Origin of the sequence: Micromonospora sp. NBC_00421, from assembly GCF_036017915.1 — a bacterium.
Taxonomy (GTDB): Bacteria; Actinomycetota; Actinomycetes; order Mycobacteriales; family Micromonosporaceae; genus Micromonospora.
Window position 1 is genome coordinate 3,859,205 of the sequence record NZ_CP107929.1, and the last position, 230,686, is coordinate 4,089,890.

A 230,686-nucleotide genomic window follows, 5' to 3' on the forward strand; every position below is an offset into this window, starting at 1 on the left:
AGCACGCTGGAGACGTAGTTCTTCACGGTCTTTTCCGCCAGGAACATCTTGCCGGCGATCTCCCGGTTGGTCAGCCCCTCTGCCACGTACTCCAGGATGCGGCGTTCCTGCTCGGTGAGGGATTTCAACTCGCGGGGCTGCTCGACGCCGTTGCGGATGCGTTCCAGCACCCGGGTGGTGATCGCCGGGTCGAGCAGCGACTGCCCGGCCGCCACCCGGCGCACCGCGTCGACCAGGTCGGTGCCCCGGATCTGCTTGAGCACGTAACCCGCCGCCCCCGCCATGATCGCGGCGAACAGCGCCTCGTCGTCCTCGTACGAGGTGAGGATCAGCCCCTTGATCGACGAGTCCACCGCCCGGACGTCCCGGCACACGTCGATGCCGTTGCCGTCGGGCAGCCGGGCGTCGAGGATCGCCACGTCGGGCCGGAGCGCGGGAATCCGCCGGGCCGCCTCCTGCGCGGAGCCGGACTCGCCTACCACTTCGATGTCGCCGCTGCTCTGCAACAGGTCGGCAAGGCCACGGCGGACGACTTCGTGGTCGTCGAGGAGGAACACCCGGATCATCCCTCGTTTCTACCCGCCCGGACCGGCCCGTGCACGGGCCGAAGGTCCCTAACCTGGCGCGTCGCCCCGGGAAGGGTGGCCCGGCGGGTCGGGACGTCCGGCCCTGCCCGGCCCACCCCGGGTGACCGACCGTGGAGGGGAACCAGGCCACGGAAGGAGCACGACCATGGGCACCGGTTTCACCGAGGCACAGCTGCGGACCGCCGTCGCGGACGCCGTCCGCGCGCCCTCCCTGCACAACACCCAGCCGTGGCGGTTCCGACTGCGCGACGGCGGGATCGAGGTGTCGGTCGACCCGGCCCGCCGGCTGCCGGCCACCGACCCGAGCGGCTGGGGCACCCGGATCGCCGGCGGCGCGGCCCTGTTCAACATGCGGTTGTCCCTGGCCGTGGCGGGCACCCCGGCGACGGTACGGCTGCGCCCGTACCCGGCCGACCCGGACGTGCTGGCCCGGCTGCTCCCGGAACTGCCGCGCCGCCCCACCCCCACCGAGCAGAGCCTGTACGCGGCCATCGGCCGCCGGTTCAGCAACCGGGCGCCGTTCTGGCCCGACCCGGTGCCCGCCGACGCCCGCTGGCGGCTCGGCGAGGCGGCCCGTGCCGAGCAGTGCTGGCTGGAACTGGTGATCGGGGTGAGCGCGGTCAACGCCTTCGCCGAGATCGCCCACAGCGCCCACCGGGTGCTCGAACGCGACCCCGCCTACCGGGCCGAACGCGCCGACTGGGTCCGCACCGAGCCCGCCCCCGACGGGGTGCCGGCCCGCGCCGGAGGCCCACAGACCGAGCCGCAGGACCTGCTGCCGTCGCGCGGTTTCGGCGGCCTGGACCGGGCGCCCGGCCGCGACTTCGAGCCGGAACCGCTGGTGGCGGTGCTCGGCGCGGCCGGTAACACGGTCGTCGACCAGGTGCTGGCCGGGCAGGCGTTGCAGCGGGTCCTGCTGACCGCGACCGACGCGGGGCTTGCGGTGTCGCTGCTGTCGCAGCCGATCGAGGTGTCGGGGGCACGGGAGGCGCTGCGGTTGTCGCTGGGGCGTTTCGGCACCCCGCAGATGGTCATGCGGATCGGGTACGGCCAGCCGGGGGTGGCCACCCCGAGGCGGACCGTGGACGAGGTGCTGGACGTGGCGGTGGCACCCGGCTGACCGTCGTCACCCGCACGGCTATCCGGGGTATGGGGTGTCGCGCTGTTGGATGTGGCGGCTGAGGCGAAGGCGAACGGTGTCGTGGATGGGGGATGTGGTCGAACTCGGCGGGGTGGACGAAGCGGACCTCGCGCAACGCACCGGCGGCGTCGCGTACCGCCCGGGGCACGCCGTCCCAGGTGTCGACCATCAGGTCCCATTCGCCGCCGGCCACCGCGGTCAGCCCTGCCAGCCGGCTTGCCCACCGCCTGCGGACCAGTACGGATGAATGTCATGTCATACCACTTATGCCGGTTATGCGAATTTTGGATCGGCAGCCAGGGGACGACTCTCGCCCATCGAGTCGCCCGGGCCGCGGAGTGGTACTCCTCCGGGACAGTCATGCCCATGGGGCATTTTTATGACACACAGGCATAAGGCCCTCCGGGCAATGCAGGCCGGCTGGCAGGGCGGGCTGCCTTGGCGGGCTGCCTTGGCGGGCTGCCTTGGCGGGCTGCCTTGGCGGGCTGCCTTGGCGGGCTGCCTGGACGCAGGACCGGGGGCACCCTGGCCTGGGAAGGGGCGCGGGCTGAGTGCGCAGGCTGACCTGGGCTGGGGAAGGGGCGCGGGCTGCCCAGGGCTGGTCGGGGTGCGGGGCGGCGCGGCGGGCCTGTGACCGGCGACACTCGCCCGGCGGAATCCGGGCCGGCCCGGAGGCGTTACACCCTGCGTACGACCGCAGCAGCAACCCCCGCTGCCAGGTCCGATGCCTCCGCCCCCGGCGGAATGGCGGTGAGCCGGCGGTCGTTACACCCGGCTCCGGCCCGAGCGGCGAGCCACCCGACGGCACGCCCCCTCACCCGGCGGCACGCCCCGCCGGAGCCCCCCTTTGACTTCCCCCTCGTGAGCGCCCCGGACGTGGTGCCCACGCCCCGCGCCCGTCCCCCGACGGGCACCCCCGACCCCGGTCGGGAGCACGGGCGTCAACCCCCGAAGGAGCATCCCCATGAACACCACCATCCTGCGCAAGACCGCTCTCGGCATCGCCGGCCTCGCCTTCACCGGCGGCATCCTCGCCGGCCCCGCCACCCAAGCCCACGCCGCCTCGACCCTCGACACCCGGCCCGTCGCCGTCGCCGTGCAGGCCGACAAGCCCGACAGCGGCAAGCTCATCCCGCACGGCACCCAGGGCGAGCAGTCCCGCATCGACCTCGACGACGAGCAGACCGCCAACGCCAAGGCGATCATCGCCGCCACCAAGAAGTCCGGCCTCGACGAGCGCGCCGCCGTCATCTCCATCGGCACCGCGTTGCAGGAGTCCAAGCTGGAGAACCTCGGCCACCTCGGCGACCGCAACGACCACGACTCCCTCGGCCTGTTCCAGCAGCGTCCCTCCTCCGGCTGGGGCACCCCCGAACAGATCACCGACCCCATCTACTCCACCACCGCGTTCCTCAAGGGCCTCAAGCAGGTCGACGGCTGGCAGGACATGCCCCTGACCAAGGCCGCCCAGACCGTCCAGGTCTCCGCCTACCCCGACGCCTACGCCCAATGGGAGAAGCAGGCCGCCGACCTCGTCGCCAAGCACTGGAACAGCTGACCCACCCGCAACCCCACCGCATACCGTCGGCCGGCACCCCACACCCGGGGTGCCGGCCGACGCGGCACTGCCGCAGGCACGGCGAAGCCCCGTGGCGAAGTCCCCGTATCCGTCTGGCGGCGGGGATGGACCCCTTCCCGAGACCGGCGCGGTGGGTTGCTGGTCCCCGTACGCTCCTGGATGTGACGCCGCGGGCCGCTTCCGGGACACCGGCAGCGATCTTGCCGGCACGCCGGTTCGATGCGATGGCCGCCCTGTCGGTCGTCGTGACGCAGGTGGCCTGGTGGCCGCTGAGGCCGGGCTGGCTCGATGCGAGCCCGGCCGGACGGGGACTGTGGGTGGTCCTTCCGCTGGCATGCCTGGCCGGCGTGGTCGTGGGCCTGCGTCGCGACAATCCCGAGCGGGCTGTCGCAGGTGCCCTGGTGTGCGCGGTGCTGGGGCTCGCCGTACCCGCGGCGGCCGGGTCGACTGTCGGGCTCCGCCCGGCCGACCTGCTCTGTGGCCCCGTTGCGGTGGTGCTGACGGTGTACTCGCTGGCCGTCTACCGGACGGCGGCGGTCTCGGTGATCGGGGCGGGCGCGATCCCGGTGGTGGGCGCCGGGTACGACCTGGGCCGAGGAGCCGGGATCCGCCCCGCCACAGGCACCGCGGTCCTGCTGGCCGCGGGGATCGCCGCCGTGTGGTCCTCGGGCCGGTTGCGCCGACGGGTGCTGGCCCACCGGCGGGCCGTACGCGACTATCAGGCCGGCGCGCACGCGCTTCCCGCCCACGCGGCTGCCACCGAACGCCGCCGGTTGGCGGCCGAACTGCACGACGTGGCGGCGCATCGGATGACGGCGGTGGTGGTCGGCGCGGCGGCCGCCCTACGGCTGTCCGACCCTGAACGCGACGCCGAGGCGTTGTCCCACGCGCTGCGGGAGGGACGTCAAGCGGTAGAGGAGCTCGACAGGCTGGTCACCATGGGGGCCGCGACCTACCCGCTCGACGAGGTGGACATCGACCGGCTGCTGGCGGACCACGGCGTCGGCACGTACCACCGCAGTGGCCCGCCGCTCTCCGCCCACCAGGCCCGGCTGGTGTACCGGGTGGTGCGGGAGGCGCTGACCAATGCCGCTCGTTACGCCGAGGGTGCCGGGGTCGAGGTCCGCGTGCGCCACGGCGACGGCCGGCTCGTCGTCACGGTCGTCGACGGTGGGGGCCGTGTCGTCGGCGAGGGCCTCGGCAGCGGCACCGGACTGGCCGGCCTCGACGCCGCTGTCCGCGCCGCCGGTGGCGTGCTCGGTGCCGACCGGCACGGCGATGGTTGGCGGGTCTGCGCCGAGATCCCGTCGCCCCGGCCGGGCCGGTCCGCCCCGGCAACGGCCACCATGAGAGGTGACCGGGCGCTTGTCGTACTCGCTGCCGGGCTGTCTCTCGGTGTGGTGTTGCTCCCCTCGGCCGGTGACCGGGACCTGTTGTCCGGAGCCACCGCCACGGCGACGTTGCTGGTGCCGCTGCTCTCGCACTCCGCGACCCTCGCCTGGCGGCGGACCCGTCCGTTGCCCGCGTTCGGCGTCGCATCGGGCATCCTCTGCGTGTGGGTTCTCGCCGGCTATGCCGGATGGACCGGCCTGAACGCGGCCGAGGCGTTCCTGGCTTCCTGGTGGATCGAACTCATGCTGGTCTACTCCATCGGCGCCTACGGCCCCACCGGCCGGCCTGGCTGGTGGGCGCCGGGCACGGTGTCGGTGCTGGGTGGTGCCGCACTGGCCGAGGGGACGGGCATCCACGGCAACCGGCTCGGGGTCGCCGTGGTGCTCGCCGTACTGCTGCTGCCGTTGACCCTCGGGGCGTGGTGGGCCGGTCGGGTCGTCGCGGGGACGCGACGCCGTCGTGCCGTGCGCGACGATCGCGCCCGCACCGCCGAGCAGGAGGTCGTCGCCGGCGCGGCGTCGTCGAGCCGGGCGCAACTGGGTCAGGAGCTGCGTCGCGACGCGCGTCGGCACGCGATGGCCGTGGTCGCCGCGGCCACGGACGGCCGGCTGACCGAGGTGCTCGCCGAGGGCAGGGCGACGCTTACCGCGTTACGGGTGCTGGTGCACACTCCGGCGGAGCAGGTTCCGGAACCACCCCCGAGTCTGCTCGGCCTGGAACACCTGGCGACGCGACGGTATGCGGCGCTGGTGGTCACCCCGCCGGTGGCTCCGTTGCCCGCAGCGCTGGAGGTCCTCGTCTACCGGGCCGTGGCGGCGGTGCTCGACGACGGCGCCCTGGTCGAGGTGCGCACGGAGCCGTCCGGCGTCGACATCAGCGTCGTCGGTGGCCGAGTGCGGGACGCTCATGCCGTGCGGCGCCTCCGCGACATCGTCGACGCCGCTGACGGACGCACCGACGTCGCCGAAGACGAGGAGAGGATACGGATATGGCTGCCCCGGACTCCGGCCTGATCACGGTTGTCGTCGCAGATGACCAACCCGTCATCCGCGCGGGCATCGCCGCCGTCCTGGACGCCGAACCGGACCTGTCCGTGGTCGGCCAGGCAAGCGACGGCCAGAGCGCGCTGCGCCTCGTCGCCCAGCTCCGGCCGGCCATCGCCGTGCTCGACATCCGGATGCCCGGACTGGACGGCGTCGCCGCGGCTGCGGCCATCACGGCACGACATCCGGGCACCCGCGCGGTCATGCTGACCACGTTCGGCCTGGACGAGTACGTATACGCCGCGCTCAGGGCCGGCGCATCCGGCTTTCTGCTCAAGGATGCCGAACCCGAGTACCTCGCCTCGGCTGTCCGCATCGTCGCCGGAGGGGGCGCCATGCTCAATCCGGGTGTGACGCACAGACTGCTCGACCGGTTCGCAGCGGCACCCGGACCCGCCGAGGCGGCACGGCTCAAGCGTCTCACCCCTCGGGAGACCCAGGTGCTCATGCAGGTGGCTCGCGGTCTGTCGAACGCCGAGATCGCCGTGGCGCTGCACATCAGCACGGCGACGGTCAAGGACCACGTCGCGATGATCCTCGGGAAGCTCGGCGTCCGGGACCGGGTCCAGGCGACCATCGCGGCCTACGAGGGCGGCCTGATCCGGCCCGGACTGGCCTGAGCACCCCGCCGGACGGCGGGGACGGGATCCGCCCCGGAGCGGACGGTCCGGGGTGCGTGCGCCCCTCCGCGGGTCGATGGCAGGACGCGCACCGGCCAGCATGCTCAGGACATGTCCTCTCCTCTACGGCGCATCACCGGTGTTCTCTTCCTGGTGCTCACGCCGGTCGTCGCCACCGCGGCCGGCCTGGCCGCCTTCCTGGCCGCCGCCACACTGACCGCCCGGCTCCCGTTGTTGTCCGCGGCCGGTGTGGTGGTCATGGGGCTGACCGCGGTCGGCGTCGGCGCTACCGGATGGCGCCTCCTGTGCCGCCGCGGGCGTACGGCCGGCTTCGCCGTGCTGGTGACCCTCGCCTGCGCAGGCCTGGCAGGTACGTCGATCCTGGTGCCCGGTGCCCGCCCGGCGGCCGGCCCGGCACCGGCCTGGGTACGGTTCTGGACGCTGCCGACCGGTTCCCACCTCGCCTACGCCCACCTCCCGGCGACCGGGCCGAAGCGCCCGTATCCCGTGGTGTTCCTGCACGGAGGTCCCGGCACACCCGGCAACGGGCTGCCCGGCGTGGCCGGCCCCGTCGCCGCCGCCGGCTTCGACGTGTACGCCTATGACCAGTTGGGCGCCGGCCGCTCAACCCGCCTCGACGACGTCACCGGATACACGGTCGCCCGCCAGGTCGCCGACCTCGACGCCATCCGCACGGCCATCCACGCGGACAGGCTCGTGCTCGTCGGCCAGTCCTGGGGCGGCTCGCTGGCGGCCCAGTACCTCGCCGCGTACCCCGACCACGTGCAGCGGGTGGCGTTCACCTCGCCCGGCCCGATCTGGCCGTCGGCCTGGCCGGATGGCGGCACGGGCGACCCGTGGGAGCGGATGACCGCCGATCAGCGCCGGCACCGCGACAAGCTGGTCGACCGGCCCCGGATCTACGCCCAGGCCGCCCTGCAGGGCATCAACCCCCAGGCGGCGCACGCCCTGGTCGGCGACGACGAGGCGGACGAACTGATGCACCGGATAGCGGTGCTCGGCAAGGATGCGACAAGTTGCACCGCTGGGCGTTCCGCACCGGTCCACGACAACCATCAGGGCTTCTACGTCAACCAGCTGACCGTCGCCGACTTCGCCACGATCGCCGATCCCCGCCCGGCCCTGCGGCGGATCACCGTACCGGCCATGATCATGCGCGGCGGCTGCGACTTCGTCCCGTGGGAGGTCGCCCGCGAGTACCGCGACACGCTGCCGAACGCGGCACTGGTCAGCGTGCCCGATGCCGGCCACGGCATCGCCGCCGACCAGCCGGATCTGTACGAACGTCTCCTGGTGGCTTTCCTCACCGGGCGGCAGCTGCCGGTCTCCCCGTACACCGGAGGCACCGCGCCCGTGGACGCCGGGCGGTGAGGTCCGACGTTCCTGATCGTCGGCCGGCGGATGGGCCTGCACCGCCATATTCGTGCGACGAACTCTCCCCGGTCAGGGGTTATCGGTGGGCGATACTGGGTTTGAACCAGTGACCTCTTCCGTGTCAAGGAAGCGCGCTCCCACTGCGCCAATCGCCCATGGTCGAGAGCGGACGACGGGATTCGAACCCGCGACCCTCACCTTGGCAAGGTGATGCGCTACCAGCTGCGCTACGTCCGCGTGCCGCCCGGTTTCCCCGGCGACGGGGTGAACTCTACCCGATGGCAAGATCGCTTGCCCGGCCGACCCCTCAGCGGACGGCCGACTCGCCGTCGAGCCGCTGTCGGACCTGGGCGGCGTCCGGGTGGCCGAGCCGGTCGAGCACGTCGAGGGCCCGTCGCCAGGCGGCCTGGGCGGCGTCGGCGGTGGCCCGGTCTCCCCCACCCCACTCCGCCCGGCGTCGCGACGCCCCCTCTGTCAGGAGACGTCCCCTGGGAGAATTCGGAGCCAGGATAGCTTGACATCGACGCACGGCGATGACCTGCCGACCGGCGGAAGACCACCGGCAGGAACGGCGGGCCGGCGGCGGGATCGGAGCGGGTCGCCGGAAGCCGGAGCATGACAGCGGAAAGGCCACCCTTCGGATTCCGAAGAGTGGCCTTCCGACCGTGTGGGCGATACTGGGTTTGAACCAGTGACCTCTTCCGTGTCAAGGAAGCGCGCTCCCACTGCGCCAATCGCCCGTGCCTGTTACCGAGGTGGGGACGGGATTTGAACCCGCGTACACGGCTTTGCAGGCCGTTGCCTCGCCTCTCGGCCACCCCACCGAGGTTGCCCCCGTCATGCGTGGCGGCAGCTCCGAGCGGACGACGGGATTCGAACCCGCGACCCTCACCTTGGCAAGGTGATGCGCTACCAGCTGCGCTACGTCCGCTTGCCTCCGGGCTCACCCGGTGACGGATGGAAACTCTAGCCGAGCGGTCGGACCGATGCCAACTCGGGGCACCACCGGCGCGTCCGGCCCGGCGACCCGTGACCGGCACCACACTGTCCAGAGCATCCTAGGAGAGTTGGTCGGCAGTCATGTGGCCAGCGATTCACACCCATTGTGAGCAGGTCGGGAAGGTATCCGACGCGCCGACGGGATGCTGTCCGGCTTCCGACTCCGGCCCGCCCGATCCGGCGGCTCGGTAACTCCCTGTGCTCGCGTCGATAGGTTACCGTAGCGACGTGACGAGACGTGCCGCCGCCGATGTCCGCCTGGATTCCCTGCTGCGCACGGCCTGCGACGTGATCGTCGAGCGTGGACTCGCCAACACCCGCACCGCCGACGTGGCCGCCGCCGCCGGGGTCAGCCAGGCGCTCGTCTTCTACCACTTCGCCACCAAGGAGCGGCTGCTCGCCCAGGCGTTCGCGTACGCCGCCGAGCAGGAGCTGTCCCGGCTGGACGCGGTGCTCCGCTCCACCACCCCGCCGCTGGCCAAGCTCCGGCGCATCCTGCGTCTCTACACCCCCACCGGCCGCCCCTGGGCGATGTGGATCGACGGCTGGGCGGAGTCGCTGCGTACCCCCGAGTTGGAGAAGGTCTGCCGGCGGCTGGACCTGCGCTGGCGGCAGGACCTCGCGGCGGTGATCTCGGCCGGGGTGGCCGACGGCACCTTCGAGTGCGCCGACCCGGCCGGGGCCGCCTGGCGGATCAACGCGGTGATGGACGGGCTCGCCGTCCAGCTCGCCGTGCACGAGCGGGTGATCTCCCGGCGACAGTTCGGCGAGTGGATCCGGCTGGTCACCGCCCGGGAACTGGGCCTCGATCCCGCCCAGCTCGACTGACCGACCACTCAGCCACCATTGCCTCCGTCCGATCGGACTGGTATTCACGAATGCGCATGCGTACCCACGCCTGCGCCGGGTCGGCGACGCGCCGGTCCCCGCTCCCACAAGGAGGTTCCGTGCCCAGACCGGAGTGGACACCCCGAACGAGCCGGCCCCGACGCCGGCTCGTTCCCGTACTGGCGACCGCCGCCGTGGTCGCCGCCCTGCTGCCCGGCGGGGGCACCGCCACGGCCGCGCCGGGCGACACCGCGGCCCCGGCCCCGGGCCGCTCCGGCTCGTTCGCCGACGACCATCAGGCCGCCGACGTCGACAACCGCACCGGTACGGCCGCACCCGACACCCGCCAGCGGAGCCTGGCCCGCGCCACCGACGCCCCGGTGCGGTGGAACCGGTTCGGCACCCCGCACTCCCTCGGCCCGGCCCGGCTCGCCACCGGCCTGCCCGCCGACCCGGAGGCCGCCGCCCGGCGCTACCTCACCGACCAACGGGACCTGTTCGGGCTGGACGCCGACGCGGTGGCCGCGCTGGACCGGCTCCTGGTCCGCCGGATCGGCGACGGTGCGGTGGTCACCCTGCGACAGCGCTTCGGTGGGCTGCCCGCCGGCCACGACGGTCTGGTCACCGTGGCGGTCGCCGACGGCACGGTGCTCTCGGTCAGCTCGTCGCTATCCCGGGACGCCGCCGCACCCGCCCCGGCCACCCGCACCGCCGCGCAGGCGTACGCCGACGCGCTCGCCGACGCCGGCCTGGACGCCGCCGCGGTGGCCAGCCACCGGGTACGCCAGGTAGCCGTGCCCACCCCCGTCGACGGCACCCGGGCCGCGTACGAGGTGACCCTGATCGGCCGGGACAGCGACCACCCGGCCGCCTTCACCACCTACGTCGACGGGATCAGCGGGAAGGTGCTGGTCCGCGAGGACCTGGTCGACTTCGACTCCGACAACCCGAGCTGGGCGGTCTACCCGGCCACCCCGCCGCAGGACCTCGCCGCCGGGCAGGACCCCCGGGTCCGCTGGTGCGCCACCCCGGCACCGGACTGCGCCGCCGCCTTCCGCGACCCGGCGAGCGGGCAGCCCTGGGACGTCGACCTGGCCACCGGGGCACCCACCGGCACCACCCGGGGCAACTCGGCCAACACGGTGGTCTCCTGGGGTGCCGGCAGCCCGCTGGTCAACGCCCCCGACCGCCCGGACCGGCGCTACGAGTACCCGTTCACCGACCAGTGGCACCAGTCCCGCTGCAACCCGGCGGCGTTCACCTCCGCCCAGCGCAACGACGCCGACGCCGCCACCGCCAACCTGTTCGCCATGCACCACCGGATGCACGACTGGGCCTGGCACCTCGGCTTCACCGAGGCCACCTGGAACCTCCAGGCGGTCAACGTCGGCGGTGCCGGCCTGGGTGGCGACGCCGAGCAGGGGCGGGCGCAGCAGGGCGCGCTGAGCGGCAACCGGAACAACGCCAACCAGTCCACCCCACGCGACGGTCTGCCGCCGAGCACCAACATGTACCTGTGGCAGCCGCAGGCCGGTGGGCCGTACCCGCCGTGTGTGGACGGCGACTACGACATGACGGTGATCGGCCACGAGTACACCCACGCGATCACCAACCGGATGATCGCCGGCCCGGACACCGGGATCGGCGGGCACCAGGGCGGGGCGATGGGCGAGTCGTGGAGCGACCTGCTCGCCGCCGAGTACCTCTACGAGCACGGCCTGCGCGCCCCCGGTGAGACGCCCTTCGTCACCGGCGGCTACGTCACCGGCAACCTGGTCAGCGGCATCCGCAACTACGACCTGAGCCGCAGCCCGCTCAACTACTCCGACGTCGGCTACAACACCGGCGGCCCGGCGGTACACGCCGACGGGGAGATCTGGGGCGCGACCAACTTCCGGATCCGCGCCGCCCTGGTCAAGAAGTACGGCCTGGGCACCCCGCAGCGGCAGCTCGACTGCGCCCAGGGCCGGGTGTCCGCCGAGAACTGCCCGGGCAACAGGCGCTGGGTGCAGTTGGTCTTCGACTCGTTCCTGCTCCAGGCGGCCAGCCAGGTCAGCATGCTCGACATGCGGGACAACCTGCTCACCGCCGACCGGCTGCGCTTCGGCGGGGCCAACCAGGAGCTGATCTGGGCCGAGTTCGCCCGCTCCGGGATGGGCCGGGACGCCGCCACCGTCGGTGCCGCCGACACCGACCCGACCCCGAGCTTCGCCAGCCCGGCCGGCGGCAACGCCACGCTGACGCTGCGCCCCCGGGGCGACAGCACGAACGCGCCGATCCGGCTCTACGTCGGCGACTACGAGGCGCGGGCCACCCCGGTCGCCGACACCGACCCGGCCACCCCGCTGCCGGCCACCTTCGAGGCCGTCGCCGGGACGTACCAGGTGCTGGCGGTCGCGCCCGGCTTCGGCCACCAACGGCTGGAGGTGGTCGCCAAGGCCGGCCAGCAGGGGTACGTCGACCTGCGGTTGAGCCGCAACCTGGCGTCCACCGCGTCGGGGGCGACGATCGCCGGTGACGGGGTGAACCTGGACCGGATCGGCGACGACACCGAGGCCACCAACTGGGCGTCGCTGACCGGGGTCGCCGGTAGGCAGGTCACCGTGACCCTGCCCGGCGGCACGCCGCAGTCGGTGCAGCGGGTAAACGTCAGCGCGATGCTCCGACCGGCGATCACCGGCGACGCCGACCCGGGCGCGCAGAACGCGCTGAGCGCGCTGCGGTCGTTCGCGGTGTCGGCCTGCGACGCGACCACCACCGACTGCGCCGACCCGGCCCGCTGGACCCGGATCTACACCAGCGCCGACGACGCGTTCCCGGGCGGGAAGTACCGGGCCTACACCCGGGACCTCATCTCCCGGTCGTTCCCGGTGCCGGCCACCGTCGCCACCCACGTCAAGCTGGAGGTGCTGGCCAGCCAGTGCACCGGCGGCCCGGCGTACGCCGGTGAGCAGGACGACGACCCGGCGACCCGGACCGACTGCGCGACCGCCAGCCCGGCGCGCGACCAGGTGCGGATCGCCGAGTTCCAGGTGTTCGGGAAGTGAAACCCGCCGGGGCCGGGTGGTGGCGCCACCCGGCCCCGGCGGCCCCCGATCACCGTCGTACGGTGGTCCAGCGGACCGGCCGACGGGCCGGGCGGGCATCGCCCTCGACACCGTCGGACGCGGTCCGGGTGAGCTGCCGCAGCCGCATCAGCAGGCCGACGCCGAGGAAGAGCAGTAGGCCGCCGAGCAGGAAGGCCGCCTGCACCACCCCGAAGCCCCCGCTCTGGTTGGCCGAACGGTTCGCCGAGGCCGGTGGCGGCACCTCGGCGAGCGCCTCCTCGGTCGGCTCGGTCTCCTCCCCGGTCGGTTCCAGCGCCTCCTCGGTCGGCTCCGGCGACGCGGTGGTCGGCTCGGGCGCTGCCGTGGTGGGTGGCGGTGCCGTACCGACCACCTGCCGGGTGGCGCTCTGCCGGGCGAGCAGCCGCAGGTTCGGGTCGTACGCCTCGGCGGCCATGGTGATCCGCCCGCGGGTGACGTCCTCGGCGAAGGCCACCCGGTAGGTGGCGGTGACCGTGCGGTCCGGGCAGAGGGTGCCCGGGTCGAGTTGCCGGTCGGTCAGCCGGGCCACCGCCCCCTCGGCCCGGATGTCCAGCGGGAACGAGCCGGTCTCCTCAACCCGGTCCATCTTGACCTGGTCCAGTCGCAGCCCCTGCACCGAGAGCACCATCGACCAGCGGACCTTCACACAGCCGCCGTTGCCCTTGCGGGACACCACCGCCGAGACCGTTCGCACCTGGTCACCGGCGGTGAACTCGTCCGGCAGGCCACTCAGCTCGGTGGCGAAGCGGTCCGCCGCCGAAGCCGGTGCCGGCCCGGCGAGCCCTGTCCCCGTGAGGCAGGCCAGCACCGCCCCGACCCGTAGCGCGTTCCGCCACACCATCACCACCGCCTCGTCCTCCCGTCGGTCTTGTCCACTCGCCACGCTATGAGGAGGATGGGGAAGCCGGTAGACGGGCGTGTTCGCGCCGAGCGGCAAGTGCGGGGCGGGTTAACACCGACAGTGGTGAACCGGTCACCCGGCACCCCCGACACGCCGAACAGCGATGTGGCGTAGCACCCTCGGTCGGGTGGGAGAGGGCGCGCCGGGGCGGCCGTCGCGGGACTGACATCCTGGGCGGGTGTCCGAACTCTCCGCGGCCTTCGTCCGGCTGCACGCCCGGCTCACCCCGGTCGCCTTCGTACCCGAGGTCCGCCTGCACCAGGCCGACGAGCCGATCGGCCTGTGGGAGCTGACCGAGGGCGAGTTCCGCAGCGCCCAGCCGCCGCCGTTCTGGGCCTTCGCCTGGGCCGGCGGGCAGGGGCTGGCCCGGTACGTCACCGACCACCCGGGATCGGTCGCCGGACGTCGGGTGCTCGACCTCGCCTCGGGCTCCGGCCTGGTCGCCATCGCCGCCGCGAAGGCCGGCGCGGCGGCCGTCCGGGCGGTGGAGATCGACGAGCGGGCCGTCGCCGCCGTCGCGCTCAACGCCGAGGCCAACGGGGTACGCATCGACGCCGAGCTGGCCGACGTCCTCGACGGCGACGCCGGGGACGCCGAGGTGCTGCTCGCCGGGGACGTCTTCTACAGCGAGGCGATGGCCCGCCGGGTGCTGCGCTTCCTGCTGCGGGCCGCCCGGTCCGGTGCCCGGGTGTTGGTCGGCGACCCGGGCCGGGCGTTCCTGCCCCGGGAACGCTTCCGTGAGCTGGCCGCCTACGACGTTCCGGTGCCGGTGGCGCTGGAGAGCGTACGGGTGAAGCGCACCACCGTCTGGGAGCTGGACCCCGCCCCGCCGGGGGCCGCCCGCTAGCGTGACCGGGTGCTGTTCCGGGGATGGGAGAAGGCCGTCGACGGGCCCTGGCCGGACGTGGCCACTGTCGTCGACCGGGTCGGCGGCGTCCACCTGGTGGTGACCCGGCACACGCTTGTCCGGCAGGTGCTCGCCGACCCGGTGACCTGGCGGCCCGACAACGCCCTGGACGCGGTGACCCCGATCCCGGTGGCCGCGTTGCGGGTGCTCACCGGGCACCGGTTCCGGTTGCCGCCGACGCTGGCGAACAACACCGGCCCCAGCCACCCGGCGATCCGGGCGATCGTCGCCGAGGCGCTACACCCGGACCGGGTGGCCGCCCAGCGGCCGTGGCTGACCGGGCTGGTCCGGGACCGGGTGGCCGGGATCGCCGCCGAGCTGGACGCGGGGCGACCGGTCGACCTGCACGCCCGGCTCGCCGCCGACCTGCCGCTGCTGGCACTGGCCCGGCTGGTCGAGCTGCCGGCCGCCCCGGTGGGCGCGGTGAAGGACTTCGCGCGGGCGGCGCTGGAGCTGTTCTGGGCGCCCCTGGACGCCGACCGCCAGCAGGCCCTCGCCGTCGAGGTGGGCCGGTTCCACGCCGTACTGCGGGAGTTCGCCGCTGTCGGTGGCGGGCTGGCGGCCCGGCTGCGCGCCGCCGGCCACTCCCCCGACGTGGTGGTCGGGGCGCTGTTCTTCCTGCTGGTCGCCGGCCAGGAGACCACCAGCCAGTTCCTCACCCTGCTGCTGCACCGGCTCACCCGCGAGCCCGAGGTACGCGCCGGACTCCGGGCCGGCACCGTCGCCGTCGCCGACGTGGTCGAGGAGGGCCTGCGGCTGGAACCGCCGATCGTCACCTGGCGACGGGTGGCCGCGACCGACACCACGCTGGGCGGCACGCCGGTGCCCGGGGGCAGCGCGATGCTGCTGTGGCTGGCCCGCGCCGGCCGCGACCCGGAGCTGGTGGCCGACCCGGCCGGGTTCCGCCCCGGGCAGCGCGGCTCCCGTCGGCACCTGGCCTTCGGCGCGGGAGCACACCGCTGCGTGGGCGCGCAGTTGGCCCGGCTGGAGGCGGCGGTGGTGGTCGCCGAGGCGGCACCGCTGCTGGACGCTGTGACGGTGGTCCGACCGCCGTGGTGCCCGGACAACCTCACCTTCCGGATGCCTGACGCGTTCGTGGTCCGCCGCGACCGCCCCGCCCTCCCGACCTGATCCCCGGACCGCCTCATCGCCCGACCGCCTCACCGCCCGACCCCCGACCGTCTCATCGCATGTCTCCCCACCCGACCCCCGGGCTGCCATCCGCAGCCCTCTCGGGCCGCTTCCCTGTCCGCCCAGCGCAGCTCCCGCCCGCCTGGAACAACCCGACCCGGACCTGCTCCCGCCGGGCAACGGGGTTGAGGGTCGGGCCCTTTCGAGCTGATGACGTCACCGCATCACGCCAGGGCCCGACGTAGCGGAGATTGCGGCAGGCGTCGGGCCTTCTCGATCTGAAGGCGTCACCGCATCACCCCGCCCCACCTGCGCAAACAGGCGTAACCGCCACTCGCCGCAGAGGGTTGAACCGGACGTGACGCCCCGCGCCACACCAACCCGGGAGGTCCCCGTGCACCCCAACCCCACCCCCCACTCCCCCACGCCCCCGCCTCCCCCCACCCAGCCCCCACCCACCCGAGTTGATCAAGAGGTTTCGGTCAGATCGAAGATCAGCTTTGACGCAAAGCTCTTGATCACCGGGGGGAGCACGGTGGGTGGGGGGAGCACGGTGGGTGGGGGGAGCACGGTGGGTGGGGGGAGCACGGTGGGTGGGTCGTGGGGGTGAGGTGGTCGGTGGTTCGGGATGATCTGCCGGCGTCGCTTGTGGTGTTCCTGGTGGCGTTGCCGCTCTGTGTGGGGATCGCGGTCGCTTCCGGGGTACCTGTCGAACTCGGGCTGGTGACGGGGGTGGTGGGCGGGCTCGTCGTGGGGCTGATGCCGGGCAGCAGCCTCCAGGTGAGCGGGCCGGCGGCGGGGCTGACCGTGCTGGTCGCCGAGGCCGTCGACCGCTACGGGCTGGCCGGACTCGGGACCATCGTGCTGGTCGCCGGTCTGCTCCAGATCGGGCTGGGGCTGCTGCGGCTCGGCCGGTGGTTCCGGGCCATCTCGGTGGCCGTGGTCCACGGCATGCTCACCGGCATCGGTCTGCTGCTGATCGCCGGCCAACTGCACGTCCTGACCGGTGCCGACCCACCGCCGACCGGGCTCGCCGGCCTCACCGGGCTGCCGGCCATGGTCACCGAGGTCACCGGCTCCGGTACGGCGCAGGTGTCGCTCGCCGTCGGCGCGGCCACCCTCGCGGTCATGTTCCTCTGGGACACCCTCCCGGGTCGGCCGGGTCTGGTCCCCGGGGCGCTGATCGCCGTGGTCACCGCAGCCGGGGCGAACGCCGTCATGCGGTTGCCGGTCGACCGGATCGAGGTGGCAGGGCTGCTCGCGGCGGTCGAACCGTCGTTCGGGCACTGGACGGCCCTCGCCGACCCGGGGATGCTCGCCACCATCGTCACGTTCGCCCTGATCGCCTCGGCGGAGAGTCTGTTCAGCGCGGCGGCGATCGACCGGATGCACCAAGGGCCACGCACCGACTTCGACCGGGAACTCGTCGCCCAGGGCACCGGCAACACCGTCTGCGGCCTGCTCGGCGCGTTGCCGATGACAGCCGTCATCGTGCGCAGCTCCGCCAACGTACGGGCCGGCGCGCGGACGAAGGCGTCCCGGGTGCTGCACGGGGTGTGGCTGCTGCTCTTCGTCGCCGCGGTGCCCGGCCTGGTCGGGCTGATCCCGATGCCCGCGCTCGCCGCCGTGCTGGTGCACGCCGGTTGCAAGCTGCTGCCGTGGCGGGCTCTGCCCGAGCTGTGGCGGGAGCACCGGGGCGAGGCGGTGGTGCTTGTGGTGACCGCCGCCGCGATCCTCGGCACCGATCTGTTCACCGGCGTGCTCGTCGGTCTCGGCCTGGCCGTGGTGAAGACCGCCTGGGAGACGTCCCACGTGCGGGTCACCGTCCACGACGACGCCGACCCGGTGCACGTGACGATCACCGGAAACGCCACCTTCCTGCGGCTGCCCACCATCCTCACCACCCTCGACGGGCTGCCCGACGACCGGGGGGTACGGCTGGACCTGGGCGGCCTGCGGCACGTCGACCACGCCTGCCGGACCGCCCTGGACACCTGGATCGAGACCCAGAACCGCAACGCAGACGTCGGCGTACAGGTCGTCGCCCCACGACCGGCGCAGGACGACCGGTCCCTGCCGGTCCCGGCCACCGACTGACCAACCGTCGTGAACCCCGTGCCACCCGGGTTCACCGGCCTGCCGGGCTGCTCGCCGACCTGCGGGGGATCGCCCGGGTCTGCCGGCAGGAGTCCCGGGTACGGCCGAGGGAAGGGACCAGCCGGTCCCGGCGGTCCCGGCGGAGAGGACCGGGGAGATCCGCCTAGCACCGTCGGAGACGCCTCCCGACCCACCGGCATTCCGGCATTCCGGCGTTCCGACCCACCGTCATTCCGGCCTCCCGGCACACGGGCGAACCGGCACACGGGCGAGTCGGCACACGGGCGCACCGGCACACCTGACGAAGGTGGGGGTGGGTCGCCGCCGATCGGCAGCGTCGGCACCCGCCCGCAGACGCCTAGCGTCCACACATGATCACATTACGCGGCTTGACGAAGCGGTTCGGGACGACGACTGCGGTCGACGGCCTGACCGCCGACATCGCCCCGGGCCGGGTCACCGGCTTCCTCGGCCCGAACGGCGCGGGCAAGTCCACCACCATGCGGATGGTCCTCGGCCTGGACCGGCCCACCGCCGGTCAGGCCCTGGTCGACGGCCGCCCCTACCGGGAACTTCGGCACCCGTTGTACGAGGTGGGTGCGCTGCTCGACGCACGGGCGATCCACCCGGCCCGCACCGGCCGGGCACACCTGTTGGCGATGGCCCGCAGCAACGGCATCCCGGCCCGCCGGGTCGACGCGGTCCTCGCCGTGGCCGGGCTGGACGACCGGGCGGCCCGGAAGCCGGGCCGTACCCTCTCGCTCGGCATGGCGCAGCGGCTCGGCATCGCCGGCGCGCTGCTCGGCGACCCGCCGGTGCTGATGTTCGACGAACCGGTCAACGGCCTCGACCCGGACGGGGTGCGCTGGATCCGGGAGCTGACCCGCTCGCTCGCCGCCGAGGGGCGCACCGTGCTGGTCTCCAGCCACCTGATGAGCGAGATGGAGCTGACCGCGACCCAACTCGTGGTGATCGGTCGGGGCCGGCTGATCGCCGACGCACCGATCGGCGACCTGCTCGCCGCCGCCACCGCGTCGGTACGGGTACGCGGGCCACGGCCGGACGGGTTGGCCGCGCTGGCCGCCCGACTCACCGCGGACGGTGCCACGGTGACCCCGCAGGGGCCGGACGGGCTGACCGTCACCGGCGCCGCCACGGCCCACATCGGCGACCTGGCGTACGTGCTGGGTGTGCCGCTGCACGAGCTGACCACGATCACCGCCACCCTGGAGGAGACGTTCATGGCGCTGACCGCCGACTCGGTCGAGTACGCCGGAGGCGGTGCCAGGTGAGCACCCCGTCCCCGGTACGACCGGCAGCCGTCCCCACCGGCCGGGGTGGCCTCGTCGGTGCGGTCACCGCCGAGTGGACCCGGCTGTGGTCGGTGCGGGCCACCTGGTGGACCATGCTGGCCGCAGTGCTGCTGACCGCCGCCTCCACCGCCCAACTCGCCATCTACGTCGTCAACGGCAACACCAGTGACGACCCCACCGACGACGTCGGGGTGGTGACCGTGGGCAGCGTCCTGATCGATGCGATGGAACTCACCCAGTACGCCGTGCTCGCCCTCGGCCTGCTCGCGATCACCGGCGAGTACGCCACCGGCACCATCAGGTCCACCCTCCAGTGCACCCCGTCGCGGGGGCGGGTGTTGCTGGCCAAGGCGGTGGTGACCGGTGCGGCCACGTTCGCCTTCGGACTGCTGCTCGGTCTGGTCGGGGTGCTGGCCGCCCGGCCACTGCTCGGCGGGTGGGGGCGGATGCCCGTCGGCCGTACGCTCGGCGACCTGCTGGCCACGGCGACGTACCTGGCGCTGGTGGGGGTGCTGGCGCTCGGGCTCGGTGCGGCGCTGCGCAGTGCGGTCCTGACCCTGGTGGTGCTCTTCGCGGTGCTGATGATCGTTCCGTTGTCGTTGCAGGAGCCGAAGATCGGCGTGCTCACCCGGATCGCCGACGGCTTTCCCGGCGTGGCCGGTGGGCACTTCCTGGCCGGGGACACCGACCCGTACCCACCGGTGGTGGGGTTGCTGCTGCTCGCCGGCTGGGCCGCCGTCGCCCTGGCACTCGGCCGGGCGGCGCTGCACCGCCGCGACGCCTGACGGTCACACGTCCGGACGCCGGCGACGCCGCGGCGCGTGCGGGGCCGGACAGTACGGCGCGTGCGGGGGCCGAACGGCGCGGCGCCGGCCGACGGCGCCCGGACCGGCCGACGGCGCCCGGGCCGGCCGACGGCGCCCGGACCGGCCGACGGCGCCCGGACCGGCCGACGGCGCCCGGACCGGCCGACGGCGCCCGGACCGGCCGACGGGGCGGGTCAGCCGGTCAGGCCCGCCTCGTAGGCGAGGATCGCCGCCTGCACCCGGTTGCGCACTTCCAGGCGGGTGAAGATGCTGGTCAGGTAGCCCTTCACGGTGCCCTCGGTGAGGTGCAGCCGGCGGGCGATCTCGGCGTTGGACAACCCCAACCCGACCAGGCCGAGCACCTCACGCTCCCGGTCGGTCAGGCTGGCCGTCCGGTCCCGGGCGGCCGGCACCCGGGCCAGCCGGTCGCCGTTGAGTTCGATGACCCGGCGGGCCACCTGCGGCGACAGGTACGCCCCACCGGCGGCGACGGCGTGCACCCCGGTGATCAGTTCGCGCGGGTCGCCCGCCTTGAGCAGGAAGCCGCTGGCCCCGTGGCCGAGCGCCCGGGCCACGTACTCGTCCTCGCCGAAGGTGGTGAGCATGACGGTGGCCGTCGTGGGCACCAGTCGACGGATCTCGGCGGCGGCGCCGAGGCCGTCCAGTCGGGGCATCCGGATGTCCAGCAACGCCACCCGGGGCCGGTACGCCCGCGCCGCCTCGACGGCCGCCCGACCGTCGGCCGCCTCGGCGACCACCTCGATGCCCGGATCGGTGGCGAGGATGGCCCGCACCCCCGCCCGGATCATCGCCTCGTCGTCGGCGAGCAGGACCCGTACCGGGTCCGAATCGACAGTCATCGGGGCATCGGGTCCTTACTGGTCAGGCGACCGTCGACGAAACAGAGCCGCCAACTCGGCTGGGCCAGCGGGAAATTGCCGTCGGTGTAGTACTCGCAGCGCCCACCGGGCGGGGTCACCCGGTCGACAGGCGGTTCCACCTGACGGCGGGGCAGACCGGACAGTTCGGCACGGGCCGTGCCGAGCCGCATCCCGTCGAACGCGGGTCGGTCCAGCACCGCCCCGGCGGTGGCGACCGGGTAGTAGACGAGCGACAACGCCAGGGCGACGGCCGGCGGCGTGCCGAGAGCCACCAGCAGACTCCGGCGTACGCTCCGCCGGGCGGCCCGTACCGCACCGCCGATGTCGGTCGATCCGCCGACGGCTGTCGCCCGGTCGTGCGGGATCACCACCGGCCACGGCGGAACCGGGTCGGCCAGGACCGGCCCGGGTCGACCCGGGACCATGCCCGTCCCGGAGACGACCGGCGGGACGAGGGGCAACCGGGCCGTCACGGCGAACCCGCCGACCTCGGTCGGACCGGCGTCCAGAGTGCCGCCGAGCAGCCGGAGCCGCTCGCAGAGTGCCGCCAGCCCGGAACCGTGCGACGGCGGGTCGGCCGGCGCACCGGCCGGTGGCGGCTCGTTGACCACCCGCACCTCGGCCCAGCCGGCCCGCTCGGCGACCGCCACGGTCACCGACGCGCCGGGGGCGTACCGGGCGGCGTTGGTCAGCGCCTCCCGCACCACCCGGTGCGCCGCGTTCGCGACGAGTGTCGGCAACCGTCCGCCGGCCGGACCCGGTGCCAGCCGTACCGCCAGCCCGGCCTCGTGGGCGACGGCCACCAGATCGGCGATGCTCTCCCCCACCGGCGAGGTGCCCGCCGGGCCGTCCCGCAGCATCCCGATGATGCCGTGCAACCGTTCCGTCGCCGCCCCGACGCTGGCCCGCAACTCCCCGGCTGCCGCCCGGTGCCGGTCGGGCAGCCCGGCGGCCAGCTCCAGGGCGGCGGCCCGCAACGCGATCAGGCTCAGGTCGTGCCCCAGCGAGTCGTGCATCTCCTCGGCGATCCGGGCCCGTTCCCGCAACCGGATCCGCTCCGCCACGCCGCGCTGCTCCCGCCGCACCGCCTCGGCGTGCTCCCCGGCGGCCAGCACCAGCGCCTGCTGCTGGCGCCGGTACCGCCCGGCCAGCCAGGGGAACACCCCGGCGCCGAGCAGCACGCAACTGAGCAGGAACCAGGTGGCCATGCCGGTGCCGAGCAGCGCCAGGTGCAGCACCGTGCCGCCGACCGCGACCGCGGTGAACAGCACCGCCGCCGGGGCCGTCCGCGCGCTGCGCCGTCCCGCCAGATAGCTGAACGCGACCAGGGCGAACACGAAGTTGCCGTCGACAAGCGAACCGGCCAGCACCAGCAGCACCGCCGCCACCGGCGACCGCCGGCCGACCAGCACCGCCGCCGCGAGCAGCGCCAACGCGCCGACGAGCAGCGGTACGGCCCACCGCCCGTACGGCGGGGTCAGCCGGGGGTACGCCACCGGGGCCGCGAACACGGCCCACAGCAGCAGGTCAGCTGCCCACCGGCGGGTCCGCTCGCCCTCGTACACGATGGTCAGGCTACCGACGAGCCGGTGGATCGGGCACCGACGAAGGTCAGGTGCCCCGACCGCCCCGATCAGGCGCTCAGCCGGCGTCCTCGGCCCAGGTGCGCCAGTCGTCGAGCACCCCGTGCAGGTCAGGGGTGAGCCAGCCCGGGGCGGACCGGCGGAACACTCCCGGGTCCATCGACCCGGCGCCGGTCGGTAGCGCACCGAGCATGTTCGGCACCAGCTCGGTCAGGTTCGTCCAGTGCACCAGCTGCGGCTCCGCCGGCCAGGCGCCGATCACCACCCCGGCGGGCACGGCCCGACGTTCCAGCGCCTCCAGGGTGAGCGCGGTGTGATTGAGGGTGCCGAGCCCGGCGCGGGCCACCACCACCGCCGGCGCGCCCAGCGACACCGCCAGGTCGGCGACGGTCCACGCCTCGCCGGACGGACGCAATCCCATCGGCACCAGCAGCCCACCGGCCCCCTCGACGAGCACCAGGTCGTGCTTGTCGACCTCCGCACGGATCGCGTCGACGGCGGTGTAGAGCTCCAACGGCTCCAGCTCGGCGACCCGGGCCGCGGCGAGCGGGGCGAGCGGGTCCGGGTAGCTGGCCAGGGTACGACCGGTCAGCGGGGCGGCCAACCTGGTCACCGAGTCGACGTCGCCGGGCTCACCGGTGGCCGTACCCGTCTGGCCCGGTTTGACCACCGCGACCCGCAGACCGGCGGCCTGCGCGGCCGCGGTGATCGCCGCCGTCACCACCGTCTTGCCGACCTCGGTGTCGGTCCCGGTGACCAGCACCGCACCCTTCCACCCGCTCACGGCACGACCTCGGCTCGCGACTGCGGGGCTCGCAAACCCGGCTCACTCCTCGCGCTCACGGCACGACCTCGGCTCGCGACTGCGGGGCTCGCAAACCCGGCTCACTCCTCGCGCTCACGGCACGACCTCGGCTCGCGACTGCGGGGCGCACTCCACGATGGTCTCCAGGGCGTGTTCGAAGGCCGTTCGGGTCACCCCGGTGGAGAGGGTGAGCCGCAGCCGGGAGCGGTGGTCCGGGGTGGACGGTGGGCGGAAGCAGCCGACGGCGACACCCCGGTCCCGGCAGTCGGCCGCCCAGGTGGTGGCGGCCTCCGGGCCGGGGGCGGTCACCGACACCACCGCCGCGTCGGGGGCGGACACGGTCAGCCCGGCCGCGCCGAGGCGGCGTACCGCGTAACGGGCCCGGTCGGCCAGCTCGGCGCGCAGGTCGTCGGCGGTCCGGGCCAGCGCCACGGCGGCCCGTACCCCGGCGGCGACCGCGGGCGGCGGCGCGGTGTCGAAGATGAAGGTACGCCCGGTCTCCACGAGATGCCGGACGAACTCGGCGGGACCGGCGACCACCCCACCGGCGCCACCGAGCGCCTTGGACAGGGTCGCGGTGACCACCACGTCCGGCGCACCGGCGAGCCCGGCCGCGGCCACCGCGCCGGCCCCGGCCGGGCCGGTGACGCCGAGCGCGTGCGCGTCGTCGACGAGCAGCAGTGCGCCGTGCCGCCGGGCGACGGCGTGCAGTGCGGCCAGCGGGGCGAGGTCGCCGTCGACGGAGAAGACCGACTCGGTGACCACCACCGCCGGTCGGCCCGGCGCGGCGGCGAGCGCGGCGGCCACCGCGTCGACGTCGGCGTGCGCGGTGACCACCGTCTCCGCGCCGGAGATCCGGCAGCCGTCGATCAGCGAGGCGTGGTTGTGGGCGTCGGAGACGAGCAGGGTACGCGGCTGGGCCAGGCCCCGGACGGCGGCGAGGTTGGCCAGGTAACCGGAGGAGAAGACCAGCGCCCGTTCGACGCCGAGCCAGCCGGCCAGCTCGTCCTCCAGGGCGTGGTGGACGTCGGTGGAGCCGCGTACCAGGCGGGAGCCGGTGGCCCCCAACCCGTACCCGGACAGGGCCCGGCCGGCGGCGGCGACGACCTCGGGATGGGTGGCCAGGCCCAGGTAGTCGTTGCCGGCCAGGTCGACCACCCGGTCACCGGCGGCGCGGGGGCGCAGGGTGCGGGTGAGCCCCGCCCTGGCCCGCAGTGCGGCGCGGCGGTCCAGGGCCGCCAGCCAGTCCGCCACCGGTCATCGCCTCCGTCCACCATTCGATCGCCGCCGGGCGAAATTACCATCCGCCGGCCCAGTACCGGCGTGGCGTCGGCCCGGCGCACCGACGCTCCCCCGGGCGGCGACCAGGCGGGCCGAAGGGCCGTTCCGGGGCACCCCGCCCCCGCCCCGGGTCGGGTCGGGGGCGGGGTGGGGTGCCCCGCGGCGCGGGCGTTTCCCGGCCCGCACCGGCCTTGTAGGGTACGAGCCATGCCAGAGATCCTCGACCAGGCCCGGACCCAGGTTCTGGGCGACGGCGTCGGCCTCGACCAGGCCGGCGTCCTCGCCGTGCTGAACCTGCCCGACGAGCACGTCCCCGCCGCCCTCCAGCTCGCCCACGAGGTGCGGATGCGGTGGTGCGGCCCGGAGGTCGAGGTCGAGGGGATCGTCTCGCTGAAGACCGGGGGCTGCCCGGAGGACTGCCACTTCTGCTCGCAGTCCGGCCTGTTCACCTCCCCGGTCCGCTCGGTCTGGCTGGACATCCCGTCGCTTGTCGAGGCGGCGAAGCAGACGGCGGCGACCGGGGCGACCGAGTTCTGCATCGTGGCCGCCGTGCGCGGCCCGGACGACCGGCTGATGGCGCAGATGCGCGAGGGGGTCGCCGCGATCCGGGCGGCCGTCGACATCCAGGTCGCCGCGTCGCTGGGCATGCTCAGCCAGCAGCAGGTCGACGACCTGGTCGAGATGGGCGTGCACCGCTACAACCACAACCTGGAGACCTGCCGCTCGTACTTCCCGAACGTGGTCACCACGCACTCCTGGGAGGAGCGCTGGGAGACCCTGCGGATGGTCCGCGAGTCCGGCATGGAGGTCTGCTGCGGCGGCATCCTCGGTCTCGGCGAGACGGTGGAGCAGCGGGCCGAGTTCGCCGCGCAGCTCGCCCAGCTCGACCCGCACGAGGTGCCGCTGAACTTCCTCAACCCGCGGCCGGGCACCCCGCTCGGCGACCGTCCGGTGGTCGAGGGCCGCGACGCGCTGCGCGCCATCGCCGCGTTCCGGCTGGCCATGCCACGCACCATCCTGCGGTACGCGGGCGGCCGCGAACTCACCCTCGGTGATCTCGGCACCCGTGACGGTCTGCTCGGCGGGATCAACGCCGTGATCGTCGGCAACTACCTGACCACGCTGGGTCGACCGGCGACGGCCGACCTGGAGCTGCTGGAAGACCTGAAGATGCCGGTGAAGGCACTCTCGGCGACCCTGTGAGGCAACGGTGACCGAACTCTCCCCCGCTACGACCCTGCCCGGATCGGCCGCGCACTGGTGCGACAGGTGCGGCGAGTCGGTGGCCGCCGGGCCACACCCGGCGTGCGAGGCGGCCCGGGCGTGGGAGCCGCCGCGCTGGTGCGCGTCCTGTCGGCGGCGGATGAAGGTGCAGGTCGTACCGGCCGGCTGGTCGGCGGTCTGCGTCGAGCACGGCGAACGGCGGGGCTGAGGCGTGCTGCACGGGCGGACGGTGACGCTGCGACCGGTGACCGACGGCGACGTGCCCGCCCTCGCCGCGATCCGGGCCACCCCCGAGGTTCGCCGCTGGTGGCGCGGCGGCGACGACCTGGCCGGATCGGTGCGGGCCGACCTGGCCGACGACGCGTTGACTGTCTACGCCATCGAGCACTCCGGCAGGCTGGTCGGGGCGATCCAGTGGTACGCCGAGACCGAACCGGACTACCGCCACGCCAGCCTGGACGTCTTCCTCGACCCGGCGGTACGCGGCACCGGGCTGGGCGGGACGCGATCCGCACCCTGGTACGGCACCTGGTCGACGAGTACGGCCACCACCGGTTCACCATCGACCCGGCGGCGGCGAACACGGCGGCCATCCGCGCGTACGCGAAGGTGGGGTTCCGTCCGGTGGGCATCATGCGCCGCTACGAGCGTGGCGCGGACGGGCGCTGGCACGACGCGCTGCTGATGGACCTGCTCGCGGAGGAGCTGGCCGACTGAAACGGGCGGGCGTGCCCGGCACCGTTGGTGCCGGGCACGCCCCGGTTGTGCGCGAACGGATGTGCGCTCAGCGCTGGAGGGTCAGTACACCCGGCCGCCACGGCAGCAGGTTGTAGTCGTCCTTCGCGTTGGGGTCCTTGCCCTGGTAGAGCAGCTGCAGGTTGCAGGCGTCGACGGTCTTGGTCTGGTCGGGGTTGGTGCGGACCAGGTCACCGTGGCTGATGTCGTTGGTCCACGTGGCACCGCTGTTGGCCTTGCCGGCGAAGGGGTTGCTCTCGCTGGCGGCCTGCGGGGTCCACGAGCCGCCCAGGCTGGTGGACGTGAACGACCGGAAGTAGCGTTGCCCCTGGCTCCCGATCGCCTCGACGATCATCAGGTACTGGTTCTGGCCCTGCACCTTGTAGACCTCGACGCCCTCGAACAGGTTGTTGGTCGAGTCGGTCATGACCGTCGTGTAGCTCGAGCCGAAGCTGCCCGGGAAGTTCCCGAGCGGCATGCTCGACCGGTAGATCTTGCCGTTGTCCCCGGCGAAGAAGAGGTACATGTTCTGGTCGTCGCCGATGAGGGTCTGGTCGATCACGCCGTACGGCGCGTCCGGGAGGGTGGCGGTGGACAGCGTCTGCGCCGAGGACCAGCCGTTGGCGTTGGTCGGGTCGCTCGACGTCTTGTAGCTGAACGAGGTCGGTCCCCACTGGTACGCCAGCACCCAGATGTTCTTCGGGGCGAAGTACAGCAGCGTGGGCGCCACGGTGCCCTGGCTCATGCCGTTCTGGCCGGCCGAGGCCATGTCGGACCAGTTGGTGAACGTGCTGAAGTTCATCGAGCTGTACTGGCCGCTGCCGTTGACGTACGACCCGTAGACCAGGTGCTTGCCGTTGTAGACGACGTTGGTGAAGTCCTTGAGCGAGACCCAGCCGTTCTTCGGGCTGGTCAGCGCGCCGGTCGACGACCACCGGTAGGTCGACGGGAGCGCGCAGCCACCCGCCGGCGGCGTGGTCGGCGGCGGCGTGGTGGTGGTCGGCGGCGGCGTGGTGGTCGGCGGCGGGGTGCTGCCACCGAAGTCGGTCCGCCACTGCTGGTTGGTCTGCCCGTGGCAGTCGTACAACTGGACCTGCTGGCCGTTACCGGTGCCCCAGACGTCCAGGCAGCGGCCGGACTGCACACCGCTGATGCTGCCGTTGGAGTTGATGTTCCACTGCTGGTTCGCCCCGCTGTTGCAGTCCCAGATGATGATTCCGGTGCCGTTGGCGGTGGCCGCGCCGTTCGCGTCCAGGCACTTGGTGCCGTAGACCCGCAACTGCTTGCTGGCGGTGTACGTCCACTGCTGGTTCGACTGGCTGTTGCAGTCGTAGAGCTGCACCCGGGTGCCGTTGGTCTGCGTGGAGTTCGGTACGTCGATACACCGGCCCGACTGCACGCCGACGATCCGTCCGGCGCCGCCGGAGGGCGGCGGGCTCGTGGGCGGGCTCGTCGGCGGGCTCGTGGGCGGGCCCGTGGTCGGCCCGGAGGTCGGGGGGGCCGCGTTGAGCGCGTTGAGGACCGAGTTGTACGCGGCCTTCTTGTTGCCGCCACCGTCGAACAGCAGTGGGCTCTCGTTCGAGCGCCAGGAGTCGCTGTCGCGTACGCCCCACACCGTGATGCCGATGCAGCGCGGCACGTTCAGGCACGCCTGGGTCAGCCCGGCGTACTGGGTGGTCGAGGAGTTGGTGACGTCGACCTCGGTCAGCGCCACGTCCACGCCGAGGGCGGCGAAGCTGGACAGCGTGGTCTGGAAGTTGCTCGGCAGCGAGCTGCCACCGGTGAAGTGGGTCTGCAGGCCGACGCAGTCGATCGGCACGCCCCGGGACTTGAAGTCCTGGATCATGCGGTAGACGCCCTGCGTCTTGCCGTACGACCAGTTCTCGATGTTGTAGTCGTTGTAGCAGAGCTTCACCGATGGGTCGGCGGCCCGCGCGGTCCGGAACGCCACCTCGATCCAGTCGTTGCCGGTGCCCTGGAGGTTCGACTGACGACGGCTGCCGTCCTCCTCGAACGCCTCGTTCACCACGTCCCACGCGGCGAGCTTGCCCTTGTAGTGGGCCATCACGCCGTTGATGTGGTTGATCATCGCGCTGCGCAGCGCGCTGCCGCTCATGCGCTGCATCCAGCCGGGCTGCTGGCCGTGCCAGGCCAGGGTGTGACCCCTGACCTTCAGGCCCCGCTGGGTCGCCCAGTTGTAGATCTGGTCGCCGGAGGTGAAGTTGAACTGGTTCTGGTTCGGCTCCGTCGCGTCCGGCTTCATCTCGTTCTCGGCCGTGATCATGTTGAACTCGCGGCCGGCGATCGTGCTGTACGTCGAGTCACCGAGCCGGCCGGCCGCGATCGCCGTGCCGAAGTACCGGCCCGACTGCGCGGCGGCCGCGCCCAGCGTGGTCGCGGCGGCGTTCGCCGACGGCATCATCACCGCGACGGCTGCCACCGTCACGACGCTGACCGCGCCGGCGAGCAGCGCCCGGACGGCGGGTGATCGCCGTCGCCGACCCCCGCCGTGGTGAACGGATGGACTCGTTGCCATCGTGGTCTCCTTGCTGGCCGACACCCGGGCCGTCGGGCGGGACGACCGGACGTCTCGGTTGTTACATCTAATGTCGCCGATGTTTCCACCATGCACCGGTCTGAACAAAGATGTTTCGGAAAAGTATCGGAACATTTTTGGCCGACCCGGTCCGACGCGACGTGGCCGGTCACCCACGGTGGGGTGCCGGCCACGTCACGTCGATGGTCAGGAGACCGTGCAGGCGGCCCCGTTGAGGGTGAAGGTGGTCGGCTTCGGGTTGCTGCCGGTGTGGGTGCCGTTGAACCCGATGCTTGTGGACGCGCCCGGGGCGAGCGCCCCGTTGTAGGTCATGCTGGTCGCGGTCACCGCCGCACCGGTCTGGGCGAACGTCGCCGACCAGCCCTGGCCGACCTTCTGCCCGCTGGTGGGGAAGGTGAAGGCCAGCGTCCAGCCGTTGAGCGCGGTCGTGCCGGTGTTGGTGATGCTGATGCTGGCGGTGAAGCCGCTGGTCCAGTCACTGGTGGTGTAACCGACCTTGCACGACGAGGCGGGCAGGGTCGGCGTGGGGGTCGGCGTCGGCGTGGAGGTCGGCGTCGGCGTCGGCGTCGACGTGCCCGGCAGGGTCTGCACGGTGAGGGTCTTGGACGGGGTCGACGGGTTGCCGGCGGCGTCCACCGCCACCACGTAGAACCCGTACGACGTGTCCGGCGTCAGCCCGGTCACCTGCTGGGTGGTGCCGGTGCCCGTGGCGACGACGAGATGGGCCGGCCAGGACGTCTTGTAGACCCGGTAGGCGAGGACCCCGACGTTGTCGGTGGACGGCGTCCAGCTCAGGGTGACCCCGTTCGCGCCGATGTTCGACGCGGTCGGGGTGCCGGGCGGGGTCGGACCGGTGGTGTCCGAACCGGTGCCGGCCGGGGTGGCCACCGCGAGCGGCGACGACCACAACGAGCTGTTGCCGGCACCGTCGTGGGCAAGCACCGAGAACCGGTAGTTGCTGGCCGGCGAGAGCGAGGTCAGCGTGATGCTGTTGGTGGTGGTGCGGTAGGAGGAGCGCACGTCGCTGCCGACCGGCTCCATGGCGACGTCGTAGCCGGCCAGGCCGCTGCCGCCGGTGTCGGTGGAGGCGGGCCAGGTCAGCGTCAGGCCGGTGGGGGTGACCGCCGAGGCGACGGGGGTGCCGGGGACGGTGGGCGGGGTGGTGTCGGTGGGCGTCGAGGTCGGCTCGTCACCCCAGACCCGGGTGGTCCCGGCGTAGAGCGGCACCTTCGGGTTCGGACCGGCGGTCGCCTGGTACGACGGGTCGTTGGTCGGGTCCCAGGTGCCGCCCTCCGGCACGCCGATCTTGAACTGCACCTCCATCCGGTGCTGCGACTGCCCGGCCGGGGCGATCGTGTGGCCGGTGCAGTCCACCTCGACGTACCAGATGTCGCCGGAGAGCTGCTTGGCGGTCGACGGCGACGGGCAGCCCTGGGTGTAGCCGGGGGTGACCTGGACGGCGGTGCTGCCCTCCGGGCGGAAGTAGTAGCGGAACTTCCCGTTGGTCAGCGCCCGCGCCGGGAACGCCGACTTGTTGTAGACAACCGCCTTCAGCCCGGTGGCCCGGGGCTCGGCCTGCATCACCGTGGTCTCCACGGTCAGCTCGGCGATGTCCGGCTTCTCCGCGACCGGGAAGTCGGCGAGCGGGCTGCCGCCGTACTCCTGGGAGAGCCGGGCCAGGGCGGAGGTGAAACCGGCGTTGTAGTCGGTGGCGACCTCGTTCATCACGTAGTCCGACCGGCTGTCGGTGTACGCGTCGTTGGCCGAGGACGGGCCGCCGACCAGCGCGCCGTAGAGCACGTGCCGGGTCTCGACAGGCACCGTCTGGCTGTCCCACCAGGAACCGTGCGCGGTGCGGTGGTGCGGGTTCTTCGGCGCGTTGGCACCGAACCCGATCACGTAGCTCGACTTGCGCGGGTTGTCGCCGAGCGCGTAGTTGATCTGCCGGACGGCGAAGTCGTGGAACCGGGCCTTGCGGGTGGCGTCGGTGGTCTTGTCGCTGTAGACAAGCGCGGCGAAGCTGGTGTTGGCGGCGTACCGCAGCGCGCCCCAGGAGTCGAGGACGGCCATCCCGCCGGGCGAGTAGGGCACCTTCTGGCCGTTGACGCCGACCGTCCAGTAGTCGAGCCACCGGTTGGCGTCGTCGACGTACTTCTGCTTGCCGGTCAGGTTGGCCAGCAGCACGTACGCCCCGAACTGCTTGTTGTCCCAGGCGAGGGTCCACTTGTAGGACCGGGTGGTGGACTGCGGCTCGGTGCCGAGCTTGTCGTACTCGCTCTCGGCCTTGGCCAGGTAGGCGGCGTCACCGGTGGCCCGGTGCAGCCAGATCGCCCCCCAGACCAGTTCGTCCTGGTAGCCGCTCCACGACTTGTAGAAGCTGGTCGCGTCGGTGATGCACTCGTGGTAGTTCTTCCGCACCGTGTCGGCGAACGTGTAGAGCTGCTTGGCGTGGGTCAGCAGCTTGTCGGCGTAGGCGGCGTCGGTGGGCCGGAACACCATCGACGACGCGGCCATCGCCGCCGCCGTCTCCCCCGCCAGGTCCGCACCCCCACAGCTGGCATCGATCTTGTACGCGGGCCGCGCCATCGGCAGCACCTCGGCCGGACCCCACCACTTGTGGTCGTCGTCGCCCTTGCCGACCTGCCCGTAGAGGACGTTCGCCGAGGGGTGCGCCTTGACGAAGTAGTCGTTGACGAAGCGCAGGTTGTTCAGCAACGGGGTGAGCTGCCCGGAGGCGACGTACCCGTCGCGGTACTCCACCGCGCCCCAGGCGAGCATGGTGGCGCTGAACGCCATCGGGAAGCCGAACTTCACGTGGTCACCGGCGTCGTACCAGCCACCGGTGAGGTCCACCCCGACGTCGGCGCCGTCGGTGAGCGCGGAGTCGCCCCGCCAGGAGACCCGGTTCCAGGACGGCTTCTTGCCGGACTGCTGCGCCTCGTAGAACAGCAGCGACTTCTGCAACGCCTCGGGGTAGTTGAACATGCCGGTGCCGGCGACGTCGGCGCGGTCCGCGGTGCCGGCCCGCTCGGCGGCGACCGGTGCGGTCCCGGCGGTGAGGGGCGCGGCCCCGGCGGTGAGGGGGAGCGTGCTGACGGCGAGGGCCAGGCCGCTGGTCAGGGCGGCACCGGCGGCGAGCAGGCGGCGGAGCCGAGGTCGGCCCCCGCCCGACCGGCCGGACCGGTTCGGGTGCTGCATGGCGGAACTCCTGTCGGTGGTGGGGATGCCTCCGGCGGCACCTACCGGACGCGGGGACGGTGGCGTCACGGGTGGTAGGTGCCGCCGGAGGCGGGTGGTGGTGAGGACCTGAGGAACCGCCGGGAGCGCTCCCATGGATGTTCGCCAATGTAATCGTTAAGTCATCGGTTTGTGAAGGGGCCAACCCCGACGACACCCGGAAGACACCTCCCGCGCCGGCCCCACTCCGGCCCCGAATCCGACCCCGGTGGCGCCCCCGACCCCGTGGCACCCCCGATCCCGGTGGCGCCCCTGGGCGGGCGGGCGCCCCCGGCGGTGCCCATCCCCGACCAGCCAGCGCCAGGGAGGTAGGCGATGTCGGGCCAGCCATGATCGTGCTCGATCCTTGTTGTCAACACCGTTGCGTTAGGTGGAACGACTGTTCGTCAACCAGCGCTGCCTCGCCGATCATGGAGTTGTGGTGGGTAACAGAACGCCCGCAAAACCCCCAAAGTCGGCACCACCACTCCATGATCGCCAAGGGCGCCCACCCCGCTCCCCGATCTGGCACTTCCTGTCCCGGGTTGACCAGCCGCCCACGGCGTTAACGCAACGGTGTTGTCCATGTTGTGGTGGCGCTCAACGCTTCGAGGCCACTACATCGTGGATAGAGCACGGTCTTGCGGTCTTGCGGTGGGGCCGTGGGGCCGTGGGGCCGTGGGGCGGGAACGGGCGGGGTACGGGAGCGGGCGGGGTACGGGAAAGAGGCGGGACTCGGAGGTGGGGCGGGTGGAGTGGGCCGACGGGCCGCTCGGACCGGCGTCGGGGACCAACGGGACTAGCCTGGGTCGATGCCGATGATCGAACAGGTGTCGTTGGGGGTGGCCGATGACCGCCGTGCCGGCCGGTTCTGGGCCGCTGCCCTGGGGTACGTCCGACGCCCGCCCCGTTACCCGGGAGACGAGTGGATCGTGCTGGAGCCGCCGTCCGGCACCGCCGGAGTGGCGCTCGCCATGGACGTCAGCGACAGCCCGGTGGCGGAGTTCCCCCGCATCCACCTCGACCTGCACGTGGGAGACCGGGACCTCGACGACGAGGTCGAACGGCTGCTCGGGTTGGGTGCGGGCCGGGTCGACTGGCCGCACTACCCGGCCGAACCCGAGCCCGGTCAGCTGCCCTACGTGGTCCTCGCCGACACCGAGGGGAACCGGTTCTGTGTCTCCGGGCACCGCCGGGCGGGCACCTTCTTCGGCTGAGCTGCACCCCGGTTACCGTCCGGTCCTCCACCGGCCGCGCGGTGTCCGCAGCACCGTGGGACCAGCCGGACCCCGACGACCACTCGACATCCACGGCACCGTGGGACCAGCCGGGCCCGGACGACCACACGACATCCACGGCACCCGGGGAACCAGTCGGGGCCGGACATGGGCAGGGCCCCCGCACCGGGGGCCCTGCCTCTGTACCGTCCTCCGCATCGGAGTTCGGCCATGCACCGGGAGGAATGCCCCCGCCCGGTGCCGTACGGGTCGTTGTTACGCCTCGGTGGGAGTCAGTAGGCCCCCACCGTCGGGGGTCGTCCACCGGGGGCCGTTCACGGTCGCGCCGGGGCGCGAAAGCCCGTCGGTGACCGGGCCGCCAATCGCCGGGGTGACCAGGGGGACGGTCACGGTGAGCAACGCGCCGTCCCGCTCGATCGGCGCGGGCCGGCCCAGCCGGGCCACCGTCCGGATCATCGGCGTGTTCTCCGCCTGGGTGTGCAGGACCAGTGCCGCGTACCCGGCCCGCTCCGCGTGGACGAGCAGCCGGCGTAGCAGCGCGGTGCCCAGGCCGCGCCGTTGCCAGTCGTCCCGGACGAGCAGCGCCCCCTCCGCCTCGTCACCCTCGGCGAGCAGGTTGGCCAGCGCGACGACCGACTCCGCCGCCCCGCCGGAGCCGGCCGTCGTCGTGGCCACCAGGGTCAGCCCCCGGGCCGGTTCCAGCAGTCGACGCAGCCGGCTCGGCGAGGGCAGTGCCGCCCCGCTCAGGTAACGCCGTTGCCGGCTCTGCGCCGAGCACCCCTCGTGCAGCTCCACCACCCCCGCCAGGTCGTCGGCGGTCGCCGGCCGGACGGTCAGCTCCGCCCCGTCGGGCAGCACCAGGGTCACCCGGTCGGCGTCCCGCCGGGCCACCGCCGCCGCCAACTCGACAAGCGCCTGCGCCCGGGCGTACTCCGCCGGGGTGAAGCTGGGCGCCTGCCGACGCAACTCATACGAGCCGCCGGCCGGGTCGGTGAGCAGCATGGTCGTGGTGCCCACCGCGTCGTGCGCCACGGCGGGTGTCGGCCGCCAGATCACCTCGTCCGCGCCGAGCGTGGTGCGGAGCACCTCACCGGTCTGCTCCGGGTCCCGCACCAGCCGGGTGGCCAGCCCGAGCGCCCGGGTCGGCTGGTCGACCAGGCCGCGCGCCTCGCTGCGCGCCACCCAGCAGTCCCGGCCCCGCCCCCGCTCGACGGCCGCGATCAGGTCGGCCTCACCGAGTGCGTCCGGCGCGTCGACGAGGAAGTCGTCCACCGCGCCGACCTCGGTGGTGTGCACCTGCACGGTGAGGATGTTGACCCCCCGCAACGCGAGACTCGCGGTGAGGACCGACAGGTAGCCCGGTCGGTCGTCCACGGTCGCCCGGATTCGCCACAGCGCCATGTCCACTCCCTTCCCCACCACCAACCCTGCCCGGCGCCTGTTGCCGTGGCGTTGCCCGGCGGTGTCGCAGCGGCAACCGTTCGCCCAGGTCAGGTGACGGTGGTCACCGACCGCGGCCCGACCAGGTCGAGCCGGTCGCCGAGGATCACCGCGCTGGCCCGGACCAACTGGGCGAGCCGGTCCACCTCGGTGGCGTGGAAGGCGGCGGCGGTCAGCGGCTCGGCGTGGTCCCGGGCGACCACCAGCACCAGACCGGCCCGCCCGAACGGCGCGATCGCGTAGTGCGTGCCGTCGGCGACGGTCAGCGTGCGGGCCCGCAGCGGGGTCACCTCGGGCAACCGGGGCGGCTCCGGGGCACGCCAGCTGGCGTGGCCGACGGTCGCCGTCCCACCACCGGCACGTGAGGCCCAGTCGAGGGGTACGACGGCAGCCACCGCCCAGTCCGCGGCGAGCAGCCCGGGAACCGCGTCGACCAGGGTGGCCACCCCGTCGGTGGGGTTCGCCGCCACCTGGGCGAGCAGTTCTGCGTCCTGACCGGTGGTGGTGGGCGCGCCGATCGCCCGCCACACCCCGTCGACGCGTACCCCCGGGATGGCGGCGAGACCGGCGAGCAGCCCCTCGACCCGGGCGGCGCCCGGCCAGACGACGGTGAAGTCGTCGACCGCCCGGCCGCCGAGGCGTTCCAGCACCACCACCTGGACGATGTCGGCACCGGAGACGCCGAGCGTGCGGGCCACCTGGCCGAGTGTCCCGGGTCGGTCCGGCAGGGTCACCCGAACTCTCAGCAACATGTCTGTCCCTCCGCTCGGCGGGCCGACCGCACACGGCCGGCAGGCTGGTTCCCAGCCTGCCGGCTGACCATTTCGCCCCTGTTGCCGTGGCATGTCCCGGGCGGAAAATTGTCGACCTTGACAACCCGGCTGACCTGCCATCAACTAGTCGGATGACCGAGCCGGCCGTCGACGCGCCCCCCGGCGGCAGCCTCCCCGGCGGTGCACCGCCGACCGGGTCACCGCAGGCCGGGGCACCGCAGGCCGGGGCACCGCAGGCCGGGGCACCGCAGGCCGGGGCACCGCAGGCCGGATCGCCGCCGGGGCTGGATCTCGACCGGCTCGGCGGTTGGCTGGCCGCGCACCGGCCGGAGCTGGCCGACGGGCCGCTGCGGGCCAGCCTGATCACCGGCGGCAAGTCCAACCTGACCTACCTGCTGCGCTGCGGCGAGCACGAGGTGGTCCTGCGTCGCCCACCGCTGGGGCACGTGCTGGCCACCGCCCACGACATGGCCCGTGAGCACCGGGTGATCTCCGCACTCGCGCCGACCGCCGTGCCGGTGCCCGAAGCGCTGCTGAGCTGCGCCGACCCGGCGGTGATCGGCGCACCGTTCTACCTGATGCAGCGGGTGTCGGGCGAGGTGCTGCGCACCCGGAAGCAGACCGATCCGCTCACCGACCGGCAGCGCCGCGACCTGGCCTGGGCGATGATGGACACCCTCGCCGCGCTGCACACCGTCGACCCCGGCGAGGTGGGGTTGGCCGACTTCGGTCGCCCCGAGGGCTATCTCGGCCGGCAGGTACGCCGCTGGGCCGGCCAGCTCGACCGGTCCCGCAGCCGGGAGCTGCCCGGGGTGGACGAGCTGCGTGACGCGCTGGCCGCCTCGGTGCCCGAGGGGGTCAACGCCGGCCGGATCGTGCACGGTGACTTCCGGCTGGACAACCTGCTCACCACCGTCGACCCGGTGGCGGTCCGGGCGGTGCTGGACTGGGAGATGGCCACCCTGGGCGACCCGCTGGCCGACCTGGGGCTGCTGCTCACCTACTGGGACGTGCTCGGCGACAGCGACCTCGCCGAGGGCAACCCGGTCGCCGACGGGCTCGGCCCGCGCGCGGGGTTCCCCACCGGCACCGAGCTGATCGAGAGGTACGCCGGGCGCAGCGACGTCGACGTGGGGCCGCTGCACTGGCACCTGGCGCTCGGTTGTTTCAAGCTCGCGGTGATCTGCGAGGGCATCCACTACCGGCACACCCTCGGGCAGACCCTCGGCGGTGGGTTCGACCGGATCGGCGAGATGGTGCCGCCGCTTGTCGAGCACGGTCTGCGCGCGGTCGGGGGGAACTGATGGACTTCGGGTACGACGAGCGCACCGTCGAGCTGCGCGAGCGGCTCGGCGCGTTCCTGGACGAGTGCGTCCTGCCGGCCGAGCCGGTGCACGCCGAGCAGGTCACGGCGGCGGGTGACCCGTGGGCGCGGTCCCCGGTGCTCGACGAGCTGAAGACCGAGGCACGCCGGCGCGGCCTGTGGAACCTCTTCCTGCCCGATCCGCGCTACGGCGCCGGGCTGACCAACCTCCAGTACGCCCCGCTCGCCGAGCTGACCGGTCGCAGCCCGCACCTGGCCCCCGAGGCGGTCAACTGCGCCGCCCCGGACACCGGCAACATGGAGTTGCTCGCCGAGTTCGGCACCGAGGCGCAGCGCGAACGGTGGCTCACCCCCCTGCTGGCCGGGGAGATCCGCTCGGCGTTCTGCATGACCGAGCCGGAGGTGGCCTCCTCCGACGCCACCAACATCGCCACCCGGATCGTCCGCGACGGCGACGAGTACGTGGTCGACGGGCGCAAGTGGTGGTCGTCCGGGGCGATGGATCCGCGCTGCGAGATCTTCATCGTGATGGGCAAGACCGACCCGACCGCCGACCGGCACCGCCAGCAGAGCATGGTGCTGGTGCCCCGGAACACGCCCGGGGTGCACGTCCGCCGGGGCATGACCGTCTTCGGCTACTCCGACGCCCCGCACGGCGGGCACGCCGAGATCGACTTCACCGACGTCCGGGTGCCGGCGGAGAACCTGATCGGCGACGAGGGGGCCGGGTTCGCCATCGCCCAGGCCCGGCTCGGGCCGGGCCGGATCCACCACTGCATGCGCCTGGTCGGGATGGCCGAGCGGGCCCTGGAACTGCTCTGCCGGCGGGCCAACCAGCGGATCGCGTTCGGCCGGCCGCTGGCCGAGCAGGGTGTGGTCCGGGAGTGGATCGCCGAGTCCCGGGTGCGCATCGAGCAGGCCCGGCTGCTGGTGCTCAAGACCGCCTGGCTGATGGACACGGTCGGCAACCGCGGCGCGCACACCGAGATCCAGGCCATCAAGATCGCCACGCCGGCGATGGCCGAGTGGGTGATCGACAAGGCGATCCAGGGGTACGGCGGCGCCGGCGTCAGCCAGGACACCCCGCTCGCCGGGCTCTGGGCCCAGGCCCGCACCCTACGGCTCGCCGACGGCCCCGACGAGGTGCACCGGTCGTCCCTGGCCAAGCGGGAACTGCGCCGCTGGTCCTGACCCGCCGACCCGGCGCGACCCGGTGACGGCACCGGCGCTGTCGAAGCGCTTCAGGTGGAGGCACGCTGGATGAGCTCGGTGTCCAGCAGCAGCTGCGGGGTGGGCACGTCCTCGCCCCGGATCCGGGCCACCAGCAGGCGGGCCATCTGCCGACCCATCTCCTCCACCGGCTGGAAGACAGTGGTCAGCGGCGGATCGGCCTGCTGGGCGACCGGGGAGTCGTCGAAGCCGATGATCGCGACGTCCTCGGGCACCCGACGGCCCGCCTCGCGCAGCGTGCGCAGCGCACCGAAGGCCATCAGGTCGGAGGCGACGAAGACGGCGTCCAACTCGGGGCAGGCCTCCAGCAGCCGTTTCATGCAGGCCGCGCCGCTGCCCTCGCTGAAGTCCCCGTACGCGATCATGCGGGGGTCGAGCCCACCGATGGTGGCCTCCACGGCCTCCCGGTAGCCGACCAGCCGGGCCAGGCCGGCGCCCATGTCCTGTGGGCCGGCGATGGTGGCGATCCGCCGGCGGCCCCGCCGCGCCAGGTGCTGCACCGCGTTGCGGGCACCGCCGACGTTGTCGACGTCGACGAACCAGGACGGCCGGGCGCCGTGGCGCAGCATCCGGGCCGGTCGGCCGCCGAGCACGGTGGGCAGGTCGCGCTCCTCCAGCAGGGTGGGCAGCGGGTCGGAGTCGTGCAGCGACAGCAGCAGGACCCCGTCGACGTGCTGGTTGGTCAGGTGGTTCTCGACCCGTTCCCGTTCGATCGGGGACTGCACCATGGCGAGCCAGAGTTGCAGCGGCGTCTCCAGCAGGCCGGAGCTGACGCCCCGGACGATGCCGGCGAAGAACGGCTCGGTGAAGACCCGCTCCCCCGACTCGGAGACCACCAGGGCCACCGAGTCGGTCCGCTGGGTGACCAGGGCCCGGGCCGCCCGGTTCGGGACGTACCCCAGCTCGGCGATGGCCTGCTGGACGGCGGCCCGCGCCTCCGGACTGACCTGGGGTGAGCCGTTGACCACCCGGGAGACCGTGCCCCGCCCGACACCCGCGCGGGCGGCGACCGCGTCGAGGGTCGGGCGCCCGAGTGACCGGGTGCGTTGCGTTGTCATCGTCTGCTCCTCCGACGTCGGACGGTCCCCGCCGGCCGCCCCCGGGGGTGGGCGGCGCGGCGGGGCCGTCCGGAATGCTGGCTGGCCTCTGCCTATTGTGCGGCCAGACCGTTGCGTCGGATCACCTCGGCGTACCACCTGGCGCTGGACTTGGGAATCCGGGCCTGGGTCTCGTAGTCGATCCAGACCATCCCGAAGCGCTTGGTGTAGCCCCAGGCCCACTCGAAATTATCCATCAGCGACCAGGCGAAGTAGCCCCGCAGGGGCACTCCCGCCGCGATCGCCTCGTGCGAGGCCCGCAGGTGGGCGTCGAAGTACGCCAACCGGTCGACGTCGTCGACCCGACCGTCCTGCACCGTGTCGACGAAGGCCGAGCCGTTCTCGGTCACGTAGAGCGGCAGGTCGGTGTACTCCTCGTGCACCCGGCGCAGCGTCTCCACCAGGCCCGGGGCGTCGATCTCCCAGTCCATGTCGGTGACCGGGACGCCCCGGGTGACGAACCGGACGTCCTCGCTGCCCGGCCAGCAGGACGGCGCCCGCCAGTACTTCTCCGGCTCCTCGCCGGGCACCGGCGCGGCCACCACGTGCCGGCTGTAGTAGTTGACGCCGACCAGGTCCAGCGGGGTGGAGATGATCTCCAGGTCGCCGTCGCGGACGTGCCCGAAGTCGGTCAGCCCGCTCAGGTCGGCGGTCAGGTCCGCCGGGTACGACCCGCGCAGCAGCGGGTCGAGGAAGAACCGGTTGGCCAGCCCGTCGATCCGGCGGGCGGCGTCGACGTCGGCGGGCGCGTCGCTGGCCGGGGTGACCGGGTAGAGGTTGACCGTCACGCCGAGCTGGGCCTGCGGCAGCTTCGCCCGCAGGGCCTGCACGGCGAGCCCGTGCCCGAGCATGAGGTGGTGCCCGGCCCGGACCGAGTCCGCCCCGTCGGAGCGGCCGGGGGCGTGCGCCCCGGAGCCGTACCCGAGGAAGGCCGAGCACCACGGCTCGTTGAGCGTGGTCCAGTACTTCACCCGGTCACCGACGGCGTCCGCGAGCAGCGACGCGTAGTCGGCGAACCGGGCGGCGGTGTCCCGGGCCGGCCAGCCGCCGGCGTCCTCAAGCGGCTGGGGAAGGTCCCAGTGGTAGAGGGTGAGCCACGGCTCGATGCCGTTGGCCAGCAGCTCGTCGACGAGTCGCCGGTAGAAGTCCAGGCCCTCCTGGTTGGCCGCACCGGAACCACCGGGCTGCACCCGGGGCCAGGAGACCGAGAACCGGTACGACTTCAGGCCCAGCTCGGCCATCAGCCGCACGTCGTCGGGCATCCGGTGGTAGTGGTCGCAGGCCACGTCGCCGGTGTGCCCGGCGACCACCCGCCCCTCGGTGTGACTGAACGTGTCCCAGATCGACGGGGTCCGGCCACCCTCGGCGGCGGCCCCCTCGATCTGGTACGCGGCGGTCGCCGCGCCCCACAGGAAGCCGGGCGGGAAGGTCAGTTCCGGCCCCTGGTCGAGTACGCCGACAGCGGGCGGGTGGGTCGGGTTGCTCACGACTTGACGGCGCCTTCCATGATGCCGCCGATGATCTGGCGGCCGAACAGGATGAACACGATCACCAACGGCACGGTGCCGACGGCGGTCGCGGCGAACACCTGCGAGTAGTCGGTGTAGTAGGCGTAGGACAGGAACGCCAGCGACACCTGCAGGGTCGGGTTCTCGGGGGTGAGCACGGCGTACGGCCACAGGTAGGAGTTCCAGGTCTCCATGAAGGTGAGCAGGCCGAGCACGGCGGCGGCGGGGCGCAGCGCCGGCAGCACGATGTTCCAGAAGATCCGGAAGGTGCTGGCGCCGTCGACCCGGCCGGCCTCGATCAGCTCGTCGGAGATGGCCTGGATGGCGTACTGCCGCATCATGAACACGCCGAAGGCACTGACCAGGAAGGGCACGGTCACCGCGAGGAGGGTGTCGTACCAGCCGAAGTCCTGGATCATGCCCCAGAGCGGGATCAGGCCGAGCTGGGTCGGGATCATCATGGTCACGATGATCGTCAGCAGCAGGGCGTTGCGGCCCCGGAACCGCAGCTTGGCGAAGGCGAACCCGGCCAGTGACCCGGTGATCACCACCGAGACGGTGACCACCGCGGAGACGATCACCGAATTGAGCAGGCCGGTGAGGAAGTTCGCCGCCGGATTGTCGAGCACCCGCCCGAAGTTCGCGCCGAACTCGCCGGCCGGGGTGAACGGCGGCGGCACGTCGTTGATCTGGTCGAGGCTGCGGGTGGCGATGACCACCATGTAGTAGAAGGGGTAGACCGAGAAGAGCACCGCGACGACGAGCGCGATGTAGAGCAGCGGGCTGGTGCGCCAGAGGCGCTGGGATGCCTGGTTCACGGCGCGGTCCTCACTTCACCGAACGGCGGACGAGCAGGAAGTTCACCAGCGAGACCAGGGCGATCATGACGAACATCGCCCAGGCCACCGCGGCGCCGTAGCCGGCGGTGCTGAGGTTCTCGATGCCGAGCTCGTACATGTACATCGCCAGGGTCTGGAACTCGCGCTGGTCGCCACCGATGATGTTGCCGTTGGCGAAGACCAGCGGCTCGGTGAAGAGCTGGAGCCCACCGATGGTGGAGAGGGTGACCACGAAGACGAAGGTCGGGGTCAGCATCGGCAGGGTGATCTTCCAGAACTGCTTCCACTGGTTGGCGCCGTCGATCGCGGCTGCCTCGTAGAGGTCCTTCGGGATGGCCTGCATGCCGGCCAGCAGGATCAGCGTGTTGTAGCCGGTCCACCGCCAGTTCACCATCGAGGCGATGGCCGTCCAGGAGCTCCACTTCTGGGCGTCCCAGTCGACCGCGTCGACCCCGACCAGGCTGAGCATCCAGTTGATCAGGCCGAAGTCGCGCTGGAAGAGCATGCCGAAGACGATCGCCACGGCGGCCACGGAGACCACGTTGGGCATGAAGATGGCCATCCGGAACAGCGTCCGGGCCCGCAGGAAGGTGCGGTTGAGCATGGTGGCCAGGAAGAGCGCCAGGAGCAGCTGCGGAATCGTCGACAGGAAGAAGATGCCGAACGTGTTGATCGTGGCGTTCCAGAAGTACTCGTCGCCGAACAGCCGGGTGTAGTTGTCGAACCCGATGAAGGTGTGGTCGCCGATGAGGTTCCAGTCGTGCAGCGACATCCACGCGGTGCGCAGCATCGGGTAGAACCCGAAGATGCCGAAGATCACGAAGAACGGGGCGATGTAGAGGTAGGGCGAGAGCTTGAGGTCGAGGCGGTTCAGGGTGATCGCCCGGCTGCGCCGCCGGGGAGGTGTGGGAGGTGGTGCGCTGGGCGACGGCGGTGCCGTCGTGGCCGAGAGGCTCATGCGGGGTCCTTTCCCGGCTCCGGCGGGGCCGGTGCGGCGGGCGGTACGTGCAACGGGACGCCGTTGGTGGCGCCCGGGACATGCCCGGACGCCACCGCCGGTGGTGGTGCAGTGATCAGAAGGCGCCCTGGGTCTTGGCGTCCTTTTGGAACTGCTCCCAGGCCTTGTCCTTGGGGGACTGCCCGTTCTCGTACGAGCGCAGCGCCGGCTCGAACGCGTTCTCCTTGATCGCCTGGTGCTTCGGGCCGAGGTGCAGCGGCTGGATCTTCTCGACGCTCTCGCCGAAGATCTTGCCGGTCGGCGCGCCGCTGAAGTACTCGTTGGTGTAGCCGGTGAAGTCCGGGTTCTTCAGCGCCTCGAGGTTGGTCGGCAGCGGGCCCTTGAGCTTGAACGCCTCGACCTGGCTCTTCGCGTTGGTCAGGTACTCGGCGAGCTTCGCCGCCTCCTTGGGGAACTTGCTCTGGGTCGGCACGGCGAGCCAGGAGCCGCCCCAGTTGCCCGCGCCGCCGGGAACCGGCGCGACGTCCCACTTGCCCTTGTTCTCCGGCCCGGAGTTGTCGGCGACGATACCGAGCATCCACGACGGGCAGAAGGTGGCCGCGAAGGTGCCCTGCTTGAAGCCGGCGGACCACTCGGGCGACCAGGTGGCGCTCTTCGAGGAGATCTTCGCGTCGGACATCGCGACAGCGGTGTCCCACGCGGTCTTCACCGCCGCGCTCTTGTCGGCGACGACGTTGTCCTCCTTGTCGTAGAACAGGTCACCGCCCTGCTGGACCATGACCGCGCTGGCCGCGGTGGTGACCGAGTCGATCAGGCCCTTGTTGGTGGCGGCCCGGTACTTCTTGCCGGTCTCGATGAAGGCGTTCCAGTCCGGCCAGAGCGCCGCCACCTGGTCCCGCTCGGTCGGCAGCTTGGCCGCGGCGAACAGGTCCTTGCGGTAGCAGACCGCCAGGCTGCCGACGTCGGTGGGCAGGCCGATCAGCCGGCCGTCCGCCGCCTTGCCCAGCTCCCACTTCCACGGCAGGTATTCCTTGCTGTGGTCGGCGATCAGCGGCGCCAGGTCGGCCCAGTTGGCCGGGTTCGTCTTGAACTCGTTGAGGATGCCCTCTTCGAGCGCGGTCACGTCCGCCGCACCCTTGCCGGTGGCCAGCGCCCGGACCACCTTCGGCCGGTACTCGTTGAGCTGCGCGGTCTTGCGCAGCTCAACCTTGATGCCGGTGTCCTTCTCGTACTGCTTGACGATCTCGTCATATCCGAACTCGCCGAAGGTGTCCACGACCAGCTTGCTGGGCTTGCCGCCGGACTCCTTGGCGTCGTCGTCCTTGCCGCAGGCCGCGAGTCCGCCGATGGCGGTTACCGCGGCCAGGGCGGCGACCGCGAAGCGGTTACGCCGCGTGGTGACGCTCATCCTGACCCCTTTTCGATGGTGAGGCTGGGTGGGTGTGGTGGGGGGTGCCGTAGCGCGTCCCGGGCCGGCCCGACGTCGGCCGCCGGTCGGTCGGAGGTGGTCTCGGGTGATCCGCACCACGCCCTTGGGAACGCTCCCATGAGATTGCCGGGAGGTGTCGGGGGTGTCAATAGACAGTTGGGAGCGTTCCCAGATCGTTACCAGCTATCGCGTTTATCTCACTCGATATGATGACCGGGACGCGGTGCCCGGGCTGGCGGGGGCCAGCCGAAACGGCTCAGCATGATGGTCGCGGCCGCCGCCGGACCCGGTGCGGGCCACCTTCAGCGGGAAGATCCGACGCGGCACGCCGACCACTCCACCCACCGCATAGGCTGCCGGCATGATCTGCCGAGCGTGCCGGCAGCGGCGGCACGACGACTGCCCGGGCCGGAAGTGGTGCGACTGTCAGCACCGTACCCCCGCGCCCACCCCGCCGGTCACCGGTCCGGCCGGCGAATGAGCGCCGGGATGCCGATCTGGCGGGTCTGGCCCACGCCAGCCACCGGACAGCTGGACGACGCCGACCTGACCGCGCTCTACGCCCGCGCCGACACCCCCCGGTTGCGGGTGAACTTCGTCGCCAGCGCCGACGGCGCGGTCACCGTGGACGGTTACTCCGCCGGCCTCTCCGGTGAGCCGGACAAGCGGGTCTTCGGCCTGCTCCGGATGCAGTGCGACGGGCTGCTGGTGGCCGCCGGCACGCTACGGCACGAGGGCTACCGGGCGGTCCGGCTGGACGCGCCCCGCCGGGCCTGGCGACGCGCACACGGGCTGGCCGAGTACCCGACACTGGCGGTCGTCTCCGGGTCGCTGCGGCTCGACCCCGCCCAGGCCGCCTTCGCCGACGCCCCGGCACGCCCGGTGGTGTTGACCACCGAGACGGCGGTGGCGCCCCCGGGGCTCGCCGACGTCGTCGACCTGGTCCGGGTCGGCCGGGACGCCGTCGACCTCGCCGCCGGCCTGGCCGCGCTGCGCCGACGGGGGTTGGGCCAGCTGCTCTGTGAGGGCGGTCCACAGCTGTTCGGCGCGCTCACCACGGCCGATCTCGTCGACGAACTCTGCCTGACCGTCGCCCCGCTGCTGGCCGGGGCCGGTCCGGGGCGGATCACCGCCGGTCCGGACAGCCCACCCCGCTCGCTGCCGCTGCGACACGCGCTGGCCGCCGCGGACGGCGTACTCATGCTGCGCTATGCCCGCGACGTGCCCGGCCCCCCGCCGGCCGGGGCCGCGCCCGCCGGCTGATCAGCTCCACGGCCCCCGTGCGTGACGAGGGGCGTGGGCACCTGCCCACGCCCCTCGTCACGCACGGAAGGGGCCGGCGGCGACGGAGAAGGAGCCGTCGCCGCCGGCCCGGGATCAGCTGACGCTCACGGCCGCCCAGGCGGCGGCGACCGTCTTGTACTCGGTGCTCGTGGCGCCGTACAGGTCGGTCGCGGCCGACAGGGTCGCGGTACGGGCGCCCTTGTAGTTGGTGGTGGTGGTCATGTAGCGGGTCAGCGCCCGGTACCAGATCGCCCCGGCCTTGGTGTTGCCGATGCCGGCGACGGTGCTGCCGTTGCAGGTCGTGCTGGTGCCGTACGACGAGGTGCCGCTGCCCACGGCGAGCAGGTAGAAGAAGTGGTTCGCCACGCCCGAGGAGTAGTGCACGTCCAGCCGGCCGACGGAGCTGCTCCAGCAGTCCGCCGAACTGCCGTCCTTGGAGGGCTTGTCCATGTAGCGCAGCGGCACGCCGCTGCTGCGCAGCTTCTCCCCGATCAGGTAGTCACCCGGGTCCTTGGCGCTGCCGGCGGAGAACTCGACCAGGGTGCCGAAGATGTCGCTGGTCGCCTCGTTGAGGCCGCCGGACTCGCCGCTGTAGCGCAGCCCGGCGGTGTTGCTGGTGACACCGTGGGTCATCTCGTGCCCGGCCACGTCGAGCGAGGTCAGCGGGTACCAGCCGGACCCGCCGTCGCCGTAGGTCATGCAGAAGCAGGAGTCCTGCCAGAACGCGTTGGCGTAGTTGCTGCTGTAGTGCACCCGGCTGTACGCGCCGACGCCGTCGTTGCGGATGCCGTTGCGACCGTGCGCGCTCTTGTAGTAGTCCCAGGTCTTCTGCGCGCCGAAGGCGGCGTCGGCGGCGGCGGTCTGCCGGTTGGTCAGGGTGCCGTTGCCGAACACGTTGTTGGTGCTGGTGACCAGGGTGCCGGTGCCGCTGGTGCCGCCGTTGAGGTCGTAGGTGCGGTGGTTGCCCCGGGCCGGGTCGGCGAGCTGGTAGGTGCTGCCGGAGAGGTTGCTGCCGACCGAGACCGTACCCGAGTGGTAGGTGTTGCCGGTGCCCTCGCGCTGCACCCCCTCCCACGAGTCGCGGACCGCGCCCGTGGTGGCGTCCACCAGGACGTGCAGCTCGCTCGGGGTGCCGTCGGCGTGCGTGCCGCCCACCACCACCTCGTAGGCGAGGGTGGTCGCGGTGTCGCCGGCGTCGAAGACGAGCTGGGTACCGGCGACGGAGCGACCGCCGGCGGTCGAGACGGCGGACGCGATCCGGCCGGCGGCGGCCTGGCTGACCTTGGCCTTCGGAGCGCGCTGCGGGGCACCCGCGAGGCGGTGGGTCGCACCCCGCCACGAGTCGCCCTTGCCGAGGTGGACGACCAGGTCGCCGCCGAGGACGGGCAGGCCGTCGGAGTAGCGGTTGAGCCGCACGTGCCGGGTGCCGTCGGCGTCGGTCACCACGTTGCGCGGGGTGAACGTCTGCCCGTCGGCGGCGAGTCCGGCTCCGGGGTGGGCCTTGAGCTGGGCGACGGCGCGGGCGAACGGGTCGGCGGAGCCGGCGGGAGCGGCGGTGGCCGCGGTGGGCACCGTGACGACGGTGGCCAGCAGGGCGGCCGTGGCGAGGCCGCTCATCAGGGGGGTTCGGCGCATCGGGGTTCTGCCTCCACAGGGACAGTCGGGGGGGTGCCGACTGACGGTGACCCGACGGTGGTGGACCGTGGGCCAGCCACATGTCCGCAGGTTACGGACGTGACGACCGGCATCGAAGGAAAGAAGATCCTCGATATCGGCTGTGGCTATTCTCAGCCCAACCGGCCCTCTTCTGTCACGCCTTGGCCCGAGATTTTTTCGGGGTATTTCCGTCACCCCCCGCCACCTGCCGAAACGACGTCACCCGCGGCCAACTTCTCGACCGACGGTGACGCCCCGGCCCCTGGGGGTCACCGGATCGGGGGCCGGGGCGCCGGCGGGCGGGCCCCCGACCGGCCGCCCGCCGGTGGCGTACGCCGCGTCGCGTGGCAACCTGTCGCACTCCTCGGGCAGGATGCAGGCGTGTGCCCTGACCGAGACGACCAGCTGACCGGAGCCCGCGGATGACCGACGACCGGATCGACGGCCGGATCGACAGCCCCGGCGAGCCCGTCGGCCGGGTGCTCGGCACCGCCGACGCCACCCCGTTGCAGTTCTGGACGGCCGTCTCGCCGGGCAGCTACCTCCAGCTCGACGACGTGGTGGTCACCCGCCGTGAGCTGCCCGACCGGGAACCGGTCACCATCGCCGGGGTGGTCACCCAGGTCCGGGCCCGGCACGAGGGCGCCCAGTTCGAGTCGGACGTCTTCGCCATCGCCGACGGCACCCTCCCCGCCCAGGTGCAGGAGGCCGCCGAGATCACCACCACCCGGGTCGACCCCGAGCTGTACGTGCCGCCCGCGCCGGGCGCGACGGTTTACCGGGCCGAGGGCGACGCCCGGGCCCGCGCCCTGCACTTCGACCGGATGGAGCGGCGGATCCCGATGGGGATGGGCCGCGACGGTGTCCCCGTCTACCTCAACGCCGACTTCCTCGACGGCAGCCGGGGGGCGCACGTCTCCATCTCCGGCATCTCCGGGGTGGCCACCAAGACCAGCTTCGCCACCTTCCTGCTCTACTCGGTCTTCCGCTCCGGGGTGCTGGGCGGCGACGCGGTCAACGCCAAGGCGCTGATCTTCAACGTCAAGGGCGAGGACCTGCTCTTCCTCGACCACCCCAACGCCCGCCTCGACGATCCCACCCGGGCCGCGTACGCCAAGTTGGGGCTGGCCGCCGGCGCCTTCCCCGACGTGCGGGTGTACGCCCCGCCCCGGGTCGGTGACGCCGCCGGCACCCCGGACGTGAGCAGCCGGCTCACCGGTGTGGACGCCTTCTACTGGACGCTCAGCGAGTTCTGCGCCGACCGGCTCCTGCCGTACGTCTTCGCCGACGCCGACGACGAACGCCAGCAGTACACGATGGTGGTCCACTCGGTCACCGCCCACCTGGCCCGCTACGCCCAGCCCGCCGACGGTGGGGTCAGCGTCGACGGGGTGCGGCTCGGCTCCTACGCCGACCTGGTCGACCACGTCGTCGAGCAGCTCAACGACGACGAGACCCGCGGCGACTGGGCGGGCAGCGCGGTCGGCCTGGGCACCGTCAACGCCTTCGCCCGCCGGCTGATCGGCAGCAAGAAGGACCTGGGCCGGCTGATCCGGGGCGACCTGGCCACCCGCCGCCCGCACGCGATCAACACCGCCGAGAGCGCCCAGGTCACCGTGGTCGACCTGCACAACCTCCCGGACCGCGCGCAGCGCTTCGTGGTCGGCGTGACGCTGCGCGGCGAGTTCGAGCGCAAGGAGAAGGCCGGCACCGCCAAGCCGCTGCTCTTCGTCGTCCTCGACGAGCTGAACAAGTACGCCCCGCGCGAGGGCTCCTCCCCGATCAAGGAGGTGCTGCTCGACATCGCCGAGCGGGGCCGCTCGCTCGGGGTGATCCTGGTCGGCGCGCAGCAGACGGCGAGCGAGGTGGAGCGGCGGATCGTCACCAACTCGGCGATCCGGGTGGTGGGCCGGCTCGACCCGGCCGAGGCGTCCCGCCCGGAGTACGGCTTCCTCCCGCCGGCCCAGCGGCAACGCGCCCTGCTGGCCAAGCCGGGCACGATGTTCGTCAACCAGCCGGACATCCCGGTCCCGCTCTGCCTGGAGTTCCCCTTCCCGGCCTGGGCGACCCGGGTCTCCGAGGCCGGCCGGGCCCCGTCGGAGACGCTGCGTTCGATCACCGGCTCGATCGACCCGTTCGCCGTGGTCGGCTCGGGCGGTGCCGACGACGACATCCCGTTCTAGGGGGCTGGCAGCCATGAAGATCCTGCACACCTCCGACTGGCACGTCGGCAAGGTGCTCAAGGGACAGTCCCGGGCCGAGGAGCACAAGCAGGTACTGGCCGGGGTGATCGAGATCGCTAACGACGAGCGCCCCGACCTGGTCATCGTCGCCGGTGACCTGTACGACACGGCCGCACCCGGCCCGGAGGCGACCCGGCTGGTCACCCGGGCGTTGACCGCGCTGCGCCGGACCGGGGCCGACGTGGTGGCGATCGGCGGCAACCACGACAACGGCCAGGCCCTCGACGCGCTGCGCCCCTGGGCGGAGGCGGCCGGCATCACCCTGCGCGGCGGGGTCCGGGAAAATCCCGCCGAGCACGTCATCGACGGCGTCACCGCCGACGGCGAGCGCTGGCAGCTCGCCGCGCTGCCCTTCCTCTCCCAGCGGTACGCCGTCCGCGCGGTGGAGATGTACGACCTGACCGCCGCCGAGGCCACCCAGACGTACGCCGACCACCTCGGCCGGGTGCTGGCGAAGCTGACCGAGGGCTTCGGCGAGCCGGACCGGGTGCACCTGGTCACCGCCCACCTCACAGTGGTCGGGGCGACCACCGGTGGCGGCGAGCGGGACGCGCACACCGTGCTCGGCTACGCGGTGCCGGCGTCGGTCTTCCCGGGAACCGCGCACTACGTGGCCCTGGGGCACCTGCACCGGTCGCAGCGGGTGATCGGGCCGTGCCCGGTCCGCTACAGCGGCAGCCCGCTCGCTGTCGACTTCGGTGAGCAGGAGAACGTCTGCTCGGTGACGCTGGTCGAGGTGGGCGCGCACTCCGCCGCCCGGATCCGGGAGGTGCCGGTGGCGGCGGCGGTGCCGCTGCGCACGGTACGCGGCACCCTCGCCCAGCTCGCCGAGGCGTCCCCGCCGGAGGGCTGGCTGCGGGTGTTCGTCCGCGAGCAGCCCCGGGCCGGCCTGCGTGAGGAGGTGCAGGAGCTGTTCCCCCGCGCGTTGGAGATCCGGATCGACCCGGAGCTGTTGCCCACGCCGGGCAGCGGCACCCGGGTCGCCCAGCGGGCCGGCCGCTCCCCCCGCGAGCTGTTCGCCGACTACCTGGGCAGCCGGGGCCACGACGACGACGGGGTCCGGGACCTCTTCGACGAGCTGCTGGAGGAGGTGGACCGCTGATGCGACCGATGCGGCTGGACCTGGCCGGTTTCACCGTCTTCCGCGACGAGACCACTGTCGACTTCACCGACGCGGACTTCTTCGCCCTGGTCGGGCCGACCGGTTCGGGCAAGTCGACGGTGCTGGACGCGATCTGCTTCGTCCTCTACGGCTCGGTGCCGCGCTGGGGTGGCGCCCGGGGGTTGGCCAACGCGCTCGCCCCGTCGGCGGTGGAGGCCCGGGTCCGGTTGGTCTTCGAGTCGGCCGGCGACCGCTATGTGGCGACCCGGGTGGTCCGCCGGGACGGCCGGGGCACCGTCAAGACCGCCAACGCCGGGTTGCAGCTGATGCCGCCCGGGTTCGACATCACCAAGCTCGACACCGGGCTCAGCCCGGAGGATCTGGGCGAGGTGGTGGCGGGCACCCCGGCCGAGATGGAACAGGCCGTGCTGGACGCGGTCGGGCTGCCGTACGAGCAGTTCACCTCCTGCGTGGTGCTGCCGCAGGGGCAGTTCGCCGACTTCCTGCACGCCAAGCCGGCCACCCGGCAGCAGATCCTGGTCAACCTGCTCGGCCTCGGCGTCTACGAGAACGTGCAGAAGCGGGCCACCGAACGCGCAGGGCAGGCCGAGGCGAAGTTGGAGGCGGTCGCCCGGGTGCTCGGCGGGCTGACCGACGTCGACGACGAGACGTTTGCCAACGCCACCGCCCAGGTCGAGCGGATCCGTGAGCTGTCCGGGGCGGTCGCGGTGGCCGTACCGGAGCGGGAGCGGGCACGGGCGGCGGCGCGCGAGGCCACCGCGGCGCTGGCCGCGCTCGACGCCGATCTGGCCGGGCTGGCCGGGGTGCGCGCCCCGGCCGGGGTGGCCGAGGTGGCCCGCGCGGTGAGCACCGCACGGGAGGCGGTCGACGGGGCGGCCCGCACGGTGGCGCTGGCCGAGGAGCGGGAGGAGAAGCTGCGCGGCGAGTTGGCCGGCGCAGGCGACGAGAGCGCCCTGCGGCTGCTGCTGCGGGCGTACGCCGACGCGGAGCGGTTGACAGGCGAGGCGGACACCGTCCGGACGGCGCTGGACGCGGCGCGGGCCGCGCACGACGCGGCGGTCGCGGCGCTCGACGTCGCCCGGGAGGCCGCGGCGCGGGCCGAGGCCGAGCTGGAGGCGGCGTTCCGGGCGCACGAGGAGGCCAAGGCCACCGACCAGGCGGTCGCGTTGCGGGCGCACCTGGTCGACGGCGCGACCTGCCCGGTCTGCGCGCAGTCGGTGCCCCGGGTGCCGGCGATGCCGGCCGGCTCGGCGGTGGCCGCGGCGACCGCCGCCGGCAAGGCGGCGCGGGCGGCCAGCAAGGCCGCGCAGGCGCTTGTCGAGGAGCGGGACGCGGCGGCCCGGGAGCGGGACCGGACGCTGGTCCGGCTGCGGGCCCAGCACGACCAACTGCACGGCCGGTTGACCGAGTTGGCCGGGCAGCTCGCCGGGGCGGCCACCCCGGCGGCGCTGCGCGACCAGCTCGCCGAGCACGCCCGGCTGCGGCAGGCGCTGGACGAGGCGGCGGCGGGGGTACGGACCGGCCGGGACGCCGCCCGGCGGGCCCGGGGGGCTGCCGACACCGCCGAGGAGCGGCTACGGGCCGCCTGGCGGGACTTCGACGGCACCCGGGACGGGCTGGCCCGGTTCGGTCCACCGGCCGCCGACCGGGACGACGTGGCCGCCGCCTGGGCGACCCTGGTCGACTGGGCCGGTGCGCAGGCCAGAAAGCGACGGGTCGACCGGGACGGGCTGGTGGCCTCGGTGAGCGAGGCTCAGTCGGCCGCCGAGGCGGTCGAGGAACGGATCGACGGCCTGCTCACCGCCGCCGGGTTGCGCCCCGCCGACGACCCGGCGCAGGCGGTGGCGGTGGCCACCGAGCGGGCCGAGGCCGACCTGCGGCGGATCACCGAGCGCCGGGCGCAAGCCCTCCAGCTGCGGGAACAACGTGCCGAGCACGAGCGGCAGGCGCGCACGGCGCGGGCGCTGGCCGGGCACCTGCGGGCCAACAACTTCGAGCGTTGGCTGTTGGCCGAGGCGCTGGACCTGCTGGTCGACGGGGCCTCCCGGATCCTGCGGGAGCTGTCCCAGGGGCAGTACGACCTGGTCCACGACAAGGGCGAGTTCTTCGTGGTCGACCACCACGACGCGGGGCTGCGCCGGGGGGTACGGACGCTCTCCGGCGGGGAGACGTTCCAGGCGTCGCTGGCCCTGGCGTTGGCGCTGTCCGAGCAGCTCGCCGGGATGTCCACCACGGCGGCCAGCCTGGAGTCGATCGTGCTGGACGAGGGGTTCGGCACCCTCGACGCGGCCACCCTGGACATCGTCGCCGCGACCCTGGAGAGCCTGGCGGCCCGGGGTGACCGGATGGTCGGCGTGGTCACCCACGTGCCGGCGCTGGCCGAGCGGATCCCGGTGCGTTTCGAGGTCCGCAAGGACGCCCGCACCGCCCACGTCGAACGGACCGGCCGGTGAGCGCGAGGAGCGCAGCGCAGCGGAGCCCCGCAGTCGCGAACGAAAGGTCAGACCCGTGAGCGCGAGGAGCGCAGCGCAGCGGAGCCCCGCAGTCGCGAAGCCGGGGCGGGGGGCGGTGACGTGACCGGGCCGCAGCTCTTCGTGGACGCCTGGGATCCGTCCTACGGGGCGTCTTTCGAGGCGACCCCGGGCGGACCGGCCACGCCGAGCAGCGCCCAGGTCGACGCCGACGTGGAGCTACCGGCGGTGGACTGGCGGGCGATCGGCCCCCGTCTCGGGGTGGCCGCCCCGGCCGTGGTGCTGCTCGTCGACGGGGTACGTCGGATCGACGCCAGCGTGTGGACGGCCGAGGAGGACGGTGCCTCGTACCCGGGGATCGCCGCCTCGTACGCGGCCGGGGTGGTCCGCTGTGACCTGGAGCGCGGCGCGGCGGAGCTGGCCGGGGCCCGGGTGGGGCGGGGTCTGTTCACCGCCAGCCCGTCGGCGCAGGAGGTGACCTGCGGGCAGGTGCGCTACCCGGTGCACCGGGTCGGCGGGACCGGGGAGCTGAGCAAGCTGCCGGCGGCCGTGCAGGCCCCGTTGACCGCCTTGGAGGTGGCCGTCTCCGACGCCGTACGCACCGACGGGGACCTGCTGGTGGTGGACGGTCCGCTGCGCGCCCGCCGGCAGTTGCCACGCACCCTGGGTTACATCAAGACCCAGCACAGCCAGTACCTCGACGCCCGGCTCACCGCCGTGGTCACCGGGCTGGGCTCCGGGCAGCGGTCCCCGGTGTTCCGGCTCGGTACCGCCTGGGGTGGCTGGTCGTGGTATCTACGGCTGCCGGTGACGGTGGGTTCGCCGTGGGCCGGCATCGTCCGGTTGGAGTGCTCACCCGACCTCGCACCGCAGGACGCGATCGCGTTGGCCGACCTGTCGCTGGTCACCCTGCCCCGGTTCGCCTCCTCGCCGTACAAGGACCCGCGCGCACCGCAGAACCTGGTGCCGATCGCCGGGCTGGAACGGCGGCTGCGCGGGTTGCTGGGCGACGCACGGCTGCTGCACCGGGCGCTGACCATGGCCACCCGGAGCAGCGGGGCAGGCCGCTGATGGGCCACGATCGTGCGGGGTGCCGGACGGGCCTCGGTCACAAGGGGTGCCGCTGATGGGCCGCCGTCGGGGCGACGACCGGATCGTCGTGCCGGTCGACACGGGAAGGGCCGAACTGGTGCCGGATCCCGACCGACCGCGCTCGTGGACGCTGCTGCTCGACGACGCCCCGCAGTCGCACGTGGACCTGGCCGAACCGACGCACCTGGAGTTCGAGTACGTCCGGCGACTCGGTGCGGCGCTGGACCTGATCGCCCCGCCGGGCACCGCGCTGAGGGTGTTGCACCTGGGCGGCGGCGCGCTGACCCTGCCCCGGTACGTCCAGGCCACCCGGCCGGGGTCGACGCAGCGGGTGGCCGAGGTGGACGGCGCACTTGTCGAGCTGGTCCGTCGGGAGCTGCCCTGGCCTGCCGACCCCCGGCTGAAGGTACGGGTCGCCGACGCCCGGGCCACCCTGGAGTCCAGCCGCGACGCGTCGTACGACGTGGTGGTGGCCGACGTCTTCGCCGGTGCGCGTACCCCGGCCCACCTGACCAGCGCGGAGTACGCCGGGCAGGTGGCCCGGGTGCTCGCCCCCGGCGGCTGGTACCTGGCCAACCTGGCCGACGGTCCGCCGTTGCGACACACCCGCGCCCAGGTGGCCACGGTCCGGTCGGTGCTGCCCCGGGCCGCCCTGGTCGGCGACGCGGCCGTGCTGCGCGGGCGGCGGCACGGCAATCTGGTGCTGGTGGCGGGGCGGGTCGAGCCGCCGGTGCCGGAGCTGACCCGGCGCGCGGCCGGGGACTGGTTCCCGGGTCGGGTGCTGGCCGGCGACGAGTTGGACCGGTTCGCGGCCGGTGCCGCGGTGGTCACCGACGCGGACGCCACGGACTCGATTCCGCCCCCGCCCGGAATTTTTTCGGTCCGCCGTTGATCCGCAGCGAGGAGCCGTCCGTATCACCGGTCGGCGCCCTCCCCGTGGGCCCGCTGATGTCGGTGGACAGCAGGAGGTCTGGATGAGTGCGGTCGCGGCCGGCTTGCACGGTGAACTGGCCAGGCCAGGGTGGATGTTCGCCCGGGCCCAGCCGCAGTCCCGTGCCTCGAGGTCAAGCCGAGGGGTCGACGCCGGTCCCGCCGATCGCCAGAATGGCCCGGTGACTCCGCGATCGGCACCCGGGCGGCACCAGGCCCCGGCGGCGACGCCGGAGGCGAGCCACTCCGACCAGCTGGTCCGGCTGCTCTACGCCGAGCACGCCGGTCCGCTGCTGATGTTCGTGATGCGGTTGACCGGTGGTGACCGGCAGCGCGCCGAGGACATCGTCCAGGAGACGCTGCTGCGGGCCTGGCGCAACGCGCACCGGCTGGGCGTGCAGGGTCAGGGCTCGTTGCGGCCCTGGCTGGTCACGGTGGCCCGGCGGATCGCCATCGACGAGCACCGCAGCGAGCAGGCCCGCCCGCCGGAGACGTACGACCGGGATCTGACGGCGTTCGCCGAGGCGGACAGCACCGACCGGGTGCTGCGCACGATGACGGTGGCGGACGCCCTGCGGACGTTGAGCCAGTCGCACCGGGAGATCCTGGTGGCGACGTACTTCCGCGGCCGGACGGTGCCGGAGGCGGCCGAGGAGCTGGGCCTGCCGCTGGGCACCGCCAAGTCGCGGGTCTACTACGCGCTGCGCGCGCTGCGCACAGCCCTACAGGAGAGGGGGGTGACGGAATGAGCCGGGCCGACCACATGGATGTCGCCGCGTACGCGCTCGGCGTCCTGGACGTGCAGGACACCGAACGGTTCGAGGAGCACCTCGCGACCTGCTGGGCCTGTGCCGCCGAGTTGGAGACGATGGTCCCGGTGGTGGGGCTGCTCTCGGACATCGACGGCGAGACGATGATGGCGATGGAGCAGACCGCGACGGATCCGGCGCTGTTGGACCGTACCCTGGTCGCGGTCCGGACCCACCGGCGCAAGGCGCGGTTCCGGCAGGTGCTGTCGATGGCCGCCGCGGTGGTGGCGGTCGGCGCGCTCAGCGGCATCGGGGTGGCCACCTTCGGCGGTACGGGCGGCGACGGCCCGGTGATCGCCGAGCCGAGCCGGACCGCGCAGGTGGACGGGCCGGCGAGCCCGCAACCGACCCGGTCGGGGCCGGCGGTGGGCGGCACCGAGATCGAGGGCGACCAGTTCGACGCCACCGACGGCAGCACCGGGGTGAAGGCCACCATGTGGCTGGACAGCAAGGAGTACGGCACCTGGATCGGGTTCAACCTGACCCGGCTGCCCGGCCCGCGCACCTGCCGGCTGGTGGTGATCCGCAAGAACGACACCACCGAGGTGATCTCGACCTGGTCGGTGCCGGGGACCGGTTACGGCACCACCGCCAACCCGCAGGATCTCCAGTTGGAGGCGTCCACCTCGGCGCCCCGGGGTGAGATCGCGAAGTTGCAGGTGCAGTCGGTGGACGCCAGCGGGGTGGCGAGCCCGCTGGTCACCGTCGTCCCCTGAGACAACAACCGCCGAAACGGCGTCGGCCCGGACCCGGGCCGACGCCGTTTCGGCTTTTCCGGCTCGGAGTGTGCCTCTGCTGGCGCACACGTAGGGCGGACCGGAACAGTTCAACGATCCATATGTGAAATGCCCCACTGTCGATCGTTCAACCTTGACAGTGGACGCTCCGTACTACTCGGTGAACTGCCAAGAATGAGGAGGGCACGTGGCAAAGATCAAGCGGACGACCGTCATCGTCGCGAGCGCGGTGGTCGCACTTACGGCCTGCGCCCCCGCAGGTTACGACGGAGCGAACTCCAGCGCCGCCGAGCCGGTCGCCGTCGCCGCGGCCGAGCCCACCGCGGCGGTCGAGCCGGAGGCCTCGGCGTCTCCCGGTGCGCCAGGCGCCTCCGGCGCGCCCGCCGCCGACCAGGCGCCGCCGCCGGCAAACGTCCAGTTGACCGACCAGCTCGTCGGCAAGAAGATCGCCCGGATGGGCAACGTGGTGGTGGACCAGGAGGGATTCATCCTCTACCGCTTCGACAAGGACTCCGACGACCCGCCGTCGTCGAACTGCGTCGACAAGTGCGCGCAGGTCTGGCCGCCCGCGCTGACCGACGGCAACCCGCAGTTGCAGGGCGTCTCCGACGACAAGGTCGGCACCGTCACCCGACAGGACGGCACCCGCCAGATCACCATCGGTGGTTGGCCTGTCTACCGCTACATCGGCGACAAGAAGGCCGGCCAGTGGAAGGGCCAGGGCGTCGGTGGCACCTGGTTCGTGGTGGACCCGAACGGCAAGAAGAACCTGACCTGCCTGCCGACCGGCACCCCGAAGGCGGTCGCCCCGCCGGCGGCCGGTGACTCGGGCGGTTCGAGCAGCGGCGGCGGGGACTACACCTACTGATCCAAGCGTCAGCCGGGACACGGTGGCCGGTCGCAGCCGGGGAGGGCGCGGCCGGCCACCGTCACGGTTGCGGACCGTCGACGTACCGGCAGCGTCGTACGGTCCCGGTCGCGACGCCGGCCCCCCACCGGGCCGGCGTCGCGGTACCACCCGCCGGACCCTCCCCCACCAACCCCCGGAGCGGACGAGGGCGGTGCCGCGCCACACGCCAGCAGGCGCGGTACCGAAGGTCCCCCCAACCCCGCACCCACGGCCGCTCGGGCGGCCGGTCCGCTCCGGGATGGAGACACCGCCGACGTGTAAGAGCGTCGGCGGTGTCGTCCATTTCCACCCGGGTTCTGCGCCCGTCGCCGCTTCCGGGGCGGCACCCAGACCGACCGGGCAGGGCGCACGCCGGCCGGGCGGGGATCCCGCCGGGAAGCATGGCAGAGTGGCGGGGTGACCTGGGACGAGCCGGCGGCACGCCGGGTGCTGCGACCGTCGGCCGACTACCGGCTCAGCGCCTCGGTCCGGGCGCTCACCTTCAGCCCGTACGACCCGTGTGCGCGGATCGCCGCCGGCACCTTCTGGTGGGCCACCCGCACCCCCGCCGGACCGGCCACCCTCACCCTGCGCCCCGAGAGCGGCGACCTGATCGCCGAGGGCCACGGGCCGGGCGCCGACCGGGTCGTCGCGCAGGCCGACGCGATCGCCGGCCTGCGCGACGACCTGACCGGGTTCGCCGAGTTGGCTGCCGCGCATCCGCTGGTGGCCGAGCTGGCCGCCCGGCACCGGGGACTGCGGATGCCCGCCACCGGGCAGCTCTTCCCCCGGGTGCTCCGGGCCGTCTTCGAACAGAAGGTGACCGGCAAGGAGGCGTACCGGGCGTACGCGGCGACCGTGCGGCACTTCGCCGAGCCCGCCCCCGGGCCGTTCCAGCCGCTGCTGCTACCGCCCGACGCGGCCACCGTGGCGGCGACGCCGTACTGGGTGTTCCACCGGTTCGGGGTGGAGCAGCGCCGGGCCGACACGCTACGCCGGGCCGCCGCGCTGGCCGACCGGCTGGAACGCTGCGCCGACAGCGCCGAGGCGACCCGGCGGCTCACCGCGATCCCCGGCATCGGCCCGTGGACCGCCGCCGAGGTGGTCCGGATCGGGTACGGCGACCCGGACGCGGTGAGCGTCGGCGACTACCACCTGCCGAACACTGTGGCCTGGGCGCTCGCCGGTGAGGCGCGCGGCGACGACGCCAGGATGCTCGACCTGCTCGCCCCGTTCCGGGGGCACCGGGGGCGGGTCTGCCTGCTGCTGGCCGCCGCCGGCATCCAGGCGCCCCGGTTCGGCCCCCGGATGCCGATCCGCTCCTTCGCCCGCTTCTGAATCGGGTGGACGCCTACCGGCAGAGCCGACGGAGGGTGTGGGCCAGCCAGCGGGCGTACCCGTGCTGGACGGCACGACCGGCGGGCCCGGCGGCGGTCATGAACCAGCGGTCCGGCCGGCTGAACGCGGTCACCTCGAAGCTGACCCCGCCCTCGGCGTCACAGCGGACCAGGAACGCCTCCTCGCCGCGTTCCGGATGGCCGGGCAGGGTGCCGTAGCCGAAGCCGGCCTCCCGGTCGCTCTCGACCACCCAGACCACCTCGCACGGCCCCCACACCCGCAGCGGACCCACCCCGAGCCCGGGGGTGACCCGCACGCCGGGCGCGGCGCGCAGCGCGTCGGTGCGTATCCGCACCCCGGCTGCCCGGTGCAGCCGCCAGCTCAACACGGCCTCGGCGGCGACCAGGAACCTGCCGGGCGGCAGCCGGAAGGTGTGCCGCAGGTGGTGGTAGCCCGCCGGCAGCGGCCCGCGTCGGGTCGCCCCCACCTCGGGGTACGTCAACTCGGACATCCCACCTCCCTGGGTCCACTCCCAGCCTAGGACCGACGGCCTCGACCGGCGACCCCGCCGACCGCCGCATCGGCCGGACGTGCTGCCCGCCGGCCGCGCCCACCGTCAGCTCTGTTGACCGGTGGCTCAGGCGGGCGCGCAGCGCCGGCGGAGCCCGTCGGCCTCCAGCCGCAGGTAGCGGCGCACCAGCCGACCACCGAGCCAGCCGGTCGGCCGGGCGAGCGGGCCGGTCAGCACCAGCACCAACTCCACCCGGACCCGACCGTCGGGCAACGGCACGATCCGGTGCTCACCCCGGCTGCGTACCCCGGGGGTGGTGGACTCCCAGACGAAGCAGCGGGGCGGGTCGAACTCGGTGACCCGCCAGTACGTCGGACGCAGCCGGGGCTGCTCCAGCCGGGCGGTCGCGCCGAGCACCAGCGGCCCGGCCTCACCCCGGCGGGCGCTGCGGACCGAGGCGGTCCACTCCGGCCAGCGTTCGACGTCGGTCTGCACCGCCCAGACCGTGTCGATGTCCGCGTCGATCTCGGTCGTCGTCTCGAACCGCATACCGCCTCCGTGGTTCCGCCGGGCACCCGCCGCACCCGTCCCGGTCACGACGAGGCTGCCGCAGCGATCGTGACCGGTCCACCCTCCGGTCGTCGTCCCGACGGCGACGCGCGCCGTCGCGGCACCCCGCCCCGGCATCCGCGCGCACCGGCGGTGCGGGCGCCCCCGCGGCCCCGCCGGGGCGGGGGTGGGCGGGGTTCAGGCGGATTCGCGCAGGTCGGCCAGGTCGAGCGGGGTGTGCCGGCGGAGCAGCTCCACCAGCTCGGCGACCGTGCCCGCCTCGCCGAGCACGTTCTTGCCGCCGCCGAAGCGGGCCGGGTAGCGGTGCACCAGCCGGTACCGTTGCCGGCCCCGGACCAGCTCGACGCTGACCCGCCAGCGCCCGCAGCAACCACACCGCCACTCCACCCGGCGACGGTAGCTCTGAGCTGCGCAGACACCGTCCGCAGCCGAGGGACGAGGGGGTACGGACGGGACACGCCGGACCGGCACCGACGGTGATCCGCCTCACCACTGTCGGTGGCGTCTGGTTGACTGGTCGCCGTGGACCTGCCGATCAACCCGCCGGTCGAGCCGATGCTCGCCAAGAGCGTGACCCGCCTCCCCACCGACCCCGGCCTGACATACGAGCCCAAGTGGGACGGCTTCCGCTGCATCGTGTTCCGCGACGGCGACGAGGTCGAGCTGGCCAGCCGGGGCGGCAAGTCGATGACCCGCTACTTCCCCGAGGTGGTGGCGCAGGTCCGGGCGCAGCTGCCCGAGCGGTGCGCGGTCGACGGCGAGTTGATCGTGATCCGGCGCGACGGGCCGGCCGGTCAGCCCCGGCTCGACTTCGAGCAGCTCGCCCAGCGGATCCACCCGGCCGCCTCCCGGGTCGCCATGCTCGCCGAGACGACCCCTGCCGACTTCGTCGCCTTCGACCTGCTCGCCCTCGACGACGAGCTGCTCGTCGACCAGCCCTACCCGGCCCGCCGGGAACGCCTGGTGCGGGCGCTGGCCGGGGTCCGGCCGCCGGTGCACGTCACCCAGGTCACCACCGACGCCGAGACCGCCCGGCGCTGGTTCGAGGTGTTCGAGGGCGCCGGGCTGGACGGTCTGATCGTCAAGCCGGCCGACCTGACCTACCAGCCGGGCAAGCGGCTGATGACCAAGGTCAAGCACGCCCGTACCGCCGACGTGGTGGTGGCCGGGTTCCGCTGGCACAAGTCCGGGCCGGTGGTCGGTTCGCTGCTGCTCGGCCTCTACGACGACGCCGGGGTGCTGCACCACGTCGGGGTGAGCGCCTCGTTCACCATGGCCCGCCGGCAGGAGCTGCTCGACGAGCTGGCCCCCTACCGGGAGGGCGGCGACGAGCACCCGTGGGTGCACGGCGACCACGAGCGCGGCCAGCGCATCCCCGGCGGGGTCAGCCGCTGGACGGGCGGCAAGAACCTCGACTGGGTGCCGCTGCGGCCCGAGCTGGTGATGGAGGTCGGCTACGACGCGATGGAGGGCGACCGGTTCCGGCACACCGCCCGCTTCGTCCGCTGGCGGCCCGACCGGGATCCCCGCTCCTGCCGGTACGACCAGCTCGACCGCCCGGTGCGGTTCGACGTCGACCAGGTGCTCCGGGGTGATCCGGCGGTCACCGTGCCGCCGGAGGCGACCACCCCGGCGTAGCCTGGCTGCCACACGATCATGGAGGCTCGCTGGTGACCCGCACTGCCCACCGGATCCGTCGGGTCCGGCTCACCCTGGCCGGGTTGGTCGCGGGCGCACTGCTCGCCACCGGATGCACGCTGCCGGCGTTCGCTCCGCGTGCCGAGGACTCGGCGGCCTCGACACCCGGCAACGCCCCCACCTGGCGGGCCTGCCCCGAGGTGGCCGACGAGTTGGTCGGCCGGGGCGCTCCGGGCATGCGTTACGAGTGCGCCCGGATCGCGGTGCCCCGCAACTGGGGCACCGGGACGGGGGCGACCGCCGGGCCGGGCAGCGGCGAGACCTTCGAGATCGCGCTGCTGCGGGCCCGGTCGTCGAAGCAGCGGGATCGGATCGGTTCCCTGGTGATCAACCCGGGCGGGCCGGGCGGGTCCGGCGTGGACACCGCCGTCTACCTGTCGTTCGGGCCGTCGTTCGGCGGGCTGCCCACCACGATCACCGACCGGTTCGACATCGTCGGCTTCGACCCGCGCGGGGTGTCCCGGTCCAGCCCGGTGAAGTGCATCTCCGACGCCGACCTGGACGCCAGCTTCGGCTACGACCCCGATCCGCGCAGCCAGCAGTCGTTCGACGGTTACCAGGCGCTCAACCGGCGGATCGGCCGGGACTGCGGCGACCGGTACGGCGACCAGCTCCCGCTCTACGGCACCGAGCAGGCCGCCCGGGACATGGACGCGGTCCGGGCCGCCGTCGGTGACGACAAGCTCACCTACCTCGGCTACTCCTACGGCACCCTGCTCGGCGCGACCTACGCCCAGCTCTATCCGCAGCGGGTCCGGGCGCTTGTGCTCGACGGCGCGGTCGACCCGCAGCAGCAGCTGGTGGCCGGTTCGGAGAGCCAGGCCCGGGGCTTCGAGCGGGCGTTCGACAACTTCGACCGCTGGTGCGCGGCGAACGCCGGCCGCTGCCCGATCGCCCCGGACGCCCGGGGCGCGGTGACCTCGGCGATCGACAAGGCGAAAGTCTCCCCAGTACGCGGAGCCGCCGGGCGGGAGGCGACCTCGGGCTGGGTCTTCTACGCGGTGATCTCCTCGCTCTACACCGAGTCGGGCTGGGAGGAGTTGGCCCGCGCGATCGACCGGCTCGACGACGGCAACCCGGCCGACGTGTTCAAGCTCGCCGACGCGTACGCCGGGCGGGGCGAGGACGGGCACTACTCCAACCTCTTCGACGCCAACCTGGCGGTCAACTGCGCCGACGAGACCGAGAAGCCCACCGTCGCGCAGATCCGCGACCTGCAGTCCCAGTGGCGGCAGAAGTACCCACTCTTCGGCCCGGCCCTGGCGGTGGGAATGTTCGGCTGCGTCGAGTGGCCGGGCGGGCGGGACCCGTACCCGACCGGCCGGGCCGACGGGGCACCGCCGATCGTGGTGGTCGGCACCACCGGCGACCCGGCCACCCCGTACGAGCAGACCGCCCGGTTGGCCGCGATGCTGGGGGTCGGTCGGGTGCTCACCTGGGAGGGCGAGGGGCACACCGCCTATCCGCAGACGAGCTGCATCACCCAGGCCGTGGACGCGTACCTGGTCTCGCTCACCGTCCCCCGGGAGGGGCTGCGCTGCCCCGCCCGCTGACCGGCGCCCGGCCGAGTGTCCGGCCCGGCCCGGCTCCCGACCGGATGTCCGGCCCGAGCCGGCCGGCGACCGGCAGGCCGGGTCAGCGGCGGTTACGGCGTCCCCGCAGCCGTTGCCTGACGAGGCTCGCGTGGTCCGGTGGGGCCGGGTCGGGTGGCAACTCCGGCAACGCGATGCCCTGACGGGCCGCCAACTCCTCCAGCAGGGCCCGCATCCGGCGCACGTCGTTCTTCAGCTCCTCCTGCTCGACGTGCTCGAAGGCGTCGTCGTCGACGATGAGCCGGCTGGCGAAGTGCGCGGTGATCAGCGGGATGACCAGCAGCACCATGGTGGAGATCAGCAACGCGGCCAGGACGCGTCCCTGCCAGCTGGTCGGCGAGATGTCGCCGTAGCCGACGGTGGAGGCGGTGACCACCGCCCACCAGACGGCGTCGGCGGCGCTGCGGTGCTCCACCTGGCCGTAGATCACCCCGGCCACCACGATCATCAACAGGTACGACGTGATGAGCGTCCGGGGCGAGTTGGCAAAGTACACCAGGCCCCGGTAGACCCACCGGAACGGCAACAACAACGGCTCCATGCCGCACCATGCTGCCTTCCGGCTGCCACCTCCGCCCGCCACCGGGTCGTTGTGACAGGCTGCCGCCGTGACCGACGTGATCCTGCGGGAGGCCGTCCGGGCCGACCTGCCCGCCGTGCTGGCCCTGCTCGCCGACGACGTGCTCGGCCGGGCGCGCGAGCACACCGGGGTGGACGAGGCGTACGAGCGGGCCTTCGCCGACATCACCGCCGACCCGCGCAACCAGCAGGTGGTGGCCGAGCGCGCCGGGGAGGTGGTCGGCTGTTTCCAGCTCACCTACATCCCGGGGCTGGGCCGGCACGGTGCGGAGCGGGCGCTCGTCGAGGCGGTCCGGGTCCGTGCCGACCTGCGCGGCCAGGGGCTGGGGCGGACGATGATGAGCTGGGCGATCGACCAGGCCCGGCGGCGGGGCTGCGGGTTAATGCAGCTCACCACCGACAAGTCGCGCACCGAGGCGCACCGCTTCTACCAGCGCCTCGGCTTCGTGGCCAGCCACGAGGGCATGAAGCTCCCCCTCTGAATCCAGCCCCGCCGGGCCACCGACGACCAGCCCATCCGGCCACCGACGACCAGCCCACCCCGCCACCGACGGGACGGGATCAGTCGTCGACCAGGCGGCCGTCGCGCAGGGCCAGCGTCCGGTCGGCCACCTCGATCAGGGTCGGGTCGTGCGTGGCGACCAGGGCGGTCATCCCCCGGGCGTGCACCACCGCGCGGAGCAGGTCCATGATGGCCCGGCCGGTCTCGGAGTCGAGCTGACCGGTCGGCTCGTCGGCGATCAGCAGGTCGGGTTCGTTGGCCAGGGCACGGGCCACGGCGACCCGCTGCTGCTGCCCACCGGACAACTCGTACGGGCGCTGGCGGGCGTGGCCGCCCAGACCGACCAGCTCCAGCAGCACCGCCACCCGCTGTTCGCGTTCCGCCGCCGGGACCCGGGCCAGCCGCAGCGGCACCCCGACGTTCTCCGCCGCCGACAGGATCGGCACCAGCCCGAAGGTCTGGAACACGAACCCGACGGTGCCACGGCGCAGCCGCAGCAGCTCGGCCTCGCCGGCAGCGGTGACGTCGTGCCCGGCCACCCGGACCCGGCCGGTGTCCGGTCGGTCCAGGCCGCCGACCAGGTTGAGCAGGGTGGTCTTGCCGGCGCCCGAGCGGCCCCGGAGCGCGACCAGCTCGCCCCGGCCGGCGGTGAACGAGACCTCGCGGACGGCGTGCACGGCGTGCCGCCCCCGGCCGAACGTCCGGCTCACCCCCTCGACGCGTACCACCTCGTCGGTGACCGGCCCAGCGGCACGGACGGCGGAAACCTGCTCGCTCATGCGTCACTCCCGTTCTGCTCCGGCGTCCGGTCGCCGGGGCGGACCTGCACATGGTCCGGTGCGAGATCGAGGCGGACCCGGTCCCGCAGCTCCAGGGCCGCCACGAACGGTGCCGGGAGCTGCATCCGACCGGTCCGGTCCAGCACCGCGTACTCCTCGCTGACCAGTTCGGTGCTGCCGTCGACGCCGATCCGCGTGGTCCGGCGTACCTCCGAGGCGGTGCGGCCGTCGCGGATCGCGACGGTCCGGCGGACCTGGTCGGCGACGGCGTGGTCGTGGGTGACCACCACCACCGTCACCCCCAGCTCGGCGTTGATGGTGCGCAGCGCCGCGAAGACCTCCGCACCGGTCGCCTCGTCCAGCTCGCCGGTCGGCTCGTCGGCGAAGAGCACCTCCGGGTCGTTGGCCACCGCCACCGCCACCGCGCAGCGCTGCTGCTCACCGCCGCTGAGCTGGCCGGGCCGCCGGTCCGCGCAGTGGCCCACCCCGACCAGTTCCAGCAACTCGTCGGCGCGGCCCCGCCGGGCCCGGCCGCCACCGCCGCGACCGGCCAGCCGCATCGGCAGTTCCACGTTCTCCCGGGCGGTCAGGTAGGGCAGCAGGTTCCGGCCGGTCTGCTGCCAGACGAACCCGACGGTACGTCGCCGGTAGCTCAACCGGCGGCGGGCGGAGAGCGACAGCAGGTCGTAGTCGGCCACCCGGGCGATCCCCGCGGTCGGGGTGTCAAGCCCGGAGAGGATGTTCAGCAGGGTCGACTTGCCCGACCCGGACGCTCCGACGACCGCCACCAGCTCACCCCGGTCGATCACCAGGTCCAGCCCCTGGAGGGCGACCACCTCGACGCCTTCGGTCTGGAAGATCCGGACCAGGCCGTCGCAGACGATGTGCCCCCGCAGCCGATCCTGCCCACCGGCCCGTTCGGCCGCCCGCTGGGCCGCCCGACGTTGCAGGTCCGCCAGGTCGGGTACGACGGGATCATCCGCGATCGTGGTCATCTCAGCTCTCCTCTCCGAGCCGGAGCACCTCGCCGAGGCGCATCCGACGGTTGTTCAGGGCCTCCACCGCCATGGCGAAGCCCAGCGCGACCGCGCCGAGGCCGACCGTGGCGGCGACCAGACCGGGGGCGAAGCCCACCCGCACCGGCGTGCCGCCGGTGAACGCGGCGAGCCCGAGCAGCGGAGTGAGCAGCACCGGCAGCAGCACCCCGACCAGCGCGCCGGTCAGCACCGACACCCCGACCAGCGGGGTCAACTCCACAAGCAGCAGTCCCCGCCACTGCCGACGGGACAGGCCCAGGGTGCGCAGCCGGGACAGCACCGCACCCCGGGCACGGGCCCCGGCCAGCACGGTGAAGGCGATCGCGAGCAGCGCCAACACCCCGCCGGCCACCGCACCGGCGGCGAACCCGAACGCCAGCAACCCGTTCGCGCCGCCGCCGCCCAGCCGCAGCCGGGTCTGCGTCCAGGTCTGCACCGCCACGCCCCGGGGCCGTTCCCGGCCGGTCACCGCGCCGCCGGTCTGGTAGCGGTGCTGCCCCTCGTCCCCGACCTGACGCAACGCCCCGGCGTCGAACCGGTCGCCGGCGACCAGGAAACCGGTGGGCACCGGCGGGGTGTCCCGTCGGGGCAGCGCCTGCCAGGGCAGCACCACGTACCGGGTGGTGTCCGGCCCGGCCAACGGGAAGTCGGCGACGGTCCGGGTCGGCATGAACTCGTACCGCTGGCCCTGCACGGTGACGAAGGCGGACCGCAGGCCGGCGGCGGCCAGGTCGGCGGCGACCGCCGGGGAGACCACCGCCGGCACCGGCCCGGCACCCGGCCGGGCGTCGCGCAGCGGGCCGGGCACCGGGACGTCCCGACCGGCGGCCCGCGCCGTGCGGACCAGCGCGGGGCCGTCGACAAGCAGCACGGCGGTGTCGCGCAGCCGGGCGTCGGTGCCGTCGGCGTCGGTCGCCAGCCGCTGCGCCGGCCCGTCGGCCAGCCCGGTGGCCGCCAGTACCCCGGGCAACCGTTCCAGCGCCGCGCCGGTGTCCGGGGCGAGCCGGTCCCCCCGGATCAGCGCGTCCGCCGGCACCGCCCGGGTGGCGACGTCGTCGCGGGTGGCCTCGATGCCGGTGGCGACCACGGCGCAGAACGCGGCGGTGGCGACCGCGAGCACCACCACGACCAGCGGGGTGGCCGCCACCGCCCGACCGGCGCGGGCCGTGCCGAGGAAGGCCACACTTCCCCGGGTACGCGCGGCGAGCCGGCCGGCCAGCCGCACCGGCCACGGGTACAGCCGCAGCGCCAGCACCGAGGCGGCCACCGCGACCAGCGCCGGGACCGAGACCAGCAACGGATCGACCTCGCCGGGGGTGAGGCCCCGCCGCCGCAGCAGCACCACCGCGAGCCCGGCCAACAGCACCAGGGCGGCCTCGGTGGTGGCCCGCCGCGCGGACGGCCGCAGCCGGCCCAGGTCCCGCCGCCCGAGCACCCCGGCCGGTACGGCCAGCGTCGCCACCGGCAGCGCCAGGGTGACCAGGGCTGTCGCGCCGACGGCGAGCGGCCCGGTGTCGCCGGGCGCACCGGGCAGCAGACCGCCGAGCAGCCAGCCGAGTCCGGCGGCGGGCGGGACGACGAGCAGCGACTCGGCGAGGCTGCGTCGCAGGCCGGTGGTGACGCCGCCGCCCCGGGCACGGATCAGCACGAACTCGGCGCGGCGGCGACGCGCGGTCGAGGCGGCGGCCAGCACGACCAGCCCGGCCAGTGTCGCCAGCACCCCGGCGGTGATGACGGCGAGCAGGGTACGCGCCGAGCCGACCGCCCGGCTGAACTCGCGTAGCAGGACGTCGACCCCCTGGGTAAGTTCCGTGCCGGTGCCGCTGTTGTCGGCCCTGGCCAGCCGCTGCACCCCGGCGACGAGTCGGTCGATCCGTCGGACGTCGATGCCGTCCACACCGAGCCGGTAGCGCCAACTGAACGACATCGGCCGGCCCTCGACGGCCAGCCGGTCCAGCGCGCCGACGGCGACCACCCCGACCAGCACGAACGGCTCGGCGTCCCCCTCCGGTTCGATCACCTCCAGCACCGCGGGCAGGGCGTCCCAGCTGCCGTCGGCCGGGTCGACCGGCCGGAACAACCCCACCACGGTCAGCGGGGTGGGCGGGCTCTGCGGGTCGGGCGCGGCGAGCACGAGTCGGCTGCCGACCCGCAGCTGGAACCGGCCGGCGAGGTCGGCGGGCAGGGCGACAGGCACCGGGGTCTCCCGGTCGGCCGACCCGTCCGGCCAGCGCCCGTCGACCAGGGTGCCCACCGTCTCGATTCCCGGCATGGCGCGCAGACCCAGGTTCACCAGGTGGTTGCCCCGGGTCAGGTCGGGGCCGGTGACCCGGCCGGCGGGGGTCTGCGCGGTGTACCAGCGGTGCGCCACGGCGGCCCGCACGTCGGCGGGCATCCGCTGCTGGAGCGCGTCCAACTCGGCCGCCCGGCTGCTCGGCGGTGGGCCACCGGCGAAGGGGCGGGTCGAATACGTGAGGTCGAGGCGGGCGGCCGGCGCGGCGGCGAGGTGTTCCCGCAGCCCCTGCCCGGCCAGCCGGTTGACCACCCTCGGCACCCCGCCGACCAGCAGGGCGATCACCAGCGTCAACGCGGCCAGCAGCAGGAACTGCCCGCCGTGGGCGCGTACCCGGCGGATCACGGCACCGATGCTCATCGCTGGTTCTCCCCCTCGCACAGCCGTCCGGTCGTCGCTGTCCTCACCGGTCTCCCCCGCCGCGTAACCGGGCGACGGCGACCCGCTGCCGCAGGCCGGTGGCCATCGCCGCGCTGCCGGCCAGCGCGGCCAGCAGCAGCCCCGCCGCGGTCAACCCGATCGGGGTCCAGGCCAGGGCGAACGCCGGCTCGGGCACCGGTCGCCCGGCGGCCGGGGTGAGCACGACAAGCGGGGCCATGGTGGCCCCGACCGCCGCGCCGAGCAGCAGGCCGACCCCGACGCCGATCCCGGCCAGGAAGGTCTGCTCGGCGAGCAGCGCCCGGGCCAGCAGCCGGGGTGACGCGCCGAGGGTGTGCAGCACCGAGAACTCACCGATCCGATGCCGGGCGGTGGCCCAGACGTCCACCACCAGGCCGACCAGGGCGAGCAGCACCGACCCGAGGGCGGCGGCCAGCAACCCCGTCCGGGCACCCTGCCAGTACGGGTCGTCGGCGGCCACGGCGGCGGCCTGCCGGCGGTCCAGCAGGGTCACCCCGGGCAGCGCGGCGGCGGCCCGGGTCGCCCCGGCAGGCGCGGCGGGATCGACCCGCAGCCACCACTCGGGCACCGCCCGGACGGTGCCGGAGTTCCGGAGCAGCCAGTCGGTCGCGGCGGGCAGGTCGAGCAGCACCCCGTCCCCGGTGGTGGCGGGCAGCGCGGTCACCTCCCCGACCAGCCGCACCGGCAGCGAGACCCCGGACAGCGCCAGCACCACGGTCTCCCCGGGCCGGACGTTGAGCGCCGCCCGCACGGCCGGGGTCATCAGCGCCGGTACGGCGGGGTTCGGGCCGTCCGGCACCACCACGAAGCGGGACGACGGCTGGTACGCGTACCGCCCGCCCGCGACGAGCCCGACCGGGTGGGTGGCGGTCAGCCCGGCACCGGTGACCGTGGCGCTGCCCTGCTCGGCGGACTCGGCGGGCTCGGCGGCGGCCACCCGCCACCGGCCGGTGAGCGGGACGGTGGTGGGCCGCGCGTCCGGGCCTGCGGTGCGCAGGTCACGTACCTGGAGCGCGTACCCGCTGCCGGCGCTGTCCCCACCGTCGGCTTCGAAGCCGGCCAGCCGCAGCCCGTCGCCGGTCGGCAGGTCGACGGTGAACGCGACGGCCCGCCCGTCGCTGCCGGCGCTCGCCACCGGCAGCCGGTAGGCCAGCCCGTCGGCCCGGGTGAGCAGCACCGACACGGCGATCCGGTGCGGGCCGACGGGCTGCTCGACGGGGGTGCGGACGGTGCCGGCGAGTCGGCGGGCGTCCGCCGGCAGGGGCACCCCGACGGCCGGTCCCCGGGCGGCGGCCAGCGCCGGGAACAGCTCCCGCGCGGGCCGGTCGGCGAGCCGGTCGCTGAACCTGACCACCTCGGCGGCGTGCGCGGTGTCCAGGCCCAGCACGGTGGCCTGCCGGTCGTCCCGGCCGACCCGGACGTCGTCCCGCCAGGCCGGCAGCGCCCGGTCGACCCCGGGCAGCGCGGCGAGCGCGGCGGCCCGGTCGGCGGGGGCGGCTCCGGTGCGTTCGACCAGCCGCAGGTCCGCGCCGACGGCGTGGTCGGCCTGGTCCGCCTGGGACCGTTCCCCGGTGGCGACAAGTGACCAGGCCAGGGTGCTGCCGCCGACGGCGAGGGCGAGCAGCAGCACCGGCCCGGCGTGCGGACGCCGGCCGGCCTGCCACATCCCGAAGATGGTCGCGGTCCACGGTCGCCTGTCGACGAACCGCTCGGCGAACCGGGTGGCCGGCGGGAGCAGCCGCAGCGCCACCACGGCACCGGCCAGCACTCCCAGCGTCGGCGCGGCCACCAGCAGCGGGTCGACGCCGAGGTCGTTGCCGGCACCGGCCAGCGGGGAGGAGTAGCGGCGCAGTTGCACCCAGGCCAGCACGGCGAAGGCGACCAGGGCCAGGTCGAGTCCGGCCCGGCTGATCGTCCCGGTGCGGTCGGGCCGGGACCGGGCGGCCAGGTCGGCCACGTAGGTGCCGGCACCCCGCAGGGTGGGCGCGACCATGGCGGTGAGGCAGCCGACGGCGGTGGCCAGGGCCGCCGCCCAGACCCAGCCGCCGCCAGCACCGCCCAGGTCGACCGGGCCGTCGGCGGCGAGCCGACGCAGCGCCCCACCGGCGAGCAACGGCCCGAGCAGGGCGGCCGGGACGACCACCAGGGTCGCCTCCCGGGCCGCCAGGCCGACGAGCTGGCGGCGGGCCGCGCCTCTGGCCCGCAGCAGGGCGGTCTGGGCGCGGCGGTCCTCGTGCAGCAGGGCGGCGATCAGCACCAGTGCGTATCCGCCGAGGACCACGATCAGCAGCAGCGGGGTGGCCAGGGCGGAACGGCCGGCCAGGTCGGCCCGGCCGATCCGGTCGATCAGCCGGTCGAGTGTGGTCACCGCCTGCGCGGAGGAGCCGAGCCCGGCCGCCTCGGGAACCTCGGTCGCGGCGGTGGCGACCGCCCGGCGCAGCGCGGGCAACCGGTCCGCCCCGACGGCGGCCAGGTCGGGCGCGACGACCCAGGCGGCGGAGACCGCGCCGGGGAAGGTGGCCGCGAAGTCCGCCGGGTCGAGCACGAACGGCCCGCGCGCGGCGTCGGCGTCCGGGGTGACGCCGAGCCCGGGGGCGAGTCGCCAGTACGGATCTGCCGGGTCGCGGGGCCGCCAGGTGCCGGAGACCGACACCTCGGTACGCCTGTCGGCGCTGCGGTCGCGCATCGGCACCCGGTCACCGGCCCGCAGGCCCAGCGTGCCGGCGACCTTCTCCGGCAGGGTGGCCTGGAGCGGGCCGGCCCCGGCGGTCGGCCAGTCGCCGTCGACCAGGTCGGCGTGCCGGGGCAGGTCGTCCAGGGTGGCCAGGGTGGCGAAGACCGGGTCCGTTCCGGTGCGGACGGTCGCGCCGAGGTCGCCTGTGAGTTCCCGTCCCGTGCCGTAGCGGGCGGCGGCGACCCGGACCGGGGTGGTGCCGAGGGCGGTGCGGAAGCCGTCCCGGACGGCCCGGTCCCGGGTGGCGTACTCGGCGGGGTCACGCCCGCCGGAGCCGCTGACCAGCAGGCTGCGTTCCTCGACGGGCGCGGCGGCGATCAGGGCCCGCTGCCCCGCGTCGACGGCCCGCCGGTTGTAGTCGGCCAGCCCGGTGACCAGCGCGATCGCGACCAGTGCGGCGGCTGCTGCCGCGAGCAGCAGGCCGCGCGCCTCGCGGGCCCGCCTCCACACCAGCTTCATTCCGTCGCCTCCCCCGGGTCGGCCCGGGGTCGGGCCGACGGAGAGCAAGAGCGGTGACCCGGCGGGAAAGGTTCGCGCCCGTTACATGATCGTTACCCTGAGCCGTCGGTCGGCCGGGGTGTACGGGGCTGCGCGGCCCGGCCGGAGCCGAGGTCGTCCGGGTCGTCGTCGATCTGGTTGGATCGACGGCATGGAGATCGCCCTCATCATGTCGAGCACTGCCCTCGTGCTGGCGCTGCTGTTGCAACTCCCCCGCCGGGACGGCCGGGGCGACGCGTCGTTCCGGCTGATGGAGATCGAGCGGCGACAGCGGCTGATCATGGAACATCTCGGCATCGTGGACCGGGGCCCGACCCTGCCCGGGGTGCGGGACCACCTGGCCCGGGGCGAGAAGATCAAGGCGATCAAGGCCTACCGGGAGGCGACCGGGGTGGACCTGCGCACCGCCAAGGAGGCGGTCGAGGCGATCGCCGAGGGCCGCCACCCGGCATGATCCACTCAGGTGGGCCGATGTTGCGCGGTCGAAGCCTCCCGAATGCCGCAACATCGCCGACATTGAGTTGAGCATCCCGGCCGACCGCTACTGCTCGACCACACGCGCCAACCGCAGCCTGCCGACTGGGGGTCGCCCCTCCGTCAGCCCCACCGTGCGGCCCGCCGACTGGGACTAGCCCTTTGTCAGCTCCGGCCGGTGCTCGCGGATCCACGCCTCGACGTCGACCTTCCGCCAGACCTTGCCCATCGCCAGCACGGCCACGGGTTCCGGGAAATTCCGCTGGTTGGCGATCACGGACGCGCGCTGCCGGGAGACGTTCCCGAGCATCGTCCTGATCTCCGACACGCCAACGAGGTCCACGGGTTGACGATGACAGCATGAAGCCCACTCGACTCCGACAACTACGCAGGCTGTTGCACCCGGCCCCGTCCCCGACGGAACTGTTCGACCGCTTCCTGTCCTGGACGGCCCGGCCACCCACCCGAGCCGCGAGCGCACCGGCGCGTTCTTCGGCGATGGTCCGGCGGCCCACGCCAGACGACAAGCACCAATCCGAGCCCGGAGCGGAGCCGAACCCGGAATACGAACCGCAAGCCGCTCCGGGACCTGAAACCCACCTCGGAGCGGAAGCTCGATCCGAGGCCGGAGCCTGATCCGGGACCGGAGCCCCGCATGACTCGGATGCCTACGCCGGACCCGAATGGGGATCCGTCCGGAAGACCGAGCGCCGGAAGCTATTTGACGAGCAGGGTCAGCAGTCCGGTGAGCGCGACCAGCACCGCCGCCACTCCGGTGAGCACGGCCGGCAGGATCTTGAGATATTCCAGGATCACGGAATGCTGGCGTCGGGTCCCGCCGATCCGCTGCTCTTTCCTCGTCGTGGCCGCCATGGTGAAAACCCCTGTCCGAACTCGCGCGCGGTCGGATGAGCCGGAGCCGCCGGCCGACCCGCAGCCCGGACCGAGGGGCGTATGCCCTGGTCACGCGAGTGAAGTCGACTTCCGCGCATCCCACCTTTCATATTCGACCGTAGGCGCGGCGACCTGGCGGGCGCAATCATCAGTACCAGAAAGAGTCTGGATGAAAGCCATTTTCACGCGTGGGAGTGGCATTGGACGCAAGTGATTCGCACAAACACCGACACCCCGGCATAGCGACGACCACCGGGCTTTCCGTGCTCAGTCGACGATTTCGTCGGCCGGGCGCTTCGCCCGGCTCGGCTGCACCCGTTTCGGCTCGCCGGGCATCTTCGGATGGTCCGGCGGATAGGGCAGATCGCCCAGCCCGTGCGTGGCGTCCCGATCCGCCCAGTCGAGCAGGGGCGTGATGTCGAAGGATCCGTCGTCGATGCCCGCGTGCGGGTCGCCCCGCTCGGCCAACCGGGCCGGCACCGTACGCAGGTCGAAGTCGTCCGGGTCGACGTCGGGCAACTCGTCCCAGCCGACCGGGGTGGAGACGGTGGCCCGTGCGGTGGCGCGCAGCGAGTATGCGCAGGCGATGGTGCGGTCCCGGGCCATCTGGTTGTAGTCGACGAAGACCCGCTGCCCCCGCTCCTCCTTCCACCAGGCGGTGGTGACCAGCTCGGGGCGGCGCCGTTCCAGCTCCCGGGCCAGCGCGATGGTGGCCCGGCGCACCTCGGTGAACGTCCAACGGGGGGCGATGCGCAGGTAGACGTGCAGCCCCCGGCCACCGGAGGTCTTCGGCCAGCCGGTGACGCCCAGCTCGGCGAGGATGCCGCGCAGCTCGGCGGCGGCGGTGGCCGCGTCGGCGAAGTCGGTCCCGGGCTGCGGGTCGAGATCCACCCGTAGCTCGTCGGGGTGGTCGACGGCGGCGGCGCGGACCGGCCAGGGGTGGAACACCACTGTGCCCATCTGCGCCGCCCAGGCGACGTGGGCGAGATCGGTCGGGCGCAACTCGTCGGCACCGCGCCCGCTGGGGAAGGTGATCCCGACGGTCTGCACCCACGGCGGCACCCCCCGGGTGGGCACCCGCTTGGAGTAGAACGCCTCCCCCTCGATGCCGTCGGGGAATCGTTGCAGGGTGGTCGGCCGGTCCCGCAGGGCGCGCATGATGCCGTCGCCGACCGAGACGTAGTAGTGGAAGACGTCGGCCTTGGTGAAGCCGCGCTCCGGGAAGATCACCCTGTCCGGGCTGCTCAGCCGGACTGGGTGCCCGGCCACGTCCACCTCGGTCGCCGTCGCCTTCGCCATGGCGCGACCATATGCGATGCCCCCGACATCCGACGTACGGTTGACGGGTGAGTCCTGACGAGAACGCACTGCCCCGCACCGAGGACGAGTGGCGGGTCCGGTTGACCCCTGAGGAGTTCCGGGTGCTGCGCGAGGCCGGCACCGAGCGCCCCTGGACGGGCGAGTACGTCGACACCAAGACCCCCGGCGTCTACCACTGCCGGGCCTGCGGGCTGGAACTGTTCGCCAGCGACACCAAGTTCGACTCGCACTGCGGCTGGCCGAGCTTCGACGACGCCATCCCGGGGCGGGTCCGGGAGATCCAGGACAGCAGCCTCGGCATGATACGTACCGAGATCCGGTGCGCCCGCTGCGACAGTCACCTGGGGCACGTCTTCCACGGCGAGGGTTTCACCCCGAAGGACACCCGGCACTGCGTGAACTCGGTGTCGATCCGCCTGGAGCCGCGACAGGGCTGAGCCCGACACGCCGGTACGAAACACCATTTTCCCCATCGAATCGAGCATTTCGCCACCAGGCACGCCGTCGTGGTCGCAGGCTGGGAGACCAGTGCTCTATTCGGAGGGTGGGACAGGTGGCTACCTGCGAGGTCTGCGGTAACGACTACTGGATGGCGTTCGAGGTGCGCACGGTCAGCGGTGACGTGCACACCTTCGACTGCTTCGAGTGCGCGGCGCACAAGCTCGCGCCGATCTGCGAGCACTGCCAGGTGAAGATCATCGGGCACGGGGTGGAGGTCGGCGGCCGGTTCTTCTGCTGCGCACACTGTGCCCGCGCGGTGGAGTCCCTGGGGGCCGAGATCCGCGACGCGGTAGGTGCCCGCCCGGCCTGACCCACCGCGGTCCGGTGCGGGGCAGGCAGCAGAGCAGGCGGGGGCAGGCAGCAGAGCAGGCGGGGCAGGGCCGCCTACCATCGCGGGATGGCACCGCACCGCGTCGACGTCCGTCTCGCCAGCTTCGCCGAACTGGACGCGCGCACCTTCCACGACCTGCTGCGGCTGCGTATCGACGTGTTCGTGGTGGAGCAGGGCTGCCCGTACCCGGAGTTGGACGGCCGGGACGTCGAGCCGGGCACCCGGCACCTCTGGCTGGCCCGCGACGGCGTCGTCCTGGCGTACCTGCGGGTGCTGGCCGACCCGGGCGGCGTGGCACGGATCGGTCGGGTGGTGGTGGCCCCGGCGGCCCGGGGCGGCGGACTCGCCGGCCGGTTGATGACCGAGGCGCTGCGGCTGGTCGGCGACCGGCCGTGCGTGCTGGAGGCACAGGCCCACCTGGCCGGCTTCTATGCCGGGCACGGGTTCACGGTGACCGGCCCGGAGTACGTCGAGGACGGCATTCCGCACCTGCCGATGCGCCGGGAGAACTGACCGGCCCACCCGGGACCCCGGCACGGGAGAAGGGTCCGGGCGGGGCACGGGCACGTGCTGGGGCGCGACCCACCAAACCACCGAAACATTGACGGATACCGCTTTCCTGTGCAAGCCTGCGGGGGTAGAGCCGTCGTGGGAGCCGCACAGCAGGCACGGGAGGGGCAACTCCCGGCCGTCCGGGCGTCGTTCGACCGACCCCTTCACCTCGGAGGCTCCATGTCCACCGTCCTACGCAGACGACCCCACGCCATCGCGGGGTCGCTGCTCACCGTCGGCGCGATCATCGCGCTGCTGCTCACCACCGCCCTGGCCAACTCGGCGTCCGCGCACGGCGCGGTGGTGAACCCGGGGTTCCGCGCCTACAGCTGCTGGGAGCGCTGGGGTGCCGAGTTCCAGAACCCGAGAATGGCCACCGAGGACCCGATGTGCTGGCAGGCCTGGCAGGCCGACCCGCAGGCCATGTGGAACTGGAACGGCCTGTTCCGGGAGGGTGTCGCCGGCAACCACCAGGGTGCCATCCCGACCGGCCAACTGTGCAGCGGCGGACGCACCCAGAACGGCCGCTACAACGCCCTGGACACCCTCGGCGCCTGGAAGACCACGTCGGTCGCGAACAGCTTCCGGCTGAAGTTCTTCGACCAGGCCAGCCACGGTGCCGACTACATCCGGGTGTACGTGACCAAGCAGGGCTTCAACGCGCTGACCACGCCGCTGGGCTGGAGCGACCTGGAGCTGGCCGGACAGATCGGGAACACCCCGGCCTCCCAGTGGGACAAGGACACCGGTGGCGTGTCGATCCAGATCCCGGTGAACGCGCCGGGTCGTACCGGTCGGCACATCGTCTACACCGTGTGGCAGGCCAGCCACCTGGACCAGTCGTACTACCTGTGCAGTGACGTCGACTTCGGTGGTGGCGGCCCGACCACCCCGCCGACCACCGCACCGCCCACCACCGCACCGCCGACGACGCCGCCCACCACCGCGCCGCCGACCACCGCGCCGCCCACCACCGCCCCGCCGACCACCGCCCCGCCGACCACGCCGCCGGCGACCGGTGGCTGCACCGCCACCTACCGGGTGACCTCCACGTGGAGCGGCGGGTTCCAGGGCGAGGTGGACGTGACCGCCGGCGCATCGGCGATCAAGGGCTGGACGGTGAACTGGACGTACTCCGGGGGCCAGCAGGTCAGCCAGGGGTGGAACGCCACGCTGACCAGCAGCGGGTCCGCGGTGACCGCCCGCAACGTCTCCTACAACGGGGCGTTGTCCGCCGGAGGGAAGACCACCTTCGGCTTCCTCGCCTCGGGCACCGGCACCAACCCGACCCCGGTCTGCACCGCGACCGTGTGATCCCGTCGACCCGTCGCCCCTGCGTGGCACGGGTCGGCACGTGACACCGAGGACGTAGCGGTCTCCCGAGCCTGGGAGACCGCTACGTTCGTGTCCGGGCCCGATCGGGGCCGGGACAGCAACGTCCAGATGCGGACAGCGCCGGGCTGCCGGTGCCGGGCGACGACCGTCGGTGCCGCTACACGAGGCAGTTGACGATGTCGGCGACCGAGCGACGCCGACCGGTGTAGAACGGGACCTCCTCGCGGACGTGCCGGCGGGCGCCGGAGGCGCGCAGGTCCCGCATCAGGTCCACGATCCGGTGCAGCTCGTCGGCCTCGAAGGCGAGCATCCACTCGTAGTCGCCGAGGGCGAACGAGGCGACCGTGTTGGCCCGGACGTCGGGGTAGCCGCGCGCCATCTTGCCGTGTTCGGCAAGCAGTTCCCGCCGCTCGGCGTCCGGCAGCAGGTACCACTCGTAGGACCTGACGAACGGGTAGACGCACAGGTAGGGCCGGGGTGCCTCGTCGGCGAGGAAGGCCGGGATGTGGCTCTTGTTGAACTCCGCCGGCCGGTGCAGCGCCAACTGCGACCACACCGGGGTCAACGCCCGACCCAGGGTGGTCCGGCGCAGCCGCAGGTAGGCGTCCTGGAGGGCGTCGCTGGACGACGAGTGCCACCAGATCATCACGTCCGCGTCGGCGCGCAGCCCGGCCACGTCGTACATGCCCCGGACCACCACGTCCTTGCCGGCCAGCTCCTCGAAGAGCGACTCCACCTCACCGGTGACGTTCTCCCGCAGCGCCGGCAGCGCGCCGGTGGCCCGGTAGACGGACCACATGGTGTACCGGACGGTGGAGTTCAACTCCTTGAGCCGGGCCGCGTTGGTCTGCTCGGTGGTCTGCTCGGTCATGGACCCGATCCTCCCAGTGCTTCGATGATCTCCCCGGCCGCCGTCTCGCCGGAACGGACGCAGACCGGGATGCCGACCCCGTCGAATCCGGCACCGGCCAGCGCCAGCGTGGGGTGCGACGCGCGCAGCGCCGCCCGGACGGTGGTCACCCGGTCGGTGTGGCCGGGGGTGTACTGGGGCAGCGCGCCACCCCAGCGCTGCACGTGGCCGGCGACCGGCGTGGGCAGCGCCACCCCGAGCACCCGGGCCAGCTCCCGGTGCACGGTGGCGAGCAGGTCGTCGTCGGTGAGCTGGAGCGATGTCTCCTCACCGTACCGGCCGACGGAGGCACGGACCAGGGCCAGCCCGTCCGGCGCGGCCAGGTGCCCCCACTTGGTGGTGAAGAACGTGGACGCCTTGATCAGCAGCCCCTCGGTGGCCGGCACCAGGAAGCCGGAGAGCCGGGGCAGGGCCGGCTCGGGCAGGGCCAGGGTGACGAGCGCGACGCTGGCGTAGTCCAGCCCGCCGACGGTCGCCGCCGACGCGGCGGCGAACCCGGCGAGCAGCCGGGCGGCGGGCCGGGCCGGCACGGTGAGCAGCACCGCGTCCGCCTCGACCAGCTCCGGGGCACGGGTCGGGCCGACGGTGAGCCGCCAGCCGTCGGCGACCGGGCTCAGCTCACGGACCGCCGCGTGTCGGCGGATCGTCGCGCCGCTGGCCGTGGCCGCCGCCTCGACCAGGGTGCTCAGCCCGCCGGCCAGGGTGCCGAAGACAGGTGCGCCGGGGGCGCGGGGCGCGGCAGCCTGGGCGGCCCGGACCGCACCGACCAGGGTGTGCTCCACCCGGGCCGCGCGGGCCAGCGCCGGCATGGTGGTGACCAGGGACAGGTCGTCGGCCCGGCCGGCATAGACGCCGCCGAGCATCGGGTCGACCAGCCGCTGCACCACCTGGTCGCCGAACCGGGCCCGGACCAGCGCGCCGACCGGCACGTCCTGGTCCGCGTCGAGCAGCGGCCGACCGCCGTCGCGGTCGCCGTCCGCCGTCGGCACGGCCACCGCCGCCACCGCCGCCAGATCCCCGGGTACGCCGACCAGCGTGCCGCCCGGGACCGGGCGCAGCTCCCCGTCGACGACGAGCGCGGCCTGCCCGACGGTGGGGTGCACGATCCGCTCGGCCAGGCCGAGCCGGCGGGCCAGGGCCACCGCAGCCGACTCGCCACCGGCCGGATCGCGCATCAGGAACGACTCCGCGCCGAACTCCACAGGTCGACCGGCCAGCTCACCGGTGCGCAGCTTGCCACCGAGCGCGCCGGACTGCTCGTACACGGTGATCTCGGTGTCGGCGGGGGCGTGGTCGCGCAGCCGGACCGCGGCGGCGAGGCCGGTGATCCCGCCGCCGACCACCGCCACCCGCCACGGCCGCGCGCGCACCGCCTCAGCCCTGCTCGGCCCGGCCGGCGGACACCTCGTGCACCAGCGCGACCACCCGGGTCAGCACCTCGGGGTCGGTCTCCGGCAGCACACCGTGACCGAGGTTGAACACGTGACCGGGGGCGGCCCGGCCCTGCGCGACGATCCGCCGCACCTCGGCCTCGACCACCGGCCAGGGGGCGAACAGCACGGTCGGGTCGAGGTTGCCCTGGACCGCCCGGTCCGGGCCGATCCGGCGGGTCGCCACGTCCAGCGGGGTACGCCAGTCCACCCCGACCACGTCGGCGCCGGCCTCCCCCATCGCGCCGAGCAGTTCGGCGGTGCCCACCCCGAAGTGGATCCGGGGCACCCCGGTGTCGGCGAGCCCGGACAGCACGGCGGTGGAGTGCGGCAGCACGAACCGGCGGTAGTCCGCTTCCGAGAGCGCACCGGCCCAGGAGTCGAAGAGCTGCACGGCGGAGACCCCGGCGTCGACCTGCACCCGCAGGAACGACAGGGTCACCTCGGCGAGCCGGGCGCAGAGCGCGTGCCACAGCTCCGGCTGGCCGTACATCATGGCCTTGGTCTTGGCATGGGTACGCGACGGCCCGCCCTCGACCAGGTAGCTGGCCAGGGTGAAGGGGGCGCCCGCGAAGCCGATCAGCGGCGTGTCGCCCAGCTCGGCGACGAGCAGCCGGACGGCCTCGTCCACGTAGGACACGTCGGCGCGGTCGATCCGGTGGATCCGTTCCACGTCCTCGGCGGTGCGGACCGGCTCGGCGACCACCGGCCCGGTGCCGGCGACGATGTCCAGGTCGACCCCGGCTGCGGCGACCGGGACGACGATGTCGCTGAACAGGATCGCCGCGTCGACGCCGTGCCGGCGGACCGGTTGGAGGGTGATCTCGGCGACCAGGTCCGGCCGGCGGCAGGAGTCCAGCATCCCCACGTTGGCCCGGATCTCCCGGTACTCCGGCAACGACCGGCCGGCCTGGCGCATGAACCAGACCGGGGTGTGCCCGACGGGCTCCCGGCGGCAGGCCCGGACGAAGGGCGAGTCGGCCGGCCCGCTGCGGCGGGATTCTCCGTCTCGGGCGGCAGCGCCCGTGGTGTCGGTGGTCATCGCGGCAATCGTGCCACGCACCCGGTCCGGACGGACGGGCAGCGCCACCATTTGTGACAGGCACCCCGACCCGGGCGACCCCGCACGGCGCGGTGGCGCTTCGGCGTGCCGTCCGGGCGGCTGGTGGCGGGTCGGCATAGGCTGCCGGTCATGGCCCCCCCGATCGCGCTCCCGGAGACGTTCGCCCGCGCGGTCGCCGGTCTGCGGTCGGTCACCCCCCGGGCGGAGATCGTCCTGGAGGAGGTCGGCGCCCCGCAGCGACTCGCCCCGTACGCGTTCGCCCTCTCCGCCACCGTGCTGCGCGACGAGGACGAGGTGGCCGACGGCCGGCTGATCCTGCTGCACGACCCGGCCGGGCACGACGCCTGGCAGGGCACCCTGCGGCTGGTCACCTACGTGACCGCCGAGCTGGAGGTCGACCTGGCCGCCGATCCGCTGCTGCCGGGGGTGGGCTGGACCTGGCTCACCGACGCCCTGGAGGCGCACGAGGCGCGTCACCGGGCGGCCGGCGGCACGGTCACCCAGACCGTGTCGACCCGGTTCGGTGACCTGGCCGGCCCGCCTGCCGCCGGGGACGTCGAGATCCGGGCGTCCTGGACGCCGCTCGGTGACGACCTGGCCGCACACCTTTCGGCCTGGTGCGCCCTGCTCGCCTCCACCGCGGGGTTGCCGCCGCCCGGCGTCACCGCGCTCTCCGAGCGCCGTCCGGCCGGGGCGGCCTGACCGCCGCCCGGCGTCCCGACCACCGCCGCCCGGCGTCCCGACCACCGCCGCCCGGTGTCCCGGGCCGACCGGACGGCCGGGAGCCACCGGTGCGACACGCCCGACCCGCAAGCAGAATGTCCCGGGCACGAGGGGGACGTCCCGGATCAGGACGGACGTCCCGGGTGCGAGGTGGGTGTCCGGACCGTCCGGACCGCTGCCGGACACCGGGACGACACACACCGGACCGGCTGCGCACACCACATGGCCCGGCGCACTAGGGTTGCCAGGTGACCGACGAACCACCCCTGCGCCGTCGGGCCGCCGAAAGCCGCACGGCAGACGTTCCGCCCCCGGCCGTCGCGGAGCCGGCGGACCCGGGCACCGAGCAGCCCATCGGCGGGCCCGTTCCGCTGACCGCACCCCGTGACGGCACCCCTCAGCCGGTGGCCACCCCCGCCGAGCTGGACGAGGTCGTGGCCCGCTTCGCGGCCGGCACCGGCCCGGTGGCCCTCGACGCCGAACGCGCCTCCGGCTACCGCTACAGCCAACGGGCCTACCTGGTGCAGCTGCGCCGGGCGGGGGCCGGCACCACGCTTATCGACCCGTTGCCGCTGCCCGACCTGACCACCCTCGACGACGCCATCGGCGACGCCGAGTGGGTGCTGCACGCCGCCAGCCAGGATCTGGCCTGCCTGGCCGAGGTGGGGTTGCGTCCGCGCCGGCTGTTCGACACCGAGCTGGCCGCCCGGCTTGCCGGTTTCGAGCGGGTCGGCCTGGCCGCGCTGACCGAGCAACTGCTCGGTTACACCCTGGAGAAGCACCACTCGGCGGCGGACTGGTCCACCCGGCCGCTGCCCGAGTCCTGGCTGACGTACGCCGCGCTGGACGTCGAGATGCTCGTCGACCTGCGTGACGCGCTGGACGCGGAGCTGACCTCGCAGGGCAAGTCGCCGTGGGCGGCGGAGGAGTTCGCCGCGCTGATCACCTGGGCCACCCGGCCGCCCCGGGTCCGGGCGGAGCCCTGGCGGCGGACCTCCGGCATCCACCGGGTTCGCGGGGCGCGGGCGCAGGCCCGGGTCCGGGCGCTGTGGTACGCGCGGGACCAGATCGCCGTCCGCCGGGACGCCGCTCCCGGTCGGGTGCTGCCCGACTCGGCGATCATCGCCGCCGCCGAGCTGGACCCGAAGGACGAGAAGACGCTGCTGACCCTGCCCGGATTCGGGGGCCGGTCGGTGCGCCGGCTGGCCCGCACCTGGCTGGTCGCGCTCGACGAGGCCCGCCTGTTGGCAGAGGACGCACTGCCGGTCACCCCGACGGTGGAGGGACCGCCCCCGCCGCACCGGTGGGCCGAGCGGGATCCGGTGGCCGCCGGCCGGTTGGCCCGCTGCCGTGAGGTGGTGGTACGGGTCGCCGGTGAGCACCGGCTCCCCCCGGAGAACCTGATCACCCCCGACTCGGTCCGCCGGCTGGCCTGGCAGCCTCCCGACGAGATCACCGTGGACACCGTCGCGACGACCCTGCGCGGTTACGGCGCCCGGGAATGGCAGCTCACCCTCCTGCTCCCCGCGCTCGCCGAGGCGCTGCTGCCCGTCGCCCGGCCCTGATCCCGGCACCCGCCACGAACGGAGGTGGGCCCGCTTCCCGGGTGGGCCCGGGGCAGCGGTACCGCCGCAGGTGCCCCGGAACTTCCTACTCAGGTAGCAGGTCACCTGCCGTCCTGCGCCAGATGTCCCGGCCGTCCGGTTCGCGCAGGCTGGTCCGGTGCCCCCGGGTGACGCCGTACGGATCCTCTCCGGACACCCGTCGGGTGCGGAAAGGCAGCAGAACGTGGATCCCCACGACGCCACCGGGCGGCTCGCCACCCGATCCCGCCCGACCGGTCCCCGTACCATCCGTCCCGGCCGGCTCGCGGCGGCCCTGGCGGCGCTGGCCGTCACGGCGACGGTCGCCGGCTGCGGCGCCGACGCGGCCCGGACCACCCCGCCCCCGCCCGTCGCCGTCCCGGCCGCCCCCGGCGCGCCGGCCGATCCGGCGGCGCTGACCGCCCGGGACCTCGACGCCTGGCTGGACGGCCTGCTCCCGGCCGCGCTGGACCGGACCGGCATCGCCGGGGCCACCGTCGCCGTGGTACGCGACGGGCGGATCCTCACCGCCCGGGGCTACGGTCACGCCGACACGGGCACCGGCGCGGGTGGTTCCGCGGTGCCCGTCGACCCCGAGCGCCATCTGTTCCGGGTGGGGTCGGTGTCGAAGCTGCTCACCGCCACAGCGGTCCTGCAACTCGTGGAGAGCGGTGCCGTCGACCTGGACGCCGACGTCCAGAGCTACCTCGACTTCACCCTGCCCCGCAAGTACGACCGGCCGGTCACCCTGCGCCATCTGCTGACCCACACCGCCGGGTTCGAGGAGCGGATCGCCGGTCTGATCGGCCCGGAGGGCAGCCGGACCGACCTGCGTCGGGCCATGGTGACCGACCCGCCCGAGCAGATCTACCGGCCCGGCACCGTCCCCGCCTACTCCAACTACGGCAACGGCCTGGCCGGATACGTCGTCGAGCGGGTGACCGGCACCCGCTTCGAGGACTACGTCGCGCGCAACGTGCTGGCCCGCGCCGGCATGACGTCGTCGACCTTCGACCAGCCGCTGCCGGGGCCGCTGCGGGACCGGATGGCGAAGGGGTACGACACCGCCTCGGCGCCGGCCCAGCCGTTCGAGATCGTCAACCCGGCCCCGGCCGGTGCGCTCACCGCCCCGGCCACGGACATGGCCCGTTTCATGCTCGCCCAGTTGGGCGAGCCGATGGGCGGCCAGCCCCTGCTGAACCGGGCCACGCTCGCCCTCATGCAGCGGCCGGCACTCGACGCGGCCTCACTCGGCACGCTGGCCGACGGTCGTCGGATGAACCTCGGGTTCTTCGACGAGACCCGCAACGGCCGCCGCATCCTCGGTCACGGTGGGGACACCCAGTTCTTCCACTCCGAGCTCCAGATCTATCCGGAGGAGCGGGCCGGCATCTTCGTCGCGCTCAACGGCAACGGCCACGGGGCGCTGGACAGCCACCGCCTCCGGCAGGCGGTGGTGACGGGATTCGCCGACCGGTACTTCCCACCGGTTACCGACCGGCCGGCCGGGACCGTCGACGCGCCGACCCGGGCGGAGCACGCCGCGCTGGCCGCCGGGACGTACGCGAGTTCCCGGGCGATGGCCAGCACCTTCCTGGCCGTGACCGGCCTGGCCGACCAGACGCGGGTGAGTGCCCGGCCCGACGGTCGACTGCTGTTCGAGCCGGGTCCGCTGTCCGATTCGCCCGCCGCGTACGAGGAGATCGCCCCGTGGGTGTGGCGGGAGGTCGGTGGGCAGCGGGTCGTCTCGATGCGGGTGGCCGACGGCCGGGTGGAGGCGATCGGCATGGAGTCCGCGTTCGCCCTGCTGCCGGTGCCGCCCGCCCGCAGTCTCGGGGTGGCCGTCCCGGTGCTCGCCGCCTCGACGGTCGTGCTCGTCCTCGCCCTGTCGGTCTGGCCGGTCGGTGTGGTCCGCCGCCGTCGCCTCGGCCGCGCCCCGCGGGACCGGGCGGGGCGGATCGCCCGGGTGTCCACCCGCGTCGCCGTAGCCGCCACGGTGCTCGCCCTCGCCGGCTGGGTGCTGAGCCTGGTCACCGTCATGGGCCTGCGGGACGTCCCGGACGCCGCGCTGCGGACGGTGCAGGTGCTGCAACTCGTCGGCCTGCTCGGCGTGCTGCCGGCCGCCGTCCGGCTGGTCGACGACGTCCGTCGCCGGGCGGGCTGGCACCGGGCGGTCGGCAGTTGCCTGGTGCTGCTCGCGCTGGCCGGTACGGGCTGGTTCGCGGTGGAGTTCATGCTGCTCGCCCCGAGTGTCTCCTACTGAGCCCGGTCGACGGGCAGCGAAGACGGGCAACGGGGCGAGCAGACCTGCAGCGGGAGAAGGCGTGCAACGGGAGAACCAGGATGATCATCGGATGAGCGAGCATTCCGGCACCGGGTCGGCAGCTGTCGACGCCCCCGGACCACCCTGGCCCGGGGGCCGACCCGGCGCGCTGCTCGCGCGGCTCGGCTGGTTCGGGCGGGACTGCCTGCTCGCGGTCGGCGTCACGGTGCTGACCTTCGGGGTGCTCACGGCGGTCTTCCGGTTCGCGGGGGCGACGCAGGGGTTGCCCCTCGACCCGGCGCAGGCCCGGTTGGTCGTCGCCGTCTGCTGCGGCCAGACGCTGCTGCTGTGCCTGCGCCGGGTCCGCCCCAGGCTCTGCTTCGCGCTGGTGGTCGGGTTCCAGGTGCTGCTCATCGCCATGGTCCCGCCCGACATGACGGCGCGCGGCGTCGCCCCGTTCGTCGCCGCCTACACGGTCGGCACGTTGCTGCCGGTGCGGACCGCCCTGCTGTTCGCGGGCGGCGCGGTGCTGATCGAGACGACAGCCGTCGCGGTCGCCGCCGGTGGGACCGCCCAGCTGCCGGTCACGGTGGTCGGTCACCTCACCACCAGCGCGCTGTCCTACCTCGGCCCGATCCTGGTCGGCGGCTACGTCGCCACACACCGACGCTACGTGCGGCTGTTGCGGGTGCAGGCGGTCGAGGCGGTCCGGGCGCAGCAGACGACGGTGGCGGCCGCGATCGGCGCGGAGCGTTCCAGGATGGCCCGGGAGTTGCACGACGTGGCCGCCCACCACCTGTCCGGCATGGTGGTGCAGGCGGCGGCGGTCGAGCGGCTGATCGACCGGGATCCGGCGGCGGCGAAGGCCGGGGTGGCGTGGATCCGCGCCCAGGGCAAGGAAACCCTGGACAACCTGCGGCTTGTCGTGGGGGTGCTGCGCGGGCGGCCCGGCGGCGGCGAACCGGCCGACCGGGGCGAGGGCAACGCCCCGGTGCCGGGGCTGGCGATGCTCGACGAGTTGGTCGGGACCGCTGCCGCGCTCGCCCCGGTCGAGCTGGTCCGGGAGGGCACCCCACGCGAGGTGCCCCCGATCGCCGACGTCGCGCTGTACCGGATGGTGCAGGAGTGCCTGTCCAACGCCCGGCAGCACGCCCCGGGCGCACCGGTACGGGTGGTGCTCCGCTTCCGGGCACGCGAGGTGACGCTGGAGGTGGTGAACGCACCCGCTCCCCGGCGACCCGAGCCGGCGGCCCGCAGCAGCACCGGGGTGGGCCTGATCGGCATCCGGGAACGCGCCCAGCTGATCGGCGCGGGATACACCGCCGGCCCGACCGACGCGGGCGGCTGGTCGGTCGGGGTGAGCCTGCCGACGGGGCCGGACGGCGCGCGGGCACCATCTGTCGCACCGACCGCGAGGGGAGCCGAACCGGCATGATCAGAGTGATGCTCGTCGACGACCAGGCGGTCGTCCGGGCCGGTTTCCGGGTCATCCTGGAGCACGCCGGGGACATCGAGGTGGTGGGAGAAGCGTCGAACGGCACGTCGGCGGTCGAGTTGGCGGGCCGGCTGCGCCCGGACGTCGTCTGTATGGACGTCCGGATGCCCGGTGGCGACGGGCTCACCGCGACCCGCCAGATCGTCGCCGACGCGTCGGGCGCCGCGCCGGCCGTGCTGGTGGTGACGACGTTCGACCTCGACGAGTACGTCTTCGGTGCGCTGGAGTCGGGGGCGAGCGGATTCATCCTCAAGGACTGCGAGCCCGAGGAACTGATCGCCGCGATCCGGCGGTTGGCAAGCGGTTACGGGCTGGTCGACCAGGCGGTGACCCACCGGGTGATCGCGGAGTTCGCCCGCCGGCGGCCGGTCGCCGAGGCACCGTCGGCGCATCCGCTCACCGCCCGGGAGATCGAGATCGTCGTGCTGCTCGCCCGGGGTCTGTCGAATCTGGAGATCGCCAACGAGCTGTTCATCGAGACCAGCACCGTCAAGTCGCACCTCGGTCGGGCGATGGCCAAGATCGGCGTACGGGATCGGTTGCAGACCGTGGTGTGGGCGTACCGCACCGGGGTGGTCCCGCACTGACCGGTGCGGCGGGGGCGGAGAGCCGTCCGGGCCGCCGGCGGTGATCACGGCGGGGTGGATGTGGTGTGGGCCACACCGGGGGTGGTGACGGTCGTGGTTACTGGCGAGTAGCATTCTTCGGGAAACGCCAGTGCCGGCCGACCCTCGCCCGGCCCGTGCCGCCGCCCCGCGGCGCTGCGGCCGGGTCGTGGTCGAAGAGGAGGCTCCAAGTGCCCCGAGAAGTTCGGGATGTCGTCTTCGTCGACGGTGTCCGCACCCCGTTCGGCAAGGCGGGTGGCATGTACGCCAACACCCGCGCCGACGATCTGGTGATCCGCTGCATTCGTGAGCTGCTGCGCCGCAACCCCCAGCTGCCCCCGGAGCGGGTCGAGGAGGTGGCCGTCGCCGCCACCACCCAGATCGGCGACCAGGGCCTCACCATCGGCCGCACCGCCGCCCTGCTGTCCGGCCTGCCCAAGACCGTCCCCGGCTTCTCCGTCGACCGGATGTGCGCCGGCGCGATGACCGCCGTCACCGCCGTCGCCGGTGGCATCGCCATGGGCGCGTACGACATCGCCATCGCCGGTGGCGTCGAGCACATGGGCCGGCACCCGATGGGCGAGGGCGTCGACCCCAATCCGCGGATCATCGCGGAGAAGCTGGTCGACCCGTCCGCCCTGGTGATGGGGGCCACCGCGGAGAACCTGCACGACCGGGTCCCGCACGTCACCAGGGAGCGCACCGACGCGTTCGCGCTCGCCTCGCAGCTCAAGACCGCCAAGGCGTACGCCGACGGCAAGTTGCAGGACGACCTGGTGCCGGTCGCGATCCGCGACGCCGAGGGCGGTTGGGGCCTGGCCACCGCCGACGAGGCGCCCCGGGAGACCTCGCTTGCGAAGCTGGCCACCCTGAAGACCCCGTTCCGCCCGCACGGCAAGGTCACCGCCGGCAACGCGGCCGGCCTGAACGACGGCGCCACCGCCAGCCTGCTCGCCGACGAGGCCACCGCCCGTGAACTGGGCCTGCCGGTCGCCATGCGGTTGGTGTCGTACGGCTACGTCGGGGTGGAACCCGAGGTGATGGGGGTCGGCCCGATCCCGTCGACCGAGAAGGCGCTGCGCATCGCCGGCCTCAGCATCGACGACATCGGCCTGTTCGAGCTGAACGAGGCGTTCGCCGTGCAGGTGCTGGCCTTCCTCGACCACTTCGGCATCGCCGACGACGACCCCCGGGTCAACCCGTGGGGCGGCGCGATCGCCATCGGCCACCCGCTCGCCTCCTCCGGCGTACGGCTGATGACGCAGCTCGCCCGGCAGTTCGCCGAGCACCCCGAGGTGCGCTACGGCGTCACCGCCATGTGCATCGGCATCGGCATGGGCGGCACGGTCATCTGGGAGAACCCGAACTGGGAGGGTGGAGACAAATGAGCCTGGCTGCACCGAACGAGGTCGTCACCCGGGCGCTGCTGCGGCAGGTGAGCGTGCCGGGGCTGGACCGCCCGGCCGCCCTGATCACCCTGGACAACGGCCTCGACCACACCAAGCCGAACACCTTCGGCCCGGCCGGCCTGGCCAGCCTCGACGAGGCGATCACCGCCGCGCTGGCCGCCGACCCGGCGTTCGTCGCGGTCACCGGCAAGCCGTACATCTTCTGTGTCGGCGCGGACATCGTCGGCCTCCCGGCCCTCGCGGACCGGGCGCAGGCGCTGGAGATCGGCCGGCTCGGTCACCGGGTCTTCGCCCGGCTCAAGGACAGCGCCGTGCCCACCTTCGCCTTCGTCAACGGCGCGGCGATGGGCGGCGGCCTGGAACTGGCCCTGCACTGCCACTACCGGACGCTGTCCGGCGGCGCGGCGGCCCTCGCGCTGCCCGAGGTCTCGCTCGGCCTGGTCCCCGGGTGGGGCGGCACCCAGCTGCTGCCGAACCTGATCGGCATCCCCGCCGCCACCCAGGTGATCATCCAGAACCCGCTGACGCAGAACAAGATGCTCAAGCCGAAGCAGGCTGCCGAGCTGGGCATCGCGGACGTGCTGCTGGAGCCGGCCGACTTCCTGGAGCGGTCCCTGGAGTGGGCCGCCGGCGTGGTCCGGGGCGCGGTCACGGTGACCCGGCCCGAGGTCGACAAGGACATGTGGGCGGGCGTGCTGTACTTCGCCCGGCAGACCCTGGACCAGCGGTTGCACGGCGCGGTCCCGGCCGCGTACCGGGCGCTGGACCTGCTGGAGACGGCGAAGGACGCCGACTTCGCCACCGGCACCGCCGCCGAGGACGAGGCGCTCGCCGACCTGATCTTCTCCGAGGAGCTGCGCAGCGGCCTGTACGCCTTCGACCTGGTGCAGCGCCGGGCCAAGCGGCCGGCCGGCGCACCGGACAAGGGCCTGGCCCGGCCGGTCACCAAGGTCGGCATCGTCGGCGCCGGCCTGATGGCCAGCCAGCTCGCGCTGCTGTTCGCCCGCCGCCTCCAGGTGCCGGTCGTGCTGACCGACCTGGACCAGTCGCGGGTCGACAAGGGTGTCGGCTACGTGCACACCCAGATCGAGAAGGCCGTCACCAAGGGCCGGATGGACAAGGGCACCGCCGCCAAGCTGTACGGCCTGGTCTCCGGCTCGGTCGACAAGTCCGTCTTCGCCGACGCCGACTTCGTCATCGAGGCGGTCTTCGAGGACCTGGACGTCAAGAAGCAGGTCTGGGCCGAGCTGGAGAAGATCGTCTCGCCGGAGGCGGTGCTCGCCACCAACACCTCGTCGCTGTCGATCACCGCGATGGCCGCCGAGCTGGAGCACCCGCAGCGCCTGGTGGGCTTCCACTTCTTCAACCCGGTCGCCGTGCTGCCGCTACTGGAGATCGTCCGGGGCGAACGGACCGACGACGCCACCCTGGCCACCGCGTTCGCGGTGGGCAAGGGGTTGAAGAAGTCCTCGGTGCTGGTCAAGGACGCCCCGGCGTTCGTGGTCAACCGGCTGCTCACCCGCTTCCTCGGCACCGTGTTCGCCGCTGTCGACGCGGGCACCCCGCTGGAGGTGGCGAACAGCGCACTGGACCCGTTGGGGCTGCCGATGCGTCCGCTCGCCCTGCTCCAGTTGGTCGGGCCGGCCGTGGCTTACCACGTGGGCGGCACCCTGCACGCGGCGTACCCGGACCGGTACCCGGTCAGCGAGAACCTCAGGCGGATCGCCGAATCGGGCCAGCCGATCGTCGTCGAGGACCGGATCAACGACGACGTGGCCACGCTGCTCGTGGTCGGCGACCAGCCGCTCACCGCCGAGCAGGTGCGACAGAACGCGCTCGACGCGCTGGCCCAGGAGACCCGGCTGATGCTCGACGAGGGTGTCGTCGCCGAGGCGCAGGACATCGACCTGTGCCTGATCCTCGGTGCCGGCTGGCCGTTCCACCTGGGCGGGATCACCCCCTACCTGGACCGGACCGGCACCGCCGAGCGGGTCACCGGTAAGCGCTTCCTGCCGCGTGGGGTCGCCAGCCTGCGCGCCTGAGTCATCCCCCGCTCCCCCGCGATCGCGGTGGCCGGCGACGCCCTCCCCCGGGCGTCGTTGGCCACCGCGATCGTCGTTTGCGTACCCTCGTCAGACTCGGGGGGCTGCGCGGCCGGGCTCCGTCTGGCTACGATCACGCGTTCTCACCCTCGCCTGGAGCTGATCTGATGACCTCACCGCCGGTCGATCCCTGGTCCGGGCAGCCGGAGCACGGCTCGCCCACCGGTCACTACCCGTCTGCGCCCGACGGTCCGCACACCCCCACCCCACCCCCGCACACCCCGCCGGAGGGCGGCGGCTGGCCCACCACGCCGTACCCGCCGGCACCGACCGGGCAGCCCGGCGGCTGGCCGGCCGACCCCCAGTCCGGGCCACCGGCCGACCCCTACCCCGCCCCGCAGTACGGTGGCTGGCAGCCCGATCCGGGCCAGGGCGGCTACCCCCACGCACCGCAGTCCGGCCCGCCCGGCTACCCCCACGCACCGCAGTCCGGCCCGCCCGGCGCGCCGCATTCCGGTTACCCCGGCGCACCACAGTCCGGCCCACCCTCCGGTTACCCCGGCGCTCCACAGCCCGGCTACCCGAACCCCCCGCAGCCCGGTTACCCGGGCGCACCGCAGTCGGGGTATCCCGGCGCACCGCAGCCCGGCTACCCCGGCGCACCGCAACCCGGGTATCCGGGCGCCCCCGGGCCGGGCGGCTATCCCGATCCGGCCCCTCAGCAGTACTCCGGCTTCGCCGGTACGCCGTACCACCCTCCGCACGGACCGGCCCCGCAGCGGTCGAAGCTGCCGCTGCTGCTCTCGCTCGGGCTCGTCGGGCTGCTGGTGCTCTGCCTCGGCGGCGGCGGTCTCGCCTGGGTCGCCCTCGGTGACGACAACGACACCGAGCCGACGCCGACGCCGACGCCCACCGGGGCCGCGTCGCCCACCCCCAGCCCCACCCCGGTCGAGACGGAGAGCCCGACCCCCGAGCCCACCCCCTCCGAGGAGGCCGACGACCCCGGCCCGATCCGGCTGGTGACCCCGGCGACCCTCGGTGGCAGGTCCAAGAGCACCGACCCTGAGCTGCGCCGTATCGCCGACCAGATGGTCCGCGACATGAAGTCCGAAGTACGCAACGAGACCGGCGCGGTCAGCGCCTTCTACGGCAGCGCGGCCGGCCGCAACATGGTGATGATGGCCGGCGCGTCCGGCCCGGTCATCCTCCCCGAGCAGGAGCTGGAGGACGCGGTCAAGGGTCTGGGCAGTTCGCTGGCGGTCAAGAAGATGTCGACGATCGAGCCGGGGCCGCTGGGCGGGGTGGCCAAGTGCGGTGACGGCAAGGCGTCCGGCATCGCGCTCGGCGTCTGCGTCTGGGCCGACCACGGCAGCGTCGGCATGATCGTCATGTACTTCTCCTCCGCGACCAAGGCGAAGTCCGAGTTCGCCGCCCTCCGGGGCCAGATCGAGAAGCGGGACTGACCCGGCGGTGGACAGGGCGGCGGCGGGCGGGCCGGCGGGCGCGGGCCGGTGAATGTCGGTCACTCTGGCTAAGATCATCCGGCCTCACCCACGAAATTCTGGAGTAGACCTGATGTCCCAGCCCCCGACCAGCCCAGCCGCCCCCGCGCCGGACGGCGGTACGCCGCAGGGCGGCTACCCGCAGCAGGGCGGCTACCCGCAGCAGGGCGGCTACCCGCAGCAGCCGGACGCCGGCAGCGCACCGCCGTACGCCGGCCCGCCCGCACCGCCGGCGAAGAAGCGGTCCGCCGTCAAGATCGTGCTGATCGTGCTGGCCGTGCTGTTGGTGCTCTGCCTCGGTGGCGCCGCCATCGCCGCCTTCGCCCTCAAGGACGACGTCAAGGAGGTGGTGGACGCCGCCAACACGACGGTCTCCGCCCCGGCCACCCTGGCCGGCCGCCCGCAGGCCACCGACCCGGGGCTGAAGGCGGTCGCCGACGGGCTGGTCACCGAGATGAAGAAATCCGTACAGAACGAGACGGGCACCGCCGGCGCCTTCTACGGTGACCCGGCCAAGCAGGACCTGCTGATGATCGCCGCGGCCTCCGGCGTGATGGCCGACCCCAAGAAGGAACTGGACGACGCCGTCACGGGCATCGCCAGCGAACTGAAGGTCACCAACATGTCCCCCGTGGACGCCGGCCCGCTCGGTGGCGACGCCAAGTGCGGCGACGGCAACAGCGAGGGCGTCCCGCTCGGCGTCTGCCTCTGGGCGGACAAGGGCAGCGTCGGCCTCATCGTGCAGTACTACAAGTCGGCAGCCAACCTGAAGTCCGAGTTCGTCACGATGCGCGGGCAGATCGAGAAGAAGGGCTGACCTCCCGGTCGCCCGACGGGCCACGACGAAAGCCGCCCCGCCGCTCCTTCGGGAGTTCGGCGGGGCGGCTTTCGTCGGGTCAGCGGAAGTGCGGGGGAATCCACCGGCCCCGACCTACCGCCTTCAGATAGGTGTAGGCGACGCGGGTCGGTTCACACATCCAGGTGTGCTGGCAGATCGGGCACCAGTCGGGTCTGCCGGGGCGCGGCCAATGGTCGGTGATGATGACCCGCGCGTCGAGCACGAGCCGGTTGTGGACCCACCGCGCCGACATGCCACCGGTCACCGCTGACCCCTCCGTGTTCGGTCAGGGGCGGCCGGCCCCGTCCGACACGACCGCCCCCTCTTACCGGGGGACGCCGGGGTGCTCGCACACATCACGTCGGGTCCGATGGACACCCCGCCGCCCTGTTCACGAAACGTTACGGAGGGGTGACCGTGGGGATGGGGATGGTTTGTCCCCGTGGCACAACTACCAGTCCATGCCCATGCTGAGCGCCAATTCGCGGGCATCCTCGCCGATGGTTCCCCGGCGGGTCGACAACTCCATCACGGCGGAACGGGCGTACGGGTTGTGCCGCACCGTGTCCACCGACTCCCGCAACGCCCGGCCGAGCAGGTGCACCCCGGCGACCTCTTCCCGAGCGAGCATGTGCGCACGGGCAGCGTCGATGAGATGCCCCGCCCGGCGGGTGCGCGACGGCAGGCCGCTGTAGTTGACGCTGTCGGCACGGCGAACAGCCTCCCCGTGTCGGCACAGATCCGCTTCGACGGTTACCGCGTACGCTTCCATAACGGTCGGACCGAAGATCAACCACGGGTGGGTGTAGCTGTCACCCAGCCGTCGGGCGGCGGCCTCGGCCGCATCCCATGCCCGCCACGCGCGCCCGGCCCGGCCGGCTTTCGCATGGCCGAGGGCGACACCCAGTTGCAGTTGCCCCCACCGGACGGTCCGCTCCGGGCTGCTGTGCCCGTCGACGAGTGCGGCGGCGTCGGTGAGAACCTGCTCGGCGGCGTCGATCTGGTTGGCCGACCGGTACACGTGGGCGTAGTACCAGGCGGCCACCGCCACCGCCTCCGGGTTGTCGGCGTCCTGGGCGGCACCCATGGCCCGGTCGGCGGCCAACCACACCAGTTCCGGGTAGGGCTGGTGGGCGCAGTACAACTGGGCCAGGTGGTAGGTGCGGGCCAAGTCGGCGAGGGCGGCACGCCGGTCTGCGCCGTCGAGGTGGCGGGCGGAGCGGCGGGAGTCGTCGAGCAGCCCGGGGAGGATCGCGGCGACGGCGGTCCGTTCGGCGGTGGACTGGTGCCACAGCCTCCACGCCTGGTCGACGAGGCTGCGGAGCACCGACGCGGGGGCGGGGTCACCTGCGGGTAGCAGGGTGCGTTTCATGGCGGCGGCAACCTGGTCGACGTCGGGGTGCCCGGCGCGGGTGACGGAGGCGACGGGTAGGGACTGGTCGCCGGTGAGGTCGGCCAGGTCGCTGATGTCGAGGACTTCGGCGAGGCGCAGCAGCATGGGTAGGCGGGGGGTGAGCAGCCGACCGGTTTCGAGGGCTTTCACCCATTCGGCGCTGCGGCCGACAAGCCCACCGAGGACTACTCGGGTTTTTCCGGCGCGTTCGCGGTGGGCGCGGAGGCGGGTGCCGAAAGCGGCGGGACTGTTCATTGTGGCTCCCCAGGTAGCGGCTGGGCGACGGCCCGCCGGCCGCTACAACAGGCGGGTCCGCCATCGACCACGGTACGCGCCCGCCGCTCAGGCGACCTGCTCCGCCACCTCATACCAAGCGTAGATCGACCATGTGGTTGGCGGCGTGGCGCGGGTCGCGTCGCCCGATGACCTTCAACGCCGCCTGAATGTCCCCGGGCGCCGTGGGCAGCAGCCGTTCAGCTCCACAGCGGCTCCTGTTGTCGCCGCGTGGCAAGCTCGTCGCCATGATCGAGGATTTCGCGAAGGACTTCCTGCACGGCCGGTTGAAGGTGATCCGTGAGGCGCTGGTCTGGAAGCTCGATGGTCTGTCCGAGTACGACATCCGGCGTCCTCTGACGGCGACGGGGACCAATCTCCTCGGCCTGGTGAAGCACATGGCGACCTTGGAGGCCTGGTATTTCGGTGAGGTCTTCGATCGCCCATCCCCGGAGCTGCTGGGGCGATGGCAGGACGCGGACGGCAGCGACCTGTGGGTCAGCCCGGATGAGACCCGCGAACAGATCATCGACTTCTACCAGCGCGCCTGGAAGCATGCGGACGCGACGATCAACGAGCTTCCCCTCGACGCGCCTGGCCACGTGCCGTGGTGGTCACACCCTGACGTGAAGCTGCTCAACATCATGATCCACGTCCTTCAGGAGACCACCCGGCATGCCGGCCACGCTGACATCCTGCGTGAACAGCTCGACGGCCGGACCGGGCTGAGGGATGAATACGAGGAAGAGATCGACACGGCGGCCCGCGCGACACACCGCGCGAAGATCGAGCGGGCTGCGCAGGCAGCGGCCGGCGGCGCGGGCCATGCCGGCCTATCTGCCCCACACGCCGCAGTCGAGACTACGCCCTGATCAGCCCGATGACCGGCGGCCCTGGCCGGCTGATCGAACATGCTCGCGTTCACCTGCCTGCGCCTGCAAACCGTCGCAAACCCCGACCCCGCAGTTGTAGATCTGAGACTCGGAACAGCCGGTCGCCTCACGGATCGTCTTCAGTGGGGGGTGCCCGGCGGTAATCGCGCGGGCACCCCCTCGATGATCGAGACGCGGAGCGTCAGCCGGTCGTGGCGGCCCGCTCGGCGGCGCTGCGCAGGACGCAGAACTCGTTGCCCTCCGGGTCGGCCAGCACCACCCAGCCGGCACCGTCCGCCCGACGGCGGTCGTCGACCTGGACGGCACCGACGGCGAGCAACCGCGCGACCTCCTCGTCCCGGGTCCGGTCGATCGGCTCCAGGTCGAGGTGCAGGCGGTTCTTGACCGACTTGCCCTCCGGTACGGCCAGGAAGAGCACCTCCGGTCCGCCCTCGGGCAGGAGCATCGCCTCCGTGTCGCCGGGGAAGTCGTCGGGTTGGCGGGGGCACTCGAAGACCTGCGCCCAGAAACCGGACAGGGCGTAGGTGTCGTGACAGTCGATGCTGATGTTGTGGATTCGTACGCTCACGGGTCTGCCTCCGAAGCAGTGGGACCGGTCAACTGGGGACTTGGTCGGCCGAGGGCAGCGTGACCGTCACCTCCAGCCCTCCACCCTTCTGTGCGACGACCCGGACGGTGCCGCCGTGTGCGTCGCAGACCGCCCGGACGATGGACAGGCCCAGCCCGGAACCACGGGCTCCCGTCCGTTCCCGGCCACCCCGACGGAACGGCTCGAACAGCCCCGGCACATCGGCCTGGTCCACCTCGAAGCCGGTGTTTCGTACCGCCAGCCACGAGGAGCGCCCGTCGGTGCCGGTCTGCACCCAGAGCCGCCCGTGCAGATGGTTGTAGCGCACCGCGTTCTCGATCAGGTTCCCGGCCAGCCGGTCCAGCAGACCCGGGTCACCGGTCACCGGGGCCGGTCGCAACGAGGACTGCACCCGTAGCCCGATCCGCTCCACCTCCCGGGACATCGCGGACAACGCGTTGGCAGTGCCGGTGGCCAGATCACATTCCGTACGTCGGGCCAGCCGTCGGCCCACCTGGGCCTCGCTACGGGCCAGCACCAGCAGCGCGTCCACCAGGCCGTTGGCGCGTTCCGAGGCGTCCCGCACCACGGTGGCCATCCGGCGGTACTCGGCGGTGTCCGCCTCGTCGTCGCTGAGCGTCACGTCGATCTCGGTACGCATCACCGCCAGCGGGGTACGCAGCTCGTGTGAGGCGTTGGCCACGAACCGCTTCTGCGCCTCGAATGCCGCGGTGATCCGGTCCAGCATCGCGTCGAAGGTCCGGGCCAGCTCGGCCACCTCGTCGTCCGGCCCGGACCAGCCGATCCGCTGGTCGAGCGTGGTCTCGCCGAGCCGGCGCGCGGTCGCGGTGACCTGGTGCAGCGGACGCAGCGTCCGGCCGGCCACCCAGTACGCCCCGGCCACCCCGACCACGCTGATCGCCAGCAACGCCAGCAGCCCCTTGACCAGCAGCTCGTCGGAGGCGGCATCGACCAGTTGGCGCTGCCACACCGCGGCGTCCAACGAACGCCCGTCGGCCAGCAGCACGGTGGTGCCCGGACGCAGCTCGTCGGTGGGGCGCAGCGCGTCCCGGACCAGCAACCAGGCCAGCGCCACCAGGATCGCCCCGGCCCCGACCAGCAGCACCCCGTTGAGCAGGGTCAACCGCAACCGCAGCGTGGGCCGCAACCGCCGGGTCACGACCCGACCCCGGCTCGCGACACCGGCTCACTCCTCGCGCTCATGGGTTGACCGTCCGGTAGCCGGCGCCGACCACCGTCTCGATCAGCGGCGGATCGCCGAGCTTCCTGCGCAGGGTCATCACGGTGACCCGGACGATCGTGGTGAACGGATCGGTGTTGGCGTCCCAGACCCGTTCCAGCAGCTCCTCGCTGGAGACCACCGCGCCGCGCGCCTTGACCAGCTCGCTGAGCACACCGAACTCCTTGTTCGTCAGGTCGACCGGCGCGCCGGCCCTGGTGACCACCCGGCGGGCCGGGTCGAGCACCACGTCACCCACCTGGAGCACCGGCGGGGCGGCCGGGGTGGCCCGCCGGCCCAACGCCTGCACCCGGGCCACCAACTCGTCGAAGGCGAACGGCTTGGGCAGGTAGTCGTCCGCGCCGAGGCCCAGCCCCGCCACCCGGTCGGCGACGGTGTCGCTGGCGGTCAGCATCAGCACCCGGGTGAGGGTGCCGGAGGCGGCCAGCTCGGCACAGATCTGGTCGCCGTGCATCCCGGGCAGGTCACGGTCGAGGACCACCACGTCGTACCGGGTGACGAAGGCCGCCTCGTGGCCGGCGTCCCCGTCGTACGCGACGTCGACCGCCATCCCCCGCTTGCGCAGCCCACGCACGATCGCGTCGGCGAGGTTCCGTTCGTCCTCGACCACCAGCACCCGCATCCCGACCTCCTCGCCGACCTGTCCGACAACCTAGCCCCGCCGGCCAAACGACCTGCCGGAGGAGGGCCGACCGGTGTGCCGTCAGCCGGGCAACCGCCACACCCCGATGCTGTTGCGTTGCCGCCAGCAGACCAGCACCCCCTGGTCGAGCGAGCAGCGGTCCCATGCTCCGGGCAGCACGTCCACCAGCCGCGGGGTCCCGCCGGCGGGGTCCAGCGCGGCCAGCAGCCGCCGCTCACCGGCGACCGGACGGATGGCGAGGTACGGGGCGGTCGGCGGCGACCGGTCCACCAGATTCCAGCCGCCCAGCTCGGCCACGGCCCGACCGGTAGCCGGATCGAGCAGGGCCAGCCGCTCCGGCCTGTCGACGCTGACCGCGACCATCCGGTCCCCGACCGACTCGACCGGGAACCACCGCCCGGTGGACCAGCGCACCCGGCCGGTCGCCGGGTCGAGCAGCCGGGTACCGGAAGGCGTGTCGAGGCAGACGGCATCACCGCAGGTGCGGGCCGCTCCGCCACCCGGCGACGTCGTGTCCCAGCGACGCCGCCCGGACCCCAGGTCGTACCCGGCCAGCAGGTCCGGTTCCCCGCCGACGAGCAGCAGCTCACCGACCGGCTCCGCCAGGTGGTGGTCGCCCCGGGCGGGTGGCACCGGGAAGGCGAGCCGGCGTACACCGGTGCCGACGTCGTACGCCTCGGCGAGGCCGGCGCTGGTGACCAGGACGAGTTCCTCGATGCCGCGCGCCGACGTGCGGTATCCGACGGTGGCCGCTCCGGCCGTGGCCGTCCAGCGGACCGCGCCGGTCGCCGGGTCGACGCCCCGCACCACCACCCGGTCGACGTGGACGTCCTCCAGCAGCAGCCCGCCGTCCCGGGTGGGCACCGCCCGGCCGGGCTGCCGCCAGCGGGCCCGCCCGTCGACGTGGTCGAGCACCATCGAGACCGGTTCGCCGCCGGGGTCGGTGGTGATCGCCACGTCGTCACCGACCCGGTCCAGCACCAGCAGTTGGTGCCTGGGGGACAGCGACACCTGCCAGCGGACCCGTCCGTCGGTCAGGTCGACGGCGATGAGTTGCCGGCTGCCGGCCGGTGCGAGGGCCGACGGGTAGGCGAGCACCAGCAGGTCGCCGACGATCAGGTGGCTGGGCTCCGGCACGTCCGGTACGGGCACCGGGACCAACCGGGTCGGCCCGGGTGCCGCACCGGCCATGGTGAGCAGCAGGAACAGGCCGACCAGGACGACGGGCACCGGACGGCCGCCGGCACGCCGCACCCGGGGCCGGCGCGGTGGACGGGGGGCCGGCTCGTCGGGGTGACCCACCTCGCCCAGGTCGATCACCGTCACCGGGGCAGCCGCCAGACTCCGAACGCGCCGTCGACCAGCCGGCAGAGCAGCAGATCCCCATCGCTCTGGCAGTCGCCGGAGACGGCCGGCAGCACGTCGAGCACCCGGACCCGCGCGGCGGCCACGTCCAGGTCGGCGACCATCATCCGCCCCCCAGCGGCCGGCCGTATCCCGAGCACCGGCCCGTCCGGCGTGGTCGGCCGGACCAGCTTCCAGGTGCCCAGGTCGGCGACCTGCCGCCCGGAGGCGACGTCGAGCACCACAAGCGGGTGCCAGCCGCCCCCACCCAGGCTGCTCGCCGCCACCCGACCGCCGTACACCCCGCTGTCGAACCCCCAACGGGCGTCCTGCCAGACCGTCCGCCCGGTCGCCGGGTCCAACGCCCGTACCCCGCCGGCCACGCCGAGTGCGCAGAGCAGCGACCCGCACGGGGTGGTGAACACCGGCGTCGTCAACGGCACCTCCCATCGACGGTCCAGCCCGTCGAGGCCGTACCCGGTGAGTCGGCCGGTGTTCGCCTGGACGGCGAGCAGCAGGTCGCCGACGATCTCGAACCCGGTGTTCGACGGCGTTCCCTCGTGGTCGAGCTGCGCACGGTGCAGACGTACCCCGCGCCGGGCGTCCCAGACCTCGACCGGGCCGGGCGGTTTCACAGTCACGATCCGGTCCACACCGTCGGCCGCCGTCCGGTACAGGGTGGCTGCCGGCGACATCGACGCCGACCAGCGGTCCCGGCCGGTCGACGGATCGACGGAGTGGACAGTCATCGGCCCCTCCGGACCGAGTTCGGAGAAGAGCAGGTCGGCTCCTGCCGACTCGCCAATCCCCGTCCGCTGCCAGCGCAGCCTGCCGCTCTCCCGATCGTAGGCGAACGTCTGGTAAGCCCCGTTCGGTCCGCCGGCGGTGCCGGTGACCAGCAACAGGTCGCCGTGCCGGCGCAGCGTCCCGGACCCGCTGGTCACCGGCACCGGCACCTGCCACCGCCGCACCGGCCGCGCCCGGGGTGAGGTGGGGATCGTCCAGGCGCTCAACCGACCCGGGGCGGTCGGATCGCCGGTCGGGGCGTGCAGGAAGACCTCCCCGTCGTGGAGCAGCACCGACGTGCCGAGGGAGGCCGGCAGCACGAAGGCCGCCCGGTGCTCCACCGGCGCGGCAGCGGTCAGCACCAGCAGGATGAACGCCAGCACCGCGGCGAGTCGCAGCGGTCGGCCGACGGCCCGGGGCGCGGGACCGGGCGGCTCCGGCCCGGCGTCGCGGAGCTCACCCAGATCGATGACCGTCACGCACACCCTCTTTCGACCGCCACACCCCACCGACCACCATGCCGGCCGGTGGACGCGGATCGCCGCACACCGGGTCGCCGGACCGACCCGCCGCCGCCTGTACGATGGCCCGTCGTGGCCGTGCCGGTGGTAGATCCCTCGTTGAACCCGACGTCCGCGCCCGACGCGGTCGCACCCGACGCGAACGACCCGCACGGGCGACCGCGACGACGGCCGGGCCGGGCCGACGTGCTCGCCATCGGAGCCTATGCGCTGATCGGCGTTCTCGTGTGCCTGAACTACTGGGTGGACGTGCAACACCGGGTGTCGTCCCACCTGCCGACCGACCACAGCTGGTTCGAGTGGCTGTTCACCCATGGCGCGTACTCGGTGCGGCACCTGGAGAACCCGCTGTTCAGCGCCCGGCAGAACGCCCCGGACGGGGTGAACATGATGGCGAACACCTCGCTGCTCGGCATGACCATCCCGCTGGCCCCGGTCACCCTGCTGTTCGGCCCGCAGGTGACGTACGCGCTCTATCTGGGCGGGGCGCTCGCCGCGACGGCGGCCACCTCGTACTGGATGCTCTCCCGGCACCTGGTGCGCTCGCGGGCCGGCGCGTTCGTCGGCGGCGCGTTCCTCGGTTTCGCGCCGGGCATCGTGCACCACGCCAACGGGCAGCCCAACTTCGTCTCCAACTTCCTGCTTCCGGTGATCGTGGCCCGGGTGCTGCGGGCGGGCCGGCCCGGCCGGTGGCGGCGCGACGGGGTGGTGCTGGGCCTGCTGGTGGCGTACCAGATCTTCATCAACGAGGAGATGCTGCTGCTCACCGCGCTGGCCTGCCTGGTGGCGGTGGTGGCGTACGTGGTGCAGCGGCCCGGCGGGGCCCGCGCGCGCGCCGGCGGCTTCCTGGCCACGCTCGGGGTGGGCGGCGGGGTGGCACTGCTGATCACCGCCTACCCGATCTGGTACCAGTTCAACGGCCCGCAGTCCTACCGGGGGCTGCAGGGCGGGGTGTTCCACAACTGGGGCGAGGACCTGATGGCCTTCGTCACCTTCGCCCGGGACACCGTCGCCGGGGACGAGGCGGTCGAGAAGACCATCGGCCTGACCGAGCAGAACACCTGGTTCGGCTGGCCGCTGGTGCTCGTCGTGCTGGCCGCCCTGGTGCTGCTCTGGCGGCGCTCGCTGGCCGCCCGGATCGCCGGGGTGCTGGTGGTGGTCTTCACCGTCGCGGCGATCGGCCCGAAGGTGCGGTTCGACGGGGTGGAGACCACCGTCGACGGGCCGTGGGCGTACATCCCGGACGACCTGCCGCTCGTCGAGATGATGATGCCGACCCGGCTGACCCTGGTGGTGACCGGGGCGGTCGGCGTCCTGCTCGCCCTGGCCTGGGACGCGGTCGGCGGCCCCGGACGGTCCCGGGTGCCCGCACCGCGCAGCGCCGCCGACGACCCCACCCCGGCCGCCCCTGCCGGGACCCCGGGCCGTCGCCGCTGGGTCCGGCCGGTCGGGTACGCCGCGATCACGCTCGCCGTGCTGCCGCTGTTCCCCCGTCCGTTGCCCGCGCAGCACATCGACCTGCCGCCGCACTTCGTCACCGCCGGCGGCTGGCGGCCGTACGTGCCGGCCGGGCGGACCCTGGTGCCGGTGCCGATCCCGAGCAACGTGCACGGCCTGCCCACGCTGCGCTGGAGCGCGCTGACCGGGCACGAGTTCCCGGTGCCCGGGGGCTACTTCATCGGCCCGAACGAGCTGGGCCAAGGCGTCTTCGGTGCCCCCAACCGGCCGACCAGCACCCTGATCTACGCCACCATGGACGCCGGCACGGTGCCCGCGCTGACCGAGGAGAACCGCCGTCAGGCGGTGGCTGACCTACGGTTCTGGAAGGCGTCGGTGGTGGTGCTGGGCGCCCACCCCCGCGAGGCGGTGCTCCGGGACCTGATGACCGGCCTGCTCGGCCCGGCGCAGCGGGTCGACGACGTCTGGCTCTGGGACGTCCGCCCCCTGGTCGACTGAACCGCCCGGCGACCGGTCCGTCCCCGCCGGCTCCCGGCCGGCGGGGACGGACCGGCCCGGACCGCTCCGGGTCGGCGTAGGGCTCAGGCGGTCCGGGCGGACAGCGGCCGGACGTCCCACACCCACACGTCGAGTTCCCGGCGGGCGGGGCCGACCAGCTGCTCGACGGTCCGGCGCAGCGGCTCGGCGTGGTGCTGGCGCAGCGGCAGCACCAGCACGGCGGCGTTCCAGTGCCGCAGCTCGTCCAGGCTGCGCCGCCGCTGCCTGTCGTCCAGCTTGGTGGTCCGGCCGGTGGTGGCGACCTCGTCGAGCAGCTGCCCGATGCCGCTGGGCCGCCCGCCGAACCGACCCGGGTCGCCGGTGTTGCCGTTGCGCGGGGCGAGGAAATAGCCGCCGGGGATCTTGAACTCGAGGTTGGTGGCCGCCGCCCACCGCATGCCGTGGGTGTTGCCCATGCTGGGCACGGGCACCGGCACCAGGGTCTGCCCGGGGCCGACGTACTCCCGCCAGCGGTCGGCGGTGATGAAGTCCGGCACCGGCGGGCGGGAGGTCACCTTCAGCGGCATCGGCACGATCGGCAGCAGGGCCAGCACCAGGGCGGCCACCGTGACGGTCTTGGCGTGCCGCCACTGCGCGCCGCGCAGCGTCCAGGCCCGCTGCACGGCCAGCGCCAGCAGCATGCCGATCACCACCGAGGTGATCAGGGCGAACCGGGTGGGCACCACCGCGTCCAGCAGTGGCAACCGCACGAGCAGTTCCCACGGCCCGGTGACCAGGTCCCGCCCCCACCAGGAGATCCGCTCGCCGAGGGAGAGCAGGGCGAAGAACGCGCCGGTGACGGCGAGCGCCCGGACCAGCCGCTCCCGGCGCAGCCAGAGCACGATGCCGACGGCGATCAACGACAGACTCCAGCCGAAGAAGGCGTTCTCCTCGGAGTAGTTCGGGGCCAGGTTGACGTTGGCCCGTTCGTTGCCGCCGAAGGTGGGCGAGCCGGGGGCGAAGAAGGCCGCGATGTCGTTGCCGTAGTCCTGCACCGCGTCGCTGAGCCCGTGGTAGGCCATCGGCCCGGCGAACTGGACGTAGAGCGGGTACGCCAGCAGCGCCCCGGCCAGCACCGCGCAGGCGGCCAGCCCCTTGGCCAGCGGTCGCCACGCCGCCGACCAGAGCGCCGGCCGCTGGGCCACCATGGCGATCAGGAAGATGCCGCAGGCCATGGCGGTGAAGAGCAGGATCTCCTCATTGATGAACGCCTGGCCGGTGACCAGCAGGGCGAGCAGCAGCCCGTCGCGCAGCGGCCGGGTGGAGCGGGTCAGCACCATCACCCGCCACACGATGAACGGCAACAGGAACTGACTGATGATGTTGGGGTGCCAGTTGGCGTGCGAGAGCATCGCCGGGGAGAACCCGCAGAACCAGCCGCCGACCGCCGCGGCGAGCCGCCGCCGCACCAGGTGCCGGGACAGCACGTGGTACCAGGCGGCGGCGGTGCCGGCGAGGCCGAGGGTGACAAGCACCACGAAGGAGACCGCCGGCCCGAACAGCAGGGTGACCGGCACCATCGGGATGCCCAGCGCCAGCACCGCCGTGTTGGCCATCAGGTTGACGCCGTCGGGGAAGTTGAACTGGTCGGTGTAGAACGGGAACTCCCCGTGCAGCACCACCCGTACCGAGTGGGCGAGGAAGAACTGCACCTGCGCCGGGTCGCTGCTGTAGAGCGAGGCCACCCGGCCGGCCGGGTCGATCCAGATCCGGCTGGTCACCCAGAGCGCGACGACCAGGAAGATGCCGTAGACCACCAGGTCCTTGCGGCGGGCCGTCCAGCGCCAGCGCCGCCACCACACGGCAGGCATCGCGCCGTCACCCTCCGTGCCCGCCGACCTCTTCTCCGGTACGCCCACCGCCGCCACCCCCTCGGCGGCGGCCACCCGCTCCGGGGCCGTCCCGTCGGGTGCCGTCCGCATGGGTGGCACGTCGACCGGCGACGCCCCGACCGTCCGGTCCACCGGTGCTGTTACGCCTGAGTTACGCAGGTCGACGGGGGTGGTACGGGTCACGGGTGGGGGCGCTGTCGCGGTGGCCGTCGTGCCGCGGGCGGAGCCCCCGGAGTCGTCGGGGGCCGGTGCGGAGGCGCCACGGGGCTCGGCAGACGTCACAGTCGGCGGAGTCTACCGGAGCCGGGAAATAGTCCGAAATTCACTTTGGTGTCCCTTGTGGTCGTCGGGGGCACGGCTGCGGGCCGTCACCGGGCGTTGCGTACGATGTGGGCTTCCGACAACGACGGCGACGCGATCGGGGGCGTACAGATGGCTTCGGTTCGCCGTCGCGGCACGACTGTCACCGCGCTGGTCGGCCTGTTGCTGGCCGTCCCGGCCTGCGGTCCGATCGCCGAACGCCAGGCCCGCGAGCTGCGGGTGGGTTACGACAGCCTGGACGGTACCCGGGCGGTGTGGCCGCCGCGCGGTTCGCTCGCCGGGGACGCCACCGCGACCACGGCGGTGACCGAGGCGGTCCGCGCCTGGCGCTCACCGGTCGACGACCGGGTCCACCTGCCGTCCTCCGGTATCCTCTGGTCGGGCGAGGTCGACGGCGTCCCGGTGGCGCTGGTCGCCGCCGACGTGCCCGGGGAGTCCGCCTCCTGGCTGCTCCAGCTCACCGGCCACAAGGGCCGGTACGAGGTCAGCCGGGCCAGCGAGTACACCGACCCGGGTTACCTGGTCTACGCCGACGTGCTCCCGCTGCACCTGCCCGACGGTCGGCGCTACCTGACCTCCGGCCGGGTGGAACGACTGCTCGGCCCGGACGGCCGGGCACTGATGCTGACCGACGGGCTCACCACCCCGGTCAAGGTGCCCGACTGCCGGGCGGTGCCGGTGACGGTGACGCTGCGGACCACCGAGTCGCTGCCCCGGGGCCGGGCCGCCGATCGCCTGCTCGACCTGGGCACCGCCACCGTCGACCCGAGGTACCCGCTGGTCCGGGACGAGACCGGTTCCGGCCGTCGGGCCCTCGACGGGCTGGACACCTGCATGCTCGCCGGCGAGCAGGGGCCGTTCGGGAGCATTCCGCGCCGGATCGGCGACCGGGACGCACCCCGGTCGGTCCCCGAGTCGTGGCCGATGGAGAAGGTCGCCGTCCGGGCGATCGGCGAGATGGCGCTGGGCGGCGGGAACGACCCCGGTGACCTGGAGCAGCTGACCTGGGAGACCGACGCGGGGACGATGACCGCGGTGGTCTACCGCCCGGCCGGGGACGGCGGGCCGGTGGTCTCGCCCGCCGACCGGTCCAACCCCCTCCAGACCTACGTGTTGCCGGTGCCGGGGCAACCGCTCGTGGTGCTGACCTGGCGGGGCAACCGGGACGCGTCCCTGTCGGTCCCCCCCGGCACCCCCCGCCTGGTGGACCGCCCCGGCCTGGTGGTCGTCCCACTACCCGCCGCCCGGCAGACCTTCAGCCTCGCCACCGCCGAGAAAACCCACTACCGCTCCGCCGGCGGCCGCTAACCCCCTCCCCTCCCCTCCCCTCCCCACCCCGCTCCGCTCCGCCCCGGTGATCAAGAGGTTTGCGTCACCGGAACGACTCCCCATGACCAAAACCTCTTGATCACCGGGGCGGGGGCCGGCGGGACGGGCCGGCGGGGCGGGACGGGCCGGCGGGGCGGGGCGGGCCGGCGGGGCGGGGCGGCGGGGCGGGGCGGCGGGGCGGGGCGGGCCGGCGGGGCGGGGCGGCGGGGCGGGAGTCTGGGGACGGGGGAGGGCGGTCACGGCGTTGTCGTGACCGCCCTCCGGCGTCAGGGATCGGGTGGGGGTGTCCGGTCAGTTGGGGGTGGAGTCGGGGGCGGGGAGGCGGACGGTCTCCACCGAGGTGGCGTCGCCGTCCAGGCCGGAGATCCAGCCGGTGACGTCGCGGGCCACGTCCTGGGCGGTCAGCCGCAGGTCGGCGAGGATCTGCGCGCGGGTGCCGTGCGGGTGCCAGTCGGCCGGTACGCCCAGGTCACGCAGCGGCACCCGGACGTCGGCGTCCCGCATCGCCTGGCCCAGCGCGTCACCGACACCGCCGACCCGGACACCGTCCTCGACGCTGACCACGAGGCGGTGGCCGGCGGCCAGCTCGACCAACTCGGACGGGACCGGGCGCACCCAGCGCGGGTCGACCACGGTGACGCCGTAGCCCTGCTCGGCGAGACGGGACGCCACCTCCATGCCGAGCAGGCCGAAGGCGCCCACCGCCACCAGCAGCACGTCGGTACGCGCCGACTCGGCCAGCACGTCGACCGGGCCGACCCGGCGGATCGCCGGCAGGTCGGCGGCGACGGTGCCGGTGGGGAACCGGACGATGGTGGGACCGTCGTCGACGGCGATCGCCTCACGCAGCTCCTCACGGAGGCTGGCGGCGTCGCGGGGGGCGGCGATCCGCAGGCCCGGCACCACCCCGAAGACCGACATGTCCCAGATGCCGTAGTGGCTCGGCCCGTCCGGACCGGTGACCCCGGCCCGGTCCAGCACGAAGGTCACCGGCAGCTTGTGCATCGCCACGTCCAGCAGGACCTGGTCGAAGGCGCGGTTGAGGAAGGTCGCGTAGACCGCCACCACCGGATGCAGGCCGCCCATCGCCAGGCCGGCCGCGGAGGTGGCCGCGTGCTGCTCGGCGATGCCCACGTCGTACACCCGGTCGGGGTGCTTGCGGGCCAGGGTGGCGATGCCGGTCGGCTCGGCCATCGCGGCGGTGATGCCCACCACGTCGGGCCGCTCGTCGGCGATGGCGACCAGCTCGTCGGCGAAGACCTGGGTCCACTTCACCGACGGGGCGGCGAGCAGCTTGCCGGTCTCGGCGTCGAAGGCGCCCGGCCCGTGCAGGCAGTCCGCCTCGTCCTCCTCGGCCGGGCGGTAGCCGTAGCCCTTACGGGTCACCGCGTGCACGATCACCGGGCCGCCGAAGTTCTTCGCCGCCCGCAGCGCACCCTCGACGGCGGTGATGTCGTGCCCGTCGACCGGGCCGACGTACTTGATGCCGAGGTCCTCGAACATCGCCTGCGGGGCGACCGCGTCCTTGATGCCCTTCTTGACCGCGTGCAGCACCTCGTACATCGGCTTGCCGACGAACGGGGTGTTGCCCAGCGCGTCCTTGACCGTGTCGAGGACCTTCTCGTAGCCGGGGTTGAGCCGCAGCGACGACAGGTGGTCGGCGAGCCCGCCGATGGTCGGCGAGTAGGACCGGCCGTTGTCGTTGACCACGATCACCAGCCGGTTGCCGGAGGTGGCGATGTTGTTGAGCGCCTCCCAGCACATGCCGCCGGTGAGCGCGCCGTCGCCGACCACGGCCACCACGCTGCGCTGCTCGCCGCGCAGGGCGTACGCCTTGGCCAGCCCGTCGGCGTAGGACAGGGCGGTGGACGCGTGCGAGTTCTCGATCAGGTCGTGCTCGCTCTCGGCCTGGCTCGGGTAGCCGGAGAGGCCACCGCGCTGGCGGAGCCTGTCGAAGCCGTCCTGCCGGCCGGTGAGGATCTTGTGTACGTACGACTGGTGGCCGGTGTCGTACAGGAGCCGGTCGCGCGGGGAGTCGAAGACCCGGTGCATGGCCAGGGTCAGCTCCACCACACCCAGGTTGGGGCCGACGTGGCCGCCGGTGCGGGACACCTTGGCGATCAGGAAGTCACGGATCTCGGCGGCGAGGATGTCCAGCTGTTCGCCGGTCATCCGCTTCACGTCCTGCGGACCACGGACGGTGCCCAGTAGCCGACCGTGGTTGGCCGTGTCCTCTTCAACGCTCATGACGAGAGAGTCTATCGGCCGCCGCGCACTCCGCAGCCCGCCCGTGGATCACCGCAGGTGAGACCCCTGATCACCAACTCAGGCAGCCGGCTCGCGCCCGGGATGGCCGCCGGATCGCCGCCCCGGGTGCAAGCCGGATCACGCCCCGGGTGGCGGCCCGGTTCAGCGGAGGACGACCAGCCGTCGCGGCGGGGTCGGCCCGGCCGCCCCGTGCGGCGGCCCGGACGGGGTCCAGGAACCCAGCACTGCGGCCCGCCTGGCCCCGGTCACCGAGGGCACCGCGCCCGGCAGCCCGTGCCAGGACAACCACCCCAGCAGTGCGAACGCGTACGCCTCCCGGGCCTGGGCGGGCACCCCCAGCTCGTCGGTGGTCCGCAGCACCCACCGGCCGGCACCGAGGGCGGCCAGTCGGCCCCACAGGGTGGGATTGCGCACCCCGCCGCCGGCCGCCACCACATCGGTCACCCGGTGCCGGTCGCAGGCGTCGGCCACCGTCCGGGCGGTCAGCTCGGTCAACGTGGCGAACACGTCGTCCGTGGCGACCGGCCCGGCGAGCGCCGCCAGCCGGGCGTCGAGGTAGCCGCTGTGGAACAGCTCCTTGCCCGTCGACTTGGGTGGGGCCGCCGCGTAGTAGGGCTCGGCGAGCAGCAGCGCCAGCAGTCCGGGGTGCACCCGACCGGCCGCCGCCCGAATGCCGTCGACGTCACAGGGCCGGTCGAGGAACCGGCGGGCCGCCGCGTCGAGCAGGGCGTTGGCCGGGCCCACGTCGTACCCGAGCACGGGCCCGCCCGGTGCGACCACTGTGAGGTTGGCGATGCCGCCCAGGTTGAGCGCCGCCCGCACCGTGCCGCCGGTCGGCCCCCGCCGCCCGCCGGCACCGCTGCCAGGCCGCCCGCCGGCACCGCCGTGCCGCCGGCCCTCGTCGGGATGGCCCGGGGCGAGCAGCAGGGCGTCGAAGGCGGGGAGCAGCGGAGCACCCTGCCCGCCGACCGCGACGTCCGCCGACCGCAGGTCCGACAGCACGGGTACGCCCACCCGGGCGGCGACCCGGGCCGGCGCACCGAGCTGGAGGGTGCCCCGCACGGTGCCACCGTCGACCCAGTGGAAGACGGTCTGCCCAGGTGAGACGACCACGTCGGCCCGCCCACCGGCCAGCTCGACGCCGAGCGCGGCGGCGTCGGCGAACACCTCGCCGAGGGCGTTGTCGAGCCGGCAGACCGCCTCGACCGTGGTCGGATGCGGCGGCAGCACCGCCCCGATCCGCTCCCGCAGCTCCTCGTCGTAGCCCAGCTCCCGATGGCCCAACGGGCGCATCCGCAGGATGTCCCCGTCGGCGGTGAACTCGGCGGCGACCACGTCCACCCCGTCGTACGAGGTGCCCGACATCAGCCCGACGATCTTCATCGGGCCAGGTTAGTCAGCGGGTCGGGGGCAGGAACAGGCCGACCAGTTCGACGTGCTGGGTCATCGGGAACAGGTCGTAGCCGCGCAGTGCGGCGAGCCGCCAGCCGGCCCGGGTGAAGGTGCGCACGTCCCGGGCGAAGGCGGCCGGATCGCAGGCCACGTAGGCGATCGCCCGGGGAGTGGCGGCGATCATGTCCCGGACCACCGCCGCACCCGCCCCGGTACGCGGCGGATCGAGCACCACCAGGTCGACCGGGCCGGTGACCCGGCGGCGGGCCAGCGCGGTCTCCACCCGGGCGGCGACCACCTCGACCCGGCGCAGGTCGGCCAGGTTCCGCCGGGCGGCGGCGACCCCCTCGGCGGCGGACTCGACAATGGTGACCCGGGCGTCCGGACCGACCCGGCCGGCGAGCGCGGCGGCGAACAGGCCGGCCCCGCCGTACAGGTCCCAGGCGGACTCGCCGGGCTGCGGGGCGAGCAGGTCGAGGACCGCGCCGACCAGGGTGTCGGCGGCGGCCGGGTGCACCTGCCAGAAGCCGCTGGCCGGCAGCGACCAGTCCCGGCCGGCAGCGACCTCCCGTACCGTCGCCGCCCCATCCGGCCGGTCTTCCTGACCTGCCGCCACCCCACCCGGGGCGTCGACAGCCGTTGCCGGCCCGGCCGGGACGTCGACCCGGGTGGGCACCCCGTCAGCGACGGCGGTGACGGCGACGTCCCCGCCGGTCGAGGCGACGACCTCCACCGCCTCGGCCGTCGGCCAGGGTCGCCCGAGCACCGGCAGCTCCTGGATCGCCGGGTGGGCGATCAGGCAGCGGTCGATCGGCACCACCTCGTGCGAGCGGTGCTTGAGCAGCCCGGCCCGGCCGGCGGCGTCGACCGCGTAGCGGACCCGGGACCGCCAGCCCAGCGGGCCACCGGGCAGCGGCTCGACGGTGACCCGCAATCCGTCGATCTCGGCGTCGGTGAGCCCGCCCAGCCGGGTGAGCTGCTCGCGGACCACTGCCGTCTTCCAGCCGAGCTGGGCGGCCGGGGCGACGTGCTGGAGGTCGCAACCACCGCAACCGCCCGGCCGGGCGTACGGGCAGGGTGGGGTGACCCGGTCCGGTGCCGCCTCGACGATCTCGACGGCGTCGGCACGGGCGAAGCCCCGGTGCAGCTCGGTCACCTCGGCGACCACCCGCTCGCCGGGCAGCGCGTGCCGGACGAAGACCACCTGACCGTCGACCCGGGCCACGCAGTGCCCACCGGGGGCGACGGCGTCCACGGTCAACTCGACCCGCTCGGCCTCCTCCAACCCGGGCCGCCGCTCCTCCCCGACACCGCCGGGCCGGGCTTCGGAGCCGGCATCACCGGGTCGGGTCGGACGGGCGCGGTCGGTGGTCAGCGGGCGGGCGGGGCCGGGGTGGGCGGTCACGGGCGGTCTCCGGTCGACGGGCCGGGCTCGCCGGGCGGCGCGGGCGGGGGCAGGGTACTGCGGGGCGCGACCCGGGGGCCCCGGGCGGGGGTACGACTCAGCGTCTCGTCCAGCCGGTCGAGGTTCTTGGTCGCGGTGGAGGCCAACTGCCAGGGCACGCTGGTCACCATCACGCCCGGCTCGAAGAGCAGCCGGCCCTTGAGCCGCAACGCGCTCTGGTTGTGCAGCAGGTTCTCCCACCAGTGGCCGACGACGTACTCGGGGATGAAGACGGTGACCACGTCGCGGGGCGACTCCCGGCGGGTGTTGGCCACGAAGCTCAGGATCGGCCGGGTGATCTCCCGGTAGGGCGAGTCGACGACGGTCAGCGGCACCGGCAGTTCGCGCCGCTCCCACTCCTGCTGGAGCTGCCGGGTGTCCTTGTCGTCCACGTTGACGGTGACCGCGGTCAGCGTGTCCGGCCGGGTGGCGCGGGCATAGGCGATGGCCCGCAGGGTCGGTTGGTGCAGCTTGCTGACCAGCACGATGGCGTGGTTGCGGGCGGGCAGCACCCCGCGTACCTCGGTGGGTTCCAGCTCGGCGGCGATCCGGTCGTAGTGCCGCCGGATGGCCAGCATCAGCAGGTAGATGACCGCCATCGCGGCGATGGCGATCCACGCGCCGAGCAGGAACTTGGTGATCAGCACGATGACCAGCACGGTGCCCGTCATCGCCATGCCGAACGCGTTGATCGCCCGGGAGCGGAAGATCCGGCGACGTGCCTCCGGATCCCGCTCGGTGCGCAGGTGCCGGTTCCAGTGCCGGATCATGCCGGCCTGGGAGAGCGTGAACGAGACGAAGACGCCGACGATGTAGAGCTGGATCAGCCGGGTAACCTCGGCCTGGAAGCCGACGATCAGCACGATGGCGAAGACGGCGAGGAAGACGATGCCGTTGGAGAAGGCCAGCCGGTCGCCCCGGGTGTGCAGCTGCCGGGGCAGGTAGCGGTCCTGGGCGAGGATCGAGCCGAGCACCGGGAACCCGTTGAACGCGGTGTTGGCGGCCAGGAAGAGGATCAGGGCGGTCATCCCGGCGACCACGTAGAGCAGCACCGACCCGCCGCCGAAGACGGTCTCGCCGAGCTGGGTGGTGACGGTCTTCTGCACGTACCCGTCGGGGCCGGAGAGGATCTGCGTGTTCGGGTCCTCGACGAACTGGAGGCCGGTCAGCCGGGCCAGCCAGATGATGCCGACCAGCATGGCGACCGAGATGGTGCCGAGCAGCAGCAGCGTGGTGGCGGCGTTGCGGCTCTTCGGGGCCTTGAACGCCGGCACCCCGTTGGAGATCGCCTCGACCCCGGTCAGCGCCGCGCAGCCGGAGGAGAAGGTGCGCAGCAGCAGGAAGACGAGCGCGAAGCCGGTGACGCTGTGCTCCGCCTGGATCTCCAGCCCGGCGCTGGGGGCCCGCAGGTCGTCGCCGAGGACGAAGTAGCGGACCAGCCCGGTGACGATCATCCCGCCGATGACGATCACGAAGCCGTAGGTCGGGATGGCGAACGCGGTGCCGGATTCGCGCAGCCCGCGCAGGTTCATCGCGGTCAGCAGCACCACCGCGGTCACCGCGATCAGCACCTTGTGGGTGGCCACGAAGGGCACCACCGAACCGAGGTTGGCCACGCCGGAGGAGACCGACACGGCGACGGTCAGCACGTAGTCGACGAGCAGCGCGCTGGCCACCGCCAGCCCGGCCCGGGGGCCGAGGTTGACCGTGGCCACCTCGTAGTCCCCGCCGCCCGAGGGGTAGGCGTGCACGTTCTGCCGGTAGCTGGCCACCACGGTCAGCATGACCACGACCACCGCGAGGGCGATCCAGGGGGAGAACAGGAAGGCCGACGCCCCGGCGATGGAGAGGGTCAGCAGGATCTCGTCCGGGGCGTACGCGACGCTGGACAGCGCGTCGGAGGCGAAGACCGGCAGCGCGATGCGCTTGGGCAGCAGGGTGTGCTGGAGCCGGTCCGACCGGAACGGTCGACCGACGAGGAGTCGCTTCAGCAGCGAGGTGGGACTGGCCACAAGCGCTAAGGGTACGACCACCGGATGGTGGTCGCCGGGGGGTGCCTGATCCCGTTCCCGCGCCCCGACGCGGTACGGTTCGGTCCCCCATCGGCGGGGTGGACGTGGCAGGCTCGCAGACGACAGCCGCCGGGACACAGGCGCACCTTGGGAGGGACACCGTGCACGTCGTGATCATGGGCTGTGGGCGGGTCGGCTCGACGCTGGCCCAGAGCCTGGAGTCCCGGGGGCACTCGGTGGCGGTGATCGACCACGACGCCGACGCGTTCCGCCGCCTCGGCCCCGACTTCGCCGGGATCACCGTCACCGGCGCCGGCTTCGACGGCGAGGTGCTGCGCCAGGCCGGCATCGAGCGGGCGGACGCCTTCGCCGCCGTCTCCAGCGGCGACAACTCCAACATCATCTCGGCCCGGTTGGCCCGCGAGACGTTCGGCGTCTCCCGGGTCGCGGCCCGGATCTACGACCAGCGCCGGGCCCAGGTCTACGAGCGGCTCGGCATCCCCACCGTCGCCACCGTCCGCTGGACGGCCGACCGGATGCTGCGCCACCTGGTCCCCGAGGGCAACGTGGAGATCTTCCGGGACCCGACCAGCACCGTGTCGATCATCGAGGTGCCGGTGCACAAGGACTGGATCGGTCGGCCGCTGCGTCAACTGGAGGAGACGGCCGGGACCCGGGTGGCGTACCTGACCCGGTTCGGCATCGGCATGCTGCCCACCGCGTCCAGCGTCGTACAGGAGGGTGACCAGCTCTACGTGCTGGTCACCGACGACATCGCCGCCTCGGTCACCGCGGTGGCCGCGACGCCGCCCGAAGGAGGGCACTGAGCCATGCGGATCGCCATCGCGGGCGCCGGCAACGTGGGCCGGTCGATCGCCCAGGAGCTGATCGACAACGGCCACCAGGTGATGCTGATCGAACGGCAGCCCCGGATGCTGCGCCCGGACCGGGTGCCCACCGCCGACTGGGTGCTGGCCGACGCCTGCGAGCTGGCCAGTCTGGAGGAGGCGAACGTCGCGGGCTGCGACGTGGTGGTCGCCGCCACCGGTGACGACAAGGTCAACCTGGTGGTGTCCCTGCTGGCCAAGACCGAGTTCGCGGTGCCCCGGGTGGTGGCCCGGGTCAACCGGGCCGAGAACGAGTGGCTCTTCACCGAGCAGTGGGGCGTCGACGTGGCGGTCAGCAAGCCCCGGGTGATGGCCGCCCTGGTCGAGGAGGCGGTCACCGTCGGCGACCTGGTCCGGTTGATGACGTTCCGGCAGGGCGAGGCCAACCTGGTCGAGATCACCCTGCCGCCGACCGCGCCCTACGTCGGCCAGCCGATCCACGCCGTGCCGATCCCACGGGACGCCGCGCTGGTGGCGATCCTGCGCGGCAAGCGGGTGCTGGTGCCCAGCCCCGACGACCCGATCGAGGCCGGCGACGAGCTGATCTTCGTCTGCACCGCCGAGGTGGAGGACGAGGTGCGCGGGGTGATCCTCGGCCCGGACAGCGTGGAGCGGACCCGGGGCACCAGATGAGCCGGCTCAGCAGGTGAGTCGGTCCAGGTGAGCCGGCCCGGTGGGTGGGCTCAGCCGCCGGGCAGCGGCTGCGGGGCGGACTCCCGGGTCACCCGGCGCACCGTCCAGACCGTGATCAGCAGCAGCAGCGCGTACGGCGGGTAGCCGAGGGCGAGCCGGGCCACCCCCAGCGCGGTGTCCTGGTGGGCCAGGTAGAGCCCGGCCTGCACACCGACCTTGGCCAGCCACACCACCCCCCAGAGGATGGTGAGCTGGGTGAAGGTGCGCACCAGCCGGGGGTCGTCACGCCACTCGGAGCGCCCCTTGGCCACCAGCACCGACCAGATCCACCCCACCAGGGGCTGCCGGATCACCGCGGAGAGCAGCAGGGCGATGCCGTAGCCGATGCCGTAGAGGATGCCCGGGAGGTAGAAGTCCCGTTCGTCCCCGGTACGCCAGGCGATGGCCGCCCCGATCCCGATGCCGAAGAGTCCGTTGACGGCGTGCCGGACCGGGCGGCGCTGGACCAGTCGGACCACCGCGATCAGCAGCGCCACCCCGATCGAGGCGATCACCGCCGGTCGCAGCTCCCCGACCACGTTGGCCAGCACGAAGACCACCACCGGGATGCTGGACTCGACCAGCCCGCGCCAGCCGCCCAGTTGGTCGGCCATCTGCTCGGCGAGGCTGGGTAGCTGTTCGTCGTCCGCCGGGGTGGTCTGCGGCTCGGTGGCCGGGGGCTGTCCCGTCGTCACTTCGGCGACTCCAGCTCGTAGTACGGGTTGTAGATGACCTTGCGTTCGTCCCGGACGGCCACCCGCCCCCGCGCGGTGAGGTGCCGACCCGGCTCGATGCCGGCGATGTGCCGTCGACCCAACCAGACCAGGGTGACCACGTCACTGCCGTCGTAGAGGTCCGCCTCCAGGGTGGGCAGGTTGGTACGCGGCGTGTAGACCACCGTGCGGAGCCGCCCGGCGACCGAGACCACCTGACCCCGCATGCACTGGCGGGCCAGCACGCCACCGGATTCGGCGCTCTCCCGGCGTAGCTCCTGTGCCTCGATCTCGGCCTCGCTGGCGGTGAACCGGCGCAGGATGTCTCGCAGCGACAGCCGGCTCTCGTCGGTCGACATGACCTCCGCGTCACCCTCTCCACGCTGACCGGTCGGCACCGGCACTGCCCCGGCCCCGGAGCGGGACCGTGCCGCCAGCGTACGCCGATCGGCACCCGACGGCGTCGGTGCGGTGGGCCGGCTTCGGCGGACGCCCGCCCCGCCCGGCCGGAGGCAACCCGGCCCGGCGCTCCACCCCGCCCGCCACCGCACGGCCCGAGGTGCCGCCGGCCGCAGCCCGTGCCGGGACACCACCGGCGCCGGACAGCAGTCCGGGCCGGACGCGGCCACCCTCGGGTGACGGCGTCCGGCCCGGACGGGGGCGGTCAGGTCTCGCGCGGGGCGGATGCCGAGGCGTCGCCGCCCTCGGCCTGCTCCGCCATCTCCTGGGGCAGCCGCAGCGGCAGCGGCTCGCGGACCGGCTTCGCCTCCTGCCCCCGGTCGACCACCAGGCCGTCGAGGCAGGTGGCGAGCGGGCCGGCCGCGGCCGGGTCGGTGGCGACGGCACCCTGGTAGACGCCCCGGACCATCCAGCGCGGCCCGTCGATGCCGACGAAGCGCAGGTCGGTCGGGCCGTCCGGGGTACGCACCCGGGCGTGCAGCTCGACGCCGTACTCACCCTGGGCCTCCTGGGCGGTGGCGCCGTCGCCGATCAGCGACTGCCGGATCTCCTCGCGCACCTCGTCCCAGATGCCCTCGGAGCGGGGCGCGGCGAAGACGCCGAGCTGGAGGGCGTTGTCCCCGTGCACCAGCACCACCTGCTGGACGACCCCCTGGGGGTCGGCCTGCACCCGCACCTCGACCCCGGGCACCGCCGGGATGTGCAGGCTGCCCAGGTCGAGCCGTTGCACGTCGTCCGGTGCCTCGGCGAGGTCGTACGGCCCACGGGCCGGGCCCGCCGTCTCGTACGAGTCGAGGACGTCGGCCCGCTGGTCACGGGCGTGCCGCCCGCTCTCGGCCCGCTTTCGGGAGAAGATCACTGCGCCCACCCTCCGCTGTTCGCACTCACCCTGCCACCTCTTCCGTCCGTTCGCCCGCCCGCCCGGCACCCTCGGGCCCGGTCGGGCCACCGGGCGGGGGCACGAGCCCGGCGTGGCCACCTGTCGACCCGTGCCCGCCGGTCCCCCGTCGGGACCCGGGCAGCACCGCCACCGGCTGGAAATCGACCCGCTCCACCCGCTGCACAACGAGTTGCGCGATGCGATCGCCACGGGAGATCTTCGCCGGTGCGTCCCGATCATGGTTGATCAGGTTGACCAGGATCTCACCCCGGTAGCCGGCGTCGACCGTACCGGGCGCGTTGAGCACCGTCACGCCGAGCCTGGCGGCCAGCCCGGAACGCGGGTGGACCAGGCCGACGTAACCCTCCGGCAGGGCCAGCGCCACGCCGGTGGGGACCAGGGCCCGACCGCCGGGCGGCAGCTCGACGTCCGCGGCGGCCACCAGGTCGGCACCGGCGTCGCCGGGATGGGCGTACGCGGGCAGCGGCAGCTCCGGATCGAGCTGCCGTACGGGCACGGGTACGACGTGGGTCACGATCTGCCTCTTCCGTCGGCGTTCACGGGGTGCCCTGCCATCCTGCCGGGTCGGCCGGCCGTCGTGTTCCGTACCCTTCGAGGTGTGAGCCTGTCGCCTTCCCCGTCGTCGCCGACGCCGCCCGGCGCGGTCGTCCCGGCGTACTCCGAGCGGCTCGGCCTGCCGTGGTGGTGCTGGCTGGCCGGGCTGGCGCTGGCCGGGCTCGCCGCCGTCGAGCTCTGGATGGGCGCGGGTGGGGTGCGTGCCTGGCTGCCCTTCGTGCTGCTGCTGCCGGCCGCCGGTGCCGGGCTGTGGTGGCTGGGCCGGGTCCGGGTCGCGGTCGACGGCGGTGAGCTGCGGGTCGACGACGCCCACCTGCCCGTGCGGCACGTCGCCGACGCCGTCCCGCTCGACGCCGAGGGCCGTCGCGAGGTGCTCGGGGTGGGCGCGGACCCGCTGGCCTTCGTGGTGCAGCGGCCGTGGATCGGCGGCGCGGTGCAGGTGGTGCTCGACGATCCGGCCGACCCGACCCCGTTCTGGGTGGTGAGTTCCCGCCGGCCGACCGAGCTGGCCGCCGCCCTGCTGGCCGCCCGCGACGCGGCCTGAGCACAGCGGGGCGTCCCGGCGTCAGAGCAGCACGGCGTCAGGGCAGGGCGGCGTCAGGGCAGGGCGGGTCGGCCGCCGGGCAGCTCCCGGCGTTGCTTACGCAGGTCACGGCGGAGCTGGTCGGCGAGGGACCGGGTGGCCCGGCGGTTGAGGTAACTGGCGACGGCCGCCCCGGTGAGGAACGGGCCCAGCGTGGTCAGATTGCGGCCGAAGCGCTTGAGCAGGGTGTCCCGCAGTTCCTTGCGGGCGGCGGTGCCGAGCACCGCGCTCACCCCGACGCCCGGCACCATCGGGTTGATTCCCCGCTGGCTGGCCCAGGACTGGACCAGGGCGACGGTCCGGGGGGTGCCGCCGGTGGGCAGCGGCGCGCCGTAGACCTCGTGCAGCTCGCCGATGAGTTTCAACTCGATCGACACCACGGCCACCGTCTCGGCGGCGAGCAGCACCGGCGCGGAGAGCAGGGTCGGGGCGACGGTCCACTCCACCGCGGCGACGCCGCCGCCTGCCGCACCCACCCCGGCGGTGGCCCGGGTGGCGTTGCGGACGAGCCGGTCGGCGAGCGCCTCGTCGTCCAGTCCGGGGAAGTGCCGACGCAGGGTCGCCAGGTCCCGGACGGGGATGTGCGGCGCGACGTCGGCGACCGTGTCGGTCATCCAGCGCAGCGCAGCCCTCGGCTTGAACAGGTCGGCGAGCCCCCGGCGGCGGGCCTGCCCCACCAGCCGGGTGAGCAGTTGCCGGCGGCGGGCGGGGGCGATGTCGTCGGCGGTCAGCGCCGCCACCGTCGCGCCCAGTTCGTCGCCGGCCCCGTCGGCCGGTTCCGCGCCGACCACAGCCGACCCGGAACGGGGGTACGGGCCATCGGCGGAGCCGGGCTCCGTCCCCTCGGTCGCCGAGGTGCCGCCCGCCCCGGTGACGGCGTCAGGTGCGCCTGTGGGCCCGCCTGAGCCCGAGCGGGCGCCGGGGGTGGCTACGGAGGCGTCCGCTCCGGAAACGTCCGTACGGGCACCGTCAGCAGGGCGTGCGGGGGCGTCCGGTCGGCACGGGGCGTCCGGAGGCGTCACGTCGGCACGGGCCGCCCTCCCGCCCGGAGTACCGCCCGGCGCATCGGCGTCGGACGGCCCGACGTCGGACACCGGACCATCCGGTTCGGACCCGCCGTGCCGCTCGCCGTGCTCGTTCATCCGCCTGCCCTCCCGAGGTTCCCACCGGCCTGGTGGACGCGTACCACGAGTCAAGCAGCAACCCGCCGCGCCCGCACGGCGGCTCGGGCGTCGGTGGCTCGGGCAGCGGCGGCCCCGCGAGGAGGCCGCCGCTGGATGTGGTGGTGCTCAGACGCACTCGCGGCAGATCAGGTCGCCGTTGCGCTCCACCGCCAACTGGCTGCGGTGGTGCACCAGGAAGCAGCGCCCGCACCGGAATTCGTCCTGCTGCATCGGGAGGACCTTCACGGTCAGCTCCTCGTCGGCCAGGTCGGCGCCGGGCAGCTCGAAGCTCTCGGCCACCTCGGCCTCGTCGACGTCCACGGCACCCGACTGTGAGTCGACCCGCCGGGCCTTGAGCTCTTCCAGGCTGTCCTCGCCGAGGTCGACCTCGTCGCGACGCGGAGCGTCGTAGTCGGTGGCCATCGGTTTCACTCTCCCATATCGATGTTGTCGCTTCCGGTTGTAACGCCGGGCGACGCTGTTTCGGTTCCCACTGGCCGGCCACCAATGTTTGTCGGCCGCCCGACCCGACGGCCTCCGGATCGAGGTCCTCGGGGCAAGCACCGACGAGCGCGGTACCTTACCCCTCTCCAGGCGAGGCATGTATACCGCCCTCGCGGCAGAGATGTACGCCCCAGCGCCCGAAGATGTTCCCAATGTGACTCAGGCGACACGAAGATAGGGGTAGTAGTACCCCGTTCCCGGTTGGCGCGCCGGCATGTCGGACTGTTTCCACGCGACCGTCGGACAACCGTTAACCTCAGCGGCGTACTCGACGGCCGACGGCGCTGCCCGCCGCCGACGTTCGCCGCCACCACCCACGGTCCGGGAGCACCCAGATGAGCTTTGCGCGAGTGCGAGCACTCGTTGTCGTCGGCCTGCTGGCGGTCGTCGCCCTGGTCTTCGTCGTCGTCGCCGTGGTCCGCGACACCCAGGGCAGCGGGGCCAACGCCGGGGGGTGTCCCGAGGGCTGGCCGCTGGCCGACCTGTCCCTGCGCAACTACAAAGATGTCAAGATCAACATCCTCAACGGCACCAACGAGCCGGGGCTGGCCGGCAGCGTGGCGGACGACTTCCGCAACCGGAAGTTCCAGGTCAAGAAGCAGGGCAACGGCGCGCACTTCGGCGGCGTCGCACTGCTGCGCTTCGGCCCCAAGGGGGTCGGCTCCGCACACCTGCTGCGGGCCTTCTTCCTCAACAGCGCCGAACGGGACTACGACCCCAAGCGCCAGGACGACACGGTCGACGTGGTGCTGGGCGACAGCTTCCAGCAGTTGGCCACCACCACCGAGGTCAACCAGTCTCTCGGCGACCTGGGCGCGCCCGTCGCCCCGGAGGGCTCCTGCCCGATGCCGGTCGAGAACAAGTAGCCGTCACCAGATGCGGGCCCGGCCAGCCCGACCGGCGGGCCGGGAGCACGTCCAGCGCCACCGCACCGCTCGATCCGACGAGCACGGCGGTTCGGTGAGCACGGCGGGGCGCGGCGGTCCGGTGAGCGGGACAGTCCACGGCGGGCCGGCGGTCCGGCGGGCCGGGCAGGGCGACCGTCCGGCGAGCGCGGCGGTCAGGGGCCGCCGGCGGCGTCCAGGGCGGCCAGCCGGGTGTGCAGCGGCGCGAACAGCGCCGGCGGGGCCGCGATGACCAGGTCGGGGCCGGGCGGCTGACCGTCCAGCCCGGCCACCCGCAGGCCGGCCTCCGCGGCGACCAGTCCCCCGGCGGCCAGGTCCCAGGCGGCCAGCCCCTTCTCGTAGTAGACGTCGACCCGCCCCTCGGCGGCCAGGCAGAGATCCAACGCCGCCGCCCCCATCCGCCTGATGTCCCGTACCTCGTGGATCAGCCCGGCGATCACTCGGGCCTGGTGTGCGCGGCGGGCGGGGTCGTAGCCGAACCCGGTGGCGACCAGCGCCTGCGCCAGGTCGGTCTCGCCGGAGCAACGCAGCCGCCGGCCGTCGCGCCATGCGCCACCGCCGGCGGTGGCGGTCCACTCCTCGCCGGTCGCCACGTTGCGGACCACCCCGGCGACCACCTCGCCGTCCACCTCGGCGGCGAGCGAGACCGCGCAGTACGGAAGCCCGTACAGGTAGTTCACAGTTCCGTCGATCGGGTCGACGATCCAGCGGACCCCGCCCGCACGGACCGCGCCGGCCTCCGCGCCGCCGTACTCCTCGCCGAGCACCACGTCGTACGGACGGACCGCGCGCAGGGCGTCCAGGACCTGTCGTTCCACCGCCCGGTCGGCGGCGGTGACCACGTCGGTGGCGGTGCTCTTGGTCGCCGCGACCGAGACCCCGGCAGCCCACATCCGGGCAGCGGTGCCGGCAGCGTCACGGGCCACCGTGATCGCGATCTCCAGTAGCTCCCGCGAGGTCGGCGTCGAACCGGTCGTCACATCTGCCCCTTTCACGCCGCCCTGCGGGCACAGGACGCACCAGACCGAGACTCCCAGGCTCGCCACCGCGGCGGCCCGGCCGACCCGGCTCCCGAAGACGATCGACAACGACCTCGGCGCGACCGACCGGCCCGGTGCGACACGCGTGCCGGCTCCGTGTCGCTGATCTCGCCCGGCCAGCATAGGCAAGATCCGGTCTGGGTGCGGGCGGCGTTACGGGGCAGGTCGTGACGGGATCAGACGGCTGCTGGGCGGGTCTGCGGACCAGGGCCGACAGGGTAGCCACAAAGCCGACATAGTTGCCGAATCGGCGGTACAGACCACCGGTTGCCGTGCGCCGCAGGATGATCGCGGCAACCGGGGTTACAATTCACCCTGCCCACGCGCCACGGACCGCCGCCGCACAGCCGGCCCGGGACACGGGGGTCACTCAACGACATCGCACGGCACGGCACGCCACGCTGCGCCGGACGACCCCGGCCGTGCTCGCTCTTCGCCTCCGGAAGGTCATTCGTGACAGAACCCCGCCAGCCCGGCGCCGACGTTCGCTCGCTCACCGACACCCTGATCGCCCACGCCCAGAGCGCCGGCGGCCAGTTGACGTCGGCCCAGCTCGCGCGCACCGTCGAAACCGCCGAGGTGACCCCGGCCCAGGCCAAGAAGATCCTGCGGGCGCTCTCCGAGGCGGGCGTGACCGTGGTGGTCGACGGCTCCGCCAGCACCCGTCCCCGTCGGGTGGCCGCCGCGCGTTCGGCCACCCCGGCCTCGCGGGCCACCACCGCCAAGACCACCAAGAAGGCGGCCGCGCCGGCCCCGAAGCAGGCGCCCTCCGCCGAAGATGCCACGACACCCGCCCCCCGCAAGGCAGCCCCCCGGAAGGCGGCCACCACCGCGGGGGTGGCCGCCAAGGCAGCCGTGCCGGCCGCCAAGGCGACGAAGTCCACCCGGGCCACCAAGGCGACAGTGGCCGCCGCCGGGGCCGGCAAGACCGCCACCAAGGTCAAGGGCGAGGGTGCCGAGGGGGAGATCGACCCCGAGCAACTGGCCGCCGAGATCGAGGACGTGGTGGTCGAGGAGCCGGCCGAGCTGACCCGGGCCGCCGAGACCGACGCCGCCGCCTCCGCCACCGACAACGACTTCGAGTGGGACGACGAGGAGTCCGAGGCGCTCAAGCAGGCACGACGGGACGCCGAACTCACCGCCTCCGCCGACTCGGTCCGGGCGTACCTCAAGCAGATCGGCAAGGTCCCGCTGCTCAACGCCGAGCAGGAGGTCGAGCTGGCCAAGCGGATCGAGGCCGGGCTCTACTCCGCCGAGCGGCTGCGCGCCGCCGAGGAGGGCGAGGAGAAGCTCACCCGCGACATGCAGCGCGATCTGCTCTGGATCTCGCGGGACGGTGAGCGCGCCAAGAACCACCTGCTGGAGGCGAACCTCCGGCTGGTCGTCTCGCTGGCCAAGCGGTACACCGGGCGGGGGATGGCCTTCCTCGACCTGATCCAGGAGGGCAACCTCGGCCTGATCCGCGCGGTCGAGAAGTTCGACTACACCAAGGGCTACAAGTTCTCCACGTACGCCACCTGGTGGATCCGGCAGGCGATCACCCGGGCGATGGCCGACCAGGCCCGCACCATCCGCATCCCGGTGCACATGGTCGAGGTGATCAACAAGCTCGGCCGGATCCAGCGCGAGCTGCTCCAGGACCTGGGCCGCGAGCCCACCCCGGAGGAGCTGGCCAAGGAGATGGACATCACACCCGAGAAGGTGCTGGAGATCCAGCAGTACGCTCGGGAGCCCATCTCGCTCGACCAGACCATCGGCGACGAGGGCGACAGCCAGCTCGGTGACTTCATCGAGGACTCGGAGGCCGTCGTCGCCGTCGACGCCGTCTCGTTCTCCCTGTTGCAGGATCAGCTCCAGCAGGTGCTCCAGACGCTCTCCGAACGGGAGGCGGGAGTGGTCCGGCTGCGCTTCGGCCTGACCGACGGTCAGCCGCGTACTCTCGACGAGATCGGCCAGGTCTACGGGGTGACCCGGGAACGGATCCGGCAGATCGAATCCAAGACGATGTCCAAACTCCGACACCCGTCGCGCTCCCAGGTCCTTCGGGACTACCTGGACTAAGCCGGTACGTCAACCCGTCGTGTCGGTTTGATCACCAGCCGTAGAACATTCGAAGGTGACCGGTCCAATACGTGTTTGTGATCGTTGACGTGGCACCCTGGGTGCACGGCACACTGTCCTTCCCGCCAGGTGTGACCTCGGTCCCCCGCGGGCACACTGGGAAGGCGTGGCCCGGTAAGGGTGTTGCACGATGAGTGAGCAACGACCGAAGAGAGTGTTCATCGGTGACGACCAGAGGAGGAAGGCGATGACCCCGACCCTCACGCCGCCGCCCGCAACGGTGGCGCCCCCAGCCGCCGATGAACGGTGCGACCGCTGCAATGCTGCCGGCAAGCTCCGCATCACTCTGGCGGGTGGGAGCGAGTTGGTGTTCTGTGGGCACCACGCGAACAAGTACGCCGAGGATCTCGTGAAGATCACGGTGAAGTTCGCGACGGACCCGGAGTTCAGCTGGCGTGGCGCCGATCTGATGGCGAACTGAATCCCCAACCCGTACGACATAAGCAGGCCGGAGGCACCCGATGGGTGCCTCCGGCCTGCTTTTCCCACCCACCTGCCCCCCACCCCCACCCACCGCCAGACCCGGTGATCAAGAGGTTTAGGGCATCGGATCGCCGTTTGCTGACCAAAACCTCTTGATCACCGGGGACGCCGGGGACGCCGGGGACGGCGGGGACGCCGGGGCGGGAGGCTGGAGCGGAGGGGTGGGGTGGGGTGGGGTGGGGTGGGGTGGGGTGGGGTGGGGCTAGAGGGTTTGGAGGGTGGCTATGCGTTCTTCTAGCTGTTCGATGGTGGCCTGGGCGCTGGGGGGGCCGCCGCAGAGTCGGCGTAGTTCCGCGTGGATCTTGCCGTGGGGCAGTCCGGTGCGGTGGTGCCGGGCGGCCACCAGGGCGTTCAGTTGACGCCGTAGCGCGACCCGGCGCTGGGCGGCACTCAGGGGCACCACGGGCGCGGCGGGGGCCGTAGCGGCCGGCTCAGCGGCCCGGACGGCTGCCCGCCGGCGCTGCGCGGCGAGCTGGTCGGCTTGGCGCTTGGTCAGCAACTGCGACACCTGGGCGGCGGTGAGCAGACCGGGCAGCCCGAGGTACTCCTCCTCCTCCGGGGTGCCGGCCTGGGCGGCGGTGCCGAAGGACGCCCCGTCGAAGATCACCTGGTCCAGTTCGGCGGTCGCGGAGAGCGCGGTGAACCGCTTCTCCAGCTCGCCGCTGGCCTGGTCGTCGCGCTGGGCCCGCTCCAGCAGCTCGTCGTCGAAGCCCTCCCGGTCCTTGGGCTTGCCGAGCACGTGGTCCCGCTCGGCCTCCATCTCGCTGGCCAGGCCGAGCAGGTGTGGCACGCTCGGTACGAAGACCGAGGCGGTCTCGCCGGACCGTCGGGCCCGGACGAACCGGCCGATGGCCTGGGCGAAGTAGAGCGGGGTGCTGGCGCTGGTGGCGTACACCCCGACCGCCAGCCGGGGGATGTCGACGCCCTCGGAGACCATCCGGACCGCCACCAGCCACCGCTGCACGGACGCCGCGAACGTCGCGATCCGGGCGGACGCCCCCTGGTCGTCGGAGAGGACCACGGTGGCCTTCTCGCCTGTCACCTGCTCGATCAGCTTGGCGTAGGAGCGGGCGTTCTGCTGGTCGCTGGCGATGATCAGGCCACCGGCGTCGGCCATTCCGGCGTTGCGCAGCACGGTCAGCCGGGCGTCGGCCGCCCGGAGCACCTGCGGCATCCAGTCCCCGGCCGGGTCGAGGGCGGTCCGCCAGGCCTGGGCGACGAGATCCTGGGTCATCGGCTCGCCGAGCCGCGCCGCCAGTTCGTCCCCGGCGTTGGTCCGCCACCGGGTCTCCCCCGAGTACGCCAGGAACAGCACCGGACGGACGACCCCGTCGCGCAGCGCGTCGGAGTAGCCGTACACCGAGTCGGCGCGGGACCGCAGCAGCCCGTCGCCGCCCCGCTCGTAGGTGACGAACGGAATCGGGTTGTCGTCGGAGCGGAACGGCGTGCCGGTGAGCATCAGCCGGCGTACCGCGGGTTCGAAGGCGTTCTTGACCCCGTCGCCCCACGAACGGGAGTCGCCGGCGTGATGGATCTCGTCGAGGATGACCAGGGTGCGTCGGGTCATCGTGCGTCGCCGGTGGACCTGCGGGGCCATCCCGACCTGGGCGTAGGTGACGACCGCGCCGTGGAAGTCGGCGGCGGAGTGCAGGTCGGCGTTGCGGAACGCGGAGTCGAGCTGGATGCCGACCCGGGCCGCGGCCTCGGCCCACTGGGTCTTCAGGTGCTCGGTGGGGGCGACCACGGTGACCGCCTCGACGGTGCCGTCGACGAGCAGCTCGGCGGCGATGCGCAGGGCGAAGGTGGTCTTGCCGGCGCCGGGGGTCGCCACCGCCGTGAAATCGTCGGTACGACGGCGCAGGTATTCCACCATCGCCTTGCGCTGCCAGGCACGCAGGGGTGGGAACGTCTCCAATGCCGGCAACCGGGGTGCCACCCGAGGCTCCTCTCCGACCGCACCGAGGCGGATCCGGGCCGAGGGCCACGGTTCCGCCGCCCATGAAAACGCCTCCGCGCAGAGAATGCCGCGAAGGCCGGCCCAGCATAACCAGCCGGGGCCGGCAACCCCAGTCGACACCACGCCCGTCGCCCCGACCAGCGCCGTCACGAGAAGTGGATCACAGGCGGCGGCGGAAAGGCGGATCAGAAGCGGGGGCGGCCGGGACCGGTGTCCGGGGGGTGCATCGTCGCCACCGGGGCCGACCAGCGCCGCCGTAGCGCCACCAGGCGCAGGGCGAAGACCAGCAGCGCCGCGGCGGTCAGCCCGCCCGCCCCGGCGTACCCCAGCCCCGCCAGCAGCACCACCATGATCGATCCGGCGAGCGCGGCGACGGCGTAGATCTCCCGGCGCAGCACCACCGGTATCTCGGCGGTGAGCAGGTCGCGGCCGAGGCCGCCGCCGATCGCGGTGAGCATGCCGATCACCACGGCACCGACCGCCGGCACCCGGGCGTCGAGCGCCTTGAGCGTGCCGGTGACGGTGAACAGGCCCAGGCCGGCGGCGTCCAGCACCAGCACGGTGGTGCGCAGCCGGGCGAGCTGTGGGTGCAGCCAGAACACGGCGGTCGCGGTGACCGCGGCGGTGGCGGCATACCGCCAGTCGGCGAAGGCGAGCGGTGGGACCTCGTCGATGACCAGGTCGCGGACGATCCCGCCGCCGAGCGCGGCGACGAACCCGACGAAGACGACGCCGAACAGGTCGAGCCGCTTGGCCACCGCCGCGGAGGCCCCGGAGGCGGCGAAGACGGCCACCCCGGTCAGGTCGGCCAGGAGCAGGGCGGTGGAGGTGGTCACACCGCCGAAGGGTACGCCGGGCGGTCCGCCGGACCGCCCGGGATCACTCGCGGTACGAGTCGTAGATCTCCTTGCACTTGGGGCAGACCGGCGAGCCGGGCTTGGCGGCCTTGGTCACCGGGAACGTCTCGCCGCAGAGCGCCACCACGTAGGTGCCCATCACGGCACTCTCGGCGATCTTCTCCTTGCGCACGTAGTGGAACATCTCGGGACCGGTGTCGGCGTCCTTCAACTCCGGACGCTCAAGAACCTCTGTACTCACAGTCACACCTCCAACTGCCCAAGTTTGGCAGGTCGACCGGGTCCGGTCCACCGCAGCCCACCCCGATGGTGGCCGTTACGGTAGCCGACGTGACCACCTTCCACATCCGCCCTGGCACCGAGGTCGCCGCCGCCCTGCGTGACGGCCGTCCCGTCGTCGCCCTGGAGAGCACCATCGTCTCGCACGGTCTGCCCCGACCGGACAACCTGCGGGTCGCCCGGGAGATCGAGCAGACGGTACGCGACGCCGGCGCCGTCCCCGCCACCATCGGCATGGTCGGCGGCGAACTCGTCGTCGGCCTCGACGATGCCCAACTGACCCGCCTCGCCACCGTCGACGGGGTGGCGAAACTCTCCGTCCGCGACCTCGCGGTGGCCGCTGCCACCGGCGCGGACGGGGCCACCACCGTCGCCGCCACCAGCGCGGTGGCCGCCGCCCTGGGGATCGGCGTCTTCGCCACCGGAGGGCTGGGCGGGGTGCACCGGGAGGCGGCGCAGACCTTCGACGAGTCGGCCGACCTGGTCACCCTGGCCCGTACCCCGATCGCGGTGGTCTGTGCCGGGGTCAAGTCGATCCTCGACGTCGGGGCAACCCTGGAGCGGCTGGAGACCCTCGGTGTCGGGGTGCTCGGCTACCGCACCCGGCGCTTCCCCGGGTTCTACCTGACCGACGCCGGCTTCGACCTGGACTGGTCGGTGGAGTCCCCCGAGCAGGTCGCCGAGGTGCTGGCCGCCCGGGAGCAGCACGGCGTGCACCGCGGCGGGCTGATCGTGGCCAACCCGCTTCCGGTCGACGAGCAGCTCGACCCGGCGCTGCACGACCGGACCCTCACCGAGGGGCTGGCCCGGTTGGGCCGCGACGGGGTCACCGGCAAGGCGGTCACCCCGTTCCTGCTGGCTTACTTCCACTCGGCCACCGAGGGTGCCAGCCTGGCGGTCAACGTGCGGATCATCCTGCGCAACGCCGACCTGGCCGCCCGGATCGCGGTCGCGTCGGCCCGGCACGGCACGGCATGACCGGTCCGGGCCGGATCGTGGTGGTCGGCGACCTGATCACCGACGTGGTGGCGGTGCTGGCCGGGCCGTTGGCCACCGGTTCGGACACCCCGGCGACGATCAGGGTCACCGGTGGTGGTCAGGCGGCCAACACCGCCGCCTGGATCGCCGCCCAGCACGCACCTGTGACGTTGGTCGGTGCGGTCGGCGACGACAGCGCCGGCCGGGACCGGGTGGCCGAGTTGGAGCGGGCCGGGGTGGACTGCGCGATCGAGGTGCACGCAAGGGCCACCACCGGGACGGTGATCGTGCTGGCCACCGCCGCCGAACGGACCATGGTCACCGAGCGGGGGGCCAACCTGCGGCTGACCGTCGGACACGTCGACCGGGCTGTGGCGACGCTGCCCGACGCGACCCACCTGCACCTGTCGGCGTACTGCCTGCTGGATGCCGGGTCGCGACCGGCCGGGCTGCGGGCGTTGGCCGCGGCCCGCGAGCGGGGGCTGACCACCAGCGTCGACGCGGCCTCCGCCGCACCGCTGCGGCGGATCGGCGCGGCGGCCTTCCTGTCCTGGGTACGCGACGTCGACCTGCTGCTCGTCAACGCGGACGAGGCGAGCGTGCTGGCCGGCGGGCTGGACCCGGCGGCACAGGCGCGGGCGTTGTCGGCGGCGGCCCGGCGGGTGGTGGTGAAGCGCGGTGGTGCGGGCGCGATCTGGGTGGACCGGCGGGCGACGATCGGGGTGGTCCCCTCGCTGCGGGTCGCGGTGGTGGACGTCACCGGCGCCGGGGACGCCTTCGCGGCGGGCCTGCTCACCGCCTGGACGGCCGGCGCGAAACCGCGTGCCGCGCTGACCCGCGCCGCCGACCTCGGCGCGCTGGCGGTCTCCACGGTGGGTGCCCGCCCCGCCCCGGAGGCGGCAGCAGGGTAGCGGTGGTGGACGCCTGCGCCGGGAGCCGTGGTCAGGGCTCGACGTCGATGACCCGGTGCGGGCGTTCCTCGGCGGTGAGGCTCATCGGCGGGGTCTCGTCGCGGTGGCGGGGCTGGAACCGGTTGGCGAGCCGGTGCTCCTCCTTGGGCGGACGGTCGTTGGCGAGCAGCACCGCCAGCCAGGGAATGAGGATCATGCCCAGCGCCACCAGGGGCAGCCAGAGCCAGAGCAGCGGGGCCTTCGTGCCGACCAGGACCGCTCCGGCGATCACGCAGGCCACCCGGATGCCCATCATCAGCACGTACCGCTTCTGTCGGCTGGTGAGCTGGTCGTCCTGGCTACGCGAGGCGTCGGTGATCAGAATCGGCTGGTACGCCTGACGCTTCACCATGGACCTCCTGAGGGGATTGCCCCCATCCTGTCACCGCACCACCTTGATCAGCGAAAATCGGCGCATACCATCTCGCGTGTTACGTGCGTGGTACGCTGCGCGGGTGGGCAGCCGGTTCAGCTTCACCGACGAGGCGTTGACCAACCTGCGGGTCTACGACGTCACCCCCGGGGAAGTCTGGGAGGCGCTGCACAGCACCCGCCGGGTGATCCGGCACCTCGGCGAGGACCTGACGGTCGTCTACGCCGCGAACCGTCGCGGCCGACGGCTGGCCGTCCTGCTCGCCGAGGCCGACGGCACCGACCACGACTGGGACGTCCTCTCCGCCCGCGAACTGAGCGATGTCGAGGCCAAGCGCTACGACGAGACCGTGCGGAGAACGCGCCGATGAGGAGGCGACGGCGATGAACCGTAACGAGGCCATCAAGCGATTCCACGACGGCGACGACACGTTCGCCGAGCTGATCGACGACAGTCAGCCGGTGGAGCTGCCCGCCCCCGACACCGACGTGCCGATGGTCAGCCGCTCGGTACGCCTGCCGATGGACACCTACGAGCGGGTCCGGTCGGTGGCGGAGGCCCGCGGCATCGGGGTCACCACGCTGATGCGGCAGTGGATCGAGGCGGGCCTGGCCGACCTGGACGACTCGGCCACCGTCTCGCTCGCCGACGTGCGCCGGGCGCTCGCCGCGCTCTCCCGCCCCACCGCCGCCTGAGGCACCCGTACCCGACCGCGCGTCGCCTGGGTGACCGCACCTGACGTGCGTCGTCCGCCATCGCCCGCCGTCGCCGCTGTCGCGGATCTCGACGAGCCGCAGCGACCCCGGTTGCGTCAGCCGCCGCCGGCCTTCGCCGCCGCGCCGGCCCCGCGCCGTTCTTCGCCGCCGCTCTGACCCCTCACCCGGCCTTCGCCGCCGCTCTGACCCCTCACCCGGCCTTCGCCGCCGCCTTGGCCTGCTGTTTGTACTCGCGTACCCGGCGCAGCGACTCCGCGTCGGTGACGTCGGCGACCGACCGGTACGCGTCCGGGTCGCCGTAGCCGCCGGCGGCCTCCCGCCAGCCGTCCGGCCGGACCCCGTACCGCTTGCCGAGCAGGGCGACGAGGATCTGCGCCTTCTGGGTGCCGAAGCCGGGCAGGTCGACGATCCGGCGCAGCAGTTCCCGCCCGTCGGTGACGTCGGCCCAGAGCCGGCCGGCGTCGCCGTCGTACCTGTCGACCAGGATCCGGCACAGCTCCTGCACCCGGCCGGCCATCGCCTTGGGGAAGCGGTGCAGTGCGGGTGGACCGGTGAAGACCGCCACCAGCGCCTGCGGGTCGTAGTCGGCCAACTCCCGGGCGTCCGGGTCGTGACCCAGCCGCTGGGCGAGCACGTACGGCGACGAGAAAGCCTTCTCCATCGGCACCTGCTGGTCGAGAAGCATCCCCGTCAGCAGGGCCAGCGGGCTGCGTTCCAGCAGCCGGTTGGCCTCGCCGTCGATGGGCAACGAGAACGTCATCCCCCCATCCTGCCCCCTCGACGCGGCGCGGCCCGGCGAACACCACTGGTGTCCACCGGGCCGCAGGTGAGGTCGCGTCAGTTCACCACGAAGAGCAGCCGGTTCGGCGAGCCCGAGCCGGGGTTGGTCACCACGCCGGTGGTGGCGCTGCCGGTCAGGGAGCTGGCCACCTGGGCGGGGGTGTAGGAGGGGTTGGCCGACAGGACCAGGGCGGCGGCGCCGGCGACGTGCGGGGACGCCATCGAGGTGCCGCTGATCGAGTTGGTGGCGCTGTCGTTGGTGTTCCAGGACGACGTGATGCTCGACCCGGGGGCGAAGAGGTCGACGCAGGTGCCGTAGTTGGAGTAGGAGGCCCGCGCGTCGGTGCTGGTGGTGGCGCCGACGGTGATCGCCGAGGCGACCCGTGCCGGCGAGGAGTTGCAGGCGTTGGCGCTGGAGTTGCCGGCCGCCAGCGCGTACGTGACGCCCGAGCTGATCGAGTTGGCCACCGCGTTGTCGAGGGCGGTGCTGGCCCCGCCGCCGAGGCTCATGTTGGCCACCGCCGGCTTGACCGCGTTGGCGGTCACCCAGTTGACGCCGTTGACCACACCGGTGGTGCTGCCGCTGCCGGCGCAGTTGAGCACCTTCACCGCGATCAGCCGGACGCCCTTGGCCACACCGTACTTGGTGCCGCCGACGGTGCCGGCGACGTGGGTGCCGTGGCCGTTGCAGTCGGTGTTGTTGGAGTCGACCGTGTTGGTGCCCCAGGTGGCCCGCCCGCCGAAGTCGGTGTGGGTGGTCCGGATGCCGGTGTCGATGATGTACGCCCGCACGTTGGTGGCCGTGTTCGGGTAGGTGTAGCTGGAGTTCAGCGGCAGGTTGCGCTGGTCGATCCGGTCCAGGCCCCAGGACGGCGGGTTGGTCTGGGTCGCCTGGACGGTAAGCACCCGGTCCTGCTCCACGTAGGCCACCGCCGGGTCGGCGGCGAGCCGGCGGGCCTGGCTGGCGCTCATCTTCGCGCTGAAGCCGGTGAGCGCGGCGCTGTAGACGTCGGCGACGTTTCCGCCGTACCGCTTGGTGAGGCTGGCGGCGCGGTCCGGCACGGCGGTGTGGGCGGCGCGGCTGTTGGCGGCGCCGACAGCGTCGCCCTTGAGCACGACCAGGTAGCTGCCGCTGATCGCGCCCGGCGCGGAGTCGTAGCGGATCTGACCGGTGGGGGCGGCGAGGGCGGGGGCACCGGCGGCGACGGAGAAGGCCGCGGCGGCGGCCGCGACGGCGACCGCGCGGATCGCGCGACGTCGGGGGACGGACACATCGGACATCGTCTGAACTCCCTACCGGGTACGACCGGACAGGCGGGGCCGTCCGAACGTCCCATCGACTGATGTTGGGGGAATGCTAACCAGACATCGACACACGTAACAGAGATAACGGCCAGGGGATTGAGCTGGTGTTATGGATGTCCCGGGTGCCCGCCACCGGACGCCTCCGCACCAGGCAGGATGACGGGGTGGACCGTTACGACATGCTGCTCTCCCCCGCCGGCGTCGACGCGCTGCGTACCGCGCTCACCCGCGCCGACTTCACCGCCAACGGCATCGCCGGCCGGCTCGGGCCGCAGGCCACCGGCGGGGTGGCCCGCAACGACTTCCGGGCCGCGTTGCGGGCCACCGAGGACCGGGACGCGCTGGCCACCCTGATCCGGGTGTTCGTCTGCGACCAGACCGAACCCGAAGCGGCGGTCGCCGCCGCGCTCGCCCCGCTCGACCTCGCCGAGGCGGTCGCCGCCGGCCTGGTCGAGCCGTACGGCGACGGCCTGCGCGCCGGGGTGGACCTGGAGCCGTACGGGGACACCTGGTGGGTGCTCGCCGACGTGCCGGCCAGCGCCCGCCCGGGTCGAGCGCTGCACAGCGAACACGTGCTCGGCATCGGCGGGGCCACCCAGACCCTGATCGGGGCGACCGTACGCCGCCCTGTCGGCACCGCGCTGGACCTGGGCACCGGCTCCGGCGTACAGGCCCTGCACCTGGCCACCCACGCCCGGCAGGTCACCGCCACCGACGTGTCGGAGCGGGCACTGCGCTTCGCCGCCACCACCGCCGCCCTCAACGGGCAGGACTGGGAACTGGTGCGCGGCGACCTGGTCGCCCCGGTGGCCGGCCGGCGGTTCGACCTGGTGGTCAGCAACCCGCCGTTCGTGGTCGGGCCGGGCACCACCACCCACGTCTACCGGGACTCCGGCCGGGTCGGCGACGCGATCGGCGCCGAGCTGGCCGCCGCCGCGCCGGGCCTGCTCACCGAGGGCGGGACCATGCAGTACCTGGCCAACTGGGTACACGTCGCCGGGGAGGACTGGGCGGAGCGGGTGACCGGCTGGTTCGCCGGCACCGGCCTGGACGCCTGGGTGATCCAGCGCGAGGTCGCCGACCCGATGGCGTACGTGCACCTGTGGCTGACCGACGTCGGCGAGGCGGCCGACCCGCACCGGGCGGCGGCCTGGCTGGACTGGTTCGACGCGCACAAGGTCGAGGCGATCGGCTTCGGCATCGTCTCGCTGCGCCGGGGTGGCCACGAAGACCCGACAGTGCGGGTGGAGGACCTGCGGCAGCGGGTCGAACCTCCGCTGGGCGACCAGGTCACCGCCTGGTTCGACAGGCAGGACCTCGTACGGGACCGGGGCGTCGACGGCCTGCTCGCCGCGCGCTACCGGGCCGCCCGCGGGTTGCAACTGCGGCAGGAGGCGACGATCGGCGACGAGGGCTGGGCGGTCGACCGGCAGGTCCTGACCATGCCGCACGGGCTGCGCTGGAGCGAAGAGGTCGACCCGCTGGTGCTGGCCCTGGTCGGCGGCTGCGACGGGCGGCTGCCGCTGCGCGACCAGCTCGCCCTGCTCGCCGCCGCACACGACGTCACCGTCGACGAGTTGGCCGAGGCGGCCGGCCCGATCGTGGCGCACCTGGTCGAGCGGGGCATCGTCGAGCCGGTGACCGACTGATGCGGGCGGTGGTGCAGACCGTCGGCCGCGCCAGCGTCACGGTCGACGGCGAGGTGGTCGGCGCGATCACCGACGGTCTGCTGGTGCTGCTGGGCATCACCCACACCGACACCCCCGAGCTGGCCGGGACGATGGCCCGCAAGGTGCACGAGCTGCGCATCCTCGACGACGAACGCAGCGCCGCCGACACCGGTGCCCCGATCCTGGTGGTCAGCCAGTTCACCCTCTACGGCGACGCCCGCAAGGGTCGCCGACCGAGCTGGACCGCCGCCGCCCCCGCCGAGACGGCCGAACCCCTGGTCACCGCCGTGGTCGAGGCGCTGCGCGCCCGGGGCGCGACGGTCGAGACCGGCCGCTTCCGCACCCACATGCTCGTCGAGAGCGTCAACACCGGCCCCCGCACCCTCCTCCTGGACCTGTAACCCACCCACCCCGCCCCACCCACCCCGCCCCTGCCCCTGCCCCTGCCCCTGCCCCGCCCCAGCCCCGTCCTGCCCCCGGTGATCAAGAGGTTTACGTCAACTTTGATCTTCGTTTTGACGTAAACCTCTTGATCACCGGGGCGGGGCGGGGGCGCGGGGGTGGGCGGGGCAGGGGCGCGGGGAGGCGGGGAGGGGGGAGGCGGGGAGGGGGGCGGGGAGGGCGAGACGGGGTGGGTGGGCGGGAGGTCAGGTGAAGAGGCCGCGGCGGTGGAGGGACTGGCGGAGCCAGCCGTCGAGTTGGGCGGCCCAGTCGGTGCGGTCGGCGGTGGCGTGGTCGACGGTGAACCGGCCGAAGGCGTCCCGGCCCTCGGTGAACAGGCCACCCCGTTTGTCCATCTCCAGCACCACCTGCACCTGGTGCGGGTCGGTGACGAAGGTGACCTCCAGCTGGTTGATCGCCCCGGCGTACTGCGGGGCCGGGTAGAACTCGATCTCCTGGTAGAACGGCAGACCCTGCCGTACGCCGTAGATGTGGCCGCGCTCGACGTCGGCGCGGGCGAACCGGAAGCCCAGCCGCAGCAGCGCCTCCAGCAGCCGCTCCTGGGCCGGCAGCGGGTGCACCGAGACCGCGTCCAGGTCACCCTTGTCGACCGCGCGGGCCACCTCCAACTCGGTACGCAGCCCCATCGTCATCCCGTGCAGCCGCTGGCCGTACAGGTCGGTCAGCGGGGTCTCCCACGGCACGGCGAACCGGAACGGGATGTCGTACCGCTGCCCGGCCTCCAGCCGGAACCGCCCGGTGATCTGCTGCCTGGCGAACTCCTGCGTGGTCTCGTACTCGGAGTCGGCGCCCTCCACCTCGACCCGGGTGAGCAGGCCGAGCGCCACGTACTCGATGTCGGTGGCGTGGTCGCCGCCCGCCACGTGCACCCGCCCCTCCAGCACCCCGCCCGGACGGCAGTTCGGGTTGGCGAGCACGGTCTCCACCGACGGACCGCCCACCCCCATCGACTGCATGAGCCGCTTGAAGACCACCACGTCCTCCATTGCCTGTCGCATTGCCGACCCCGGTGGCCGACCGCTGGCACGGTAGCCGGACCTGGCAAGACCCACTTCGGCCGACACCCCGCATCCGACCGGATTGCTGTCGGGTCCCCGATCGCCTCACCCCCGTTTCACGCCCTGATTGGAAAGCTGTTCATCACCGGAGCCGATGGCGCCGGTACGCGACACGGAAAGCGGAGACGGGGAGACACAGAGATGGCCCTGCAGATGATCGATAACCAGACGCGCCCGGCCACCACCATCGACGCCGAGCACGGCACCGACGCCCTCACCGACCTGGACGCCACCGACGAGCGCGGGGTCTCCACCGACCTGGTCCGGGCCTACCTCAACGGCATCGGCCGGACGAAGCTGCTCACCGCGGCCCAGGAGGTCGAGCTGGCCAAACGGATCGAGGCCGGGCTGTTCGCCGAGGAGAAGCTGTCGACGTGCACCCCCGTCTCCGATGACCTGCACGCAGACCTCGCACTGATCGCCCGGCAGGGCCGCGCCGCCAAGGACCACCTGCTGGAGGCGAACCTGCGGCTGGTGGTCAGCATCGCCAAGCGGTACACCGGGCGGGGGATGGCCTTCCTCGACCTGATCCAGGAGGGCAACCTCGGCCTGATCCGCGCGGTCGAGAAGTTCGACTACGCCAAGGGTTACAAGTTCTCCACGTACGCCACCTGGTGGATCCGGCAGGCGATCACCCGGGCGATGGCCGACCAGGCCCGCACCATCCGCATCCCGGTGCACATGGTCGAGCAGGTCAACCGGATGGTCCGGGTCCGCCGCGAGCTCTCGGTCAAGCTGGGCCGCGAGCCCGTCGTCTCCGAGGTGGCGCGGGCGATGGAGATCCCCGAGTTCCAGGTCATCGAGCTGATCTCGTACGACCGGGAGCCGGTCAGCCTCGACCAGGCCGTCGGCGAGGACGGCGAGAGCGCGCTCGGCGACTTCGTCGCCTCGGTGGACCCGCGCACCGAGCCCGGCGACGCCACCACCAACGGCGAACTACGCAACGAGGTGAGCATCGTGCTGGCCACCCTCTCCCAGCGGGAGCAGGCGGTGATCCGGCTCCGGTTCGGCCTGGACGACGGCCGGCAGCGCACCCTCGACGAGGTCGGCAAGGAGTTCGGCCTGTCCCGGGAGCGGATCCGGCAGATCGAGAAGGTCACCCTGCTCAAGCTGCGCGACCCGGAGCGGGCGCAGCGGCTGGAGGCGTACGCCTGCTGAGCGGGACGGTGCGGTGCGGGCCCCCGGCGAACCGCCGGGGGCCCGCACCCGTGCGGCGCAGCTACGGGGTGCGGCGGCACCCGGGGCAGCGCAAGCGCCCCGGGCACGGCGGCACCCGGGTCAGAGCCGGCGTGGGCCGGTGTCCGGGCGGGCGTCCGCCGCGCCGACGCCCACGGCGGCGTGCAGCACCGAGACGCCGTCCGGCCGGGCCAGCACCGGGTTGAGGGTGAGCGACCGCACCCGGGGCTGCTCGTCGGCGAGTCTGCCCACCCGCAGCAGCAGGTCGGCCAGGGCCGCCCGGTCCACCGGCGCGGCACCCCGGTGCCCGCGCAGCAACGGTGCCGCCCGGGGCTCGTCGACCAGCTCGGCGGCGTCCCGGTCGGTCAACGGCACCGCCCGCCAGGCCCGGTCGCCGAGCAGTTCGGTGGCGACACCACCCAGCCCGAAGCCGACCACCGGCCCGAACGCCGGGTCCTCGCGCAGCTCCACCACGCAGGCCACCCCCGGCGGCACCATCGGCTGGACCAGCACGTCCGCGCCGAAGACCGCCGTCAGGTCCGCGTACGCCCGGCGCAGCGCGACCGGGTCGGCCAGGTCGAGGCGGACGGCGCCCAGGTCGAGGCGGTGCCGCAGGCCGGGCGCGGCGGCCTTCAACGCCACCGGCCAACCGCACCGCCCGGCGGCGGCGAGCGCCTCGTCGACGGTGCCGGCCGGCACCGACCCCACCACCTCGACGCCGTACGCGGCGAGCAGCGCGGCCGGGTCGGCGGCGTCCCCGCGCAACGCGGCCTGCCCGGCCACCCGGTCCACCCGGGGCAGCTCGGGCGGCGTACCCGGCTCCCGGCGCAGCCAGCCGGCGTACCGGCTGACCCGGCCCAGCGCGCGCACCGCCTCCTCCACACTCGGGTACGCGGGCAGCCCGACCGGCACCCGGCCGGCGAGGAAGGTCGCCACCGTCGGTTTGCCACCGCCCAGCGCCGCCGGTAGGGCGGCGGTGAAGTCGGCCTCCTCGACGGTGAGCTGCCCCGGCAGCGGCGGGGCGAAGACCGCCACCACCGCGTCCACGCGATCGTCGGCGACCGCCCCGGCCAGCGCGGCGGCGAACTCGGCGGCACCGGCGTGCGGACCGACGTCGCGGGGATAGCCGGCGGCGACGGTGAGGCCCTGCCCGGCGCAGGCGGTGGCGGCCAGCCCGGTCAGCGCCGACGAGTTGCCCACCACCCCGACCCGGTCGCCGCCCGGCAACGGCTGGTTGGCCAGTAACACCCCGACGTCGAGCAGCTCGGCGACGGTGTCCACCCGGATCACCCCGGACTGGGCGAACAGCGCGCTGACGGCGGCCTCGTCAAGCGCCGGGCCAGCTCCGGGGCCGACCGGGCGGGCCAGCGAGGCCAACGCCACCACCGGCTTGTCCCGGCCGATCCGGCGGGCCAGCCGGGCGAACTTGCGCGGATTGCCGAAGGTCTCCAGGTAGAGCAGGATCACGTCGGTGCCGGGGTCGTCCTGCCAGTACTGGAGCAGGTCGTTGCCGGAGACGTCGGCCCGGTTGCCGGCCGACACGAAACTCGACAGGCCCAGCCCGCGACGCTGCGCCTCGGCCAGCAGCGCCACCCCGAACGCGCCGGACTGGCTGAAGAAACCCACCCGACCGGGGGCCGGCAGCACCGGGGCCAGGGTGGCGTTGAGGCGTACCCGCTCGTCGGTGTTGGCCATGCCCAGGCAGTTCGGGCCGACGACCCGCATGCCGGCGGCGTGCGCCGCCCGGACCAGGGCCCGCTGGGCCGCCGCGCCCGCCGCCCCGGCCTCGGCGAAACCTGCGGAGATGACCACCAGGCCGTGCGCGCCGGCGGCGGCGGCGTCGGCCACCACCGCAGGCGTCGCGTCGGGCGGCACCGCAACCACCGCCAGGTCGACGTCCACCCCGGCGTCGGCCGCCGACGGGTACGCGGGCAGCCCGGCGACCGTACGCGCGCTCGGGTGCACCGGCACGATCACCCCCGGGTAACCACCGTCACGCAGGTGCCCGAGGACGGCCGCGCCGACCCCCTGCCCGCTGGCGCTCGCCCCGTAGACGGCCACCCCGCGCGGGGCCAACAGCCGGGCGATGGACCGGGCCTCGGTCCGGTGTTCCCGGCCGCGCTGCACCGCCAGGGTCGCCTCGGTCGGGGCGATCGGGAAGGTCAGGTGCACCACCCCGTCGGCGAACTGCCGCTGCACCTGGTAACCGAAGTCGGCGAAGACCCGCAGCATCACGCCGTTGGTGGGCAGCACCTCGGCGACGAAGTGCCCGATGCCGGCCCGGCGGGCCGCGTCGGCCAGGTGCTCCAGCAGCACCGAACCGATCCCCCGCCCCTGGTAGGCGTCCTCCACCACGAATGCCACCTCGGCTTCCGGGGCGGCCGGGCCCAGCCGCTCGTACCGGCCGACGGCGACGATCCGGTCGCCGGCCAGCACCACGAACGCCTCCCGGTCCCGGTGGTCGACGGTGACGAACCGGTGCAGGTCCCGTTCCGGAATCCGCGGGTACGGCGAAAAGTAGCGCAGGTAGCGGGTGCGTTCCGAGAAACGCCCGTGCATGGCCACGATCTCCGGCGCGTCCTGCGGCCGGATCGGGCGCAGGCCGACGGTGCTGCCGTCGCTGAGCAGCACGTCCACCGGTTGGTCCACACTGGTCACCACGTCCGGCCCCTCCCCAGGTCCCCGGCTCAGTCGCGCGGGTCGTACGGGTCCAGCCCGAGCAGCGGGAACACCGCCTTGCGGGTGGCCGCCACGGCCCGGTCCACCGAGTTCGGCTCCCCGGTCGGCTGCCACGGCTGGTGCTCCGGGTCGACGTCGTCGGTCATCCGCAGCGGGACGTCCCGGCCGGGCACCCGCCGGGCGGCCAGCGCCCGCCAGCCGGGCGGGGTGAGGGTGGCCGGGGCGATCGGGGCGCCGGCGGCCACCGCCAGCAGATGCGTCCAGGCCCGGGGCACCACCTCCACCAGGGCATACCCGCCGCCGCCGGTGGCCACCCAGCGGCCGTCGCACAGCTCGTCGGCGAGCGCCCGCAACGCCAGGTAGGTGGCCCGCTGCCCGTCCACCGACAGGTGCAGGTCGGCCAGCGGGTCGCTCCGGTGCCCGTCGGCACCGCACTGGGTCACCAGGATCTGCGGTCGGAACGCGCGCAGCACAGACGGCACGATCGCGTGGAAGGCGCGCTGCCAGCCGGCGTCGTCGGTGCCCGGTGGCAACGGCACGTTCACCGCGCTGCCCTGCGCCCCGGGGCCGCCGGTCTCGTCGGGGAACCCGGTGCCGGGGAAGAGCGCCAGCGGGGTCTCGTGCAGGCTCACCGTGAGCACCCGGGGGTCGTGGTAGAACACCTCCTGCACACCGTCGCCGTGGTGCACGTCCACGTCGACGTAGGCGACCCGTTCGGCGCCCAGGTTCAGCAGGCGGGCGATGGCCACGGCCGGGTCGTTGTAGACGCAGAACCCGGCGGCCCGGTCGGGCATGGCGTGGTGCAACCCACCTGCCACGTTTACCGCGCGGCGGGCCTCGCCCCGCCAGACCGCCTCGGCGGCGGCCACGCTCGCTCCGGCGATCAACGCGCTGGACTCGTGCATCCCGTCGAAGACCGGATTGTCCGAGGTGCCCAACCCGTAGCCGGCGAAGAGCGGGTCGCGGGGTGCGGCCCGTACCGCCGCCAGGTAGTCGGGCAGGTGCACCCGGGTCAACGTCGCGTCGTCGGCCGGCTCCGGCCTGACCAACCGCACCCCGGGCCGGTCCAGGACGCCCAGCTCCCGGGCCAACGCGACGGTCAGCTCGACCCGGACCGGGTCGAGCGGGTGCTCCCCCATGTCGTAGTCGAGCAGGGACTCGTCCCACACCACAAGCGTGTCGTCCGACATGGGGTCATCGTCGCACGCAGGTCACCTGTCGCCCACCACACGTGCTGGTCAACCCGCTGGTGTCGGGCCGGTGGCCACCGGGCGGGACGGATCGGCGACCCAGCCGCTCCACGATCCGACATAGAGCGCGGCGTCCGGCCGGCCGGCCAGGTGCAGCGCCAGCACGGCCTGCGCGGCGGTCACCCCCGAGCCGCAGTACGCCCCCACCGGCCGGTCGGCGCGCACCCCGGCGGCGGCGAACCGGTCCCGCAGCGCCTCGGCGGACGGGAAGCGGCCCCCGGTGACGTACTCCGGGGCGGGCAGGTTGACAGCGCCCGGCACGTGCCCGGCGACCGGGTCGACCGGCTCGGTCTCGCCCCGGTAGCGCGGCGCGGCCCGGACGTCCAGCAGCACCCCGTCGTCGGCCGCCCCGAGCCGGGCCGCGTCGTCGGCGTCCAGCACCGGCAGCGCACCCGGCCGGACGGTCACGTCGCCGGGCGACACGGTGGGCACCTCGACGGCGCGGGGCAGCCCGGCGGCGAGCCAGGCCGGCCAGCCACCGGCCAGCACCCGCACCGACCGGTGCCCGGCCCAGCGCAGCGTCCACCAGGCGCGGGCGGCGGACATCCCGTCGCCGCCGTCGTACACCACCACCGGATGACCGGTGCGGACGCCGGCGGCCCGCAGCGCGACCTGGAGCGCGGCCGGGTCGGGCAGCGGATGCCGGCCCGCCGCGCCGGGTGGGCCGCACAGGTCGGTGTCCAGGTCCACGAAGACCGCCCCGGGCAGGTGGCCGGCGGTGTAGTCCGCGCGGCCGGGTGGGCCGGTCAGCCGCCAGCGGACGTCCAGCAGGGTCGGCGGGTCGGGTCGGGCCAGTTCGGTGGCGAGCCGGTCCGGCTCGATCAACGGGTCATCGGTACCGGACATGGCGTCCAGTCAACACCATCGGGGGACCGACCTCGCGATTCGGCGCAGGTCGATCTTCGTGCGCCGGGGTAGCATCGACCACCGGGAGGCCGCTGACGTGAAGCATGACCTGGTCGACACGACCGAGATGTACCTGCGCACCATCCTCGAACTCGAAGAGGAGGGGGTGCCGCCGTTGCGTGCCCGGATCGCCGAGCGGTTGCGGCAGAGCGGGCCGACCGTCAGCCAGACCGTGGCCCGGATGGAACGTGACGGGCTGCTCACCGTCGAGGGCGACCGGCACCTGGCGCTCACCGCGCTGGGCCGGGGCAGCGCGGTGTCGGTGATGCGCAAGCACCGGCTCGCCGAACTGCTGCTCGTCAACGTGATCGGGATGCCCTACGAGGAGGCCCACGAGGAGGCCTGCCGGTGGGAGCACGTGATGAGCGACGCGGTGGAGAAGCGGGTCTACGACCTGCTCAACCGCCCCACCCGCTCGCCGTACGGCAACCCGATCCCGGGCCTGGAGGAGCTGGGCTCACCGGAGGCCGAGGCCACCGACACCGTCGAGGGTGAACGGAACCTCGCCTTCCCCGGGCTGACCGGCCCGGTGGTGGTCCGGCGGATCTGCGAGAGCGTGCAGACCGACGCCGACGTGCTGCGTCAACTGCACGCCGCCGGGGTGGACCCGGGTGCCACGGTCACCGTCGCCCAGGAGCGCGACGGGGTCTTCATCGACCGCTCGGGCGAACGGGTCCGGCTGCCCCGCGAGGTCGCCTCCCGGGTCTTCGTCGCCGCCCACTGACCCGCGAAGGGCCTGGTTCGCCGCGCCCTGACCCGCGAGGGTCTTCGTCCGCCGCGCACCGGCCCGGTGCCGGCCTTCGCGGGTGCCGGGCCGGCGTCACAGCGCCCTGGTGTCGAGCTTCCTCGCCAGGTCGACCAGCCGGACGGCCACCTCACCGGCGGTGGCCCGGTCGTCGTCCGGCGGGCAGGTCCAGCGGAGCATGGCAAGCCGGTCCTCGGCGGCCAGCCAGCCCACCTCGGCCGTCGGACCGTGCTTCGCGGCCTTCGCACCGGTCCGCCGGTAGGCGACCTGACCCAGCTTCGTCACCTTCGTCGCCCCGGCGGGCAGCACGTCGGCGGTGAAGGTGGAGACGTCGATCGACGTGTCGGTGACCGTCAGGGTCAGCTCCGGCCAGGTGGCGTCGATGGCCCGCACCACGCAGGTCCGGGTGTCTCCCCGGTCACTGGCCGCCGCCACGTCGAAGCGGACCTCGGTGTGTTCCTCGATCACCGCGAAGTCGAGCAGTCGGCACGCCCCGCCGGACGAGGCGGCCTCCACCTCCACCGCGGCCGGTTTCTCCGCCGGCAGCCGTACCGGGTCGGCCTCTGCCGCACCGCAGCCCGTGGTCAACAGCACGCCCACGCCGGCCCACCAGATCCGCCCGTGCACGGGCACACCTCCGTGATCGTCGACGGAGAACCCGCCGGTGTCCGTCGGAAACCGTACGGGGTGGCGCTGTCGGACGGAAGACCCGACCGTCCCGCCCGGATGCTGTCAGGTCGGCGAGAGGTCGCGCATGGTCCGCAGTGGAGACAGCACCACGAACAGTGCGGCGCTCCAGGTGCCGAGGGCACAGACCACGAGCGCCGGTCGCAGCCCCCACTGGCTACCGAGCACCCCGCCGGCCAGCGCCCCCAACGGCACCACTCCGAAGCAGACCCACAGGAACGCGGCGTTCACCCGACCGAGCAGCTCCGGCGGAGTGATCCGCTGCCGGTACGACAGGATCGACACGTTGAAGAGCACCGCGTTGGCGGAGAACGCGGCCAGGCCGACGACGTAGAGCGCCAACCCCCAGCCGGGCCGGGCCAACGGCACCAGCAGGTAGAGCGGGCCCGGCGTCACCATCGACATCCAGATCACCCGGGCCGTGCCGATCCGGCGGGACAGCCGGTCGGCCAGCGCGCCGGTGACCAGCCCACCGACCGCCCCCAGGGAGAAGACAAGCCCGACGGTTGCCGGGCCGGCCCGTAGCTCCCGTACCAGGTAGCTGACCTCCAGCGCGCTGGTGCCGATGGCGAAGAAGTTCGACGTGGCGGTGCAGGCGAGGATGCTGCGCAAGATCGGTCGGCGGCCGACGAAGCGCAACCCCTCGGTGAGGGCGACCCGCGCCGGCACCCGGTCGGCAACGGCCGGACGGTCCCGCACCGGCGGCCGGACCGCCACCAGCGCCACCGCGCTGAGCAGGAAGGCCAGCGCGGTGCCGAGGAACGCCCGGGCGGCACCGACCACACCTGCCAACGCACCGCCGACACTCGGCCCGACCAGCGCGGCGGTGTCCTGGCTGACGGTCAGCCGGGCGTTCGCCTCGACCAACCGGTCCACCGGCACCAGAGCCGGCACGATGCTCTTGTAGGCCACCGTGAAGAGCACGGTGAGCACCCCGCAGAGCCCGACGACGGCGTACAGGAAGGCCAGGGTGAGCTGCCCGACCAGGGCGGCCACCGGCAGCGACGACAGCAACGCGGCCCGGCCCAGGTCGCAGCAGATCATCAGCCGGCGCAGATCGACCCGGTCGGCGAGCAGACCGGCCGGCAGTGAGAAGAGCAGGTAGGGCAGCCAGGCCAGCACTGTCAACAGGGAGACCTGGAACACGCCCGCCCGCATCGGGCCGGCCGCCAGCAGCGGCACCGCCACCCCGGACATCCGGGTGCCCAGCTCACCGACCGTCTGACCGCCCCAGAACAGCGCGAAGCTCCGGTCCCGCCACAGCGGCCGGCGCACCACCCTGCCACTGGTCAACTGCGTCGTCATCGGTCCCCCGTCGCTCCGCACCCAACCTAGGTGGGCCGGGCGGCCGGGGCACCCGGATTAGTCGTCGACGTAGGGGCAGTGCCGGCAGCCACGCCCGCAGCAGGTGCCGCGTCGGGCCAGAAAACCGGCGCTGAGGACGAACAACCCGGTGGCCGGGTCGGGATAACCGGCCTCCCCGGCGGCGAGCGCGGCGGCGTGTGCGGCCAGGATCCGGGCCCGGCCGGGGTGCTCCGGCGGCAGCCGGGACGGGTGCGGCTCGGTCAACGGCCGGTCCGCCAGCGGACGACGTTCGGCACTCACCGCCGCGAGTCTACGGCCCTGGGGGCTCAGCCCGCCGCGCCGGCGGTCTCGGCGCGGACCCGGGTCAGCAGGTCGACCTGCTGGACCTTCGGGTAGAGCACGTCCCAGCCGTCCAGACCGCCGCCGAGCACGTGCGCCTTCTCCAGCAGGGTGTACTCGGCGACACCGAGGTTCTCCCCCCGTCCCGTCCCTGCCCTCGTGGTTGCCGGTGCGGTCGAAACTGACTGCGGTCGGCGTGATGATCGATCTCATCCGCTGTCCCGTAACGCTCACGGAACGTCATGGTCCGGATCGGTCAGCCGAACCAGTGTGCCTCCTGGCCGTGTGAGCGGATCCAGGCCAACGGCGTCCCGTCGAGGCCGAGCACGTTGTACAACGCCCCGTCCGGCGGCGCCGGCAGCCGGGGGTGCGCCAGCACCTCGGCCGCTTCGGCGGCCACCCAGTGACCGGGCAGGGTGCGGACCAGCTCGACGAAGGCCGCCCGGCGCGGCGGCGGCACCTGGTAGAGCACGGAGGTGTGCAGGACCACGAGCGTCGCGCCGGCCGGGGCCCGCGCGGCCAACTCCGGCAGGTCGTCCACCAGGTCACCACGGACCAGCTCCGGCGGGTCGGCTGCGGCCACCGCCGCCGCCGTCCGCAGCCGGGCCCGACGGTGGCGGTGCTCCGGCCAGATCAGCGCGTCGAGCCAGTCCACGTCGGCCGGGTCGGTGACGTCGAGCGGGTTCAGGTCCAGACCGGCCCGCCACACCACCTCCGGCCGGGTGACCGGCGGGCTCGTCCCGGTGAGCAGGCAGTCCAGGACCGGCTCCCCCGGGCCGAGCAGGTGCTCGCCGTAACGGTAGGCGTACCGGTCGGGATAGAGGCAGAGGCCGGCGGACGCGCCGACCTCCAGCAGCGCCAGCGGCTGCGGCAGGGCGGCCAGCACCGGTAGCAGCGCCGCGCAGCGCCCGGCCTCGTTGGTCTGCACCGCCCGGGTGAGCATCGCGGCCCGCACCGCCGGCCAGTGCGTCACGGTGTGGGCGCGGAACCCGGTCGGGTCGTCGACCGGGCCGCCCCGCCAGCGGACGACGCCGAAGAGCAGCTGTGGCTGCCGCTTCGCCGGCGGCAGGGTGTCGAGGAGCGCCAGCAGTTCGTCGTCGTGGGCGACCACGTGGGCCAGCCGCTCGTAGGCCGGCGAGACGCCGTGCGCCTCCCGGGTGGCGAACTCGACGTACCGTTCGGCGGTGGTCATGCCCCGATCATTCCCGCCGCACCCGTGCCACGCAGCCCCGTGCCGGCCGGGGCCGGATACGCGGAAGGGTCGGCACCCCGTTCGAGGTGCCGACCCTTCCGCGTAGACCCGTAGGTCAGCTGCAACCGCTTGTGGAGCCGCAGCCCTCGCAGACGTAGCAGCTACCGGCCGGGCGCATCTTCGTACCGCAGGTGAAGCAGAGCGGCGCGTCGGCGGCCTTGCCGATCACCGCCTCCAGCAGTTCGGTGGAGGAACCCACGGCGGGCGCCGGCTTGGCGGCGGCCACGTCGGCCAACTCCTGGGCCGGCTGGGCCACCGGGCCGGTCTTCGGCTCGACCGCCTCGACCGGGGCCGAGGACGCCATCGCGGTCAGGTCCGTGCCGCTCGCCTCCGCCTCGGCCTCGGCCCGCAACTGCGCGGCCCGCTCCTTGGCGGTGAAGATGCCCAGTTCGGCGCGGCGCTCGTAGGGCAGGAAGTCCAGCGCCAGGCGACGGAAGATGTAGTCCATCACCGAGGCGGCCATCCGCACGTCCGGGTCGTCGGTCATCCCGGCCGGCTCGAACCGCATGTTGGTGAACTTGCTGACGTACGTCTCCAGCGGGACGCCGTACTGCAGGCCGATCGAGATGGCCACCGAGAAGGCGTCCATCACCCCGGCCAGGGTGGAGCCCTGCTTGGACATCTTGAGGAAGACCTCGCCGAGGCCGTCGTCCGGGTAGGACGACGCGGTGAGGTAACCCTCGGCACCGCCGACGGAGAACGAGACCGTCTCCGACGCGCGCTTCTTCGGCAGCCGCTTGCGTACCGGGCGGTACTCGACGACCTTCTCCACCGCGGCCGGGGCGGGTGCCTCGACCACGGCCGGGGCGGCGGTCTTGTTCGGCTTGGCCACCGAGAGCGGCTGGCCGACCTTGCAGTTGTCCCGGTAGATCGCCAGCGCCTTCAGCCCGAGCTTCCAGCCCTGGAAGTAGATCTTCTCGACGTCGGCGACGGTGGCCTGCTCCGGCATGTTGACCGTCTTGGAGATGGCGCCCGAGATGAACGGCTGGACGGCCGCCATCATCCGGACGTGGCCCATCGGGGCGATGGACCGCTCGCCCATCGCGCAGTCGAAGACCGGGTAGTGCTCCGGCTTGAGGCCGGGTGCGTCCACCACGTGACCGTGGTCGGCGATGTGCTCGACGATCGCCTCGACCTGCTCCTCGGGGTAGCCGATGCTGCGCAGGGCGCGCGGGACGGTCTGGTTGACGATCTGCATCGAGCCGCCGCCGACCAGCTTCTTGAACTTGACCAGGGCCAAATCTGGCTCAACACCCGTAGTGTCACAATCCATCATCAAACCGATGGTTCCGGTCGGAGCCAGTACCGCGGCCTGCGAGTTGCGCCAGCCGGCCCGGTCACCGAGCTTGTTGCCCTCGGTCCACTGCTTCGTCGCCTCCCGCAGGATGGCGGTGGCCACCGTGCCGGCCGGCTTGATCGCGTCGTTGGCGGCGGCGTGCTTGCGCATCACCCGCTTGTGCGGCTCGGCGTTGCGCGCGTAGCCGTCGTACGCGCCGACGATCGCGGCCAGCTCGGCCGAGCGGCGGTACGCGGTGCCGGTCATCAGCGAGGTGATCGCCGCCGCCACCGACCGGCCCTGCTCCGAGTCGTACGGCAGGCCGGAGGCCATCAACAGCGCGCCGAGGTTGGCGTAGCCGATGCCGAGCTGCCGGTAGGCGCGGGTGGTCTCGCCGATCTTCGCGGTCGGGAAGTCGGCGAAGCAGATCGAGATGTCCATCGCGGTGATGACGAACTCCACCGACCGGACGAACTTCTCCACCTCGAAGCCGCCGTCGGCACGGAGGAACTTCATCAGGTTCAGCGAGGCGAGGTTGCACGAGGAGTTGTCCAGGTGCAGGTACTCACTGCAAGGATTGGACGCGGTGATCCGGCCGGTCTCCGGGCAGGTGTGCCAGTCGTTGATGGTGTCGTCGTACTGCAGGCCCGGGTCGGCGCACTCCCAGGCGGCCTGGGCGATGGTGCGGAACAGCTTCTGGGCGTCGACGGTCTCGATGGTCTGCCCGTCGAGCCGGCCCCGCAGGTCGAAGCCACCGCCGTTCTCCACCGCCGCCATGAACTCGTCGGAGACCCGGACCGAGTTGTTGGCGTTCTGGTACTGGACGCTGACGATGTCGTTGCCGCCGAGGTCCATGTCGAAGCCGGCGTCCCGCAGCGCGCGGATCTTGTCCTCCTCGCGCGCCTTGGTGGTGACGAACTCCTCGATGTCCGGGTGGTCCACGTCCAGGATGACCATCTTGGCCGCGCGCCGGGTGGCGCCGCCGGACTTGATGGTGCCGGCGCTGGCGTCCGCGCCGCGCATGAAGCTGACCGGGCCGGAGGCGGTGCCGCCGGAGGAGAGCAGCTCACGCGACGACCGGATGCGCGACAGGTTGACCCCGGAGCCGGAGCCGCCCTTGAAGATCAGCCCCTCCTCCTTGTACCAGTCCAGGATGGAGTCCATCGAGTCGTCAACGGCAAGGATGAAACAGTTGTGCACCCGTAGGTTGCCGGCCAGGAACTCGCCGCTCTCGGTCTGGATGTCGTAGACCTCCATCGCACCGAGCGGCTCGACGCGGTCGATCTCCACCCGCTTGGCGTCGTTGGCCGGCTGGCCCGGCTTGGCGAAGCCCTGTTCGAGTTTGGCCATCTTGTCGACGCCGATGAAACCGATGTGCGTGGCGAACAGGTCCCGGTCGCCGTCGTTCTGAATCCGAACCGACCAGCAGCCCTTCCGGTCGGGACGGGGGTCTGCCTGGTATCCGACCCGGGAGAAGATCCCGAAGCGCAGCAACAGGCTCTGCACACCCCGGATCAGCTTCTCCGAGATCATGTCGACCGCGACCAGCGTCGAACTCTCCCGCGCCGACACGTAGCCCTCGGCCTGGAAGATGCTGCGGAGGTAGCCGGCGACAACCGGCAGCGGGGCGGTGAAGAGCCGCTCCGGCACCGTCATGTCGACGCCACGGGTCAGCAGATCCCACTTGTCGACGAAGGGGCGCAGGTGCTCGCCGTAGAGGCGGGTACGGCGGCAGTCGAGCTCGTCGCTCTGCGTCGCCACCGGGCGCTCGTGCCGGTGCGCGTCGGCGAAGACCTCGTCCAGGGTGCCGGTGACCCAGTCCAACTCGTCGTCGTTGACGGTCATCGCCTCGATGGTCAGCGACCGGTTCGTACCCTCGGTGTACTGACCGACGAAGCCGTCCGACTGCAACCAGCCGGCGAGCGCGGCCTCGCGGATCTCCCGCAGGTCGAGCTCGGTCTCGCCGTAGGCGTAGGTACGGTGCCACTCGAGCTGGTCACCGGGAGCCAGCGTGCCGGCCTCGACCCACCGGCCGGTACCGGTGCCGGTGCTCTGCCAGACCACGTGGTCCGGGGTGACGTCGAGGGTGTAACCCGCCTTGGTGTGCAACCGGAGGACGTCACGTACCCCGTTGGCCTTGACCGCCACGATCCGGGTCAGGCCGTTCGCGTCGTACACCTTGGTGCCGACGGACCCGTCCTCGACGAGCTTGCCGATAGGCACCAACCCTGCCGGGGTGCTGACCAGAGAGTCGTACGGCAGACAGGCACTGACCTGCTGCGGCGACGGGGTGCCGACGTTGAACCAGACCGGCGAGTTGAAGCTGAACACCTGGTGCAGCAGCATCCAGGTCAGCTCGTGCGCGAAGATCTCCGCGTCGGCCGGGTTGGCGAAGTAGCCGTGCTGCTCACCGGCGGCCCGGTAGGTCTGGACCACCCGGTCGATGAGCTGCCGCAGCGACCACTCCCGCTCCGGGGTCCCCACCGCGCCCCGGAAGTACTTGGTGGTCACGATGTTCGCCGCGTTGACGCTCCAGGACTCGGGGAACTCCACCCCGCGCTGCTCGAAGTTGATCGAGCCGTCCCGCCAGTTGGTCATGACGATGTCGCGGCGCTCCCACGCCACCTCGTCGTACGGGTGCACGCCCTCGGTCGTCCAGACCCGCTGCACCTTGAGCCCCGTCGCCGCGCCGTTCTTCGCCGCCCGCGACCGGCTGGTTGTCACGCCGTCCCCCGCCATCTCATCGGCCCCCTCGTCTGCGCGGCCACCCGCCACGCGTCGTCACTGTCAGAATCCAGGTCGTCACTTGGTACAAGACTCAGTTGGTACGGTCGGCGGCCTCGGCCGCGTCGACGCGGGCCCGCGCGGCAGCCCGGAGTGTCTCGATCTCACGCTCGAAGTCGGCAAGTGAGTCGAACGAGCGGTAGACGCTGGCGAAGCGGAGGTAGGCCACCTCGTCCAGGTCGCGCAGTGGGCCCAGGATCGCCAGACCCACGTCGTGGCTGGGCAGCTCGGCGGCCCCCTTGGCCCGGACGGTCTCCTCGACCTTCTGCGCCAGCAGCGCGATGGAGTCCTCGTCGACCGGCCGGCCCTGGCATGCCTTGCGCACCCCGCCGATGATCTTCGTCCGGCTGAACGGCTCGGTCACCCCGCTGCGCTTGACCACCGCGAGCACGGGCTCCTCGACAGTGGTGAACCGCTTGCCGCATTCCGGGCAGGAGCGCCGCCGCCGGATCAGCTGACCGTCGTCGGCCTCGCGCGAGTCGACGACCCGGGAGTCGGCGTGCCGGCAGTACGGACACCGCATCGCCTGACCTCCTTGATCGACCGTGGGCCCGCCCGCCCGCTCCGGGCACACGTCGACCCGGCGGAGCCGGCCTCGTCGGCCGTCGCCGTGGTCGACGATACGGGAGTGCAGTGGGTAGTCGAACCCAACCTGTGGGCAACTTACGCCCATGTGACTACTACATCTAGGGGTCGACCGTAGGCCGCCGGCCGGGTCGGGTCAAGTTGCGGGCGTGTCCGGCGCGTCACGCCCGAGCCGCCCTTCCCACCGTGCGACGACCTCGCCGCACCCGGGTGCCGACAGGTGCAACCGACCGGACCGTCGGGAGGTTACCGGCCGTCCGGCCACGCCCGGCGGGACGGACGGCCGACCCGGAGCACCGCCGACCCGTCGTACACAGGTTCGACGAGGCCGTACCATCTACCAGAACAAACGTACGAGTTGCCAGGCTCGCCACCCGACACGCCGAGATGCGTCGTACAGATGTTTGAAAATGACCGATCTCACCTATACGGTCATGAACGACCGGGCAGGCCGCACAGGTCGGTCCGACACCGCGACACCCCCGCACGCACCACGAGCCGCCAAGGCACCCAGCGCCGACCAGGGAGGACGGACGTGACCGAGGACCGGGCAAGCCGGCAGAAGAACCCGCAGCCGATCGCCGAGGCGGGTCCGCCGGCCACTCGGCGTCCCCGCGCCGCCCGCAGTCGGACCGGTCAGCCGGCCGTCCGCCCGGTCACCCCGGTGGTCAGCGGTTTCCCCGACCCGGCCACCGTCGACCTCACCGCCCGGCAGCGCCGCATCCTGGAGTTCATCCGCAGTTGGGTGGAGCGGCACGGCTACCCGCCGAGCGTCCGCGAGATCGGCGAGGCGGTCGGCCTGGTCTCCCCGTCCAGCGTCGCCTACCAGCTCAAGGAGTTGGAGAAGAAAGGCTTCCTGAGGCGCGACCCCAACCGTCCCCGGGCGGTCGACGTCCGCGCTCCGAGCGACGCCGACGACGAGCTGAGTCGCGCCCAGCGCCCCACCCCGGCGTACGTGCCGATGCTGGGTCGGATCGCCGCCGGCGGGCCGATCCTGGCCGAGCAGGCGGTGGAGGACGTCTTCCCGCTCCCCCGCGAGCTCGTGGGCGAGGGTGAGGTCTTCATGCTCCAGGTCAAGGGCGACTCGATGCTCGACGCGGCGATCTGTGACGGCGACTGGGTGGTGGTCCGGCAGCAGCCGATCGCCGAGGCCGGCGACATCGTCGCCGCCATGCTCGACGGTGAGGCGACCGTCAAGACCTACCGTCGACGCGACGGTCACGTCTGGTTGATGCCGCAGAACCCGGCCTTCGATCCGATCCCCGGTGACGACGCCACCATCATGGGTCGGGTCGTCGCCGTGCTCCGCCGGATCTGACGCCCCTCGAACGGCCGCCTCCGTCGGAGGCGGCCGGCGCGCCACCCAGGACGGCGCTCGCCGCGCCGCAGGTCAGTAGCGCTCGCCGTTGCGGCCGGGCGGCTGACCGTACTGGCCACCCCGCCGGTCTTCCTGACCACCGTCGCGGCGCGGACCCGAACGCGGCTCACGGGGACCCGCCCCACCACGACGCGGCGGTTCGGCCCGCCCAGCACCGTATTCGCCGTCTCCACCGCGCCCACCGCCCGGAGCGCCACCACGGCCACCGGCCGCGCCCGCACCACCCGGCGGCGTGCCACCACGACCACCCGGCGGCGTGCCACCATGCCCACCGGCCGGAGCACCACCATGCCCACCCGGCGGCGTGCCACGCCCGCCCATCGGGGCACCGCCACGGCCACCCGCCGGAGGAGCACCACGGCCACCCGCCGGAGGAGCACCACGGCCACCCGCCGGAGCACCGCCACGCGGGTCCGCAGCGGCCGGCGTGCCGGCCCGGGAGGCACCACGTGGGGCACCGCCACCCGGGCCACCACGTGAGGCACCGCCGCGCGGACCGACACCGTTGACCGGCGGGCCGCCAGCCGGGGCGGCACCGTAGACCCCACCGCCGGCGGGACGACCGCCGCCGTAGACACCGCCGCCCGCCGGACGTCCGCCGCCCGGTGGGATGCCACCTCCCGGACCACCGGAAGGAACTGCTCCGGGGCCGGCCGGGGGCCGGCCACCGCCGTAGACCGCGCCGCCGGCCGGACGGGCGGGCGCACCGCCGACCGGCGGCGGGGCGCCGTAGACACCGCCACGTGGCCGGTCCACTGATGGTTCAGCACCCCGGGGAGACTCACCGGCCGGCAGGCCGTCGGCCCGGGAGACGGCGCCGGAGGTGAAGACCTCGTCGTCGGGGTCGTCCGGCTCCTCGCCAGCCGCCGCGGCCCGCCGCCGGGATCGCACGATGCCGACGATGCCCGCCCCGACCAACACGGCGCCGATCGCACCGACCGCACCGATCAGGTAGGTGATCTGGTCCAGGCTGAGGGCGTCGTACCAGGACTGCTCGGCGACCGGCTTGGCTCCCGCCGCGCCCTCGACCGGCTCCGCGCCCTTGGTGGACGGCGAATAGCCGAGGATGTCGATCGGGTCGTCCGGGGAGAGTTCACCACCGTCGGAGACGGTGACGAAGCCGGTGCCGTCCGGGGTGTACGCGATGGCCTCGCCGAACGGGTCGGCCAGCGGGGTGACCCGGGGCTTGCCGGTGGTCAGGGCGGCCACGATGTCGTCGCCACTGACGTCGTACTCGAAGGCGTCGGCGTAGGTGCGCAGGACCACCTTGCTGCCGTCGGGCGAGCGGGCCGCTCCGGTGATGGCCACCCGACCGATGATGTTGAGCGGGTTGTCGGTGGTGGTCTTCGGCAACGTGATCTCGCCGACCTTCTTCATCGGTACCGGTTCGGCGTTGCCGCCCTTGTCGAGCTTCGCCTCCGGGGTGTAGATCTCCGCCTTGCCGCTGGGCACCTTGGTGATCACCAGGGGCATCTCGTCCGCGCCGACCAGCAGCGCCTCGGCGTCGTGCGGTTTGCGCTCCGGGTACGACAGCCGGTGCAGCACCGGCTGCTTGGCCCCGGTGACCGGCATCGTCCAGACCGCGACCCGGGTACGCCGTTCCTTGCTGGTGACGTTGTCACCGGTGTCGGCGATCCAGAGGGTCTTTCCGTCCGGCGAGAGAGCCAGGTCCTCGGTGTCGAAAGGGCCGTCGCCGGAGTACTTCACCGGCTCCTTGGCGATCTTGCACTTGGTGTCGAGGAAGAAGACCCGCTTGCGGCTCTCGTCAAGGGTGCCATCGTTGATCACGATGTAGCCGGTCTTCGTGGCGACCAGGCCGGAAAGCTCCCGCAGCCGCTCGTCGGTGATCGTGCACTTCTTCTTGCCGGCGGGCGCGGCGGCAAGAAGCGCCCCACCGACCGGGGCGGCGGCAACCGGCGCCCCGCCGACCAGGGCGGCGGAGGTCGGTGCCGCCGCGGCGGCGGCAGCAGCAGGTGCCACGGCCGCGCCGAACAGGGCGAGGGCAACCGTGACCGAGGAGACAGCGCGGCGCATGGCGTCAGTGTCGCATGCCGCGATGAACCTCCGGTCACACCGGAGCGCTCACCGGCTGCCGGCCACCGCCGGATCACCCGCCGCCACGAACGGCGCCAGTTCGGCGGCGAGCGCCTCCCCCACCCGGACGTGCAGCAGCGTGCCCTCCGGCAGGTGGGAGGTGCTGAGCACCTCGCCCTGCCGGTGCAGTCGGGCCACCAGGTCCCCCCGGTCGTACGGCAGCACCGCGCGGACCTCCACTGCCGGGCGGGGCAGCCGCTGCTCGATCACCTCGCGCAGCCCGTCGATGCCGCGCCCGCTGTGCGCGGAGACGAAGACCGCATCCGGCCAGAGCCGCTTGAGTCGCAGCAGGGTCTCCTCGTCGGCGGCATCGATCTTGTTGACCACCAGCAGCTCGGGCAGCCGGTCGGCACCGACCTCGGAGAGCACCTCACGAACCGCGCGGACCTGCTCCTCGGGATCGGGGTGGGCGCCGTCGACCACGTGCACCACCAGGTCGGCCTCGGCGACCTCCTCCAGCGTCGAGCGGAACGCCTCGACGATCTGGTGCGGCAGGTGCCGGACGAAGCCCACCGTGTCGGACAGCGTGTAGAGCCGTCCGTCCGAGGTGGTAGCCCGGCGGGTGGTCGGGTCCAGGGTGGCAAAAAGCGCGTTCTCCACCAGCACACCCGCCCCGGTGAGCCGGTTGAGCAGGCTCGACTTGCCGGCGTTGGTGTAGCCGGCGATGGCCACCGCCGGAACAGCGTTGCGGCTACGCCGGGCGCGCTTGGTCTGGCGTACCGTCTTCATGGCCTTGATCTCCCGACGCAGTCGGGCGATGCGGTGCCGGATGCGCCGCCGGTCGGTCTCCAGCTTGGTCTCACCGGGGCCCCGCAGGCCCACGCCGCCGCCGGCGCCGCCGCCGCGCCCAGAGCCGCCGGACTGCCGGGAGAGCGTCTCGCCCCAGCCGCGCAGCCGGGGCAGCAGGTATTCGAGCTGGGCCAGCTCGACCTGGGCCTTGCCCTCCTTGCTCTTGGCGTGCTGGGCGAAGATGTCGAGGATCAGCGCGGTACGGTCGACCACCTTGACCTTGGTGCGCTGCTCCAGGTTGCGCAGCTGGGACGGGGACAGCTCACCGTCGCAGATCACCGTGTCGGCACCGGTGGCGAGCACCGCCGCGGTCAGGTCGTCGACCTTGCCCCGGCCGACGTAGGTGGCCGGGTCGGGGCGGCTGCGGCGCTGGATCAGCCCTTCGAGCACCTGCGAGCCGGCCGTCTCGGCCAGCGCCGCCAGCTCGGTCAGCGAGTTGTCGGCATCACGCTGGCTGCCCTCGGTCCAGACGCCGACGAGGACGACCCGCTCCAACCGGAGCTGGCGGTACTCGACCTCGGTGACGTCGGTGAGCTCGGTGGAGAGGCCGGGGACCCGCCGCAACGCCTGCCGCTCCGACAGCTCGTACTCACCGGTCGTGGCGTCGAGGTCGTCGTCCGAGAAGGGGGTGTGGGTCTCCTGGTCTCGCAAGTTGGGTCTCCTGTCCGTTCTGTGCATGTACCGAACAATCCTGACACGGGTCAACGCGGAACGCGACCGCTATATGCCCGTGGCACAGGTCGCCGAACGCGGGGGCGGCTGCCGTCGGGCCCCGGCGGGCGAGTAGAAATGGCGACGAGCCGCCAGCGACGACGGAGGTATTTCCGTGGCCATCACCAGACTGCCGAGTGCCGGATTCTCGATCACGATCCGGATCGCGGTCCCCGCGGACGCCTCCTCGATCGGCCGGCTGACCACGTCGGTCGGCGAGGCCGGTGCGATCGTCACCGCGCTGGACGTGGTCGACTCCGACCCGACCCACGTGATCGTCGACCTCACCTGCGACACCGCCGACGCCGGCCACGCCGACCAGGTCGTCGAGGCGCTCACCGCGCTCGACGGGGTGGACGTGCGCAAGGTCTCCGACCGGACGTTCCTGCTGCACCTCGGCGGCAAGATCGAGGTGCACTCGAAGGTGGGGCTGCGGACCCGTGACGAGCTGTCCCGGGCGTACACCCCCGGGGTGGCCCGGGTCTGCATGGCGATCGCGGAGAATCCGGCGGACGCCCGGCGGCTGACCATCAAGCGCAACACGGTCGCCGTGGTCAGCGACGGCTCGGCGGTGCTCGGCCTGGGCAACCTCGGCCCGGCGGCGTCGCTGCCGGTGATGGAGGGCAAGGCGGCGCTGTTCAAGCGCTTCGGCGGGGTGGACGCCTGGCCGGTGGTGCTGGACACCCAGGACACCGACGAGATCGTGGCGATCGTCAAGGCGATCGCCCCGGCGTACGGCGGGATCAACCTGGAGGACATCGCCGCGCCGCGCTGCTTCGAGATCGAGGCCCGGCTGCGGGAGCTCCTGGACATCCCGGTCTTCCACGACGACCAGCACGGCACCGCGATCTGCGTGCTGGCCGCGCTGACCAACGCGCTGCGCGTGGTGGGCAAGCAGCTCGCGGACGTGCGGGTGGTCGTCTCCGGGGCCGGCGCGGCCGGGACCGCGATCATGAAACTGCTGCTGCGCCAGGGCGTCGGCGACATCATCGCGTACGACCGGCAGGGCGCCCTGCACCGTGGGCTACCCGACCTGAACCCGGCCTGGCAGTGGCTGGCTGAGAACACCAACCGGGACAACTACTCCGGCGACCTGGCGGGGGCGGTCCGGGACGCGGACGTCTTCATCGGGGTGAGCGCCCCCAACCTGCTCACCGGCGACGACGTCGCCACCATGGCCAAGGACGCGATCGTCTTCGCGCTGGCGAACCCCGACCCGGAGGTCGACCCCCGGGAGGCCCGCAAGCACGCGGCGATCGTCGCCACCGGCCGCTCGGACCAGCCGAACCAGATCAACAACGTGCTCGCCTTCCCCGGCGTGTTCCGGGGCATGCTCGACGCGCACGCCGAGGAGTTCACCGAGGAGATGGCGATCGCGGCGGCCCGTGCCATCGCCGACGTGGTCGGCGAAGACAAGATCAACCCAACGGTCATCGTGCCAAGCGTCTTCGACTCCCGGGTCGCCCCGGCGGTCGCCGCCGCCGTCCGCGCCGCCGCCCAGAACCCCGCCGTCACGCCACCCCCGGCCGCCGACCCGGGGCCGGCCGACCTCCCCGAGATCGCCGCCACCGCCAGCGCCACCCCCTAACCCCTAACCCCCTCCCCCCTCCCCGCCCCCGCCTCCAGCGATCAAGAGGTTTACGTCAACCCACCCGCCATCCCCACCCCAAACCTCTTGATCACCACACAGCACCCCCGTCGGGGCCGGGTGATCAAGAGGTTTGGGTCATCCCGAGCGGCTTTTCTGACCCGAGTCTCTTGATCACCGGGGGCGGGACGGGGGGTGGGGGCGGGGCAGGGTGGGGGCGGGGGGGGGGGGTGGGGGGTGGGGGGTGGGGGGAAGCGGGGGCGGGGTGGTCAGGGGAGGGAGAGGGTGCCGGTGGCGAGCAGGACGGCGGGGCCGGAGAGCCAGCAGGAGTCGGGCGTGACGGTGACCGTGAGGCGGCCACCGGGGACGTCGACGGTGACCGTGCCGGTGTCCCGGGCGGCGTCGCGCAGGGCCACGGCGGCGACCGCGCAGGCTCCGGTGCCGCAGGAGAGGGTCTCGGCCGAGCCGCGCTCGTAGACCCGCATCAGCACGTGGCCGTCGGCGCCGTCCACCGGGTCGCCCGGGGCGGTGAACTCGACGTTCACCCCGTGCGGGAAGACCCGGGGGTCGAACTCGGGCGCGCGGGTGAGGTCCAGGTCGGCCAGGTCGATACCGGTCGGCAGGGCGCAGACCAGGTGCGGGTTGCCGACGTCCACCGCCGCGCCGGGCAGGGTGAGCCCGCCCAGGACGGCGCGCGACGCGTCGTACACCCGGGGGCGGCGCATCTCGACGGCGATGGTGTCGCCGTCGACCCGGGCCCGCACCAGGCCGGCGCGGGTGGCCACCGGCAGGATCCCGTCAGCCGGCGTGGCCAGCCCGGTGGCCAGCAGGTAGCGGACGAAGACCCGGGCCCCGTTGCCGCACATCTCGGCGGACGAGCCGTCGGAGTTCCAGTAGTCCATGAACCACTCGGCCGTGTCGGCGAGGGCGACCCCGTCCGGGTGCTTGGCCGCGCGTACCACCCGGAGCACGCCGTCGCCGCCGAGGCCGCGCCGCCTGTCACAGATCCCGGCGACCAGGCCGGGGGTCAGGTCGAGGGCGCCGTCCGGGTCGGGCAGGATGACGAAGTCGTTGCCGGTGCCATGGCCCTTGGTGAACTCCACGCCCCCATCATCGCCGATGCTCGCCGACCACCCGCAGCGCAGTGTCGACAAACGTCGGCGACGTCGGATCCAGCCAGTGGATCCGCTTGTCACGGCGGAACCAGGAGCGTTGCCGCCGGACGAACCGCCGGGTGGCCCGGATCGTCTCGTCATGCGCCTGCGCCTCGTCGGTCTCCCCGGCCAGGAAGCGCAGCACCTGCTGGTAGCCGAGCGCCCGGCTGGCCGTCCGCCCGTCGGCCAGGCCGTGCCCGCACAGCGCGCGGACCTCGGGGACCAGCCCGTCGGCCCACATCCGGTCGACCCGCCGGGCGACCCGCTCGTCCAGCAGCGCGGTGTCCAGGTCGACGCCGAGCTGCACCGCCGGGTAGTAGGGGGTCGGGTCGGGTAGGGAGGCGGTGAACGGCGCCCCGGTCAGCTCGATCACCTCCAGGGCCCGGACGATCCGTCGCCCGTTGCCGGGCAGGATGCCGGCCGCCGCCACCGGGTCGGCCCCGGCCAGCCGGGCGTACAGCGGGGCCGGACCGAGGTGCGCCAGCTCCGCCTCCAACCGTCCGCGTACCGCCGGGTCGGTGCCGGGGAACTCGAACTGCTCGAGCACCGCCCGCACGTACAGGCCGGAACCTCCGACCAGGAGCGGCACCCGCCCCCGGGCCAGGATGTCGTCGACCGCCGCGCGCGCCAGCCGCTGGTATTCGGCGACGCTGGCCGGCTCGGTGACCGGCCAGATGTCCAGCAGGTGGTGGGGCACGCCATCCCGCTCGGCCGGGGTGAGCTTGGCCGTGCCGATGTCCATGCCCCGGTAGAGCTGCATCGAGTCGGCGTTGACCACCTCACCGCCGAGGGCGTGCGCCAGGGCGATGCTCAGCGCCGACTTGCCCGCCGCGGTCGGCCCGACCACGGCGACGACCGGGCCGCTCACCGCGCCGCCCCGCCCGTCCGCACCCAGGAGGCCACCAGGTAGCCCACGCCGTAGGGTGCCGAGTGGTGACGCAGGTCGCCGCGCCAGTCGCCGCCGGCCGCGTGGACCGCGCCGGCCAGCACCTGCCAGGCCGGTCGGCCGGCGACCCGCAGCTGCGCCGACACCGCCGGGTCCAGGGCGAGCAGCGCGTCGGCGTCCGCGTCGGCCAGGGCCCGAGCCACCCCCTCGTCGTACGCCCCGGCGCGCGGATCGTCGTAGCCGGGCGACTTCGGGCCGTGGCAGGCCGACCCGTCCCCGAGCACCAGCAGGGCCCACGGCCCGTCCACCCCGAGCCCGGCGCCGACGGCGGCACACCGGTCGGCCGGCTCGTCCGGTGCGACGCTCACCATCCGCCAGGCGGTACGTGTCGGCGGCGCGACCCGGTCGACCAGCCAGGCCCCGACCAGGAGACTCAACGGCAGCCGGCGGTCACCGTCGACACCGCCCGACGACCCGACCGGCCCGTCTCCGTCCGGCGCATCGAACCGCTCCTGCGCGGCCGGCGACTCGACCCGCTCTTCCCCGCTCGAAGATTCGGCCCGCGCTTCCCCGGCTGGTGCCTCGACCCGCTCCTGTGCGGCCGGTGACCAGGTGTCGAGGCGCACCGACAGGCGCAGGCCCCAGGGGGTGAAGCTGCCCTGGCAGGGCAGTCCCGGCTCGGTGGTGCGCCCGCCGGAGCCGACCAGCACGACGGTGCGCGCGCCGGTGGCGTAGAGGTCGGTGACGGCGGCGGCACAGGCGGCGCGCAGCTCCGCCAGCTCAGGCGCGGCGGCACCGGCCAGCTCGGGCACGATCAACGGCGGATGCGGGCAGACGGCCGCGGCGAGCAGGGGCACCAGGCAACGGTAGCGGCCCGGCACCGCCCGGCCCGCCTGCCCCGGCCGGTTCGTCGGCACCGCCCGGCCCGCCCGCACCGGCCGGTTCGTCGGCACCGTCGGTGGTCAGCCGGGTTGGCCGCCCCAACCTCCCTGGACCATGGTCTGGAACCGCCACTGCCCGCCGGTGCGGACCAGCAGGTCGGCGTAGCGCACCCGCTGCCGTTCGCCGTCGAGGGTGAACTCGGCCTCGGTGAGCACCACGGCCAGGCTGCGGGTGAGGAAGTACGGCGTGCGACGGCTCTCCATCCGCAGATCGCCACCGCCGCCGAGCACGCCGCCCATCATCTCCAGGTAGGCCGCCCGGTCGAGCTGACGGGCGGAACCCTCGCCGGCCGCGTCGTCGGTGACCGTGTTGAGCGGGAACATCGCCAGCTCGGCGGTGCCGGCCACGTCGCCCGCCTCGGCCAGCGCGTCGTAGTGGCGGAACCACTGGTCCAGCTCGGCGAGATCGGCGGTGTCGGGCACGAACCCGGGGTCGGCCGGGGGCGTCATCCGGGTGTGGGACTGGGTCATCCTGCTCCTCCTCGCCCGCCCGTCGTCCGGGCGGAAGCATCCTGTACGCCGTACGGTACAGCGTACGGCTGATTGCGACACTCCCCCCAGGGAGCCTGTGTGTGGGTGCTAGGACACCGTATGGTCACGGTCAGAGACAGGCGCTCGACGCGGACGGGGGCGGACCTGTGACAATGCCGGGAGCAAGTTGGCTGCGCCGTGGCGGCGATCGCGGGGGGTTTCCCGTCGACGCCGGGAGAACGAGGATGTGCACATGAGCGACTGGACTGCCTTCGGACGGGTGGACGCGGACGGCACCGTGTACGTGAAGACCAGCGAGGGTGAGCGGGTGGTCGGCTCCTGGCAGGCAGGCGCCCCCGAGGAGGGGTTGGCCCACTTCGCCCGCCGGTTCGCCGACCTGGTCACCGAGGTGGACCTGACCGAGGCGCGACTCAACTCGGGCGCCGCCGACGCGGGTGGCTCGCTGAGCACGGTCCGACGGATCCGTGCCTCGCTGGCCGAGGCGCACGTCGTCGGGGACATCGACGCCCTCGCCGCCCGGCTGGACAAACTCGCCGTCGTCGCCGAGGAGAAGGCCGGTGAGGCCCGCGCCGCCCGGGAGGCGGCCCGGGGTGAAGCGCTCGCCCGTAAGACCGCCCTGGTCGAGGAGGCCGAGACGCTGGCCGCCGAGTCGACCGGCTGGAAGACCGCCGGCGACCGGCTCAAGGAGATCCTCGACGAGTGGAAGACCATCCGTGGGGTCGACAAGAAGGCCGACGGTGAGCTGTGGAAGCGGTTCGCCGCCGCCCGGGACGGCTTCACCCGGCGTCGGGGCGCGCACTTCGCCTCCCTCGACCAGCAGCGCAAGCAGGCGCACACGGTCAAGGAGGAGCTGGTCGCCGAGGCCGAGAAGCTCTCCGACTCCACCGACTGGGTGGCGACCGCCAACCAGCTCAAGGAGCTGATGAACCAGTGGAAGGCCGCCCCACGCGCCGCCAAGGAGTCGGAGCAGAAGCTCTGGGAGCGGTTCCGTGCCGCCCAGGACGCCTTCTTCACCCGGCGCAGTGAGGTCTTCTCGGCCCGGGACAACGAGCAGCGGGCCAACCTGGAGCGCAAGCAGGCGCTGCTGGTCGAGGCCGAGGCGTTGGACGTCGACGGCGACCCGAAGGGCGCCCAGGCCAGGCTGCGCGACATCCAGGCCCAGTGGCACGAGGCCGGCCGGGTGCCCCGCGAGGCCGCCGCCAGCCTGGAGCGGCGACTGCGGGCGATCGACGACAAGGTACGCGAGGTGATGGACTCGGCCTGGCGGCGTACCACGAAGGAGGACAACCCGCTGCTCGCGCAGATGCGGACGCAGGTCGCCGAGGCCGAGGAGCGACTCTCCCGGGCCCAGGCCGCCGGGGACGCCCGTCGGGTCAAGGAGGCCGAGCAGGCGCTCGCCTCCAAGCGGCAGTTCCTCCAGCTCGCCGAACAGGCCGGCTGACCTCCACGCACCTCGGAAGCCCTCGCTCCCCACCTCGGGAGCGGGGGCTTCCCCACATCCCACCCCGACAAGATCGTGCTCGATCCTGGTTGTAGTGGCATTCCGACGCTGTGATGCCACTACAACCAGGAAACTGCGCGCGGACTGACGGCACGGCGCGGCGGTGGCACGACGTGACGCATCAGGCGGGCGGGGTGGGGCGGGGCGGGGCGGGGAGCAGGTGGGGAGGGGAGCGGTTGACGCATCGAGGTCGGCTGATCAGAATGGGCGGCAGAGCCAGGTCGATCCCACCGGCGCCAGGGCACCGACGACGGACATCGTCGTCGGGAGTCGCCGGGGCACACGCAGCGAGTGGCCGCGTCCACGTGACCCGGCATGCCGCGCACTGTCCGCGTACCCCCAGCAAGGCGGGACGGGCGGCGGCGGCCGGCGTTCCCCTGGTTTTCCGCCCTGCGTCGCCGTGGCGACGTCGGGCATCCGAAGTGGAGCCCGTATGTACCGACCCCGCATTCTCGGCGCCGCGCTCACCGCGCTCGCCACCGCAGCGACCGGCGTGCTCGTCGCCGCCACCGTCGGCACCGCCCCGGCGTCCGCCGCCGGCACCGGCACCGGATACCTGCACACCAACGGCAACAAGATCGTCGACAGCACCGGCACGACGGTACGGCTGACCGGCATCAACTGGTTCGGCATGGAGACCGACAACCGGACGTTCCACGGTCTGTGGTCGAACAACCCATGGCGCGGGCAGCTCGACAAGATGGCCAGCCTGGGCTACAACACGCTGCGCGTCCCGTACTCGAACGACTCGGTGAAGCCGGGCGCGACGGCCAGCGGGATCAACGATTTCGTCAACCCGGACCTGGTCGGGCTCTCCCCGTTGCAGATTCTCGACAAGGTGATCAACTATGCCGGCAGCAAGGGCATGCGGGTCATCCTGGACCGACACCGGCCGACGTCGGCCGGGCAGTCGCCGCTCTGGTACACCCCGACGGTCTCCGAGGCGACCTGGCTCAACGACTGGAAGATGCTGGCCCAGCGGTACGCCGGCAACACCACGGTGATCGGCGCGGACCTGCACAACGAGCCGCACGCCGAGGGCACCAACCCGGCCGCCACCGGTGCGTGCTGGGGCTGCGGCGACACCGCCCGGGACTGGCGGCTGGCCGCCGAGCGGGCCGGCAACGCCATCCTCGGGGTGCAGCCGAACTGGCTGATCTTCGTGGAGGGGGTGAGCTGCCCCAGCGGCGGCCTGTCGAACGTCTGGGACAACGACACCAGCAACGACGAGGACTGCGGCTGGTGGGGCGGCAACCTGTCCAAGGCCGGGCAGTTCCCGGTCCGGCTGAACGTGGCGAATCGGCTGGTCTACTCGCCGCACGAGTACGCCACGAGCGTCTACGAGCAGGAGTGGTTCAAGGCCGCCGACTTCCCGGCGAACCTGCCGGCGGTCTGGGACCGCTACTGGGGTTACCTCTACAAGCAGAACATCGCCCCGATCATGATGGGCGAGTTCGGCAGCACCCTGGCCGACCCCCGGGACAAGGTGTGGCTGGAGAAGTTGATGGCCTACACCGGCACCGGGGTCAACGGGATGTCCTTCACCTACTGGTCGTGGAACCCGAACTCGGGGGACACCGGGGGCATCGCGCTTGACGACTGGACCAACATCAACACCGCCAAGCAGGCGATCCTCCAGCCGTACCTGATCGCGCCGGTGGGTGGCGGGACCGACCCGACCGGCACCCCGACGCCGACGCCGACCACCACCGGTCCGACGCCGCCGCCGACCACCACCCCGCCGCCGCCGACCACGACGCCCCCGCCGACCACGACGCCGCCGCCGGCCGGTGGGTGCACCGCGACCTACAAGCAGGTCAGTGCGTGGCAGGGCGGCTTCCAGGGCGAGCTGACCGTCAAGAACACCAGCTCGTCGGCGGTCAACCCGTGGTCGGTGACCTGGGCCTGGCCGGCCGGGGTCACCCTGGTCAGCGGCTGGAACGCCGCAGTCACCCAGTCCGGCACGACGGTGACCGCCGCCGGGCCGAGCTACGCACCGTCCCTGGCGGCGGGCGCGTCGGTCACCGTGGGCTTCACCGCCAACGGTACGGCCGCCGCCCCGGCCTCGGTGAAGCTCAAGGGCACCGCCTGCTGAGCCGAAACCGCTGGTAGTTCCGCAACCGGGTCGCCGGTCGACGTTCCGTCGGCCGGCGACCCGCTCGCCGGATCACCCATGCCGACCCGCTCGCCGGATCACCCATGCCGACCCGCTCGCCGGATCACCCATGCCGACCCGCTCGCCGGATCAGCCGTGCCGATGCGGGTGACCTACCACCACAACTGGTACGACGGCAGCAAGCAGCGCAACCCCCGGGTCCGTTTCGGCAACCCGGTGCACGTCTACAACAACTACTACTACAACAACGCCGGCTACGGGGTGGCCTCCACCATGAGCGCCGGCGTGCTCGTCGCGGGCAACTACTTCGAGAACGTCAGGGACACATACCACCTCGGTGAGGCCGACTCCGGGCCGGGCAGCCTGGTGGCCCGCAACAACCACTTCGTCAACTCGCCGGCCGGGCAGACCGGCGGCAGCGTCGCCGGCATCCCGTACCCGTACACCCTGGACACCGCGAGCAGCGTGAAGTCCATCGTGACGGCGGGCGCCGGCGCGGGCCGCATCTCGGTCTGACCGCGCACCGGTCGGGGTCCGCCGTCGCGGCGGGCCCCGACCCGAGCCGGCCTTCCACCGAGCCGGCCTTCCACCGGGCCGGCCGCCGCCGGCCCGAGGGGTCAGTGCGCGGCGCAGCCGGTCGTCGGCGCGGGCTGCGCGGCCGGCACACCCACAGTGGGCAACCCGAGCGACACCCCGGGGGTACGCGGGGCGCGGCCCGCCTCGGCGGCGTCACCGGCCCGGGTCCGGCGGTGGGCCAGCGGGGCGCCGTCGGCGTTGAGGTGGTGCGGGGCGGCGTACGTGATGGTGGTGTGCACGATGTCCCCCGGCCTGATCGCGCCGGGCTGGCCGGGCTGGCTGTTCGCGCCGGTGGCGAAGTGCACCAGGCGGCCGTCGCGGGCCCGGCCGGAGAGCCTGCCGGTGCGCTCGTCCTTGCGGCCCTCGCCGACGGCGACCAGCACCTCGACGGTCTCGCCGACCAGGCGCTTGTTCTCCGCCCAGGTGATCTCCTCGACCGTGGCGATCAGCCGCTCGTAGCGCTCCTGCACCACCTGCTTGGGCAGTTGGTCGGGCATCGTGGCGGCCGGGGTGCCGGGGCGCTTGGAGTACTGGAAGGTGAACGCCGAGGAGAAGCGGGCCGCACGCACCACGTCCAGCGTCTGCTGGAAGTCGGCCTCGGTCTCGCCGGGGAAACCGACGATGATGTCGGTGGTGATCGCCGCGTCCGGCATCGCCGCCCGGACCTTGTCGATGATGCCCAGGTAGCGCTCGGACCGGTACGACCGGCGCATCGCCTTCAGCACGTCGTCGGAGCCGGACTGCAACGGCATGTGCAGCGAGTGGCAGACGTTCGGGGTCTCGGCCATCGCGGCGATCACGTCGTCGGTGAAGTCCTTCGGGTGCGGACTGGTGAACCGGACCCGCTCCAGCCCGTCGATGTCGCCGCAGGCGCGCAGCAGCTTGCCGAAGGCGTACCGGTCGCCGAACTCGACGCCGTAGGAGTTGACGTTCTGCCCGAGCAGGGTCACCTCCAGCACGCCCTCGGCGACCAGCGCCCGCACCTCGGCGAGGACGTCGCCGGGGCGGCGGTCCTTCTCCTTTCCGCGCAGCGAGGGCACGATGCAGAACGTGCAGGTGTTGTTGCAGCCCACCGAGATCGACACCCAACCGGCGTACGTCGACTCGCGCCGGGTGGGCAGGGTGGACGGGAAGACGTCGAGGGATTCGAGGATCTCCACCTCGGCGGCGGTGTTGTGCCGGGCCCGTTCCAACAGCACCGGCAGCGAGCCGATGTTGTGGGTGCCGAACACCACGTCCACCCAGGGGGCCTTGCGGACGATGTCGCCGCGGTCCTTCTGGGCCAGGCAGCCGCCGACGGCGATCTGCATCCCCGGGTGTCTGTCCTTCACGGGACGCAGGTGACCGAGGTTGCCGTAGAGCCGGTTGTCGGCGTTCTCCCGGACGGCGCAGGTGTTGAACACCACCACGTCCGGGTTGGCGTCGGCCTCGGCGAGCCGCACGTAACCTGCCTGTTCCAGCAGGCCGGAGATGCGCTCGGAGTCGTGCACGTTCATCTGGCAGCCGTAGGTGCGCACCTGGTAGGTGCGCGGGCTGCCCGCCGCTGCGGTAGTCATGACGTGCACAGCGTATCCGGGCCGACCGACCCGGGCCGACCGGGAAGACCCAGACGATCAACAACCTTATGGAGGAACCATGTGCCGGAGCATCAAGACCCTGCGTGAGCCGTACGTCCCGACGGTCACGCCGGCCGACATCGAGGCGGCGGCGTTGCAGTACGTCCGGAAGGTGTCCGGTTTCCGGGCCCCGGCCGCACACAACGCCGCGGCGTTCGAGGCGGCGGTGCAGGCGGTGACCGCCGCCACCGCGACCCTGCTGGACCAGTTGCAGGTCCGGGGCGCCCGCCCCACCCCCACCCCCTGAACCACCGCGCGGCGGAACCGGACGGCGAACCCGGCCGGGGCCGTCCGGCCCGGTGACGGAGCCGGGTGGGCGGCGCGGATGGCCGGGCCGGGTGGGCGGCGCGGGTCAGGCGGCTGCCAGGGCGGGGTTGACCGAGTCGGGCGCCCAGCGCGAACGGCAGCAGCGCGACCAGCCCCGGCAGGCCGGGTGGGCCAGCGTGCAGAGCCGGCGGGCGGACAGCACCTCGCCGTCGTCGGTCTCGGTGACCTCGAAGTGCACCGGGCGGATCGTGCCGCCCGGCGCGACCAGCAGGTGCCGGCCGGCGTCGAGGGTGTCGTCGGTCAGCAGGCAGTCCCGGTCGAGCAGCCGGGCCAGCGCGGCGATCGTGCGCAACTCGGGCAGCGACTCGGGTACGCCGTAACAGTCGACGATGGTGCCGAACTCCCCCGGGGTCTCCCAGACGTCGCAGATCACCGCGTATCGGGGCAGCCGGGCCGGATCGGCCACTGCCAGGGGCATCACCACCCGACCGAGCGCCTCGGCCAGGGCCGGGTACACCTCCACGGGTGCGGCCCGGTCGATTCTCCAGTTCCACAGCTCGGTCATGCCGCCTCCTCGCTGCGTTAGTCCCACCGGCCTCCGGATCGGGCCTTACTGACGATGGTGGGGGGCATATGACCGCAACCGGGGGCAAGTTACCGGTCTGTGACCATTCCGGGCAAAATTTCCTAGCTTGCCATTGCTGGGAGTGGCAGGAAGATGACAGTTTATCGGGTACGGTGCCCCGGGCGAGACAGCCGGCACGACGGCCCAGCCCACCCGGCGCGGCGACCGCAGCACGGCGCTCGGCGCACACCACGACGGCGCACGGCGATCGACGCACGACCGCCGCCGCGACCCCCGGCTGTCAGCGGACGACGACCATCGACTCACCCCGGGGCAGCAACTCGCCGATCACCGTGCCGCCGGGCACCTCGCCGGCGACCAGCAGCCCGCCGGAGGTCTGCGCGTCGGCGAGCAGCAGCCGGTCGGCCTCACCTGTCGACCCGAACCCGGTCCACGGGCGCACCCAGTCCAGGTTGCGGCGGGTGCCGCCGCTGACGTGCCCGTCCCGTACCGCCTCCCGGGCACCGGGCAGGTAGGGCACCCGGGCGGCGTCGATCGCCACCGTCAGCCCGCTCGCCCGGGCCAGCTTCGAGGCGTGCCCGAGCAGCCCGAAACCTGTCACGTCGGTGCCGCAGCGGATGCCGGCCGCGACGGCGGCGCGGGCGGCGTCCCGGTTGAGCGTGGTCATCGACACCACCGCCTCGGCGGAGACCACACCGGTGGCCTTGTGCCGGGTGTTCAGCACCCCGACGCCGAGCGGCTTGGTCAGCGACAGCGGCAGCCCGGCCCGGCCTGCGTCCAGGGTGATCAGCTCCTCGGGGCGGACCAGCCCGGTCACGGCGAGGCCGTACTTCGGGCCGTCGTCGTCGACGCTGTGCCCGCCGGCCAGGTGGCAGCCGGCCTCGCGGGCCACGTCCTGACCGCCGCGCAGCACCTCCCGGGCCAGCTCCAGCGGCAGCGTGTCCCGGGGCCAGCAGAGCAGGTTCAGCGCGACAAGCGGGGTGCCGCCCATGGCGTACACGTCCGACAGGGCGTTGGCGGCGGCGATCCGCCCCCAGTCGTAGGCGTCGTCGACGACCGGGGTGAAGAAGTCGGCGGTGGTGACCAGGCCGGTCCGTTCGTCCAGCCGGACCACAGCGGCGTCGTCGCCGTGGTCCAGGCCGACCAGCAGCTCGGCGGTGCCGGTGGCCGGGCCGAGACCGGCGACCATGGTCTCCAACTCCCCCGGTGGGATCTTGCAGGCGCAGCCGCCACCACGCGCGTACTCGGTCAGGCGGACCCGGTCGGTCATCCCCCCATGATCTCCGCCACCCCACCGGCCCGCCACCCGACGGACCCGACAGGCGACGGAATTCGGACGTCGGCGCACACCCGACACCGGTGTTACCTCTCCGTGACCCGTTGAGTTGCGATCCGCCACGTCGCCCCGCCTACAGTGGCCCAACACGGGGGTCGACCGACCCCGCTTTCCGGTACGACGACAGGGACGGTGGACGACGTGACGACCGGCGAACCGCTGATCGTGCTGGACGGGGTCAACAAGTGGTTCGGCCCACTGCACGTGCTGCACGACGTGTCACTCTCCGTCGGCAAGGGTGAGGTCGTCGTGGTGATCGGGCCGTCCGGCTCCGGCAAGTCGACGCTCTGCCGGGCGATCAACCGGCTGGAGCCGATCAACGACGGGACGATCACCTTCGACGGGCAGCCGCTGCCGGCCGAGGGTCGGGCGCTGGCGAAGCTGCGCAGCGAGGTCGGCATGGTCTTCCAGTCGTTCAACCTCTTCGCCCACAAGACCATCCTGGAGAACGTCACCCTCGGGCCGATCAAGGTCCGCAAGGAGAAGCCGGCCGCCGCCCGCGAGCGCGGCCTGGCCCTGCTCGACCGGGTCGGCATCGCCAACCAGGCCGACAAGTTCCCGGCCCAGCTCTCCGGCGGCCAGCAGCAGCGGGCCGCGATCGCCCGCGCGCTGGCCATGCAGCCCAAGGCGATGCTCTTCGACGAGCCGACCAGCGCGCTCGACCCGGAGATGGTCGGCGAGGTGCTGGACGTGATGACCTCGCTGGCCGGCGAGGGCATGACGATGGTGGTGGTGACCCACGAGATGGGCTTCGCCCGGCACGCCGCCAACCGGGTCATCTTCATGGCCGACGGGCAGCTCGTCGAGGACGCCCCGCCGACGGAGTTCTTCGCCAACCCGCGCAGCGAGCGGGCCCGGGACTTCCTCTCCAAGATCCTCACGCACTAGGCGTCCGTAGTGGAGCGCGCCGGCCCCCGGTGGGTTCCGACGAAGAAGGAGATCAGTATGCGTATGAAGCGCGTGGCGGCAGTCGCCGCGGCGGCTACTCTGGCGCTCGGTCTGGCCGCCTGCGGTGGCGACGACGCCGACGAGGGCACCGGTTCCGGCAGCAAGTCCTTCGCCGCCGGCAGCACCATGGAGAAGCTCAACAAGGCGCAGAAGATCAAGATCGGCACCAAGTTCGACCAGCCCGGCTTCGGCCAGAAGGGCCTGTCGGGCAAGCCGGAGGGCTTCGACGTCGAGGTCGCCAAGCTCATCGTCAAGGAGCTGGGCATCCCCGAGGACAAGATCGAGTACGTCGAGACGCCGTCGAAGGTCCGTGAGGACGTCATCGTCAACGGCACCGTCGACCTGGTCGCGGCGACCTACACGATCAACGACAAGCGCAAGGAGCGGATCGCCTTCGCGGGCCCGTACTACGAGGCCGGCCAGAACATCCTGGTCAAGAAGGACGACAGCACCATCACCGGCCCGGACTCCTTCAAGGACGGCACCAAGAAGGTCTGCTCGGTGACCGGCTCCACGCCGGCCGAGGAGATCAAGAAGCACGTCAAGGACGTCGGCACCCAGCTGGTGCTCTTCGACACCTACGACAAGTGCCGCGACGCCCTCAAGGGCGGCCAGGTCGACGCCGTCACCACGGACAACGTGATCCTGCTCGGTTACATCGCCAAGGACGAGGCGTCGTTCAAGCTGGCCGGCGAGAACTTCACCAAGGAGCCGTACGGCATCGGGGTGAAGAAGGAGGACAACGACTTCCGCACGTTCATCAACGACACGCTGGAGAAGGCGTTCAACGACGGCAGCTGGAAGAAGGCGTGGGACGACACCGCCGGCAAGTTCGGCGCGGAGCTGGGCAGCGCGCCCACCGTCAACCGTTACTGATCTGACCTCGATCTGGAGGGTGGGGAGGAACACCGGCCCGTGAGTGTGCTCATCGACAAGTTCGACGTCTTCGCGGGTGGTTTCTGGCTCACCCTCCAGATCTGCGTACTCGCCGCGATCGGCGCCCTGATCCTGGGCGCCGTCATGGCGGTGCTACGCATCTCGCCGGTGCCACCGCTGCGCGCCGTCGGCACCGCCTACGTGAACATCTTCCGGAACATGCCGCTGACCGTGGTGATGTTCTTCGCCGCCTTCGGTCTGCCGGCGCTCGGCTCCAACGCCGACTTCCTGCGGATCCCCGTGCTGGACTCGCTCTTCACCCGGCTCGGCACCGACCTGCCGTACTTCCGCTTCGCACTGATCGCCCTGGTGCTCTACACCGCCGCCTTCGTCTGCGAGGCACTGCGTTCCGGGGTGAACGCGGTGCCCGCCGGTCAGGCCGAGGCGGCCCGCTCGCTCGGCCTGACCTTCGGTCAGAACCTGCGGCACGTGGTGCTGCCGCAGTCCTGGAAGGCCTCGGTGGTGCCGCTCGGGTCGGTGATCATCGCGATGATCAAGAACTCGGCGCTGATCGGCTTCTTCGGCGTGGTCGGCGACCTCTCCCAGAGTGCCGACCAGCTCACCTCCGCCGAGGGCTACGCCTTCATCCCGGTCGCCATCGGCATCTCGATCGGCTACCTGATCATGACCGTGCCGCTCGGCGCCCTGCTCGACCGGCTGGAGAAGCGACAGGCGGTGGCTCGATGAGTCAGCAGACCAGCGTCCTGTACGACGTACCCGGCCCCCGCCAACGGCGGATCACCCTGATCAGCAGCATCGTCGCCACCGTGCTGCTGGCCGTCGGGGCGTACTTCCTGATCTACCGCCCGCTGGACGACAAGGGCCAGTTCTCGATGGAGCTGTGGGGTCCGCTTGTCGACCCCTCCAACGAGAACTTCTCCCAGGTGTGGGACCGGATCGGCCTCGGCCTCAAGAACACCCTGACCGCCGCCGCGCTGGCCATCGTCGCCTCGCTGGTGGTCGGCACCCTGCTCGGAGTGCTGCGGATCCAGCTCAAGAGCCTGACCCGGCGGCGCTTCACCGGGCTGGCCACCCCGCTGGCCTACCTGCTGCGCGGGCTCAGCGCCGTGCTCTCGGCGGTCACCCGGGTCTGCGTCGAGGTGTTCCGGGGCCTGCCGGTGGTGCTCACCATCTTCTTCGTGGCCCGGGGCTTCCCCGAGTTCGGCATCTCCTTCGACACGCTGTGGTATTTGGTCATCGGCCTGACCGTCTACAACTCCGTGGTCATCGCCGAGATCCTCCGCTCCGGTATGGAGGGGCTACCCGGCGGGCAGGCCGAGGCCGCCGCCGCGATCGGCCTCTCCCCCGCGCAGACCACCCGGATGATCCTGCTCCCCCAGGCGTTCCGGATCATGCTGCCGGCGCTGATCAGCCAGCTCGTCGTGGTGCTCAAGGACACCTCGCTGGGCTTCATCATCAGCTACGAGGAAACACTCAACATCGGCAAGCAGATCATCGGCGTACTGGACAACCCGATCCAGGTCTACGTGGTGATCGCCGCCATCTTCATCCTGGTCAACTACTCGCTGTCGAAGCTGGCCCAGTACGTCCAGCGCCGACTCTCCCGGGGCCGCAAGTCGGCCGGCACCCCGGCCCCGCAAGCTCCGGCCACCGCGCTCGTCTCCCAGGCCGGAGGCGGAGGCGGAGCCGGTAGCTGACCCGCAGCCTGCACAGCACGAGGGCCGGTCCGGAGTTCCGGGCCGGCCCTCGCCGTGTCGTCCGGCGGTCGCTGTCGTGTCGCACCAGGTCACTCTCGTCACGCATTCCGGTGGGCCGGCGGCGGGCCGACCGGTAGCAGAGCGCGTGAGTGGTGAAGCGGCCGGGTGGTGGGTCAGCGGGCGATCTCGGTGACCCGGGACTCGCGGACCACTGTCACCCGGATCTGCCCCGGGTAGGTCAGCTCCTCCTCGATCTGCTTGGCCACGTCCCGCGCGAGGACCGCCGCGCCGATGTCGTCGACGTCGTCCGGCTTGACCATCACCCGGATCTCCCGGCCCGCCTGCATGGCGAAGACCTTCTCCACGCCGATCTTGCCGGCCGCGATCTCCTCGATCCGTTCCAACCGCTTGACGTACGCCTCCAGGCTCTCCCGCCGGGCCCCGGGCCGACCGCCCGAGCAGGCGTCGGACGCCTGGGTGAGGACCGCCTCGATGGTCTGCGGCGGCACCTCGTTGTGGTGCGCCTCGATGGCGTGCACCACGTCCTCGCTCTCGCCGTACTTGCGGGCCAGGTCGGCGCCGATGATCGCGTGGCTGCCCTCCACCTCGTGGGTGAGCGCCTTGCCGATGTCGTGCAGGAACGCCGACCGCTTTATCGTCGGCACGTCCAACCGCAGCTCGGCGGCCATGATCCCGGCGATGTGCGCGGTCTCCACCAGGTGCTTGAGCACGTTCTGCCCGTACGACGTCCGGTAGCGCAGCCGACCGAGCAGGGTGACCAGCTCGGGGTGGATCTCGGTGATGCCCACCTCCACCAGCGCGTCCTCGGCGGCCCGGTGGCACAGCTCCTCCACCTCCTGCCGGGCCAGGTCGTGCACCTCCTCGATCCGGTGCGGATGGATCCGGCCGTCGAGGACCAACTTCTCCAGGGTGAGCCGGCCGACCTCGCGGCGCACCGGGTCGAAGCAGGAGAGCAGCACCGCCTCCGGGGTGTCGTCGATGATCAGGTTGACCCCGGTCACCGACTCGAAGGCGCGGATGTTGCGCCCCTCCCGGCCGATGATCCGCCCCTTCATCTCGTCCCCCGGCAGGTGCAGCACGCTTACCACGCTCTCCGCGGTCTGCTCGCTGGCCACCCGCTGGATGGCGTCCACCACGATGTGCCGGGCGCGCTGCTCGGCGGTGTTGCGGGCGTCGGACTCGATGTCCCGCACCAGCAGCGCCGCCTCCCGCTTCGCCTGGGTCTCGATCACCTCGATCAGCTCCGTGCGGGCCGAATCGGCGGTCAGCCCGGCGACGCGTTCCAACTCCCGACGCCGCTGCTCCTCGGCCACCGTCAGCGCCGCCTCCCGGGCGCTGATCGCCGCCTCCCGCTCGGCCAACGCGGCGCTGGCGGCGGTGAGCTGCCGCTCGCGTTCGGCCAGCCGCTCCACCTCCTCGGTGTGCAGCCGCTCCCGCTCGTCCATCCGGGCGGCCCGGCGTTCCACCTCGGCCGCCTGCTCCCGCGTCGTGGCGGCGAGCACCGCCACCTCACGCTCACCGCTGCGCCGGGCGCTGGCGCGCAACTGCTCGGCGTCCGCCTCGGCCTGCTTGTGGGCGCGCTCCAGGACGGTGTCCGCCTCGGCCCGGGCGTCGTCGAGGACCCGCCGGGCCTCCGCCCGGGCCGACTTCGCCTCCGCCTTGGCCCCGGCCGCCTCGGCACGGGCCGCCGAGGCGGCGGACTTCGCCACGTCGATGGTGCTGTTCACCTCGTCGGCGGCGGTCCGCAACGCGGCAAGCGACTGTTCCTGACGGTCCTTCTCGGCGATAAAGGCGGGGTCCTCCGGGGCCGGGGCGGCACCGATGCGGCGCAACGCCCGGACGCCGATCAGGACGGCACCGACCACCACCAGGGCGAGGACCCCGACGACGACCAGGAGCACCACGTCGAAGGTGTTCATGCCGATGTCCCGTCACCAGGGCCGGTGGGCCGCCACACCGCGTCGGCGCACCCGCGCTCGCCACCGCCTCCTGGGGACCCCCGGTCCCTGTGCCGACCCACCATGGTCGTGCCTCCCCAAACGTCTACGCCGCAGGGGAACCGTGCCGATGGGCACGCACCTCTGCGGCTCTGGACGCCCGACCGAGCGGCTGGCCGTGGGGATAGCTCTCCGTCGGCGGTGCCCATGCGGCATCGCCGACAGCCGGGTGCAGTTGTCGGGTCGGCTCCGGACCGGCTGTCCGGAACGACCGTCAAGGCCGGTGGAGCTGGCCAAAGTGATGCGGTTCTGTTACGAGATCTATGTTGTGCGCTTAGCCTGCGCTGGTCGGGCAAAGTGAGCCTGTATGGCGAGGCTAGGTCTCGGAAGGCCGATCGGTCAAGAACTCATGATCAAACCCCCCGAACGGAGAGAGTTGGCAACGTCACCCATTGGTGATGCAAGTCCGGACACGAGACCACAAACCTCCCAGCGGTACGCCCCACCGATCACCCTCCGGACCAGACCGCTCCCCGCAACCCCGATCGTCCCCCCGCCCCGCCCCCACTCGCCTGCGCCTGCGCCTGCGCCTGCGCCTACAAGATCGCATTATTTCCTGGTTGTAGTGGCCTCGAACGTTCCTGGGGTTGTAGTGGCCTCGAACGTTCCTGGTTGTAGTGGCCTCGAACGCGACGGATACCACTACAACCAGGTCAACACCGTTGCGTTAGGTGGAACGGCTGTTCGTCAACCAGCGCTGCCTCGCCGATCATGGAGTTGTGGTGGGTAACAGAACGCCCGCAAAGCCCCCAAAGTCGGCACCACCACTCCATGATCGCCAAGCGGGCCGCCCACCCCGCTCCCCGATCGGGCACTTCCTGTCCCGGGTTTACCAGCCGCCCACGGCGTTGACGCAACGGTGTTGACAACCAGGATCGAGCACAATCTTGCGGGTGCCACCCGATCCGGAGCGGATGAGATCGGACGACGACCGCGGAGAGCCGGACAGGGGGGACAAAGGGGACAGAGGGACAGAGGGACAGGGGGACAGAGGGACAGGGGGAACCAGCGGAAACCGCAGCATGAGCCGGTGGGGCCGGTCCCTTCACTCCCGTTACCCGGCTTGTTCCTCCTGTTGCCCGGCCTATTACTCCCGTTGCCCAGCCTCCGCCCCTGCTGCTCCACCCAGCCAGGCACGTTGCCCAGCCCCGCCCCCGCTGCTCCACCGAGCCAGGAGTGAAGGGCCAGGCAACAGGGGCGAGGAGCCGGGCGGAATCGGCGGGCCAAGCGGAATCAGGCAGGGTCAGCGGGATCAGGCAGGGATCAGGTGGTGCCCAGGGCGTGGGCGTGTGCCACCAGGGCGGCGTTGTCGGGGGCCGGTGCACCGTCCGGGAGGTGGAGGGTGTCCTCCAGGCCGATCCGGGTGTCCAGACCCCGGCGTACCGCGTCGAGGAGCACCGGCCAGGTGGCGGGTCCTTCGCCGTGCAGCAGCACCGGAGGACCGCCGGGGGCGAGAGCGGCGAGGGTGGCGAGCATGTCGGCGGCGTCGGCCAGCGCCTGGTCCGGATCGTCGGCCAGGCACTCGACCAGGAGCCGACCGGCCGGCACCCGCCAGCGTCGCCAGGCCCGGACCGCGTCCACCGTCCAGAGGCCGGCCTCGACCAGCACGCCGCGCTCGTGCAGGGCCGCCGCGACCGCCTCGGCACCGTCCTCGTGCGCGTTGACCGAGGCGAAGTCGGGCAGCACCGACCAGGCGCGTACGGCGGCGACCCGGGCGGTCGGGTCGGGCGCGATCCACGCCCCGGTGCTCACCCCCACCGGCAGGCCGGGCCGGGCGGCGCGGATGGCGGTCACCGCGTCGGCGATCACCAGCGGCGACAGCGACTCGACCCCCTCGGCGTCCCGGGGGTGTACGTGCACCGCCGCCACCCCCAGCGCCGCACAGCGGACCGCGTCGGCGGCCAGCTCGGCGGCGGTCAACGGCACGGCGGGGTGCTCGGCACGCGAACGGGTGCCGTTGAGGGACGCCTTCCACACGCCCGGTCAGCCCCGCTCGCCCTCGGCCTCGGCCAGCGCGTCGGCGTCGATCTGCTCGGCGAACTCGGCGGCCTCGGCGCTCTGGGCGGCCAGCGCGTCCTTCACCGCCCGGATCGCCACCCCGGGTGGGTAGCCCTTGCGGGCGAGCATGCCGACCAGCCGCCGGAACACCGCGTCGGGTTCGCCCCGGGCGGTCCGTAGTTTCCGGTCGACCAGGGCACGGGCGGTGGCCGCCTCGGTCTCCTCGTCCAACTCGCCGAGGGCCTCGCTTGCCACTTCGCCGTCCACACCACGCTGACGCAGCTCGTTGGCGAGCGCCCGGCGGGCCAGACCGCGACCGTTGTGCCGGCTGGAGACCCAGGCGCGGGCGAAGGCGGCGTCGTCGATGATGCCGACCTCGTCGTAGCGGTCGAGCACCTGAGCGGACACCTCGTCGGAGATGCCCTTCTTGGCCAACGCCCCGGCCAGCTCGGCCCGGGTACGCGGACGCACCGCGAGCTGCCGCAGGCAGATCTCCCGGGCCAGCTCGCCCTCGTCGCGGGGCGTCGACTCGACCGGGGTCGACTCGGCCCCGTCGGGCCGCCCCCGGCGACCCCGCCGGGAGCTGGTGCCTTCGGCCCAGGGCGGGCCGTCGGCGGTGCCGGCCGGGTCGTGGGCATCGGCCCGGGATGAGTGGTCGGTACCCGCGCGGGGAGGGGCGGCATCCCAGCCCCGCCCCGTGCGGGCGCGTCGTCCTGCCATCCGACCGCTACCGGTCAGAAGTCGACAGGCGGCAGCTCGGGGCCACCGGCGGCATCACTCGCGCCGACCCCGACGCCGAGCTTCTCCAGGATCTTCTTCTCGATCTCGGCGGCCACGTCCGGGTTCTCCTTGAGGAACTCCCGGGCCTTCTCCTTGCCCTGGCCGAGCTGGTCACCGTCGTAGGTGTACCAGGCACCGGACTTGCGGATGATCGCCTGCTCCACGCCGACGTCGATCAGCGAGCCCTCGCGGGAGATGCCCTTGCCGTACATGATGTCGAACTCGGCCTGCTTGAACGGCGCGGCGACCTTGTTCTTGACGACCTTGACCCGGGTGCGGTTACCGACCACGTCGGTGCCGTCCTTGAGGCTCTCGATGCGGCGCACGTCGAGCCGGACCGAGGCGTAGAACTTCAGCGCCCGACCACCGGTGGTCGTCTCGGGGCTGTTGTGCACCATGACCCCGTCGACGAAGTAGTTGTGGTTGCCCTCGACCTCGATGTCGAACCGGTTCATCGAGCGGGTCCGAGGCTTGACGTGCACGTCGATGATCCGCGCCGGCACCGGGGTGAGCTCCACTGAGGCGAACTGCGGCTCGACCGCGCACTGCCCCCGGAACCGCGGCAGCAGCTTCGACTCCATCGCCGCCGGCACGTACGGCGCAACCAACTCCTGGAACCGGGCGGACGACGCCGTGGTGAAGATGATCGACGCGGTCCCCCGGGCACCCCGGGCAACCAGCTTCACCTCCATGCCGTACGCGTCGCGCAGGTGCTCGACCAGCCGATCACGGCTGCCCTCCGCCATCGCCTCCACGCAGATCTCGATCCGCCCGGAGCCACCGGCGGTACGCTCCTGCACACCCTTGGAGCGGACGGTGAAGCACCCGTCGTCCATGTACCACACCGCGAGGGCCAGCGGGGTCAGGGCCTTGAGGTAGTCCCAGCTGAGGTGCTTCCTGCCGTCGCCCAGGTAGACCGCGCGACGCAGCTCGTCCAACTCGGGCAGCGGCGTGAAGTCGACGAACGCAGCGCCACGATCATCGGTGCGGCGGGAGTGGGTGATGTTGCCGAGCAGGGACGCCTTCCAGTCGAGATAGTCGACCTGCGCCGCGCCGTGCCCGAGGCGGAACCGGACACCAGAGCGGTCTGCCCGGTTGGGCGAGAGGGCACCGTCACCCATCAGGGAACCGAGCACGACCTGCCACTGCTGCTCACTCAGCCGCCGCGGCTCAGCCAGCATGACCCGGTCACCGGCGATCAACTCGCCAGCCTCCCGCCAACCGCCGGGCGTACGAATCATGTGATTGGCGGTGGCGGCGAACTGTGCGCGGCCATTGCCGCCCGACTTCGCCACGGTGAACTGGAGGAACTGCTCGGCAGGGCCGTTGTTGAACCAGTTGGTGATCCGCTTCGGCTCCACCCGGTCGGTTTCCGGGTTGTAGGAGAGAACCTCGACGTCCATCCGCTGATTGACGATCTTGCCGATCTTCTCCTGGGTGCCGTCGGCCAGGGTCACCCTGGTCGAGTACGACATACATCCGAACATGACGCCGATCTTCTCGCGGAGCTGGTTGATGAAGATCGCCGTGGTGCCGGTGTTGTTGAGCACGCCGGTGATCTTCCGCAGCGCCTGGCTCATCAGCCGGGCCTGGAGACCGACGTGGCTGTCGCCCATCTCGCCCTCGATCTCGGCGCGCGGCACCAGGGCCGCCACCGAGTCGATCACGATGATGTCGATCGCGCCGGAGCGGACCAGCATGTCGACGATCTCCAGCGCCTGCTCACCGGTGTCCGGCTGGGAGACCAGCAGGGCGTCGGTGTCGACGCCGAGCGCCTTCGCGTAGTCGGGGTCGAGCGCGTGCTCGGCGTCGACGAAGGCGGCGATGCCGCCGGCCCGCTGGGCGTTGGCCACCGCGTGCAGGGCGACCGTGGTCTTACCGCTGGACTCGGGGCCGTAGATCTCGACGACCCGGCCCCGGGGCAGGCCACCCACCCCGAGCGCCACGTCGAGCGCGATGGAGCCGGTCGTGATCACCGACGTCTGGACGACCGGGCGCTCGCCCAGCCGCATCACCGACCCCTTGCCGAACTGCTTGTCGATCTGAGCGAGAGCAAGGTCGAGTGCCTTCTCCCGGTCGGGCCCTGCGGCCATGTTTGCCACTCCTGCCTTCGCCGGCGTCTTTCCTGAGCTTCGCGTCACGCGGACACGCTAGGCGCTGGGTCCGACAGAAAACCAGCCGACGGGCCGTGAGCTGTGGACGAGCACCCCGCTGTGGACAATAGCCGAACAGGTGTACGAGTCGGCAAGCGACACGCGGAAGTGCCGGAACGGCAGCTCAACGTAGCCGGGCGGGCACCCGGTCGGGGTACGCGGCGACCACCGCCCGCCACACGACGTGGGTCTGCTCACCGGCGGCGAGCGCCTGCGTGATGGTCCGCCCGTCGAGTTGGGAGAGCACCTGGTCGCTGGCGATGCTGGCCGCGTAGCCCGGCCCGAACGCCTCGTCCAGCCGGGTCCAGAAGTCGGTCAGCCGCACGTGATCACTCCTCCTCGTCGGGTGCCGTCGGCGGCACCCGACGCAACGCTAGCGCCACCAGCGGCACCGCCGCGATCGCCGCCAGCAGGGTGAGCGTCGGATAGCCCGCCACCCGCATGACGAACCCGCTGGCCGCCGCAGCGCCCGCCCCGGCCAGCCCCATCGTCAGGTCGGACAGCCCCTGCACGCTGGGGCGTACCCCGGCCGGCACCGCCTCGGACAGCAACGTCGAGCCGGCCACCATGGTCGCCGACCAGCCCAGCCCGAGCAGGGCCAGGCCGACCGAGAGGCGCGGCGTGTGGTGCCCGGCGGTGCCGGCCACCGCGCAGGCGGCCAGCAACATGCCGACCCCACCGAGGATCACCGCGCGTCGGCCCAGCCGGTCGGTGAGCCAGCCCACCACCGGGGAGAACGCGTACATGCCGGCGATGTGCAGGCTCAGCACGATGCCGACGACCCGCAGCACGTCCGCGTCGGAGTGCGACTCGCCGAGGCGCACCGGGGTCATCGCCATCACCGCGACCATCACCAGGTGGCCGACCGCGACGGCGGCGATGCCCAGCCGGGCGGCCGGTCGCCCACGGACCACCCGCCAGGCCGCCCGCATGCCGACCCGCCGCGCGCCCGGCGCGGTGTCCGTCACCGGCGACGCGGCGGTCCCGGCCACCGGCGGTGTCCCGGCGTCGGCCGCCGCGAGCCGCCGCGCGGTGAGCAGCGGATCCGGCCGCAACAGCAGCAGCAGTACGACCGCAGCCAGGCCGAACGCGACGGCGCTGAACGCGAACGGGCCGGACAGCGACGGCAGGCCCCAGCCCCGGGTGACCCCGTCGGCGAGCGCGGCGAAGTTGGGTGCCGCCACCGAGCCGATGGTGGTGGCCCAGACGACCAGGGAGAGTTGCCGGCCCCGGCGGGCCGGCTCGGCGAGGTCCACCGCCGTGTAGCGGGCCTGGAGGTTGGCCGCCGTGCCGCCGCCGAACAGCAGCATCCCCAGGAAGAGCAGCGGCACCCCACCGGTGACCGTGGCGAGCACCACCAGCAGTGCCCCGACTGCCCCGACCAGGTACGCCACCACCAGCCCCGGGCGACGCCCGTGCCCGTTCATGATCCGGGTGACCGGTACGGCGAGCAGCGCCGCGCCGACCACCCCGCAACTCTGCGCCAGCCCGGCCACGGCGGTGCCGGCGACCCGGGCCGCCAGCAGCGCCCCGACCGAGATCCCGATGGCCACCCCGACCCCACCGATGATCTGCGTGACGAAGAGCAGGCGCAGCGTGCGCCGCTGGATCGGGGCGACGTCGGGCCGGGTGGGCGCGCGCAGGTCGGCGGTCATCACACGCTCCTGGTTCGGGGGGCCCATCGTCGCGCAGCCGGCCGCCCGCCCGCACCGGGGTTACCGGTCGGCGCGCGGCGGGGTGTGGTCGGGAACGCCCCGTCCCGTTCCCCGTGCCGCCGTGCCGGGACCCGCACCCGGTCAGCCGGCCAGGGCGCGGGCGGCCACCATGAGGTCGTCGACCAACCCCCGGTAGGCGACATCCTGGTTGTCGGCGCGCAGCACCGCCGACGGGTGGATGGTGGCCAGCACCCGGGCGTCGACCGTGCCGACGCGGTCCTCCGGGACCCGGGTGAAGTCGTCCGGGTGTTCGGCGGCGGCCGGCCAGGGCAGCAGCGCGCCGCGTTGCCGGGTGACCCGGAACGCCGGGCCGAGCAGGGCCTTCGCCGCCGTCGCGCCGAGCACCACCACCAGTTCGGGGCGGAGCCGGGCGAACTCGGCGACCAGCCACGGCCGGCAGGCGACGACGTGCACCCGGTCCGGGGTCTGGTGGATGCGCCGCCGGCCGCGCAGCTCGTGTCGGAAGTGCTTCACCGCGTTGGTGATGTAGAGGTGGGCCGGGTCGAGGCCGGCGTCGTCGACCGCCCGGCGCAGCAGTCGCCCGGCGGGGCCGACGAAGGGCAGCCCGTGCTGGTCCTCCAGGTCGCCGGGCTGCTCGCCGACGAAGACCACCCGGGCGCTCTCGTCGCCCCGGCCGAAGACGGTCTGGGTGGCGTCCCGGTGCAGCTCACAGCCCCGGCAGCCAGCGGCGGCGGTACGCAGTTCGGCAAGTGTGCCGGCCTGCGGCGGGATGAACTGCTGGGCACCGGGTGGGTCGGTCTGCTCGGCCATGGCGACTGTTCTACCCGGTCTGGCGGGACGTCCACGAGGGACCCTCCGGGCTTCCCGGCCGCAACCCGTCAGCCAGGGATTCCCCTATGCTTCCTCGTCGCTTTCGAGCAGGTGCGGACGTTTCTCGGCGATCCACGCCTCCACGTCGGACTTCAACCAGACGTTGCCCATCTTGAGGGTGGCAGTCGGGGCGGGGAAGTCTCGCCGGTTGATCAAAATGTACGCGCGCTGTCGGGAGATACCCAGACGCTCCTGGATCTCCGCTGCCCCCATCAACGCCAGTCCCACGGAACAAACGCTACGGGCAGAGATAGCGCACGCTTCCAGTAGCTTACACAGGCTACCTAACACGCTCCCTTGATGTACCGTTTACGTCACGTAACCCCGGCGTCAGGAGGAGCACGCATGACTCGTGGGAAGTGGTTTCAGCGGCCTGCTGAACCTGTCGACGTCGTACAGCAGATCAGGCCCCGGCCCGCGACCGGGACACCCGGGAAGGACGCTGCCGCCGACGCCCGTCCGGCGGTGCCCCGCCAGCTGACTCCCGAGGTCAGGTGGCGGGCACGGAATGCCCGCAAGCTCAACCGGGGGTTCTGGCCAGATGTATGAGCAGCGACCCGCCGAGCCACCGTTCGCGGTGCTGATGGCCGGCTACGTCGTCGACTTCCACCATCGCAACGCCTGCTCCCGCTGCCAGCCTGACGGCTCCTGTGCCCGCCTGGTCGACGCGGGCGAGACGCTGCGCGTCTGGCGCGAGCGACGCGTGCAGCGAGAGTTGCGCGCCCGGCGAGACCGGAAGGGCCGATGAAGGCCGGCGATCTGGTGTACGTGACCAGGGCCGCCAGCGTGCAGTTTCTCCGGCCCATCCGGTTCCGGGTCATCCGGGTGCTCGACTGGCCGACGTACGACGGATGGGTCTGGTTGGAGGGATACCAGCTGAACGCGGCCGGGGATGCGGTCTCCCGCCGGAGGATCTTCGTGCAGCCGGCGGGATTGACCACACCACCCGCTCCCGTCCCCGCGCAGCCCGGCAGGAGAAGGCCGACGGACCGGGTCAGGCGGTGAAGCCGATCGGGTCGGTGGGGCGGACCGCCGCCGCGACCGCGTCGGCCAGTGGCGTGAGGTCGGCGTCGTCGAGCGAGCTGACCGTGATCCGGACGGCGGGCGGGGCGCCGATCCGGTAGAGGCCGCCGGGAGCGACCGACCAGCCGGTGTCGCGCAGGGCGGTGACCGTGGTGGTCTCGTCGGGCACCGGCAGCCAGACGTTGATGCCGCTGCGGCCGTGCCCCGCCAGGCCCCGGTCTGCGAGCGCGGCGAGCAGGCCGGAGCGGCGGCTGTCGTACGCCTCGGCGGCCCGGTGGACCAGGCTCGTGGTGGCCGGGTCGCGCCAGAGCGACAGGACGAGTCGTTGCAGGACTGTGGAGACCCAGCCGGCGCCCACCCGGGCCCGACCGGCCACCCGGGAGACCGTCACCTCGTCACCGGCCAGCACCGCCAGCCGCAGGTCAGGCCCGAAGGGCTTGCTCACCGAGCGGACGAACGCCCAGCTCGGAGTGGCCCCGGCCAGCGGGTGCAGGGGCAGGCGGGACAGCTCGGCGGCGTGGTCGTCCTCGATCAATAGCAGGTCGGACCGGCCGGCGAGCAGCGCCCGCAGGGCTTCGGCCCGGTCGGCGGAGACGGCGGCACCTGTCGGGTTCTGCGCCCGGCTGGTGACCACCAACGCCCGTACCCCCAGGATCAGCGCATCCCGGACCCCGGCGACGGTCGGCCCGTCGTCGTCGACCGGGACGCCGACCGGCCGCAGGCCGAGCGCGGCGACCAGGTCGAACAGGTTGGCCCAGCCCGGATCCTCCACCCCGACCGCGTCGCCGGGGCGCAGCTGGCTGGCGAGCAGCCGCTCGATGCCGTCGAGTGCTCCCCCGGTGACGGTCAGCTCGTCGGCGGGCACCCCGTCGGCGGCGAGCCGGGAACGGGCTGCCTCGGCCAGTGCGGGGTGCACGCCGGTCGAGGCGTAGCCGGCGGGCGGGCCGATGTCGGCGGCGAGCGCGGCCAGGTGCGGGCCGAGCGGCGGCAGCAGCCGGAGGTCGGGCTGACCCTGGGACAGGTCGCGGGTGCCGGGGGCGGGCGCGGGGTGCCGGGCGGCGCGGCGGGTGGCGACCGGCGGCCGGGGCCGCACCCGGGTGCCGTGCCGGCCGGCGGTGGCGACCAGGCCCCGCTGGCGCAGCTCCTGGTAGGCACGGGCGACGGTGGCCGGGCTGACCGCCAGGTCGGCGGCCAGCGTGCGGACCGGCGGCAACGCGTCGCCGGCGGCGAGAACGCCGGTGCGGATGCCGGTTTCCACGCTCGCCGAAATCGCGGCGGACGTGGACCCGAGGATCTGATAATGTGCTGCCACAGTTTCAGGATCGTACTAGCACAAAGGCGGGATGTCACATGTACGCGTCGACCGCACGCACCACCGCCAGCCGCACCCGGGACCGGATGAGCTACGACCGGGCCGCCGCCCACGCCGTGCTCGACGAGGCGTACCACTGCGTGCTGGGGTTCGTGGTCGACGGCGAGCCACGACTGCTGCCGACCCTGCACGTCCGCATCGGCGACACCCTCTACCTGCACGGGTCCACCGGCAGCCGGCCGCTGCTCGCCGCCCGGGGTGACGCCGGGCTGCCGGTCTGCGTGACGGTGACCCTGCTCGACGGGCTGGTCTACGCGCGCTCGCAGTTCCACCACAGCGCCAACTACCGCTCCGTCGTCGCGCACGGCAGCGCCCGCCTGGTCACCGGCGAGGACGACAAGCGCGCGGTGCTGACCGCCCTGGTGGAGAAGGTCGGGGCCGGGCGGGCCGCCGACAGCCGGCCGCCGTCCCGGCGGGAGCTGGCCGAGACGGCAGTCCTGGCCCTGCCCCTGCACGAGGTGTCGATGCGGTCCCGCACCGGCGGGGTCGGCGACGAGCCGGCCGACCTCGGCCTACCGCACTGGGCCGGGGTGGTGCCGCTCCGGCTGACCGCCGGCCCACCCGAGCCGGACGCCGGAGTGGTCGCCCCCGTCCCGACCTACCTGCCCGCCACCGGCCCGCCGGGACGATCTGCACGGTCCGGTCCCGCCGGGTTGCCGGAACCGGGTTCCGCCGGGTTGCCGGGGTCGGACTCCGGCGGGGCCCGGTGGCGGGAGCCGGTGCCGATGCGCGGCGCGCACGTGCTGCTGGAGCCACTGGCCCTGGCGCACGCCGACGAGCTCTTCGCCGCCACCGCCGAGCCGGAGGTCTGGGCCCACCTGGGCCGCCCGCTGCCCGCCGACCCGGCCGCGATGCGGGCGATCGTCGCCACCGCGTTGGCCGCCCGGCAGCGCGGCGAACGGGTGCCCTGGGTGCAGCGTTGCCCCCGGACGGGAGCGGTGGTCGGCACCACCTCGTTCTACGAGGTCGACCCGGAGCGCCGCAGCGTCGCGATCGGCTACACCTGGCTCGGCCGCCCGTGGTGGCGCAGCGGCGTGAACACCGAGACCAAGCTGCTGCTGCTCGGCCGGGCGTTCGACGAGCTGGGGGCGGTGCGCGTGGTCTGGCACACCGACCTCCGCAACACCCGCTCCCAGGCGGCGATCGAACGGCTCGGCGCGGCCCGGGAGGGCGTGCTGCGGATGCACCGCCAACGGCCCGACGGCTCCTGGCGGGACACCGTGCAATACGCGATGACGATCAACGAGTGGCCGAACGCACAGGCCAGCCTGCGGAAAAGACTTCGTCCTACGGCACCGGTGGGGTGAGGATGGCGGGCGTGCTGGGCATCACCGACATCTGGACGTACGTGTTGGGCACGGTGGCGATCATCCTGCTGCCGGGGCCGAACTCCCTCTTCGTGCTCTCCACCGCCGCCAAGCGGGGTGTGGCGGTCGGCTACCGGGCGGCGGGCGGGGTGTTCCTCGGCGATGCGGTGCTGATGCTCCTCTCCGCCGCCGGGGTGGCCTCACTACTCAAGGCGTACCCGCCGCTCTTTCTCGTGATCAAGTACGCCGGCGCGGCCTACCTCGGGTACGTCGGGTTGACCATGCTGCGCGGGGCCTCGCGGCGTTGGCGCGACCGCCACGACCCGGCGGCACCCCGGTTGATCGACGCCGCCGAGCCGGCAGCGCTGCGCAGCCCGTTCCGCAAGGCGCTGATGATCAGCCTGCTCAACCCGAAGGCGATCCTCTTCTTCATCTCGTTCTTCATCCAGTTCGTCGACCCGGGTTACGCCTGGCCGGCGCTGTCGTTCCTGCTACTCGGGCTGATCGCCCAGGTGACCAGCGTGCTCTACCTCACCGCGTTGATCTTCGCGGGCACCTTCCTGGCCGCCCAGTTCCGGCAGCGTCGGCGGCTCGCCGCGGGGGCGACCACCGGCGTCGCCGTGCTCTTCCTGGGCTTCGGCATCAAGCTCGCCACCGCCTCGGTCTGACGCCGAGCCCACCGACCGGGGTGCCGGAGACCGCCCGACCGGACGCGCGGCACCCTCCTGCAAGCCAGGCACGCGGATCGGCCGCAGCGCAGGGCGGGACCGGACAGCGCACGGTCACCGGTCCACGGCCGGTCGGCACGCGCGGGACCGGCCGGGTCAGGTGCCGTCGCCGCCACCGCCGATACCCCCGCCGCCGCCGGTGCCGCCCAACCCGTAACCGGGCGCGACCGGCGCGTCCGGTCGGCGACTGACGTGGGCCGACTCGGTGATCCGGGCCGACCAGTGTGCGTGCGAGGCCGCCGCCGCGTGCCGGTTGATCGCCGCCCGCAACCAGCCGTCCACGACGGAGACCCAGTCCCGTTGCTCGGCACCGGTGTGCCAGATCCGGAACCGGCTGATGCTCTGGTGACTGATCCCGGTCAGCGAGAGTCGCCGGTCCATCCAGAGCAGCACCTCCAGGCCGGCGGAGTTGGCCACGAAGATCAGTTCCAGCTCGGTGATCGGGCCGGCGTAGAGCGGGGCGACCCAGTAGCCGAGACGTTGGTGCACCGGTAGGCCCTGTTCCACCCCCGGCAACCGGCTGGCCACCAGGCCCGCCTGCCGCAGCACGAAGCCGAGGGTGTCCAGCGCCGCGAGCACATGCTGCTGGGTGGGGAGCGGATGGACGAAGATCGGCACCAGCGCACCCTGGTCCAGCTGCGGATCCACCGACACCTCGGTACGCAGCCCGGTACGCAGGCTCATCAACGGCACCCCGCCGAAGATCGTCACCGGGGTCTCCCAGGGCAGAGGCACCGCGAAGTCGATGGCCCGCCGCCGCCCGGCCGGTACGACGAACCGGCCCCCCACCGGCACCTGGTGATACTGCACGAGACTGCGGGGTGCGCGGGGGTCGTCCGGTTCGGCGGTGGCCACCAGTCCGAGGCGTACGTGTCGGATCGGCACGTCCCGCGACCCGGCGGTGAGCATCACCCGCCCCGGCAACCGCAGCCCCGGGCGGGTGCTCGGATTGGTCAGGGTGGTGCTCACCGCCAACCCGGTCCCCCCGGACTCCGGGGACACTCCGGTCAACCGCATCCCCGCCGCTCCCCCCGTCGCCGCCTGTCCACCCCGTCCCGGCCGCCTGCCCCCGCAGACCGCTGCCGGACCGGTCGCCGTCGCGCCCGGACCGGTCGCCGGCAGCTCATCCGGGCCAGCCGAGCGACCCGTCACCGGCACGGCGCGAGGTGCTGGATTCCCCCTGTCCGGCCCGGCATTCCTCGACGCCATGGGGAGCGAACCCAGGCCCGGCAGTTGATACCGTGCTCGTCGTGACAGAGCTGGAAGAGCTGGTCCTGACCCCCGACGAGCGGGCCCGGCGGGTCCGGGTCGAGGATGTGATGTTCGGGATGGACTGGACCGGTGAGGAGCACCCGGGTCAGCTGGCGGCGTTCGTGGCCGGTCGGGTACTGGCCTTCGGGGCAGCACCGACAGACGTCGACACCACAGTCGTCTACCGCGCCGCCGAGGCCGATCCGACCCTACGTCGCGGTGACTTCCCGGTACGCCAGCTCGATCATCTGGCCGGTGTGCTGGCAGATCTCGGCTGCACGCTGATGGTGTGGGACAACGGCACCGACACCTACGAGGTGCTCGTCGCGCCGACCGGTGGGCGTGAGCTGACCGGGTTGACGCACCAGGGCCTCCCGGTGCGGGCCTGGAACTCGCCACCCGAGGAGACAGCGGTCAGCCTGGACTGCCCGAACTGTGCGGAGATGCTGATCTGGCAACTGTCGGCGACCCAGACCCTGGCCGACGAGCGCTGCGACTGTGGGGCCGCGTTGTTCGACGCCACCGGCCGACCGCTGCCCGACGTCACTCTCCACGACTGAGCCGCTCGGGTGCCCCTGGCGGCCGGCAGGGTGGCGCCGGAGCGTGGTGGGATCCCACCCCCACCACGCTCCAGGTCAGCGCAGGCGGCGACCCCGGGGGATCGGGTCGGTCTCGTCGTCGAACTCGCCGATGACCTCTTCGAGCAGGTCCTCCAGCGCCACGAAGCCGATCGGCCGGGTCGGGCCGCCACCGTTGCGGACCAGCGCCAACTGGGCCTGGTCGGCGCGCATCGCGGCGACCGCTTCGGTGACCGAGGAGGTGGCCGGCAGGGTGAACGACCGGCTCATCAGCTCGGCTGCGGTGGCCGCCCGGCCGGTGGTGACCGCCCGGACCGCCTCCCGGACGTGCACCAGCCCGCACACCTCGCCGCCGCCGTCGAGGACGGCGAGCCGGGACCGGCCGCTGTCCCGGCTGACCTGTTCGATCCGCTCGGCGGTGTCGTCCCGGTGCACCGTGACGATCTGGTCGAAGGGTTCCATCACCTGGGCGACGGTGGTGCCCTGCAACTCCAGCATGCTGGTCAGCATCTGGTGCTGCTCGGCGCCGAGCAACCCGTGCTCGCGGGACTGCTCCAGCAGGATGCGCAGCTCGTCCGGGCCGTGGACCTGGGCGAGCTGGTCCTGCTGCTGCACCCCGACCAGCCGTAGCATCACGTTGGCCAGGGCGTTGAGCAGGGACAGCACCGGCCGGGCGACCCGGGCGAAGGCCCGGAACGGCAGCGCCAGCAGCGTCGCCGAGCGCTCGGCGTCGGTGATCGCCCAGGACTTCGGGGCCATCTCGCCGACCACCAGGTGCAGGAACGTCACCAGCCCCAGCGCGAAGACCAGCGCGACGACGTGGCTGGCCGCCGCCGGCAGCCCGACCGCGTGCAGCAGCGGGCTGAGCAGGTGCTCGATCGCCGGTTCGGCCAACGCGCCCAGGCCCAGCGTGCACAGGGTGATGCCGAGCTGCGCGCCGGCCAGCATCAGGGACAGTTCGCGTACCCCGTCCAGGGCGGCGCGGGCGGCCCGACCGCCACCGGCGGCGGTCTGTTCCAGCCGGTAGCGCTTCGCCGCCACCAGGGCGAACTCGGCGGCCACGAAGAAGCCGTTGAGCGCGAGCAGCAGCACCGAGACCAGCAGTGCGACAACGGGGCTCATGACCGTTCCTCCCCACTGCGGGCGGCGTGGCTGTCCGCCCCGCCCGGGTCGTCGGCCATGGTGAGCCGGACGGAGTCGGCCACGTGCCGGTCCACCGTGAGCACCTCGACCAGGGCCTTCGGCCGCTCCGCCGGCTCCTCGCCGTCGGCCGGTAGCGTGATCTCCAGCCGGTCACCCACCTCGGGCACCCGGCCCAGCTCCCGCATGACCAGCCCGGAGAGGGTGTCGTACTCGGGGGCCTCGGGCAGGGAGATGCCTGTGCTGTCGGCGACCTCGTCGATCCGCCAGCGGGCCGGCACCACCCAGGAGCCGTCCTCCTGGCGGGCCGGGGCCCGGTCGGGCGGGTCGTCCTCGTCACGGATCGGCCCGACCAGCTCCTCGGCGATGTCCTCCAGCGTGATCACGCCGGCGAAGCCGCCGTACTCGTCGACCACGCAGGCGAGCTGCCGGTGCCCGGACCGCAGCCGGTCCAGCACCGTGGGCAGTGGCAACGTCTCCGGCACCAGCAGCGGCGGTACGGCCACCGCGCTGACCGGGGTGGTGGCCCGCTCTGCCGGGGGCACCCCGAGCACGTCGGAGATGCCGATCACGCCGACCAGGTCGTCGACGCCGTCGGCACCGCGTACCGGGAAGCGGGAGTGGCCGGTGTCGAGCAGCTCGACGACCCGGCTGACCGGCTCGTGTGCCCGGATGGTGTGCACGTCGACCCGGGGGACCATGGCCTCCCCGGCGGTCAGCTCCCGGAAGTCGAGACCCCTGTCGAGCAGGTCGGACATCTCGGCGTCGAGGTGCCCCTCCTCCCGGGACTCGGCGATGATCTGTTCCAGGTCGGCGGGGGTGGCACCGCTGGGCAGCTCCTCGATCGGCTCGATGCCGAGGCGGCGCAGCAGCCGGACGGCGGCCCGGTCGAAGAGGGTGATCAGCGGCCCGGCCACCTTCAGGTAGATCAGGGTGGACCGGCTCAGCGCACGGGCCAGCGGCTCGGGTCGGGCGATGGCCAGGTTCTTGGGGGCCAGCTCGCCGAGGACCATCTGCACGACGGTGGCGATGACCAGGGCCAACGCCACCGACAGCGGCAGGCTGACGCTGCTTGCGACGCCGACGCCGCCGAGCAGCTCGGCCAGCCCGCCGCCGAGGTAGGGCTCGGCGGCGTAACCGACGAGCAGGGCGGTCACCGTGATGCCGAGCTGCGCGCCGGAGAGCATGAACGACAACCGCCCGGTGACCTCCAGGGCGCGGGCCGCCTTGGCGTCGCCGTCGTCGGCGAGCTGCTTGAGTTTGCCCCGGTCGACGGCGACATAGCCGAACTCCTGGGCGACGAAGTAGCCGGTGGCGGCGGTGAGAACGATGATGAGTGCGAGGCCGACGACGATCAACACGGGTCGCTCAGGGCTCCCGTGGACGCCGGGGCAAGGGATTGCCGGGCACGACCCGGCTGGCTACTGCTGCCCTCCTGGGCAGAAGAGTCGATCATCCGGCAATTCTATCCGCGCTCGCTGCGAGCCCGCTGGGGGTGGGCACAAAGTTCCTGCTCGTCCCGCTATCCACCAGCCCGCGGCCGGCGCTCGGGTTCGGGCTCGGCCAACTCGTCGACGTCGAGCAGGCTGCGGTCGACCCGGCCCGACCGGTAGGCGGCCCGGCCGATCATCTGGGCGGCCACCGGCGCGGTGGCCAACTGGAACACCCCGACCAGCACGATCATGCCCAGATCGGCGGTGGTACGCAGCCGCAGCGCCAAGCCGACGAGCAGCAGCAGCACCCCGAGCACCTGGGGTTTGGTGGCGGCGTGCATCCGGTCCAGCACGTCCGGGAAGCGCAGCACGCCGATCCCGGCGACGAGGCTGAGCAGCGCCCCGGCGACCAGGGCGACGGCGGCCAGCCAGTCGAGCACCGTACCCACGCTCACGGCTGCTCCCCGGTGGCCGGCGCAGGCCTCGTCCGACCGCGACCCGGTGTCGCGCCGGGCCGGCTCACGATTCCTCCCGGGCGGCGAACCGGACCAGGGCGACCGAGCCGACGAAACCGAGCAGGGAGAGCACCACGAGCACCGGCAGCGTGGTGGCGTGCCGGTTCACCGCCGCCTCCGCGCCGACCGCGCCGAGCATGGTGGCGAGCAGCAGATCGGCGGCGATGACCCGGTCCAGCAGCGACGGGCCCCGGTAGATCCGGGCCAGCGCCAGCAGCGCGGTGGTCGACAACAGCACGGTCAGGACGACGGCGAGGACGACGATCACGGTGCCTCCGTGGGTTCGGTGGTGAGCTGCCGCAACTCGGCGTTCGAGCCGACGGCCCGGACGATGCGTTCCTCGACGGCGAGGATCCGGTCCCGGCTGCCGGTCAGGTCGGCCGGCGAACGCACGTCGAGCACGTGCACGTAGAGCACGCCGGCGTCCCGGTCCACCTCGACGATCAGGGTGCCCGGCACCAGGGAGAGCAGCTCGGCGGTGAGCGCCAGGTTCAGGTCGGTGCGGATCCGCAGCGGCACCCCGATGATCGCGCCGCGCGGGCGGAAACCGGGGCGCACGGCGATGGCGGCGACGTGGATGCTGGCGCTGACCAGTTCGACCACGAAGGTGCCGGCGAGCACCAGCAGCGCCCGGGGCCGCAACCGGCCGCCGAAGGAGACCGGCGGGAGCGGGAAGAACAGCAGCACCGCGCCGCCGACAAGCACGCCGGTGAGGAGGTTGGCCGGGGAGAAGTGCCCCCACAGCAGGTTCCAGATGACGACCAACCAGCCGAGGGCGATGAGCTGGTCCCGGCGGCGTCCGGTACGCCGCGGTGCCGACGCGCCGGTCACGGCGACCCGCCGGGCAGGACGGCCCGCACGTACGGGGTGCGTAGCCGCAGGTCGGTGGCGGCGTCGGCGGTGACCCGGAACAGCGGGCCGGCGGCGACGGTGAGGGCCAGCCCCAGCACCACCAGGGCGGTGGTGGCCCCGACCATCAGCCGGGGCAACCGGGACACCGGGTCGGCGGTGGCCAGCTGTGGGGCCCGCCAGAACGCGATGTTCCACACCCGGGACGTGGCGTAGAGGGTGAGCAGGCTGGTCACCGTTCCGGCGACGACAAGCACCCAGGGCAGCGGGCCGCCGTGTGCCACCCCGGCCTGGAGCAGGCCGACCTTGCCGAGGAAACCGGAGAACGGCGGGATGCCGGCCAGGTTCATCGCGGGGACGAAGAAGAGCACCGCCAGCAGCGGGGCGACCCGGGCCAACCCGCCGAGCCGACGCAGGTCGGTGCTGCCGGCCCGCTCCTCGACCAGGCCGGCGACCAGGAACAGCGTGGTCTGGATGGTGATGTGGTGCACCACGTAGAAGATCGCGCCGGAGAGCGCGGCGGTGGTGCTCAGCGCCACCCCGAAGATCATGTAGCCGATGTGGCTGACCAGGGTGAACGAGAAGAGCCGCTTCAGATCCGACTGGGCCACCGCGCCGAGCACGCCGATCACCATGGTCAACCCGGCCCCCACCATCAGCAGGTTGGCCACCTCGGTGCCGGGGAAGAGCAGGGTCTGGGTCCGGATGACCGCATAGACGCCGACCTTGGTGAGCAGGCCGGCGAAGACGGCGGTGACCGGGGCCGGCGCGGTCGGGTAGCTGTCCGGCAGCCAGGCGGAGAGCGGGAAGAGCGCCGCCTTGATGCCGAAGGCGAGCAGCAGCATCAACTGCAACGCCAGCCGTACGCCGTCGGGCAGCGCGTCGAGCCGGCCGGCGAGCTGCGCCAGGTTGAGGGTGCCGGTGGCCGCGTACACCAGTCCCACCGCGGCCAGGAAGATCATCGAGGAGAGGATGCTGACCACCACGTACGTCGAGCCGGTGCGGAGCCGGGCCTCGGTGCCGCCCAGGGTGATCAGCACGAAGCTCGCCGCGAGCAGGATCTCGAAGCCGACGAAGAGGTTGAACAGGTCACCGGCGAGGAACGCGTTGCAGATCCCAGCCGTCAGCACCAGGTACGTCGGGTGGAAGATGCTCACCGGCGCGGACTCGCTGGTCTCCGCGCGCCCCTGGCCGACCGAGTAGAGCAGCACGCAGAGCGTGACCGCCGAGGAGACCACCAGCATCAGCGCGGCGAGCTGGTCGGCGACCAGCACGATGCCGACAGGTGCGTGCCAGCCGCCCACCTCGACCACCACCGGCCCATGCCGGTACGCCCGCACCAGCAGCAGCACCGCGACGACCAGGTTGGTGCCGAGCGCGACCACACTGATGGCCCGCTGCACCCGGGGGCGGTTCACCAGGATCAGGGTGAGCGCCGCGCCGAGCAGCGGCACCACCACCGGCAGCGGGAGGAGGCGGGTCATCGCGTACCGCCCGACCGGCGTGGTCGTCGGGTCGGCTGCGGGTCGACCTGCTCCGGGTCGTCACCGGGCCCCTCACCACCGAGGTCGGCGTTGGCCACCTCGTTGCGGGCGGCGAGCGCGACGATCTGCTGGTCCTCCACGTCGTCCTGCACCTCGTCGTTGCCGCTGAGATACCAGCTGCGGTACGCCACGGCGGCGAGGAAGGCGGTCAGCCCGAAGGTGATCACGATGGCGGTGAGCACCATCGCCTGCGGCAGCGGGTCGCTCATCTCGTCCTCCGGGCCGGCGCCGACCACAGGTGCCCCACCGGAGCGGCCACCGACCAGGATGAGCAGGTTCACCCCGTTGCCGAACACGATCACGCCGAGCAGGATCCGGGTGAGGCTGCGTTCCAGCAGCAGGATCACCCCGGTGGCGGTGAGCACGCCCACGGCGATCACCAGCACCAGCGTGGGTCCCGCCCCACCGTCCCTCACCGCCGGTCCCCCTCGTGGTCGACGACGAGCCCCCGGTCGGACTTGCCGGCCGCCTCGACGTGCCTGTCGATCTCGGCACCGAGACTGCGCAGGATGTCCAGCATCAGCCCCACCACGATCAGGTAGACGCCGATGTCGAAGAAGAGCGAGGTGACCAGGTACGGCCCGCCGAGGCCGGGCAGCGGCAGGTCGACCTTGACGCTCTCCAGCACGGTCCCGGTGGTCAGCAGGGAGAGCAGGCCGCCACCGACGCAGATCGCCAGACCGGCGCCGAGCACCGTGCCCGCTCCGACCGGGGCCGCCTCGGCCAACTCGTAGCGACCGCCGGCCAGGTAGCGCACGGCCAGCGCCAGGCTCGCCACCAGGCCACCGGCGAAGCCGCCGCCCGGCGCGTTGTGGCCGGAGAAGAGCAGGAACAGGGAAAAGAGCACGATGGTGTGGAACAGCAGCCGGGTCACCACCTCGAAGACGATGGATCGCCGTCGCTCGTGCAGGGTCGCCCCGCCGCGCAGCCAGACCGGCCGGTCGTCGCGGTGGCGCGAGGCGGGTTCGACCCGACGCGGACGCGGCCCGGTGCGCGACCGCTCGAAGATCAGACTGGCCACCCCGGTGGCCGCCACCACCAGCACCGAGATCTCCCCCATGGTGTCCCAGGCGCGGATGTCCACCAGGGTCACGTTGACCACGTTGCGTCCGTAGCCCTCGGCGACGGCGAGCGCCGGGAAGGCGGTGGAGATGGGCACCGCGGTACGGGCCCCGGAGGCGATCAGCGCCAGACCGGCAAGCACCACCCCGACGGCGAGGCCGAGCAGCCGACGGGCCCACCGGCTGCGGCGCAGCGGTCGGGCGGAGAAGCGCTCCGGCAGTCGCCGCAACACCAGGACGAAGACGGCGATGGTGGCGGTCTCCACCAGGAACTGGGTAAGCGCCAGGTCGGGCGCTCCGTAGAGCACGAACAGCATCGCCGTCCCGTAGCCGGTCACCCCGACCAGCAGCATCGCGGTCAGCCGCCGTCGGGCGTTGACCGCGAAGACCGCCGCGACCCCGATGACCACGCCGACCACCAGTTGCAGCGGGCTGTCCCAGACCGCGATCCGGGTGCGCCACGGGCTCGTGCTGACCAGGGCGGTGCCCGGCACCAGCACCAGGGCCAGCAGCACGGTGCCGAGATACAGCGGCAGTGAGCCGCGCTGGGTCGCTCCGGTGACCTCGATGGCCAGCCGGTCGAACCGGTGGGTGATCCACTCGTACCCCTGGTTGCCGTTGAACGGCAGCCGCCACCGGGCCAGCGTCGGGGCGAGCGGGCCGCGCACCGCGTGCAGCAGGAACCCGCCGGCCAGCGCCAGCGCGGACAGGCCGAGGGCGGGGGTGAGGCCGTGCCAGAGGGCGAGCGTCTCGTCCGGCGGGCCGAAGAGTTCCGCGTACGGGCCGAGCAGGCCATCCAGCACGGCGGCGGCGGGGCCGGCGACCAGCCCGGCCAGCGCGAGCAGGGTCGGCGGGGCGAGCATCGGCAGCGGGATCGGCTCCGGCTCGGTGGCCGCGACGCCGGGGCGGGTGGCGAAGGCACCCCAGAGGAAGCGGATGCTGTAGGCGACGGTGAGCACGGTGCCCAGGACCAGCCCGGCCAGCACCACGGGCCGGTCGACCGTGGCCGCGAAGATCGCCTCCTTGGCGACGAAGCCGAGCAGCGGCGGCACGCCCGCCATCGAGGCGGCGGCGAGCGTGGCGACCGCTGCCAGCACCGGCGCCCGACGGCCGAGGCCGGAGAGTTCCCGCAGGTCGCGGGTGCCGACGTCGTGGTCGATGATGCCGATCACCAGGAACAGCGCCGCCTTGAACAGGGCGTGGGCGAGCAGCATCGCCACCCCGGCGAGCGCGGCGTCCGCGCTGCCCGTGCCGATCGTCACGGTCAGCAGGCCGAGCTGGCTGACCGTGCCGTAGGCCAGCAGGAGTTTCAGGTCGCACTGACGCAGCGCCGCCCAGCCGCCGACGAGCATGGTGACCAGGCCGAGGGTGAGCAGCACAGGACGCCACGGGCCGGCGTCGGCGAGCACCGGGGCGAGCAGGCCGATCAGGTAGACGCCCGCCTTGACCATCGCCGCCGCGTGCAGATAGGCGCTGACCGGGGTGGGCGCGGCCATCGCCACCGGCAACCACCCGTTGAACGGCACGATCGCCGACTTGGCAAGCGCGCCGGTCAGGATCAGCAGCACCGCGGCGACAAGCGTCCCGCCGGCGGGCAGCGGGGCGTCGGCGATCTCCGACCAGCGGTAGGTGCCGGCGTGTCCGCCGAGGATCAGGAAGCCGAGCAGCATGGCCAGCCCGCCCAGGGTGGTGACGGTAAGTGCCTGGGCCGCCGCCCAGCGGCTGGAGCGCCGTTCGGTGCTGTGCCCGATGAGCAGGTAGGAGAAGACGGTGGTGAGTTCCCAGAAGACGTAGAGCAGCAGCAGGTCGTCGGCGAGGACCAGGCCGAGCATCGCCCCGGCGAACGCGACAAGCACGGCGACGAACCGGGGCAGGCCCACCGAGCCGGCCGCGAAGTACCTGCCGCAGTAGACCAGGACCAGCGCGCCGACCCCGCCGACCAGCAGGGTCATCAGCCAGGACAGCGTCGTCATCCGCAACGCCACGTCGAGGTCCAGCTGACCGACCCAGGGGTACGTCTCGACGACCGCGCCGCCGTCGCGGACCGTCGGGGTGCGGGCCAGCGCCCAGCCGAACGCGGCGGCGGGCACCAGCGCGAGCGGGTAGCAGGCGCGTGGCCCCCACCGTCGGACCAGTAGCGGTGCGAGCAGCGCCGCCACCAGGTGGAGGAGCAGCAGTACGAGCACGCGTCCTCCCGTCGAACTGGCGGCGCGCGCCGGGCGAGTTGTCCCGGCCAGCACCGATCACACGCCAGTTCAGCCCGTTATGGGCGGTTTTCGGGAAATCGTGCCCGCTGTCGACGCAGATCAACGCGGGCGTCGACCACACATGACGTGCTCAGCCGGGCGAGGCGTCGCCACCGGAGAGCACGGGAGCCAGGTCCCGGCGGGGCTCGGCCAGCAGGTCGGGGCGGCCGAGCTGGCGGGCCACCTTGTCGACCACCCGCTGGGCGACGGCGAGTGAGCGCACCGGGAGCAACTTGCCGCGGCTCTCCCGGCGGAGCACGAAGTAGTGCACGGCGACCCGCACCTGCCCCCGGTCGGCGGCGCTGGACTGGGCGGTGGAGACGACCAGCTCCCGCAGGCTGTCGGCGAGGCGCTCGGCAAGCGCCAACTCCGGGCCGCGCAGACTGGTCCGCAGGGCGGCGAGGTGCCCGTCCACCTTGCGGATGAGCACGTCCGTGCCGGGCGTCGGGCCACGCTCCTCGACGAACATCCGATTCCTTTCCCCGTTGCCACGTTTCCGGTGAAGTTACTTTATGTCGTTACTCACAAGCAAGCAGTTAAGTAAGACTTAACGCACTAAACGCATATTCCGCCTTTAGCTTCCAGCTGTCCGACAGAACGCCATCCGTTCCCACGGAATGTCGCCCCGTCGGGGCAGGATGGGTGCGTGACGGGGAAGCGGGGCACGGCAGACCAGACGCCAGCGGGGGCGGCAGTGCCCGCCGGCTTCGGGCCGGCCACCCGGGAATGGTTCACCGCCGCCTTCGCCACGCCCACCCCCGCCCAGCTCGGCGCCTGGCATTCGGTGGCTGCCGGCCGCAATGCCCTGGTCGTGGCCCCGACCGGCTCGGGCAAGACCCTCGCCGCGTTCCTCTGGTCGCTCGACCGGCTGGCCGACGCCCCACCTCCGGTCGACGCCCGGCAGCGCTGCCGGGTGCTCTACGTCAGCCCGCTCAAGGCGCTCGCGGTCGACGTCGAGCGCAATCTCCGCGCCCCGCTCGCCGGCATCCGGCAGGCGGCCACCCGGCTCGGCGTGACCCCACCGGACATCACCGTCGGGATGCGCACCGGCGACACCCCCGCCGACGAACGCCGGGCCTTCGCCCGTACCCCGCCGGACATCCTCATCACCACCCCCGAGTCGTTGTTCCTGCTGCTCACCTCGGCGGCCCGGGATTCGCTGCGCGGGGTCGAGACGGTCATCGTCGACGAGGTGCACGCGGTCGCCGGCACCAAGCGTGGCGCCCACCTGATGCTCTCCCTGGAACGCCTCGACGCGCTGCTGGCCCGGCCCGCCCAACGGATCGGCCTGTCCGCCACGGTCCGGCCGATCGACGCCTGCGCCCGGTTCCTCGGCGGTGCCCGCCCGGTCGACGTGGTGCAGCCGGCCATGCCCAAGACGATCGAGGTGAGCGTCCAGGTCCCGGTGGAGGACATGACCCGGCTCGACGAGACCGAGCAACCCCCGCCGGACGACCTGGGCGGTCCCGGTCCGCGCCGGGCCTCGATCTGGCCCGCGGTGGAGGAACGGGTCTTCGGGCTGATCCGGGCGCACCGCTCGACGATCGTCTTCACCAACTCCCGACGCAGCGCCGAGCGGCTCTGCGCCCGGCTCAACGAGCTGGCCACCGAGGAGGTGCCCGCCGCCGACGCCGGGCCGCCGGCCGAGGTGATGGCCCAGTCGGGTGCGGCGGCCGGCGCGGATGCGGTGATCGCCCGCGCCCACCACGGCAGCGTCTCGCGGGAGGAACGCAAACAGATCGAGGAGGCACTCAAGTCCGGCCGGCTGCCCGCCGTGGTGGCCACCTCCAGCCTGGAGCTCGGCATCGACATGGGGGCGGTCGACCTGGTGGTGCAGATCGAGGCCCCCCCGAGCGTCGCGGCGGGTCTGCAACGGGTCGGCCGGGCCGGGCACCAGGTGGGCGCGGTGTCCCGGGGGGTGGTCTTTCCCAAGCACCGGGGCGACCTGCTCTCCTGCACCGTGGTCGCGGAGCGGATGACGGCCGGTGCCATCGAGGAGCTGCACTATCCGCGCAACCCGCTCGACGTGCTCGCCCAGCAGGTCGTCGCCATGGTCGCCCTCGAACCGTGGTCGCTCGGCGACCTGGCGGTGCTGGTCCGCCGGGCCGCACCCTTCGCCGAGCTGCCCGACTCGGCGTTGCACGCCGTGCTCGACATGCTCTCCGGCCGCTACCCGTCGACCGCCTTCGCCGAGCTGCGTCCCCGGCTGGTCTGGGACCGGGCCACCGACGTGCTGACCGGCCGGCCGGGTGCCCAGCGCCTCGCCGTCACCAGCGGTGGCACCATCCCCGACCGGGGATTGTTCGGGGTCTTCCTGGCCGGGGCCGAGCGCGCCGCCCGGGTCGGCGAGCTCGACGAGGAGATGGTCTACGAGTCCCGGGTCGGCGACGTCTTCCTGCTCGGCTCGTCGTCCTGGCGGATCGAGGAGATCACCCCCGACCGGGTGCTGGTCTCCCCCGCTCCCGGCCAGGCGGCCCGGATGCCGTTCTGGAAGGGCGACCAGCTGGGCCGTCCGGTCGAGCTGGGGCGGGCCATCGGTGCCCGGGTCCGGGCGTTGCTGCGCCTCGACGACGACGCCGCCCTGACCGCGCTGCGCGCCGGCGGTCTGGACGACTGGGCGGCCGGCAACCTGATGGCGTACCTGCGGGAGCAGCAGGCCGCCACCCGCTCGCTGCCCGACGACCGGACGGTGCTGGTCGAGCGGTTCCGCGACGAGCTGGGTGACTGGCGGCTCGCCGTGCACAGTGTGCTCGGGGCCCGGGTCAACGGGCCGTGGGCGTTGGCCATCGGCCGCCGGCTGGCCGAACGCTACGGGGTGGACGCCCAGGTCATGCCCTCCGACGACGGCATCGTGGTGCGGCTGCCGGACACCGCCGAGGAACCGCCCGGCGCCGAGCTGGTGGTCTTCGAGCCCGACGAGATCGCCCAGCTGGTCGAGGAGTCGGTGGGCACCTCGGCGCTCTTCGCCGCCCGGTTCCGCGAGTGCGCCGCCCGGTCGCTGCTGCTGCCCCGGCGTGACCCGCGCCGCCGGCAGCCACTGTGGCAGCAGCGCCAACGCGCCGCCCAACTGCTCGACGTGGCCCGCGAGTACGCCGACTTCCCGGTCACCCTGGAGGCCGCCCGGGAGTGCCTGCAGGACGTCTTCGACCAGCCCGCCCTGACCGGGTTGATGCGCGACCTGGCCAGCCGGAAGGTCCGCCTGGTCGAGGTGGCGAGCGAACGCCCCTCGCCGTTCGCCAGGTCGCTGCTCTTCGGCTATGTCGGGGCGTTCCTCTACGAGGGGGACGCCCCGTTGGCCGAGCGCCGGGCCGCCGCGCTGGCGCTGGACCCGACCCTGCTCGGGGAGTTGCTCGGCCGGGTGGACCTCCGCGAGCTGCTCGACCCGGCGGTGCTCGCCGAGACCGAACGGCAGCTGCGCTGGCGCACCGACCAGCGTCGTCCCCGCGACGCCGAGGACGTGGTCGAGCTGCTCCGGGTCGTCGGCGACCTGACCGAGGCGGAGCTGGCCGAGCGGGGCGTACCGGTGCAGTGGCCGGCGGAGCTGGCGGCGGCCCGGCGGGCGCTGCGGGTCCGGATCGCCGGCGAGGAACGCTGGGTGGGCATCGAGGACGCCGCCCGGCTGCGCGACGCGCTCGGGGTGGCCCTGCCGGTGGGGGTGGCCGAGGCGTACCTGTCGCCGGTGGCCGACCCGCTCGGCGACCTGGTCGCCCGGTACGCCCGTACCCACGGGCCGTTCGCCGCCGCGACCTGCGCGGCCCGGTTCGGGCTCGGGGTGTTCGTGGTGGAGCAGGCGTTGCGTCGGCTCGCCGCGACCGGGCGGGTGGTGGCCGGCGAGTTCGCCCCGGACACCGTGGGCACCCAGTGGTGCGACGCCGAGGTGCTGCGGCTGCTGCGCCGGCGGTCGCTCGCCGCGCTGCGCCGGGAGATCGAGCCGGTGCCGCCCCGGGTGCTGGCCACCTTCCTGCCCCGCTGGCAGCAGGTCGGTTCGTCGGCGCGTGGGGTGGAGGCGGTGGCCGCCGCGGTCGAGCAGTTGCAGGGCTCGGCGGTGCCGGCGTCGGCGTGGGAGCGGTTGGTGCTGCCCGCCCGGGTCGCCGACTACTCCCCCGCCCAGCTCGACGAGCTGTGCGCCGGTGGTGAGGTGGTGTGGGCCGGGTCGGGGGCGATCTCCGGCGGTGACGGCTGGCTCACCCTGGCGTACGCGGACGTCGCGCCGCTGCTGCTCCCCCCGCCGGACGACGCGTTCGCCGGCACCCCGCTGCACGCCGCCGTGCTGGACGCGCTCGCCGACGGGCAGGCGCTGTTCTTCCGTTCGCTGTCCGACCGGGTGGGTTCGACAGACGACACCGCGCTGACCGCGGCGATCTGGGACCTGGTCTGGGCGGGGCAGCTCACCAACGACACCCTCGCCCCGCTGCGGGCGGCGCTCGGCGCGGGCGGGGCGCACCGGTCCCGTCCGGCCGCCCCGCGGACCCGCTACCGCCGCCCGGGTCGGGTGGCGCTGCCCAGCCGGGGAGGTCCGCCCACGGTGGCCGGGCGCTGGTCCCGGCTGCCGGAGCGGGACACCGACCCGACCCGACGGGCCGCCGCCCTGGCCGATCTGCTGCTCGACCGGCACGGGGTGGTGACCCGGGGCGCGGTGGTGGCCGAGCAGGTGACAGGCGGTTTCGCCGCCGTCTACCCGGTGCTCGCCGCGCTGGAGGAGCGCGGCGCGGCCCGCCGGGGCTACTTCGTGGAGGGGCTCGGCGCGGCACAGTTCGCGGTGCCCGGCGCGGTGGACCGGCTGCGGGCGCTCGCCGATCCGGCCGACCGTGCCCGGGACCGGGGCGACGGGCCGACCACTGTGCTCGCCGCCACCGACCCGGCCAACCCGTACGGCGCGGCGCTGCCCTGGCCGGAGCGGGCCGTCGACTCCGGTGACGGCGCCGCACCGGGCACCGGACACCGGGCCGGTCGCAAGGCCGGGGCGGTGGTGGTCCTTGTCGGTGGTGAGCTGGCCCTCTACGTCGAGCGGGGCGGGCGGACGATCCTCTCCTTCACCGACGACGCCGACGCGCTGGCCGCCGCCGGCAAGGCGCTCGCCGGCGCGGTGCACTCCGGGGCGTTGGGGGCGATGTCGGTGGAACGGGCCGACGGCGAGGCGGTGCACTCCTCACCGCTGCGCGACGCGCTCACCGCCGCCGGTTTCCGGGCCACCCCCCGCGGCCTGCGCCTGCGCGGCTGACACGGGGCGGCTCAGCTCAGCTTGGCCAGCACGTCGTTGTAGCGCTTCTGCTCGGCGGCGCTGGTCTTGGTGCCCAGGTAGTTGAGCACCACGGCACCGGCCCGGTACGCCTTGGCCCCCCACAGGTCCGTCTGGTTGGTGGCGGCGGCCTCGTCGGGGAAGACGTAGACGGCGACGGTGTCGGTGACCAGCAACTGGGCGCAGCCGATCCCCGTACCGTCGGGTCCGCAGTCCTTGGAGCGGTCCTGCGGGTCGGGCACCTTCAGCCCGGCGGCCTGGAACGCTTCGACCACCTTGCGGGCCGCGGGGGCGCCCTTGTCCTTGGTCGGCCTCACGAACGGCGGGGTGGAGGGGCTCTCCGACGGCGTGACGCCCGGCTTCGCGGCCTTCGGTGCGCCTTCCGTCGGGGCGGCCTCACTGGTGGCAGGCGCTTTCGACCGGCCGTCGGCCCAGGCCCCGCCGTCCCGCTCGTCGGCGGGGTCGTCGCCGCACCCGGCCAGGGCCAGGGCGATCAGGACGGTGGCGGTCGCGGAGAGGATACGAAGGCGTTTCGTCACCCCGGCAGTCTGCCGAACCCGGTCCGTGGGCGGCACCGGCCGGTCGGCCGATCGGGGTGTCCGGTCAGTGGTAGGGCGGTCGCCGCACTAGCCTGCCGGGATGACCCCGACCGCCTGGATCTCGTTGACCACCGACTACGGACTCGCCGACGGGTTCGTGGCCGTCTGCCACGGGGTGATCGGCCGGATCGCCCCGGCGGCACGGGTGATCGACGTGACCCACCTGGTGCCGGCGGGGGACGTCCGCCGGGGCGCGGCGGTGCTCGCCCAGGCCGCACCGCACCTGCCGTACGCGGTGCACGTGGCGGTGGTGGATCCGGGGGTCGGCACGCCCCGGCGGGCGGTGGCGCTGGTCACCCCCGGCGGGCTGCTGGTGGGGCCGGACAACGGGGTGCTGCTCGCGGCGGCGCGGGCGTTGGGCGGGGTGACCTCGGCGGTCGAGTTGACCGCGCCGGGGTGGCTGGCCGCGGAGGTGTCCCGCACGTTCCACGGCCGGGACGTCTTCGCCCCGGTGGCGGCCCGGCTGGCCCTCGGCGACCGGCTGACCGGGGCCGGCCCGCAGGTCGACCCGGCCACCCTGGTGACGCTGCCCCCGCCGGTGCTGCGCCGGGAGGCGGACGGCTTCACCGCCGAGGTGCTCACCGTGGACCACTTCGGCAACGTGCAGCTCGCCGCCGGGGCCGACCTGCTGGCGACGGTGCCCGAGGCGGTGGAGGTCGCCGGCCGACCGGCGGTGCGGGGGCGGACCTTCGGCGACGTGCCGGCCGGGGCGCTTGTCGTGCTCGTCGACTCCGCCGGTCTGGTCGCGGTGGCCTGCAACGGCGGCCGGGCGGTGGACCTGCTCGGGGTCGCCCCGGGCACGACTGTCACGCTACGAGGTCGTATCAGGGGGTGAGCTGCGCTCCCTGCCCGACGTCCGGTGTGGAATGCTGCTGCGGTGGGTGAAGTGTGGGTTCCGGTGGGCTGTCCCTGTTGTGCGTCGCGGACGGGTGGGGGCACCTGTCCGGTCTGCTTCTGGACCGATGACGGCCAGGGTGACGCCGATGCCGACGTGGTGCGGGGCGGGGCGAACGGTGAGCTGAGTCTCACCCACGCCCGGCTGAACTTCGCCGTGTACGGCGCCAGTCATCCCCGCTACCAGGACATGGTCCGTCCGCCCCGCCCGGACGAGCGGCCCTGAACGGTCCCGACGGCGTCGGGTCGCCGGCGGCGCACCGGTCAGCAGGGTGACACGGTGCCGCCGTACACGGTGGACACGTAGGCGTGGCTGACGTACTGGCCGCCGGCCAGCCGGTTCCACCGGTTGGTGGTCCGGTACGTCCCGACCACCGTCTGCCCGCTGACGTAGCACTGGATCGGCACGTGGGCGTACGTGGCGGCGAGCCCCCGGCTGGGGTACGCGGTGCCGGGGCCGGTGCGGATGTTGAGCGGCCCGGAGCCGATCACGCCGCGCGGGCCGGTGCCGGTCCACAGGTACGTCACGTCGACCCAGGCGTTGTCGGTCAACAGCAGGCCGTCCCAGAAGGTGCCGTCGGCGAGGTCGATGCCGGCCGGGTTGAGCACGGTACGCCCGAACTGGTCCCGGCCGCCGTGGTAGCCGTACTGGTAGGCGGCCTGCGCCTCGGGTAGCCCCTGCGGCAGGCCCTTCCAGTTCTCCCGGACGGCGGCGGGGTTCCAGTAGTCGTCACGGGTGTTCCACGGGCCGACGTCCCAGACCGGCGCGTACTCGCAGCGGCTGCCGCTGGTGGTGCAGACCCGCACGGTGTAGTCGCCGCTGTTGAGCGGGGAGAGCCCGCGCCGGGACGGCAGCGCGACGAAGTGGTCCCGGGGTTGGATGGTGCGGCCGTTGGCGGTCACCCCGCCGACCTCGCCCTCCCGGGTGGCGAAGACCCGGTAGCTGCGTACGGCGGTGGGGGCGGGCGTCGGGGCGGCGGTGGTGTCGGCGGTGAGCTGGACCGCGCGTACCGAGGCAGTGGCCTTCGGGTCCCGGGTGGTGAGCAGCACCCGGGCCTGGACCCGGGTGACCGGTCGGTCGAAGACGGCCGGCGCGGTGCCGGCCTCCTGCCACTCGGTCCAGCCGGCGGCCTGCCAGCCCCGCACCTGGACGCCGACGGCGGCACCGGTGGACGCCTCGGCGGTGAGCTCGGCGCGGAGCCGGTTGGCCGGGCCGGCGAGGGTCCGCGCGGGGGCGAGCAGCGCCCCCTCGGCCACCGGCGCGCCCAGCGCGGCGGGCCGGTTGCGCCGGGTCGGGTGGGCGTCGGCCAGGCGCAGCCGGCCGGCACCGAACCGGACGTTGACGTCGTCACCGCCACCGACGGCCAGGTCGAGCGACCAGCGCTCGCCGACGGCGGGCAGGGCGGGGGCGCGGGGTGCGGCGGTCGCGGTGGCCGGGGTGAGACCACCGGCCAGGGTCACGGTCAGCAGGCAGACAAGCAGGGACGACGGGGTACGACAGGAGCCGATGGCCATAAGGTTCTCCTCAGAACCCCCTAATAGTCCATTTTTCATAGATCGGCGGGAAGCACCCTAACAAATAGCGACACATGCGAATTCTGTTCGGCCGAGGGAGGATGTCGGGGTGCCCGAAGGAGACACCGTCTGGAACACCGCCCGCGTCCTGCACCGGGCGCTCGCCGGCACCCGGCTCACCGGCAGCGACTTCCGGGTGCCCGCGCTCGCCACCACCGACCTGTCCGGCTGGACGGTGCGCGAGTCGGTCAGCCGGGGCAAACACCTGCTGCTCCGGCTGACCGCACCACCCCAGGCGACCCCGACCGCCGACTGGACGCTCCACTCCCACCTGCGGATGGACGGTGCCTGGCGGGCGTATGTCCCGGGGGAACGCTGGACGGCCCGGCCGGCACACCTGATCCGGGTGGTGCTGCGCAGCCCGGAGGCGGTGGCGGTCGGTTACCACCTGCACGAGCTGGCCCTACTGCCCACCGTCGAGGAGGAGGGCCTGCTCGGGCACCTCGGCCCCGACCTGCTCGGCCCGGACTGGGATCCGGCCGAGGCGGTCCGCCGGCTCGCCGCCGCGCCCGGGACGACCATCGGCGAGGCGCTGCTGGACCAGCGCAACCTGGCCGGGGTGGGCAACCTCTACAAGTGCGAGCTGCTGTTCCTGCGCGGGCTCTCCCCGTGGACGCCGGTCGGCGCGGTGCCCGACCTGCCCGGCACGGTGGCCCTGGCCCAGCGGCTGCTCGCCGCCAACCGGGGCCGGTGGACCCAGAGCACCACCGGCTCGCTACGCAGGGGGCAGACCAGCTACGTCTACGGCCGGCGGGCCCAGCCGTGCCGCCGCTGCGGCACCGCCATCGGCAAGGAGGAGCTGGGCGAACGGGTCACCTACTGGTGCCCGACCTGCCAGCCGCCGCCCGCCGGGCCCCGCTGACCCCGGGGCCGGCGGGTCACCAGGCCCGCGACCGGACGGCCGGCACGGGCCCGGTCGCCCCGCCGCACCCTCCCGCGTAGCGGGACGACACGGCAGACACGGACGAATGGGTAATTCCTATCCGGCCGTCCAGGTTGCATGCTGCGGTGGAGTGCTCACCGTTCGTCACCACCGGACGCGACCGCCCACCACGCCGGGGTGGGGGTCGGCGCGTCCCCGTGCCCGGGGAGAGCCATGGCCCTGTTCCGTAGACTGCGCCCCCACTGGACGACCCGGGTCGTCCGCACCGACCGCCCCGCCGTGCCGACGGCCCGCAGCGGCGAACCCGATGGTCCCGCCCCGGCGAGCCTCGACCCGGCCGCCGTGCCGCGCTGTTTCGGCCCGGTGCCCAACTTCGCCGGCAGTCCGCTGCCGGTGCGCGATTCGCAGGGCCGGGTGGTCACCGGCACCGGCCTGCGCAAGTTCGTCGACGCGCTCCCCCTGCCCGGTCCGTCGGGCCGCACCGAGTTGGGCGGGTACCTGCCGATCGCCACCCCGGACACGGTCAGCTGGCCGGGCTGCGACTACTACGAGATCGGGCTGTCCGAGTACACCCAGCGACTGCACCGGGACCTGCCCACCACCCGGCTGCGCGGCTACCGCCAGCTCAACCTGGGTACCGACCCGGACGGACACAACACCGTCGCGCCACCGGAGCGGGCCTACCACCTCGGGCCCCTGATCATGGCGCGGCGGGGACGGCCGGTGCGGGTCAAGTTCATCAACCAGCTCCCCACCGGTCCGGCCGGGGACCTGTTCCTCCCGGTGGACACCGGCCTGCAGGGGGCCGGAGCGGGGCCCCTGGAGGGACAGGCGCCCTATCCGCAGAACCGGGCCGTGCCCCAGTTGTCCGGCGCGCACACCGGCTGGATCAGCGCCGGCAACCCGTGGCAGTGGGTGGCCCCGGCCGGGGAGATCACCCCGTACCCGACCGGGCCGGGCCTGGTCCACGTGCCGGACATGCCGCCACCGGGGGCGGGCGCCACCACGCTGTACTACCCGAACGCGCAGAGCGGCCGGCTGATGTGCCTGCAGGACAACACCCTCGGGCTGTCCCGGTTGACCGTGCTGTCCGGTCAGCTCGCCCTCTACCTGCTCACCGACCCGGCCGAGGAGGAGCTGACCGCCGACGGGGTGCTCCCCGCCGACCAGCTCCCCCTGGTGATCCAGGACCGGACCTTCGTCCCCGACGACGCCCAGCTCGCCGCCGAGGATCCCACCTGGGACCGGGAGCGCTGGGGTGCCCGGGGCAACCTGTGGCACCCGCACGTCTACCAGCCCCGGCAGGACCCGTACCGGGACAGCGGGCGCAACCCCACCGGGCGCTGGGACTACGGCCCGTGGCTGCCCGGCGGGGAGGGGCGGGACGAGCCCCGGGTCGGCCCGGTGGACAACCCGCACCACGATCCGGTGGCCGCGCCGCAGGAACCCCCGCAGGCCCCCGGGGTACCGCACCCCAGCGCCGTGCCCGAGGCGTACGGGGACACCATGCTGGTCAACGGGGTCGCCTACCCGTACCTGCGGGTGCGGCCGACGGCGTACCGGTTCCGGATCGTCAACGGTTGCGCCGACCGGGCCCTCAACCTCCAGCTCTACCGGGCCCGCTCGGACGGGCCGATGTGGCGGGCCGACGGGAGTCTCGCCGACGCCGACGCCGGCGAGGTGCCGATGGTGGACGCCGTGCGCGCCCCCGGCCGGCCGGCGGACTGGCCCACCGACGGCCGCGACGGTGGGGTGCCCGATCCGGCCGCCGCCGGCCCGCCCATGATCCAGATCGGCAACGAGTGCGGGTTGCTCCCCGCCCCGGTGGTGGTGCCGAACCGCCCGGTCGGCTACCGGTACGACCGCCGCGACCCGACAGTGCTCAACGTGGACTCCGCCGCACTGCTGCTCGCCCCGGGCGAACGCGCCGACGTGGTCGTGGACTTCGCCACCCTGCCGCCCGGCGCGACGGTGCTGCTCTACAACGACTGCCCGGCCCCGCTGCCCGGCTCCGACCCCCGCTACGACAGGCACACCGACGCCCCGGACCAGCGCGCCGAGGGCGGTGGCCCGGCCACCCTGCCCGGGTACGGACCGAACACCCGTACCCTGCTCCAGTTCCGGGTGACAGGCACCCCCGGCCCCCGGTACGACCTGGACCGGCTGGCCGACCGGCTGCCCGTCGCGTACGCGGCCAGCCAGCGCCCGCCGATCGTGCCGCAACCGGAGTACGACCGGGCGTTCGGCACCACCACCGCCCGGGGTGTGGTCGCCCCCGCGTACGCCACCTCGGTCACCTTCACCCCGCCCGGCGGCACCGGACCGGTCACCCTGCCGGTCCAGGTGAAGACAGTCGGCACGGTCTTCGAGCCGGAGTACGGGCGGCGGGCCGGCCGGCTCGGCGTGCCCCACCCGAACGCCGGGCCGCTCGGCCCGGCCACCCTGCCGCTCGGCCCGGTCGACCCGGCGACCGAGATCCTCGTCGCGGCCGACCCGACGGCCGGGGCGGGCGGGCCCGCCGACGGCATCCAGCTGTGGCGGATCCGCGGCACCGGCCGGCAGACCCACCCGGTCCGCTTCGACGGCTGCGACGTGCAGGTGGTCAACCGGATCGGCGGGGACGGCACGGTCCGCGCCCCGGACGGCGGCGAGTCGGGCTGGAAGCAGACCGTCCGGGTCAACCCGGCCGAGGACGTCGTGGTGGCCCTGCGACCCGAGGTGCCGCCGCTGCCGTTCAAGGTCGCCGACAGCCTCCGGCTGCTCGACCCGACCCGACCCGCCGGGGTACGGCTCGACACCACCCCGGTCAGCCCGTGCGACGGCCGGCCTGCGGCGGTGGTCAACCAACAGGTCAACCTGGGCTGGGAGTTCCGCTGGTCCAGTGCTGCGGCGGGGCTGCGGGACCTGGGCATGAGTCGACCGCTGGTGCTACGGGTCTCGCCCCGCGCGCCGACCGGGCTGACCGCGACCCCGGTGCCCGGCTCGGCGACCGCGCTGCCGGCGATCGCGCTCGCCTGGACGGGCAACGGCAGCCGGCCTGCGGCCACCAGCCACCTGCTCCAGCGGGCCACCGACGCCGGCTTCGGCACCGGACTGACCGCCATCACCGTGGCGGCGACGGCGACCCGCTACACCGACGCCACGATCACCCCGGGCGTCACCTACCACTACCGGATCCGGGCCGAGAACGCCGCCGGCTGCTCGACCTGGTCGAACAGCAGCCCGGCGTCGGTACGCCTGCCCGCGCCGAGCGGGCTGGCCGCGACGGTGCCGCCCGCGGCACCCCTGCGGGTGGCGTTGCGCTGGACGAACCGCTCCTTCGCCACCGGTCTCGACGTGCAGCGGGCCACCAACCCGACCTTCACCAGCGGTCCGGGCACCACCGCCGTCCCGGTGGCCGACCGCCATCTCGATACGGCGATCGCCCCGGACACCACGTACTACTACCGGGTCCGGACCACGTACCTCGGTGCGGCGTCACCGTGGTCGACGGTGGCGACGGTGACCACCCCGCCCGTGCCGGAGGTGCCGACCGGCCTCGCCGCGACTGTCGGCGTCCCCGCGCCGGACACCGCGACGGTGTCGTTGACCTGGGCGGCGAGGCTGCCGCCCGGCCCGGGGGCCGGGTTCGTGGTGCAGCGTGCGGTGGACCCGCAGTTCGGCCGGGAACTGGCCGGCTTCACCGTCACCGGCCGGAGCTTCACCAACACCGGGCTGGCCCGGGGCGTCACCTACCACTACCGGGTCCGCTCGGTCAACGTGGTGGGCAGCTCCCCCTGGACCGCCCCGCTGCCGATCAGCACGCCGTGCTGAGGGTCAGCGGGGCGGGGTGCCGGCCGACCCGGCGGAACTCACCGGGCGGGGGCGCGCAGGGGATCGCCGACGGTGCGCAGCTCGGCCAGGGCGGAGGCGACGCCGTGCAGCAGGTCGGTCGCCTCCATCAGCCGGGCGGCGGCCGGGTCGGCGACGACCTCCGGGTGGGCGTCCTCGGCCACGTAGCCGGCGGCGGCGACGACCAGCCCCTCGTAGGCGGTCACCCCGGTGACCAGCTGGTCGAGCAGGGCCCGGTGGGCCTCGGCGAGCCGGGGCCGGGCCTCCGGCGGGGCGAGCCGCAGGGCCCGTTCCACGCCGGCCGTCCGGTCGGCCAGGTCCCGCAGCGAGCAGTCGGCGGCGGCGGCCTCCAGCACCGCCGGCTCGGCCAGACCGGTCAGCCGGGGCGCGATCCCGGCCAGGGTGAGCGCGGCCCGGTCCAGCCGGGCCCACGACTCGGCGGCGGAGGTACCGCGCAACGCCAACCTGGAGCGGAACCGGCGGGCCTCGGCCAGCACCCCGGGGCCGACCGGTAGTCGTTCGACGGCGGCGACCAGCCGGGCCCGGGACCGGGCGGCGGCCTCGGCCGGATCGAGGGCGGGCGGGGCCGGGCGGGCGGCGAGCGCCCGCAGGTCGACCCAGCGCCAGGCGGCCAGCGCGACGGCGCTGCCCGCCGCGCCGGCCCAGGCCGCATCGGCCAACCCCAGCCCGGCGTACGGGGTCAGCACGGCCGTCGCACCGGTGAGCCCACCCGCCAGTACGCTCCACCGGCGCGCGGAACGCCGCAGCCGGTCCAGTCGACGGAAGTGTCGCGTTCGCTCGTCGGCCACCCGTACCTCCTCGTGCCGGCCGTTCAGCTGGCGGTGGTGTCCCCCACGCCGCGGTCGCGGCTCATGCTGGCCCGGATCTCGTCCAGTCGGGCGGCGGCGGCCGGGTCGGACGCCGGAGCTGCCGGCTGGCCCTGCTGCTGCGCCGCCGGCTGCTCCTGCCGACCGCCGAGCTGGTCACCGGCCATGCTGGCCCGGATCTGCTCCAGCCGGGACGAGCCGGCGCTGTCCAGGGTCGACTTCTGGATCTCCAGCATCCGCCCCTCGACGGAGTTGCCGGCCAGTTCGGCCCGACCCATCGCGTTGGCGTAACGGCGTTCGACGCGGTCGCGCACCTCGTCCAGGGAGGGGGTGTTGGTGGGCGCGGTCAGCGAGGACATCGACTCCAGCGAACGGGCCACGCTCTCCTGCATCTTGGCCTGCTCGAGCTGGCTGAGCAACTTGGTGCGCTCGGCGAGCTTCTGCTGGAGGATCATGGAGTTGTTCTCGACCGCGCGGCGGGCCTGGGCGGCGGCACCGAGCGCCTGGTCGTGCAGGGTCTTGAGGTCTTCGGTGGCCTGCTCGGCGGAGACCAGCTGGGTGGCGAGCACCTGGGCCGACTGCTCGTAGCGACCGGCCTCGGCCTCGTCGCCCTTGGCCCGGGACTGGTCGGCGAGGACCAGCGCCTGCCGGGCGTTGCCCTGGAGCCGCTCGACCTCGGTCATCTGCCGGGAGAGCTTCATCTCCAGCTGACGCTGGTTGCCGATCACCGCCGCCGCCTGCTGGACCAGCGCCTGGTGCTGGCGCTGCGCCTCCTCGATGGCCTGCTGGATCTGCACCTTCGGATCGGCGTGCTCGTCGATCTTGGCACCGAAGAGCGCCATCAGGTAGTGCCAGCCCTTGACGAACGGGTTCGCCATCTCCGCGGTATCCCCTCAGTAGCGTCGCTGCGCCTCGGCCACACCGGGGGGCCGGACGGGCCGCACGGCGCGCCCCCATCGTCGCAGCCGGACGCCAGCAGGGCCGTTCGTACCGCGGGAGGTGCCCCGGCGGCCTGCGATCAACACTACGCGGCGTCGGCCAGCCCGGCCACGGGGACGGACGGCGGTCAGGCGGCGCAGACCACGTCGCGGTCGCTGGGACGGACCCGGGCGCTGCGCAGGGTGGCCTTCAGCGGGGAGTCCTGGCGGACCGAGACGGCAACCGCGCCGTCGGTGGTCACCTGGCGCACACCCCGGCCGGTGGCCTTGCGCACGGCGCCGGCGGGCCCGGCGGCGGCCGGCTCGTCCTGCACCGGCAGGAGCACACCCGGCAACTGCTCGGCGAGTGCGACGGTGTCGCTCACCTCCCGCAGCAGCTCCGACAGGCGGGCACCGAGCGCGTCACAGATGGCGGCGAGCAGCTCGCTGGAGGGTTCCTTCTGGCCGCGCTCGATCTCGGACAGGTAGCCGAGGCTGACGTTGGCGGCGGTGGAGACCTCGCGCAGGGTGCGGTGCTGACCCTGGCGTCGCGCGCGAAGTGCGTCACCGATCACCCGGCGTAGCAGGACCATCGCACCTCCCCCTGAACGGGATTCACTCTCCGCGCGGACGATCGCCCGCGTCGGACGCGGTGGACCGCGCCGCCGCCGACGCCGTACGCCGGAGCCTTCCCGCAACCGTACCCGTTGGCCGGCCCGGCGACATCCCACCCCGCCTGTCGGATCTGGACAAGGCCGGTCAGCGCCGGCCCGCGCCGGCCGGCGGGACGGTGGTCGGCGACCCCGGTACCGAGGCTGGCCCGGCCTCCGGGAAGGCCCTGTGGATCCGCGCCGCGAGCAGGCGTAACGCCTCGATCACCGTGGCCGCCCGGATGTGGTCCCGGCCCCCGTCGAGGTCGAGCCGACGGACCACCGGGCCGCCCGGCCCGGCCACCGCGACATAGACCAGACCGACCGGTCTGCCGTCCTGCGGCTCGGGACCGGCCACCCCGGTGGTGGCCAACCCCCAGTCGGCGTCGCACCGCCGCCGGCCGCCCTCCGCGAGGGCGATGGCCACGTCCGGATCGACGGGTCCGCGTTCGGCAAGCAACTCCTCGGGTACGTCGGCCAGCCGCGCCTTCAGCTCGGTGGCGTAGGTCACCAGGCCACCCCGGTAGACGGAGCTGACCCCGGCGATCCCCACGATCGCGGCGGCCAGCAGCCCTCCGGTCAGGGACTCGACGGTGGCCAGGGTCTGCTGTCGCTCGTGCAGGCTGTGCACCACGCCCGCAGCCGGGCTGCCCACGGGTCGCTCGTGCTTCGCATCGGTCCCCATGCCGTCCTCCTTCCCCCGGGTGACCCCGCTACGCATTTTCCCGAAGCGGGTCGGGCCGGTCGGTCGGGCCGGTCGGTCGGTCGGGCCGGTCGCCGCGGTGGGCCCGTCAGTCGCTGCGGCCGGCGTCCCCGGGGCGGGGGCGGCGCAGGCGGAGGGCCTGGGCCACGTAGTCGAAGCCGGTGACCACGGTGACCAGCACGGCGGCGGCCATGATCCAGGGGCCGACGGTGGCGAGGGCGGCCGGCATCGGCCACAGGTACCAGGCGATGGCCAGGATCTGGAGCGCCGTCTTGAGCTTGCCGCCCCGGCTGGCGGCGATCACCCCGTGCCGGATCACCCAGAACCGCAGCCCGGTGATGCCCAGTTCCCGGACGAGGATCAGCACCGTCACCCACCAGGGCAGCCGGTCGTAGACGGAGAGCAGCACCAGGGCCGCACCGGTGAGCGCCTTGTCGGCGATCGGGTCGGCCACCTTGCCGACCGAGGTGACCAGGCCGAACCGGCGGGCGATCCACCCGTCCACCAGGTCGGTCATCGAGGCGAACGCGAAGATCAGGCAGGCGGCTATCCGCCACCCGGTGTGGGTCATCCCGGAGGTGACCACCGAGGCCGCGAAGACGGGCACCAGCACCAGCCGCAGCAGGGTCAGGCCGTTGGCCGCATTGAGCACCGGCACCCGGGCCACCGGCGGCGCGGACTCCGCCGCCCCGGTCACCGCCGCGCCCCGCTCCGGTCGCCGTGGCCCGCCTGGCACCGCCCCACCTGGCTCCCCCGCTCCGTCCGGGCCCACCGTCACCGTTCCGCGCCGGGCGCCGCCGAGATCATCTCATCCGGCACGGCCACCAGGTCGACGCCCTCGGTCGCGGTGACCGTGGCCCGGACCAGGTCGCCTGGGCGCAGCGCGGTCAGGTCGACCCCGCCACCGGCCGGGGCGACCAGGGTGGTCGAGCCGTCCACCTCGGGGGCCTGGTGTGCCGCCCGGCCCTCCACCACGCCGTCGTCGACCGTGTCGACAAGCACCTCGACGGTGCTGCCGAGCCGCTCCTCGGCCCGCTGCGAGCACAGCTCGTCGGCGAGCGCGGCGAGCCGGTCGTAACGGCGCTTGACGGTGGCGGCGGAGAGCTTGCCGGGCAGGCCGGCGGCCTCGGTGCCGTCCTCGTCGCTGTAGTCGAACACGCCTATCGCGTCGAGCCGCGCCTCGGTGAGAAAGCGGACCAGCTCGGCCACGTCCTGCTTGGTCTCGCCCGGGAAACCGACGATGAAGTTGCTCCGCGCGCCCGCCGTCGGGGCCAGGGCGCGGGCGCTGGCCAGCAGCTCCAGGAACCGGTCGGTGGAGCCGAACCGGCGCATCCGACGCAGCACCGGCTCACTGGAGTGCTGGAACGACAGGTCGAAATAGGGGGCCACACCGGGGGTGGTGGCGATCGCCTCGACCAGGCCGGGACGGGTCTCGGCGGGCTGGAGGTAGCTGGCCCGCACCCGGACGATGCCGTCGATCGCGGCGAGCTGGGGCAGCAGCTTCTCCAGCGCCCTCGGGTCGCCCAGGTCCTTGCCGTACGACGTCGAGTTCTCGCTGACCAGCACCAGCTCGCGGACGCCGGTCTTGGCCAGCCACTCCGCCTCGGCGAGCAGCTCGTCGGGGGTACGCGAGACGAACGCCCCCCGGAACGCGGGGATCGCACAGAACGCGCACCGCCGGTCGCAGCCGCTTGCCAGCTTCAGCGAGGCCACCGGGCCGGTGTCGAGCCGGCGACGCAGCACCTGCCGCAGGTGCGCCGGGGTGTGCGCGTCGGTCTCCATCGTCGCCCGGGTGGGGGTGCCGTGGCCGGGCAGCGACACCGCCGACTCGCGCCGGTTGACCGGGGTGAGCGGCAGCAGCTCGCGACGGTCCCGGGGGGTGTGCGCGTCGACCGTCTCGCCGGCCAGCACCGCGCCCAGCCGGGCGGCGATGTCGGGATAGTCGTCGAAGCTGAGCACCGCCTGCGCCTCGGGAAGGCTCGCGGCCAACTCCCGGCCGTACCGCTCGGCCATGCAGCCGGCGGCCACCACCTTGGCCCCGGTGTCGGCGGCGGCGAGCAGGGTCTGGATCGAGTCCTGCTTGGCCTTCTCCACGAAACCGCAGGTGTTGACGACCACCACGTCGGCGCCCTCACCGTCGGTGGTGACCTGCCAGCCGTCGGCGTGCAGCCGGGCGGCCAACTCCTCAGAGTCGACCTCGTTGCGGGCGCAGCCCAGGGTCAGCAGGGCGACCCGGCGGCCGTCGGTGGGCGGCGGTGCCGGGTCACGGCGGGACGGGCCGGCGTTGTCGGGCGTGGGGGTGGCAGACACCATCCGAGGGTACCGGGCGCGGGGGCGGGCCCGACCAACGGCGGCGTGCGGTGTCGGCCGGTTCACCCTCCCCCGCCGTCGCGGATCGGGCGCGGGCGACGGTCAGAGCGCCGCCGCACCCACCCGGACCAGCCGGTCCAGCAGGGCGACCTCGGTGCCGGCGAGTCCGGTGGAGCAGAACACCGACACCTGGTCCGCGCCGGTCCGCCCCGGGACTGCGCCGGCCAGCACCGCCCCCAGGTCGCGCAACCTCCCCGGGTACGGCCCGACGGCGGTCAACAGCGGCGGGTCGTACGCCGCCGCCTGGGCCGGTGAATCGGTGACCAGCAGGTCGGCGGCGTCGAGCAGGTCGGTGCCGAACTCGTGCCGGTGGACCTGCTTGAAGCCGACGGCGTTGACGTGGGTGCCCGGGGCGAGGTCGGCGGCGGCCAGCACCGGGGTGACGCTCGTGGTGGCGAGCACCACCACGTCCCGGTCGCGGACCGCCTCGGCGGCCGAGCCGACGGCGCGGGCCGGTACGCCCAGTTCGGCGCGGACCCGGGCGGCGAAGGACTCCCGGCGGGCCGCCGAGCGGCTGTGCACGGTCACCTCCCGCAGCGGCCGGACGGCGGCGGTCGCCCAGACCTGGGTCCACGCCTGCCCGCCCGAGCCGATCACCCCCAGGGTGGTCGCGTCCGGGCGGGCCAGGGCGTCGACCGCCACCGCGCCCAGCCCGCCGGTACGCCGGGAGCCCAGCTCCGCACCGACGGCGATCGCCCGGACCGCCCCGGTGCGGGCGTCGTGCAGCACCACCAGCTGCTCGCCGGCCGAGTGGCCGAGGGTGTCGTAGGAGCGGAAGCCGTACCACTCGGCGGTGAGCTGCCCGGCGGTGAGCACCATCCGCCCGCCGGCCAGCGGTGCGGAGGCCCGGGGCGGGGCGACGAGCCGGCCGGCGTGGGCGGCCAGCAGGGCGTCCCGCATCGCCGCGACGGTGGTCGGCGCGTCCAGGGCGGCGGCGACCTGCCGGTCGTCGAAGAGCAGCGTCATGTCCTCATGCTGCAACCTCACCTTGACTTCAGCTCAAGGTCTGGTGGGGAGGATCACCGCTACCGGTCTCCGTGCGGTGCTAGCGTCGGTCGTGGTGGCCGTGCGGGCAGGGCGGTGCCGCGGCTCCTGCCGACCCCGCAGGGTTGCGGTTCCTGCCGAGCCCGCAGCCACCCCGGACGAGTCGTGGGCGTACCCGGTCAGGCCAAGACGCCCCGTGCCTACCCGACTCGTCCCCGGCCGGCCCGGCCCGGGACCGACCTCCGAGGTGATGCCCGATGGCCTGGATAGTGCTGGTGCTCTCCGGACTCCTGGAGACCGCGTGGGCGGTCTCCCTCGAACGCAGCGCCGGATTCACCCGGCCGCTGCCCTCGGCCGTATTCGCGGTCACCCTGATCGCCAGCATGGCCGGCCTGGCGTACGCGCTGCGCGACATCCCCGTCGGCACCGGCTACGCGGTCTGGGTCGGCATCGGGGCGGTCGGCACCGCAGTGGTGGGCATGGTCGCGCTGGGCGAGTCGGCGAGCCTGCCCCGGCTGCTCAGCCTGGTGCTGGTGGTGGCCGGCGTGGTCGGCCTCAAACTCTTCCACTGAGCCGGTGCCGTGCCCGGCCTCCCGGTGAGCTGCCGGGCCGGCTGCTAGGGACCGGTCGACGGGTCAGGGCCGAGCGTCTGCGCGTGCCGCAGCACGGCCCACGCCGACCGGTCCTCCCGGGCCGCGCCCGATCCGGTCGGTGCGCCGCCGGCCCAGTGCTCATGTGGTGGCCCCGGCACCCGCCCCGGCTCAGTCGACGTCGCCGCGCAGGCCGTCCAGCACCTCTTCCAGTTCGTCCGGCTTGACCAGCACGTCACGGGCCTTGGAACCCTCGGACGGGCCGACCACCCCCCTGGTCTCCATCAGGTCCATCAGCCGGCCCGCCTTGGCGAAGCCGACCCGCAGCTTGCGCTGGAGCATCGAGGTCGAGCCGAACTGCGAGGTGACCACCAACTCGACCGCCTGCACCAGCAGGTTCAGGTCGTCGCCGATGTCCTCGTCGATCTTCTTCTTGCTGTCCTGCGCCGGGGCCAGCACGTCGGTGCGGAACTCCGGCTCCCGCTGGTCCTTGCAGAACTTCACCACGTCGGCGATCTCGCGCTCGGTCACCCAGGCGCCCTGGATGCGGACCGGCTTCGACGCGCCCATCGGCAGGAACAGCCCGTCGCCCCGGCCGAGCAACTTCTCCGCGCCCGGCTGGTCGAGGATGACCCGGGAGTCGGCAAGCGACGAGGTGGCGAACGCCAGCCGGGACGGCACGTTCGCCTTGATCAGGCCGGTCACCACGTCGACGCTCGGCCGCTGGGTGGCCAGCACCAGGTGGATGCCGGCGGCGCGGGCCAGCTGGGTGATCCGGACGACCGAGTCCTCCACGTCGCGCGGGGCGACCATCATCAGGTCCGCCAGCTCGTCCACGATCACCAGCAGGTACGGGTACGGCCGCATCTCCCGCTCGCTGCCCGGCGGGGCCTTGATCTCGCCGTTGCGCACCTTGCGGTTGAAGTCGTCGACGTGCCGGACCCCGTTGGCGGCGAGGTCGTCGTAGCGCATGTCCATCTCGCGAACGACCCACTCCAGCGAGTCGGCCGCCTTCTTGGGGTTGGTCACGATCGGGGTGACCAGGTGCGGGATGCCCTCATACCCGGTCATCTCGACCCGCTTGGGGTCGATCAGCAGCAGCCGCACCTCGTCCGGCGTGGCCCGGGTCAGGATCGACACCAGCAGCGTATTGAGGCAGCTCGATTTCCCGGCGCCGGTGGCCCCCGCGATGAGAATGTGAGGCATCTTCGCGAGATTGGCCACCACGAAGCCGCCCTCGATGTCCTTGCCGAGGGCCACCACCATCGGGTGGTGGTCGCTGGTGGCGGCCCGGGAGCGCAGCACGTCACCGAGGGCGACGTTCTCCGGGTCGGTGTTGGGGATCTCCACCCCGACCGCGCTCTTGCCCGGGATGGGGCTGAGGATCCGCACGTCCGGCGACTTCACCGCGTACGCGATGTTGCGGGAGAGCTGGGTGATCCGCTCGACCTTGACCCCGTGCCCCAGCTCGACCTCGTAGCGGGTGACGGTCGGGCCCCGGGTGAAGCCGGTGACCTCCGCGTCCACCCCGAACTGGTCGAAGACGCCGGTCAGCGCGGCGATCACCTCGTCGTTGGCCTTGCTGCGGGTCTTCGGGGCCGCGCCGCCGGTGAGCATGTTCGCCGGCGGCAGGACGTAGTCGCCGGCCAGCCCGGTCAGCGCGAGCTGCTCGGCCCGGGTGGGCGGCGCGGAGTGCTCCGGCGGCTCCGCCGGCTTGCGGCTGGCCGGCACCCGGCTCGCCGGCCGGCGGGGCAGCACGATGGTCTCCTGGAGGTCGACCTCCGGGCCGACGTCGTCGAAGTCGTCCGGGTCGGGCGGCGGGGGCGCGGCCTTGCGGGCGGGCCGGCGGCGGGCCGGCTTCGGAGCGACCTCAGTCGACTCCGCGTCCGGCTCCTCCCGGGCGTCGGGCGGGGCGACGAGCGTGCCGGCGAGCAGGCCGAGCCGCTCCGGGATCTTGTTGATCGGGGTGGCGGTCACCACCAGCAGCCCGAAGACGAGCAGCAGGATCAGCAGCGGCATGGCCACCCAGGCGGTCACCGCCCGCTCCAGCAGGTCGCCGATCCCCGCGCCGACCAGGCCACCGGCGTAGTCGCGCTGCACCGGGTCGACCGGGTTCTGCCCGATGTGCAGCATCGCCGCCGTGGCGACCAGCATGGAACCCCAGCCGACCAGGCCCCTTCCCCGGTGCTCCGGGTCGCCCGGGGTACGCATCAACCGCCAGGCGCCGATCATCAGCAGCACCGGCACCACGACCGCGATCGCGCCCAGGAAGAGCCGTACGGTGTCGGCGAGGCGCGCGCCGAGCGGGCCGGCGCCGGAGAACCAGATGCCCACCGCGCTGAGGATGGCCAGGCCGAACAGCAGCAGCCCGGCACCGTCGCGGCGGTGCTCCGGGTCCAGGTCCCGGGCGGAGGCGGCCTGCCGACCGGCGGCCCGGAACCCCCAGCCGACCCCGTGCGCCAGCCCCATCCACAGTGCGCCGACCGCGCGACCGACGTACGCCGCAGGAGCGGGCCGGGTCGCCGGCCGTCGCCGGGGCGCCGCCCGGGTGGTCTTCTTCGCCGGCTGACGGGCACGACTGTTCGTGGTACCGCGCGGCGACGCGCCGCGTCGCCGGCTCGCCTGAGAGGTACGGCCCGCCATAGAGTCACCGTAACGGCGTGACCCGGCAGATCGCCGCTTTTCCGGGTCGTGTCCGCGCGTCGCAGCACGGACCACGCCCGCAGACGTGTTATTCGCCTCAGAAGGGATGCCCGATGGCGTCGCCTGCTTTCGCGGACCGTCCGGACCCCCTGGCGGGTCACCCGCAGGCTCTGCGCCCGCTGACCACCGAGCTGGTCGCCGCCGTGCTGGGCAATCGGGGGTACGCGGTGGTCACCGACGACGACGGTGACCTCGTCGGCCGCTGGGACGACAGCCTGATCTGGTTCCTGCGCCAGGGCACCCTCGGCGAGCTGCTCCAGGTCCGCACCCTCGCGGCACCGACCTTCGGCATCGAACACGTGCCGGCGCTGTACGCCTTCTGCAACTCGTGGAACCGCGACCGGTTCTGGCCCAAGGCGTTCGTACACGTCGACGACGACGGACGGGCCCGGGTCTGCGGTGAGGTGATCGCCGACCTGGAGCGCGGGGTCACCCCGCACCAGCTCGACCAGTTGCTCGACTGTGGCATCACCAACGGCTGCCAGCTCGCCGCCGCCGTCGGCATGCTGCCCGGCGGGACGCCCGGATGACCGCCGGGTTCCGCCCGGGTGGGCCGGCCGCCCATCGTGATCCCGGCCTGGCGGCTGCGCTCGCCGACGCCGCGGACCTGCCCGACGGGGAGGCCCGGCTGGCCGAACTCGACCGGATCGCCGCCCGCGCCGACGCGCTCGGCGACCCGCACTCCGCCCTGGACGCCAGGTTCGCGCTGGTGGCGGCGTACCTGCGGCACGGTGGGCGGTGGCGGATCGTCGAGCCGGTACGCCGTCTGCTGGCCGCTGTCGACAGGTCCCCCGGCCTGCTCGACGCCCGTCCCGGCGACGCGGAGCTGCTGCGGCGGCACCTGCGGCACTCGGTGGACGCCGCGATCGGCACCCCCCGGATCGGGCTCGACCAGACCCACGCGCTGCTCGACGCGCTGGCCCGCCGGGTCGGCGAGGACGCCGCAGTGGTCGCCCAGCTCCGCTGCCGGCTCGCCGACCACCTGGGTGACGAGCCCACCGCCCGGCAGTGGTACGCCCGCTGGACGGTCGCCGACGAGGATCCGGAGGCCGGCTGCCCCGGCTGTCTGGCGGTACGCCGGGCCGAACTGCTTGCCGGTTGGGGGGACGACCGGGCCGCGCTGGACGCCCTGCGACCCGCGCTCGACGCCCTGATCGACTGCACCGACCAGCCGGAACGGGCCCTCGCGGTGGGGCTGCTGCCGTGGCTGCGTACCGGGGCGGCCGAGCAGGCCGGGGTGGCGCACCTGCGGGCGTACCGGCGGCACCGGCGGGCGTTGCCGTACCTGGCCGCGCAGTTGCGGTTCTGCGCGTTGGCCGGGCACCCGGACCGGGCGCTGGACATCCTCGCCGAGCAGCTGCCCCGGCTGGACCACCCGTACGACGACCTGTCGGCGATGGAGTTCGCCGCCGCCGGGGCGCTGGTCTGCGCGTTGGCCGTCGAGTCCGGGCGGGACGGTCGCCGGGTGCGCCGCCCCGGCCACGCCGACCGGCCCGCCGCCGAGCTGGACGTGGCGGCCCTCGGCACCGACCTGATGACGCAGGCCACCCGGCTGGCGGGCAGCTTCGACGCGCGCAACGGCACCGGGCACCACGCCGGCCGGATCGCCGCCTGGCTGGCCGAGCGGCCGACCGGCGACCCGGTGCCGCTGCCGGCGCAGGAGAGCGTCGACGAACCGGACGACGAACCCTTCCTGCCCTCGGCCGAGGAGCCGGCCCCGCTGAGCCTGGCGCAGCTCACCGCAGTGCTGGACACCCGGGGCGACCTGTATGCGGTGGACGCCGGTGGGGTGGTGGTCGGCCGCTGGGACGAGGCGGTGATCCAGTTCCGGCTGCGGGGCCGGCACGGGGAGATCCTGCACGCCCGGGTGGTGGCGGCCCGGCGGCTGCCGGCGGGACGGCTCGCCGAGGCGTACGAGTTCTGCAACGCCTGGAACCACGACCGGCTGCTGCCCAAGGCGTACGTGCACGAGTTGCCCGGTGGTGAGCTGGTGCTGGCCGGCGAGGTCACCACCGACCTGGCCCACGGGGTGGCCCCGACACAGCTCGGCATCCTGGTCGACGCGGCGGTGACCACCGGCGTCGCGTACGCCGGGGCGGTCGCCGCCCTGCCCTGAGCCGGCCCGCCCTGAGCCGCCATACCTGAGCCGGCCCGCCCTGAGCCGGCCGGCGCGGGACCGACGGGGTCGGGACGCGGAGCGGCCCCCGACCACCGGGCGGTGGGGTCGGGGGCCGCGGTACCGGTGTGCGCCGGCGACGGGATGGTTACCGTCGGCTGCGCCGGGTCTCCTGCTGGCCGCCGTCGGCGGTGACCAGGGTCAGGTCGTTGCGTTCGAGGATCTCGTTGACCGGCTGGAAGAAGGTGATGCCGCCGACGGTGCAGTCGCCGGAACCGCCGGAGGTGACGCCCTGCGCCTGGTCGCCGGAGATCCACGAGCCGCCGGAGTCGCCCGGTTCGGCGCAGACGTCGGTACGGGTCAGCCCGGTGACCGTCCCCTCCGGATAGTTCACCGTGGTGTTCCTGGCCTGGACGACACCGCAGCGGGCACCGGTGGTGGAGCCGGAGCGGCAGATCGACGTGCCGGCCAGCACCTCGGTGGAGCCGTTGACCGGCACCACGCCACCGTTGAAGTCGCTCACCACCCCCTGCGGGGTCCACTGCGCGTTGGTCCGCACGAACGCCCAGTCGTCGCCGGGGAACGACGACGCCGCGAAGACGCCCTGCTCGGCCTGGTTGAAGCCGGTGGTCCGGTCGCCGGCCCGACCACAGTGCCCGGCGGTGACGAACCCGCCGACCACGGAGAAACCGATCGAGCAGCGTCCCACGTCGTTGATGAAGAACGGGTCTCCGCCGACCAGGTCGAACAGCGGACGCGGCTGCTCCCGGGAGGTGGTGATCCGCACCGCCCCGGCCGGGGCACCGCTGCTCGCCGCCCACCGGCGGGCCCGCCCCTCGGCACCCGGCTGGGCGAGCACCACCACCGAGTTGGTGGCGACGTCGACGTACCAGCCGGCGATGGCCGGGGACGCCTGCCGTCCCACCGAGTCGAGCCGGCTCTTCACCGCGTCCAACTCGCCGACCGCGCGGTCGACAGGCTTGGGCACCGCACCGGCGGCCCGGACCCGGTCCGCCTGGGCGGGGTCGGCGACCGCGACGTTGAGGGTGGACCCGTCGCCGCTGAGCCAGGCGCCGCCGTAGTCGTTGCCGAGCGTGGCCCGCAGCCGGGCCAGCCTCCCGGTGGCCTGCTGCTCGGCGGTCAGCCGCCGGACCGCCTGGTCCCGGCTGATCCGCAGGTCGCGGCTGAGCGCGTCCACCACCTCGGGGGCCACCCCGCCGGTCGCCCCGGCGTCGGTCCCACCGGCCTTCGGCGCGCTCTGCTCGCCGGCGAACGACGGCAGGGTCACCGCCGCCGTCAGTCCCGCCGCCGCCAGCACGACGCCGATCGCTGTCATCCGTCTGCGGTCCATCCGCCATGCTCCTCCCGGCCGACGCGAGGTACGCCCGCCGGACGGAGGTACGGAGACGGCCACCGATCGGTTGAGGAGTTCTCCACTTATCGACGGAACGTGTCCCCCCGGTCACCCGTCCCCTGATCGGGGCCACCCTGCGCCACCGCTGAGCGGCCCGCCAGTCGGGCCCGAGAAACGGGCCGGCCACCGTCGTGACGACGGTGGCCGGCCCGGAACTGCCTGTGGGAGGGCCCGATCAGACCTCGACGACGGTCGGGACGATCATCGGACGGCGGCGGTACGCGTCGTTCACCCAGCGCCCCACGGTGCGCCTGACGATCTGCTGGAGCTGGTGGGGGTCGGTGATGCCGTCCGCGGCGGCCCGGTTCAGCGCCTCGGTGACCAGCGGGATCACCGGGTTGAACGCGGCCGGGTCCTCGGAGAAGCCCTTCGCCGACAGGGTCGGGCCGGCGACCACCTTGCCGGTGACCGAGTCGACCACCACGGTGGTGGCGATGAAGCCGCCGTCGCCGAGGATCCGCCGCTCGGTGAGCAGCGACTCGCTGACGTCGCCCACGGCCAGGCCGTCGACGTAGACGTACCGGCTCTTGACGTGCCCGACCACGCTGGCCCGGCCCTCCACCAGGTCGACGACGTCGCCGTCCTCGCAGATCACCACCCGGTCCGGGGCGACGCCGGACTCGATGCCGAGCCGGGCGTGCGCCCGCAGGTGCCGCCACTCGCCGTGCACCGGCATCAGGTTGCTCGGCCGGACGACGTTGAGCAGGTAGAGCAGTTCACCGGCGGGGGCGTGCCCGGAGACGTGCACCTTGGCCACGTCCTTGTGCACCACCACCGCGCCGGCCCGGGCCAACCTGTTGATCACCCGGTAGACCGAGGTCTCGTTGCCGGGGACCAGCGACGAGGCGAGCACGACGGTGTCACCGGGGGCGATGGTGATGTGCCGGTGGTCGCCGCTGGCCATCCGGCCCAGCGCGCTCATCGGCTCGCCCTGCGAACCGGTCGACATCAGCACGATCTGGTCGGGCGGCAGGGTGGTGGCCTCCTCGATCCCGATCACCAGACCGGCCGGGATGTTGAGCAGGCCGAGGTCTCGGGCGATGCCCATGTTGCGGACCATCGACCGGCCGATCAACGCCACCTTGCGGCCGTGCTCCAGCGCCGAGTCGAAGACCTGCTGCACCCGGTGCACGTGCGAGGCGAACGAGGCGACGATGATCCGCCCCTTCGCCTTCGCGAAGATCGAGTCGAGCACCGGCCCGATCTCCCGCTCGGGGGTGACGAAGCCGGGGATCTCGGCGTTGGTGGAGTCCGACAGGAGCAGGTCGACACCTTCGGCGCCGAGCCGGGCGAAGCCGGCCAGGTCGGTGATCCGGCCGTCCAGCGGGAGCTGGTCCATCTTGAAGTCGCCGGTGTGCAGCACCAGCCCGGCCGGGGTACGGATGGCCACCGCGAGCGCGTCCGGGATCGAGTGGTTGACCGCGAAGAACTCGCACTCGAACGGGCCCAGCCGCTCCCGGCCGCCCTCCCGCACGGTCAGCGTGTAGGGCTGGATCCGCCGCTCGGCCAGCTTCGCCTCGACCAGGGCGAGGGTGAACTGTGAGCCGACCAGGGGGATGTCCGGCTTGTGGGCGAGCAGATACGGCACCGCGCCGATGTGGTCCTCGTGGCCGTGGGTCAGCACGATCGCCTGCACGTCGGCCAGCCGGTCCAGGATCGGCCCGAAGTCGGGCAGGATCAGGTCCACGCCGGGCTGCTCGACGTCGGGGAAGAGCACCCCGCAGTCGACGATCAGCAGCTTGCCGCCGTACTCGAAGACGGTCATGTTCCGGCCGATGGCACCGAGTCCGCCGAGCGGGATGATCCGCAGGCCGCCCTCGGGCAGTGGCGGGGGCAGTTCACCCTCGAATTGCGCCTCGGTCACGCGTCCACCTCATTCTGCGACGCCGTAACCCGGCGTCCGTCGTGTCGTTCGATCATTCGGGCAGGTCCAGGCCCGCCGCCGCGCAGTCGGCGCGCAGCAGGGCCAGTTCGTCGTCGGTGGCGTCCACCAACGGTGGACGCACCGGCCCGGCGGGCAGGCCCATCGCGTTCAGGCCCGCCTTCACCAGGATGGTCCCCGGGCTGCGGAAGATCCCGGTGAACAGCGGCAGCAGCCGCCGGTGCAGGGTCAGCGCCGCACCGCTGTCCCCCGCGTCGTACGCCTCGATCATCCGCTTGGCGAGCGCCCCGGTGAAGTGGGTCGAGGTGCCGACCAGCCCGACCCCGCCGACCGCAAGGGTGGGCAGGGTGAGCGAGTCCTCGCCGCTGTAGAAGGCGAGGTCGGTGCGGCTGGTCACCCAACTGGTGGCGGTCAGGTCACCCTTGGCGTCCTTGACCGCGACGATCCGCTCGTGCGCGGCGAGCCGCACCAGCGTCTCGGTCTCGATCGCCAACGCGGCGCGGTGCGGCACGTCGTAGAGCATGATCGGCAGGCCGGTGCCGTCGGCGACCGCGGTGAAGTGCCGCTCCAGGCCGCGCTGCGGCGGCTTGTTGTAGTACGGCGTCACCACCAGCAGGCCGTGCACGCCGGCCTTCTCCGCCGCGGCGGCCAGCTCGATGGTGTGCCGGGTGTCGTTGGTGCCGACCCCGGCCACCACCTGAGCCCGGTCGCCGATCGCCTCCACCACCACCCGGAGCAGGGATTCCTTCTCCGCGTCCGTGGTGGTCGGCGACTCGCCTGTGGTGCCGTTGACCACCAGCGCGTCGTTGCCCTGCTCGTCGACGAGGTATGTCGCCAGCCGCGCCGCACCGTCGAGATCGAGGGATCCGTCGGCGGTGAACGGGGTCGCCAGCGCGGTGAGCAGTCGCCCGAATGGGCGGGACACGCCCCGGTCGGGGACGGCAGGGTGGTCGTGCGTCATGCTCACAACCTAGCGGACGAGCACCGGACGTCCGGTGGGGAAGGGCTCAGGACAGCTGTGCGTGCGGGCTGGTCGCCACCTCGGAGCCGTCGGGCAGGGTCGAGACGACGAAGTCGGCGAACACGTTCGGGGCCACCCGCTGGAGCTGCCGCAGGCACTCCACGGCCAGCTCACGGATCTCCACGTCGGCGTCCTCGGTGGCCCGCATCCCGACGAAGTGCCGCCAGGCGCGGTAGTTGCCGGTGACCACGATCCGGGTCTCGGTGGCGTTGGGCAGCACCGCCCGGGCCGCCTGCCGGGCCTGCTTGCGGCGCAGCGTCGGGTTGGGCTCGTCGGCGAACCGCTGCTCCAGCCCCTCCAGCAGCTCGGTGTACGCCTGGACGCTCGCCTCGGCGGCCTCGACGAACCGCTTGTGCAGCTCCGGGTCGTCGGCGATCACCGCCGGCTCGACCATCGCCGCGTCCCGCTCCGGGACGTACCGCTGGGAGAGCTGGGAGTAGGAGAAGTGCCGGTGCCGGATCAGCTCGTGGGTGAACGAGCGGGACACCCCGGTGAAGTAGAAGGTCACCGTGCCGTGCTCCAGCACCGACAGGTGCCCGACCTCCAGGATGTGCGCCAGGTAGCCGGCGTTGGTGGCGGTCGCCGGGTTCGGCTTCTTCCAGCTCTGGTAGCAGGCCCGGCCGGCGAACTCGGCGAGCGCCTGACCGCCGTCGGCATCGGTCGACCACGGCACGTCACTCGGGGCCTGGAACTGCGTCCACGCGATCAGCTGCACCTGGGGCTGCACCATTTCCGGCATTCCTGCGACTCTAGTGGCCCGGCGGGCCGCGGGGAAACCCGGGCCACCGCCCTGACCAGCGAGATCATGGACAGTCCCGGCTCCCGACGGGCGGCGGGTGGCCAATGTCTCCCACCCGACCCCGCCGGGTCGCTCCAACCGGCCCGCCGGGTGCTGTGGCCGGTCAGACGTAGAGGGCGGTGAACGGGGCCCAGGGCAGGTTGCGCAGCACCGAGAAGGTGAGCCAGACGGCGAGGAACCCGCCGATCACCGGGGAGCTGAGCCGCAGCTCGGGCAGCCGCCAACCGAACGCCTGCCGGCCGGCCCAGGCGACGAAGAGATAGGCCAGGAAGGGCACCGCGAAGACGAAGAGGAAGTGGTGCCGGGCGGCGGCCGGCAGGTCGGCGTGCAGCAGGTACCACAGCGCGCGGGTGCCCCCGCAGCCCGGACAGTCCAGCCCGGTGGTCAGCTTGAGCAGACAGCTCGGTGCGGCGTCCGGGTCGCTCGTGGTCGGGTCGCTGACCAGCGCGTACGCCATTCCGGCACCGACGCAGCCGAGCGCGGCAAGCGGCACCGCCCAGCGTGGCGAACGGTCGTAGAGCCGGACCACGAAGCGGGTGAGGCGGTCCGGCTCGGGCTGCTGCCACACCACCGGCGGCCCGGCCGACCAGGACCCCGGCGGCACCGTGTCGACACCCTGCTCCGGACTGCCCTGCTCCGGACTGCTCGGCCCGGTCGGTCGGCTCGGCCCGTCAACGCTCGTCACGGCCTCACGGTACACCGGTGAGGCTCCGCAGCGCGGCGGTCAACGGGGCCGCCAGATCACCGGTGGCCGGTGGGGCGACCGCGCCCAGGCCGAGCCAGCCGGCGAGCCGGCGCAGCTCGGCGGCGAGCGCGACAGCGGTCTCCCCCGGGTCGACGCCGGGCTCCTGCCAGGCCGCCGGCACCAGCAGCACCCCGGCCTTGCGGTCGGCCTTGAGGTCGACCCGGGCGGTGAAGCGCTCCCCCTGGAGGAACGGCAACACGTAGTAGCCGTGCACCCGCTGCGCGGCCGGCACGTAGATCTCGATCCGGTAGCCGAAGCCGAACAGCCGCTCGGTGCGGGCCCGTTCCCAGACCAGCGGGTCGAACGGGCTGACCAGGGTGTTGCCCCGGACCCAGCGGGGCAGCCGGGCGTCGACGTGCCGCCAGGCCGGCTGCCGCCAGCCCTGCACCGCCACCGGCACCAGCTCACCGGCCTCGACCAGCTCGGCGACCGCCTGCCGGGCACCGGCCAGCGGAAGCCGGAAATAGTCCCGCAGCTCCGGCTCGGCGGCCACCCCGAGCGACCGGGCCGCCACCGCGACCAGGGTGCGGTACGCCTCGGCGTCGGTCGGCGTGGGCGCGTCGAGCACTGCCGCCGGCAGCACCCGCTCGGGCAGGTCGTAACGGCGGGCGAAGGAGGGGGTACGGTCGGCGGCGGTGACCTCACCGGCCCAGAACAGGAACTCCAGCGCGCGTTTCACCGCCGACCAGTTCCACCCCCAGTTGCCGGTCTCCCGGGGGGCGTCGTGCTCGATCTCGGCGGCGGTCAGCGGCCCGCGCGCGGCCACCTCGTCGCGGACCCAGGCGACCAGTTCGGGCTGCTCCTGGGCGATCCGCCGCATCCCGCCCCAGGCGTCGTCGCGGGCCTTGGCCATCCGCCAGCGCAGCGCCGCGTGCCGCCCCACCGGCACCAGGGACGCCTCGTGCCCCCAGTATTCGAACAGCTCCCGGGGGCGGCGGTAGGCGGCGGTGTCGAGCAGGCTCGTCGGGTAGGGCCCGAGCCGGCTGTAGAGCGGCAGGTAGTGCGCGCGTTGCAGCACGTTTACCGAATCCATCTGGATCAGCCCGACCCGGTCGAGCACCCGGCGCAGGTGCCGGCGGGTGGGCACCCCGGCGGGCGCCGGGTCGGCGAAGCCCTGGGCGGCGAGCGCCATCCGCCGGGCCTGGGCGAGCGAGAGCGGTTCCGGTGCGACCATCGCCGACGACCCTAGACCAGCGGTACGACACCGGAGCGGATGCTGGACCGACCGCCCGTCAAGGCATAGAACGGACACATGCTCACCATCCGCCGCGAAGAGCCGGACGACGCCGAGGCGATCGCCCGGGTGCACATCCACGGCTGGCAGGCCGGGTACGCCGGTTTCATGCCGGTCGAGGTGCTGACCCGGCTCAACCCGGTGGCCTGGGCGCAGCGCCGACGGGACCTGCGCACCGCCGACCCGGAGCACCCGTTCACCACACTGCTCGCCGAGGTCGACGGGGTGCCGGCCGGGTTCACCACCTTCGGCCCGTACCGCAACGACCAGGACCGGGGCGACCTGGACCCGACGTGCGGCGAACTGCTGGCGATCTACGTGGAGCGGGCGCACTGGGGCGACGGCACCGCACCTGCCCTGTTCGCCGCCGCCCGGGACGGGCTGGTGGCGGGTGGCTGGCGGGAGTACCGGCTCTGGGTGTTGGCCGACAACGTGCGCGCCCGCCGGTTCTACGAGCGGGCCGGCCTGTCAGCCGACGGTCACCGGTCCCGCTGGCCGGTGCCGATGGCCGGCGGCGGCCCCCCGGTCCACCTCGACGAACTGCGTTACACCGGCCGGCTACCCGGCTGACCCGGCCACTCCCTGAGGCTGGTTGACAGGTCGCCCCGGACCACCGGCGGTCCGGCCCGAACCGCCGGGTCCGGCCGGTCCTGCCGATCCGCCCGGGTCGGCAGGACCCCCCGGACCGCCAGCCCGGCCGCCGGCCGGGGTGGCCCAGGTACGGACCGGTAGCAGCAGCAGAAGCGCGAGGCTGATCCAGACGTAGGTGTTGCTGCCCAGGAAGCCGGTGATCCCGGTGAAGTCCTTCTCCCAGGCCCAGACGATCCGGCTGCACAGCAGCGCGTAGCCGACCACCGCGAGGACCAGCAGCGCGCGCCGGCGCAGGCTGCCGCCGGGCGCGGCGACGGCGTTGTCGACCAGCAGGATCAGCGCCGGGATCAACCAGACCAGGTGGTGAACCCAGGTGACCGGGCTGACCAGGCACATCAGCGCGCCGGTCAACGCCAGCCCGGTGGCCTCGTCACCGACCGCCGCGGCGGCCCGGCAGCGCCAGCCCCAGACGGCCAGGATGACAAGCACCAGCGCCAGCCAGGCCAGGGTGCTCGGATGCTCCGGGTCGAGCCGGGCCACCACCCCGCGCAGCGACTGGTTGGACACGAAAGCCAGCTCGCCCACCCGGTCGGTGTTCCACAGCGCCGAGGTCCAGAACTCCCGGGCGGCGTCGGGGAAGAGGCCGGCGGCGAACAACGTGGCGACGGCCGAGGCGGCGACGGCGGTGCCGGCGGCCCGGAACCGCCTGGTGATCAGCAGGTAGACGATGAAGACGCCCGGGGTCAGCTTGATCGCGGTGGCCACCCCGATGCCGACCCCGGCCCACCTGTTGCCGGCCGGCAGCAACCGCAGCAGGTCCACCGCCACCAGGAAGAGCAGCAGCATGTTTACCTGGCCGAAGTTGACCGTCTCGCGCATCGGCTCGAACGCGGCGGCCAGCAGGAGCGCCACCACCAGGACGAACCAGCGGGTCCACCCGGCCCGCCGGGCCACCGGGTCGAGCAGCCACCAGACCAGCACCGCACTGACCACCACCGTGGCGGCCACGCTGACGGTGATCGCCACCGGCCACGGCAGGTACGCCATCGGCAGCATCACCAGCGCGGCGAACGGGGGGTAGGTGAAGCCGTACTGGGTGCCGGGCTTGAGGTAGTCGTAGATCTCACCGTGGTCGTGGACCCAGAAGGTCAGCGCGCCGTAGTAGACCTTCAGGTCGAAGAAGCCGTGCCGGACGGCCGCCACGGAGAGGAAGGCGGCCACCGCGACGGCGAGCACCACCACCGCGACGACCTGCCCGGTCGTCCGCCTGGCACCCTGCGCCACCGTCGTCTCCCTCGCTGTGGCCTAGGCTTTCGTGCCATGGCTCTGGGGTTCGTCCGCCCGGCGCGTCCGGAGGACGCCGCCGAGATCGCCCGTGTGCAGCTCGCGACCTGGCG

The 230,686-nt window shown here is 73.3% G+C and carries 195 protein-coding genes, 5 tRNA genes, 6 pseudogenes and 1 riboswitch (2 of these 207 cut by a window edge); of the genes and pseudogenes, 87 read left to right on the plus strand and 119 right to left on the minus strand.

The genetic code is table 11. The annotated features are described in order from the left end of the window. Positions 1–566 carry the 5' portion of a response regulator transcription factor gene (locus tag OHQ87_RS15880; protein WP_328338625.1) on the minus strand. 73 nt of this gene lie to the left of the window's left edge, so only the first 566 of its 639 coding nucleotides appear in the window; the start codon lies at positions 564–566; its stop codon lies beyond the left edge, outside the window. 166 nt (positions 567–732) lie between these two features. Between OHQ87_RS15880 and OHQ87_RS15885 the strand changes: the two genes are divergently transcribed. The 5 genes from OHQ87_RS15885 to OHQ87_RS15905 all read left to right on the plus strand — a co-directional run bounded on the left by OHQ87_RS15885 (position 733) and on the right by OHQ87_RS15905 (position 7,754). Next, positions 733–1,707 carry an Acg family FMN-binding oxidoreductase gene (locus tag OHQ87_RS15885; RefSeq protein WP_328338626.1) on the plus strand — a complete coding sequence of 325 codons (975 nt, stop codon included), beginning with the start codon at positions 733–735 and terminating at the stop codon, positions 1,705–1,707. 985 nt (positions 1,708–2,692) lie between these two features. After that, on the plus strand, positions 2,693–3,286 hold the full coding sequence (locus tag OHQ87_RS15890; protein WP_328338627.1) for a hypothetical protein: 594 nt from the start codon (positions 2,693–2,695) through the stop codon (positions 3,284–3,286). 338 nt (positions 3,287–3,624) lie between these two features. Further along, positions 3,625–5,712: an ATP-binding protein gene (locus OHQ87_RS15895; protein WP_328338629.1), complete on the plus strand. Its 2,088-nt coding sequence runs from the start codon at positions 3,625–3,627 to the stop codon at positions 5,710–5,712. Further along, positions 5,688–6,362, plus strand: coding sequence for a response regulator transcription factor (locus OHQ87_RS15900; RefSeq protein ID WP_328338631.1), 675 nt, complete (start codon positions 5,688–5,690; stop codon positions 6,360–6,362). Before OHQ87_RS15895 ends, OHQ87_RS15900 begins: the two co-directional genes overlap by 25 nt. 111 nt (positions 6,363–6,473) lie before the next feature. Then, positions 6,474–7,754, plus strand: coding sequence for an alpha/beta fold hydrolase (locus OHQ87_RS15905; protein ID WP_328338633.1), 1,281 nt, complete (start codon positions 6,474–6,476; stop codon positions 7,752–7,754). Positions 7,755–7,840: 86 nt separating this feature from the next. On the opposite strand, the gene OHQ87_RS15910 is transcribed toward OHQ87_RS15905, so the two are convergent. The 6 genes from OHQ87_RS15910 to OHQ87_RS15935 form a co-directional block, all read right to left on the minus strand. Beyond that, positions 7,841–7,912 (minus strand) — tRNA-Val (locus tag OHQ87_RS15910). 9 nt (positions 7,913–7,921) lie between these two features. Then, positions 7,922–7,994: transfer RNA gene (locus tag OHQ87_RS15915), tRNA-Gly, on the minus strand. Between the two features lie 70 nt (positions 7,995–8,064). Then, on the minus strand, positions 8,065–8,286 hold the full coding sequence (locus OHQ87_RS15920) for a hypothetical protein (protein WP_328338637.1): 222 nt from the start codon (positions 8,284–8,286) through the stop codon (positions 8,065–8,067). 139 nt (positions 8,287–8,425) lie between these two features. Next, a tRNA-Val gene (locus OHQ87_RS15925) sits at positions 8,426–8,497 on the minus strand. Positions 8,498–8,510: 13 nt separating this feature from the next. Then, positions 8,511–8,581, minus strand: a tRNA-Cys gene (locus OHQ87_RS15930). Positions 8,582–8,615: 34 nt separating this feature from the next. After that, positions 8,616–8,688 (minus strand) — tRNA-Gly (locus OHQ87_RS15935). Between the two features lie 296 nt (positions 8,689–8,984). On the opposite strand from OHQ87_RS15935, the gene OHQ87_RS15940 reads away from it, so the two are divergent. Continuing rightward, entirely contained in the window at positions 8,985–9,584 is a 600-nt protein-coding gene (locus tag OHQ87_RS15940) for a TetR/AcrR family transcriptional regulator (RefSeq protein WP_328338639.1), read from the plus strand. A 119-nt stretch (positions 9,585–9,703) separates the two neighbouring features. Further along, complete coding sequence (locus OHQ87_RS15945; RefSeq protein WP_328338641.1) at positions 9,704–12,631, plus strand: M36 family metallopeptidase; 2,928 nt, start codon at positions 9,704–9,706, stop codon at positions 12,629–12,631. A 49-nt stretch (positions 12,632–12,680) separates the two neighbouring features. Here OHQ87_RS15945 and OHQ87_RS15950 read toward each other — a convergent pair whose 3' ends face one another. Continuing rightward, entirely contained in the window at positions 12,681–13,553 is an 873-nt protein-coding gene (locus OHQ87_RS15950; RefSeq protein WP_328338643.1) for a hypothetical protein, read from the minus strand. 196 nt (positions 13,554–13,749) lie between these two features. On the opposite strand from OHQ87_RS15950, the gene OHQ87_RS15955 reads away from it, so the two are divergent. The 5 genes from OHQ87_RS15955 to OHQ87_RS15975 all read left to right on the plus strand — a co-directional run bounded on the left by OHQ87_RS15955 (position 13,750) and on the right by OHQ87_RS15975 (position 19,804). Then, positions 13,750–14,418, plus strand: coding sequence for a class I SAM-dependent methyltransferase (locus OHQ87_RS15955; protein ID WP_328338644.1), 669 nt, complete (start codon positions 13,750–13,752; stop codon positions 14,416–14,418). A gap of 9 nt (positions 14,419–14,427) precedes the next feature. After that, positions 14,428–15,609: a cytochrome P450 gene (locus tag OHQ87_RS15960; protein ID WP_328338646.1), complete on the plus strand. Its 1,182-nt coding sequence runs from the start codon at positions 14,428–14,430 to the stop codon at positions 15,607–15,609. A gap of 618 nt (positions 15,610–16,227) precedes the next feature. Then, complete coding sequence (locus tag OHQ87_RS15965) at positions 16,228–17,706, plus strand: SulP family inorganic anion transporter (protein ID WP_328338647.1); 1,479 nt, start codon at positions 16,228–16,230, stop codon at positions 17,704–17,706. Between the two features lie 371 nt (positions 17,707–18,077). Beyond that, entirely contained in the window at positions 18,078–18,998 is a 921-nt protein-coding gene (locus tag OHQ87_RS15970; RefSeq protein ID WP_328338648.1) for an ATP-binding cassette domain-containing protein, read from the plus strand. Then, positions 18,995–19,804, plus strand: a complete 810-nt coding sequence (locus OHQ87_RS15975; protein ID WP_328338649.1) for an ABC transporter permease subunit — start codon at positions 18,995–18,997, stop codon at positions 19,802–19,804. The genes OHQ87_RS15970 and OHQ87_RS15975 overlap by 4 nt, the downstream gene beginning before the upstream one ends. A 215-nt stretch (positions 19,805–20,019) precedes the next feature. Here OHQ87_RS15975 and OHQ87_RS15980 read toward each other — a convergent pair whose 3' ends face one another. From OHQ87_RS15980 to OHQ87_RS15995, 4 genes are all read right to left on the minus strand, one after another. Beyond that, entirely contained in the window at positions 20,020–20,685 is a 666-nt protein-coding gene (locus OHQ87_RS15980; protein ID WP_328338650.1) for a response regulator transcription factor, read from the minus strand. Then, a complete protein-coding gene (locus OHQ87_RS15985; protein WP_328338651.1) occupies positions 20,682–22,271 on the minus strand; it encodes a sensor histidine kinase in 1,590 nt (529 codons plus the stop codon). Before OHQ87_RS15985 ends, OHQ87_RS15980 begins: the two co-directional genes overlap by 4 nt. A gap of 76 nt (positions 22,272–22,347) precedes the next feature. After that, positions 22,348–23,052: a dethiobiotin synthase gene (gene bioD / locus OHQ87_RS15990; RefSeq protein WP_328348872.1), complete on the minus strand. Its 705-nt coding sequence runs from the start codon at positions 23,050–23,052 to the stop codon at positions 22,348–22,350. A gap of 135 nt (positions 23,053–23,187) precedes the next feature. Further along, positions 23,188–24,348, minus strand: coding sequence for an 8-amino-7-oxononanoate synthase (locus OHQ87_RS15995; RefSeq protein ID WP_328338652.1), 1,161 nt, complete (start codon positions 24,346–24,348; stop codon positions 23,188–23,190). Positions 24,349–24,582: 234 nt separating this feature from the next. On the opposite strand from OHQ87_RS15995, the gene bioB reads away from it, so the two are divergent. The 3 genes and pseudogenes from bioB (at position 24,583) to OHQ87_RS16010 (ending at position 26,316) form a co-directional block, all read left to right on the plus strand. Continuing rightward, positions 24,583–25,578 carry a biotin synthase BioB gene (gene bioB, locus OHQ87_RS16000; protein ID WP_328338653.1) on the plus strand — a complete coding sequence of 332 codons (996 nt, stop codon included), beginning with the start codon at positions 24,583–24,585 and terminating at the stop codon, positions 25,576–25,578. A 7-nt stretch (positions 25,579–25,585) separates the two neighbouring features. Continuing rightward, entirely contained in the window at positions 25,586–25,807 is a 222-nt protein-coding gene (bsaP, locus tag OHQ87_RS16005; RefSeq protein WP_328338654.1) for a biotin synthase auxiliary protein BsaP, read from the plus strand. Positions 25,808–25,810: 3 nt separating this feature from the next. After that, positions 25,811–26,316 (plus strand): annotated as a pseudogene (locus OHQ87_RS16010) (GNAT family N-acetyltransferase). Positions 26,317–26,383: 67 nt separating this feature from the next. On the opposite strand, the gene OHQ87_RS16015 reads toward OHQ87_RS16010, so the two are convergent. Then, on the minus strand, positions 26,384–28,870 hold the full coding sequence (locus OHQ87_RS16015) for a non-reducing end alpha-L-arabinofuranosidase family hydrolase (RefSeq protein WP_328338656.1): 2,487 nt from the start codon (positions 28,868–28,870) through the stop codon (positions 26,384–26,386). A gap of 207 nt (positions 28,871–29,077) precedes the next feature. Then, complete coding sequence (locus OHQ87_RS16020; RefSeq protein WP_328338658.1) at positions 29,078–32,089, minus strand: glycoside hydrolase family 9 protein; 3,012 nt, start codon at positions 32,087–32,089, stop codon at positions 29,078–29,080. Positions 32,090–32,919: 830 nt separating this feature from the next. On the opposite strand from OHQ87_RS16020, the gene OHQ87_RS16025 reads away from it, so the two are divergent. Then, on the plus strand, positions 32,920–33,324 hold the full coding sequence (locus OHQ87_RS16025) for a VOC family protein (protein ID WP_328338660.1): 405 nt from the start codon (positions 32,920–32,922) through the stop codon (positions 33,322–33,324). A 276-nt stretch (positions 33,325–33,600) separates the two neighbouring features. On the opposite strand, the gene OHQ87_RS16030 is transcribed toward OHQ87_RS16025, so the two are convergent. Continuing rightward, entirely contained in the window at positions 33,601–34,746 is a 1,146-nt protein-coding gene (locus OHQ87_RS16030) for a GNAT family N-acetyltransferase (protein WP_328338661.1), read from the minus strand. An 89-nt stretch (positions 34,747–34,835) separates the two neighbouring features. Next, a complete protein-coding gene (locus OHQ87_RS16035; RefSeq protein ID WP_328338662.1) occupies positions 34,836–35,537 on the minus strand; it encodes an amino acid-binding protein in 702 nt (233 codons plus the stop codon). Between the two features lie 152 nt (positions 35,538–35,689). Here OHQ87_RS16035 and OHQ87_RS16040 point away from each other — a divergent pair, with 152 nt between their 5' ends. Beyond that, positions 35,690–36,862, plus strand: coding sequence for a phosphotransferase family protein (locus OHQ87_RS16040; RefSeq protein ID WP_328338664.1), 1,173 nt, complete (start codon positions 35,690–35,692; stop codon positions 36,860–36,862). Next, a complete protein-coding gene (locus OHQ87_RS16045) occupies positions 36,862–38,073 on the plus strand; it encodes an acyl-CoA dehydrogenase family protein (RefSeq protein WP_328338666.1) in 1,212 nt (403 codons plus the stop codon). The genes OHQ87_RS16040 and OHQ87_RS16045 overlap by 1 nt, the downstream gene beginning before the upstream one ends. A 50-nt stretch (positions 38,074–38,123) precedes the next feature. Here OHQ87_RS16045 and OHQ87_RS16050 read toward each other — a convergent pair whose 3' ends face one another. The 5 genes from OHQ87_RS16050 to OHQ87_RS16070 all read right to left on the minus strand — a co-directional run bounded on the left by OHQ87_RS16050 (position 38,124) and on the right by OHQ87_RS16070 (position 43,922). Beyond that, positions 38,124–39,170: a LacI family DNA-binding transcriptional regulator gene (locus tag OHQ87_RS16050; RefSeq protein WP_328338668.1), complete on the minus strand. Its 1,047-nt coding sequence runs from the start codon at positions 39,168–39,170 to the stop codon at positions 38,124–38,126. Between the two features lie 92 nt (positions 39,171–39,262). Beyond that, positions 39,263–40,696, minus strand: coding sequence for a GH1 family beta-glucosidase (locus OHQ87_RS16055; RefSeq protein WP_328338669.1), 1,434 nt, complete (start codon positions 40,694–40,696; stop codon positions 39,263–39,265). Further along, on the minus strand, positions 40,693–41,535 hold the full coding sequence (locus OHQ87_RS16060) for a carbohydrate ABC transporter permease (RefSeq protein ID WP_328338670.1): 843 nt from the start codon (positions 41,533–41,535) through the stop codon (positions 40,693–40,695). The genes OHQ87_RS16055 and OHQ87_RS16060 overlap by 4 nt, the downstream gene beginning before the upstream one ends. Before the next feature lie 10 nt (positions 41,536–41,545). Further along, positions 41,546–42,514 (minus strand): carbohydrate ABC transporter permease, encoded by a 969-nt coding sequence (locus OHQ87_RS16065; protein ID WP_328338672.1) that lies wholly within the window; start codon positions 42,512–42,514, stop codon positions 41,546–41,548. Positions 42,515–42,629: 115 nt separating this feature from the next. Further along, positions 42,630–43,922: an ABC transporter substrate-binding protein gene (locus OHQ87_RS16070; RefSeq protein ID WP_328338674.1), complete on the minus strand. Its 1,293-nt coding sequence runs from the start codon at positions 43,920–43,922 to the stop codon at positions 42,630–42,632. Between the two features lie 498 nt (positions 43,923–44,420). Between OHQ87_RS16070 and OHQ87_RS16075 the strand changes: the two genes are divergently transcribed. After that, the gene (locus tag OHQ87_RS16075) at positions 44,421–45,206 is read left to right on the plus strand and encodes a pyrimidine reductase family protein (protein WP_328338676.1); all 786 of its coding nucleotides are present in this window, start codon (positions 44,421–44,423) and stop codon (positions 45,204–45,206) included. 114 nt (positions 45,207–45,320) lie between these two features. On the opposite strand, the gene OHQ87_RS16080 is transcribed toward OHQ87_RS16075, so the two are convergent. Further along, positions 45,321–46,862, minus strand: coding sequence for a M4 family metallopeptidase (locus OHQ87_RS16080; RefSeq protein ID WP_328338677.1), 1,542 nt, complete (start codon positions 46,860–46,862; stop codon positions 45,321–45,323). A gap of 443 nt (positions 46,863–47,305) precedes the next feature. Here OHQ87_RS16080 and OHQ87_RS16085 point away from each other — a divergent pair, with 443 nt between their 5' ends. From OHQ87_RS16085 to OHQ87_RS16125, 9 genes are all read left to right on the plus strand, one after another. Beyond that, positions 47,306–49,066, plus strand: coding sequence for an ATP-binding protein (locus OHQ87_RS16085; protein WP_328338678.1), 1,761 nt, complete (start codon positions 47,306–47,308; stop codon positions 49,064–49,066). Between the two features lie 13 nt (positions 49,067–49,079). Continuing rightward, positions 49,080–50,228 (plus strand): exonuclease SbcCD subunit D, encoded by a 1,149-nt coding sequence (locus tag OHQ87_RS16090; RefSeq protein ID WP_328338679.1) that lies wholly within the window; start codon positions 49,080–49,082, stop codon positions 50,226–50,228. Further along, positions 50,228–52,702 carry an SMC family ATPase gene (locus OHQ87_RS16095; RefSeq protein ID WP_328338680.1) on the plus strand — a complete coding sequence of 825 codons (2,475 nt, stop codon included), beginning with the start codon at positions 50,228–50,230 and terminating at the stop codon, positions 52,700–52,702. The genes OHQ87_RS16090 and OHQ87_RS16095 overlap by 1 nt, the downstream gene beginning before the upstream one ends. Positions 52,703–52,822: 120 nt before the next feature. Next, positions 52,823–53,791: a hypothetical protein gene (locus tag OHQ87_RS16100; protein WP_328338681.1), complete on the plus strand. Its 969-nt coding sequence runs from the start codon at positions 52,823–52,825 to the stop codon at positions 53,789–53,791. Between the two features lie 55 nt (positions 53,792–53,846). Beyond that, positions 53,847–54,704, plus strand: a complete 858-nt coding sequence (locus OHQ87_RS16105) for a spermidine synthase (RefSeq protein WP_328338683.1) — start codon at positions 53,847–53,849, stop codon at positions 54,702–54,704. Positions 54,705–54,786: 82 nt separating this feature from the next. Next, positions 54,787–55,491 carry a sigma-70 family RNA polymerase sigma factor gene (locus OHQ87_RS16110; protein ID WP_328338685.1) on the plus strand — a complete coding sequence of 235 codons (705 nt, stop codon included), beginning with the start codon at positions 54,787–54,789 and terminating at the stop codon, positions 55,489–55,491. Then, positions 55,488–56,267, plus strand: a complete 780-nt coding sequence (locus tag OHQ87_RS16115) for an anti-sigma factor family protein (protein ID WP_328338687.1) — start codon at positions 55,488–55,490, stop codon at positions 56,265–56,267. Before OHQ87_RS16110 ends, OHQ87_RS16115 begins: the two co-directional genes overlap by 4 nt. A gap of 208 nt (positions 56,268–56,475) precedes the next feature. After that, the gene (locus OHQ87_RS16120; protein WP_328338688.1) at positions 56,476–57,156 is read left to right on the plus strand and encodes a COG4315 family predicted lipoprotein; all 681 of its coding nucleotides are present in this window, start codon (positions 56,476–56,478) and stop codon (positions 57,154–57,156) included. Between the two features lie 438 nt (positions 57,157–57,594). Further along, entirely contained in the window at positions 57,595–58,515 is a 921-nt protein-coding gene (locus OHQ87_RS16125) for a DNA-3-methyladenine glycosylase family protein (protein ID WP_328338689.1), read from the plus strand. A gap of 13 nt (positions 58,516–58,528) precedes the next feature. Here the strand turns inward: OHQ87_RS16125 and OHQ87_RS16130 are convergent, their stop codons facing one another. The 3 genes from OHQ87_RS16130 to OHQ87_RS16140 all read right to left on the minus strand — a co-directional run bounded on the left by OHQ87_RS16130 (position 58,529) and on the right by OHQ87_RS16140 (position 59,983). Next, positions 58,529–59,026: a DUF1990 family protein gene (locus tag OHQ87_RS16130; protein WP_328338691.1), complete on the minus strand. Its 498-nt coding sequence runs from the start codon at positions 59,024–59,026 to the stop codon at positions 58,529–58,531. 126 nt (positions 59,027–59,152) lie between these two features. Beyond that, a complete protein-coding gene (locus tag OHQ87_RS16135) occupies positions 59,153–59,575 on the minus strand; it encodes an SRPBCC family protein (RefSeq protein WP_328338692.1) in 423 nt (140 codons plus the stop codon). A 198-nt stretch (positions 59,576–59,773) separates the two neighbouring features. Then, positions 59,774–59,983: a hypothetical protein gene (locus OHQ87_RS16140; protein ID WP_328338694.1), complete on the minus strand. Its 210-nt coding sequence runs from the start codon at positions 59,981–59,983 to the stop codon at positions 59,774–59,776. A gap of 135 nt (positions 59,984–60,118) precedes the next feature. Between OHQ87_RS16140 and OHQ87_RS16145 the strand changes: the two genes are divergently transcribed. Both OHQ87_RS16145 and OHQ87_RS16150 read left to right on the plus strand, forming a co-directional pair. Continuing rightward, a complete protein-coding gene (locus OHQ87_RS16145) occupies positions 60,119–61,234 on the plus strand; it encodes an ATP-dependent DNA ligase (RefSeq protein WP_328338697.1) in 1,116 nt (371 codons plus the stop codon). Between the two features lie 29 nt (positions 61,235–61,263). Continuing rightward, entirely contained in the window at positions 61,264–62,847 is a 1,584-nt protein-coding gene (locus tag OHQ87_RS16150; protein ID WP_442930834.1) for an alpha/beta hydrolase, read from the plus strand. Positions 62,848–62,929: 82 nt separating this feature from the next. Here OHQ87_RS16150 and OHQ87_RS16155 read toward each other — a convergent pair whose 3' ends face one another. Beyond that, positions 62,930–63,427 carry a potassium channel family protein gene (locus tag OHQ87_RS16155; RefSeq protein WP_328338699.1) on the minus strand — a complete coding sequence of 166 codons (498 nt, stop codon included), beginning with the start codon at positions 63,425–63,427 and terminating at the stop codon, positions 62,930–62,932. Between the two features lie 67 nt (positions 63,428–63,494). On the opposite strand from OHQ87_RS16155, the gene OHQ87_RS16160 reads away from it, so the two are divergent. Next, entirely contained in the window at positions 63,495–63,947 is a 453-nt protein-coding gene (locus tag OHQ87_RS16160) for a GNAT family N-acetyltransferase (protein ID WP_328338700.1), read from the plus strand. 79 nt (positions 63,948–64,026) lie between these two features. Here OHQ87_RS16160 and OHQ87_RS16165 read toward each other — a convergent pair whose 3' ends face one another. From OHQ87_RS16165 to OHQ87_RS16180, 4 genes are read right to left on the minus strand one after another with little or no spacing between them, the layout of a single operon-like run. Beyond that, positions 64,027–64,746 carry an ABC transporter ATP-binding protein gene (locus tag OHQ87_RS16165; RefSeq protein ID WP_328338702.1) on the minus strand — a complete coding sequence of 240 codons (720 nt, stop codon included), beginning with the start codon at positions 64,744–64,746 and terminating at the stop codon, positions 64,027–64,029. Next, entirely contained in the window at positions 64,743–65,741 is a 999-nt protein-coding gene (locus tag OHQ87_RS16170; RefSeq protein WP_328338704.1) for an ABC transporter ATP-binding protein, read from the minus strand. The genes OHQ87_RS16165 and OHQ87_RS16170 overlap by 4 nt, the downstream gene beginning before the upstream one ends. A gap of 1 nt (position 65,742) precedes the next feature. After that, positions 65,743–68,436 (minus strand): FtsX-like permease family protein, encoded by a 2,694-nt coding sequence (locus OHQ87_RS16175; RefSeq protein ID WP_328338706.1) that lies wholly within the window; start codon positions 68,434–68,436, stop codon positions 65,743–65,745. A 43-nt stretch (positions 68,437–68,479) separates the two neighbouring features. Then, entirely contained in the window at positions 68,480–71,668 is a 3,189-nt protein-coding gene (locus OHQ87_RS16180; RefSeq protein WP_328338708.1) for an FtsX-like permease family protein, read from the minus strand. A 190-nt stretch (positions 71,669–71,858) separates the two neighbouring features. Here OHQ87_RS16180 and OHQ87_RS16185 point away from each other — a divergent pair, with 190 nt between their 5' ends. Continuing rightward, a complete protein-coding gene (locus OHQ87_RS16185) occupies positions 71,859–72,161 on the plus strand; it encodes a hypothetical protein (protein WP_328338710.1) in 303 nt (100 codons plus the stop codon). 174 nt (positions 72,162–72,335) lie between these two features. On the opposite strand, the gene OHQ87_RS16190 is transcribed toward OHQ87_RS16185, so the two are convergent. Beyond that, the gene (locus OHQ87_RS16190; RefSeq protein WP_328338712.1) at positions 72,336–72,524 is read right to left on the minus strand and encodes a hypothetical protein; all 189 of its coding nucleotides are present in this window, start codon (positions 72,522–72,524) and stop codon (positions 72,336–72,338) included. A gap of 818 nt (positions 72,525–73,342) precedes the next feature. Beyond that, positions 73,343–74,374, minus strand: coding sequence for a non-homologous end-joining DNA ligase (gene ligD, locus OHQ87_RS16195; protein ID WP_328338714.1), 1,032 nt, complete (start codon positions 74,372–74,374; stop codon positions 73,343–73,345). A 47-nt stretch (positions 74,375–74,421) separates the two neighbouring features. Here ligD and msrB point away from each other — a divergent pair, with 47 nt between their 5' ends. From msrB to OHQ87_RS16215, 4 genes are all read left to right on the plus strand, one after another. After that, positions 74,422–74,832, plus strand: coding sequence for a peptide-methionine (R)-S-oxide reductase MsrB (gene msrB, locus OHQ87_RS16200; protein WP_328338715.1), 411 nt, complete (start codon positions 74,422–74,424; stop codon positions 74,830–74,832). Between the two features lie 116 nt (positions 74,833–74,948). Further along, complete coding sequence (locus OHQ87_RS16205; RefSeq protein ID WP_328338717.1) at positions 74,949–75,206, plus strand: Prokaryotic metallothionein; 258 nt, start codon at positions 74,949–74,951, stop codon at positions 75,204–75,206. Positions 75,207–75,293: 87 nt separating this feature from the next. Continuing rightward, complete coding sequence (locus tag OHQ87_RS16210) at positions 75,294–75,740, plus strand: GNAT family N-acetyltransferase (protein ID WP_328338719.1); 447 nt, start codon at positions 75,294–75,296, stop codon at positions 75,738–75,740. A 219-nt stretch (positions 75,741–75,959) separates the two neighbouring features. Beyond that, positions 75,960–77,093 (plus strand): lytic polysaccharide monooxygenase auxiliary activity family 9 protein, encoded by a 1,134-nt coding sequence (locus OHQ87_RS16215; RefSeq protein WP_328338721.1) that lies wholly within the window; start codon positions 75,960–75,962, stop codon positions 77,091–77,093. Between the two features lie 178 nt (positions 77,094–77,271). Here the strand turns inward: OHQ87_RS16215 and hemQ are convergent, their stop codons facing one another. Genes hemQ through hemE form a run of 3 tightly spaced genes read right to left on the minus strand, consistent with a single transcriptional unit; the run spans position 77,272 to position 80,496 of the window. Next, complete coding sequence (gene hemQ, locus OHQ87_RS16220) at positions 77,272–77,985, minus strand: hydrogen peroxide-dependent heme synthase (protein ID WP_328338723.1); 714 nt, start codon at positions 77,983–77,985, stop codon at positions 77,272–77,274. Next, positions 77,982–79,394 carry a protoporphyrinogen oxidase gene (gene hemG, locus OHQ87_RS16225; RefSeq protein WP_328338725.1) on the minus strand — a complete coding sequence of 471 codons (1,413 nt, stop codon included), beginning with the start codon at positions 79,392–79,394 and terminating at the stop codon, positions 77,982–77,984. The genes hemQ and hemG overlap by 4 nt, the downstream gene beginning before the upstream one ends. 4 nt (positions 79,395–79,398) lie before the next feature. Next, a complete protein-coding gene (gene hemE, locus OHQ87_RS16230) occupies positions 79,399–80,496 on the minus strand; it encodes a uroporphyrinogen decarboxylase (RefSeq protein ID WP_328338727.1) in 1,098 nt (365 codons plus the stop codon). 150 nt (positions 80,497–80,646) lie between these two features. On the opposite strand from hemE, the gene OHQ87_RS16235 reads away from it, so the two are divergent. The 9 genes from OHQ87_RS16235 (at position 80,647) to OHQ87_RS16275 (ending at position 92,956) form a co-directional block, all read left to right on the plus strand. Beyond that, positions 80,647–81,219 (plus strand): DUF3000 domain-containing protein, encoded by a 573-nt coding sequence (locus OHQ87_RS16235; protein ID WP_328338729.1) that lies wholly within the window; start codon positions 80,647–80,649, stop codon positions 81,217–81,219. Positions 81,220–81,488: 269 nt separating this feature from the next. Then, positions 81,489–82,805 carry a ribonuclease D gene (locus tag OHQ87_RS16240; protein ID WP_328338731.1) on the plus strand — a complete coding sequence of 439 codons (1,317 nt, stop codon included), beginning with the start codon at positions 81,489–81,491 and terminating at the stop codon, positions 82,803–82,805. A 223-nt stretch (positions 82,806–83,028) separates the two neighbouring features. Continuing rightward, positions 83,029–85,086: a serine hydrolase domain-containing protein gene (locus tag OHQ87_RS16245; protein ID WP_328338733.1), complete on the plus strand. Its 2,058-nt coding sequence runs from the start codon at positions 83,029–83,031 to the stop codon at positions 85,084–85,086. A gap of 91 nt (positions 85,087–85,177) precedes the next feature. Beyond that, on the plus strand, positions 85,178–86,521 hold the full coding sequence (locus OHQ87_RS16250) for a sensor histidine kinase (protein ID WP_328338735.1): 1,344 nt from the start codon (positions 85,178–85,180) through the stop codon (positions 86,519–86,521). Continuing rightward, positions 86,518–87,168, plus strand: coding sequence for a response regulator transcription factor (locus tag OHQ87_RS16255; protein ID WP_328338737.1), 651 nt, complete (start codon positions 86,518–86,520; stop codon positions 87,166–87,168). Before OHQ87_RS16250 ends, OHQ87_RS16255 begins: the two co-directional genes overlap by 4 nt. Before the next feature lie 209 nt (positions 87,169–87,377). Then, complete coding sequence (locus OHQ87_RS16260; protein ID WP_328338739.1) at positions 87,378–88,574, plus strand: thiolase family protein; 1,197 nt, start codon at positions 87,378–87,380, stop codon at positions 88,572–88,574. Continuing rightward, complete coding sequence (locus OHQ87_RS16265) at positions 88,571–90,637, plus strand: 3-hydroxyacyl-CoA dehydrogenase NAD-binding domain-containing protein (protein WP_328338740.1); 2,067 nt, start codon at positions 88,571–88,573, stop codon at positions 90,635–90,637. The genes OHQ87_RS16260 and OHQ87_RS16265 overlap by 4 nt, the downstream gene beginning before the upstream one ends. Before the next feature lie 167 nt (positions 90,638–90,804). Next, positions 90,805–92,100 (plus strand): hypothetical protein, encoded by a 1,296-nt coding sequence (locus OHQ87_RS16270; RefSeq protein WP_328338741.1) that lies wholly within the window; start codon positions 90,805–90,807, stop codon positions 92,098–92,100. Between the two features lie 112 nt (positions 92,101–92,212). After that, the gene (locus tag OHQ87_RS16275; RefSeq protein ID WP_328338743.1) at positions 92,213–92,956 is read left to right on the plus strand and encodes a hypothetical protein; all 744 of its coding nucleotides are present in this window, start codon (positions 92,213–92,215) and stop codon (positions 92,954–92,956) included. 79 nt (positions 92,957–93,035) lie between these two features. Here the strand turns inward: OHQ87_RS16275 and OHQ87_RS16280 are convergent, their stop codons facing one another. Beyond that, positions 93,036–93,242: a hypothetical protein gene (locus OHQ87_RS16280; protein ID WP_442930464.1), complete on the minus strand. Its 207-nt coding sequence runs from the start codon at positions 93,240–93,242 to the stop codon at positions 93,036–93,038. Positions 93,243–93,428: 186 nt separating this feature from the next. Then, a complete protein-coding gene (locus OHQ87_RS16285; RefSeq protein ID WP_328338745.1) occupies positions 93,429–94,625 on the minus strand; it encodes a helix-turn-helix transcriptional regulator in 1,197 nt (398 codons plus the stop codon). A gap of 266 nt (positions 94,626–94,891) precedes the next feature. Here OHQ87_RS16285 and OHQ87_RS16290 point away from each other — a divergent pair, with 266 nt between their 5' ends. Then, on the plus strand, positions 94,892–95,515 hold the full coding sequence (locus OHQ87_RS16290) for a DinB family protein (protein ID WP_328338746.1): 624 nt from the start codon (positions 94,892–94,894) through the stop codon (positions 95,513–95,515). A 202-nt stretch (positions 95,516–95,717) separates the two neighbouring features. Here the strand turns inward: OHQ87_RS16290 and OHQ87_RS16295 are convergent, their stop codons facing one another. The 5 genes from OHQ87_RS16295 to OHQ87_RS16315 all read right to left on the minus strand — a co-directional run bounded on the left by OHQ87_RS16295 (position 95,718) and on the right by OHQ87_RS16315 (position 100,617). Continuing rightward, complete coding sequence (locus OHQ87_RS16295; protein ID WP_328338748.1) at positions 95,718–96,104, minus strand: VOC family protein; 387 nt, start codon at positions 96,102–96,104, stop codon at positions 95,718–95,720. Between the two features lie 28 nt (positions 96,105–96,132). After that, positions 96,133–97,284 carry a sensor histidine kinase gene (locus OHQ87_RS16300; RefSeq protein WP_328338750.1) on the minus strand — a complete coding sequence of 384 codons (1,152 nt, stop codon included), beginning with the start codon at positions 97,282–97,284 and terminating at the stop codon, positions 96,133–96,135. Between the two features lie 40 nt (positions 97,285–97,324). After that, positions 97,325–97,987 carry a response regulator transcription factor gene (locus OHQ87_RS16305; protein ID WP_328338752.1) on the minus strand — a complete coding sequence of 221 codons (663 nt, stop codon included), beginning with the start codon at positions 97,985–97,987 and terminating at the stop codon, positions 97,325–97,327. Between the two features lie 81 nt (positions 97,988–98,068). Next, entirely contained in the window at positions 98,069–99,334 is a 1,266-nt protein-coding gene (locus OHQ87_RS16310; RefSeq protein ID WP_328338754.1) for an outer membrane protein assembly factor BamB family protein, read from the minus strand. Beyond that, positions 99,331–100,617: an outer membrane protein assembly factor BamB family protein gene (locus OHQ87_RS16315; protein ID WP_328338755.1), complete on the minus strand. Its 1,287-nt coding sequence runs from the start codon at positions 100,615–100,617 to the stop codon at positions 99,331–99,333. The genes OHQ87_RS16310 and OHQ87_RS16315 overlap by 4 nt, the downstream gene beginning before the upstream one ends. 126 nt (positions 100,618–100,743) lie before the next feature. Here OHQ87_RS16315 and OHQ87_RS16320 point away from each other — a divergent pair, with 126 nt between their 5' ends. Then, entirely contained in the window at positions 100,744–102,615 is a 1,872-nt protein-coding gene (locus OHQ87_RS16320) for a hypothetical protein (RefSeq protein WP_328348875.1), read from the plus strand. An 83-nt stretch (positions 102,616–102,698) separates the two neighbouring features. Here OHQ87_RS16320 and OHQ87_RS16325 read toward each other — a convergent pair whose 3' ends face one another. Further along, positions 102,699–104,465: a hypothetical protein gene (locus OHQ87_RS16325; protein ID WP_328348876.1), complete on the minus strand. Its 1,767-nt coding sequence runs from the start codon at positions 104,463–104,465 to the stop codon at positions 102,699–102,701. A gap of 453 nt (positions 104,466–104,918) precedes the next feature. Between OHQ87_RS16325 and OHQ87_RS16330 the strand changes: the two genes are divergently transcribed. Next, the gene (locus OHQ87_RS16330) at positions 104,919–106,115 is read left to right on the plus strand and encodes a hypothetical protein (RefSeq protein ID WP_328338756.1); all 1,197 of its coding nucleotides are present in this window, start codon (positions 104,919–104,921) and stop codon (positions 106,113–106,115) included. Between the two features lie 312 nt (positions 106,116–106,427). On the opposite strand, the gene dxs is transcribed toward OHQ87_RS16330, so the two are convergent. From dxs to OHQ87_RS16350, 4 genes are all read right to left on the minus strand, one after another. Then, complete coding sequence (gene dxs / locus OHQ87_RS16335; protein WP_328338758.1) at positions 106,428–108,383, minus strand: 1-deoxy-D-xylulose-5-phosphate synthase; 1,956 nt, start codon at positions 108,381–108,383, stop codon at positions 106,428–106,430. A gap of 162 nt (positions 108,384–108,545) precedes the next feature. Continuing rightward, positions 108,546–109,787, minus strand: a complete 1,242-nt coding sequence (locus OHQ87_RS16340) for an anhydro-N-acetylmuramic acid kinase (protein WP_328338760.1) — start codon at positions 109,785–109,787, stop codon at positions 108,546–108,548. 13 nt (positions 109,788–109,800) lie between these two features. Beyond that, positions 109,801–111,081 (minus strand): class I SAM-dependent RNA methyltransferase, encoded by a 1,281-nt coding sequence (locus tag OHQ87_RS16345; protein ID WP_328348877.1) that lies wholly within the window; start codon positions 111,079–111,081, stop codon positions 109,801–109,803. Positions 111,082–111,197: 116 nt separating this feature from the next. After that, positions 111,198–113,252 carry an APC family permease gene (locus OHQ87_RS16350; RefSeq protein WP_328338761.1) on the minus strand — a complete coding sequence of 685 codons (2,055 nt, stop codon included), beginning with the start codon at positions 113,250–113,252 and terminating at the stop codon, positions 111,198–111,200. Between the two features lie 161 nt (positions 113,253–113,413). Between OHQ87_RS16350 and OHQ87_RS16355 the strand changes: the two genes are divergently transcribed. Beyond that, a complete protein-coding gene (locus OHQ87_RS16355; protein ID WP_328338762.1) occupies positions 113,414–114,079 on the plus strand; it encodes a potassium channel family protein in 666 nt (221 codons plus the stop codon). Positions 114,080–114,082: 3 nt separating this feature from the next. Further along, positions 114,083–114,772 (plus strand): potassium channel family protein, encoded by a 690-nt coding sequence (locus tag OHQ87_RS16360; protein ID WP_328338764.1) that lies wholly within the window; start codon positions 114,083–114,085, stop codon positions 114,770–114,772. Positions 114,773–114,822: 50 nt separating this feature from the next. On the opposite strand, the gene OHQ87_RS16365 is transcribed toward OHQ87_RS16360, so the two are convergent. From OHQ87_RS16365 to dut, 4 genes are all read right to left on the minus strand, one after another. Then, positions 114,823–115,506: a DUF3159 domain-containing protein gene (locus OHQ87_RS16365; RefSeq protein ID WP_328338766.1), complete on the minus strand. Its 684-nt coding sequence runs from the start codon at positions 115,504–115,506 to the stop codon at positions 114,823–114,825. After that, complete coding sequence (locus OHQ87_RS16370) at positions 115,503–115,883, minus strand: OB-fold nucleic acid binding domain-containing protein (protein WP_328338768.1); 381 nt, start codon at positions 115,881–115,883, stop codon at positions 115,503–115,505. The genes OHQ87_RS16365 and OHQ87_RS16370 overlap by 4 nt, the downstream gene beginning before the upstream one ends. 305 nt (positions 115,884–116,188) lie before the next feature. Beyond that, a complete protein-coding gene (locus tag OHQ87_RS16375; protein ID WP_328338770.1) occupies positions 116,189–116,842 on the minus strand; it encodes a DUF3710 domain-containing protein in 654 nt (217 codons plus the stop codon). 25 nt (positions 116,843–116,867) lie between these two features. Continuing rightward, entirely contained in the window at positions 116,868–117,398 is a 531-nt protein-coding gene (gene dut, locus OHQ87_RS16380) for a dUTP diphosphatase (RefSeq protein WP_328338772.1), read from the minus strand. An 84-nt stretch (positions 117,399–117,482) separates the two neighbouring features. Between dut and OHQ87_RS16385 the strand changes: the two genes are divergently transcribed. Further along, positions 117,483–117,983, plus strand: a complete 501-nt coding sequence (locus tag OHQ87_RS16385) for a DUF3093 domain-containing protein (protein WP_442930466.1) — start codon at positions 117,483–117,485, stop codon at positions 117,981–117,983. A 53-nt stretch (positions 117,984–118,036) separates the two neighbouring features. Here the strand turns inward: OHQ87_RS16385 and OHQ87_RS16390 are convergent, their stop codons facing one another. After that, positions 118,037–118,813, minus strand: coding sequence for a hypothetical protein (locus OHQ87_RS16390; RefSeq protein ID WP_328338774.1), 777 nt, complete (start codon positions 118,811–118,813; stop codon positions 118,037–118,039). A 498-nt stretch (positions 118,814–119,311) separates the two neighbouring features. Beyond that, on the minus strand, positions 119,312–119,608 hold the full coding sequence (locus OHQ87_RS16395; protein ID WP_067315205.1) for a DUF4193 domain-containing protein: 297 nt from the start codon (positions 119,606–119,608) through the stop codon (positions 119,312–119,314). A 431-nt stretch (positions 119,609–120,039) separates the two neighbouring features. Here OHQ87_RS16395 and OHQ87_RS16400 point away from each other — a divergent pair, with 431 nt between their 5' ends. Then, positions 120,040–120,555, plus strand: coding sequence for a LytR C-terminal domain-containing protein (locus OHQ87_RS16400; RefSeq protein WP_328338780.1), 516 nt, complete (start codon positions 120,040–120,042; stop codon positions 120,553–120,555). A gap of 194 nt (positions 120,556–120,749) precedes the next feature. Here OHQ87_RS16400 and OHQ87_RS16405 read toward each other — a convergent pair whose 3' ends face one another. Next, positions 120,750–121,574 (minus strand): inositol monophosphatase family protein, encoded by an 825-nt coding sequence (locus tag OHQ87_RS16405; RefSeq protein WP_328338782.1) that lies wholly within the window; start codon positions 121,572–121,574, stop codon positions 120,750–120,752. 513 nt (positions 121,575–122,087) lie between these two features. Here OHQ87_RS16405 and OHQ87_RS16410 point away from each other — a divergent pair. Together OHQ87_RS16410 and OHQ87_RS16415 are read left to right on the plus strand one after the other, a co-directional pair. Continuing rightward, a complete protein-coding gene (locus tag OHQ87_RS16410) occupies positions 122,088–123,695 on the plus strand; it encodes an RNA polymerase sigma factor (protein WP_328338784.1) in 1,608 nt (535 codons plus the stop codon). A 247-nt stretch (positions 123,696–123,942) separates the two neighbouring features. After that, entirely contained in the window at positions 123,943–124,176 is a 234-nt protein-coding gene (locus OHQ87_RS16415) for a DUF7455 domain-containing protein (protein ID WP_328348879.1), read from the plus strand. Between the two features lie 264 nt (positions 124,177–124,440). Here OHQ87_RS16415 and OHQ87_RS16420 read toward each other — a convergent pair whose 3' ends face one another. The 3 genes from OHQ87_RS16420 to OHQ87_RS16430 form a co-directional block, all read right to left on the minus strand. Beyond that, positions 124,441–126,174, minus strand: a complete 1,734-nt coding sequence (locus tag OHQ87_RS16420) for a DEAD/DEAH box helicase (RefSeq protein WP_328338786.1) — start codon at positions 126,172–126,174, stop codon at positions 124,441–124,443. 206 nt (positions 126,175–126,380) lie between these two features. Further along, on the minus strand, positions 126,381–127,031 hold the full coding sequence (locus OHQ87_RS16425; protein ID WP_328338788.1) for a trimeric intracellular cation channel family protein: 651 nt from the start codon (positions 127,029–127,031) through the stop codon (positions 126,381–126,383). A gap of 43 nt (positions 127,032–127,074) precedes the next feature. Then, positions 127,075–127,299 (minus strand): DUF3039 domain-containing protein, encoded by a 225-nt coding sequence (locus OHQ87_RS16430; RefSeq protein ID WP_176739083.1) that lies wholly within the window; start codon positions 127,297–127,299, stop codon positions 127,075–127,077. Positions 127,300–127,382: 83 nt separating this feature from the next. Between OHQ87_RS16430 and OHQ87_RS16435 the strand changes: the two genes are divergently transcribed. Further along, on the plus strand, positions 127,383–128,309 hold the full coding sequence (locus OHQ87_RS16435) for a pseudouridine-5'-phosphate glycosidase (RefSeq protein ID WP_328338792.1): 927 nt from the start codon (positions 127,383–127,385) through the stop codon (positions 128,307–128,309). After that, positions 128,306–129,220: a carbohydrate kinase family protein gene (locus tag OHQ87_RS16440; RefSeq protein WP_328338794.1), complete on the plus strand. Its 915-nt coding sequence runs from the start codon at positions 128,306–128,308 to the stop codon at positions 129,218–129,220. The genes OHQ87_RS16435 and OHQ87_RS16440 overlap by 4 nt, the downstream gene beginning before the upstream one ends. Positions 129,221–129,251: 31 nt before the next feature. Here the strand turns inward: OHQ87_RS16440 and OHQ87_RS16445 are convergent, their stop codons facing one another. After that, positions 129,252–129,611, minus strand: a complete 360-nt coding sequence (locus tag OHQ87_RS16445) for a DUF3099 domain-containing protein (RefSeq protein ID WP_328338796.1) — start codon at positions 129,609–129,611, stop codon at positions 129,252–129,254. Between the two features lie 103 nt (positions 129,612–129,714). Between OHQ87_RS16445 and OHQ87_RS16450 the strand changes: the two genes are divergently transcribed. Together OHQ87_RS16450 and OHQ87_RS16455 are read left to right on the plus strand one after the other, a co-directional pair. Next, positions 129,715–130,002 carry a hypothetical protein gene (locus OHQ87_RS16450; RefSeq protein WP_328338798.1) on the plus strand — a complete coding sequence of 96 codons (288 nt, stop codon included), beginning with the start codon at positions 129,715–129,717 and terminating at the stop codon, positions 130,000–130,002. 13 nt (positions 130,003–130,015) lie between these two features. After that, the gene (locus tag OHQ87_RS16455; RefSeq protein WP_328338799.1) at positions 130,016–130,327 is read left to right on the plus strand and encodes a hypothetical protein; all 312 of its coding nucleotides are present in this window, start codon (positions 130,016–130,018) and stop codon (positions 130,325–130,327) included. Positions 130,328–130,538: 211 nt separating this feature from the next. Here OHQ87_RS16455 and OHQ87_RS16460 read toward each other — a convergent pair whose 3' ends face one another. Both OHQ87_RS16460 and OHQ87_RS16465 read right to left on the minus strand, forming a co-directional pair. Then, complete coding sequence (locus OHQ87_RS16460; RefSeq protein WP_328338801.1) at positions 130,539–131,108, minus strand: HhH-GPD-type base excision DNA repair protein; 570 nt, start codon at positions 131,106–131,108, stop codon at positions 130,539–130,541. Positions 131,109–131,185: 77 nt separating this feature from the next. Beyond that, positions 131,186–132,409 carry a S8 family peptidase gene (locus OHQ87_RS16465; protein ID WP_328338802.1) on the minus strand — a complete coding sequence of 408 codons (1,224 nt, stop codon included), beginning with the start codon at positions 132,407–132,409 and terminating at the stop codon, positions 131,186–131,188. Between the two features lie 188 nt (positions 132,410–132,597). On the opposite strand from OHQ87_RS16465, the gene OHQ87_RS16470 reads away from it, so the two are divergent. Together OHQ87_RS16470 and dtd are read left to right on the plus strand one after the other, a co-directional pair. Beyond that, a complete protein-coding gene (locus OHQ87_RS16470; protein ID WP_328338803.1) occupies positions 132,598–134,082 on the plus strand; it encodes a DUF7782 domain-containing protein in 1,485 nt (494 codons plus the stop codon). Further along, positions 134,082–134,504: a D-aminoacyl-tRNA deacylase gene (gene dtd / locus OHQ87_RS16475; protein ID WP_328338805.1), complete on the plus strand. Its 423-nt coding sequence runs from the start codon at positions 134,082–134,084 to the stop codon at positions 134,502–134,504. Before OHQ87_RS16470 ends, dtd begins: the two co-directional genes overlap by 1 nt. Before the next feature lie 246 nt (positions 134,505–134,750). Here dtd and OHQ87_RS16480 read toward each other — a convergent pair whose 3' ends face one another. Then, entirely contained in the window at positions 134,751–135,539 is a 789-nt protein-coding gene (locus tag OHQ87_RS16480) for a sporulation protein (RefSeq protein ID WP_328348880.1), read from the minus strand. Between the two features lie 225 nt (positions 135,540–135,764). Here OHQ87_RS16480 and sigB point away from each other — a divergent pair, with 225 nt between their 5' ends. Continuing rightward, the gene (gene sigB / locus OHQ87_RS16485) at positions 135,765–136,781 is read left to right on the plus strand and encodes an RNA polymerase sigma factor SigB (protein ID WP_442930468.1); all 1,017 of its coding nucleotides are present in this window, start codon (positions 135,765–135,767) and stop codon (positions 136,779–136,781) included. Positions 136,782–136,901: 120 nt separating this feature from the next. Here sigB and OHQ87_RS16490 read toward each other — a convergent pair whose 3' ends face one another. From OHQ87_RS16490 to OHQ87_RS16500, 3 genes are read right to left on the minus strand one after another with little or no spacing between them, the layout of a single operon-like run. After that, positions 136,902–139,490 carry a bifunctional acetate--CoA ligase family protein/GNAT family N-acetyltransferase gene (locus tag OHQ87_RS16490; RefSeq protein WP_442930835.1) on the minus strand — a complete coding sequence of 863 codons (2,589 nt, stop codon included), beginning with the start codon at positions 139,488–139,490 and terminating at the stop codon, positions 136,902–136,904. Then, the gene (locus tag OHQ87_RS16495) at positions 139,487–140,668 is read right to left on the minus strand and encodes an acetoin utilization protein AcuC (RefSeq protein ID WP_328338809.1); all 1,182 of its coding nucleotides are present in this window, start codon (positions 140,666–140,668) and stop codon (positions 139,487–139,489) included. The genes OHQ87_RS16490 and OHQ87_RS16495 overlap by 4 nt, the downstream gene beginning before the upstream one ends. Before the next feature lie 48 nt (positions 140,669–140,716). Then, positions 140,717–141,574: a sulfurtransferase gene (locus tag OHQ87_RS16500; RefSeq protein ID WP_328338811.1), complete on the minus strand. Its 858-nt coding sequence runs from the start codon at positions 141,572–141,574 to the stop codon at positions 140,717–140,719. A 97-nt stretch (positions 141,575–141,671) separates the two neighbouring features. Between OHQ87_RS16500 and OHQ87_RS16505 the strand changes: the two genes are divergently transcribed. Then, entirely contained in the window at positions 141,672–142,358 is a 687-nt protein-coding gene (locus OHQ87_RS16505) for a metal-dependent transcriptional regulator (RefSeq protein ID WP_328338813.1), read from the plus strand. 96 nt (positions 142,359–142,454) lie between these two features. Here OHQ87_RS16505 and OHQ87_RS16510 read toward each other — a convergent pair whose 3' ends face one another. From OHQ87_RS16510 to nrdR, 8 genes and pseudogenes are all read right to left on the minus strand, one after another. Further along, positions 142,455–143,006 (minus strand): hypothetical protein, encoded by a 552-nt coding sequence (locus tag OHQ87_RS16510; protein ID WP_328338815.1) that lies wholly within the window; start codon positions 143,004–143,006, stop codon positions 142,455–142,457. A 105-nt stretch (positions 143,007–143,111) separates the two neighbouring features. Next, positions 143,112–144,371, minus strand: a complete 1,260-nt coding sequence (locus OHQ87_RS16515; protein WP_328338817.1) for an MFS transporter — start codon at positions 144,369–144,371, stop codon at positions 143,112–143,114. Positions 144,372–144,428: 57 nt separating this feature from the next. Continuing rightward, a complete protein-coding gene (locus OHQ87_RS16520; RefSeq protein WP_328338819.1) occupies positions 144,429–144,671 on the minus strand; it encodes a DUF5522 domain-containing protein in 243 nt (80 codons plus the stop codon). Between the two features lie 295 nt (positions 144,672–144,966). Next, positions 144,967–145,902, minus strand: coding sequence for a DUF2332 domain-containing protein (locus OHQ87_RS16525; RefSeq protein WP_328338821.1), 936 nt, complete (start codon positions 145,900–145,902; stop codon positions 144,967–144,969). Between the two features lie 115 nt (positions 145,903–146,017). Beyond that, positions 146,018–148,441 (minus strand): annotated as a pseudogene (locus tag OHQ87_RS16530) (vitamin B12-dependent ribonucleotide reductase); the annotation flags it as partial. Positions 148,442–148,618: 177 nt separating this feature from the next. Next, positions 148,619–149,500, minus strand: a pseudogene (locus OHQ87_RS16535) (LAGLIDADG family homing endonuclease); the annotation flags it as partial. Then, positions 149,501–149,977 (minus strand): annotated as a pseudogene (locus OHQ87_RS16540) (vitamin B12-dependent ribonucleotide reductase); the annotation flags it as partial. 79 nt (positions 149,978–150,056) lie between these two features. Beyond that, positions 150,057–150,545, minus strand: a complete 489-nt coding sequence (gene nrdR / locus OHQ87_RS16545; protein ID WP_328338822.1) for a transcriptional regulator NrdR — start codon at positions 150,543–150,545, stop codon at positions 150,057–150,059. A gap of 597 nt (positions 150,546–151,142) precedes the next feature. On the opposite strand from nrdR, the gene lexA reads away from it, so the two are divergent. Then, complete coding sequence (gene lexA / locus OHQ87_RS16550) at positions 151,143–151,925, plus strand: transcriptional repressor LexA (protein WP_328338824.1); 783 nt, start codon at positions 151,143–151,145, stop codon at positions 151,923–151,925. A 72-nt stretch (positions 151,926–151,997) separates the two neighbouring features. Here the strand turns inward: lexA and OHQ87_RS16555 are convergent, their stop codons facing one another. Further along, positions 151,998–154,019: a hypothetical protein gene (locus tag OHQ87_RS16555; RefSeq protein WP_328338826.1), complete on the minus strand. Its 2,022-nt coding sequence runs from the start codon at positions 154,017–154,019 to the stop codon at positions 151,998–152,000. Between the two features lie 48 nt (positions 154,020–154,067). Continuing rightward, positions 154,068–155,546 (minus strand): GTPase HflX, encoded by a 1,479-nt coding sequence (hflX, locus tag OHQ87_RS16560; protein ID WP_328338828.1) that lies wholly within the window; start codon positions 155,544–155,546, stop codon positions 154,068–154,070. 148 nt (positions 155,547–155,694) lie between these two features. Here hflX and OHQ87_RS16565 point away from each other — a divergent pair, with 148 nt between their 5' ends. Beyond that, entirely contained in the window at positions 155,695–157,167 is a 1,473-nt protein-coding gene (locus OHQ87_RS16565; protein ID WP_328338830.1) for an NAD-dependent malic enzyme, read from the plus strand. 269 nt (positions 157,168–157,436) lie between these two features. Here OHQ87_RS16565 and dapF read toward each other — a convergent pair whose 3' ends face one another. The 4 genes from dapF to OHQ87_RS16585 form a co-directional block, all read right to left on the minus strand. Next, the gene (gene dapF / locus OHQ87_RS16570) at positions 157,437–158,270 is read right to left on the minus strand and encodes a diaminopimelate epimerase (RefSeq protein ID WP_328338832.1); all 834 of its coding nucleotides are present in this window, start codon (positions 158,268–158,270) and stop codon (positions 157,437–157,439) included. Positions 158,271–158,277: 7 nt separating this feature from the next. Next, positions 158,278–159,216: a tRNA (adenosine(37)-N6)-dimethylallyltransferase MiaA gene (miaA, locus tag OHQ87_RS16575; RefSeq protein WP_442930836.1), complete on the minus strand. Its 939-nt coding sequence runs from the start codon at positions 159,214–159,216 to the stop codon at positions 158,278–158,280. Then, positions 159,186–160,067 (minus strand): hypothetical protein, encoded by an 882-nt coding sequence (locus OHQ87_RS16580; protein WP_442930837.1) that lies wholly within the window; start codon positions 160,065–160,067, stop codon positions 159,186–159,188. The genes miaA and OHQ87_RS16580 overlap by 31 nt, the downstream gene beginning before the upstream one ends. A gap of 102 nt (positions 160,068–160,169) precedes the next feature. Continuing rightward, entirely contained in the window at positions 160,170–160,619 is a 450-nt protein-coding gene (locus OHQ87_RS16585) for a hypothetical protein (RefSeq protein ID WP_328338838.1), read from the minus strand. A 253-nt stretch (positions 160,620–160,872) separates the two neighbouring features. On the opposite strand from OHQ87_RS16585, the gene OHQ87_RS16590 reads away from it, so the two are divergent. The 3 genes from OHQ87_RS16590 (at position 160,873) to OHQ87_RS16600 (ending at position 164,773) form a co-directional block, all read left to right on the plus strand. Then, positions 160,873–162,081, plus strand: coding sequence for a DUF349 domain-containing protein (locus OHQ87_RS16590; protein WP_328338840.1), 1,209 nt, complete (start codon positions 160,873–160,875; stop codon positions 162,079–162,081). Positions 162,082–162,574: 493 nt separating this feature from the next. Continuing rightward, positions 162,575–164,236, plus strand: coding sequence for a cellulase family glycosylhydrolase (locus tag OHQ87_RS16595; protein ID WP_328338842.1), 1,662 nt, complete (start codon positions 162,575–162,577; stop codon positions 164,234–164,236). 162 nt (positions 164,237–164,398) lie between these two features. After that, positions 164,399–164,773: a pectate lyase family protein gene (locus OHQ87_RS16600; RefSeq protein ID WP_328348882.1), complete on the plus strand. Its 375-nt coding sequence runs from the start codon at positions 164,399–164,401 to the stop codon at positions 164,771–164,773. A 101-nt stretch (positions 164,774–164,874) separates the two neighbouring features. Here OHQ87_RS16600 and miaB read toward each other — a convergent pair whose 3' ends face one another. Further along, complete coding sequence (miaB, locus tag OHQ87_RS16605) at positions 164,875–166,389, minus strand: tRNA (N6-isopentenyl adenosine(37)-C2)-methylthiotransferase MiaB (protein ID WP_328338844.1); 1,515 nt, start codon at positions 166,387–166,389, stop codon at positions 164,875–164,877. 79 nt (positions 166,390–166,468) lie between these two features. Between miaB and OHQ87_RS16610 the strand changes: the two genes are divergently transcribed. Continuing rightward, on the plus strand, positions 166,469–166,696 hold the full coding sequence (locus OHQ87_RS16610; RefSeq protein WP_328338846.1) for a DUF2277 family protein: 228 nt from the start codon (positions 166,469–166,471) through the stop codon (positions 166,694–166,696). A gap of 105 nt (positions 166,697–166,801) precedes the next feature. On the opposite strand, the gene OHQ87_RS16615 is transcribed toward OHQ87_RS16610, so the two are convergent. Further along, entirely contained in the window at positions 166,802–167,281 is a 480-nt protein-coding gene (locus tag OHQ87_RS16615) for a hypothetical protein (RefSeq protein WP_328338848.1), read from the minus strand. Positions 167,282–167,582: 301 nt separating this feature from the next. After that, entirely contained in the window at positions 167,583–168,572 is a 990-nt protein-coding gene (gene selD / locus OHQ87_RS16620; RefSeq protein WP_328338850.1) for a selenide, water dikinase SelD, read from the minus strand. 198 nt (positions 168,573–168,770) lie between these two features. Here selD and OHQ87_RS16625 point away from each other — a divergent pair, with 198 nt between their 5' ends. Genes OHQ87_RS16625 through OHQ87_RS16640 form a run of 4 tightly spaced genes read left to right on the plus strand, consistent with a single transcriptional unit; the run spans position 168,771 to position 172,180 of the window. Beyond that, complete coding sequence (locus OHQ87_RS16625; protein WP_328338852.1) at positions 168,771–169,526, plus strand: amino acid ABC transporter ATP-binding protein; 756 nt, start codon at positions 168,771–168,773, stop codon at positions 169,524–169,526. 57 nt (positions 169,527–169,583) lie between these two features. Next, on the plus strand, positions 169,584–170,462 hold the full coding sequence (locus tag OHQ87_RS16630) for a glutamate ABC transporter substrate-binding protein (RefSeq protein ID WP_328338854.1): 879 nt from the start codon (positions 169,584–169,586) through the stop codon (positions 170,460–170,462). Positions 170,463–170,501: 39 nt separating this feature from the next. Next, on the plus strand, positions 170,502–171,209 hold the full coding sequence (locus OHQ87_RS16635) for an amino acid ABC transporter permease (RefSeq protein WP_328338856.1): 708 nt from the start codon (positions 170,502–170,504) through the stop codon (positions 171,207–171,209). After that, positions 171,206–172,180 (plus strand): amino acid ABC transporter permease, encoded by a 975-nt coding sequence (locus OHQ87_RS16640; protein ID WP_328338858.1) that lies wholly within the window; start codon positions 171,206–171,208, stop codon positions 172,178–172,180. The genes OHQ87_RS16635 and OHQ87_RS16640 overlap by 4 nt, the downstream gene beginning before the upstream one ends. Before the next feature lie 173 nt (positions 172,181–172,353). On the opposite strand, the gene rny is transcribed toward OHQ87_RS16640, so the two are convergent. The 10 genes and pseudogenes from rny to OHQ87_RS16690 form a co-directional block, all read right to left on the minus strand. Further along, positions 172,354–174,120: a ribonuclease Y gene (gene rny / locus OHQ87_RS16645; RefSeq protein WP_328338860.1), complete on the minus strand. Its 1,767-nt coding sequence runs from the start codon at positions 174,118–174,120 to the stop codon at positions 172,354–172,356. Between the two features lie 1,341 nt (positions 174,121–175,461). Further along, positions 175,462–176,175 (minus strand): 3-keto-5-aminohexanoate cleavage protein, encoded by a 714-nt coding sequence (locus tag OHQ87_RS16650; RefSeq protein ID WP_328338862.1) that lies wholly within the window; start codon positions 176,173–176,175, stop codon positions 175,462–175,464. A gap of 6 nt (positions 176,176–176,181) precedes the next feature. Then, complete coding sequence (locus tag OHQ87_RS16655; protein ID WP_328338864.1) at positions 176,182–176,916, minus strand: regulatory protein RecX; 735 nt, start codon at positions 176,914–176,916, stop codon at positions 176,182–176,184. A gap of 14 nt (positions 176,917–176,930) precedes the next feature. Continuing rightward, entirely contained in the window at positions 176,931–177,431 is a 501-nt protein-coding gene (locus tag OHQ87_RS16660) for a hypothetical protein (protein WP_374102177.1), read from the minus strand. 171 nt (positions 177,432–177,602) lie between these two features. Beyond that, positions 177,603–178,217 (minus strand): annotated as a pseudogene (locus OHQ87_RS16665) (intein-containing recombinase RecA); the annotation flags it as partial. Further along, a pseudogene (recA, locus tag OHQ87_RS16670) lies at positions 178,218–179,069 on the minus strand (recombinase RecA); the annotation flags it as partial. It lies immediately after the preceding pseudogene. A gap of 184 nt (positions 179,070–179,253) precedes the next feature. Then, on the minus strand, positions 179,254–179,454 hold the full coding sequence (locus tag OHQ87_RS16675) for a DUF3046 domain-containing protein (protein WP_091249479.1): 201 nt from the start codon (positions 179,452–179,454) through the stop codon (positions 179,254–179,256). Between the two features lie 4 nt (positions 179,455–179,458). Then, positions 179,459–180,784, minus strand: coding sequence for an MFS transporter (locus tag OHQ87_RS16680; RefSeq protein WP_328338868.1), 1,326 nt, complete (start codon positions 180,782–180,784; stop codon positions 179,459–179,461). A gap of 141 nt (positions 180,785–180,925) precedes the next feature. Further along, positions 180,926–181,615, minus strand: coding sequence for a UdgX family uracil-DNA binding protein (locus OHQ87_RS16685; RefSeq protein ID WP_328338870.1), 690 nt, complete (start codon positions 181,613–181,615; stop codon positions 180,926–180,928). Positions 181,616–181,699: 84 nt separating this feature from the next. Next, positions 181,700–181,903, minus strand: a complete 204-nt coding sequence (locus OHQ87_RS16690) for a helix-turn-helix transcriptional regulator (RefSeq protein ID WP_442930470.1) — start codon at positions 181,901–181,903, stop codon at positions 181,700–181,702. 313 nt (positions 181,904–182,216) lie between these two features. On the opposite strand from OHQ87_RS16690, the gene OHQ87_RS16695 reads away from it, so the two are divergent. After that, complete coding sequence (locus OHQ87_RS16695) at positions 182,217–182,423, plus strand: hypothetical protein (RefSeq protein ID WP_328338872.1); 207 nt, start codon at positions 182,217–182,219, stop codon at positions 182,421–182,423. After that, positions 182,420–182,680, plus strand: a complete 261-nt coding sequence (locus OHQ87_RS16700; protein WP_328338874.1) for a hypothetical protein — start codon at positions 182,420–182,422, stop codon at positions 182,678–182,680. The genes OHQ87_RS16695 and OHQ87_RS16700 overlap by 4 nt, the downstream gene beginning before the upstream one ends. On the opposite strand, the gene OHQ87_RS16705 is transcribed toward OHQ87_RS16700, so the two are convergent. Beyond that, positions 182,670–184,010, minus strand: coding sequence for an aminotransferase class I/II-fold pyridoxal phosphate-dependent enzyme (locus OHQ87_RS16705; protein ID WP_328338876.1), 1,341 nt, complete (start codon positions 184,008–184,010; stop codon positions 182,670–182,672). The genes OHQ87_RS16700 and OHQ87_RS16705 overlap by 11 nt on opposite strands. A gap of 38 nt (positions 184,011–184,048) precedes the next feature. Here OHQ87_RS16705 and OHQ87_RS16710 point away from each other — a divergent pair, with 38 nt between their 5' ends. After that, the gene (locus OHQ87_RS16710) at positions 184,049–185,377 is read left to right on the plus strand and encodes a bifunctional pyridoxamine 5'-phosphate oxidase family protein/GNAT family N-acetyltransferase (protein WP_328338878.1); all 1,329 of its coding nucleotides are present in this window, start codon (positions 184,049–184,051) and stop codon (positions 185,375–185,377) included. Positions 185,378–185,379: 2 nt separating this feature from the next. Next, positions 185,380–186,045 (plus strand): leucine efflux protein LeuE, encoded by a 666-nt coding sequence (leuE, locus tag OHQ87_RS16715; protein WP_328338880.1) that lies wholly within the window; start codon positions 185,380–185,382, stop codon positions 186,043–186,045. Between the two features lie 156 nt (positions 186,046–186,201). On the opposite strand, the gene OHQ87_RS16720 is transcribed toward leuE, so the two are convergent. Further along, the gene (locus OHQ87_RS16720; RefSeq protein WP_328338882.1) at positions 186,202–187,122 is read right to left on the minus strand and encodes a sporulation protein; all 921 of its coding nucleotides are present in this window, start codon (positions 187,120–187,122) and stop codon (positions 186,202–186,204) included. 233 nt (positions 187,123–187,355) lie between these two features. Here OHQ87_RS16720 and OHQ87_RS16725 point away from each other — a divergent pair, with 233 nt between their 5' ends. Continuing rightward, positions 187,356–187,916 (plus strand): hypothetical protein, encoded by a 561-nt coding sequence (locus tag OHQ87_RS16725; protein WP_328338884.1) that lies wholly within the window; start codon positions 187,356–187,358, stop codon positions 187,914–187,916. A gap of 75 nt (positions 187,917–187,991) precedes the next feature. Here OHQ87_RS16725 and OHQ87_RS16730 read toward each other — a convergent pair whose 3' ends face one another. The 9 genes from OHQ87_RS16730 to OHQ87_RS16770 form a co-directional block, all read right to left on the minus strand. Continuing rightward, positions 187,992–189,056 carry a hemolysin family protein gene (locus tag OHQ87_RS16730; protein WP_328338886.1) on the minus strand — a complete coding sequence of 355 codons (1,065 nt, stop codon included), beginning with the start codon at positions 189,054–189,056 and terminating at the stop codon, positions 187,992–187,994. Beyond that, positions 189,053–190,435, minus strand: coding sequence for a hemolysin family protein (locus OHQ87_RS16735; RefSeq protein WP_328338888.1), 1,383 nt, complete (start codon positions 190,433–190,435; stop codon positions 189,053–189,055). The genes OHQ87_RS16730 and OHQ87_RS16735 overlap by 4 nt, the downstream gene beginning before the upstream one ends. A 161-nt stretch (positions 190,436–190,596) precedes the next feature. Then, positions 190,597–190,962 carry a monovalent cation/H(+) antiporter subunit G gene (mnhG, locus tag OHQ87_RS16740; RefSeq protein ID WP_442930472.1) on the minus strand — a complete coding sequence of 122 codons (366 nt, stop codon included), beginning with the start codon at positions 190,960–190,962 and terminating at the stop codon, positions 190,597–190,599. 64 nt (positions 190,963–191,026) lie between these two features. Next, entirely contained in the window at positions 191,027–191,290 is a 264-nt protein-coding gene (locus OHQ87_RS16745; protein WP_328338890.1) for a monovalent cation/H+ antiporter complex subunit F, read from the minus strand. Continuing rightward, positions 191,287–191,853, minus strand: a complete 567-nt coding sequence (locus OHQ87_RS16750) for a Na+/H+ antiporter subunit E (protein WP_328338892.1) — start codon at positions 191,851–191,853, stop codon at positions 191,287–191,289. Before OHQ87_RS16750 ends, OHQ87_RS16745 begins: the two co-directional genes overlap by 4 nt. Continuing rightward, positions 191,850–193,355, minus strand: a complete 1,506-nt coding sequence (locus tag OHQ87_RS16755; protein ID WP_328338894.1) for a Na+/H+ antiporter subunit D — start codon at positions 193,353–193,355, stop codon at positions 191,850–191,852. The genes OHQ87_RS16750 and OHQ87_RS16755 overlap by 4 nt, the downstream gene beginning before the upstream one ends. After that, complete coding sequence (locus OHQ87_RS16760; protein ID WP_328338896.1) at positions 193,352–193,831, minus strand: Na(+)/H(+) antiporter subunit C; 480 nt, start codon at positions 193,829–193,831, stop codon at positions 193,352–193,354. The genes OHQ87_RS16755 and OHQ87_RS16760 overlap by 4 nt, the downstream gene beginning before the upstream one ends. Next, positions 193,828–196,662 (minus strand): Na+/H+ antiporter subunit A, encoded by a 2,835-nt coding sequence (locus tag OHQ87_RS16765; RefSeq protein WP_328338898.1) that lies wholly within the window; start codon positions 196,660–196,662, stop codon positions 193,828–193,830. The genes OHQ87_RS16760 and OHQ87_RS16765 overlap by 4 nt, the downstream gene beginning before the upstream one ends. A 151-nt stretch (positions 196,663–196,813) precedes the next feature. Next, positions 196,814–197,191, minus strand: coding sequence for a hypothetical protein (locus tag OHQ87_RS16770; RefSeq protein WP_328338900.1), 378 nt, complete (start codon positions 197,189–197,191; stop codon positions 196,814–196,816). 177 nt (positions 197,192–197,368) lie between these two features. On the opposite strand from OHQ87_RS16770, the gene OHQ87_RS16775 reads away from it, so the two are divergent. After that, entirely contained in the window at positions 197,369–201,943 is a 4,575-nt protein-coding gene (locus tag OHQ87_RS16775; RefSeq protein ID WP_328338902.1) for an ATP-dependent helicase, read from the plus strand. Positions 201,944–201,954: 11 nt separating this feature from the next. Here OHQ87_RS16775 and OHQ87_RS16780 read toward each other — a convergent pair whose 3' ends face one another. Then, positions 201,955–202,500: a hypothetical protein gene (locus tag OHQ87_RS16780; RefSeq protein ID WP_328338904.1), complete on the minus strand. Its 546-nt coding sequence runs from the start codon at positions 202,498–202,500 to the stop codon at positions 201,955–201,957. A gap of 100 nt (positions 202,501–202,600) precedes the next feature. Between OHQ87_RS16780 and OHQ87_RS16785 the strand changes: the two genes are divergently transcribed. Next, a complete protein-coding gene (locus tag OHQ87_RS16785) occupies positions 202,601–203,395 on the plus strand; it encodes an SAM hydrolase/SAM-dependent halogenase family protein (RefSeq protein WP_328338906.1) in 795 nt (264 codons plus the stop codon). Positions 203,396–203,437: 42 nt separating this feature from the next. Next, a complete protein-coding gene (locus OHQ87_RS16790; protein WP_084261072.1) occupies positions 203,438–203,680 on the plus strand; it encodes a CPCC family cysteine-rich protein in 243 nt (80 codons plus the stop codon). Positions 203,681–203,718: 38 nt separating this feature from the next. On the opposite strand, the gene OHQ87_RS16795 is transcribed toward OHQ87_RS16790, so the two are convergent. After that, positions 203,719–204,969, minus strand: a complete 1,251-nt coding sequence (locus OHQ87_RS16795) for a hypothetical protein (RefSeq protein ID WP_328338910.1) — start codon at positions 204,967–204,969, stop codon at positions 203,719–203,721. Positions 204,970–205,078: 109 nt separating this feature from the next. Between OHQ87_RS16795 and OHQ87_RS16800 the strand changes: the two genes are divergently transcribed. Continuing rightward, positions 205,079–205,891, plus strand: a complete 813-nt coding sequence (locus OHQ87_RS16800) for a DNA-formamidopyrimidine glycosylase family protein (RefSeq protein ID WP_328338912.1) — start codon at positions 205,079–205,081, stop codon at positions 205,889–205,891. A gap of 138 nt (positions 205,892–206,029) precedes the next feature. After that, positions 206,030–209,725 (plus strand): hypothetical protein, encoded by a 3,696-nt coding sequence (locus tag OHQ87_RS16805; protein ID WP_328338914.1) that lies wholly within the window; start codon positions 206,030–206,032, stop codon positions 209,723–209,725. 38 nt (positions 209,726–209,763) lie between these two features. Here the strand turns inward: OHQ87_RS16805 and pspM are convergent, their stop codons facing one another. The 7 genes from pspM to OHQ87_RS16840 form a co-directional block, all read right to left on the minus strand. Continuing rightward, positions 209,764–210,552 carry a phage shock envelope stress response protein PspM gene (gene pspM, locus OHQ87_RS16810; protein ID WP_328338916.1) on the minus strand — a complete coding sequence of 263 codons (789 nt, stop codon included), beginning with the start codon at positions 210,550–210,552 and terminating at the stop codon, positions 209,764–209,766. 23 nt (positions 210,553–210,575) lie between these two features. Next, positions 210,576–211,448, minus strand: a complete 873-nt coding sequence (locus OHQ87_RS16815; protein ID WP_328338918.1) for a PspA/IM30 family protein — start codon at positions 211,446–211,448, stop codon at positions 210,576–210,578. A 188-nt stretch (positions 211,449–211,636) separates the two neighbouring features. Further along, positions 211,637–212,080, minus strand: a complete 444-nt coding sequence (locus OHQ87_RS16820; protein ID WP_328338920.1) for a helix-turn-helix domain-containing protein — start codon at positions 212,078–212,080, stop codon at positions 211,637–211,639. A gap of 166 nt (positions 212,081–212,246) precedes the next feature. Further along, positions 212,247–212,822, minus strand: coding sequence for a CinA family protein (locus OHQ87_RS16825; protein ID WP_328338922.1), 576 nt, complete (start codon positions 212,820–212,822; stop codon positions 212,247–212,249). A 106-nt stretch (positions 212,823–212,928) separates the two neighbouring features. Next, the gene (pgsA, locus tag OHQ87_RS16830; RefSeq protein WP_328348885.1) at positions 212,929–213,537 is read right to left on the minus strand and encodes a CDP-diacylglycerol--glycerol-3-phosphate 3-phosphatidyltransferase; all 609 of its coding nucleotides are present in this window, start codon (positions 213,535–213,537) and stop codon (positions 212,929–212,931) included. A 77-nt stretch (positions 213,538–213,614) separates the two neighbouring features. Beyond that, positions 213,615–215,153: a 30S ribosomal protein S12 methylthiotransferase RimO gene (gene rimO / locus OHQ87_RS16835; protein WP_328338924.1), complete on the minus strand. Its 1,539-nt coding sequence runs from the start codon at positions 215,151–215,153 to the stop codon at positions 213,615–213,617. A gap of 99 nt (positions 215,154–215,252) precedes the next feature. Beyond that, positions 215,253–216,176 (minus strand): ornithine cyclodeaminase family protein, encoded by a 924-nt coding sequence (locus OHQ87_RS16840; RefSeq protein ID WP_328338925.1) that lies wholly within the window; start codon positions 216,174–216,176, stop codon positions 215,253–215,255. A 147-nt stretch (positions 216,177–216,323) separates the two neighbouring features. Next, positions 216,324–216,393, plus strand: a riboswitch (guanidine-III (ykkC-III) riboswitch). A 58-nt stretch (positions 216,394–216,451) separates the two neighbouring features. Between OHQ87_RS16840 and sugE the strand changes: the two genes are divergently transcribed. Next, positions 216,452–216,766 (plus strand): quaternary ammonium compound efflux SMR transporter SugE, encoded by a 315-nt coding sequence (gene sugE, locus OHQ87_RS16845; RefSeq protein WP_328338927.1) that lies wholly within the window; start codon positions 216,452–216,454, stop codon positions 216,764–216,766. Between the two features lie 189 nt (positions 216,767–216,955). Here sugE and OHQ87_RS16850 read toward each other — a convergent pair whose 3' ends face one another. Then, entirely contained in the window at positions 216,956–219,427 is a 2,472-nt protein-coding gene (locus tag OHQ87_RS16850) for an FtsK/SpoIIIE family DNA translocase (protein ID WP_328338928.1), read from the minus strand. Between the two features lie 113 nt (positions 219,428–219,540). On the opposite strand from OHQ87_RS16850, the gene OHQ87_RS16855 reads away from it, so the two are divergent. Continuing rightward, the gene (locus tag OHQ87_RS16855) at positions 219,541–220,017 is read left to right on the plus strand and encodes a YbjN domain-containing protein (protein WP_328338929.1); all 477 of its coding nucleotides are present in this window, start codon (positions 219,541–219,543) and stop codon (positions 220,015–220,017) included. Next, on the plus strand, positions 220,014–221,603 hold the full coding sequence (locus OHQ87_RS16860) for a YbjN domain-containing protein (RefSeq protein WP_328338931.1): 1,590 nt from the start codon (positions 220,014–220,016) through the stop codon (positions 221,601–221,603). The genes OHQ87_RS16855 and OHQ87_RS16860 overlap by 4 nt, the downstream gene beginning before the upstream one ends. Positions 221,604–221,751: 148 nt before the next feature. Here the strand turns inward: OHQ87_RS16860 and OHQ87_RS16865 are convergent, their stop codons facing one another. From OHQ87_RS16865 to OHQ87_RS16890, 6 genes are all read right to left on the minus strand, one after another. Continuing rightward, positions 221,752–222,954, minus strand: a complete 1,203-nt coding sequence (locus OHQ87_RS16865; protein ID WP_328338932.1) for a S1 family peptidase — start codon at positions 222,952–222,954, stop codon at positions 221,752–221,754. 238 nt (positions 222,955–223,192) lie between these two features. Next, positions 223,193–224,881, minus strand: a complete 1,689-nt coding sequence (locus tag OHQ87_RS16870; protein ID WP_328338933.1) for a ribonuclease J — start codon at positions 224,879–224,881, stop codon at positions 223,193–223,195. Positions 224,882–224,933: 52 nt separating this feature from the next. Further along, the gene (dapA, locus tag OHQ87_RS16875; protein ID WP_328338935.1) at positions 224,934–225,860 is read right to left on the minus strand and encodes a 4-hydroxy-tetrahydrodipicolinate synthase; all 927 of its coding nucleotides are present in this window, start codon (positions 225,858–225,860) and stop codon (positions 224,934–224,936) included. Between the two features lie 46 nt (positions 225,861–225,906). Further along, entirely contained in the window at positions 225,907–226,650 is a 744-nt protein-coding gene (thyX, locus tag OHQ87_RS16880; RefSeq protein WP_328348886.1) for an FAD-dependent thymidylate synthase, read from the minus strand. Between the two features lie 172 nt (positions 226,651–226,822). Further along, positions 226,823–227,404 carry a DUF2752 domain-containing protein gene (locus OHQ87_RS16885; RefSeq protein ID WP_442930475.1) on the minus strand — a complete coding sequence of 194 codons (582 nt, stop codon included), beginning with the start codon at positions 227,402–227,404 and terminating at the stop codon, positions 226,823–226,825. 4 nt (positions 227,405–227,408) lie between these two features. Next, the gene (locus OHQ87_RS16890; protein WP_328338937.1) at positions 227,409–228,638 is read right to left on the minus strand and encodes a winged helix-turn-helix domain-containing protein; all 1,230 of its coding nucleotides are present in this window, start codon (positions 228,636–228,638) and stop codon (positions 227,409–227,411) included. A gap of 78 nt (positions 228,639–228,716) precedes the next feature. Here OHQ87_RS16890 and OHQ87_RS16895 point away from each other — a divergent pair, with 78 nt between their 5' ends. Further along, the gene (locus OHQ87_RS16895) at positions 228,717–229,268 is read left to right on the plus strand and encodes a GNAT family N-acetyltransferase (RefSeq protein ID WP_328338939.1); all 552 of its coding nucleotides are present in this window, start codon (positions 228,717–228,719) and stop codon (positions 229,266–229,268) included. On the opposite strand, the gene OHQ87_RS16900 is transcribed toward OHQ87_RS16895, so the two are convergent. Continuing rightward, a complete protein-coding gene (locus OHQ87_RS16900) occupies positions 229,257–230,573 on the minus strand; it encodes a glycosyltransferase 87 family protein (RefSeq protein ID WP_328338941.1) in 1,317 nt (438 codons plus the stop codon). The genes OHQ87_RS16895 and OHQ87_RS16900 overlap by 12 nt on opposite strands. Positions 230,574–230,609: 36 nt before the next feature. On the opposite strand from OHQ87_RS16900, the gene OHQ87_RS16905 reads away from it, so the two are divergent. After that, positions 230,610–230,686: the 5' portion of a GNAT family N-acetyltransferase gene (locus OHQ87_RS16905; RefSeq protein ID WP_328338943.1), read on the plus strand. The gene runs 529 nt beyond the window's last position; the window shows 77 of its 606 coding nt (coding positions 1–77); it begins with the start codon at positions 230,610–230,612; its stop codon lies beyond the right edge, outside the window.

Bases quoted from the DNA above. Each gene is read 5' to 3' on its own strand.
- OHQ87_RS15885 (WP_328338626.1), top strand. From the start codon at position 733: ATGGGCACCGGTTTCACCGAGGCACAGCTGCGGACCGCCGTCGCGGAC.
- OHQ87_RS15890 (WP_328338627.1), top strand. From the start codon at position 2,693: ATGAACACCACCATCCTGCGCAAGACCGCTCTCGGCATCGCCGGCCTC.
- OHQ87_RS15900 (WP_328338631.1), top strand. From the start codon at position 5,688: ATGGCTGCCCCGGACTCCGGCCTGATCACGGTTGTCGTCGCAGATGAC.
- OHQ87_RS15905 (WP_328338633.1), top strand. From the start codon at position 6,474: ATGTCCTCTCCTCTACGGCGCATCACCGGTGTTCTCTTCCTGGTGCTC.
- OHQ87_RS15970 (WP_328338648.1), top strand. From the start codon at position 18,078: ATGATCACATTACGCGGCTTGACGAAGCGGTTCGGGACGACGACTGCG.
- OHQ87_RS15980 (WP_328338650.1), bottom strand. From the start codon at position 20,685: ATGACTGTCGATTCGGACCCGGTACGGGTCCTGCTCGCCGACGACGAG.
- bioB (WP_328338653.1), top strand. From the start codon at position 24,583: ATGCCAGAGATCCTCGACCAGGCCCGGACCCAGGTTCTGGGCGACGGC.
- OHQ87_RS16015 (WP_328338656.1), bottom strand. From the start codon at position 28,870: ATGGCAACGAGTCCATCCGTTCACCACGGCGGGGGTCGGCGACGGCGA.
- OHQ87_RS16020 (WP_328338658.1), bottom strand. From the start codon at position 32,089: ATGCAGCACCCGAACCGGTCCGGCCGGTCGGGCGGGGGCCGACCTCGG.
- OHQ87_RS16025 (WP_328338660.1), top strand. From the start codon at position 32,920: ATGCCGATGATCGAACAGGTGTCGTTGGGGGTGGCCGATGACCGCCGT.
- OHQ87_RS16030 (WP_328338661.1), bottom strand. From the start codon at position 34,746: ATGGCGCTGTGGCGAATCCGGGCGACCGTGGACGACCGACCGGGCTAC.
- OHQ87_RS16035 (WP_328338662.1), bottom strand. From the start codon at position 35,537: ATGTTGCTGAGAGTTCGGGTGACCCTGCCGGACCGACCCGGGACACTC.
- OHQ87_RS16040 (WP_328338664.1), top strand. From the start codon at position 35,690: ATGACCGAGCCGGCCGTCGACGCGCCCCCCGGCGGCAGCCTCCCCGGC.
- OHQ87_RS16045 (WP_328338666.1), top strand. From the start codon at position 36,862: ATGGACTTCGGGTACGACGAGCGCACCGTCGAGCTGCGCGAGCGGCTC.
- OHQ87_RS16050 (WP_328338668.1), bottom strand. From the start codon at position 39,170: ATGACAACGCAACGCACCCGGTCACTCGGGCGCCCGACCCTCGACGCG.
- OHQ87_RS16065 (WP_328338672.1), bottom strand. From the start codon at position 42,514: ATGAGCCTCTCGGCCACGACGGCACCGCCGTCGCCCAGCGCACCACCT.
- OHQ87_RS16070 (WP_328338674.1), bottom strand. From the start codon at position 43,922: ATGAGCGTCACCACGCGGCGTAACCGCTTCGCGGTCGCCGCCCTGGCC.
- OHQ87_RS16075 (WP_328338676.1), top strand. From the start codon at position 44,421: ATGAGCGCCGGGATGCCGATCTGGCGGGTCTGGCCCACGCCAGCCACC.
- OHQ87_RS16080 (WP_328338677.1), bottom strand. From the start codon at position 46,862: ATGCGCCGAACCCCCCTGATGAGCGGCCTCGCCACGGCCGCCCTGCTG.
- OHQ87_RS16085 (WP_328338678.1), top strand. From the start codon at position 47,306: ATGACCGACGACCGGATCGACGGCCGGATCGACAGCCCCGGCGAGCCC.
- OHQ87_RS16090 (WP_328338679.1), top strand. From the start codon at position 49,080: ATGAAGATCCTGCACACCTCCGACTGGCACGTCGGCAAGGTGCTCAAG.
- OHQ87_RS16095 (WP_328338680.1), top strand. From the start codon at position 50,228: ATGCGACCGATGCGGCTGGACCTGGCCGGTTTCACCGTCTTCCGCGAC.
- OHQ87_RS16105 (WP_328338683.1), top strand. From the start codon at position 53,847: ATGGGCCGCCGTCGGGGCGACGACCGGATCGTCGTGCCGGTCGACACG.
- OHQ87_RS16110 (WP_328338685.1), top strand. From the start codon at position 54,787: ATGAGTGCGGTCGCGGCCGGCTTGCACGGTGAACTGGCCAGGCCAGGG.
- OHQ87_RS16115 (WP_328338687.1), top strand. From the start codon at position 55,488: ATGAGCCGGGCCGACCACATGGATGTCGCCGCGTACGCGCTCGGCGTC.
- OHQ87_RS16130 (WP_328338691.1), bottom strand. From the start codon at position 59,026: ATGTCCGAGTTGACGTACCCCGAGGTGGGGGCGACCCGACGCGGGCCG.
- OHQ87_RS16135 (WP_328338692.1), bottom strand. From the start codon at position 59,575: ATGCGGTTCGAGACGACGACCGAGATCGACGCGGACATCGACACGGTC.
- OHQ87_RS16155 (WP_328338699.1), bottom strand. From the start codon at position 63,427: ATGGAGCCGTTGTTGTTGCCGTTCCGGTGGGTCTACCGGGGCCTGGTG.
- OHQ87_RS16165 (WP_328338702.1), bottom strand. From the start codon at position 64,746: ATGAGCGAGCAGGTTTCCGCCGTCCGTGCCGCTGGGCCGGTCACCGAC.
- OHQ87_RS16170 (WP_328338704.1), bottom strand. From the start codon at position 65,741: ATGACCACGATCGCGGATGATCCCGTCGTACCCGACCTGGCGGACCTG.
- OHQ87_RS16175 (WP_328338706.1), bottom strand. From the start codon at position 68,436: ATGAGCATCGGTGCCGTGATCCGCCGGGTACGCGCCCACGGCGGGCAG.
- OHQ87_RS16180 (WP_328338708.1), bottom strand. From the start codon at position 71,668: ATGAAGCTGGTGTGGAGGCGGGCCCGCGAGGCGCGCGGCCTGCTGCTC.
- OHQ87_RS16185 (WP_328338710.1), top strand. From the start codon at position 71,859: ATGGAGATCGCCCTCATCATGTCGAGCACTGCCCTCGTGCTGGCGCTG.
- ligD (WP_328338714.1), bottom strand. From the start codon at position 74,374: ATGGCGAAGGCGACGGCGACCGAGGTGGACGTGGCCGGGCACCCAGTC.
- OHQ87_RS16210 (WP_328338719.1), top strand. From the start codon at position 75,294: ATGGCACCGCACCGCGTCGACGTCCGTCTCGCCAGCTTCGCCGAACTG.
- OHQ87_RS16215 (WP_328338721.1), top strand. From the start codon at position 75,960: ATGTCCACCGTCCTACGCAGACGACCCCACGCCATCGCGGGGTCGCTG.
- hemQ (WP_328338723.1), bottom strand. From the start codon at position 77,985: ATGACCGAGCAGACCACCGAGCAGACCAACGCGGCCCGGCTCAAGGAG.
- hemE (WP_328338727.1), bottom strand. From the start codon at position 80,496: ATGACCACCGACACCACGGGCGCTGCCGCCCGAGACGGAGAATCCCGC.
- OHQ87_RS16235 (WP_328338729.1), top strand. From the start codon at position 80,647: ATGGCCCCCCCGATCGCGCTCCCGGAGACGTTCGCCCGCGCGGTCGCC.
- OHQ87_RS16250 (WP_328338735.1), top strand. From the start codon at position 85,178: ATGAGCGAGCATTCCGGCACCGGGTCGGCAGCTGTCGACGCCCCCGGA.
- OHQ87_RS16255 (WP_328338737.1), top strand. From the start codon at position 86,518: ATGATCAGAGTGATGCTCGTCGACGACCAGGCGGTCGTCCGGGCCGGT.
- OHQ87_RS16265 (WP_328338740.1), top strand. From the start codon at position 88,571: ATGAGCCTGGCTGCACCGAACGAGGTCGTCACCCGGGCGCTGCTGCGG.
- OHQ87_RS16270 (WP_328338741.1), top strand. From the start codon at position 90,805: ATGACCTCACCGCCGGTCGATCCCTGGTCCGGGCAGCCGGAGCACGGC.
- OHQ87_RS16275 (WP_328338743.1), top strand. From the start codon at position 92,213: ATGTCCCAGCCCCCGACCAGCCCAGCCGCCCCCGCGCCGGACGGCGGT.
- OHQ87_RS16285 (WP_328338745.1), bottom strand. From the start codon at position 94,625: ATGAACAGTCCCGCCGCTTTCGGCACCCGCCTCCGCGCCCACCGCGAA.
- OHQ87_RS16290 (WP_328338746.1), top strand. From the start codon at position 94,892: ATGATCGAGGATTTCGCGAAGGACTTCCTGCACGGCCGGTTGAAGGTG.
- OHQ87_RS16305 (WP_328338752.1), bottom strand. From the start codon at position 97,987: ATGCGGGTGCTGGTGGTCGAGGACGAACGGAACCTCGCCGACGCGATC.
- OHQ87_RS16325 (WP_328348876.1), bottom strand. From the start codon at position 104,465: ATGCCTGCCGTGTGGTGGCGGCGCTGGCGCTGGACGGCCCGCCGCAAG.
- OHQ87_RS16330 (WP_328338756.1), top strand. From the start codon at position 104,919: ATGGCTTCGGTTCGCCGTCGCGGCACGACTGTCACCGCGCTGGTCGGC.
- dxs (WP_328338758.1), bottom strand. From the start codon at position 108,383: ATGAGCGTTGAAGAGGACACGGCCAACCACGGTCGGCTACTGGGCACC.
- OHQ87_RS16340 (WP_328338760.1), bottom strand. From the start codon at position 109,787: ATGAAGATCGTCGGGCTGATGTCGGGCACCTCGTACGACGGGGTGGAC.
- OHQ87_RS16360 (WP_328338764.1), top strand. From the start codon at position 114,083: ATGCGGATCGCCATCGCGGGCGCCGGCAACGTGGGCCGGTCGATCGCC.
- OHQ87_RS16370 (WP_328338768.1), bottom strand. From the start codon at position 115,883: ATGTCGACCGACGAGAGCCGGCTGTCGCTGCGAGACATCCTGCGCCGG.
- OHQ87_RS16395 (WP_067315205.1), bottom strand. From the start codon at position 119,608: ATGGCCACCGACTACGACGCTCCGCGTCGCGACGAGGTCGACCTCGGC.
- OHQ87_RS16415 (WP_328348879.1), top strand. From the start codon at position 123,943: ATGACCCCGACCCTCACGCCGCCGCCCGCAACGGTGGCGCCCCCAGCC.
- OHQ87_RS16440 (WP_328338794.1), top strand. From the start codon at position 128,306: ATGACCGGTCCGGGCCGGATCGTGGTGGTCGGCGACCTGATCACCGAC.
- OHQ87_RS16445 (WP_328338796.1), bottom strand. From the start codon at position 129,611: ATGGTGAAGCGTCAGGCGTACCAGCCGATTCTGATCACCGACGCCTCG.
- OHQ87_RS16455 (WP_328338799.1), top strand. From the start codon at position 130,016: ATGAACCGTAACGAGGCCATCAAGCGATTCCACGACGGCGACGACACG.
- OHQ87_RS16460 (WP_328338801.1), bottom strand. From the start codon at position 131,108: ATGACGTTCTCGTTGCCCATCGACGGCGAGGCCAACCGGCTGCTGGAA.
- OHQ87_RS16465 (WP_328338802.1), bottom strand. From the start codon at position 132,409: ATGTCCGATGTGTCCGTCCCCCGACGTCGCGCGATCCGCGCGGTCGCC.
- dtd (WP_328338805.1), top strand. From the start codon at position 134,082: ATGCGGGCGGTGGTGCAGACCGTCGGCCGCGCCAGCGTCACGGTCGAC.
- sigB (WP_442930468.1), top strand. From the start codon at position 135,765: ATGGCCCTGCAGATGATCGATAACCAGACGCGCCCGGCCACCACCATC.
- OHQ87_RS16495 (WP_328338809.1), bottom strand. From the start codon at position 140,668: ATGTCGGACGACACGCTTGTGGTGTGGGACGAGTCCCTGCTCGACTAC.
- OHQ87_RS16500 (WP_328338811.1), bottom strand. From the start codon at position 141,574: ATGTCCGGTACCGATGACCCGTTGATCGAGCCGGACCGGCTCGCCACC.
- OHQ87_RS16515 (WP_328338817.1), bottom strand. From the start codon at position 144,371: ATGACGACGCAGTTGACCAGTGGCAGGGTGGTGCGCCGGCCGCTGTGG.
- OHQ87_RS16525 (WP_328338821.1), bottom strand. From the start codon at position 145,902: ATGACCACCGCCGAACGGTACGTCGAGTTCGCCACCCGGGAGGCGCAC.
- nrdR (WP_328338822.1), bottom strand. From the start codon at position 150,545: ATGCGGTGTCCGTACTGCCGGCACGCCGACTCCCGGGTCGTCGACTCG.
- OHQ87_RS16555 (WP_328338826.1), bottom strand. From the start codon at position 154,019: ATGCGCCGCGCTGTCTCCTCGGTCACGGTTGCCCTCGCCCTGTTCGGC.
- hflX (WP_328338828.1), bottom strand. From the start codon at position 155,546: ATGCACAGAACGGACAGGAGACCCAACTTGCGAGACCAGGAGACCCAC.
- OHQ87_RS16585 (WP_328338838.1), bottom strand. From the start codon at position 160,619: ATGACCCAGTCCCACACCCGGATGACGCCCCCGGCCGACCCCGGGTTC.
- OHQ87_RS16590 (WP_328338840.1), top strand. From the start codon at position 160,873: ATGAGCGACTGGACTGCCTTCGGACGGGTGGACGCGGACGGCACCGTG.
- OHQ87_RS16595 (WP_328338842.1), top strand. From the start codon at position 162,575: ATGTACCGACCCCGCATTCTCGGCGCCGCGCTCACCGCGCTCGCCACC.
- OHQ87_RS16600 (WP_328348882.1), top strand. From the start codon at position 164,399: ATGCGGGTGACCTACCACCACAACTGGTACGACGGCAGCAAGCAGCGC.
- miaB (WP_328338844.1), bottom strand. From the start codon at position 166,389: ATGACTACCGCAGCGGCGGGCAGCCCGCGCACCTACCAGGTGCGCACC.
- OHQ87_RS16610 (WP_328338846.1), top strand. From the start codon at position 166,469: ATGTGCCGGAGCATCAAGACCCTGCGTGAGCCGTACGTCCCGACGGTC.
- OHQ87_RS16615 (WP_328338848.1), bottom strand. From the start codon at position 167,281: ATGACCGAGCTGTGGAACTGGAGAATCGACCGGGCCGCACCCGTGGAG.
- selD (WP_328338850.1), bottom strand. From the start codon at position 168,572: ATGACCGACCGGGTCCGCCTGACCGAGTACGCGCGTGGTGGCGGCTGC.
- OHQ87_RS16630 (WP_328338854.1), top strand. From the start codon at position 169,584: ATGCGTATGAAGCGCGTGGCGGCAGTCGCCGCGGCGGCTACTCTGGCG.
- OHQ87_RS16640 (WP_328338858.1), top strand. From the start codon at position 171,206: ATGAGTCAGCAGACCAGCGTCCTGTACGACGTACCCGGCCCCCGCCAA.
- rny (WP_328338860.1), bottom strand. From the start codon at position 174,120: ATGAACACCTTCGACGTGGTGCTCCTGGTCGTCGTCGGGGTCCTCGCC.
- OHQ87_RS16655 (WP_328338864.1), bottom strand. From the start codon at position 176,916: ATGGCAGGACGACGCGCCCGCACGGGGCGGGGCTGGGATGCCGCCCCT.
- OHQ87_RS16660 (WP_374102177.1), bottom strand. From the start codon at position 177,431: ATGAACCGGTTCGACATCGAGGTCGAGGGCAACCACAACTACTTCGTC.
- OHQ87_RS16680 (WP_328338868.1), bottom strand. From the start codon at position 180,784: ATGACCGCCGACCTGCGCGCGCCCACCCGGCCCGACGTCGCCCCGATC.
- OHQ87_RS16685 (WP_328338870.1), bottom strand. From the start codon at position 181,615: ATGGCCGAGCAGACCGACCCACCCGGTGCCCAGCAGTTCATCCCGCCG.
- OHQ87_RS16695 (WP_328338872.1), top strand. From the start codon at position 182,217: ATGTATGAGCAGCGACCCGCCGAGCCACCGTTCGCGGTGCTGATGGCC.
- OHQ87_RS16700 (WP_328338874.1), top strand. From the start codon at position 182,420: ATGAAGGCCGGCGATCTGGTGTACGTGACCAGGGCCGCCAGCGTGCAG.
- OHQ87_RS16710 (WP_328338878.1), top strand. From the start codon at position 184,049: ATGTACGCGTCGACCGCACGCACCACCGCCAGCCGCACCCGGGACCGG.
- leuE (WP_328338880.1), top strand. From the start codon at position 185,380: ATGGCGGGCGTGCTGGGCATCACCGACATCTGGACGTACGTGTTGGGC.
- OHQ87_RS16720 (WP_328338882.1), bottom strand. From the start codon at position 187,122: ATGCGGTTGACCGGAGTGTCCCCGGAGTCCGGGGGGACCGGGTTGGCG.
- OHQ87_RS16730 (WP_328338886.1), bottom strand. From the start codon at position 189,056: ATGAGCCCCGTTGTCGCACTGCTGGTCTCGGTGCTGCTGCTCGCGCTC.
- OHQ87_RS16755 (WP_328338894.1), bottom strand. From the start codon at position 193,355: ATGACCCGCCTCCTCCCGCTGCCGGTGGTGGTGCCGCTGCTCGGCGCG.
- OHQ87_RS16770 (WP_328338900.1), bottom strand. From the start codon at position 197,191: ATGTTCGTCGAGGAGCGTGGCCCGACGCCCGGCACGGACGTGCTCATC.
- OHQ87_RS16785 (WP_328338906.1), top strand. From the start codon at position 202,601: ATGACCCCGACCGCCTGGATCTCGTTGACCACCGACTACGGACTCGCC.
- OHQ87_RS16795 (WP_328338910.1), bottom strand. From the start codon at position 204,969: ATGGCCATCGGCTCCTGTCGTACCCCGTCGTCCCTGCTTGTCTGCCTG.
- OHQ87_RS16805 (WP_328338914.1), top strand. From the start codon at position 206,030: ATGCTGCGGTGGAGTGCTCACCGTTCGTCACCACCGGACGCGACCGCC.
- OHQ87_RS16815 (WP_328338918.1), bottom strand. From the start codon at position 211,448: ATGGCGAACCCGTTCGTCAAGGGCTGGCACTACCTGATGGCGCTCTTC.
- OHQ87_RS16820 (WP_328338920.1), bottom strand. From the start codon at position 212,080: ATGGTCCTGCTACGCCGGGTGATCGGTGACGCACTTCGCGCGCGACGC.
- OHQ87_RS16825 (WP_328338922.1), bottom strand. From the start codon at position 212,822: ATGGGGACCGATGCGAAGCACGAGCGACCCGTGGGCAGCCCGGCTGCG.
- rimO (WP_328338924.1), bottom strand. From the start codon at position 215,153: ATGGTGTCTGCCACCCCCACGCCCGACAACGCCGGCCCGTCCCGCCGT.
- OHQ87_RS16840 (WP_328338925.1), bottom strand. From the start codon at position 216,176: ATGACGCTGCTCTTCGACGACCGGCAGGTCGCCGCCGCCCTGGACGCG.
- sugE (WP_328338927.1), top strand. From the start codon at position 216,452: ATGGCCTGGATAGTGCTGGTGCTCTCCGGACTCCTGGAGACCGCGTGG.
- OHQ87_RS16850 (WP_328338928.1), bottom strand. From the start codon at position 219,427: ATGGCGGGCCGTACCTCTCAGGCGAGCCGGCGACGCGGCGCGTCGCCG.
- OHQ87_RS16855 (WP_328338929.1), top strand. From the start codon at position 219,541: ATGGCGTCGCCTGCTTTCGCGGACCGTCCGGACCCCCTGGCGGGTCAC.
- OHQ87_RS16860 (WP_328338931.1), top strand. From the start codon at position 220,014: ATGACCGCCGGGTTCCGCCCGGGTGGGCCGGCCGCCCATCGTGATCCC.
- OHQ87_RS16865 (WP_328338932.1), bottom strand. From the start codon at position 222,954: ATGGACCGCAGACGGATGACAGCGATCGGCGTCGTGCTGGCGGCGGCG.
- dapA (WP_328338935.1), bottom strand. From the start codon at position 225,860: ATGACGCACGACCACCCTGCCGTCCCCGACCGGGGCGTGTCCCGCCCA.
- thyX (WP_328348886.1), bottom strand. From the start codon at position 226,650: ATGGTGCAGCCCCAGGTGCAGCTGATCGCGTGGACGCAGTTCCAGGCC.
- OHQ87_RS16890 (WP_328338937.1), bottom strand. From the start codon at position 228,638: ATGGTCGCACCGGAACCGCTCTCGCTCGCCCAGGCCCGGCGGATGGCG.
- OHQ87_RS16895 (WP_328338939.1), top strand. From the start codon at position 228,717: ATGCTCACCATCCGCCGCGAAGAGCCGGACGACGCCGAGGCGATCGCC.